General features: G+C 53.8%; 191 protein-coding genes, 1 other RNA gene and 1 pseudogene (1 of these 193 running past the window's edge). 29 read left to right on the top strand and 164 right to left on the bottom strand.

What is annotated here, in order from left to right; genetic code table 11:
- Positions 1 to 279 precede the first annotated feature (279 nt).
- The 3 genes from MKY96_RS04980 to lspA form a co-directional block, all read right to left on the bottom strand.
- Positions 280 to 1,533 (bottom strand): LL-diaminopimelate aminotransferase, encoded by a 1,254-nt coding sequence (locus MKY96_RS04980; RefSeq protein ID WP_340938928.1) that lies wholly within the window; start codon positions 1,531 to 1,533, stop codon positions 280 to 282.
- A gap of 101 nt (positions 1,534 to 1,634) precedes the next feature.
- Positions 1,635 to 2,609 (bottom strand): RluA family pseudouridine synthase, encoded by a 975-nt coding sequence (locus tag MKY96_RS04975; RefSeq protein WP_340938927.1) that lies wholly within the window; start codon positions 2,607 to 2,609, stop codon positions 1,635 to 1,637.
- Positions 2,602 to 3,105 carry a signal peptidase II gene (gene lspA / locus MKY96_RS04970; protein ID WP_076075971.1) on the bottom strand — a complete coding sequence of 168 codons (504 nt, stop codon included), beginning with the start codon at positions 3,103 to 3,105 and terminating at the stop codon, positions 2,602 to 2,604. The genes MKY96_RS04975 and lspA overlap by 8 nt, the downstream gene beginning before the upstream one ends.
- Positions 3,106 to 3,394: 289 nt before the next feature.
- Here lspA and MKY96_RS04965 point away from each other — a divergent pair, with 289 nt between their 5' ends.
- A complete protein-coding gene (locus tag MKY96_RS04965) occupies positions 3,395 to 4,123 on the top strand; it encodes a TraR/DksA C4-type zinc finger protein (protein WP_340938926.1) in 729 nt (242 codons plus the stop codon).
- Between the two features lie 361 nt (positions 4,124 to 4,484).
- Here MKY96_RS04965 and MKY96_RS04960 read toward each other — a convergent pair whose 3' ends face one another.
- The 14 genes from MKY96_RS04960 to MKY96_RS04895 all read right to left on the bottom strand — a co-directional run bounded on the left by MKY96_RS04960 (position 4,485) and on the right by MKY96_RS04895 (position 22,323).
- Complete coding sequence (locus MKY96_RS04960) at positions 4,485 to 4,796, bottom strand: DUF5665 domain-containing protein (RefSeq protein WP_445671469.1); 312 nt, start codon at positions 4,794 to 4,796, stop codon at positions 4,485 to 4,487.
- Positions 4,797 to 5,222: 426 nt separating this feature from the next.
- Complete coding sequence (gene ileS / locus MKY96_RS04955) at positions 5,223 to 8,315, bottom strand: isoleucine--tRNA ligase (protein WP_340938925.1); 3,093 nt, start codon at positions 8,313 to 8,315, stop codon at positions 5,223 to 5,225.
- Between the two features lie 1,187 nt (positions 8,316 to 9,502).
- Positions 9,503 to 10,555 (bottom strand): pseudaminic acid synthase, encoded by a 1,053-nt coding sequence (pseI, locus tag MKY96_RS04950; RefSeq protein ID WP_340938924.1) that lies wholly within the window; start codon positions 10,553 to 10,555, stop codon positions 9,503 to 9,505.
- Positions 10,552 to 11,124 (bottom strand): UDP-4-amino-4,6-dideoxy-N-acetyl-beta-L-altrosamine N-acetyltransferase, encoded by a 573-nt coding sequence (gene pseH / locus MKY96_RS04945; RefSeq protein ID WP_340938923.1) that lies wholly within the window; start codon positions 11,122 to 11,124, stop codon positions 10,552 to 10,554. The genes pseI and pseH overlap by 4 nt, the downstream gene beginning before the upstream one ends.
- Positions 11,096 to 12,190 carry a UDP-2,4-diacetamido-2,4,6-trideoxy-beta-L-altropyranose hydrolase gene (gene pseG, locus MKY96_RS04940; protein ID WP_340938922.1) on the bottom strand — a complete coding sequence of 365 codons (1,095 nt, stop codon included), beginning with the start codon at positions 12,188 to 12,190 and terminating at the stop codon, positions 11,096 to 11,098. Before pseG ends, pseH begins: the two co-directional genes overlap by 29 nt.
- 17 nt (positions 12,191 to 12,207) lie before the next feature.
- Entirely contained in the window at positions 12,208 to 13,002 is a 795-nt protein-coding gene (locus MKY96_RS04935) for an SDR family NAD(P)-dependent oxidoreductase (protein WP_340938921.1), read from the bottom strand.
- Positions 13,003 to 13,006: 4 nt separating this feature from the next.
- On the bottom strand, positions 13,007 to 13,924 hold the full coding sequence (locus MKY96_RS04930) for an aldo/keto reductase (RefSeq protein ID WP_340938920.1): 918 nt from the start codon (positions 13,922 to 13,924) through the stop codon (positions 13,007 to 13,009).
- A gap of 17 nt (positions 13,925 to 13,941) precedes the next feature.
- Positions 13,942 to 15,738, bottom strand: coding sequence for an N-acetylneuraminate synthase family protein (locus MKY96_RS04925; RefSeq protein ID WP_340938919.1), 1,797 nt, complete (start codon positions 15,736 to 15,738; stop codon positions 13,942 to 13,944).
- Entirely contained in the window at positions 15,735 to 16,931 is a 1,197-nt protein-coding gene (gene pseC / locus MKY96_RS04920; RefSeq protein ID WP_340938918.1) for a UDP-4-amino-4,6-dideoxy-N-acetyl-beta-L-altrosamine transaminase, read from the bottom strand. The genes MKY96_RS04925 and pseC overlap by 4 nt, the downstream gene beginning before the upstream one ends.
- On the bottom strand, positions 16,928 to 17,893 hold the full coding sequence (locus tag MKY96_RS04915; RefSeq protein ID WP_340938917.1) for an NAD-dependent epimerase/dehydratase family protein: 966 nt from the start codon (positions 17,891 to 17,893) through the stop codon (positions 16,928 to 16,930). The genes pseC and MKY96_RS04915 overlap by 4 nt, the downstream gene beginning before the upstream one ends.
- Positions 17,894 to 17,904: 11 nt before the next feature.
- Entirely contained in the window at positions 17,905 to 18,909 is a 1,005-nt protein-coding gene (locus MKY96_RS04910; RefSeq protein WP_340938915.1) for an SDR family NAD(P)-dependent oxidoreductase, read from the bottom strand.
- Positions 18,910 to 18,926: 17 nt separating this feature from the next.
- Entirely contained in the window at positions 18,927 to 20,351 is a 1,425-nt protein-coding gene (locus tag MKY96_RS04905; protein ID WP_340938914.1) for a CDP-glycerol glycerophosphotransferase family protein, read from the bottom strand.
- A 41-nt stretch (positions 20,352 to 20,392) separates the two neighbouring features.
- Positions 20,393 to 21,169 (bottom strand): glycosyltransferase family 2 protein, encoded by a 777-nt coding sequence (locus MKY96_RS04900; protein ID WP_340938913.1) that lies wholly within the window; start codon positions 21,167 to 21,169, stop codon positions 20,393 to 20,395.
- Between the two features lie 179 nt (positions 21,170 to 21,348).
- Positions 21,349 to 22,323 carry a CgeB family protein gene (locus MKY96_RS04895; protein WP_340938912.1) on the bottom strand — a complete coding sequence of 325 codons (975 nt, stop codon included), beginning with the start codon at positions 22,321 to 22,323 and terminating at the stop codon, positions 21,349 to 21,351.
- A gap of 216 nt (positions 22,324 to 22,539) precedes the next feature.
- Here MKY96_RS04895 and MKY96_RS04890 point away from each other — a divergent pair, with 216 nt between their 5' ends.
- Positions 22,540 to 22,872 (top strand): hypothetical protein, encoded by a 333-nt coding sequence (locus MKY96_RS04890; protein WP_340938911.1) that lies wholly within the window; start codon positions 22,540 to 22,542, stop codon positions 22,870 to 22,872.
- A gap of 95 nt (positions 22,873 to 22,967) precedes the next feature.
- Here MKY96_RS04890 and MKY96_RS04885 read toward each other — a convergent pair whose 3' ends face one another.
- The 36 genes and pseudogenes from MKY96_RS04885 to MKY96_RS04710 all read right to left on the bottom strand — a co-directional run bounded on the left by MKY96_RS04885 (position 22,968) and on the right by MKY96_RS04710 (position 60,880).
- A complete protein-coding gene (locus tag MKY96_RS04885; RefSeq protein WP_036690176.1) occupies positions 22,968 to 23,453 on the bottom strand; it encodes a DivIVA domain-containing protein in 486 nt (161 codons plus the stop codon).
- Positions 23,454 to 23,584: 131 nt separating this feature from the next.
- Positions 23,585 to 24,367 (bottom strand): YlmH family RNA-binding protein, encoded by a 783-nt coding sequence (locus MKY96_RS04880; RefSeq protein WP_340938910.1) that lies wholly within the window; start codon positions 24,365 to 24,367, stop codon positions 23,585 to 23,587.
- A 4-nt stretch (positions 24,368 to 24,371) separates the two neighbouring features.
- Positions 24,372 to 24,644, bottom strand: a complete 273-nt coding sequence (locus MKY96_RS04875; protein WP_340938909.1) for a YggT family protein — start codon at positions 24,642 to 24,644, stop codon at positions 24,372 to 24,374.
- A gap of 4 nt (positions 24,645 to 24,648) precedes the next feature.
- Complete coding sequence (locus MKY96_RS04870; protein WP_036690181.1) at positions 24,649 to 25,092, bottom strand: cell division protein SepF; 444 nt, start codon at positions 25,090 to 25,092, stop codon at positions 24,649 to 24,651.
- Entirely contained in the window at positions 25,092 to 25,787 is a 696-nt protein-coding gene (locus MKY96_RS04865; RefSeq protein ID WP_340938908.1) for a YggS family pyridoxal phosphate-dependent enzyme, read from the bottom strand. Before MKY96_RS04865 ends, MKY96_RS04870 begins: the two co-directional genes overlap by 1 nt.
- Before the next feature lie 4 nt (positions 25,788 to 25,791).
- Complete coding sequence (pgeF, locus tag MKY96_RS04860) at positions 25,792 to 26,649, bottom strand: peptidoglycan editing factor PgeF (protein ID WP_340938907.1); 858 nt, start codon at positions 26,647 to 26,649, stop codon at positions 25,792 to 25,794.
- 103 nt (positions 26,650 to 26,752) lie between these two features.
- A complete protein-coding gene (locus MKY96_RS04855; protein WP_209871931.1) occupies positions 26,753 to 27,097 on the bottom strand; it encodes a YlmC/YmxH family sporulation protein in 345 nt (114 codons plus the stop codon).
- Positions 27,098 to 27,263: 166 nt separating this feature from the next.
- Positions 27,264 to 28,046 (bottom strand): RNA polymerase sporulation sigma factor SigG, encoded by a 783-nt coding sequence (gene sigG, locus MKY96_RS04850; protein ID WP_036690188.1) that lies wholly within the window; start codon positions 28,044 to 28,046, stop codon positions 27,264 to 27,266.
- A gap of 78 nt (positions 28,047 to 28,124) precedes the next feature.
- Positions 28,125 to 28,847, bottom strand: a complete 723-nt coding sequence (gene sigE / locus MKY96_RS04845) for an RNA polymerase sporulation sigma factor SigE (RefSeq protein WP_036690190.1) — start codon at positions 28,845 to 28,847, stop codon at positions 28,125 to 28,127.
- An 8-nt stretch (positions 28,848 to 28,855) separates the two neighbouring features.
- Positions 28,856 to 29,824, bottom strand: coding sequence for a sigma-E processing peptidase SpoIIGA (spoIIGA, locus tag MKY96_RS04840; RefSeq protein WP_340938906.1), 969 nt, complete (start codon positions 29,822 to 29,824; stop codon positions 28,856 to 28,858).
- Positions 29,825 to 30,038: 214 nt separating this feature from the next.
- Complete coding sequence (locus MKY96_RS04835) at positions 30,039 to 30,902, bottom strand: Rpn family recombination-promoting nuclease/putative transposase (protein ID WP_340938905.1); 864 nt, start codon at positions 30,900 to 30,902, stop codon at positions 30,039 to 30,041.
- 125 nt (positions 30,903 to 31,027) lie between these two features.
- Positions 31,028 to 32,146, bottom strand: a complete 1,119-nt coding sequence (ftsZ, locus tag MKY96_RS04830; RefSeq protein WP_036690196.1) for a cell division protein FtsZ — start codon at positions 32,144 to 32,146, stop codon at positions 31,028 to 31,030.
- Positions 32,147 to 32,209: 63 nt separating this feature from the next.
- Positions 32,210 to 33,472 (bottom strand): cell division protein FtsA, encoded by a 1,263-nt coding sequence (ftsA, locus tag MKY96_RS04825; RefSeq protein ID WP_036690197.1) that lies wholly within the window; start codon positions 33,470 to 33,472, stop codon positions 32,210 to 32,212.
- A 316-nt stretch (positions 33,473 to 33,788) separates the two neighbouring features.
- On the bottom strand, positions 33,789 to 34,553 hold the full coding sequence (locus tag MKY96_RS04820; RefSeq protein ID WP_340938903.1) for a cell division protein FtsQ/DivIB: 765 nt from the start codon (positions 34,551 to 34,553) through the stop codon (positions 33,789 to 33,791).
- 66 nt (positions 34,554 to 34,619) lie between these two features.
- Positions 34,620 to 35,903 (bottom strand): UDP-N-acetylglucosamine 1-carboxyvinyltransferase, encoded by a 1,284-nt coding sequence (murA, locus tag MKY96_RS04815; protein ID WP_340938902.1) that lies wholly within the window; start codon positions 35,901 to 35,903, stop codon positions 34,620 to 34,622.
- Positions 35,904 to 36,088: 185 nt separating this feature from the next.
- Positions 36,089 to 37,204, bottom strand: a complete 1,116-nt coding sequence (gene murG, locus MKY96_RS04810) for an undecaprenyldiphospho-muramoylpentapeptide beta-N-acetylglucosaminyltransferase (RefSeq protein ID WP_340938901.1) — start codon at positions 37,202 to 37,204, stop codon at positions 36,089 to 36,091.
- 5 nt (positions 37,205 to 37,209) lie between these two features.
- The gene (spoVE, locus tag MKY96_RS04805) at positions 37,210 to 38,307 is read right to left on the bottom strand and encodes a stage V sporulation protein E (protein ID WP_036724276.1); all 1,098 of its coding nucleotides are present in this window, start codon (positions 38,305 to 38,307) and stop codon (positions 37,210 to 37,212) included.
- Positions 38,308 to 38,356: 49 nt separating this feature from the next.
- A complete protein-coding gene (gene murD, locus MKY96_RS04800; RefSeq protein WP_340938900.1) occupies positions 38,357 to 39,778 on the bottom strand; it encodes a UDP-N-acetylmuramoyl-L-alanine--D-glutamate ligase in 1,422 nt (473 codons plus the stop codon).
- Between the two features lie 3 nt (positions 39,779 to 39,781).
- Positions 39,782 to 40,747: a phospho-N-acetylmuramoyl-pentapeptide-transferase gene (gene mraY / locus MKY96_RS04795; RefSeq protein ID WP_340938899.1), complete on the bottom strand. Its 966-nt coding sequence runs from the start codon at positions 40,745 to 40,747 to the stop codon at positions 39,782 to 39,784.
- Between the two features lie 15 nt (positions 40,748 to 40,762).
- Positions 40,763 to 42,172 carry a UDP-N-acetylmuramoyl-tripeptide--D-alanyl-D-alanine ligase gene (locus tag MKY96_RS04790; RefSeq protein WP_340938898.1) on the bottom strand — a complete coding sequence of 470 codons (1,410 nt, stop codon included), beginning with the start codon at positions 42,170 to 42,172 and terminating at the stop codon, positions 40,763 to 40,765.
- Positions 42,172 to 43,659 (bottom strand): UDP-N-acetylmuramoyl-L-alanyl-D-glutamate--2,6-diaminopimelate ligase, encoded by a 1,488-nt coding sequence (locus tag MKY96_RS04785; RefSeq protein ID WP_340938897.1) that lies wholly within the window; start codon positions 43,657 to 43,659, stop codon positions 42,172 to 42,174. The genes MKY96_RS04790 and MKY96_RS04785 overlap by 1 nt, the downstream gene beginning before the upstream one ends.
- Positions 43,660 to 43,907: 248 nt before the next feature.
- Complete coding sequence (locus MKY96_RS04780; RefSeq protein WP_036724385.1) at positions 43,908 to 45,836, bottom strand: stage V sporulation protein D; 1,929 nt, start codon at positions 45,834 to 45,836, stop codon at positions 43,908 to 43,910.
- A gap of 90 nt (positions 45,837 to 45,926) precedes the next feature.
- On the bottom strand, positions 45,927 to 48,158 hold the full coding sequence (locus MKY96_RS04775; RefSeq protein ID WP_340938895.1) for a penicillin-binding transpeptidase domain-containing protein: 2,232 nt from the start codon (positions 48,156 to 48,158) through the stop codon (positions 45,927 to 45,929).
- A gap of 46 nt (positions 48,159 to 48,204) precedes the next feature.
- Positions 48,205 to 48,600, bottom strand: a complete 396-nt coding sequence (locus MKY96_RS04770; RefSeq protein ID WP_340938894.1) for a hypothetical protein — start codon at positions 48,598 to 48,600, stop codon at positions 48,205 to 48,207.
- A gap of 23 nt (positions 48,601 to 48,623) precedes the next feature.
- The gene (gene rsmH, locus MKY96_RS04765) at positions 48,624 to 49,577 is read right to left on the bottom strand and encodes a 16S rRNA (cytosine(1402)-N(4))-methyltransferase RsmH (protein ID WP_340752294.1); all 954 of its coding nucleotides are present in this window, start codon (positions 49,575 to 49,577) and stop codon (positions 48,624 to 48,626) included.
- A gap of 39 nt (positions 49,578 to 49,616) precedes the next feature.
- The gene (mraZ, locus tag MKY96_RS04760) at positions 49,617 to 50,054 is read right to left on the bottom strand and encodes a division/cell wall cluster transcriptional repressor MraZ (protein ID WP_036724286.1); all 438 of its coding nucleotides are present in this window, start codon (positions 50,052 to 50,054) and stop codon (positions 49,617 to 49,619) included.
- A 209-nt stretch (positions 50,055 to 50,263) separates the two neighbouring features.
- Positions 50,264 to 51,535, bottom strand: a complete 1,272-nt coding sequence (locus MKY96_RS04755) for an adenosylhomocysteinase (RefSeq protein ID WP_340938893.1) — start codon at positions 51,533 to 51,535, stop codon at positions 50,264 to 50,266.
- A 25-nt stretch (positions 51,536 to 51,560) separates the two neighbouring features.
- Entirely contained in the window at positions 51,561 to 53,192 is a 1,632-nt protein-coding gene (bshC, locus tag MKY96_RS04750) for a bacillithiol biosynthesis cysteine-adding enzyme BshC (RefSeq protein ID WP_340938892.1), read from the bottom strand.
- A gap of 194 nt (positions 53,193 to 53,386) precedes the next feature.
- Positions 53,387 to 54,307, bottom strand: a complete 921-nt coding sequence (locus MKY96_RS04745) for an ABC transporter ATP-binding protein (protein ID WP_036724386.1) — start codon at positions 54,305 to 54,307, stop codon at positions 53,387 to 53,389.
- Between the two features lie 224 nt (positions 54,308 to 54,531).
- Positions 54,532 to 54,719, bottom strand: a pseudogene (locus MKY96_RS04740) (peptide ABC transporter ATP-binding protein); the annotation flags it as partial.
- Positions 54,720 to 54,744: 25 nt separating this feature from the next.
- A complete protein-coding gene (locus tag MKY96_RS04735; RefSeq protein ID WP_340938891.1) occupies positions 54,745 to 55,692 on the bottom strand; it encodes an ABC transporter permease in 948 nt (315 codons plus the stop codon).
- 3 nt (positions 55,693 to 55,695) lie between these two features.
- Positions 55,696 to 56,628 carry an ABC transporter permease gene (locus MKY96_RS04730; RefSeq protein ID WP_340938890.1) on the bottom strand — a complete coding sequence of 311 codons (933 nt, stop codon included), beginning with the start codon at positions 56,626 to 56,628 and terminating at the stop codon, positions 55,696 to 55,698.
- 224 nt (positions 56,629 to 56,852) lie between these two features.
- Positions 56,853 to 58,571, bottom strand: a complete 1,719-nt coding sequence (locus tag MKY96_RS04725; RefSeq protein ID WP_340938889.1) for a peptide ABC transporter substrate-binding protein — start codon at positions 58,569 to 58,571, stop codon at positions 56,853 to 56,855.
- A gap of 150 nt (positions 58,572 to 58,721) precedes the next feature.
- Positions 58,722 to 59,081, bottom strand: a complete 360-nt coding sequence (locus MKY96_RS04720; protein ID WP_305954367.1) for a DUF3397 domain-containing protein — start codon at positions 59,079 to 59,081, stop codon at positions 58,722 to 58,724.
- Positions 59,082 to 59,114: 33 nt separating this feature from the next.
- Positions 59,115 to 60,095, bottom strand: a complete 981-nt coding sequence (locus tag MKY96_RS04715) for a ketopantoate reductase family protein (RefSeq protein WP_340938888.1) — start codon at positions 60,093 to 60,095, stop codon at positions 59,115 to 59,117.
- A gap of 137 nt (positions 60,096 to 60,232) precedes the next feature.
- Positions 60,233 to 60,880 carry an RsfA family transcriptional regulator gene (locus MKY96_RS04710; protein WP_340938887.1) on the bottom strand — a complete coding sequence of 216 codons (648 nt, stop codon included), beginning with the start codon at positions 60,878 to 60,880 and terminating at the stop codon, positions 60,233 to 60,235.
- A gap of 346 nt (positions 60,881 to 61,226) precedes the next feature.
- Between MKY96_RS04710 and MKY96_RS04705 the strand changes: the two genes are divergently transcribed.
- Both MKY96_RS04705 and MKY96_RS04700 read left to right on the top strand, forming a co-directional pair.
- Entirely contained in the window at positions 61,227 to 61,463 is a 237-nt protein-coding gene (locus tag MKY96_RS04705; protein WP_036724295.1) for a DUF2626 family protein, read from the top strand.
- A 173-nt stretch (positions 61,464 to 61,636) separates the two neighbouring features.
- Positions 61,637 to 62,773, top strand: coding sequence for a coiled-coil domain-containing protein (locus MKY96_RS04700; protein ID WP_340938886.1), 1,137 nt, complete (start codon positions 61,637 to 61,639; stop codon positions 62,771 to 62,773).
- On the opposite strand, the gene MKY96_RS04695 is transcribed toward MKY96_RS04700, so the two are convergent.
- Together MKY96_RS04695 and MKY96_RS04690 are read right to left on the bottom strand one after the other, a co-directional pair.
- On the bottom strand, positions 62,765 to 63,997 hold the full coding sequence (locus MKY96_RS04695) for an extracellular solute-binding protein (RefSeq protein WP_340938885.1): 1,233 nt from the start codon (positions 63,995 to 63,997) through the stop codon (positions 62,765 to 62,767). The genes MKY96_RS04700 and MKY96_RS04695 overlap by 9 nt on opposite strands.
- A 398-nt stretch (positions 63,998 to 64,395) precedes the next feature.
- Positions 64,396 to 65,727, bottom strand: coding sequence for a PhoH family protein (locus tag MKY96_RS04690; RefSeq protein ID WP_036724299.1), 1,332 nt, complete (start codon positions 65,725 to 65,727; stop codon positions 64,396 to 64,398).
- 106 nt (positions 65,728 to 65,833) lie between these two features.
- Here MKY96_RS04690 and MKY96_RS04685 point away from each other — a divergent pair, with 106 nt between their 5' ends.
- The gene (locus tag MKY96_RS04685; RefSeq protein WP_340938883.1) at positions 65,834 to 66,409 is read left to right on the top strand and encodes a YhcN/YlaJ family sporulation lipoprotein; all 576 of its coding nucleotides are present in this window, start codon (positions 65,834 to 65,836) and stop codon (positions 66,407 to 66,409) included.
- 34 nt (positions 66,410 to 66,443) lie between these two features.
- Here the strand turns inward: MKY96_RS04685 and MKY96_RS04680 are convergent, their stop codons facing one another.
- The 6 genes from MKY96_RS04680 to MKY96_RS04655 form a co-directional block, all read right to left on the bottom strand.
- Complete coding sequence (locus tag MKY96_RS04680; RefSeq protein ID WP_036690242.1) at positions 66,444 to 66,896, bottom strand: pyridoxamine 5'-phosphate oxidase family protein; 453 nt, start codon at positions 66,894 to 66,896, stop codon at positions 66,444 to 66,446.
- 100 nt (positions 66,897 to 66,996) lie between these two features.
- Entirely contained in the window at positions 66,997 to 68,103 is a 1,107-nt protein-coding gene (locus MKY96_RS04675) for an LCP family protein (RefSeq protein WP_445671415.1), read from the bottom strand.
- Between the two features lie 87 nt (positions 68,104 to 68,190).
- A complete protein-coding gene (locus tag MKY96_RS04670; protein WP_340938881.1) occupies positions 68,191 to 68,487 on the bottom strand; it encodes a YlaH-like family protein in 297 nt (98 codons plus the stop codon).
- 151 nt (positions 68,488 to 68,638) lie between these two features.
- Positions 68,639 to 70,483: a translational GTPase TypA gene (typA, locus tag MKY96_RS04665; RefSeq protein WP_036724305.1), complete on the bottom strand. Its 1,845-nt coding sequence runs from the start codon at positions 70,481 to 70,483 to the stop codon at positions 68,639 to 68,641.
- Between the two features lie 255 nt (positions 70,484 to 70,738).
- A complete protein-coding gene (locus tag MKY96_RS04660; RefSeq protein ID WP_076075875.1) occupies positions 70,739 to 71,251 on the bottom strand; it encodes a hypothetical protein in 513 nt (170 codons plus the stop codon).
- A gap of 210 nt (positions 71,252 to 71,461) precedes the next feature.
- Positions 71,462 to 72,124 carry a TerC family protein gene (locus MKY96_RS04655; protein WP_340938880.1) on the bottom strand — a complete coding sequence of 221 codons (663 nt, stop codon included), beginning with the start codon at positions 72,122 to 72,124 and terminating at the stop codon, positions 71,462 to 71,464.
- A 182-nt stretch (positions 72,125 to 72,306) separates the two neighbouring features.
- On the opposite strand from MKY96_RS04655, the gene MKY96_RS04650 reads away from it, so the two are divergent.
- Complete coding sequence (locus tag MKY96_RS04650) at positions 72,307 to 72,996, top strand: TerC family protein (RefSeq protein ID WP_340938879.1); 690 nt, start codon at positions 72,307 to 72,309, stop codon at positions 72,994 to 72,996.
- On the opposite strand, the gene thiI is transcribed toward MKY96_RS04650, so the two are convergent.
- From thiI to MKY96_RS04620, 6 genes are all read right to left on the bottom strand, one after another.
- Positions 72,978 to 74,219, bottom strand: coding sequence for a tRNA uracil 4-sulfurtransferase ThiI (gene thiI / locus MKY96_RS04645; RefSeq protein ID WP_340944443.1), 1,242 nt, complete (start codon positions 74,217 to 74,219; stop codon positions 72,978 to 72,980). The two genes, MKY96_RS04650 and thiI, sit on opposite strands and share 19 nt — an antisense overlap.
- 57 nt (positions 74,220 to 74,276) lie before the next feature.
- Positions 74,277 to 75,428, bottom strand: coding sequence for a cysteine desulfurase family protein (locus MKY96_RS04640; RefSeq protein ID WP_340938878.1), 1,152 nt, complete (start codon positions 75,426 to 75,428; stop codon positions 74,277 to 74,279).
- A 112-nt stretch (positions 75,429 to 75,540) separates the two neighbouring features.
- Complete coding sequence (locus tag MKY96_RS04635; RefSeq protein ID WP_445671468.1) at positions 75,541 to 76,188, bottom strand: lytic transglycosylase domain-containing protein; 648 nt, start codon at positions 76,186 to 76,188, stop codon at positions 75,541 to 75,543.
- 218 nt (positions 76,189 to 76,406) lie between these two features.
- On the bottom strand, positions 76,407 to 76,817 hold the full coding sequence (locus MKY96_RS04630) for a hypothetical protein (RefSeq protein ID WP_340938876.1): 411 nt from the start codon (positions 76,815 to 76,817) through the stop codon (positions 76,407 to 76,409).
- A gap of 13 nt (positions 76,818 to 76,830) precedes the next feature.
- Positions 76,831 to 77,046: a DUF1540 domain-containing protein gene (locus tag MKY96_RS04625; protein WP_076075861.1), complete on the bottom strand. Its 216-nt coding sequence runs from the start codon at positions 77,044 to 77,046 to the stop codon at positions 76,831 to 76,833.
- 150 nt (positions 77,047 to 77,196) lie between these two features.
- Positions 77,197 to 77,694 (bottom strand): YpuI family protein, encoded by a 498-nt coding sequence (locus MKY96_RS04620; RefSeq protein ID WP_036724316.1) that lies wholly within the window; start codon positions 77,692 to 77,694, stop codon positions 77,197 to 77,199.
- A 284-nt stretch (positions 77,695 to 77,978) separates the two neighbouring features.
- On the opposite strand from MKY96_RS04620, the gene MKY96_RS04615 reads away from it, so the two are divergent.
- On the top strand, positions 77,979 to 79,850 hold the full coding sequence (locus MKY96_RS04615; RefSeq protein ID WP_340938875.1) for a S8 family peptidase: 1,872 nt from the start codon (positions 77,979 to 77,981) through the stop codon (positions 79,848 to 79,850).
- 17 nt (positions 79,851 to 79,867) lie between these two features.
- Here MKY96_RS04615 and pdxR read toward each other — a convergent pair whose 3' ends face one another.
- Positions 79,868 to 81,301: a MocR-like pyridoxine biosynthesis transcription factor PdxR gene (pdxR, locus tag MKY96_RS04610; protein WP_340938874.1), complete on the bottom strand. Its 1,434-nt coding sequence runs from the start codon at positions 81,299 to 81,301 to the stop codon at positions 79,868 to 79,870.
- Positions 81,302 to 81,397: 96 nt separating this feature from the next.
- Here pdxR and MKY96_RS04605 point away from each other — a divergent pair, with 96 nt between their 5' ends.
- Complete coding sequence (locus MKY96_RS04605) at positions 81,398 to 82,612, top strand: aminotransferase-like domain-containing protein (protein ID WP_340938873.1); 1,215 nt, start codon at positions 81,398 to 81,400, stop codon at positions 82,610 to 82,612.
- Between the two features lie 423 nt (positions 82,613 to 83,035).
- Here the strand turns inward: MKY96_RS04605 and rnpB are convergent.
- The 31 genes from rnpB to MKY96_RS04450 all read right to left on the bottom strand — a co-directional run bounded on the left by rnpB (position 83,036) and on the right by MKY96_RS04450 (position 122,707).
- Positions 83,036 to 83,453: RNase P RNA component class A (gene rnpB / locus MKY96_RS04600), an RNA gene on the bottom strand.
- A gap of 63 nt (positions 83,454 to 83,516) precedes the next feature.
- Complete coding sequence (locus tag MKY96_RS04595) at positions 83,517 to 84,632, bottom strand: Nif3-like dinuclear metal center hexameric protein (protein WP_340938872.1); 1,116 nt, start codon at positions 84,630 to 84,632, stop codon at positions 83,517 to 83,519.
- The gene (locus MKY96_RS04590; protein WP_340938871.1) at positions 84,608 to 85,387 is read right to left on the bottom strand and encodes a tRNA (adenine(22)-N(1))-methyltransferase; all 780 of its coding nucleotides are present in this window, start codon (positions 85,385 to 85,387) and stop codon (positions 84,608 to 84,610) included. Before MKY96_RS04590 ends, MKY96_RS04595 begins: the two co-directional genes overlap by 25 nt.
- Positions 85,384 to 85,962 carry a hypothetical protein gene (locus tag MKY96_RS04585; protein ID WP_143803583.1) on the bottom strand — a complete coding sequence of 193 codons (579 nt, stop codon included), beginning with the start codon at positions 85,960 to 85,962 and terminating at the stop codon, positions 85,384 to 85,386. Before MKY96_RS04585 ends, MKY96_RS04590 begins: the two co-directional genes overlap by 4 nt.
- A gap of 385 nt (positions 85,963 to 86,347) precedes the next feature.
- Positions 86,348 to 87,481, bottom strand: coding sequence for an RNA polymerase sigma factor RpoD (gene rpoD, locus MKY96_RS04580; RefSeq protein WP_036690273.1), 1,134 nt, complete (start codon positions 87,479 to 87,481; stop codon positions 86,348 to 86,350).
- A 40-nt stretch (positions 87,482 to 87,521) separates the two neighbouring features.
- Positions 87,522 to 89,357 carry a DNA primase gene (dnaG, locus tag MKY96_RS04575; RefSeq protein ID WP_245368119.1) on the bottom strand — a complete coding sequence of 612 codons (1,836 nt, stop codon included), beginning with the start codon at positions 89,355 to 89,357 and terminating at the stop codon, positions 87,522 to 87,524.
- Positions 89,358 to 89,381: 24 nt separating this feature from the next.
- Entirely contained in the window at positions 89,382 to 89,861 is a 480-nt protein-coding gene (locus tag MKY96_RS04570) for a YaiI/YqxD family protein (protein ID WP_076076338.1), read from the bottom strand.
- A 175-nt stretch (positions 89,862 to 90,036) separates the two neighbouring features.
- Positions 90,037 to 92,118, bottom strand: coding sequence for a glycine--tRNA ligase subunit beta (gene glyS, locus MKY96_RS04565; RefSeq protein ID WP_340938870.1), 2,082 nt, complete (start codon positions 92,116 to 92,118; stop codon positions 90,037 to 90,039).
- Positions 92,111 to 92,998: a glycine--tRNA ligase subunit alpha gene (gene glyQ, locus MKY96_RS04560; protein ID WP_036724333.1), complete on the bottom strand. Its 888-nt coding sequence runs from the start codon at positions 92,996 to 92,998 to the stop codon at positions 92,111 to 92,113. Before glyQ ends, glyS begins: the two co-directional genes overlap by 8 nt.
- Positions 92,999 to 93,444: 446 nt before the next feature.
- On the bottom strand, positions 93,445 to 94,200 hold the full coding sequence (gene recO, locus MKY96_RS04555; protein ID WP_076154225.1) for a DNA repair protein RecO: 756 nt from the start codon (positions 94,198 to 94,200) through the stop codon (positions 93,445 to 93,447).
- A gap of 36 nt (positions 94,201 to 94,236) precedes the next feature.
- Positions 94,237 to 94,380, bottom strand: coding sequence for a YqzL family protein (locus MKY96_RS04550; protein ID WP_076075837.1), 144 nt, complete (start codon positions 94,378 to 94,380; stop codon positions 94,237 to 94,239).
- A gap of 110 nt (positions 94,381 to 94,490) precedes the next feature.
- Entirely contained in the window at positions 94,491 to 95,381 is an 891-nt protein-coding gene (gene era, locus MKY96_RS04545) for a GTPase Era (protein ID WP_036724337.1), read from the bottom strand.
- A 646-nt stretch (positions 95,382 to 96,027) separates the two neighbouring features.
- Positions 96,028 to 96,201 carry a hypothetical protein gene (locus tag MKY96_RS04540; protein WP_340938869.1) on the bottom strand — a complete coding sequence of 58 codons (174 nt, stop codon included), beginning with the start codon at positions 96,199 to 96,201 and terminating at the stop codon, positions 96,028 to 96,030.
- 212 nt (positions 96,202 to 96,413) lie between these two features.
- Complete coding sequence (locus tag MKY96_RS04535; RefSeq protein WP_340938867.1) at positions 96,414 to 96,833, bottom strand: cytidine deaminase; 420 nt, start codon at positions 96,831 to 96,833, stop codon at positions 96,414 to 96,416.
- 246 nt (positions 96,834 to 97,079) lie between these two features.
- Positions 97,080 to 97,475, bottom strand: a complete 396-nt coding sequence (locus tag MKY96_RS04530; RefSeq protein ID WP_340938865.1) for a diacylglycerol kinase family protein — start codon at positions 97,473 to 97,475, stop codon at positions 97,080 to 97,082.
- A complete protein-coding gene (gene ybeY, locus MKY96_RS04525) occupies positions 97,475 to 97,975 on the bottom strand; it encodes an rRNA maturation RNase YbeY (protein WP_340938864.1) in 501 nt (166 codons plus the stop codon). Before ybeY ends, MKY96_RS04530 begins: the two co-directional genes overlap by 1 nt.
- Positions 97,947 to 100,226 (bottom strand): HD family phosphohydrolase, encoded by a 2,280-nt coding sequence (locus MKY96_RS04520; RefSeq protein ID WP_340938863.1) that lies wholly within the window; start codon positions 100,224 to 100,226, stop codon positions 97,947 to 97,949. The genes ybeY and MKY96_RS04520 overlap by 29 nt, the downstream gene beginning before the upstream one ends.
- A gap of 17 nt (positions 100,227 to 100,243) precedes the next feature.
- Complete coding sequence (locus MKY96_RS04515; RefSeq protein ID WP_036690294.1) at positions 100,244 to 101,215, bottom strand: PhoH family protein; 972 nt, start codon at positions 101,213 to 101,215, stop codon at positions 100,244 to 100,246.
- A gap of 15 nt (positions 101,216 to 101,230) precedes the next feature.
- Positions 101,231 to 102,412, bottom strand: coding sequence for a sporulation protein YqfD (yqfD, locus tag MKY96_RS04510; protein ID WP_340938861.1), 1,182 nt, complete (start codon positions 102,410 to 102,412; stop codon positions 101,231 to 101,233).
- Positions 102,409 to 102,702: a sporulation protein YqfC gene (yqfC, locus tag MKY96_RS04505; protein WP_036690297.1), complete on the bottom strand. Its 294-nt coding sequence runs from the start codon at positions 102,700 to 102,702 to the stop codon at positions 102,409 to 102,411. The genes yqfD and yqfC overlap by 4 nt, the downstream gene beginning before the upstream one ends.
- A gap of 181 nt (positions 102,703 to 102,883) precedes the next feature.
- The gene (locus MKY96_RS04500; protein ID WP_340938860.1) at positions 102,884 to 103,477 is read right to left on the bottom strand and encodes a hypothetical protein; all 594 of its coding nucleotides are present in this window, start codon (positions 103,475 to 103,477) and stop codon (positions 102,884 to 102,886) included.
- 16 nt (positions 103,478 to 103,493) lie between these two features.
- Positions 103,494 to 104,495: a flotillin-like protein FloA gene (gene floA, locus MKY96_RS04495; RefSeq protein ID WP_076075813.1), complete on the bottom strand. Its 1,002-nt coding sequence runs from the start codon at positions 104,493 to 104,495 to the stop codon at positions 103,494 to 103,496.
- Between the two features lie 36 nt (positions 104,496 to 104,531).
- Entirely contained in the window at positions 104,532 to 105,869 is a 1,338-nt protein-coding gene (locus MKY96_RS04490) for an NfeD family protein (RefSeq protein WP_340944440.1), read from the bottom strand.
- A gap of 202 nt (positions 105,870 to 106,071) precedes the next feature.
- Complete coding sequence (locus tag MKY96_RS04485; protein WP_036724349.1) at positions 106,072 to 106,515, bottom strand: GatB/YqeY domain-containing protein; 444 nt, start codon at positions 106,513 to 106,515, stop codon at positions 106,072 to 106,074.
- Between the two features lie 15 nt (positions 106,516 to 106,530).
- Positions 106,531 to 106,704: a 30S ribosomal protein S21 gene (gene rpsU, locus MKY96_RS04480; RefSeq protein ID WP_005547957.1), complete on the bottom strand. Its 174-nt coding sequence runs from the start codon at positions 106,702 to 106,704 to the stop codon at positions 106,531 to 106,533.
- A 142-nt stretch (positions 106,705 to 106,846) separates the two neighbouring features.
- Positions 106,847 to 107,206, bottom strand: coding sequence for a histidine triad nucleotide-binding protein (locus MKY96_RS04475; protein WP_076075810.1), 360 nt, complete (start codon positions 107,204 to 107,206; stop codon positions 106,847 to 106,849).
- A gap of 797 nt (positions 107,207 to 108,003) precedes the next feature.
- Entirely contained in the window at positions 108,004 to 111,696 is a 3,693-nt protein-coding gene (locus tag MKY96_RS04470) for an SMC family ATPase (RefSeq protein ID WP_340938859.1), read from the bottom strand.
- A gap of 1 nt (position 111,697) precedes the next feature.
- Positions 111,698 to 112,879, bottom strand: coding sequence for an exonuclease SbcCD subunit D (locus tag MKY96_RS04465; protein WP_340938858.1), 1,182 nt, complete (start codon positions 112,877 to 112,879; stop codon positions 111,698 to 111,700).
- Positions 112,880 to 113,250: 371 nt separating this feature from the next.
- The gene (locus tag MKY96_RS04460; RefSeq protein WP_340938857.1) at positions 113,251 to 117,432 is read right to left on the bottom strand and encodes a UvrD-helicase domain-containing protein; all 4,182 of its coding nucleotides are present in this window, start codon (positions 117,430 to 117,432) and stop codon (positions 113,251 to 113,253) included.
- A complete protein-coding gene (gene addB / locus MKY96_RS04455; RefSeq protein ID WP_340938856.1) occupies positions 117,429 to 120,989 on the bottom strand; it encodes a helicase-exonuclease AddAB subunit AddB in 3,561 nt (1,186 codons plus the stop codon). The genes MKY96_RS04460 and addB overlap by 4 nt, the downstream gene beginning before the upstream one ends.
- Positions 120,990 to 121,303: 314 nt before the next feature.
- Positions 121,304 to 122,707 (bottom strand): class I SAM-dependent rRNA methyltransferase, encoded by a 1,404-nt coding sequence (locus MKY96_RS04450; RefSeq protein ID WP_340938855.1) that lies wholly within the window; start codon positions 122,705 to 122,707, stop codon positions 121,304 to 121,306.
- Between the two features lie 100 nt (positions 122,708 to 122,807).
- Between MKY96_RS04450 and MKY96_RS04445 the strand changes: the two genes are divergently transcribed.
- On the top strand, positions 122,808 to 123,797 hold the full coding sequence (locus tag MKY96_RS04445; protein WP_340938854.1) for a Na/Pi cotransporter family protein: 990 nt from the start codon (positions 122,808 to 122,810) through the stop codon (positions 123,795 to 123,797).
- 153 nt (positions 123,798 to 123,950) lie between these two features.
- Here MKY96_RS04445 and MKY96_RS04440 read toward each other — a convergent pair whose 3' ends face one another.
- From MKY96_RS04440 to MKY96_RS04380, 13 genes are all read right to left on the bottom strand, one after another.
- Complete coding sequence (locus MKY96_RS04440) at positions 123,951 to 124,826, bottom strand: Rpn family recombination-promoting nuclease/putative transposase (protein ID WP_340944438.1); 876 nt, start codon at positions 124,824 to 124,826, stop codon at positions 123,951 to 123,953.
- A gap of 235 nt (positions 124,827 to 125,061) precedes the next feature.
- On the bottom strand, positions 125,062 to 127,290 hold the full coding sequence (locus tag MKY96_RS04435) for an Ig-like domain-containing protein (protein ID WP_340938853.1): 2,229 nt from the start codon (positions 127,288 to 127,290) through the stop codon (positions 125,062 to 125,064).
- Between the two features lie 229 nt (positions 127,291 to 127,519).
- Positions 127,520 to 128,869, bottom strand: coding sequence for a tRNA (N(6)-L-threonylcarbamoyladenosine(37)-C(2))-methylthiotransferase MtaB (gene mtaB, locus MKY96_RS04430; protein ID WP_340938852.1), 1,350 nt, complete (start codon positions 128,867 to 128,869; stop codon positions 127,520 to 127,522).
- Between the two features lie 3 nt (positions 128,870 to 128,872).
- Positions 128,873 to 129,637 (bottom strand): RsmE family RNA methyltransferase, encoded by a 765-nt coding sequence (locus tag MKY96_RS04425; RefSeq protein ID WP_340938851.1) that lies wholly within the window; start codon positions 129,635 to 129,637, stop codon positions 128,873 to 128,875.
- A 163-nt stretch (positions 129,638 to 129,800) separates the two neighbouring features.
- A complete protein-coding gene (locus tag MKY96_RS04420; protein WP_340938850.1) occupies positions 129,801 to 130,484 on the bottom strand; it encodes a site-2 protease family protein in 684 nt (227 codons plus the stop codon).
- 2 nt (positions 130,485 to 130,486) lie between these two features.
- The gene (prmA, locus tag MKY96_RS04415) at positions 130,487 to 131,545 is read right to left on the bottom strand and encodes a 50S ribosomal protein L11 methyltransferase (RefSeq protein ID WP_340938849.1); all 1,059 of its coding nucleotides are present in this window, start codon (positions 131,543 to 131,545) and stop codon (positions 130,487 to 130,489) included.
- A 160-nt stretch (positions 131,546 to 131,705) separates the two neighbouring features.
- The gene (locus MKY96_RS04410; protein ID WP_340938848.1) at positions 131,706 to 132,287 is read right to left on the bottom strand and encodes a DNA-3-methyladenine glycosylase I; all 582 of its coding nucleotides are present in this window, start codon (positions 132,285 to 132,287) and stop codon (positions 131,706 to 131,708) included.
- Between the two features lie 111 nt (positions 132,288 to 132,398).
- Complete coding sequence (locus tag MKY96_RS04405; RefSeq protein ID WP_340938847.1) at positions 132,399 to 134,060, bottom strand: DUF4179 domain-containing protein; 1,662 nt, start codon at positions 134,058 to 134,060, stop codon at positions 132,399 to 132,401.
- Positions 134,020 to 134,517, bottom strand: coding sequence for an RNA polymerase sigma factor (locus MKY96_RS04400; RefSeq protein ID WP_445671467.1), 498 nt, complete (start codon positions 134,515 to 134,517; stop codon positions 134,020 to 134,022). Before MKY96_RS04400 ends, MKY96_RS04405 begins: the two co-directional genes overlap by 41 nt.
- 248 nt (positions 134,518 to 134,765) lie before the next feature.
- Positions 134,766 to 135,677, bottom strand: coding sequence for a methyl-accepting chemotaxis protein (locus MKY96_RS04395; RefSeq protein ID WP_340938845.1), 912 nt, complete (start codon positions 135,675 to 135,677; stop codon positions 134,766 to 134,768).
- Positions 135,678 to 135,787: 110 nt separating this feature from the next.
- Positions 135,788 to 136,147, bottom strand: a complete 360-nt coding sequence (locus MKY96_RS04390; RefSeq protein WP_340938843.1) for a hypothetical protein — start codon at positions 136,145 to 136,147, stop codon at positions 135,788 to 135,790.
- 122 nt (positions 136,148 to 136,269) lie between these two features.
- Positions 136,270 to 136,407, bottom strand: coding sequence for a YfhD family protein (locus tag MKY96_RS04385; protein WP_445671414.1), 138 nt, complete (start codon positions 136,405 to 136,407; stop codon positions 136,270 to 136,272).
- 77 nt (positions 136,408 to 136,484) lie between these two features.
- Positions 136,485 to 136,844: a hypothetical protein gene (locus tag MKY96_RS04380; RefSeq protein WP_340938842.1), complete on the bottom strand. Its 360-nt coding sequence runs from the start codon at positions 136,842 to 136,844 to the stop codon at positions 136,485 to 136,487.
- Positions 136,845 to 137,382: 538 nt separating this feature from the next.
- Between MKY96_RS04380 and MKY96_RS33865 the strand changes: the two genes are divergently transcribed.
- Positions 137,383 to 141,456 carry a S8 family serine peptidase gene (locus MKY96_RS33865; protein ID WP_445671413.1) on the top strand — a complete coding sequence of 1,358 codons (4,074 nt, stop codon included), beginning with the start codon at positions 137,383 to 137,385 and terminating at the stop codon, positions 141,454 to 141,456.
- A 420-nt stretch (positions 141,457 to 141,876) separates the two neighbouring features.
- On the opposite strand, the gene dnaJ is transcribed toward MKY96_RS33865, so the two are convergent.
- From dnaJ to gpr, 10 genes are all read right to left on the bottom strand, one after another.
- Complete coding sequence (dnaJ, locus tag MKY96_RS04360) at positions 141,877 to 143,004, bottom strand: molecular chaperone DnaJ (RefSeq protein WP_340938841.1); 1,128 nt, start codon at positions 143,002 to 143,004, stop codon at positions 141,877 to 141,879.
- A 118-nt stretch (positions 143,005 to 143,122) separates the two neighbouring features.
- Positions 143,123 to 144,970: a molecular chaperone DnaK gene (dnaK, locus tag MKY96_RS04355; RefSeq protein WP_340938839.1), complete on the bottom strand. Its 1,848-nt coding sequence runs from the start codon at positions 144,968 to 144,970 to the stop codon at positions 143,123 to 143,125.
- A 73-nt stretch (positions 144,971 to 145,043) separates the two neighbouring features.
- On the bottom strand, positions 145,044 to 145,631 hold the full coding sequence (gene grpE / locus MKY96_RS04350; RefSeq protein WP_340938837.1) for a nucleotide exchange factor GrpE: 588 nt from the start codon (positions 145,629 to 145,631) through the stop codon (positions 145,044 to 145,046).
- A 49-nt stretch (positions 145,632 to 145,680) separates the two neighbouring features.
- Positions 145,681 to 146,712, bottom strand: a complete 1,032-nt coding sequence (hrcA, locus tag MKY96_RS04345) for a heat-inducible transcriptional repressor HrcA (protein WP_340938835.1) — start codon at positions 146,710 to 146,712, stop codon at positions 145,681 to 145,683.
- 251 nt (positions 146,713 to 146,963) lie between these two features.
- A complete protein-coding gene (locus MKY96_RS04340; protein ID WP_340938834.1) occupies positions 146,964 to 147,473 on the bottom strand; it encodes an N-acetyltransferase in 510 nt (169 codons plus the stop codon).
- 74 nt (positions 147,474 to 147,547) lie between these two features.
- A complete protein-coding gene (hemW, locus tag MKY96_RS04335) occupies positions 147,548 to 148,732 on the bottom strand; it encodes a radical SAM family heme chaperone HemW (RefSeq protein WP_340938832.1) in 1,185 nt (394 codons plus the stop codon).
- A 144-nt stretch (positions 148,733 to 148,876) separates the two neighbouring features.
- A complete protein-coding gene (lepA, locus tag MKY96_RS04330) occupies positions 148,877 to 150,688 on the bottom strand; it encodes a translation elongation factor 4 (protein WP_340938830.1) in 1,812 nt (603 codons plus the stop codon).
- A 225-nt stretch (positions 150,689 to 150,913) separates the two neighbouring features.
- Positions 150,914 to 151,429, bottom strand: coding sequence for a hypothetical protein (locus tag MKY96_RS04325; protein WP_340938829.1), 516 nt, complete (start codon positions 151,427 to 151,429; stop codon positions 150,914 to 150,916).
- Between the two features lie 30 nt (positions 151,430 to 151,459).
- Complete coding sequence (locus tag MKY96_RS04320) at positions 151,460 to 152,833, bottom strand: stage II sporulation protein P (protein WP_340938828.1); 1,374 nt, start codon at positions 152,831 to 152,833, stop codon at positions 151,460 to 151,462.
- Positions 152,834 to 153,126: 293 nt separating this feature from the next.
- Positions 153,127 to 154,137 (bottom strand): GPR endopeptidase, encoded by a 1,011-nt coding sequence (gene gpr / locus MKY96_RS04315; protein WP_340938827.1) that lies wholly within the window; start codon positions 154,135 to 154,137, stop codon positions 153,127 to 153,129.
- 180 nt (positions 154,138 to 154,317) lie between these two features.
- Here gpr and rpsT point away from each other — a divergent pair, with 180 nt between their 5' ends.
- A complete protein-coding gene (gene rpsT / locus MKY96_RS04310; RefSeq protein WP_036732246.1) occupies positions 154,318 to 154,590 on the top strand; it encodes a 30S ribosomal protein S20 in 273 nt (90 codons plus the stop codon).
- Between the two features lie 190 nt (positions 154,591 to 154,780).
- Here rpsT and holA read toward each other — a convergent pair whose 3' ends face one another.
- From holA to MKY96_RS04285, 5 genes are all read right to left on the bottom strand, one after another.
- Entirely contained in the window at positions 154,781 to 155,800 is a 1,020-nt protein-coding gene (gene holA / locus MKY96_RS04305) for a DNA polymerase III subunit delta (RefSeq protein WP_340938826.1), read from the bottom strand.
- Between the two features lie 308 nt (positions 155,801 to 156,108).
- Positions 156,109 to 157,368 (bottom strand): anti-sigma factor family protein, encoded by a 1,260-nt coding sequence (locus MKY96_RS04300; RefSeq protein ID WP_340938824.1) that lies wholly within the window; start codon positions 157,366 to 157,368, stop codon positions 156,109 to 156,111.
- On the bottom strand, positions 157,365 to 157,916 hold the full coding sequence (locus tag MKY96_RS04295) for an RNA polymerase sigma factor (protein WP_036690462.1): 552 nt from the start codon (positions 157,914 to 157,916) through the stop codon (positions 157,365 to 157,367). Before MKY96_RS04295 ends, MKY96_RS04300 begins: the two co-directional genes overlap by 4 nt.
- A 192-nt stretch (positions 157,917 to 158,108) precedes the next feature.
- Positions 158,109 to 158,369, bottom strand: coding sequence for a hypothetical protein (locus MKY96_RS04290; protein WP_340938823.1), 261 nt, complete (start codon positions 158,367 to 158,369; stop codon positions 158,109 to 158,111).
- Positions 158,370 to 158,618: 249 nt separating this feature from the next.
- Positions 158,619 to 159,260, bottom strand: a complete 642-nt coding sequence (locus MKY96_RS04285) for a bifunctional 2-keto-4-hydroxyglutarate aldolase/2-keto-3-deoxy-6-phosphogluconate aldolase (protein ID WP_340938822.1) — start codon at positions 159,258 to 159,260, stop codon at positions 158,619 to 158,621.
- Between the two features lie 340 nt (positions 159,261 to 159,600).
- Between MKY96_RS04285 and MKY96_RS04280 the strand changes: the two genes are divergently transcribed.
- Complete coding sequence (locus MKY96_RS04280) at positions 159,601 to 160,554, top strand: sugar kinase (protein ID WP_340938821.1); 954 nt, start codon at positions 159,601 to 159,603, stop codon at positions 160,552 to 160,554.
- A 212-nt stretch (positions 160,555 to 160,766) separates the two neighbouring features.
- On the opposite strand, the gene MKY96_RS04275 is transcribed toward MKY96_RS04280, so the two are convergent.
- The 4 genes from MKY96_RS04275 to MKY96_RS04260 form a co-directional block, all read right to left on the bottom strand.
- Positions 160,767 to 161,792, bottom strand: a complete 1,026-nt coding sequence (locus MKY96_RS04275) for a LacI family DNA-binding transcriptional regulator (RefSeq protein WP_340938820.1) — start codon at positions 161,790 to 161,792, stop codon at positions 160,767 to 160,769.
- Positions 161,793 to 162,291: 499 nt separating this feature from the next.
- A complete protein-coding gene (locus MKY96_RS04270; protein WP_340938819.1) occupies positions 162,292 to 163,464 on the bottom strand; it encodes a hypothetical protein in 1,173 nt (390 codons plus the stop codon).
- Positions 163,461 to 163,997: an RNA polymerase sigma factor gene (locus MKY96_RS04265; RefSeq protein ID WP_340938817.1), complete on the bottom strand. Its 537-nt coding sequence runs from the start codon at positions 163,995 to 163,997 to the stop codon at positions 163,461 to 163,463. The genes MKY96_RS04270 and MKY96_RS04265 overlap by 4 nt, the downstream gene beginning before the upstream one ends.
- A 270-nt stretch (positions 163,998 to 164,267) precedes the next feature.
- Entirely contained in the window at positions 164,268 to 165,674 is a 1,407-nt protein-coding gene (locus MKY96_RS04260) for a transposase (protein WP_340938816.1), read from the bottom strand.
- Between the two features lie 600 nt (positions 165,675 to 166,274).
- Between MKY96_RS04260 and nrdI the strand changes: the two genes are divergently transcribed.
- From nrdI to MKY96_RS04240, 4 genes are all read left to right on the top strand, one after another.
- Positions 166,275 to 166,634, top strand: a complete 360-nt coding sequence (gene nrdI, locus MKY96_RS04255; RefSeq protein ID WP_076082075.1) for a class Ib ribonucleoside-diphosphate reductase assembly flavoprotein NrdI — start codon at positions 166,275 to 166,277, stop codon at positions 166,632 to 166,634.
- Positions 166,621 to 168,705, top strand: a complete 2,085-nt coding sequence (gene nrdE / locus MKY96_RS04250; RefSeq protein ID WP_340938814.1) for a class 1b ribonucleoside-diphosphate reductase subunit alpha — start codon at positions 166,621 to 166,623, stop codon at positions 168,703 to 168,705. Before nrdI ends, nrdE begins: the two co-directional genes overlap by 14 nt.
- A gap of 36 nt (positions 168,706 to 168,741) precedes the next feature.
- A complete protein-coding gene (gene nrdF, locus MKY96_RS04245; RefSeq protein ID WP_340938813.1) occupies positions 168,742 to 169,701 on the top strand; it encodes a class 1b ribonucleoside-diphosphate reductase subunit beta in 960 nt (319 codons plus the stop codon).
- A gap of 455 nt (positions 169,702 to 170,156) precedes the next feature.
- On the top strand, positions 170,157 to 170,936 hold the full coding sequence (locus tag MKY96_RS04240; RefSeq protein WP_340938811.1) for an alpha/beta fold hydrolase: 780 nt from the start codon (positions 170,157 to 170,159) through the stop codon (positions 170,934 to 170,936).
- A 22-nt stretch (positions 170,937 to 170,958) separates the two neighbouring features.
- Here MKY96_RS04240 and MKY96_RS04235 read toward each other — a convergent pair whose 3' ends face one another.
- The 7 genes from MKY96_RS04235 to MKY96_RS04205 all read right to left on the bottom strand — a co-directional run bounded on the left by MKY96_RS04235 (position 170,959) and on the right by MKY96_RS04205 (position 178,989).
- Complete coding sequence (locus tag MKY96_RS04235) at positions 170,959 to 171,723, bottom strand: ABC transporter permease (protein WP_340938809.1); 765 nt, start codon at positions 171,721 to 171,723, stop codon at positions 170,959 to 170,961.
- Entirely contained in the window at positions 171,716 to 172,642 is a 927-nt protein-coding gene (locus MKY96_RS04230) for an ABC transporter ATP-binding protein (RefSeq protein ID WP_340938808.1), read from the bottom strand. Before MKY96_RS04230 ends, MKY96_RS04235 begins: the two co-directional genes overlap by 8 nt.
- 80 nt (positions 172,643 to 172,722) lie before the next feature.
- Positions 172,723 to 173,430, bottom strand: a complete 708-nt coding sequence (locus MKY96_RS04225; protein WP_340938807.1) for a response regulator transcription factor — start codon at positions 173,428 to 173,430, stop codon at positions 172,723 to 172,725.
- Entirely contained in the window at positions 173,408 to 174,361 is a 954-nt protein-coding gene (locus MKY96_RS04220) for a sensor histidine kinase (protein WP_340938805.1), read from the bottom strand. The genes MKY96_RS04225 and MKY96_RS04220 overlap by 23 nt, the downstream gene beginning before the upstream one ends.
- A 35-nt stretch (positions 174,362 to 174,396) precedes the next feature.
- Complete coding sequence (locus MKY96_RS04215) at positions 174,397 to 177,093, bottom strand: ComEC/Rec2 family competence protein (protein ID WP_340938803.1); 2,697 nt, start codon at positions 177,091 to 177,093, stop codon at positions 174,397 to 174,399.
- Between the two features lie 160 nt (positions 177,094 to 177,253).
- Positions 177,254 to 177,772 (bottom strand): deoxycytidylate deaminase, encoded by a 519-nt coding sequence (locus MKY96_RS04210; RefSeq protein ID WP_340752204.1) that lies wholly within the window; start codon positions 177,770 to 177,772, stop codon positions 177,254 to 177,256.
- A 407-nt stretch (positions 177,773 to 178,179) separates the two neighbouring features.
- Complete coding sequence (locus tag MKY96_RS04205; protein WP_340938801.1) at positions 178,180 to 178,989, bottom strand: ComEA family DNA-binding protein; 810 nt, start codon at positions 178,987 to 178,989, stop codon at positions 178,180 to 178,182.
- 138 nt (positions 178,990 to 179,127) lie between these two features.
- Here MKY96_RS04205 and comER point away from each other — a divergent pair, with 138 nt between their 5' ends.
- Positions 179,128 to 179,979 (top strand): late competence protein ComER, encoded by an 852-nt coding sequence (gene comER / locus MKY96_RS04200; protein ID WP_340938799.1) that lies wholly within the window; start codon positions 179,128 to 179,130, stop codon positions 179,977 to 179,979.
- A gap of 591 nt (positions 179,980 to 180,570) precedes the next feature.
- On the opposite strand, the gene leuS is transcribed toward comER, so the two are convergent.
- Both leuS and MKY96_RS04190 read right to left on the bottom strand, forming a co-directional pair.
- Positions 180,571 to 183,000, bottom strand: a complete 2,430-nt coding sequence (gene leuS / locus MKY96_RS04195; protein ID WP_340938798.1) for a leucine--tRNA ligase — start codon at positions 182,998 to 183,000, stop codon at positions 180,571 to 180,573.
- Between the two features lie 820 nt (positions 183,001 to 183,820).
- Complete coding sequence (locus tag MKY96_RS04190) at positions 183,821 to 184,888, bottom strand: AI-2E family transporter (protein WP_340938797.1); 1,068 nt, start codon at positions 184,886 to 184,888, stop codon at positions 183,821 to 183,823.
- A 227-nt stretch (positions 184,889 to 185,115) separates the two neighbouring features.
- Between MKY96_RS04190 and bglS the strand changes: the two genes are divergently transcribed.
- Positions 185,116 to 185,805, top strand: a complete 690-nt coding sequence (gene bglS, locus MKY96_RS04185) for a beta-glucanase (protein WP_445671466.1) — start codon at positions 185,116 to 185,118, stop codon at positions 185,803 to 185,805.
- 280 nt (positions 185,806 to 186,085) lie between these two features.
- On the opposite strand, the gene MKY96_RS04180 is transcribed toward bglS, so the two are convergent.
- Positions 186,086 to 187,666 carry an extracellular solute-binding protein gene (locus MKY96_RS04180; RefSeq protein WP_340938795.1) on the bottom strand — a complete coding sequence of 527 codons (1,581 nt, stop codon included), beginning with the start codon at positions 187,664 to 187,666 and terminating at the stop codon, positions 186,086 to 186,088.
- Positions 187,667 to 187,750: 84 nt separating this feature from the next.
- Here MKY96_RS04180 and MKY96_RS04175 point away from each other — a divergent pair, with 84 nt between their 5' ends.
- Positions 187,751 to 189,499, top strand: coding sequence for a sensor histidine kinase (locus MKY96_RS04175; protein ID WP_340938794.1), 1,749 nt, complete (start codon positions 187,751 to 187,753; stop codon positions 189,497 to 189,499).
- Entirely contained in the window at positions 189,492 to 191,084 is a 1,593-nt protein-coding gene (locus MKY96_RS04170; protein WP_340938793.1) for a response regulator, read from the top strand. The genes MKY96_RS04175 and MKY96_RS04170 overlap by 8 nt, the downstream gene beginning before the upstream one ends.
- Before the next feature lie 5 nt (positions 191,085 to 191,089).
- Here MKY96_RS04170 and MKY96_RS04165 read toward each other — a convergent pair whose 3' ends face one another.
- From MKY96_RS04165 to MKY96_RS04140, 6 genes are all read right to left on the bottom strand, one after another.
- A complete protein-coding gene (locus MKY96_RS04165) occupies positions 191,090 to 194,062 on the bottom strand; it encodes a GH36-type glycosyl hydrolase domain-containing protein (RefSeq protein ID WP_340938792.1) in 2,973 nt (990 codons plus the stop codon).
- Positions 194,063 to 194,270: 208 nt separating this feature from the next.
- Complete coding sequence (locus tag MKY96_RS04160; protein ID WP_340938791.1) at positions 194,271 to 198,827, bottom strand: carbohydrate binding domain-containing protein; 4,557 nt, start codon at positions 198,825 to 198,827, stop codon at positions 194,271 to 194,273.
- Positions 198,828 to 199,083: 256 nt separating this feature from the next.
- The gene (locus tag MKY96_RS04155; RefSeq protein ID WP_036690502.1) at positions 199,084 to 199,293 is read right to left on the bottom strand and encodes a hypothetical protein; all 210 of its coding nucleotides are present in this window, start codon (positions 199,291 to 199,293) and stop codon (positions 199,084 to 199,086) included.
- A gap of 14 nt (positions 199,294 to 199,307) precedes the next feature.
- A complete protein-coding gene (locus MKY96_RS04150; protein ID WP_340938789.1) occupies positions 199,308 to 199,829 on the bottom strand; it encodes a PRC-barrel domain-containing protein in 522 nt (173 codons plus the stop codon).
- Positions 199,830 to 199,918: 89 nt separating this feature from the next.
- Positions 199,919 to 201,070, bottom strand: coding sequence for a cysteine desulfurase family protein (locus MKY96_RS04145; protein WP_340938788.1), 1,152 nt, complete (start codon positions 201,068 to 201,070; stop codon positions 199,919 to 199,921).
- Between the two features lie 157 nt (positions 201,071 to 201,227).
- The gene (locus tag MKY96_RS04140; protein WP_340938785.1) at positions 201,228 to 201,698 is read right to left on the bottom strand and encodes a DUF523 domain-containing protein; all 471 of its coding nucleotides are present in this window, start codon (positions 201,696 to 201,698) and stop codon (positions 201,228 to 201,230) included.
- A gap of 102 nt (positions 201,699 to 201,800) precedes the next feature.
- On the opposite strand from MKY96_RS04140, the gene MKY96_RS04135 reads away from it, so the two are divergent.
- The 3 genes from MKY96_RS04135 (at position 201,801) to MKY96_RS04125 (ending at position 204,979) form a co-directional block, all read left to right on the top strand.
- On the top strand, positions 201,801 to 202,499 hold the full coding sequence (locus MKY96_RS04135; protein ID WP_340938784.1) for an SOS response-associated peptidase: 699 nt from the start codon (positions 201,801 to 201,803) through the stop codon (positions 202,497 to 202,499).
- A 110-nt stretch (positions 202,500 to 202,609) separates the two neighbouring features.
- Entirely contained in the window at positions 202,610 to 204,424 is a 1,815-nt protein-coding gene (locus MKY96_RS04130; protein WP_340938783.1) for an alpha-glycosidase, read from the top strand.
- 150 nt (positions 204,425 to 204,574) lie between these two features.
- On the top strand, positions 204,575 to 204,979 hold the full coding sequence (locus tag MKY96_RS04125) for a GNAT family N-acetyltransferase (RefSeq protein WP_340938782.1): 405 nt from the start codon (positions 204,575 to 204,577) through the stop codon (positions 204,977 to 204,979).
- Between the two features lie 6 nt (positions 204,980 to 204,985).
- Here MKY96_RS04125 and MKY96_RS04120 read toward each other — a convergent pair whose 3' ends face one another.
- Genes MKY96_RS04120 through MKY96_RS04110 form a run of 3 tightly spaced genes read right to left on the bottom strand, consistent with a single transcriptional unit; the run spans position 204,986 to position 206,911 of the window.
- Complete coding sequence (locus tag MKY96_RS04120) at positions 204,986 to 205,465, bottom strand: hypothetical protein (RefSeq protein ID WP_036732304.1); 480 nt, start codon at positions 205,463 to 205,465, stop codon at positions 204,986 to 204,988.
- Positions 205,462 to 206,721, bottom strand: a complete 1,260-nt coding sequence (locus MKY96_RS04115) for a DNA polymerase IV (protein ID WP_340938779.1) — start codon at positions 206,719 to 206,721, stop codon at positions 205,462 to 205,464. Before MKY96_RS04115 ends, MKY96_RS04120 begins: the two co-directional genes overlap by 4 nt.
- Positions 206,714 to 206,911 carry a hypothetical protein gene (locus MKY96_RS04110; RefSeq protein ID WP_340938778.1) on the bottom strand — a complete coding sequence of 66 codons (198 nt, stop codon included), beginning with the start codon at positions 206,909 to 206,911 and terminating at the stop codon, positions 206,714 to 206,716. The genes MKY96_RS04115 and MKY96_RS04110 overlap by 8 nt, the downstream gene beginning before the upstream one ends.
- Positions 206,912 to 207,123: 212 nt before the next feature.
- On the opposite strand from MKY96_RS04110, the gene MKY96_RS04105 reads away from it, so the two are divergent.
- Complete coding sequence (locus MKY96_RS04105) at positions 207,124 to 207,453, top strand: hypothetical protein (RefSeq protein ID WP_340938777.1); 330 nt, start codon at positions 207,124 to 207,126, stop codon at positions 207,451 to 207,453.
- 339 nt (positions 207,454 to 207,792) lie between these two features.
- Here the strand turns inward: MKY96_RS04105 and MKY96_RS04100 are convergent, their stop codons facing one another.
- On the bottom strand, positions 207,793 to 208,518 hold the full coding sequence (locus MKY96_RS04100; protein WP_340938776.1) for a hypothetical protein: 726 nt from the start codon (positions 208,516 to 208,518) through the stop codon (positions 207,793 to 207,795).
- An 11-nt stretch (positions 208,519 to 208,529) separates the two neighbouring features.
- Here MKY96_RS04100 and MKY96_RS04095 point away from each other — a divergent pair, with 11 nt between their 5' ends.
- Positions 208,530 to 208,841, top strand: coding sequence for a DUF3221 domain-containing protein (locus MKY96_RS04095; RefSeq protein WP_340938775.1), 312 nt, complete (start codon positions 208,530 to 208,532; stop codon positions 208,839 to 208,841).
- Between the two features lie 143 nt (positions 208,842 to 208,984).
- Here the strand turns inward: MKY96_RS04095 and MKY96_RS04090 are convergent, their stop codons facing one another.
- The gene (locus MKY96_RS04090; protein WP_340938774.1) at positions 208,985 to 209,392 is read right to left on the bottom strand and encodes a hypothetical protein; all 408 of its coding nucleotides are present in this window, start codon (positions 209,390 to 209,392) and stop codon (positions 208,985 to 208,987) included.
- Between the two features lie 232 nt (positions 209,393 to 209,624).
- Here MKY96_RS04090 and MKY96_RS04085 point away from each other — a divergent pair, with 232 nt between their 5' ends.
- Positions 209,625 to 210,626, top strand: coding sequence for a VanZ family protein (locus MKY96_RS04085; protein WP_340938773.1), 1,002 nt, complete (start codon positions 209,625 to 209,627; stop codon positions 210,624 to 210,626).
- Between the two features lie 44 nt (positions 210,627 to 210,670).
- Here the strand turns inward: MKY96_RS04085 and MKY96_RS04080 are convergent, their stop codons facing one another.
- Positions 210,671 to 211,555 carry a LysR family transcriptional regulator gene (locus MKY96_RS04080; RefSeq protein WP_340938771.1) on the bottom strand — a complete coding sequence of 295 codons (885 nt, stop codon included), beginning with the start codon at positions 211,553 to 211,555 and terminating at the stop codon, positions 210,671 to 210,673.
- 147 nt (positions 211,556 to 211,702) lie between these two features.
- Between MKY96_RS04080 and MKY96_RS04075 the strand changes: the two genes are divergently transcribed.
- A complete protein-coding gene (locus tag MKY96_RS04075) occupies positions 211,703 to 212,650 on the top strand; it encodes an NAD(P)-dependent oxidoreductase (protein WP_340938770.1) in 948 nt (315 codons plus the stop codon).
- 66 nt (positions 212,651 to 212,716) lie between these two features.
- On the opposite strand, the gene MKY96_RS04070 is transcribed toward MKY96_RS04075, so the two are convergent.
- The 8 genes from MKY96_RS04070 to cymR form a co-directional block, all read right to left on the bottom strand.
- A complete protein-coding gene (locus tag MKY96_RS04070; protein ID WP_340938769.1) occupies positions 212,717 to 213,205 on the bottom strand; it encodes a DUF4358 domain-containing protein in 489 nt (162 codons plus the stop codon).
- 22 nt (positions 213,206 to 213,227) lie between these two features.
- Complete coding sequence (locus tag MKY96_RS04065) at positions 213,228 to 214,376, bottom strand: DHHW family protein (protein ID WP_340938768.1); 1,149 nt, start codon at positions 214,374 to 214,376, stop codon at positions 213,228 to 213,230.
- Positions 214,377 to 214,391: 15 nt separating this feature from the next.
- Positions 214,392 to 215,798, bottom strand: coding sequence for an MBOAT family O-acyltransferase (locus tag MKY96_RS04060; protein WP_340938767.1), 1,407 nt, complete (start codon positions 215,796 to 215,798; stop codon positions 214,392 to 214,394).
- A 35-nt stretch (positions 215,799 to 215,833) separates the two neighbouring features.
- Positions 215,834 to 216,520 (bottom strand): GDSL-type esterase/lipase family protein, encoded by a 687-nt coding sequence (locus MKY96_RS04055; RefSeq protein ID WP_340938765.1) that lies wholly within the window; start codon positions 216,518 to 216,520, stop codon positions 215,834 to 215,836.
- A gap of 150 nt (positions 216,521 to 216,670) precedes the next feature.
- The gene (locus tag MKY96_RS04050; protein ID WP_340938764.1) at positions 216,671 to 218,488 is read right to left on the bottom strand and encodes a sensor histidine kinase; all 1,818 of its coding nucleotides are present in this window, start codon (positions 218,486 to 218,488) and stop codon (positions 216,671 to 216,673) included.
- Positions 218,485 to 219,162, bottom strand: a complete 678-nt coding sequence (locus MKY96_RS04045; protein ID WP_340938763.1) for a response regulator transcription factor — start codon at positions 219,160 to 219,162, stop codon at positions 218,485 to 218,487. Before MKY96_RS04045 ends, MKY96_RS04050 begins: the two co-directional genes overlap by 4 nt.
- Before the next feature lie 291 nt (positions 219,163 to 219,453).
- Positions 219,454 to 219,771 (bottom strand): helix-turn-helix domain-containing protein, encoded by a 318-nt coding sequence (locus MKY96_RS04040; protein WP_340752174.1) that lies wholly within the window; start codon positions 219,769 to 219,771, stop codon positions 219,454 to 219,456.
- Between the two features lie 514 nt (positions 219,772 to 220,285).
- The gene (gene cymR, locus MKY96_RS04035; protein WP_036732323.1) at positions 220,286 to 220,705 is read right to left on the bottom strand and encodes a cysteine metabolism transcriptional regulator CymR; all 420 of its coding nucleotides are present in this window, start codon (positions 220,703 to 220,705) and stop codon (positions 220,286 to 220,288) included.
- Between the two features lie 276 nt (positions 220,706 to 220,981).
- On the opposite strand from cymR, the gene mnmA reads away from it, so the two are divergent.
- Complete coding sequence (mnmA, locus tag MKY96_RS04030) at positions 220,982 to 222,103, top strand: tRNA 2-thiouridine(34) synthase MnmA (RefSeq protein ID WP_340938761.1); 1,122 nt, start codon at positions 220,982 to 220,984, stop codon at positions 222,101 to 222,103.
- A 213-nt stretch (positions 222,104 to 222,316) separates the two neighbouring features.
- Here the strand turns inward: mnmA and MKY96_RS04025 are convergent, their stop codons facing one another.
- Both MKY96_RS04025 and MKY96_RS04020 read right to left on the bottom strand, forming a co-directional pair.
- On the bottom strand, positions 222,317 to 225,217 hold the full coding sequence (locus MKY96_RS04025; RefSeq protein ID WP_340944434.1) for a glycoside hydrolase family 48 protein: 2,901 nt from the start codon (positions 225,215 to 225,217) through the stop codon (positions 222,317 to 222,319).
- A 30-nt stretch (positions 225,218 to 225,247) separates the two neighbouring features.
- A complete protein-coding gene (locus tag MKY96_RS04020; RefSeq protein ID WP_340938759.1) occupies positions 225,248 to 227,983 on the bottom strand; it encodes a glycoside hydrolase family 9 protein in 2,736 nt (911 codons plus the stop codon).
- 585 nt (positions 227,984 to 228,568) lie between these two features.
- Here MKY96_RS04020 and MKY96_RS04015 point away from each other — a divergent pair.
- The gene (locus MKY96_RS04015) at positions 228,569 to 229,891 is read left to right on the top strand and encodes an IS4 family transposase (RefSeq protein WP_076086935.1); all 1,323 of its coding nucleotides are present in this window, start codon (positions 228,569 to 228,571) and stop codon (positions 229,889 to 229,891) included.
- 776 nt (positions 229,892 to 230,667) lie between these two features.
- Here the strand turns inward: MKY96_RS04015 and MKY96_RS04010 are convergent.
- Positions 230,668 to 230,686, bottom strand: the 3' end of a protein-coding gene (locus tag MKY96_RS04010) for a replication-associated recombination protein A (protein WP_340938758.1). Its footprint extends 1,286 nt past the window's final position; 19 of the gene's 1,305 nt are visible here — the last part of the coding sequence; its start codon lies off the right edge, out of view; the stop codon is at positions 230,668 to 230,670.

Raw genomic sequence — 230,686 nt, 5'->3', positions numbered from 1 at the left:
GCAAAATGTGCAGGATTTGCGTGTCCGGGCTTGGTTTGAGCGGTTCGAGGTTGCAATTTGTGCAACAAATTGGGGCGGGTGGCCGGTTCAGGCCGGGCGATCACTATAGTAAATAGACGGCGACCAAGTGGAAACGGCATTGCCGTCCTTTTAAAGGACGGTACCGTTTCAGCGAGAAATAGAAGGATAGGTTATCGTGTGCAACATATAAATCCTCACTTATATTTAAATAAAAACCGCCGCAGATTGCTCTGCAGCGGCTCCCATTTAAACCAAAACTTAAAATTCAAATTCAACGTCGCTAAGACGTCTTTGGATTTCGGAGATGACGCGCTTCTCCTCTTCCTCGCCCTTGGCCACGAAGGTCACGGAGAAACGCACGAACGCGCCGGCATCATCCCAAGGCACGGTGGAGATGAGCTTCTCGCGGATCAGGAACTGCGAGAAATCCTCGCCGGATTCGAAGCGGCGTCCGCCCTTGACGCCCTTAGGTGCGGCTACATAAAGGAAGAAGGAGCCCTTCGGCTTCTCGGCCTTGAAGCCCAGACTGTTCAGCGCATCCACCAGCATGTTGTGGCGGCGGGAGTATTTGGCGGCAATTGCTTCGGTAATCTCAGGATGAGAGAGGCCGTAAGCGGCAGCTTTTTGAATGGCGATGAACTGGCCGGAATCATTGTTGTCCTTCACATCACTGAACGCCTTCACGATCAGCGGATTGCCGGCCACGAAGCCGATTCTCCAGCCGGTCATGTTGTAGGACTTGGACAGGGAGTGCAGCTCAACGCCGACATCCTTGGCACCAGGCACGGACAGGAAGCTGAGCGGCTTCACGCCGTCATACGTTAGTGCAGCATAAGGTGCGTCATGGATGACGACTACATCATATTTTTTGGCCCAGGCCACTACTTCGCTGAAGAATTCAGGGGTGGCGCTTGCGCCGGTAGGGTTGTTCGGATAGTTGAGGTAGAGTAGCTTCGCCTTACGGGCAACCTCTTCAGGAATGGAGCTCAGATCAGGCAGGAAGTTGTTCTCCTTCTTCAGCTCCACAGAGTAGACTTGTCCTCCCAGATACTTGGTGTGGGTACCCAGCACCGGATAACCCGGAATGGTCATGATCGTGATATCGCCCGGATTAATGAATACGGATGGCAGCATAGCCAGCGCAGGCTTGGAACCGATGGAATGCACGATTTCCGTTACAGGGTCAATTCCGTCCACCTGAAAAACTTCCTTAAGATACACAGCCGCAGCCGCTTTGAATTCAGGAATACCGTTATCGGAGTAGCCGCGGTTCTCTTCCTTGGCCGCTTCCAGCGCAAGTCTTGCCACAATGCCTTCATCTGCCATTTCGTCCGGCTCGCCGACGCCCATGTCGATCAGTTCAATGTTCGGAAAATCCTGCTTCGCCGAAGCTTTGGCGCGTTTGATTTTCTCGAATTTGTAGATGGAGGTGTCCTTGCCGTATCCTTCGCCGCCGATGCGGTCTGCGAAATTCGTCTGAATGAATGTAGCCTGATATTGTTCAATGCTCATAATCTTCTATTCATCTCCTGGGCCTAAATTGTGAAGCTATGCTCTTAATATGACGCAAATCGGGCCTGTGTACCATGGATTTATAATCTATTGATTTGTACTTATCTGCTGCGCAGTGTAAATAGAAGCTCTTCCATATCCGCCGGGATCGGCGCGCTGAACTCCTTGTACTCGCCTGTAGAAGGATGTACGAATCCAAGTACCGCTGCATGAAGGGCTTGTCCGTTCATGGTAGTTCCCTTGCTGCGCCCGTAGACCGGATCACCCACCAGCGGATGGCCGATGAATTTCATGTGAACACGGATCTGGTGCGTCCGCCCCGTCTCAAGCTGAAGCTCCAGCAGTGTGCAGTCACCGAAGCGCTCCAGCACGGTAAAATGCGTCACGGAGCGCTTGCTGTTCTTCTCGGTTACGGTATACAGCTTGCGGTCATGCGGATCACGGCCGATCGGAGCATCTACGGTTCCCTTGTCATGAGACAGATTGCCGTGCACTACTGCGATATAGCGGCGGGTCACGCTGTGCTCCTTAAGCTGGGCGGACAGCGAAGCATGACTGGCGTCATTCTTGGCTGCCATAATCAGACCGGAGGTATCCTTGTCGATCCGGTGGACAATGCCTGGACGAATCTCGCCGTTAATGCCGGACAGATCCTTGCAATGATACATCAGCGCATTGACCAGGGTGCCGGAGGGATGTCCCACTGCCGGATGCACGACCATGCCGCGCGGCTTATTCACCACAATCACATCGCTGTCCTCGTAGGCCACTTCCAGCGGAATATCCTGTGCGATCAGATCCGTAGCCTCGGGTTCCGGCACCGTAACAGTTACCTTATCGCCTTCATTCAGCTTGTAGTTCGCTTTGACCGGCAAGCCGTTCACCACTACATGTCCGCTGCCGATCCATAGCTGAACCTGGGAGCGCGAGATCTCGTCTTCCAAGGCCTCTGTAACGTATTTATCAATCCGCTCCCGCGCATTGCCCTCGGCAACGATCCATTCGGTGACGTCTCTGTCTTCCTCGAGGGCGCCTGAATCCGCCAGCTCTTTGACGTCTTTGTTCAAATCATTCATTCCCTTCTTTGACTTCCTGTGATTCCTTCACCTCGGTGACTTCCTGTTCGCCCTTCACTTCCAGCAGCGTATCCAGAATAATCAGACCCACCCCGACCACGATACAGGAATCGGCCACGTTGAAGATCGGGAACGTATAGCTTCCGAAATTGAACATGAGGAAATCCACAACCTCACCGTTAAGAATCCGGTCCAGGAAGTTGCCGATCGCTCCTCCAAGGACAAGCGCCAGCGCGGTAGGCAGCAGCTTGCGGGTCTTGCGGGCCTTGTTCAGGTACCAGACGATTCCGCATACAACGATTACTGTAATCACAATGAAGAACCATTGCTGCCCCTCCAGAATTCCGAAGGCGGCTCCACGATTGCGGTGCGACGTAATAATGAAGAAATCCTTGATTACCGGAATTTGCTCTGCGAGCTCCAGCCGGGTGGCAATCAGATATTTGGTACCCTGGTCAATCAGAAATACAATTAGCGCAATCAGAAAGTACACCACAGAAGTTGTCACTCCGTTCTTATTTTTCCCGCGGCTACGCGGTACGAATACTGTATAAAGACTTGTATATTGTAGCACAGGCCTCAAGAACCCGTCTATTGCATGACCAGGCAAACCGGTTAAGGAAGGGCACTATTTGCCAGCGCTAAAAAAGGGCCCCGGAGGCCAAGCTATCCAGAGAAAGAAACGGCCTCGCCGGTATCCTGCCGGGGTATTCTTCCCTTCCTTCATCCCTGGCACCGGCGCTAGGCCCATTTCAGCGATTAGCTACCGAAAGGAGCTCACAGCAATGAGCCATCTGACACCACAGCAGCTCTCCGGGCTGCGTACTGCTCTTCTGCAGCAGCAGGAGGATATCAAGCACAGGCTAAGCAATAGCGGACAATACGGACTGCAGGAGGCTATGCGTGACAACACGGGTGAGCTGTCGGAAATCGATAACCATCCCGGCGATGCTGCCACAGAGCTGTATAACCGTTCCATGGATATCTCCCTGCTGGAGCGGGATGAGCATGAGCTGGATGATATTGAATCAGCCCTGCGGGCGATGGACGAAGGAACCTACGGCATCTGCATCGCCAGCGGCGAACCTATTCCCTATGAGCGACTGGCCGCCCTTCCCTCCACCCGCTACACGAAAGAGCATGCTCCCCGTCAGAGTGCTCCGTTCACCCGGCCGGCCGAGGAGGAGCTGCTGTCTCCGCCGTTTGGCCGCACCAGTCTGGATGAGCGGGACGACCAGAACGGGTTCGATGGCGAGGATGCCTGGCAGATCGTGGAGAGCTGGGGCAACTCGGATTCGCCGGCTATGGCAGAAGGGAACAACATCGGCTCCTACAATGATATGGAGATCGAAGCAGACGAAACCGAGGGCTTCGTGGAGCCCTGGGAGAATTTCGTGGCCACCGACATTTCAGGCAATCATCTGATGATTATCAAGGGCAACAGCTACCGTCATTACATGGACGACGAGGAAGGCGACTACCTGCTGGACCCGACTCGAAAAGAACGGAAGTAGCACAGCTGGCACAGCAAGTGAGCACAAACCATGGCCCAGCTAATGCTTGGCAATGGTTAGGAACGATCCGATGAGAGAGCTGGAGAGGCTTAATTGCACTTTGTACAACTAAAACATCTGATTCATAGGCTATATCTCGTTTAGTTGCATTCCGTACATTTAAAAAGCCTTCTTCTCTAAGTTCGGTCCTCTTTAGGCAAATTTAGTTGTACAGAATACAGTTATCCATCTAAAGCAGGCTATTTCGCTGCATTTAGGTGTACATTCTACAACTATCCCTGTGCTTGTCTTAGAACCCTGTTCCATTTCTGTCTAACTAGTACTGCCCCACAATGTGGGGTTATTTCAGGTTCAGCGCCGCTCAGAATGTCTTCAGCTCCAGCTGATGCTGGACAATCCGCACAATGTCCGCGATATAATCGCCAATGATCGGCAGATTCAGTGCACCAAGCACCTGAAGCACATAAATAATTGTCGCCGCAAAAAAAGTGAATCCGAGCGCAATCCCCAGCCCCCTGGCCACGCCGGAGAGAATGTTCAGCCAGATTAGCCGGAACGGGGAATACAGCAGCTCGGTATATTCCGAGATTCGTGACTTCTCCATCTGCTGAGCCAGACTCGTGGTCATCCGGTACAGGGCGTTCAGCTTCTCTTCCGGGGGAAGATCGGCCAGATCGACGGCTGCTGTGACAGTCACTGCAGGCTTAGGACGGGAAGAAGCGGCTGGCTGGCTTTTCTCAGGATATTCTGCGCCCGGTTCTGTCTTGCCCGAAGGGCCTGCTCCCGAATGCGGGGGCTGCTGCTCATGCGGTCCTTCCTCCCTGTTATTCCCTCTGTCCGTGGTTCTGATCGAAATTCTGCCCGGCCCTTCCGGCTGCTTCGGCTGCTCCGCAGGACTCTTCCCGCCTTTCCATCCGCCCATGCCCCTGCACCTCCTGGTTGTCTATAAGCCGCAAAACAAACGAGCCCGGTCAAAGAGAATTCTCTCTTCAAGCACAGGGCTCGTCATTTGCATTCTAACCCGTGGAACCTTTTCCTTTGCGGCTAGTATATGCCATACAGGGACAAGTAATGCAGGAAATGCGCGGCCGCTCTGGAGTTAAGCGCCGATATGAATACCGATGCTCTTGCCGCCGGCATCCACGGTCTCATAGGTATACTCTCCGTCAAAATCAACCGTAGTCACCAGTACATTCTCACGCAGCACATGCTCGAATGCAGTCACCGCTGCCTTCAGCTCGTCATCGACATGCAGCGTCAGGGCAATCCGCTTGTCGATCGGCAGATCCAGACGTTTGCGGTAATCCTGCACCGCACGTACGACTTCGCGTACCCAGCCTTCCTGTACCAGCTCCGGCGTGATTTCCGTGTTCAAGGCCACGGTCAGTCCATAGCCGGAAGCGGAGGCAAAGCCTGGTTTGGCCTGCTTCTCCACCAGCAGCTCCTCGGACGTAATCTGCAGCTCTTCTCCGTCCGGTGACACAATGGCGATAACGCCTTCTTGCACTGCTTTGCGGGTAGCGTCACTATCCATCGCTTTGAGGAAGCCTTGCAGGAAGCCGACGCTCTTGCCGTATTTCTTGCCTGCTACCTTCAGGTTCAGCTTCAGGGTGAAGTCTACGAAGCCGCTGTCGCTGTGCTCGATGACGATATGCTTGACATTGATCTCTTCTTTGATCAGCTCTTCATAATCCGCCACGTTGAAGTTGTCAGGCGTGGATGCAATCAGCTCGGACAACGGCTGGCGGTTCTTGATGCCGCTCTCGTTGCGGACGTTACGGGCCAGCTCGACGATGCCGCGGGCGTACTCCATATCTTTTTCCAGGGCAAGGTCGATCAGGTTCTCATCCGCTGCGGGATAGTCTGCCAGATGCACGCTCTCCCCGCCGCCCAGATTCGTGAAGATATCCTCGGACAGCATCGGGGTGAATGGAGCCATCAGCTTGGCTGTGGTCAGCAGGACATGCGTAAGGGTGCGGTAAGCATCCAGCTTCTCTTCGCCCAGCCCGCTGCCCCAGAACCGGTCACGGGAACGGCGGATGTACCAGTTGCTCAGCTCATCCACGAAATTCTCAATCGCCTTGGAGGTGTTCACGAAATCATTCACGGCCAGCCCTTTATCCACCAGCACGATCAGGCTGTTCAGGCGGGACAGAATCCAGCGGTCGAGCTTATGCCCAGACACCTTGAACGGGTGATCCGCAGGATCATAGCCGTCGATTCCGGCGTACAGCGTAAGGAAAGCATGCGTGTTCACCAGAGTGTCCACTACCTTGGACTTCGTCTCCCCGACCAGACCGCGCGAGAACCGCTTGTTGTTCCACGGCGCACTGTCAGACAGAATAGCCCAGCGGAAGGCATCCGTGCCGTATTCGTTCATGATCTCCCATGGGTCGATGACATTGCCTTTGGATTTGGACATTTTCTGGCCGTTCTCATCGAAAATATGGCCGTGGGCGATAACCGCCTTATACGGAGCCTTGCCTGTGAACAAGGTAGATACCGCCAGCAGGCTGTAGAACCAGCCGCGCGTCTGGTCGATCCCTTCGCAGATCATATCTGCCGGATACTGGTCCTCGAACCGGTCTTGATTCTCGAACGGGTAATGACTCTGGGCGAACGGCATTGAGCCGCTGTCGAACCAGACGTCGATCACTTCCGGGGTGCGGACCATGATGCCTCCTTCGCTGAACGGGCTGCGCAGCTGGATATTATCCACATACGGCTTGTGCAGCTCGATATCCTCTGCCACTTCCCCTATAGCCATCGATCTCAGCTCAGCGATGCTGTGCGGTGCGAATTCCTTGCCGGTATCCTGGCAGACCCATACGTTAAGCGGTGTACCCCAGTAGCGGTTACGGCTGATATTCCAGTCCACCAGCTCCTCCAGGAACTTGCCGAAGCGGCCTTCGCGCACATGGTCCGGGTACCAGTCCACACTGTTATTGTTGGCAATCAGCTGATCCTTGATTGCTGTCGTCTGGATGAACCAGCTGTCTGTTGCGTAATAGAGCAGCGGGGTGTCGCAGCGCCAGCAGAACGGATAGCTGTGCTCGTATTTCTCTTTGTGGTAGAGCAGTCCACGTTCAGACAGCACCTTCACGATATCAAGGTCACAGTCCTTCACGAACCGTCCGGCAAAATCACTCACTACCTCCGTGTATTTCCCGGAAGCATCCACTACATTCACGAAGCTGATCCCATTCTCGCGGCAGCTCTTATAGTCGTCTTCCCCGTGGGCCGGAGCCATATGTACGATCCCGGTACCGCTGGAGTCCGTTACAAAAGAGGCTCCGACAATCACATTATGCTTCTCTGTCTTGATATAACCGAACGGCGGTGTGTAGCTCTGGCCGATAAAGTCAGCGCCTGTGTGTGTCGACAGGATAGTGTACTCGCCCTTCAACACATCGTCCACCAGATTCTTAGCCAGTACATACACGCCGTCTTCCTGCTGCGCACGCACATATTCCATAACCGGATTCATCGCCAGCGCCATGTGCGCCGGAAGCGTCCAAGGCGTAGTCGTCCAGGCCAGCACATAGTCGCCGCTGCCGTCCAGCTTGAACTTGGCGGTGGCACTCAGATCCTTAACTGTCTTATACCCCTGAGCTACTTCATGGGAGCTGAGGGTCGTCTGGCAGCTCGGGCAGTACGGACTAACGCGGTGCCCCCGGTACATCAGGCCTTTCTCATGAACCGTAGCCAGGATGTTCCATACGCTCTCGATATACGTATTGTCCAGCGTTACATACGGATGATCCAGATCCGTCCAGTAGCCGATCGCTTCCGTGAACTCGCGCCACTGCTTCTCATAGCCGAAGACACTTTCCTTACATTCCTTGATGAACTTCTCCACACCATATTCTTCGATATCCTGCTTGCCGGAGATGCCGAGCTTCTTCTGCACCCCGAGCTCTACCGGCAGGCCGTGCGTGTCCCAGCCCGCTTTGCGGATGACGCGGAAGCCCTTCATGGTCTGATAGCGGCCGATAAAATCCTTGATGACCCGGCCCAGCACGTGCCCGATATGCGGCACCCCGTTCGCGGTCGGCGGTCCTTCATAGAACACATAGTTCGGGCGTCCCTCACGGTTCTCCATCGAGCGGCGGAACGTGTCCTCCTCGCTCCACTTTTTCAAGATCCGGACATCTCTGGCCCGGGCTTTTTCTTTGACGTCTACCTTATGCATGATGGTCAATCCCTTCGTTTAGTCTTAAACTTTATCGGATATCATCCGAGCCTTCTTCTTTTAAAAAGATTTAAAACTTTAAAAATTTTCGATCCCTCCCAAACCCTCCCTTCGCCAAGGGAGGGCCCCAAGGGCGCTGCCCTCTGGACACCCGAAATAAGTGCATCGTGCGAGGAGCAGGGTCAGTGGACGGGAAGGATTACTTCGGCGGAGTCCTCGGCCCTTCTTAGGCTGCCCTGACGGGTACGCCTGCGGGGCCTTAACTGCGTGGGTCCTTGCCGTTACTTTTGGGCCACCCGGCCCGCGATCCCGGAGGGCAGCACTGGACGGGGGGCTTGCCGTTGACTCTTGGGCCACCCGGCCCGCGACCCCGGAGGGCAGCACTGGACGGGGGGCTTGCCGTTAGCTCTTGGGCCACCCGGCCCGCGAACCCGGAGGGCAGCACTGGTCGGGGGCCTTGCCGTTGGCTCTTGGGCCAACCGGCCCGCGATCCCGGAGGGCAGCACTGGACGGGGGGCTTGCCTTTTGCTCTTGGGCCACCCGGCCCGCGAACCCGGAGGGCAGCTACTTGGACGGGGGGCTTGCCGTTGGCTCTTGGGCCACCCGGCCCGCGATCCCGGAGGGCAGCACTGGACGGGCTGGGCCCGGGGCGCTGTTGAGGCCCCGCAGGCGAACCCGATAGGGCAGCCTAAGAAGGGCCGGTCCTTCCGCCAACAGAGTCCATTCCCTTCCGCCCACGCCACTCTCTCCACGGAGCACTTATTGCGGGTGTCCAGAGGGCGGCCAGCCCTTGGGGGCCCCCCTTGGAAGGGGGATTTAGGGGGATAAAAAAACAAACGCTGTTCCGCCCCCAAAGGGGCGAGACAGCGCTCGCGATACCACCCTAATCTGCACTGCACGCACATCCTAAGGGTGTGGATTCAGTACAATCTCAGTCCGCAGGCAATAGACAACCTTGCGGGTCCGGGATAACGTCCGGCAGACGGCGGAGCCTACGCACGTATTACACGCTTCAGCTTAGCTTCTAGGGGAGGATCTTCGGGTAAGGCGTGAACGATCGGCTCGCAGCAAGCACCGACTCTCTGGAGAACGTTACCTTATCGTACTTGTCCCGTCATCGAATTTGGATTCAATGGATACAGATATGTTCTAGTTATAGACGTTTTCGCCCCAATTGTCAAGGCGGATTACAGCAGCAGGTCCCAGCTCAGCGGGGTGCCGACGGGCAGATCGGTTCTGAGGCGTTTGCCGAGAAGCAGATCATAGTATTTGGGCGCGAGGCCGTAGCCGGGGCGGATGACTTTGATGTTATCCGCAGTGAGCAGGTCTCCGGCCTTGATGTCCTTGGAGGTATAGACAGACCGTCTGAATTGCAGGGATATCTCTTCTTCGGGGGTGGGCCCGATGGAGACGCCGCCGAGCGCCCTCCAGGCCGTATCTGTCTCCCGGACCAAGGAAGCGAATTCTGCCGGCTCCAGGGAGAATGCAGCATCCACCCCGCCTTCCGCACGGTTAAGGGTGAAATGCTTTTCGATCACCGTACTGCCCAGCGCCACGCTTGCCACAGCGGCCCCTACGCCCAGGGTATGGTCGGACAGGCCCACCTGAGCACGGAAGACGTCGCGCAGATACGGAATGGTATTGAGGTTGGTATTCCCGGGCGAAGCCGGATAGCTGCTGGTGCATTTGAGCAGTATATATTCCTGGCAGCCTGCCCCGGTAATGGTGTGGACAGCCTGTTCAATATCGCCAAGCGAGGCCATCCCGGTGGAAATAATCATCGGCTTCCCTTTGGAGGCCACCCTCCGCAATAAGGGAATATCATTATTTTCGAAGGAAGCAATCTTGTAGCAGTCGACGCCGAGGGTCTCCAGGAATTCGAGCGAGGACTCATCGAACGGGGTGCTGAACGGAATCATCCCGAGCGCCCTGCACGAAGCAAAGATAGGCTCATGCCACTCCCAGGGCGTATACGCCTCAGCATACAGCTCATACAGCGATTTCCCCTTCCACAGTCCATTCGATTCCCCAATCATGAAATCCTTATTCCGTAGATTAAGCGTCATGGTGTCCGGCGTATAGGTCTGGATTTTGAACGCATGTGCACCCGCCCGGGCGGCGGCCTTAACGATTTCAAGCGCACGGTCCAGAGACTGATTATGATTACCGGACATCTCCGCGATCACAAAAGGCGGATGCCCGCTGCCGATGGTGCGGTTACCGATCTTTATTTCCTTCATGGCCTGTCGTTGCCTCCTCTGTCAGTCGTTGCCTCCTCTGTCAGCCGTAGCCTGTGCTTCTCCCATTGCTCCCGGAACAGGGCCATCAAGACCACATCCACTGGCTGATGATTTCTGATCCGTTGCCTGCCTAGCCTGCCTTCCTCTATGAAGCCTAGTTTGCGGTGATAGGACAGGCTCCGCTGATTGAAATCCAGGATTTGCGCGCACACCTTACTTAGCTGCTCCACCTGGAAAATATGCTCCAGCGCCAAGATTCCCATCATGGTGCCGGAGCCGGGGGGACAGCTCATGTACCCTATATAAAAGCCCCATTCACAGGTCTTGTGGACCCTGTCGATCTGTGAGAACTGCACGAAGCCTACCGGGGTGTCCAGATAGTAACAGATTCGGACTATCCGGCTGGTATCCTCGGCTATGGCCTGCATCCAGTTAAGATGCTCTTCCAGCGCAATGAACCCGTCATGATTCATATAGGGCCGGATATGATCGGCATTGCGCCATTCCCATATGAGCCGGCTATGCTCTTGGCCCAGCTTCTCAAGCCTGTAGTCCCTTAGGTCTGCCATAGTCCCCTCCCATAATCCTGTCTATGACCTCATCCCATTTATCCTCGCCCATCAGGCGGAGCGCCTGCTCAGACATGGCCCGTACCCTGGGCGGGTTAGCGAGCATAGAATTAAGCCCCTGCTCAATTGTTTGAGCGGTCACCTCGTTACTCTTCCCCAGGCAAAGTGCAGCCCCCTGCGCATGAACCAAGGCCGTGATCTCCCGCTGATTATCCGCCGTAATAATACACAGTGAAGGCAGGCCCAGGTAACAGCGCTCCCAGGTCGTACTTCCGCCTGCTCCGATGGAGAGGTCTGCCTTCTGCATCAAGTCAGCCATGTAATCAATCTGACAATGGAAGCTGGCCTGTGGCATTGTGCCGCATAAGGCTGCGATGTCATCCTTGCGGCGGTTCATTCCGCCTGCTACGACAGCCAACCGCAGGTTAGCGAATGCGGGGCTCTGTAGTGCTTGTAAGGTCTTCAGGGTCTCCCCCGTAGGATCTGTGCCGCCAAAAAACACCAGAACCCGGCTTATGCTTCCGTCCCGTTCAGCCAGCCCCAGCTTAGCCGCACGGAATTCCGGCCGCAGCAGCGTATAGCATGTGCCTGTCAATTTCGTGCAATAAGCGGGAAGCAGCCCCTGGTAGCGGTCCCGGGCAGCGGATGGATTGGGGTCCAGCAGCAGATCACACTCATGCGGACGGTCCGCCAAATCGTCGATGGCCACCAGCTTCTTCACTTTCCCCTGGACCATTGTCTCCCACCGCTTATCAATGCCGTAATGGTCAACAATGAGGCAATCTGCAGGAGCAGCTCCCTCCAGCCGCTGCACTGTCTCCAGGGCATCGGTCCGCCAGTCCACCTGAAGCCAGAATGCGGCGTATGACGGATCATCCGGCGGCGGAAGCAGCTCCACCGCATAGCCCTGCCCCCTGATATAATCTGCCAGATTCCCCGGCAGCTCGCGGCAAATGAAGGTGATATGCCCGCCGCTGGCGGCAAGTCCGCCTGCAAGTGTGAGGCAGCGCATAATATGGCCAGTGCCCATAGAATACGAGGAATCGGCGCGAATCCATATATTCATCTGCTTAGCTGCTGTGCTTACCATGCGGTCCAGCCTCCGTCAACAGAGATATTCTCACCTGTAACATAGCTTGAAGCGGCAGAAGCCAGGAATACCATGACTCCCTTCAGATCTTCAGGAGTGCCGATCCTGCCCAGCGGATTCTTCCTCTCCAGCTGCCGGATGAACTGCGGATCGGCTTGAACCGCTGCATTAGGAAAAGGCCCAGGCGATACCGTATTGGCCCTGATTCCGTGTTGCCCGAAGTGGCAGGCAATGTAACGGGTAAACTGGCCAATCGCCGCTTTACCGGCCCCGTAATTGGCGGGATTATCCATCCCGCTGTCTCCGTAGACCTCCGGGTTCGGCGAGACCAGCCCATACATCGAGGAGACGTTAATGATGGAGCCTCTCTTTTGTTCAACCATATAGGGCAGGACGGCCTTGACACATCTGAAGGTTCCATTGATCGTCCCGTCCAGCCCGGCCAGCCACTGCTCTTCACTCATGACGGCCAGCTTGGCGGCTGAGCTGAACGCGGCATTATTCACCAGGATATCGATGCTTCCGGCCGCTTCGGCGATGCTCTGAATACATTCTCTGACTGATGCTTCATCCCGGATATCCATTGCCTTGCCGAAGCAGGCTGCTCCGGTTGTCCGGGCGATCGTCTCAGCAGTCTCCTTGCAGCGCTGACCACTTGAGCTTACCAGATAGACTGTCGCGCCAGCCTCAGCCAGCCCCTCTGCTATAGCTGTGCCCAGATAACCAGCCCCTCCGGTCACAACCGCTGCCTTGCCTTGCAGATTAAATAATTCTTGAAGAGTACGCATCCGGTTACTTCCACCTCCTGGGGTCAATGATCTCTACAGGAATATCCGTATAGGATTCACCAAGCTTATGCCTCACTGCCCGGCTTAGAGGGGGCAACGCCATCATCCGCAGGTTCTCCTGCACCTGTTCCACCGTCTCGCAACCAATCACCATCCCGGATATCCCCGGAAGATCCCTCACATAGAGGAAGCACAGCTCTTTAACGGGTATCCCGGTTTCCTCGCTGTACCTGATTAATCGTAACAATGGCTGCTCCGCCTGCTTCAGCCCCGCCGGAAGCTGCTCCGGTGCCATCAGCAGCAGGCCTTGCAGATAGACACTGCGGACGAAGATTTCTGTGCCCTTCCGGGCGAGCCGCTCCAGCATTCCATTCGTTATCCATCTCTGGTCCAGCACATTCAACGGAATTTGAATGCTGTCCAGGTCCTCCGCGCGCATAAAATTCGCAATATCCTCCGCATCATACACGGATACACCGATTCTGCGGATGAACTGCTGCTGCTTCAGCTCCTGCAGCATTCGCAGAATCTCACCGCCCTGGTAGGGCAGATCCAGCGGATCATGCAAGAGACAGACATCCAGCGCAGAGCACTTCAGCCGGTTCAGGGAAGAGCGGACAGAAGAGGTGACGAACCTCCTCCGCGCTTCCTCCGTGTGCAGTCCTAACCGCTGGACGGAAGGAAGCTTCGTCACAATCTGCGGCCGGCTCTGCGGATCTGCACCTTCCAGGCAATCTCCAATGATAGACTCGCTGTCCCCATATCCCGGTGCGGTATCCAAATAACCGATCCCCGAGGAGAGGGCATATTGGAGCAGTTCGTTCCTCTGTTGTATAGAGAAATTGACAGCTGTATTCGCAATCCCGTAATTTCCGCCTAACTGGGCTGTACCCAGCACAAGGCTCGCTCTATTCGTCATCATCCGCAGCCTCGCTAACGTTATGGTCTCTTCTTCAGGGTGGTTGCTTCATTCAGCTCCTTGACCAGCTCCGTATCATCCCGCCATTTCACCTGAATGCCCCGGTTGCGCTCAGCCATCTCAGGGTGGACCTGCAGGAATGCCTTCAATTCTTCGAAGTACAGCGGTCTTGCACCCACATCCAGTGCCTGGTAGATCGCCTCGAACAGCTCCAGATCCTGAATCTCATCCATGGTTAACCGCCACTCGGGATGCACCCACTCTGCAGGAAGATCCACAGCATTGATCTTGAAGAGCTGCGGATTGTTGAAAAAGTAAAAGGACAGATACTCCGCATGCGTAAGCGGATTGGAATAGTGCAGCAGCCTTCTCAGCGCTTCAACGGTAAACACATCCCCCACCGTACCCATGGTCGACTCCTTGGCGTAGGTAAAGTCCGCACCGCTTGCCAGATGCCGGTCTATCAAAAACTGAAGCATCTCCGGGGAGATCGCCGGATTGTCACCGGTGACCCGGACTACGATATCTGCCTGGGCCGCTTCAGCCACGCTCAGCATTCTTGCAGCCACATTGTCCGGGTCGCCGGTTACCACCTTCACCTGATGGTTCAGGGTGAACGCTGTAAGGGGCTGGTCGTCCGGCAGATCCGAGGTGGCCAGCACCACCTCATAGCCGCCCGGCACAGCCAGACAATTCATCAGGCATCTCTCGATGGCTGGAATGCCGTGAATCTCGCGCAGCGCCTTGCGGCGGAGCCGGGTGGATTTCAATCTGCAGATGACGGCGATGCAGATTTTGGGTGCTTTTACCTTCCCGGGCGTGATGGGTGTGTTCGCTGGTATTGCTGCCGTTGCAATCATAGGGAATTGCACCGAAGCATTGCGGGCCATGAGGGCATCCGGCTTAGAGGAACGTTTATAGCATATGTTCGCAGGCGTGATGATTTCACCAGGGCGCAGCTCCGTACGGGAGATGATCTTCAGAGAGGAATCCTCCAGATACCTTCTTTCCGATTCCTTAATTTCGAGGCTGCCCAGTACACACTCTGCCCGGCGCAGCTTATCCACCATCCGCCAGAATTCCTCGGGTGTAAGCGCCGAATAATAGTCAATGCCCTTCTCCGCACGATTCAGAGTGATATGCTTCTCAATGACACTGGCGCCCAGCAGAAAGGCATAGACCGGAAGATCAACCGCCATTTCATGATCGGCATCCTCATGGTCCGCGAAGCCCACCTCCAACTGATAGGTTTGCTTAATATGGGCGATCCGGCTCAGATTAGACTCCTCCGTCCGGGTCGGATAGCCCTGGAAGCCGTGCATTAGCACGATGGGGCCTTTGAAATGACTCCGGATGTAGGATAATTGGGAATCCATCTCTTCCTCCAGCCAGCCGCTTACGCCGATGAGTAAGGGCTTATCGAACCTGTGCAGGGCTTGAATCAAGGGGAGCGACTGTAAGACGGTTGTCGGTAATTTCAAGCCGTCTACCTGACCTTCAAGCTCCGTAAGCAGCCCGGCCCCCCATTCATCATAGAGATCTACCCAGACCTCCAGCCCCGCATCCTTGGCAAGCTGTACCGCCTCCGCCCATTGCTGCTTGCCGATGAACAAATCGATATACGTCTGATAATGGATGAAATCCGGCACCGCTAGGCTGTCGTAATGGAACCATTGAAATTTCACCCCGTCAGCGCCGCTGCGTGCGGCTGCGAGGATCAGCTCCCGCAGCCGGCCGGGGTCGCCCATATGGGCATTGGCAATCTCGGCAATCACCTTCACTTTGGCCACATTAATCACTCCCTTCTCTATTTTCACTTGGAGTAGTGGCGGATCACCTTCTTGACCGCGGCGACCACATCCATCACATCTTCAGCTTCCATGCCCGCATACAGCGGGAGCGTAATGAATTCTTCGTAGCAGCTTTCCGCGACCGGACAGATCCCCTTCTTGAACCCCAAGCTTTCGTAGTACGGATGCAGATAGGCGGGAATGTAGTGGACGTTGACTCCGATGTTTTCCTTTTGCAGCGCCTGAAAGACCGTCTTGCGGGTGGCCTTCAGCCTTACGAGCTGAAGTCTGACAATGAACAGATGCCAGCTTGACTCTGCCTCGGGAAGCTGATGCGGCAGAATAAGCTCCTTGGCACTACTCAGCTCTTGCAGATACAAGGCTGCAAGCTGCTTGCGCTTCTCAATGAAGCTTCCGATTCTGCGCAGCTGGGAGATGCCGAGTGACGTCTGGATATCTGTGATCCGGTAGTTGTATCCGAGGAATTGCATCTCGTAATACCAGGGTCCGTGGTTCTCCCTTAACTTGCGCTCATCCCTGGTGATGCCGTGCGTGCGGAACTGCAGCAGCTTCTCATAATACGCCGGGTTATTGGTCGTAATCATTCCGCCTTCGCCCGTTGTTATATGCTTTACAGGATGGAAGCTGAACATGGTCATATCCCCGATAGCCCCGATGCTTCTATCCTTATATCTGGCGCCAAGCGCATGGGCGGCATCCTCAATCACGATCAGATTATGCTCCCGGGCAATCTGCAGAATCTCATCCAGCTGTGCCGGCTGGCCGGTGAAATGGACCGGGATAATCGCTTTCGTTCTCGCGGTTATGCTCTCCCTGATCCGCTGCGGATCAATATTGTACGTCAGCGGATCGATATCCGCGAATACCGGTACGCCCCCCTGATACAGCACACAATTCGCCGTGGCAGCAAACGTCATGGGAGTCGTAATCACCTCATCGCCTTCGCCGATCCCGGCGGCATAACAGGCCCCGTGCAATGCCGCAGTTCCGCTGGAGAAGGCCACCGCATATTTTGCCCCAGTAAACGCTGCGATCTCTGCTTCGAACTGCTCAATGGCCGGGCCGCTGGTCAAATAATCACTTTGCAGCACCTTGACCACGGACTCAATATCCTCGTCATCGATCATCTGTCTCCCATACGGCAGGTAGTGGGCACGTACAGGCTTCCCGCCGTCAATGGCCAGTTTGCTTTTACTCATGACTGGTTCGGCTCCTTTCGGTGAAAGGTCTCAAGAATCCATTGCTCTGTCCGCCGGATGCCCTCTTGGATCGTAACCTTGGGCGTCCAGGACAAGTGCTTCTCCGCCTTGTTGTAATTGCATAACAGCTTCTGGATCTCACTCTGCGGGTGAATATGGGGAACGTGATGGATGGGGGCCTGCCCGTCTGCAATAAGCTCGGCCAATTGATTGACAGTGATATCCTCACCCGTGCCTGCATTGACAATTTCTCCATGCAGCTTGTCGCTGTAGCCCGCCTCCACCACGAAATCTGCACAGTCCCCCACGTATAATAGATCCCGTGATTGGGTGCCGTCTCCGTAGATATTCAGCGGCTCGCCCTTTAATTTGCTGTGGATGAAGATCGCCACAACGCCGCCTTCGCCGCCGGTTTTCTGATAGGGACCATACGTATTAAACGGCCTTACGACGACCACCGGCAGATCATAAGCGTAGAAATAGGATAGCACCATATTCTCCGCAGCAATCTTGGCACCGGCATAAGGAGAGGCTGGCTTGATGGGAGATTGCTCGTCAATTCCCTGCTCATCCGTAGCTCTGGCATAGACCATGCAGGTACTCATGAAGACCATCTTCACCTGCTGCTTGCGGCATTCCTCCAGCAGATAGAAGGTGGCCAGTGTATCATTGTTGAACGTGGTCTCAGGATCATCTATGCTGTCTTGCACATTAATGCTTGCCGCCAGATGGTAGCACAGGTCGAAAGTATTCTCCCGGAAAAGCTCCTTCAAGGCTTCTCTGTCCTTGAGGTCCATAATCTGCACCTTCTGCAAATGCTCGTGATCTTCATACTCTTTCAGATTATCCAGTGAAGAATTCGCCAGATTATCAATGATCCATACCCTTTGTCCATCCTTTAACAAACGTCCGACCACCGATCTGCCGATGAAGCCTGTGCCTCCGGTTACAAGTATATTCATAGTAGCCTCCACTAGATTAGATTTTGTTCCGATGCCAGCTTCCTTACCTGCTCCTTGGTCAGCGGGATCTCTCCTTCAGAGCTGTAAGTGCCCGGCTTCGGCCTGCCTGCTCCCCGGTAGGACTGCGGTGCAGCATAGGGGGAAGGGACAATGTATACATCCTTTAATTCATAGGCGGTTAAGGATTCCTCGTGGGTCATCAGCTCTTCGTACCTCTTCTCACCGGGCTTCAGGCCGATCTCCAGAATCTTTACCGCAGACGGGCGGGTCCCGTATTTCTTCGGTGCCTCCTCGGCCACAACCTCAGCCAGATCCTTCAGCCTGATCACCGGCATCTTCAGAATAAAAGTCTCACCGCCCTTCGCCAGCTGCAGAGACTGAACGGTGAGCCGGGTCGCCTGCTCCAGCGTCATCATGAACCTTGTCATGGACAGATCCGTTACGGTGATCGCCCTGCCTTCTCTCGCCTGCTTCACAAACAAGGGAATGACAGACCCTCTGGAGCCCATCACATTCCCGAACCGCACGGTGCAGAACACCGTCTGGCCGGGGCCTCCCGAGGTGACGGCAGAGGAAATCAGCTTCTCCGCAGACAGCTTGGTGGCTCCGTAGTTATTGGTCGGTGAAATGGCCTTATCTGTGCTTGTAAAAACGACCTTGCGTACCTTCTGCTGCTTCGCTGCCTGAATCACGTTATGAGTGCCGATAATATTCGTTAGTACAGCCTCGAACGGGTTATATTCACAGAAGGATACATGCTTCATAGCAGCTGTATGGAACACATAATCTATCCCCTCCATCGCAGCCAGCACGCGGTCATAATCCCGGACATCGCCGATCAGATAGCTAAGACTTGCGTTCCCTTGCAGCTCATCCTGCAGCTCGAACTGTTTATATTCATCTCTGCTGAGAATCCGGATGATCTGAGGCCCCTGCTTCAGCAGGAGCTTCACAATACTTTTCCCGATCGTGCCGGTTCCTCCAATGACCAGAATTTTCTTGTTCTTAAAGAACATCTCCTCCTCCCCCCTGTTCATAGCTTGGGTCTTCCCTGGATCAGGCGGTCCATTAATTCGGCAAGTCTCCGGCCGGATTGCTCAATCTGATAGGATTGCTGCAAGAACTTATCCATCACAGTCTTGTAGTTTACTTTCTCTTTATTGCTGGAGAAATAATGGGCCACCATTCGGGTCAGATCAGCCGGTTCTTTTTGAATATAGGGATCGAGGGCATCATAGTAATCATATTCACGGTTGGCCTGAATGAATTTGTAGACAAATACAGGCTTGTCGAATAAAAGGCCTTCCAGGGCAACCGTGGAGAGGGTGGCGACCACAGCGTCCGATTTCATAATCAGCTCACGGGTGTCAGCCTTTCGGTCGGTAACCACATGAACATTGCTATATTCTTCTTCATACTCGGTATACAGAGAAATCAGCTTCTTGGACAGCTCCCAGGGATGGGGCTTGATGATCAGCTGAAACTGCGGATGTGAGGCCAATTGGGTGAGCAGGGTGCGGATCTTGTATTCATCCAGCGTCGGTCCGGTAGCGATTAGTAAGGTGATTTTATGAGGATCAAGCTGGTAGGTTTCCCTAAAAGATTCACTAGCGGTGGGCTTCGAAGTAAAGATATCATCATAACGCGGGTGGCCGGTGATCACAATTCGCTCCGCTTCAAGCCCTCTTCTCGTATACCAGTCGTGTTCATATTGCCCGTAGATTCCGATATGGCTGGAGAATACAGGAATGAATGCTTCCTCTCCCATCAGAATTCCGTGCTGCAGACATACGCTGGGAATCCCCTTAATCCCTGCAACGACGGCAAGTGTCCGGCTGGCAACATCCTCTGTCGTACCTACCATTACAGCGGCTACCGGCAGGTCATTGTAGAGATTAAACACCATTTCAATCGTATCTACAATGGAAGGAATCCGGCTTAGGAAGGTCTGGGTAAAAAATTCATTACTGAATGCAGGGTGTCCTTCGGCCTTAGCGAATAGCTCCGCCGCCCGCTGGATCAGCTCTTCCGCCTCAGCTTTGGTGTCCTGCTTGTAGCCCAGGCTGTAAACATTGGGGATGCCAAATAACTCATCCGCTCTGGAGCGGGATAGAATCATAGCCGAATTTCCGCTGAAATGCTCGCTGATCGTTTGCTCCGACATTCTGATATAGTCCAGATTAATCAGTATTTTGCCCTTCAGATTGGACTTCACGGGCTGATAGAGCGGCGCAACCCACTTTTCAAAGAAAGGCTGAATCTGGTGCTGCTCTTGAATACCGGAATGCTCCAGCTTCAGCTTAAAATCACTGCTCCCCATCTCGCTTCTAAGCTCATCATTGATTTGCTGATAGAAGTTCGTCATCAGGGCCAGAGGGATATTCCTGTACTTCAGCTCCTGCGCAACATGGATAAATTCACTATAGAGCGACCAGTAATTGGACAGATAGATAGACAATCCGTTTTCCCTCCTCGTGGTACCTTTCTATGGCAGAGACCTTATTTCTTTTGCTGCTGAATGGATTTCAGCTCTTCTCTCAGCTCCTTGCAGGTGCGCTGCGGGGGAAGCATCTGGATGAACTGGCTCTTCTCCTGGTGCTGCAATTGATAGTGAATGGACAGCTCGGTGATATAGTTATCATCCAGAATCTCATCCACCGGGTAGAAGTCCCAGAACTGGTTGAGCCGCCAGAAGAACCGGCCGTCGCCAATTCTATAGAACTCCGGATTCTCATCCCAGTAGGACCCGAACTTGTCATGAATGACCGGAAGAATGGAGCTTCTGTGCAGGATGGAGCAATGATCGATGACGCAGGGTGCCACCGAAACGATTTTTTTGGCCGGTCTTAGCTGGCTGCGGGTCACTTCATTCTGTTCATTCAAGTAGTTCACCAGCGATGCAGAGTAGGCAATCATGACCTCGGGGTTCTCCTCCAGATAGTCCACCATCTGCTCTAGTCTAGTATTTCTGTAACAGTTGTCATCCGTGGCATAGGAAATATACTCTCCCTTGGCTTGATACAGGGCTTGATTGATCAGTGCAGAATATCTGACCTTCTCCACTCTCTGCTGCAGAGTTTCTGTATCGCTTCTGACAAATTTGATTCTCTTATCCTTGAGATAGGGCTCAATCACTTTCAGAGTTTCTTCATTCGAGTTATCATCCATCAGGTAGAATTCAAAGTCTGTAAGCGTCTGATTCAGAATGGATTCAATGGACTTTGCGACATATGCGGCCTTATTGTAGCTGGTCATAATGATCGTAACTTTTGGCAATCGAATACCTCCCCCGCTGTTTACTTGCTATCATATGTATCCTTCTTCGAAACGTTATAGGTTAGAAGACTAAATTTTCAAATGGAGGACAGAATACCGCTCGTAATCTATGGGCAAACCTGAATAGACGCCTAACAGCATGGCTGTTAAGAGTCTATCAGGTCCGGTAAATCCGTCTATTAAGCTTGCACGTTCATCAACAAATCATGCAGCCGGTGCTCAAAGGTATGGGCTGCCAGCACCTGCTGCCTCGCTGCTTCAGCGATCCGCTTGCGCTCATCGTCATGTGCCATGTAGTAATGGATCTTCTGCAGTAAATCATGCTTATCCTGATACGAAACCACCTGTGTGCCTTCTTCAAACTGCTGACGGAGCCCGCTCTTATAATCTGTAAGCTGGAACGCTTCACAGCTGGCCGCATCGAAGGTGCGGTTGTTGATGCTTGTGGCGATAATCCCCGCCCGGTTCCGGTTGTACTTCTCAGCGGAGGGCCGGTGGATATTCAGCACAATTTTCGCCCCGTTATAATAATTGGCAGCCGTTTCCGGCGGAACCCAGGCATTCACCAGCTCCACATAGCGCTTAGCGTTGTGCTTCCATTCATGATAGTACCGCCCCCACCCCCGCCCCACCAGTTGGATACGATAGGCTGTGCCTGCAAGTAAGGCTTCTATAAGCTCAATCCGGTTACTGTAAGGCACGCCTACTAAGCAGAGATCACTTGTGTACTCCTCGGATACGACTGCGGGATGAAACAGATTCGGGTCTGTGCCAAGAGGCAAATGATAGACACGCGGATGACCCAGCGCCCGATAATGCTCCAATGCAGCCTGGTCAATGGTGAACATATAATCGAAATAAGCAATCAGCGGAATCGTCCAATCCATGTAATAAGGGTCCTCTGTCATCCATACCGCCGACTTCACCCCGGATTGTCTGATGAACTCCAGCACCGGCTGCGCAACCTTCAGACCGCCTATAAGCAAAATCAGTTCCGGCTGCCACGAATGCTGTTTAAGCTTCAATCCATTCAACACACTGCCAGGCTGCACAGCTCTGCAATGATGCCCCGCTTTCTGCAAAGCCTCTGTGATACGCTGTTCGAAGAAAGAATACACACCCTGGAAGCCTGAAGTTATCAATAGGATATTCATAGCTATCACCACCATAAGTCCGATATTTTTCCAGTCTATAGGATGTTGTCTCTAACATATTATTCACTCAAAACATAGGATGGAACTATGCCATCGTAGGGAGGTGAAAAAATGCCGTATACCCTAGTTGAATTTGCCAGGAGTGTCGATACCAACCTATCGTTTGGATCTACCATTCCAATCGACGGGACCCAACGCCTGATTTTAGAATTCGGTATGGCTGTTTCTGCTCCAAGCAATTTTGTAGAGCTCACTACAACGGTTGGCTGGCTGGTTACGAACGTGTTTGCTACACCGCCCGTTCAGCCCACGCTCCTGCTTGAAGTGCGTCTGGATGGAAACCTCGTCGGTAGTGCCGAACAATCCGCCATCCCGGGGGATGAAGATGAGACGGTTAGAATGACAACCATGTTCCAGACCATCCTTACCGATCTTCCTGAAGGCTATTATGCGTTTCAAGTCTTTGCCTCCAATCTGGAGGATCTCCTAGGCGAAATTAATCTGGGTGGCCCTACCCACATTACAGGCAAAGTATTCGTACCCGTTTAAAAGGCACAAAAAAACTCCTTAGCTTGAGGTCTTGATTGACCTGTTGCTAAGGAGTTTTTGTGTATTAGGGGTACAAGCTAATCATCATCTTAGGCTCAGAGCGCGTTCTCGCTAACCTCACGGCTCTCCAGCGCATTCCAGTCATCCTGGGACAGCAGCTCCAGCTGGGCTTCCAGCAGCGTCCGGAACCGGGTACGGTAGATCGAAGCCTGCTTGCGCAGCTCCTCGGTCTCGATCGCCACCTTGCGGGATTTGGACAACGCTTCGTTGATAATCCGGTCGGCGTTCTTCTCCGCTTCCTTGAGGATCAGCTGGGATTCCTTCTTAGAGTTGTTCTTGACATCATCCGCAGCCTCCTGGGCCACAAGAATAGTCTTGGACAGGCTTTCTTCAATATTGACGAAATGATCCAGGCGTTCCTGAAGGGTTAACAGCTGGTTGTGCAGTTCCTTGTTCTCCCGGATCACACTCTCGTAATCCTTAATCACCTGATCCAGAAATTCATTGACCTCATCTTCGTCATAACCGCGGATTCTCCGGGAGAATTCCTTGTTATGTATATCGAGCGGTGTTAATGGCATGCTGTGCACCTCCTAGAAATTTCGGTGAAGATTATAGATGAAAGACAATTACCGGCGCACGGCCTGCTAAATGTCCATGATTCCCTGAGATTATCAATTTCGACAAGCACAGCTGTAATCCTGCAAAGACTTCAGACAAATTTGCCTACCAAAATCCGGTAACGGCCCTTCTTCGTCAAGCTGCCGATCTCCAGCACCTTGAACCGTCCGAAGCCCTGGATAGAGACCATGTCCCCGTCCTTCAGCGAGCAGGACGGGTCTTCCTCGACCTTCCAGTTGACCCGGACGCGCCCGGCCTTGATTGGGGCCAGAATCTTGCTCCGGCTCAGCCGTGTGACATCCGCTGCAATCCCGTCAAGCCGGAGGGAAGCCACTGTGAACTCCATCGCCTCCAGCTTGACCTCACTGCTGCGCAGGCCGGATAACGGCAGAATCTCCGTACTGACGTTAATCCGGTGTACACCGGTCAAATGAATGGACAGGTAATCCGCGATGTCAGCAGCCACCACTACGTGGCAGCCGTCTTCCAGCACATGAATATCGCCGATCTTGCCTCTTGTGATGCCCAGTCCCAGGATTGCTCCCATATAATCCCCATGCATAAGCGAGAGAAATTTCTGTTCGCCTGAGGTGATATTCAGCACGCTTAGCTCCATATCCTCTTCCGTGAGGTCACGGTAATCTGGAGCCACCAGCCCCCGCTTCCGTTCGGCATCCGAAGAACCGCCCTCCCAGCGCACAATCACATCGGGATGGCGGTTCACCAGACTCTGCAGAATATAGGCCTGACGGGGGTCCAGGAATTCGGTCAGCTTCGTCTCATGATACTCCCCAGCATTCGTGACCCACTCCCAGGCCTTGTCCACAAACGGCCGCTCATCCGGGTGGAAATGCCCGTAGATTTCATTCTTCATCGGATTAGCCGAAGACCGAGGTTACGATAGACTGAAGCCCGACTGCGGCAAAGCGCAGCATGATAATCGCGACAATCGGGGAAATATCCAGCGTTCCAAACAGCGGAGGGATAATCCTCCGGAACGGTGCCAGATACGGCTCCACCAGCTTGCCCAGTAGCTCGCCGATAAAGTTCTCACGCAGATTCGGCAGCCAGGACATCAGAATGTATACGAGAATCATGTAATAGTAAATCTGAAATAGGATGAATATAATTGAAGATACTTCGTTTAACACCTGCTCACCTCATTCTGTTGTAATCTTGCTCGTCACCCAGGATCTCGGTAATGGAGCCTTGAATCTCCACGGTGTCCGGTGTGCACATAAATATATTGCCCCCAATTTTGGATATTCCTCCACCCAGAGCATAAACAGTTCCGCTGAGAAAATCAATAATCCGCATCGCCTGGTCATTGCGCACCCGCTGCAGGTTAATTACTACCGTGCGGTGTGAACGCAGATGGTCGGCAATCTCCTGCGCCTCGTCATACGAACGCGGCTCGTAGAGCACAACCTTCACATTTTTTTGGGAATGAATGCTGACGACGTTGGCCCTCTGATTCTTGCGTGTTTCTACAGGGGCGGGTTCGTATTCATCCTCATCGCGGGAGATTTGCTCCCGTTCCACAATCTCCTCTTCCTCCTGCAAGCCCAAGAAACTCATAAATCGGTTCATCACGCCCATCATTCTCCCTCCTCATGACCTACTAATACCGTTCCCAGGCGTACCCGGGTGGCTCCTTCCTGTATCGCCACTTCAAAGTCATTCGACATGCCCATCGACAGCTCTTGTATTGGCTCAGGTGTCAAGCCCAGGAGATTCAGCCGGTCACGCAGCTCACGGAGTCCGCGGAATACCGGCCGGGTCGCCTCGGGGTCTTCCTCGTGAGGAGCCATCGTCATCAGTCCGATGACCTTCACCCGGTCAAGCGGGGCGATCTCCCTCAGGAAGTCCTCCACCGCTTCCGGCGCCAGGCCGAACTTGGTATCCTCGCCTGAAATATTCACCTGCAGGAACACCTTCACATCAAGTCCCGCAGCTTCCGCCTTCTTATGCAGCTCCCTGGCCAGCGACAGCCGGTCCAGAGAGTGAATATATTGAAATTTACCGATAACGTCCTTCACCTTATTCGTCTGCAAATGCCCGATAAAGTGCCATATTCCCTTATGTCCAAGCGCATTCCATTTCGGCTCCGCATCCTGCCAGCGGCTCTCGGCGATCTCCTCAAGACCGGCCTCCAGCACAGCGGCAACCGTATTCAGCGATACGTATTTCGTTACCGCAATCAGCTTGACTTCACTGGTATCCCGGCCGCTGGCCGCGCAGGCCCGTGCGACACGTTCCCGGGTAGTGGCTATTCTTTCTTGTAGCGAGGCCAAAATGTCAACTCTCCTTTATTCCGATCCAGCTCGTCATTCTCCCAGTGACCCCGTTTTCCTTCCGGTAGGAGAAGAACAGATCACTGTTACAGCTTGTACACCAAGTTGTACATTCGATATGAGTCGGCAATATTCCTGCTTTTATCATAATGCGTTGATTCAATTCTTTCAAGTTCAGCATCACTTTGCTGCTGTCTGTCTCCGATGGTCTATATACAGCCCGCGCGCCTTCTGCCGCAGCCGGCAGGTTCAGCCCGGCCTCCAGGCGGCGGACAGGGTCCATTACATAATCATCCACCTCATAGCAGCAGTCACCGATGGAAGGCCCTATAGCGGCCTGTATGTCCTCTGGACGGCTCCCGTACGTCTGTCCCATGCGCTCCACCATCGCCGCCGCGATTTCCGCCACGGTCCCCTTCCAGCCAGCATGCGCCAGCCCTACCACGTGGTTCAGCGGATCATGGAAGAACAGCGGCACACAATCAGCGTAAAAAGAAGTCAGCAGCACCCCGGGCACATTCGTCAGCAGCCCGTCCGTGGCCTGAAAGGCAGAGGCCCGGTCCAGGCTGCCCCGGCCCCGGTCCTGTTCTGTAATGACTGCGATCTCTTTGCCGTGGGTCTGTTCCCCGCAGGTCCAGTCGGCCAGCCTGAAGCCCAAACTCACAGCCAGCAGGCTGCGGTTAGCCAGCACATCCGCCGGATCATCGCCTACATGAAAAGCACAATTGAAGCTGTCATACGGCTTCGTGCCGCTGCCGCCTGCTCTGCCGGTAAAGCCTGCAGTAATGCTCTTATAGGGCTCACGCCACGGCTCCAGATGCAGCAGCATGGGCGCTGCGCCATTTTGCATAAACGGTTCCATCTCTTCACCTCCGCTTAAGTGTAACACAAACTCATCCCACACCGTCCATTTCTCAACCCACCCTATGACTATACCCATAAAGGCAGAAAAAAGACGCACCTCATTAATAAGTGCGCCGTTCACTGCGGTCCGGCCGATCCAGGTACATCATCTCGCGGTCTTCCTGTCCCTGCGGTATGCGGGGCTCCTCCAGCTTCACGAGCACGACATCCGCCCCGATCTTCACGATATTCCGCCACGGAATCACCAGATCGGCGCCGCCGCCGAACAGCCCCATGAACCGGGTATACCCCGGGACAATCACAGCGTCAATGACGCCTCTGCGCAAATCCAGCTCCAGATCGCTGATCTGGCCCAGCCGTTTACCGTCCACAATGTTGATTACATCTTTGGTTTGAAAATCGGAGATTTTCATCTTTTTACCCGAAGCTGACGTTTCCTCAATCATCCTGCCACCCCTGTACATTCAGACCTATAGCTTCAGTATATGTCCTTAGGGCTTGGCCGCATGACTGTATTCCAGAGCCTTAGCGCCCCGGACATATAAAAGGATATCCCGGCTGGCCGCTAGGTGCCGCCATCCGGAATATCCTCCGCTCATTTATAGACTGTGGTCAGGACTTTACATGCTTTTGCATTTGCTGGATCGCTGATTTCTCAAGCCGTGAGACCTGGGCCTGTGAGATGCCAATCTCGTCGGCGACCTCCATCTGGGTCTTGCCTTCGAAGAAGCGCATCGACAGAATGCGTTTCTCCCGCTGCCCCAGCCGCTGCATGGCCTCCCGGAGCGCAATCTCCTCAATCCAGGAGACATCCTTGTTCTTGTCGTCGCTGATCTGATCCATCACATAGATCGGGTCCCCGCCGTCATGATAGATCGGCTCGAACAGGGATACCGGGTCCTGGATCGCATCAAGCGCGAAGACAACATCCTCCTTCGGAACGCCGAGCGCTTCGGATATTTCGAAGATCGTCGGCTCCCGCGAATTCTGGTTCGTCAGGCTGTCACGCACCTGCAGCGCCTTATAGGCAATGTCGCGCAGGGAGCGGGATACCCGGATCGGGTTGTTGTCGCGCAAGTAGCGGCGGATCTCTCCGATGATCATCGGCACCGCATAGGTGGAGAACTTGACATTCTGCGATAAATCGAAATTATCGATGGCTTTCATGAGTCCGATGCAGCCTACCTGAAACAAATCATCCACGAACTCTCCACGATTATTGAACCTTTGAATCACGCTTAGCACAAGCCTGAGGTTGCCATTTACCAATTTCTCTCTGGCGGATCGCTCGCCCTGCTGCTGCAGCGAAGTGAACAATGCCCGCATTTCCACGTTCGTGAGAACAGGCAGCTTGGCGGTGTCCACACCGCAAATCTCGACTTTATTTCGGGTCATGATGATTAACCTCCCAAGGAGAAACATTACTGTACATTATCTCCCCGGTCCGGCATTTTATTCCTCAGCTTTCATCACTTACACCATCTTGTTGAACTCCTTGCGCAGCCGCTTGATAATTCGTTTCTCCAGGCGCGAAATATAGGATTGGGAAATGCCCAGCAGATCGGCCACATCCTTTTGCGTTTTTTCCTCGCCGCCCCGCAGCCCGAACCGCAGCTCCATAATCAGCCGTTCCCGTTCGCTAAGCTTCTCCAGCGCCTTCTGCAGCAGCTTACGGTCGACCTGCTCCTCGATGTTGCGGTAGATCGTATCGTTCTCCGTGCCCAGCACATCCGAGAGCAGCAGCTCGTTGCCGTCCCAGTCAATATTCAGCGGTTCATCAAAAGAAACCTCGCTTCTGGTCTTGCTGTTGCGCCGCAGATACATCAGAATCTCATTCTCGATGCAGCGCGAGGCGTAGGTGGCCAGCTTGATTTTTTTCTCCGGATCAAAGGTGTTGACCGCCTTAATGAGTCCAATCGCGCCAATAGATACCAGATCCTCGATGTTAATGCCGGTGTTCTCGAATTTCCGGGCGATGTAGACCACCAGCCGCAGGTTACGCTCAATCAGCATAGCCCGGACCGCCGCATCCCCGCTGGAGAGCCGCTGGAGCAGAAATTCCTCCTCCTCGCGTGTCAGCGGCGGCGGCAGCGCTTCACTTCCCCCGATATAATAAATCTCCTGGCTCTTCAGACCGAGCAGAAACAGCATGCGGTAATACTGCAGTTGCAGCACAAGCTTGAATTTAACCATTATTGTTCCTCCTATAGGTTACTTAGCCCCATCACCTTGTCAGCCGGCGCTTCTGGAACACTCTCTTTATGGGTCAGGTCAGGATGTATGACCGCCCGGTACGCGCCGTCTCCCGACAGTGTCCCGCCATCCAGCCCGATGAGTACCCTTGTGCTGCAAAAGGTATCACCGCCAAGCTCTATCCTCACCTTATCCGGCTTCAGCGCGAGCATGAAGGATGCCCCGCGGTTGACGCCTCTGTACGGCACCAGCCGTACCCTGTCCTGCCAGGCGAACGACTGCCCGTCCGTTTCCAGTACAAGTGTATCTGCACCCGTCTGGGTCAGCCTCCCTTTCCAGGAAGCCGGCAAATGGCCCTCCCACAGCGAGGCTTCCATCACCATCACCGGAATCCTCGTCAGCGGATCGCTGAGCCGGTTCCCGGTATCCAGCAGTCCGGGGCAGGTAACTGATACTCCGTCGATCTCCACCGTCACTTCCCCGATATAGGAATCCAGTTGCTCTCTTTGCCGGCGGGAGGACTGGATCAGCTTGAAGAGCAGCAGCACCAGCGGAAGCAGGGCAAGCACGAACCAGAACCCGATCTTCAGATGGTAAGCTTGGCCTCCCGAGGAGGTGAAGATCATGCCCTTCCAGATGTCACCAGAGCTTTGCAGCAGATAATGAACGCCTATGATCCCTCCCGCCGCCGCAAAATTAATGATATAAAACGCCCCAAATGCCCGAAGATAGCTTTGCAGACTTCTAAATCCAAAGGCTATCCAGATCATCAAAACCGATAAACCGAATTTGACGAGAAAGGTATACAGAAAGGACAGCTCCGGTACAAACATCATGACAACATAGAGAGCCCCCGCCAGCGCTGAGAGTGTCAGCCGCCACCAGGACACCTTGTGCTTAACCAGCCAGCTTGTCAGCCACAGCAGGACTCCGTCGATCAGCAGATTGGCGGCAAAAATCAAGTCAATATACACAACCATCGCTCTCACCTGCCTGCAAGCGGATATCTATCCGGAGGCCGGGGTGCAGGCTCTCTTTTTAGACGATATGATTAGTATAGAAACTCCCGCATCCAAAGTCTGTCTAAACATGGGGGGCGTTCTTGCAGTTTTTTTGTCGAGTTATAGGCCTTGAGAGGAACTTCAGCGCACAACAAAAGCCAGCCTTAAGCGGCTGGCTTCATTCGTGCCGGATTTAATTGTTGATAGATTCCAACTCTTCTTCGGAGAGTCCGGTGGCCTTCTGCACTGAAGGATAATCCATTCCCATAGACAGGAGATTCTTTGCTATAACCCGTTTGGCTTCTAACTCACCTGCCGCTGCACCTTCCGCCACTCCCTTGGCGAAGCCTTCCCTAAGCGCACCATCACGCTGTGAAGCTTCGTCCATCAGAATCTTCTGGCGGTCCTCATATTTACGGCGGGCTTCTGAATCCTGACTCAGAAATTCCAGTGTCTCCATCGCCTTCTTCAAGGCTGGCTCGTTCATTTGCAGCACCTCCCAATCAGAGTAGTCAATCCCTTTCAAGAACAGCAGCCAGTTCACAAGGCCGCCCTCGCCGGGCTTAGCCGGCTGGTTCAGCTTGGGCAGCTCCAGGAAATGAATCTCGATATCATCTGTCAGCGGCGCTCCGCTGCTGTCCTCCCGCAAATGAAATACACTGTGTGTATGTTCATTAGGGAGTACCTTATAATTCAGAATATTGATGGTCACACATTTCTTGAGGTCTATATATTTGCCGCTCACCTGAAGCTGGCCCGCATACCTTTTGCTCCAGTAATACAAGGTCCGTTTCTCAATATCATATTTGTTAAACAGCTGCATCTCAATATTAATCAGCTTGCCGTCTACAGACTTCGCCCAAATGTCAAATATCGATTGCTTATCCAGCGGATCATCCTTATCCGTATAGGGATTGAGCAGCACCACTTCCTCCAGCGGAAGATCGCCCGCATCCAAGAATATCTGGTTCAGAAAAGCGAGCAGTACATCCTTGTTGCCCTCGCTTGCAAATATCCGCTTAAATACAAAATCCACCCGGGGGTCCAGCATTTCCATGGTATCGTCTCCCGTTAACGTTATTATACAGCCTGAAAAGCAAAAAAACACCATACCCCGCAGTTCAAAGCTGCGTGATACGGTGCTTCCGTAACAGTCTAAGCTATAATCGCTATTGATGGCTCTTAATCATTATTGCCGCGTGTCCGGTTGCGCAGGAAGGTCGGAATATCCAGCTGATCAGAGCTTGTCTGATTCCCGAACGGACGAAGATTCTCACTCTTGCTCTTATTATCAGCAGCGGGTTCGCTGTTTGCCGCAGGACGGCGTACAGGTGCTATGGGAGAAGGCTTGTGTTCAAAACCGGTCGCAATAACCGTAACCTTGATCTCGTCCTTCATGCTCTCTTCGATAATGGCACCGAAGATCATATTCACTTCAGGGTCCGAAGCAGAGGTAACAATCTCGGCAGCTTCATTCACTTCGTACAGGGAGAGGTTAGAGCCGCCTGTAATGTTCATAATGACGCCGCGTGCACCTTCAATGGAGGTTTCAAGCAGCGGGCTCATAATCGCCTTGCGGGCCGCCTCAGATGCACGGTTCTCACCGGTGGCAATCCCGATGCCCATAAGCGCTGAACCGCGCTCCGTCATAATCGTCTTCACATCGGCAAAGTCAAGGTTGATCAGGCCGGGAACCTGAATAAGGTCGGAGATGCCTTGTACCGCCTGACGGAGTACATTGTCCGCTTCACGGAAGGCTTCGAGCATTGGAGTCTTCTTATCCACAATTTCCAGGAGGCGGTCATTCGGAATCACAATCAGCGTATCAACCTTTTCCTTGAGCGCTTCGATTCCGAGCTCTGCCTGGTTGGCACGTTTTCTGCCTTCAAAAGTGAACGGGCGGGTCACGACGCCTACCGTCAATGCTCCGCATTCTCTGGCGATTTCGGCAATGACAGGCGCTGCGCCTGTTCCGGTACCGCCGCCCATGCCTGCGGTAACGAAGACCATATCCGCGCCCTTCAGCGTATTCGAGATCAGATCGCGGGATTCCTCTGCCGCCTTTTTGCCGACCTCAGGATTCGCTCCTGCGCCAAGTCCGCGGGTCAATTTATCCCCGATTTGTAATTTATGCTCCGATTTGGCCATATGCAGCGCTTGGGCGTCTGTATTAACCGTGATGAACTCAACACCCTGAACGCCATTTTCAATCATCCGGTTCACAGCGTTGCTTCCGCCGCCGCCGACGCCGATGACTTTTATTTGCGCCAAACTCTCCATTTCAAAATCAAATTCCAACATATTGTTTCCATCTCCCCCTCGAGTAGTGCTTGGATGGCCAGTCCAAGTATATCTGGATTACACTTATATGAACTCGCTAAACATATTCTTTAGTCGTTCCACCAGACCCGGCTTCTTGGAAGAATCCTGAACCGGCGCTGCGCTCTGCTTGCTGCGGTTAACGGTCTTCTTGTTGGCACTTCCGCCGCTGCTCCGTCCGCGGTAGTTACGTACCACATTATGAAGGATGCCTACGCCGCCCGTGAAGCCGGGGTCGCGTACTCCAATATAATCCGGAACAGCGATCCGTACGGAGGCTGCCAGCTCGTTCTGGGCCACCTTAAGCACCCCAGGCATCGAAACTGTACCACCCGTAAGTATATAACCTCCCGGGAGCTCCGTATAACCAAGCCGCTTCACTTCCTGGCGGATCAGGTGGAAGATTTCCTGGACTCTCGGCTCGATAATCGCCGCCAGATCTTCCTGGTTGAATTCCTTCTCTACATTGCTGCCGATACGCAGGACCTTGAAAACGACCTCCGAAGCGGCATCGTCGATCCAGGCACAGCCGTATTTCAGCTTGACCTTCTCGGCCTGGTCGGTAAGTGTCCGAAGTCCGTACGCAATATCATTGGTTATGAATTCTCCACCGATCGGAATCGTGGAGGTTGCACTAAGGGAACCTTCTTCATATACGGCTATCGTGGCTTGTCCGGCACCTATATCCACCAGTACAGCCCCCATCGATTTCTCATCTTTGGAGAGCGCTAATCCGCCAGCCCCGAGAGACATAAGGACAAGATCTTTAACCTTAAGACCTGATTTCTCCACGCAGCGGAGCAGATTATGTATGGGGGTCTTGGCACCGGTAATGATCGTGGCCTCCACTTCCAGGCGGACGCCGATCATTCCGCGCGGGTCCTGAATGCCTTCAAGGCCGTCTACGATATACTGCTTGGCGACAACATCAATGACCTCGCGTTCAGGCGGGAGTGCAATGACCTCCGCTGCCTTGATTACGCGGTCGATGTCATCTTCGCCGATCTCACGGTCCTCATTCTGAACGGCAACTACGCCATGGCTGGATTGCAGGCCGATATGGTTGCCGGAAATGCCGACATACACCTCGGATATTTGAATACCGACCATTTGCTCCGCATGCTCTACGGCACTCCTGATCGATTGCACAGTCTGATCGATGTCTACAATCGCACCCTTGCGTATCCCTTCCGAATCAGCAGATCCAACGCCAATAATATTGAAGGTTCCACTAGTAACTTCCCCGATTATTGCCCGAACTTTGGATGTACCGATGTCCAAACTAACAATGATGTCATTGTTGCTCAAGCCCTATGGCACCTCCTGTTATAATCATAATAAACATGTCTTTGATCCCGGTCGCGGGAAACATCTCTGTACATATTCAACATCCCTAATCCTTTCCCTCTTTTTTCAACAAATTTTTTGAGAGGAATAATATGACAAGGTATTCACGTGCAGGCAGGCGCCCTCCGCTTAGCGGGATCAGCACCTGACATTCAAACAAGGAAAACAAGAGAACAACGGCTATATATCTCAAAAAATCCGCAGAAAAAAGAGGGATATTGCTTATTGCCCGTAAAACAGATTGTAGCATTTATTCCGCTCTATTAGTAGGGACTATTTACTCTTGTGTCTCTGCGTCTTCCCCGTTGTCCCCGGCTTCGGTATGGAACGGAACATAGGAATCCGCCTCCAGCATTTTGATCAGTCCCGGCTCCTCCGTCTGAATCACCTGATTCAAATAGCCTACTTTATTCTTCAGCAGGGAAATGGCCGTAATAACCTCAAAACGTGAACGTGTATAGAGCTTGATCCGGTCAGGAAAAGATAACGTCGGGGAAGGCACGATCTCCGATATATCACTGGTCAGCTCATTTGGAATTTCGGCCAGCGCCTGGCACAGCTTGGTCTTATAAGGATCGTCAGCCTTCCAGTTGGTCAGTATCGGCTTCTCCACGGCAATTCCGGTATCCGTCACAGAGACTGCGGTCCCGCTCGACAGTATAGCCTCCAGCACGCCTGCCTGGTCCAGCTCATAGGCAACCGCCGGGTACTCCTTCACAGTGATCGTAACCACACCGGGGAACCTCTTGCTCACTTGCGCCTCCTGAACCGTCTTCAGCTCCTCCAGCGCCTTCCCCACAGTATCTCCGGAGACTGCGAAGAACTGTCCTCCGATCTTCAGACCGCTTGCAGCCAGCAGCTGCTCGCGGGACGTATATTTATCCCCCTGCATTTCAATGGCTGTAATCTTGCTGATCGACGAACGGAAGAAGATTACAGCCAGCAGCGCAGTGAACAGCAGTGCCAGGATAATGATGATTTTACGGTTTTTTCTCTTGCTAGGCTTGTCCTCTTTCAAAAGAGGTATTCGCGTTTTTGGCATTCTCATAATCTCCGTAATAAGGCCCTGTCTCCTTCCTCACGGCTACGCCGAAGGAGACAGGGAGCTTTAATTGGCCAAATCCAGCGGGTCAGGCACAGGCACCTTGCGGCTAATGCGTGCTCCCAGCTTCTGAAACAGTAACTCAATGCCGTCGTATCCCCGGTCAATATGATGCGCCTGCTCAACAATAGTCGTTCCCTGAGCAGCCAGCCCGGCGATTACAAGGGCTGCTCCTGCCCGCAGGTCAGTAGCCTCAACCGTTGCCCCGTACAACCTCTGAACGCCGCGTATGAAGGCCCTGTTCAGATCAATGGAGATATCGGCTCCCATCCGGGCCATCTCCTCCACATGCTTGAAGCGCCCTTCGAAGACCGTTTCCTTAATCACACTGAATCCTTCTGCCAGGGACAATAGAACCATAACCTGAGACTGCAGGTCCGTAGGAAAGGACGGATACGGAGAGGTAACAATTCGCTCAACCGCACGGGGACGTCCCATACAGCTGATATTAATTATATCATTGCACACTGTAATTTGAACACCGGCGCGCCTCAGGATGTGGATCAGGGAGGTCAAATGTCCTGCATTGGTGTGTGTCAGCGTCACATTGCCCCGCGTGGCGGCGGCGGCAATCATCACGGTTCCGGCAACAATCCGGTCGGGGATCACCTCATAGCTGCAGGCATGGAGCTTGCGGACACCCTGAATGGTGATCGTATCCGTCCCTGCGCCGATAATCTGTGCCCCCATCGCATTGAGGAAGTTCTGCAGGTCCTGGATTTCCGGCTCTCTCGCTGCCCCGGAGACGGTGGTCGTGCCCTCGGCCATGGCGGCGGCCATCATGATATTCTCCGTGGCGCCCACGCTGGGATAATCCAGATGGATATCACAGCCTCTCAAGCTGGCAGCCCGGCAGCAGATCCGGCCGCCGGACTCCTCAATCTCTGCCCCGAGCAGCTTCAGGCCCTGCAGGTGGAGGTCAATCTTGCGCTCCCCGATGGCACAGCCCCCCGGCTGATAGATCGTCACTTCCCCGAACTTGGCCAAAAGCGGGCCCATCAGGAATATGGAGGATCTCATCTGCCGCATCAGGTCCTCCGGAACATGAGAGGTCAGGAGAAAGGATGTATCGACGGTGACCGTCTCCTCTTCATGTACTGTCCTGCAGCCCAGCCGCTGCAGAATATGCAGCATCGTTTCGATGTCCAGCAGCTTCGGCACATTATGCAGTGAGTGAACTCCTTCGGCCAGCAGGCTGGCTGCCAGAATGGGCAGTGCCGCATTTTTTGCTCCATGGATACGTATGGTGCCTGACAGGGGGTTTCCACCCTCAATCACCAATTTGTCCAATGTATCACCTCCGAGATTACCGCTCACCCACCGTAAGCACTTCCTGCACCACGGTCCTGCAGAATCGGCCGGAACGAACTCCGTTTCCGAATCTCAGACATTAAGAAGCGCTCTGGGTGATTGTCACGATTATAGGATCATCCTATGTTCGGAGCTCCGTGTGTGTGACAATGTCAGCCCGGATTCTAGCGTTCCCGTCCTGCGGCCAGCCTGCGGAGCTCGCTGACAACCAGGGAGGCGGAATCTCTTTTGCCGAGGCGTCTAGAGGCCTCCGACATGCTGTGACGCAGCGTATCCGCTCCGATGATCTTCTGAACCGCTGTGAACAGCGCCTCGCCGCTTAAGTCCTTCTCCAGCAGTACCACTGCCGCACCTTCACCTTCCAGCGCTCTGGCGTTGGCTTCCTGATGATTGTTCGTTACATTGGGAGATGGAATGAGGACAGAGGGTATGCCAAGCGCGGTAATCTCTGCGAGAAAAGAGGCGCCTGCCCGGTTCACGATCAGGGAAGTGCAGGCCAGCACCTCAGGCATATTGTGAACGTAAGGGAGGACATGCAGCCAGTTCGGAATACCGCCCAGCTGCTCGCGTACCGCTTTGCGGGTATCCTCGAAGTAAGACTCTCCGGTGACATATACATAGTGAACACCATTACCCTTACCCACAAAGGGTGCCATTTCAATCATGGCACGGTTAATCGCCTTGGCTCCTCCGCTTCCTCCGACAACCAGCACCACAGTGCTTCCTTCGGGGATACCGAGTGAAGCGAAGCCTCGCTGCGGATTAGCCGTCATGACCGTAGTGGCCCGGGGATTGCCCGTATAGATTACATTCTTGGCCCCGGGAAAAGCAGGCTCTGTGCCTTCAAAGCTCACCGCGACCGTGCTGGCATACCGGCTGAGAAAGCGGTTGGTCAGTCCCGGAATCGCATTCTGTTCATGGATCAGCGTCGGGATACCGAGCCGGGAGGCTGCATACACCACAGGTCCGCAGACATACCCCCCGGTGCCGACAACTACATCAGGCTTGAACTCGCGCAGCATGGCTTTGGAGGCTTTGACCCCCTTCAGGAACCGCATGACCGTCTTCACATTATCCATCGACAGCTTGCGGCGGAAGCCTGTAATATCAATGGACTGGAAAGGCAGATTCTCCTGGGGAACCAGCTTGCTCTCCAGACCTCGCTTGCCTCCTATATACAGGAAGACAGAATCCGCATCTTCGGATTCCAGTTGTCTGGCTACGGCAACGGCAGGATAGATATGTCCTCCTGTGCCGCCGCCGCTAAGTACAATACGCATGTCTTTCACCTCGCATAACGGGATAAATTAAGCAGAATGCCAAGAGCTGTGAGCATCAGGGTGAGCGATGAGCCGCCATAGCTGATGAGCGGAAGCGTGATGCCGGTTACCGGAATCAGGCCGATTACCACACCGATGTTGATGACGACCTGAACCGCCACCATACAGACGATTCCTACGGCAAGATAGCTGCCGAAGCGATCCGGCAGGCTCATGGCTACCTTCATTCCGCGCCAGATCAGCAACAGGAACAGCAGCAGCACGGCCAGCCCTCCGATGAATCCCAGCTCCTCGGCCAAGATGGAGAAAATAAAATCAGTCTGCGGCTCCGGGACATAGCTGTATTTTTGCCGGCTCATCCCGAAGCCCAGTCCGCCCAGCCCGCCGGGACCCACCGCGTAGAGCGACTGAATGATCTGATAACCCGCGCCCAGCGGATCGGACCACGGGTCCAGGAAGGCGGTGATCCGCTGCAGCCGGTAGGGTGCAGCGGCAATGAGTCCGGCGAACCCGGCCAGTCCCAGCGCACCAAGGGAGAGCAGATGCTTCATCCGCGCCCCCGCAGTGAAGACCATCATCATAGCCGCACCGAACATGACAGTGCCTGTGCCGAGATCCGGCTGCAGCATAATCAATGCGAACGCGGAGCCGATCAGCGCAAGCGGCGGAAGCAGCCCGCGCATGAAGCTGGAGATGTCATACTCCTCGGTTCCAAGCCACTTGGCCAGGAAGAGGATCATCCCCATTTTCATGAATTCCGAGGGCTGAATGCCGAAGGAGCTGATGCCGAGCCAGCTGCGCGCACCTCCGCGAACCACGCCGATGCCGGGAATCAGCACCAGCACCAGCAGGGCGAAGCACACCAGCAGGAGCGGCCGGGCGAACCTTTTCAGCACCAGATAATCGGTGTTCGCCGTAATGAACATCGCGATGAGGCCTAGGCCTGCGAACAGCATCTGTCTTTTGACAAAATAAAACGAATCGCCATAATTGCGGAAGCCCAGAACGGACCCGGCACTGTATACCATTACCATACCGATAGCCAGTAAAGCCAGTATCGGAAGCAGCAGCCAGATATCGGGCGCATGACGGGATTTGTTCATCAGGAGCACACCTCTTGCATCCGTAGTAGGGGCTTATCCACCCCCCTACTTAAAGGTTATGCACCGCCTCTTTAAAAATACGCCCGCGCTCCTCATAGGAGGTAAACATATCCCAGCTGGCACAGGCAGGGGACAGAAGAACTACATCCCCCGCTTCCGCCAGGGCGGAAGCCTCCCGCACAGCCTGCTCCAGCACGGCAGCGGCACTCTCCCCATTATCGACGGAGATGACCGTCTTTACTCCTGCCAGCCGGGCTACAGCCGCCAGCTTGTCCCGGGTCTGTCCAAGCGCCACCAGGGCTTTGACATTCTCTCCGAGGACAGGCAGCAGCTCCATATAATCCGAGCCGCGGTCCAGACCCCCGGCGATCAGAATGACCGGCTTCCGGAAGGAGGCCAGCGCCATGGAGGTAGCTTTGGAATTGGTAGCCTTGGAATTGTTATAATAGGCGGCACCTGCCTTGTCTGTTACATACTCCAGCCTGTGCTCCACCCCGCGGAAGGAAGCCAGCACCGGACCCAGCACCGCCGGGTCCGCTCCTGCGGCAATGGCAATGCCGCAGGCAGCCAGCGCATTCCCCACATTGAAACGGCCGGGAAGTCCGATAGAATCAACATCGGCTATTTCGGTCTCGTTCCCGGTGTAATCGCGGCAGATAATGACCCGCTTCAGCTCGTCTGCCGTATCCGCCACGTAGGACGGGCGGACGAAGATGCCCTGCACCAGCTCCTCGTTCATGGAGAAGGGCAGAATGCCCGCCTTCAGATAGGGTACCAGCTCGCGGCAGACCGGATCATCCCAGTTCAGCACAGCGGTATCCTCCGGTCCCTGATTGGCGAACAGCTTCGACTTGGAGGCTACATAATCCTCCATGCCTCCATGGTAGTCCAGGTGGGTCTCCGCCACATTCAGCAAGGCAGCGATTCTGGGCCGGAATGCTTCGGTGCCCTTCAGCTGGAAGCTGCTTAGCTCGACCACCATCCAGTTGTCCGCGTCAGCCTCCTGTGCGGCCTGAGAGAGCGGCGTTCCTATGTTCCCGGCCACAATGGGGCGCATCCCTGCTGCCTCCAGCATATGGCCCACCCAGGTCGTTGTAGTGGTCTTGCCGTTGGAACCGGTGATGCCGATCATCGGGGCAGCGCAGAGATGATAAGCTACCTCTACCTCGGTCACCACCTCAATCCCCAGCTCCAGCGCCTGCTGCACCGGAGCGACCGAATACGGAATCCCCGGATTCTTGACAACCAGCTGCACACCCTCGTGGATCAGGCTCTCCGGATGCCCGCCGCATAGAACAGAAATTCCCAAAGATTCCAGTTCGGAAGCTTCGGGACTCTGATCTCTTTCCTTTTTATCATTGACCGTCACCACAGCGCCGTGTTCATGCAGCACCTTGGCCACCTGGACGCCGCTTTTGGCGAGCCCCAGGACGACCACCTCTTGACCACGGTACAGATCCGGATGTTTCATTCGTTACAACCCCTTGATGAGATATAGTCCAGCTGCCGCCAGCACGAGGCTCACCGCCCAGAAGGAGACGACTACACGCCACTCCGACCAGCCGCCCAGCTCAAAGTGATGATGGATCGGGCTCATTCTGAATACCCGTTTGCCGCGCGTCTTAAACGAAGCGACCTGAATAATTACGGACAGCATTTCAACCACGAAGACTCCGCCAATCACCACAAAGAGCAGCTCGGTCTTGGTGACAATAGCAATCGCGCCAATTGCCCCGCCGATCCCGAAGGAGCCGAAATCGCCCATGAACACCTTGGCAGGATGGGCATTGAATACGAGAAAGCCAAGCACTGCGCCAATCATCGCAGCGGCACAGACACCAGCGGCAATCGAGGTTGCCTGCATGGCTACCACCGCGAAGGCAGCGAGCGCAATTGCGCTTACGCCTGACAACAGACCATCCACACCGTCCGTGAAGTTAACGGCATTCGTGACCGCCATCATCATCAGCACAATGAACGGATAATAGAACCAGGGGCCCCAGTCGAAGCTGAAGGAGGTTCCCGGAACGCTGATATTCGTATGATGCCCGGAAGAGATCAGCAGAACACTGAGCACGACGCCGACCAGCAGCTGGCCCAGCAGCTTCTGGCGGGCCGTAAGCCCGAGGGAGCGCTTGAACACAATTTTGATATAATCATCCAGGAAACCAATGAGTCCATAGCCCAGCGTAGCAGCCAACAGTACATAGAAGTCGGAATTAATGACCGAGAATTTCAGAAAAGACAGCGTGAACGCGACCATGATAATTACGCCGCCCATGGTAGGGGTTCCCGCCTTCTTCAGATGGGTCTGGGGCCCGTCGTCACGAACCTGCTGTCCCAGCTTAAGCCGGCGCAGCAGCGGTATGATCAGCGGAGCGGCAATGACCGCAAGGATAAAGGACACAGCAATAGTCAGCAGAAGTAATTGATAATCCATGGGTACACCCCTCCTTTAGTTAGCATTCGCTTCAGAATGTTCTTTCAAGCGCTGTAGCACTTCTTCCAGCCGCATCCCTCTGGATGCTTTGAACAACACAACATCGTCATTGCCGCACTTCGCGTTCAAGGCATCGATCAAGGCTTCTTTATCTGTAAAAGCATAGATATGCCCGGCCTCAAACCGCTCCGAGGCCGCCGCCGCAAGCTGCGCCGACAGCGGGCCGAAGGTGAATACGTCATCCGTCAGCTCCGGATCGATATAGCTGCCGATCTGCCGGTGGAACTGAAGCTCCTCCGGCCCGAGTTCCAGCATGTCCCCCAGGACCGCGATTCTGCGGCCGCTGCATTTCATGGACTGCAGCACATCAATCGCCGCTCTCATGGATGTAGGACTGGCATTATAGGCATCATTCAAGAGCACCAGCCCGCTTGCCGCCTGAATAACCTCAATCCGCATACCGGTCAGCTTGAGGCCGCTTAGTCCTTCTGCTATATTCTCACCCGTCACCTTATAATGACGCGCCACTGCAAGCGCAGCGAGCGCATTAATTACATTATGCTGCCCCGGCAGCGGAAGGGTGAAGGCCCGCTCCCCATGCTGCAGCGAGGTGAAGGTCATTCCCCCGCTGTGCGTCATCAGGCCGGTCGGATAATCATCATTGTCAGCCGACTGCCCGAAGCGGAAGGTTAGCAGCCCTTCAGGCGTGCGGAAGCCTGGCTCTGCCAGAACCTCGGCAAGCAGCGGCTCATCCCCGTTATAGATCAGCAGCCCGCCTGGCTGAAGTCCGTCCACAATCTCCAGCTTAGCTCTGGCAATCTCCTTGCGGGAGCCAAGCTGGAGCAGATGGGATTCGCCGACATTGGTAATTACCGCTACGTCAGGAGAAGCGAGCAGAGACAAGAGGGCAATCTCTCCCCGTGAGCTCATGCCCATCTCCAGCACAGCGATCTCAACATCGCTGTCCATGGAGAGAATCGTAAGCGGCAGGCCGATATGATTGTTGAAGTTCCCTTGGGTCTTGTGTACCTTGTACTGCACTTCCAGCAGTGCCGTAATCATATCCTTGGTCGTCGTCTTGCCGTTGCTTCCCGTTACGGCAACCACCTGGGGGACCACCTCAGCCAAATAGGCGGAGGACAGCTTCTGCAATGCTTCTAAAGTGTCCTCTACCAGTATAATCCCGCCGCCTGCGGGTGCAGGCCCCTTATCCCTCTGCCAGAGGGCAGCGGCAGCTCCTGCCGCCAGCGAAGCGGCCGCATAGTGATGGCCGTCGAAGTTCTCTCCAACGAGCGGGACGAACAGGCAGTCCCGCGATATTTTGCGTGAGTCGGTTACGACTCCCTTAATCTCTATATCCTTAGCTTCGGACGAGGACAGCTCTCCTCCGCACATTTCCGCGACGTTATGCAATGTTCTAATCATCAATAGCTTCGGCCCCTTATCACTTCTTTGGCAACGATGCGGTCATCGAAATCATGCACGACTCCCTTGATCAGCTGATAGGTCTCGTGACCTTTCCCCGCAATCAATACTACATCGCCGGGGCTTGCCATTTCAACAGCTTTTGTGATGGCTTCCCTCCGGTCCGGAATCATCTCATAGCGCTCGCGCGCCACGCCATCCTCACGCAGGCCCGCCTCAATATCGGCCAGAATCTGCAGCGGGTCCTCCGTCCGCGGGTTGTCGGAGGTGACCAGCACATGATCGCTGTATTTGGCAGCTATTTTGCCCATGAGCGGCCGTTTGGTCGTATCGCGGTCCCCGCCGCAGCCGAAGACAGTCAGCACCTTTCCTTGCGCAAACTCCGTAACAGCCTTCAGCACATTCTCCAGACCGTCCGGCGTATGCGCATAGTCAACGATTACCGCGAAATCCTGACCGGCATCCACCGATTCGACTCGGCCGTCCACGCCGGACACCGACTCCAGACTGGCCTTGATGTCCGCAAGCGGCACATCCTCCAGCAGCGCAGCCGTAATCGCCGCAAGCGCATTATAGACGTTGAACTTGCCGACCATGCGAAGCGAAATATCCGTCTCACCCTTAAACGTCTCCACGTGGAAAAAAGTTCCTTTGGAGGTGATCGATATTTGCGAGGCCCGGACATTTGCAGCCCTGTCGATACCATATGTAATGACCTCCGCTGCGGTCTGGGCGGCAAAATAGGCGCTGGCTTCATCGTCGGCATTCAGCACGGCATATTTGCGTTCTTCCTTCCACGGGGAGATCACGTTGCCGAGCCGTGAGAAGAACAAGCCCTTCACTGCGCGGTACTCCTCCATCGTATGGTGGTAATCCAGGTGATCCTGGGTCAGATTCGTAAAGATCGCGGTGCGGTAGTCGGTCCCTTTCACACGGCCCTGCTGGAGGGCATGGGAGGATACTTCCATTACACAGCACTGCACGCCCTTAAGCGCCATATGATTCAGGCTGCGCTGAAGCTCCAGCGATTCCTGAGTCGTACCGGACATCGGATAGCTCTGACCGTCATACCGCATCTGGATTGTACCGATCAGGCCAGTCTTCACCCCATGATCCTGCATGATCCGTTCAATCAGATACGTAGTCGTGGTCTTGCCGTTGGTACCGGTGATGCCGATCAGCTTCATCCGGCTGCTCGGTGAACCGAAGAAGGCATTAGACAGCACAGACATGGCATACCGGCAGTCATCCACCACGATCTGCGGCAGGTCAATGTCCAGCTTCCGTTCGCAGACCAGGGCAGCCGCGCCCTTGGCAGCAGCCTGAGGTGCGTAATCATGTCCGTCCACTGTATGTCCGGGCAGACAAATGAACAAATCGCCCGGACCCACCTTGCGTGAATCGGCCTGCAAATCTGATATTTCTATGTCTCCGTCCCCGTATAGACGGGAAGCAGCCAGACAAGAAGAGAGCTCTTTAATTAACATACCTATCCCTCACTCTGCATTTGTACTTGTAAGTTTTTCAGTAATGGGATTACCGTGACTCCAGAGAAGTTTTGGGCTTCCGGCCGCTGTTGTCCCCAGATTTCTTTTAATCAAACCGCTATTCGCGGTAGAAATCCGGTGACAAAGGCGGACGCTACCGCTCCTACAGCTCCAAAATTCCCTTCCGTCACTTTTCCCTGTCTGTATATTTTCAAGTTCAATTTATATAAATCTTTAAATGATACGACTTAAGGTTCACTTGGCGTTCCCATGTAAATCCGGATCGTGGAGCCTTGCTGCACTCTTGCCCCGGCCTTCGGAGCCTGATTGATCACGGTATTGCCAGTGCCGGAACGGACCAGCATGAAATTCATATTCAGATCCTCATAGATATCCTGAACGGTAGCTCCCGTAAGATCAGGAACCGTCACGATCGGGGTCTCGCCGTATTTATAGGTTCTCGGCAGCTGATCCTTACGCTCTGGAACCTTCAGATACAGAAGAGAATCCTCAAGAATATTCTGGACAATCGGAGCGGCTACTACACCCCCGAACTGAATTCCCTTCGGGTTATCGACTGCCGTATAGACCACGATCTGCGGATCATCCGCCGGGGCGAAGCCGATAAAGGAAACGATGTGCTCCGTAGGAGAATACCGGCCGTTGATTACTTTCTGTGCTGTCCCTGTTTTGCCGCCCACACGGTAGCCGTCAATAAATGCCGGCCGGCCTGTGCCTTTGGCAACCACGCTCTCAAGGGCAGCCCGCACTTTCTTCGAGGTCTCCTCCGAGATCACCTGCCGCACTTCCTCCGGCTCAGTCTCGGAGACAACGTTCCCGGTATCCGGGTTAATCCAGGCCTTGGCCACATGCGGAGTATACAGCTTGCCGCCGTTGATGGCTGCCGATACCGCAGCAATCTGCTGGATGGGCGTGACGGATACCCCCTGGCCGAATGCAGTAGTCGCCAGCTCCACCGGGCCCACCTGGGCCGGCTTGAACAGAATCCCGTTCGCTTCCCCGTTCAGATCGATGCCCGTCTTACTCCCGAAGCCGAAATCCCGGATGTACTTGAACAGCGTATCCTTACCCAGACGCTGTCCCAAGGCTACAAATCCCGGGTTGCAAGAGTTCTCGACCACTTCAAGGAAGGTCTGACTTCCATGCCCGCCCTTCTTCCAGCAGCGCAGCTTGGCTCCGCCGACCTCAATGTAGCCCGGATCAAAAAAATGCTCATGCTGCAGATCCACCTTCCCCTCCTGCAAGGCCGCAGCCAGCGTGATGATCTTGAAGGTGGAACCCGGCTCATACGTCATCCAGATCGGAAGATTCCGGTTATATACCTCGGCATCGTATTCCTGGTAAGCCCCCGGCTCATACCCCGGCCGGCTGGCCATCGCCAGAATCTCGCCATTGCGGGGGTCCATGGCAATAGACCAGGCCCCCTGCGCCTGATATTTCACCATGGCCTGATCCAGCTCGCGTTCCATAATAGATTGAATCTGCTTGTCGATGGTCAGCTGCAGGCTAAGTCCATCCTGCGGCTCGGTGTACTTCTCGGAGGACCCGGGCATCAGCCGGCCTCCCGCATCGGAGAGATAGGAGATATTGCCCGCGCTCCCCTGAAGCAGCTTATCATAGATACTCTCAATACCGGTAATCCCCTGATTGTCAATTCCGGTGAAGCCCAGAATATGTGCGGCCAGATCCCCGAAGGGATAATACCGTTTGTTATCCTCAGCGACAACGATGCCCGGCAGCTGCAAATTACGGATGCTCGCGGCAAGCTCCATCGTAATTTTGCGGCCGCCGGGCTGCAGTTTCACTGAGGCTTTCTTTTGGGTCAGCAGCTGAACAAGCTTCTCCTCGGTCATGCCGAGCAGCGGAGCCAGCTGCTTCGCGGTCTGTTCCTTCTCCTTCACCTGTACAGGAATGGCATAAATCGTCGGTGAGCTGATGTTATAAGCCAGCGCCACACCCTCCCTGTCCAGAATCTCGCCGCGCTTGGCGGTGAAGGGGATATTCCGCCGCCATAAATCCTCGGCCCTCTCGCTCAGCTTCTCGCCTTGGGTTAACTGTACATAGGCAAGACGCACAGCCAGCGCGCCGAACAACACGGCCAGTCCCAGCAGCGTCCACAGCATTCTCCGCCGGCTAACGACTTTCGATACCTTCATTGAGTTCTCCCCGCTTTCACTCATAGACATGATCTCTTACCTTCATGACTATTCGGGACAAACAGGGGTTAGAACAAGCCTATTAGGGTGTTACTCTGCAGCTTCTTCCTTATCGGCATCACCGGCTAAGGCAACAGGTATATTCTCGCCGTATTCATTGAGAGGGCTAAGCGTAAGTGATACCTGCGTCTTCCCTTTACTCTTGGCCTGGCTCTGCTCTGTGACATAGCCTTCTCCCTCAATGGAGATCCCGACCTTCAGCAGGTTCAGAATCTCCAGCGCATCGCGCAGAGACTGCCCGCGCAGATCAGGAAGCGTCACGTTCTCTCCCTGCTCACTTAACAGATAGATGCGCTGTCCGGCGGTCAGTGCGGTGCCCTTCTCAGGGTACTGGCTGACCACATTTGCCCCTTGGCCTACAGCTTCAAAATCAAAGCCCTGATTAATGAGCAGTTGTCTCGCCGCCTTCACCGTCTTGCCGGTCAGATCCGGCGCTTTGCGCTGGACAATAGCCTCGGCCTTCACCGTCTTCTTGTCAGCAGGGCCTGTGACATCCCCCGCTTTGGGTACGCCCATATAAGGAAGCGCCTGGGAGACGATATCTTTGAAGACCGGACCCGCCGCCGCACCGCCGCCGGCCGCATCGGCAGGTTCGTCAATAATGACGAAGACTGCGATCTTAGGGTCATTGGCTGGTGCATAACCGAGGAAGGAGGAGCGGACCTTATCGCGGTCATACCCGCCCTTACCATCCGGCTTGATCGCCGTACCTGTCTTACCTGCTACCCGATATCCCTCAATGTAGGCATGCCGGCCGGTTCCGTGCTGCTGATCGGCCACTACCTGCTCCAGATAGCTGCTTGTCTCACGGGCACTTGCCTCGGATAGTACCTGACGTACAACCTCTGTCTGCGTGACCGTAGTCTTGCCGGTGTTCGGATCGGTAACCTCCTTCACCACATGCGGCACGAGCAGCTTGCCGCCGTTCGCAATCGCCGCGACGGCTGCAAGCTGTTGAATCGGAGTCACCAGCAGCTTACCGTGTCCATAGGCAAGCGTTGCATTCTCTACCGCCCTGTTCGGATCAGGGTTGACAATACCCGTAACCTCTCCCGGGAGGTCAATGCCTGTCTTTTCAGTGAACCCGAAATCCGTAATATACTGCAGCAGCTTCTCTTTGCCCAGCATCTCATAACCGAGCTTGACGAACGCAACGTTACTCGACCGCTTAACTCCTTCGAGGAAACTAATGGTTCCGTAACCGGCTCTGTTCATATCATAGATAGGCTTGCTGTATCCCTTAATCCGGACGGAACCGGACTGGAAGGTGGCATTCGGATTGAACAGCTTCTCCTGCACGGCACCCGCCAGCGGTACAATCTTGAACGTTGAACCCGGTTCAAATCTCGTCATAATAGCATGGTTATAGAAGCCGGCTGCATCCTGATTCTGATCATAATATTCATTTGGGTTAAAGGTAGGCATATTTGCCAGACCCAGAATCTCCATCGTCTTCGGGTCGGCAGCAATAACACTGATCGACTTCGGCTTATACTCCGCATACGCCTTTTTCATAGCCTCTTCAATATAGAACTGAATCGTGCTGTCAATCGTCAGCTTGTAGTTGCTTCCATTGACCACAGGCTGGAACGTATCCTTCGAATCGGGCAGCTTGATGCCCTTGCCGTCACTCTGGTAATTCAGCTTGCCGTCCGTACCGGAGAGCTGTTTGTTCAGGAGCTTTTCCAGTCCCATCATCGCTTTGCCGTCCCTGTCGGTATATCCCAGAATATGTGCAGCGAGCGACCCCTTCGGATAATAGCGCTTCTGCTCCCTGACGAGTCCGACTCCGGTCTCCAGCGTATCATGCTCCTTCTTGAGCTTCTCAACGAAAGCCGTCACTTTATCTTTCATTTCCTCATCGATTTTCCAGCCCTCATTACGGATCTCGCGGTTCTTCAGATATTTCCCGTCTTTATCCTTGGCCTCCACCAGCTTCTTCAACTCATCCACCGGCTTGTTCAGCAGCTCATGCAGGCCCTGAATCACCTCTTCACCGATCTTTTTCTCGGCAATGACCTCAGGGTTAACCACCACCGTGTAGGCCGGCACATCGCTTGCCAGAACACTGCCGTTACGGTCTTCGATCACCCCGCGGACAGCCTTGATGGTTGAAGTGTGGGCCCACTGCTTAGCTGCAGTCTCCTGCCACTCCTTGCCTTGCAGAACCTGAATCCAGAATACTCTGGCGACTAAAACAAGAAAAAAGAGGGTAATACACCCTCCTATAAACAGCGTGCGAAGTTTGATTCTCTTAACCATAAGGTACCTCACAACCTCTATTATTGCGATTGCCGTTCATCGCTGATTATTTACCGGCTTTGTCAGTAGCCTGGCTGTTAAGCGGAACATAGATAGTAGAGTCCTCAGAAGGGACCACAAAGCCCATTTCCTTCGCCCGCGGGACAATCGTCTGCTCCAGCGTCTGCTTCTCCATCTGATACGTGGCAATTTGCTTTTTGTTCTTGGCGATTTCGCTGTCCAGCTTCTGGGCCTGCATATTCAAATCGTAAATATGGACGTAACGCCAGATCAGGGCGGCTGCTACCAGAATAAAGGCTCCCAGTGTCAGCAGGTACATAAGCTTCTCCTGCAGCGGAAGCACTCTCCGCGTGGTAACAACTTTCTTTTTCTCACGGTAGAGCGGGTTGGTCTCTTGTTTTCTCTTGGGTTGAACTGCTAAATTACCGCGGGTATAAGCCATCTCTGATTCTCCTTTATCGTCATCTACAATTTCTCTGCGATACGCAGCTTGGCTGAACGGGCACGCGAGTTAAGCTCCAGCTCTTCTTCCCCCGGCACAATCGGCTTGCGGTTGATCAGCTTCAGGGTGCCTTCGGCACCGCACACGCAGTACGGAAGGTCAGGCGGACAAGTGCAACGGCTCAGATAGCTGCTGAAAATCTGCTTGCAGATCCGGTCCTCCAGCGAGTGAAAGGTAATAACAGACACCCTTCCCTCAGGCGCCAGACAGCGTACAGCGGCATGCAGCCCTTCCTCAAAAGCTCCCAGCTCATCATTGACGGCAATCCGCAGCCCCTGAAAGCTCCGCTTGGCCGGATGTCCTCCGGTCCTTCTTGCCGCCGCAGGAATGCCTTCCTTAATCAGCTCGGCCAGCTCTCCGGTGCTCTCCACCGGGCGTTCTTCCCTGCGCTCCACAATCTTCCGGGCAATCCGCCGGGAGAATTTCTCTTCTCCATACTGGAAAAGCACCCTGGCGATTTCCTGCTCACTCCAGGTGTTGACGATATCCGCCGCGCTCAGCTGCGCCGACTGGTCCATCCGCATATCCAGCGGAGCGTCATGGTTGTAGCTGAAGCCCCGTTCCCCTTCATCAAACTGCGGAGAAGATACCCCCAGATCAAAGAGAATCCCGTCTACTTGGGGAACTCCATCCTTTTGCGGAACAAATGGCAATCCCTTCAGCACCTGCTCCAGATCGCGGAAGTTGGTCTTGACGGTCACCACCTTGTCGCCGTATCCGGATAATCTCTCCTTCGCGTTGTTCAGTGCCCAGTCATCCTGATCCAGACAGATCAGCCGTCCCCCGCCGCTAAGCTTGGATGCGATAAGGGCACTGTGCCCGGCTCCCCCGAGCGTACAATCTACATATAGGCCATCCTTCTTGATGTGCAGCCCTTCTGTCGCTTCTTCTTTTAGTACCGTGATGTGGTGAAACAAGCTGCATCCCTCCAAGGCAGTAATTCGAAATGTTATGTTTTATAGATCAAAATTGAAATCCACCAATTTCTCGGCGATTTCGTTGAACGATTCCTCTGACTGTTCGAAGTACTGCTCCCATAGCTCCTTGTTCCAGATCTCCACCCGGTTCGAAACGCCCAGAATAACACAGTCCTTGTCCAGCTTGGCATATTGCCGCAAGTTTCCCGGCAGATTCACCCTGCCTTGCTTGTCCCATACACACTCCGTCGCTCCCGAGAAAAAAAAGCGGCTGAAGGCACGGGCATCCGATTTCATCAGTGAAAGGCTTTTAAGCTTTTGCTCCATGATTCCCCATTCTTCCATGGGATAAACAAACAGGCAGGAGTCCAGGCCGCGGGTCGCCACGAAGGAGGTTCCAAGCATGTCACGGAATTTGGCCGGGATAATGATCCGTCCTTTATCGTCAATGGTATGCTGGTATTCCCCCATAAACATGATCTATTCCCACCTCTACATCCCGATTCCCCACTTTGCCCCACTTTTCACCACCTAAGCATAATAGATTCGCCATTAAAAATCAAAAACCTTTTTCCGGAGCAAGGTAATTTTTTCTTATTTGTCAAGAGGCTATTCCTGCATCCCCTGCGGACACGCAAAAGCCCGGGCCAATGTGATTGGCTCCGGGCTCGTGCAGATCCATATCCTTAGTCGTTCAGATTCCAGCTGTCCAGATACTCGACTTGCGCCTGTGTCAGGCTGTCGATGGATATCCCCAGACTTTCCAGCTTGTAACGCGCTACCTGCTCATCCAGCTCATAGGGAACATTCTCCACTTTGACACCAATGCTCTTATAATTGTCATTTACATATTTAAGGGACAATGCCTGGAGTGCGAAGGTGGTATCCATAATCTCTGCCGGATGGCCATCGGCTGCGCCAAGGTTCACCAGACGTCCTTCGGCCAGGAGGTACAGCTTGCGTCCATCCTTCAGCTGATACTCTTCGATATTCTTGCGCACCGTCCGCTGCGACACTGAGCGCTCAGCCAGCTCCGGCTTGTTGACCTCCACATCGAAATGTCCGGCATTGCAGAGAATCGCGCCATCCTTCATCACATCATAATGCTCACCACGGATCACATAACGGTTACCTGTGACTGTAACGAAGAAATCACCGTGCTTCGCAGCTTCGAGCATCGGCATGACATGGAAGCCGTCCATATGCGCCTCTACCGCCTTAATTGCATCCACTTCCGTAACAATTACGTTCGCCCCAAGTCCCTTGGCCCGCATCGCTACCCCTTTGCCGCACCAGCCATATCCCACCACAACCACGGTCTTGCCGGCCACAATCAGGTTGGTGGTGCGGACGATGCCGTCCCATGCCGATTGTCCTGTACCATATCGGTTATCGAACAAATATTTACAATAGGCGTCATTTACAGCCACCATCGGGAACTTCAGCATTCCTTGCTTCTGCAGTGCCTTAAGGCGGATGATACCGGTAGTTGTCTCCTCAGCACCACCGCGGATATTCTCCATCAGGTCGGGTCGTTCAGAGTGCAGCAGGGTGGCGAAATCACCGCCGTCATCAATAATCAGGTCAGGCTTGCTCTCCAGCGCCTTGATGTTCAGTGCTTTGAACTCCTCCGGGGAGGGGTTGTACTTGGCGAACACCGTAATGCCGTCCTCAACAAGCGCAGCGCACACATCGTCCTGGGTAGATAACGGGTTGGACCCTGTAATCGTTACCTCAGCGCCGCCAGCCTGCACTACCTTGGCCAGATAAGCAGTCTTGGCTTCCAGGTGAAGGGTGATCGATACCTTGAGCCCCTTGAACGGCTGCTCGGCTTCGAACTGCTCACGGATACGGTTCAGTACCGGCATATGCTGGCGAACCCAGTCGATTTTGAGATGCCCCTCGGGTGCAAGCGACATATCGGCAACAATACTGTTTTGCTTGGATAATGAACTCATGGTAGGACCCCCTAGAATAATTTGCTTACATATAAATAATACGGTGTGTTCCGCTGTAGTCAGCAGGCACAGCCATCAATTCCTCCAGCCATTCCAGCCCGTACCGGTTCAGATAATACATCATATTGTAGACCCGCTCCTGAAGCTTGCCCAGCGGCATTAGCGATAGCTCAATCCGTTCCCACTGGCGCAGCGCCGCCTCATTCTGCTTCTCCATCGCATCCAGAGCTTTGCCCTGCAGGAAGGAGATCTGGTCAATAATCTTATCCTTATTATTGCTGCCCAGCTTCAGCAGGCCCGCCTGAATACTGCCAAGCTGTTCGATCAGCGGCTCATACATCCCGGAGAATGCTGATTTGATCTCTTCGAATTTGTCTTCGAGCTTCAGCTCATCCTGAGCGTTCAGCCACGCCTTGCGTTTATCATCCAGACCGGTCTGCACATCCGTGAAGGATAAGCCGTATTTATCCATATGCTTGCGAAGCGTTCCCTCAATCACTGTAAAAGACATGCGCGGAATAATCAGCGGCATCTGTCCATCCAGCACCCTGAAGGCTTGATGCGGAATGGCCCAGTAAGCCATTTCCCCTTGTCCAAGCACCGTAGCAAGTACAGGAAGTACATAGTCCTGCATCAGCGGACGGGTTAGCACATTGTTGCTGAACCGTTCGGGATGGCTCTCCAGCAGCTCCAGCAGCTCGGAACGAGAGAATGAGACAGTCGCCTTCCGGTCTGCGAACCGCCCCTCCACCTTATGGAGCAGAAGCCTTGCACCTTCATGAATATAGAAAAGATTCGCATTACCGGGCGTCACATCAGCCTGCAGCTCATATCCGCTCGCCTTAATCCGTTCAGCCGCTGCAAGATAGGCCGTCTCCAGTTCGTCATTCCGTTCGATCATGGAAGCGAACATGGGCGCTTCCAGCCTGCGCAGCGCAGGATCGGCCGAATCCAGCAGAATCAGTCCGAATTTGCCGAACAAAGACCCCATTAGCTTCGCAAACGCCTCCGTCATATTCCCGGCGCCCGTAGATGCAGCCGTAACCAGCTCCATCAGCTGCGGTTTGAATTCACTGTCCTGCAATAAGCCGTCCAGCTGCGTAACCGCCTGAAGCCAGCTCTCGGCATCTACCTGGATCTCGCTGACCGAGGACCGGGGTCCTTCGCCTTTATCCAGCTTAATGCGGGTAATTTCGCCTGTCCGGTTCAGCACATAGGTATGATTGACTTCATCCCAGTCATGATCCTCACCCGCAATCCAGAACAGCGGAACGACCGGCCGGCCAAGCTGGGCCGCTGCCTCGCGGGCCGCCTGAATCGTAGTAATGGCTTTATAGACCACAAAGAGCGGGCCGGTGAACAAGCCGCTCTGCTGGCCGCCTGTCACCACTAGGGTATCCGGCTGTTCCAGCAATTCTATCGAGCGGAGGACGGCTTCATGGGTATTGTATTTCCCGTTGTAGCTGCGCAGGTACGATACAACCTCTGCGCGGTCTGCCCGCAAGCTTCCTGTACAATCAAGCCACGCTGCGCGGTCTTCCCGGCTCTCCTGGCTGCGGAAGTCCCCGCCATACAAATGTCCTACTGTTTCGTATTGATGTATATAGTCACTGGCGAGCGCAGATCCGCCCGGCAGTGGTTCCGGTACAACATTCATTGATAATGGCCTCCTTGTTCTGCAATAACCCGCTGCTATATGTAATTCATAAATCGGTAAACCCTTTATGATTGTATCCAAAGTTGAGTGTGGCGTCAAAGTAATATACGCCATCCTTTTGAAGGATATCCGTAAATTGAAAGAATAGGCGAGAGCTGAATGCTCCCGCCTACGTTCCGCCTGCCATTTTAAGTTTAGGCAAATTGCTTGGCTACGAAATGTCCCTTGGACACCTCAACCAGCTCATAATCGCTGTCATTTGTTTTCTCGCCGGCTGCATAAATCGGGCTGCCCAGCTCATCATGCAGATGAATGCGTTTTTTGTTGGCTTCAACCTCTGGGTCCGGAACCGGAATCGCCGAGAGCAGGGATTTGGTATACGGATGGATCGGATTAGCGTACAACTCTTCGCTTTCCGCCAGCTCTACCATTTTGCCCAGGTACATAACGGCCACACGGTCACTGATATGCTTAACCATGGACAAGTCATGCGCGATGAAGAGATAAGTCAGTCCAAGACGATCCTGCAGCTCCTTGAGCAGGTTAACGACCTGCGCCTGGATGGATACGTCGAGTGCCGAGATCGGCTCGTCACAGACGATGAACTTAGGGTTCACGGCAAGCGAGCGGGCAATCCCGATACGCTGGCGTTGTCCGCCGGAGAACTCATGCGGATAACGGGTGGCATGGTCATGGTTAAGTCCAACCATATCCAGCAGCTCTTCAATCCGCTTCTTGCGTTCCTGCCGGCTACCGGCCAGATTGTGAATATCCAGTGCTTCACCGATAATATCAGACACGGTGAACCGCGGGTTAAGCGAGGCATACGGGTCCTGGAAAATCATTTGCATATCCCGCCGCATCGCCTTCATCTTGCCGCCGGACAATTTGTAGATATCTGTACCATTGTATTTCACGCTTCCCGCAGTCGGTTCATACAAGCGGAGAACGGTACGGCCGGCAGTTGTCTTGCCGCAGCCCGACTCCCCTACCATACCCAGGGTTTCGCCTTCGCGGATCGAGAAGCTAATATTATCAACTGCCTTAAGAACTCTTCCTTTGCCCACATTGAAATATTTCTTAAGACCTTCTACTTCAATCAGATTCTTGCTCAGATTCTTACTCAAACGAACTGCACCTCCTTGGCCATCGAATGCAGATTTCAGCAGTGCGCTATAAGCGTATCACTGAACTCTGTGAGGTCTTATGCTGCAGTGCCGCACAAGACCATTGGTGTATTAAGATAACCCTCTCATCTGTCCCGGCAACTGCGCCGGGGTTCACCGTATTAGGATGATGGAGATCCCAAGCGAATTGCTGCACTTCGCCGGAGAATTCGATATTGGTTAAAGCGAGCCTCCGCTTTCATAATGCCTACTAGCTTCAGCATTTCAACAGCTTAATGATTCGCTTCGGCCGCTAGCATATTCTGATGTTAATCAAAACTTCGGTTATCTGATTGCCCACTTGGATCATTGGGTTCAAAGAAGTCATCGGGTCTTGAAATATCATGCCAATATCTTTGCCGCATGGGTTCCACCATAGTGTATTTCTATTTCTTCAGCTTAGGGTCAAGCGCATCACGCAGACCGTCACCAAAAATATTAAAGGAAAGCATCGTTAAACTGATAAGAATCGCAGGGAACAGGAAACGCCACGGATAGTAAAGCCAGCCGGTCAGCGAGTCATTGATCATCGATCCGAGTGAAGCTACCGGAGCCTGTACACCAAGACCAAGGAAACTCAGGAACGCTTCGGCAAAGATGGCATTCGGCACGGACAGCGTAATCGTTACAATAATCGGTCCAACCGCATTCGGCAAAAGATGCTTGAATAGCAGCCGCTTGGACCCTGCACCCATCGAACGCGAAGCCAATACGAACTCACGGTTCTTCAGCTGCATAATCTCGCCGCGCACAATCCAGGACATCGTAATCCAGCCTGTTATCGTCAGCGCCAGGATAATGGTACCAAGGCTTGGTTCAAGTACAACCAGCAGCAGGATAACTACCAGCAGGTATGGAATGGAGTACAGAATTTCAGAGATCTTATTCATGATATTGTCTACACGGCCACCGAAATAACCCATGATTCCGCCGTAGATAACCCCGATGAAAAGGTCAATGGCAGCAGCGGCAAGGCCGACAATCAGTGAGATTCGTGCGCCGTACCAGGTACGGACAAAGATATCGCGTCCCAGATCATCTGTACCAAACCAGTGATCGGATGACGGGGGCTTATTCGTGTTGAGCAAATCATTAGAGTAGTAATTGAACTTTGAGAAGAACGGCGCAAAAATTGCAGCCAGTACGATCAGTCCAAGAACCCCCAGAGCTGTCATTGCCATTTTGTTCTGGCGCAGGCGCTCCCAGGAATCCCGCCAGGCGGACAGACTTTCGCGCTGAATGACTTCAGCTTGCCGTTCATCAATTCCAATCTTACGGAAATCTTCCGGTTTCAGGTTCGCATCCTGCGATACCAAGTTTTTGTCAGAAGCCACTCGTTAGCCCTCCTTTCCGCCAGATAGTTTGATACGCGGATCTATAAACACATAAGCAATGTCAGTGATAAACCGCGCTACCATAAGCAGTACACCATAGAAGATGGTAATCCCCATAATAACGGTATAATCACGGACGCCAATCGCTTCGACAAATTGCTTGCCGATCCCGCCGACACCGAAGATCTGCTCAATAACGACCGAACCGGTTACGATGTTAGCCGTCATAGGTCCCATATAGGTTACCACCGGCAGAATTCCGTTACGCAGCACGTGGCGGCTCAAGATGGCTGCCCAGCTTAGGCCTTTGGCCTTAGCCGTCTTAATGTAATCTGCATGCAGGACCTCCAGCATACTGGAGCGCGTCAGCCTCGCTATGAAGGCTATAGGCTGCGCTGATAACGCCGTTACCGGGAGGACATAATACATTGGCCCTTTGAACCCGGAGACAGGGAACATGTGGAACTTGTAAGCAAACACATATTGCAGGAGCGAGGCGACTACAAAGCTCGGAACCGCAATCCCCAGCACCGCCAGCACCATTGCTGCACTATCAATAAACTTACGGTGATAGAGTGCCGCCATCATGCCGAGGAAGACTCCGACAATAACCGACACAAGAATTGCGATAAGCCCCAGCTTCAGAGACGCCGAGAATGTCTGGCCGATCAGGTGTGTTACATCCTGATTCAGACGCTTCATGGATACACCCAGATCACCCTGGGCAATGTCACCCAAATACTTGAAATACTGATGATAGAGCGGCTTGTCCAATCCATATTGCTCGTATAAACGCGCTTTTATTTCTGGTGGAATCTTCTTTTCAGAAGTAAACGGGTCCCCCGGAATAGCTTTCATCAGAAAAAAGGTCGCTGAAATCAGCACAAATAGTGAAACAAGCATATAGAAAAACTTATTGGCAATATAACGAACCATCCCCATCAACACCTCCTTTGACTTTTTTGAGACACATAATTAGATTTTATGAAAAAAATGGCCTTTTGTCTAATTTCTTATTTTGTAAGTTCGTGAAATCTTTAACAAAAAGCCCGAAATGCAAAAAAAAGGGATATATATGGAATTCCACATATATATCCCGAAGTGTAAAGCTCCCTTCAGACTATCACTATTCAGTTCATAAACTGAAGGTTCTGCATTTCTTAGTGCTCAAGCAGGTAAGCACGAGTGAAGTCAATGGCACCGCTGAAGTCAAGAGTTACACCTTTGAGGTACTCTTTAGTCAGGGAGTTGTTGGTGTAGTAGTAGAACGGAATCAGGATCATGTCATCCTGAATGATCATTTTCTCAGCCTGAGCAAACAATTCTTGGCGTTTTGCCAGGTCAGAGCTTGTTTTCGCTTCTTGAATCAGCTTGTCATACTCAGGGTTAGCGTAACCTGTATCATTGTTACCGCCGCCTGTTACCCACATATCCAGGAAGGTCATTGGATCATTGTAATCCGCAGTCCAGCCGGCACGTGCGATCTGGTAGTTCAGGTTCTGACGGTTGTCGATGAATACTGCCCACTCCTGGTTCACCGTGTTAACAGTGATACCCAGAGCCTGTTTCCACATATCAGCTACAGCCAAAGCAATTTTCTTGTGGCCTTCACTTGTATTGTAAGACAATTCAACCGGTGGCAGTTCAGTCAGACCTTCTTCAGCCAGACCTTCTTTCAGCAATGCTTTGGCTCCTTCAATATCTTCTTTGAAGTAGTCGTCTTTAACTGCAGTACGGTATTCACCGTCAGCGCCCGCGATACCTGGAGGTACATACCCGAATGCTGGAAGTTGTCCGCCCTGTGCTACGTTGTCAATCAGCGATTGACGGTTAATAGACATTGCAAGAGCTTTACGGATTTTTACATTGTCAAACGGTTTTTCAGTGATGTTGAATTCATAATAGTAGGTACTTGCGATACCTTTTCTCTGGAATTCGTTAGGAAGCTCTTTTTGTACGATTGGCACCTGTTCTTGCGGGATTTCACCGTGAGGTGCGCCAGCGCGGTCAAGCTCGCCGTTCTTGTAGCTCAAGAGTTCAGTTGCTCCACTGTTAACCAGGGAGAAGTCGATTTTAGCCAGCTTGATGTTGGCAGCATCCCAGTACTTATCGTTCTTGCTAACTTGCAGGGATTGGCCGGTAGTCCACTCAGTTAGTGTGAACGCACCGTTAGTGATCATAGTGTCTTTGCTTGTAGCCCATTTAGCATTACCCTCAACGGATTTGTGTACAGGGTAATAAGTATAGAAGGACAGAAGTCCAAGGAAGTAAGGAGTTGGTGCTTTCAGCGTAACTTCAAGAGTTTTCGCATCTACAGCCTTTACGCCCACTTCGTTGAAATCTGCAACTTTCTTAGTGTAGTATTCTTCACCATTCTTCAGGTAGTACAATTGATAAGCGTAAGGTGCAGTAGGATCTGTGTTAGGGTCGAGCACGATTTTCCATGCGCGAACGAAATCAGCAGCTTCTACAGGGTCACCGTTGCTCCACTGTGCATCACGCAGGTGGAACGTATATACCAGTCCGTCAGCGGAAATATCCCACTTTTCAGCAATACCCGGCTCAGCTTGGCCAGTTTCATCATTCATGCGGGTCAGGCCTTCATACATAGTTTTCAGGACGGTGTTGGCTTGGCTGTCCTGAGCTTGTGCAGGGTTAAACGTAGGTGGTTCTGCAGTCAGGTTGACTCTAAGTGTCTGGTCAGCAGCCAGCTTCTCGTCACCTGTTGTTCCTGTGTTCGTGCTGCCCTCTGGTGCAGTCGTCGCCGCTGCATTGGTGCCGCTGTTCGCATTGTTCTTGTTACCGCCGCAGCCAGCAAGCACTGTGCCGATCACGAGAACCATTGCGATCATGAGCAATAGACTTTTACTCTTCTTCATCTAGCAGTTCCCCCTAAATAGAATGTGGTATATGGTTTATGATTATACAACCAGTGGTCAAAAAAATCTAGAGCAATATTTTCTGAAAACGACTTTTTTTTAATTCTTTAAAATTTTGTGACGTTGACGCTTCACCGGAGCAGTGGAACGTTACATCGCTTGTGATATGTATTGAATGAGGCCTACAACCATAAATAATACGTAACCTACGCCCAGGAAAAAGAAAGAAAGCCGCCACACAGCACGAAGTAACCGTTTTCCGTCCACCCCTCCTTTGAGGCGGTTTTGCGCGCCGCCAATCAGTCCGGCGGATATTAATACAATAAGTAGTATAAGAAAGAATCCAAAGGTTGAGTCAAAAATAATATTAAACAGTCCCGAAACTGACAGCAATAAAAATAAGGTAGTTACATCCATCGCCAGCATCATCGTTTTCCTCTTATCATGCCTCAGCCCGATTCCTGCGAAATACACAATCAAAAAAGGAACAATCGGAATAACGCTTAACACGCCGAACGAATTCCGGAGAAATTCCAAACAGCTTCACCCCTCCCTCACAGTCATGCCTTCTACCAGTCCGCAGATCCAGCGGTGCAGCGGAGCCTGAACGCCCTGCCGCAGCCCCATATTCACAATGCTTCCGTTAATCCAGCGGATTTCCGTCTCCCTTGCAGCAAGTACATCAGCCAGCATCGATGATGTATTGCCCGAGGTCGCACGGCATACTTCAAGAATGGCTTCCCAGGCACCCTGCTCTAGGGTGATCCCGCAGGCCTCGAATATCCCGATTGCCTCTGTATACAGTTCCTTCATTAGGAGTACACGTGCAGGGAAGGCCAGCAATTCGCCGTTCTGAACCCGCCAAATGGCGGTTAAAGGATTAATTACAGCATTGATCAAGAGCTTCCGGTAAATGATGGTATCCACTTCTTTCGACAGAGAAGCGTGAAATCCTGCTGAGGCAAGAGCTTCTATGAAACTAATTATCGCCGCAGGCTCAGATGCCTGCCGGTCAGTTTCATGAATATTTATAGGAGAGCTGCTCTTCCCTATACATATTTCCCCTTTGCCGGCATGAATAACCTCTGTTAATGTTTTCCTCTTCGCCGCCTCTGTCGTTACAGCTGCCCAGATGGATGATTGCGGCAGCAGCCCCCCGAGCAGCTCCAGATGTCCGCAGCCGTTCTGAAAGCCTATAATTACAAGCTTCCTGTCTCTTAGCGGCCGGAGAATCGCAGGCAGAGCTTCATGAAGCACCTTCTGCTTAACCGTAATCAAGGTAACCTCCCCCGGCTCTGTCAGCTGACACTGTGTATATTCTTCTACCGGTGCAGCGGAGAAGCTCCCGCCTGGAAGCTGTGTCGCCTCCCTGCCATCTTCATAGCTGACAGTCAGCCCCCGTTCGGATAATGCCCTGCTCTGCTCCTCCCCCCTGCACCATATCCGTACTTCAGCCCCACCGGCGATCAGCCGGCCTGCAAGCAGCAGCCCCAGTGACCCCGCACCTATCACATCTATTCTCACTAACCCTGCCCCCTGCCATGCCAAGCTCCAATAATTTTCCTAATTATATCCTGCCTGTCTCTGCAAAAGCAAAACAAAAAACCCTGCTAATCCGTTGCTGTTACGCATTCGGACGCAGGGCTCGCTGCCTAAATCTTCTATTCAATCCGTTCCAGGTTTCCGTTCGCATCCATTTTGAAGCGGGTCTTCTCTTCATCCTCTTCATTCAGAAAAGCCAGCCTGCGGGCACGGTCCATAATCTGGATCAGTGCCTTGTAATCATCATTGACCACACGGTAATCGCTCTGGGCAAGATTAACCTCTCTGGATAAGCGTTCATTCTCCACTCTCAGCTCTGAAAGCTCTTCTTCCTTCTCCCGCAGATCACGCTCCAGCATCTTAAGCTGTCTTCCGGCCTCCTGGAACGTTCCTTTCCATTGCCGCAAAAAGCGGATGACAGCATCGATGGACAAACTGTTCTCGCTTAATCCTTCGCTGCGGCTGTAATCTTCCTCAATGTCACCGAGAATCAGTCCGGCTACCTGCGCCCCGCGCGAAGCAGGCTGTTTTTTCAGATAGCTCCGTTTCTGGCGCTGGCCTTTGGCAATCCCGATGGCCTCCTCGTAGCTTTTGCGCACGCAGCTGTTCCAGCGGAAACCGCAGGCAGCCGACGTTCTGCCGATTTTTTCACCCACCTCTTCAAAAGCAGCAAGCTGTGTGCTGCCCTCTCGGATATGACGCAGCGTTATTTCTGCCAATATCAGATCATCTTCTGCACTCCAAGCATCCTGTCTAACGGCTGTCATAAAGCCTAACCCTCCTAACAACATCATGAAATAACCATCTTCAGAACCGGCAGCTCCGCCGGGTAGTGAATAGGGATAAAAGCTGCTTACTCCATTTCTATGCCTCTATTAGAGTTCATAGAATCTATTTGATACTAATTTGTATTGCCAATTTGTCTGGACCTCATACTCCCTTTGCTATAAATTCTCCTTTTCGAAACTAAAGGCTTGTGTCAATAATAAAAATCATATATTTTATGAAATTTTGAATTTTTTTCAATGAATTCGTTTACAGTGTTTTGGAGAGCCGTTATAATAAAGCTAAAGCAGCTGTTAGCCGGATTCATACTGGAAGGGGGACCCTCTCTTGGACCGCATGTTTCGCGTATTAGGATTTTTCACACTCACCATCGGACTTATGGCTTTTGCCGGTAATCTCACGGAAATGGCCCTGCTATTCTTTTTGCAAACCGCTTTTTTTGTGATTCTGGGCTATATGAAATTTACAGAAAAGACCTACATTCTGCTCTTTTGGGGGTATATGATCCTGACGTTTACAGGCTTCAGCTATTGGACGATATTTGAGATGGAATTGCCGCTCTAACGCATATATATAGAAATGAACGGATATGGCTTCTTGCTTTATGGGAGCATTTCCGTTCTTTTTGTTTGCAAAATTGTAGTTCGGGGAGACGCAAAACAGGGTATGATATTTTAACAGGCTGAAACATATGAATAGTACATACCTGTCTAACTCTGTTCAAGGTGGTGGTGCAAGTGTTATCCCGTAATACGGTTCGCCGGTTATTCGCAGCAATATTGATCCTCACCTGCATCGCTATGCCGCCGGCTTCTCCGGTCTATCTGTCCGCCGGTTCCGGGTCCCCTTCAGGAGTCAGCGCTCCGCCGCCCTCTATGCCGGATGATGAAGAGACCCGCAAGCTGCTGGAGCAGACGCTGTCCTCCGCAGAGCTTGAACGTGAGATTGCCCGGATTACTGCAGAACAACAGACGCTGGAGCACAAAGCCGCTGAGCTGGAGGAGCAAGCTGCTGCCAAGCAGAATAATATCGCAGATCAGCAGGAACGGGCAGGTGCTGTTGTGCGGGCCTATTATATGGGGGAACGGGATGGACTTCTTACCGCATTCCTCTCCGCCAAAAGCATCAGCAGGCTAATCGCTCTATTCGATTATTATGAGATTATTATGGGGCAAGACCGGAAGACGCTCACGGAATATGAGACGCAGTACAAGGATTTGAAAAGCACACTCACGGCCGCCCGGCGCAGCAGTCAGGAGCTGTCAGAGCTCAAAACGGCGCTCGAAGAGCAGCAGAAGCGTATGCTTGCCTTAGATAAGGAGATTGCAGGCGGGATTCAGGCCAGTACAGATCCTCAGAGTATGGAGCGGCTGCTGGAGGAGTTCAGTAAATATTGGGAGAATATCGGACTGCATGAGGTGCGGAAGTATTTCAAAGCGCTGGCTTCTGCGATGAAGCAGCTGCCGGAGTTCGTCCAGAGCCGGGATGGCGTGCTGGTGCGCAAGGGGATGACCTATAATCTGGCCCTTTCCGAAAAGGATCTGAATGAGTTCCTCGTAACCCAGAACCCGCTGTTCCAGGATTTCCGGTTTGCATTCAAGGACAATTCAGTCTCGGCAACGGGTAAAAGCGGGGGCTTGTCGCTGTCGCTGACCGGCCGCTATACCATACAGCAGGAGCCTGTCAACGGATTGATGTTCCATGTTGATCATGTGGTATTCAATGGCCTGGAGCTGCCGGATACCACCCGCCAGGCTCTGGAGGAAGAATTCGATCTCGGCTTCTATCCGGCGAAGATTGTCTCCTTCCTGCAGGCCACCGAGGTCTCAAGCTCGGACGGCATCCTGCATGTGAAGCTGTCCCTCTCATTCTAACGGAGGCTTTACCACCGCTTCATAAGCGGCAGCATTCAGCTTGCCGGTTAACAAACCAAGCGCCGCCTCCGCCTTCCGGTTCCACTCTGCCTCAGAGCCGGGACTGGGGGTGCTATCCTCAGCAAGGAACCATCCGGCTTCCATTGGCAGCTTCCCAATCTTGGGCTGAGCTGAGCGGTACAGCTCATCCAGTGCCGGCAGACGGTCCGTGTTCTCCAGCCATTCCAGCTGGGCCGTGCTTGAAGTGACGTAGGCGAGCCATTTGACCGCTGCTTCCGGACTGCCGGATTGTGCAGGAAGGGCAAAAAAACGGCTGTGAATACCCTCGTAGCTCGGTATACCCTCCTGCTTCTTCGGCATCTGCACCGCCAGCGTCGAATTCCCGTGCTTCTCCCACTCCGAGAGCGGCACAGCCGCCACCGCAAGCTTCCCATCCTGCAGCAGCTCCCAGATCTCCTTATTGAACCGGCTGGTCAGATACAAATAGCTGCGCGCCGCTTCTGTCCACTGAGCCTGCTCAAGGCTGGCGGAGCGCAAACTGCTGCCCATACTATGCAGTACGGCGGCATAGCCGTACGGATTCCGCGTATCCATAGCCAGCAGATAACGCTTCTTCTCCGGGTCCTCCTTCAGCCGGCCTAGCAGCATATTCCACTGCTCCAGGCTTGCAGGCACCTCCGCAAAACCCATTCCGGCGAGCCGCTCCGGCGAATACACAAGGACATAGGGATCGATATCCAGCGGCACTCCCCAGTTATATCCGTTCCACTGCATCTGCGGAATCAGCATCGTAAGCGGCGTGCTCCCGGGAACACTCTGGTAGATATCTACCGGCAGCAAATAGCCCCGGGTCGCCAGATCATAGATGCTGTGGCCGTCCAGCATCACAATATCCGGGCTTGTCCCAATGGTTAGTTCATCACGCACCTGTGCTCCCCCGTCTTCCGCCTCTACATTCTTAAGGATCACGTTGACTCCGCTGGTTAAAGTGTACTCTTTGCTGATCTGCTCCAGCACGCTGAACTCCTCCGTACTGAGCGAGACGCGGATCTGGAGGCTCTCGATTTCCCCTGCTTCCCCTGAAGGAGGACGCTCTGATTGGTCCAGCGGCTGTCTGGGCGGATAGCTTCTAGGATCCGTATTCAGCTCCATGCTGGGTGACAGGCTTGTCAGGGCCAGCAGCAGAACTGCAAACAGCAGCCAGTAATTTTTGCGTTTCAGCACATGCGCCCTCTCCTTCAGCGTTTCTTATTCCTCATTTTAGCAGAGATGCAGGCGCTTGTCTTGGGTTGTGAAACCGTTCTCTTTATATAGAAGGAAACGGCGGGATGGGAGCACCTAAGGAACATGGTAGCAAGTTGGCGGTAGCCGCACCTACGGTGAATATTTGGACTTCCGGCCGCTGTTGTATACAGATTACTTGATCCAAACCGCTGTTCGCGGTTGAAATCCGTATACAAAGGCGGACGCTCCCGCTCCTACAGTTCCAAAATTCCCCTCCGGTGCTGTCGCCTTATTGCTTCAGCTAACCACAGAAACTCCCTTCCCGCCGTAAGGGGGAGGGCATACAAAAGCCGGGAGTGGTTAGCTCCCGGCTTTTAATGGTAGTTGGTTTCAGAAGGTTACAGCAGATCGGCCGCCAATTGAGCCAGATGCGAACGCTCGCCCTTTTCCAGTGTAATATGTCCGCTGATGCCCTGCTGCTTGAACTTCTCAACGATATAACTGAGTCCGTTACTCGCCGCATCCAGATAAGGGTGGTCTATCTGCTCGGGGTCACCCATCAGGATCACCTTACTGCCCTCGCCGGCCCGGGAGACAATCGTCTTCACTTCGTGGCGGGACAGGTTCTGCGCCTCATCAATGATAATGAACTGCGACGGGATGGAGCGGCCGCGGATATAAGTCAACGCCTCAACCTGAATACTTCCCAGACCCATCAATATTTTATCGATATCCCCTGCCTTCTTGGTGTCGAACAGGAATTCGAGGTTATCATAAATCGGCTGCATCCATGGACGGAGCTTCTCATCCTTCTCTCCCGGCAGATAACCGATATCCTTACCCATCGGAACCACCGGGCGGGCAATCAGCAGCTTCTTGTATTTGTGCTCATCCTCTACCTTGAACAATCCGGCGGCGAGCGCCAGCAGCGTCTTGCCTGTTCCCGCCTTGCCCGTGATGGTCACCAGCGGAATGTCATCATTCAGCAGAAGCTCAAGCGCCATCCGCTGCTGCGCATTCCGGGCGCTAATGCCCCAGACCGCATCATTGCCCAGATAGAGCGGCTCCAGACGGGAAGCATCGCTGTTGACCTTCAGCAGCGCTGATTTGCCGCTGCCGATCTCATCCTTCAGAATGACGAATTCATGCGGATACAGCGGATAGGACAGCGCCAGCTGCTTCGTGGGCAGGAACCGGTGACTGTAATATTCATCAATCAGTGAAGGATGGGCCATCAGCGACTGGCAGCCGGAGTACAGCTCATTCAGATCGCCGGTGCGGTCGGACAGATAATCCTCCGGAGTTATGCCAAGCACATCCGCTTTGATGCGGACGAGAACATCTTTACTTACAAGCACCACAGGACTCGGGTCAGCCTTCTCGTTCTCCTCATGAAGATAATTGAGCGCGACAGCGAGTATCCGGTTGTCATTGGAGACTTCGCCGAACATCTCCTGTACCTTGACGAAGCTGCGGTGGTTAAGCTCCACCTTCAGCGTGCCTCCGTGGTCCAGTACCACCCCGCTGTGCAGGTGGCCCAGCTCCCGGAGTCCGTCTAACAGACGCGATACGGTGCGGGCGTTACGGCCGATTTCATCGGCATTACGCTTCTTGGAGTCGATTTCTTCCAGGACTACAGCAGGAATGACCACTTCATTCGCCTTGAAAGCAAAAATCGAATTGGGGTCGTGCAACAGCACGTTAGTGTCCAGTACGAATATCTTTTTCATGTTATCCCCTCCACAGCGCCTGGTTTGATTGATCATACATAACTCTTTTCAGCAAGGGCAAGATAAGGTAAATCACTAATTCTCAGGCTGAAAGGAGTACGCACATATGAGAAAATCAATGTGTCTGTTACTGGTACTGCTGCTGCTGACAAGCTGCGGTATCGCTAATAAAGAGACATCACCCTCTCCTCAGGATAAACAATCAGCTGGCACTTTAAACAGCCAGGGGAACCGCGGAGTGCGGACATTATCGGAAGATGGTACAGCCGTACAGGAGCCCACCCCGGACTCGGGACAGCCTTCAGAAGGCAAGCGCGACAGCGATGTGGCACTCAAGGATCATTTTGAACAATTAGCGCAAAGAGTCCCAGGTGTGGAAGGCGTCCACTGTGTCGTCATGAACAACCTTGCCGTGGTCGGCATTGATGTGGACGGCGCCCTTACCCGTTCGCGGGTCGGAAGCGTGAAATATTCGGTAGCTGAAGCGATCCGCAAGGACCCGAGGGGCGTAAGAGTCCTGGTTACTGCCGACATGGACCTCAGCAGCAGACTGGCCGAGATGGGCAAGCATATCTCCAAGGGCAACCCGGTCTCAGGCTTCGCCTCCGAGATGGCCGATATTATCGGCCGGATCATTCCGCAGCTGCCGGAGAATATAGAGCCGCAAGGCAACACCCGGTAGGAGCTAATTTCAAAAAAAGCCTAGTGATAGCACACTAGGCTTTTTGCATGGCGGCAAACACCTGTCCGTCCAGCTTCTCAGCCGCACGTGCATCGTATACCTTCGCATATTTCGGAGCAGATTCCAGGTGCGCACCATAGAACAGCGCATTGCGGACCGCTTCAATCTCAATATCAAAACAGCACATCTTAAACGGAACATCCGGCAGCGGGTCCAGCCGAACCGCAGCATGACCGTTAATGGCATGCACCGTCCCTTCACCAAACACGGTAATCGTTACCCTCGGGTTAACCTTCATGTTGTTCACTAGTCTGGAGCGGTGGTCCACAGCCAGCCGGACAATGGAAGGGCTCACAGCATAGATCCAGGAGATCGCAGTCGACGTAGGTCCGCCGGATTCTGCATCCACAGTGTTAAGAAGAACAAACGTCTCCGATTGCAGCATAGCTAGCAGAGTTTCATTGAGCTGAGCAACGGCTTCAGACATAGTTACAGGCCCCCTATGCAGCAAGAATACATTCAATTTATTATATTATAGCACAGGACGAAACTTGCATTCAATTTACAGATTGTACCCTGCCTGCTGCTCAAGGCTGGCCTGAGACCACTGCAGCGGACACTCCGGATATCCGGTCCCGAAGGCTTTTCTTGGCTGCGTCCAGCTCCTTATCGTTAATATATACATAGGGGCTGCGCCAGGTTCCGGTTACCGGTACATATTCGACATTCTCCTTGGAAATATCCCAATACGTAGCGATTAGGCTCTTAATCTGCGCATTCTCAATATCGCTCTCCAGATTATCGTCCACCGCATCCAGCACCCGGCCGATTTTGAGAACACCGCCCAGCGACTGCATCTGGGAGATCAATGAAGTCAGTACCTCGTTCTGGCGCTTATTGCGTTCAAAATCATCCGAAGGCTTCGTCGCCGGCTTGCAGTTGGACTTGCGGTAACGCACATAATCCAGCGCTTTATCTCCGTTTAGCTTGGCTTCGCCTTTTTTAAGATTAATATTGGTGCCGTCCACACTGTCCGTGTAACACATATTGGCACTGATATTAACATCTACGCCGCCGAACTCATCCACAATATCACGGAAGCCCTGGAAATCCAGCACGGTTGCGTAATCTACCTTAATGTCCAGATATTTGCCCATCATCTTCTTCATCTCATCCTCGGCCAGAGTCCCGGAGGTCTTCTCCTTGCTCTTGAAGCGGGAGTAAAAGGCATTGATCTTCGTCTTCTTGTACCCGCCAAGCTCGACATATGTATCGCGGGGTAATGAGACCACCGTAGCCGACTTGGTCTCCGGGTTCAAGGCCGCGACCATGATCACATCTGTCAGGTTGGACGGGTGCTTCGGACGGTTGTCCGTTCCAAGCAGCAGCATCGTCAGCGGCTTCTCCGAGGCGGATTGTCCTGCCGCAACCGGCTGGTCCACTCCGAATCCTCCGTGGTCCACCTTCCAGTACAAATATCCTGCGTAACCTACTGCTGCTATAACAGCAATCAGGAGAATGATGAGCAGCACTCTCATTAGCCGGGCGAAGAATCCGCGCTTTTTCGGTTTCCGCGCTTTTTTCTTTGCGTTTGAAGCTGAAGCAGCAGACCTCGGCTGCTGCCGGTTAGTAGGGGTGGTGCTTCCTTGCTGGCCGTTCCTTCTGGGTGGCAAATTGCCCTTGCTTGTATTCATAATCCATTTAGTTCCTTTTCATTCAACTGGAGTTGAAGCAGATCACTTCGTAATAACTTAGACGAGCCCTGTCATCAAAAGTTGCGCCTACTGCCGTTTTGCAGCCGCTGCAGCCTTGCGCTTCTGCCGGGCCTCCACCAGGTAGCGGACCCGCACAAGCAGCATCAGCCCCACCGCTACAAGCAGGCACTGGATGATCGGCAGCTTGTCATGCTGGAAGATAAGAAGCATGCCTGAGCCTGCCGCCATCATCACATACAGTACGATCTCTTTGCCGATCGGCAGCTTCTGATTGACGCGGAATACTTGGTTATACACATAAGTCAGTAAGATAAAAATGACAATGTAAGCGATAACTGGATGCTCAGCGAACCAGCTTTGCATAGCCCGTCACTCCTCCCGGATCATAAGTTACGCTTACATTATATCACCCGCAGCCGTTTTATACTGCTATTAATCCCTGCAATTTGAAAGATCCCCGCCTGTACAATGAGAAAAGCCGCCGGATTATTCCGGCGGCTTCATTGTTATCAGCTTACGCTTGGCTGGCTTGCGCCGCCTTACGCTGCTTCTCTACACGCTCGCGTTCGCCCTTATTCAGGATCTTTTTGCGCAGACGTACAGATTTAGGAGTGATTTCACAATATTCATCATCGTTCAAGTATTCAAGCGCGCCTTCCAAAGAGAAGGTACGTGGAGTCTTCATTTTTACAGTATCATCTTTGCCTGAGGTACGCATGTTGGTAAGTGCTTTTTCTTTACAAATGTTAACGATAATATCGTTATCACGGGTATGCTCACCTACAATCATACCTTCATAAATTTCTGTACCAGCATCCAGGAAGAGAATACCACGATCCTCAACACCCACGATTCCATATTGAGTTGTTGTGCCACTTTCACTTGCTACAAGCACACCCTGATGACGTCCGCCAACTTGGCCGCCAACCAGTGGAGCATAGCTATCAAAGGCATGGTTCATTACACCGTAGCCGCGTGTCAGCGTTAGGAAGTGTGTGTTGTAGCCGATCAGGCCGCGTGCCGGAATCAGGAATTCCAGACGGACTTGGCCGGTGCCGTGGTTGATCATGTTGACCATCTCGGCTTTACGGCTGCCCAGACTTTCCATAACGGAGCCCATGCTTTCTTCCGGAATGTCAATCATGAGGCGCTCAAGCGGCTCGGATCTGACACCATCGATATCTTTAATGATTACTTGTGGTTTAGACACTTGCATCTCATAACCTTCACGGCGCATATTCTCGATCAGAATACCAAGGTGAAGCTCACCGCGTCCAGAAACGATAAACGCATCAGGGCTATCCGTTTCATCCACACGCAAGCTCACATCCGTTTCCAGTTCTTTGAACAGACGCTCACGAAGCTTACGGGAAGTTACCCATTTACCTTCTTTACCGGCAAAAGGACTGTTATTCACAAGGAAAGTCATTTGCATCGTTGGCTCGTCAATCTTAAGAACAGGCAATGCTTCAGGGTGCTGCGGATCAGCAATCGTCTCACCGATGTTGATATCCTTGATACCGGCAATAGCCACGATGTCGCCTGCGCCGGCCTCTTCTGTCTCCACACGCTTCAGACCCTGGAAGCCGAACAGCTTCTCGATACGGGCAGTCTTGCTCTTGCCGTCACGCATAATGACTGTAACAGACTGGCCTTGCTTGATTACACCGCGGTTCACGCGGCCAATGGCGATACGGCCCAGGTATTCGTTGTAGTCCATCAGAGTGACCAGGAACTGCAGCGGTTCTTCAACCTTCTCGGTTGGAGCCGGGATATGCTCAACGATGGTTTCATAAAGGGATAGCATGGTCTCATCCTGCTTCTCAGCATTCATGCTCGATGTGCCGTTAAGCGCAGAAGCATAGACTACAGGGAATTCAAGCTGATCGTCACTGGCTTCAAGCTCAATGAACAAGTCCAGCACTTCATCAATTACTTCCTTCGGACGCGCAGCCGGACGGTCAATCTTGTTCACGACTACGATTGGGGTCAGGTGCTGTTCCAGCGCCTTGCGGAGTACGAATTTGGTCTGCGGCATGCAGCCTTCATAAGCGTCAACAACGAGCAGTACGCCGTCAACCATCTTCATGATCCGTTCTACTTCGCCGCCGAAGTCAGCGTGTCCAGGTGTATCTACGATGTTAATCAGGAACTCTTTATAAGTGATTGCTGTATTTTTAGCTAGGATTGTAATTCCACGTTCCCGTTCGATATCGTTAGAGTCCATGGCGCGTTCCTGAACGTGCTCGTGCGCGCTGAAAATCCCGGACTGCTGGAGAAGCTGATCGACGAGTGTTGTTTTACCATGGTCAACGTGGGCAATGATCGCAATGTTACGGATATCTTTTCTTGAATGCATGATTTGTATCCAAATCCTCTCATTTATCAAATTAAAACTGTTTAAATTCTTAGCATGTCACGGCAGTCTCACAAAAGAAGCGCCAGGCAGAAAGCCGACGCTCCAACATTCCTTAATTTTATAGTGAAAGTACTATGAAAAGCAAGTCTTTTTCTGAAAAAAAACGTTGCCAAGTCCGCTTAAATTTTCTAATTTTGCCTCATGTCCAGCTCAGCGGTCTTGAATTGTCCTATCAGGGTGTGTAGACGATCTGTTCTACCAGCCACCGTTCCACTTCTTGCGGCTTCCCGGTCTGCCTCTTCCCAGCATCAGCCACAGTCCCGCAGCAACCAGCACAGCGCCGAGCAGATAGAGCGCACCAGTACCCAGCAGGGTGAAGATAACCAGCACTACACTAAGCAATCCAAGGATCACAGCGGCTGTAGTTAACCCTCCGGTTCTGCCTGAAGCATACAGCGAATATTCGTACAGTCCCACTGCGATCCCCAGCAGAAGAACAGGCCATAAGTATCTCATGAGGTCCCAGCCCCAGGTATTGCATAAGCCGAAGAGCAAGCCATACACCGATAGTATGCCCGCAGGAATGAGTACAGATGCAGAAGCGCGGCGGGTGAAAAAGAGCACATGCAGGAACAGGCCCGGAACCAGAATGATGAGCGGCCATAAGGCCCGTCCCAGAAAACCGAACACCCCCAGCTTGCCCAGCAGAATCACGAGCCCGGCGGCGGCGATGAATACACCCAGTTTCATGTCATTTTTGGAAGACATCTTTCACCTATCCCTTCAAAATTTCGTGTCTTTTCACCGGTCGGAGCCCCTTCAGCAGGCAAATCCGGCGACAGGTTTCCCTTTATTTTAGCTGATAAACGCATAAAACACCATCATTCTTCACACATCCCGGCGGGGCATTCTCGAAAAAAAAGAAATAAGGCTGCACCAAAAGCCTTCCAGCTTTTGGTACAGCCTTATTATTGCCGGTTATCTGCCTGCAGATACTTTTCTGTGCTTCAGCATGCCCGTGACAACCACAATAATGCCCAGCAGCATCGGCAGCATGGCATGAAGCGTCGGCAGCAGGAACGAAATCACCGGGCCGAATTTGGCATCCTGCAGCAGCATGTTCCCGGCGGTATACGCCAGAATATAGGCGCCGATGAAGACCAGCACCGGGAAGCGGTGCAGCCAGCCCACGATAATGCCGCTCCCCCAGACGACAATGGGAATGCTGATCGCAATCCCGATCACGATCAGTGCCAGATCCCCTTTGGCAAGCCCGGCAATCGCCAGTACATTATCCAGGCTCATGATGAAGTCCGCCAGCAGGATGGTGCGTACCGACTTCCATACGCTGGGGCTTCCCTCAATTCTCAGCTCTTCCTCGTCCTCAAGCAGCAGCTTGAAGGAAATCCAGAGCAGCAGCATGGCCCCTCCGGCTTCGATATAGGGAATCTTGAGCAGCAGCACTGCGGCGAAGGTCAGGATACAGCGCAGCGCGACTGCTCCGGCGGCACCCCACCAGACTGCCAGCTTCCTGTGCTTCTCTGGCAGATTCTTGCTGGCCATCGCAATGACCATGGCATTGTCTCCGCTGAGCACCAGATTAATCATTAGAATTTCACCAAGCAGCAATAATGAATCCATCCACCTCAGCCTCCCTGAACTCCATGTATCTACATGTATGCCGGGGGGCGACAAGCTATGCATCTTGTCCCGCTATTTTAGAAACTGCGCATGTATGGCCGGATTGCAGCGTATATCTATAGTCTCCCGCCTGACTCGCAGCAGGGGATAGCAAGCCACCAAATCTATAGGAGTGACCCGGGATGAATACATCCGCTACGGATTTCATATTATCTCTGCTAAATATCGTGTTCCTCGATTTGATTCTGGCAGGCGACAATGCCATCGTCATCGGCCTGGCCGCGCGGAACCTGCAAGGACAACGGCAGAAGCAAGCGATTCTGCTTGGCACAGGCGGTGCGGTAATCCTGCGGATTATCGCCACGATTCTTGTGGTGTGGCTGCTTAAGATTCCATGGCTGCTGGCAATCGGCGGGCTGCTGCTGATCCTTATAGCTTACAAGCTGCTGTCCGGCGGCAGTGCAGAGACGGATATTCAGGCCGGCGGAACGCTGTGGGCGGCTGTTAGGACAATTGTGATCGCCGACGCAGCCATGGGACTGGACAACGTCATTGCTGTTGCCGGCGCAGCGAATCATAATATTACGCTAGTGGTGCTGGGACTGCTGATCAGTGTGCCTATTGTGGTCTGGGGAAGTACCCTGTTTATCCGGTTAATCAACCGATATCCATGGATTATCTATCTCGGGTCAGGCGTACTCGGCTTCACAGCCTCCAGTATGATTGCCGGTGAGAAGTTCATCGCCCCTTACTTCAAGACACATCCGCTGCTGCACGTTCTCTTCATCGCCGCAGTAATTGCCGGTATCCTGGCTGCGGGACACTGGAAGCGCCGCCGGACACACCTCGCTGTTCAGAACCACTCTTCCTGAAGTCCTGCCTGCGCAGGTACCAAGTCCTCCGGCTTCTCATTGCCATAAGGTGTAATGAGTACGGTCTCGGTTCCGGCAACCGCCGTATCGAGTAAGGCCTGATAGCCCGGCAGCGTCGCTTCAATCTTGTCTACAATCCGCAGATTCGGATTCGTCGTCGGCGATTTGGGCACGAACAGCGTACAGCAATCCTCGTATGGCAGGATGGACAAGTCATACGTACCGATGGTCTGCGAGAGCTCCACAATCTCACTCTTGTCCATCATCACCAGCGGACGCAGCAGCGGCAAAGCCGTTGCACGCCCGATTACATTCATACTTGGCAGGGTCTGGCTGGCCACCTGGCCCAGACTATCGCCGGTAATCAGCGCAAGCGCCCCCTCCTTCTCTGCAAGGGCGGTAGCAATCCGCAGCATAGCCCGGCGCATGAGTGTAATGATCAGATTATCCTGCCCGATCCCGGTAAAAGAGGTCTGCACCTCCGTGAACGGAACCAGATGCAGCTTAATTACACCGGCATAACGCGACAAGATACGCGTCAAATCTACAACCTTCTGGCGGGCAAGCTCGCTGGTATATGGATAGCTGTAAAAGTGGACGCACTCTACCTCCAGCCCCCTGCGCATCGATGACCAGCCCGCAACCGGACTGTCGATCCCGCCGGAGAGAAGCAGCATAGCCTTGCCGTTCGTTCCCAGCGGGAAGCCGCCGACTCCGGCAATATTCTCACAGAAAATAAGAGTATGCTCTTCACGAATCTCAATCTTCAGCTCCAGATCGGGAGACTTCACATCTACCAGCAGCCCCGGATATCCCTGCAGCAGCGGTGTAGCTATAAGCTTATTCATCTCTATAGAGCCGTAAGGGAAGCCCTTCCACACCCGGCGCGCACTAACCTTGAAGCTGGTTCCCGCCGCCGGAGCAAGAAGGTGGAGGAAGGTCCGGCTGGCCGCAAGAATATCCTCGAATTCCGGCCGGGAGACTTTCACCGGGCTAATTGAGGCGATCCCGAATACTTTTACGAGCGCCTCTGTTAATTCTCCTGCGGGTTCACCGTTCAATTCGACGTAGATCCGCCCGAATTCCCGGGTCAGCTTCGCATTGGGATACGGCTTCACCATCTCCTTCACATGCCGCAGTACGGTCTTCTCGAACCGGCTGCGGTTCTTTCCTTTGAGAATGAACTCCCCGAAGCGCAGCAGGAGCATATCGGCATAGTCCATGCTGCTTCCGTATCCGGCATTCTGTGCTCCGCTACCTGTCTCAGTTGTTGTCATTGGTTATTTCATGCCTCCTTCTGCAATCTTCAAGGATTGGACGGCTGCCAGCAGCGCCTGCTCCAGCCTGCTCACATCCTGCTGTGTGTGACTGTCCCCCAGGCTGATCCGTATGCCGCCAAGCGCAGCAGCGGTATCCCTGCCCATGGACAGCAGAATCCGGCTCGGCTCGGCTTGGCGCGAGGAACAAGCGGAGCGTGTGGCAACCGCCATCCCGAGCTCTTCCAGCCTGCGGGCCAAGACCTCCCCCTTCATGCCGGGGTAAGAGAAGTGAACAATATGCGGCGCCCCGTCCTCCCTGCTGTTCAGTACAAGCTCTGGTATCCCTGCTATATAATTCTCCAGCTGTGCCTTGAGCGGACGAATCCGGTCGCTGAAGGCCACCCGCTGTTCCCCGCTCATCCGCATGGCCTTGGCTGAAGCTACAATATTCGGCACATTCTCTGTCCCGGCGCGCTTGCCCTGTTCCTGAGAACCGCCAGTCAACAAGGGAAACAGCGTGACGCCTTCTCTGACATAGAGAATTCCCGTCCCGCGCGGCCCGCGTAATTTATGCGCGGACAGGCTGTACAGATCTGCCTGCCAGGCCTTCAGTGGAGCCTCAAGCTTCCCGTAGCCCTGCACGCCGTCTACATGGAAGAGCGTCCGGCGGTTCACCGCCTTGACCAGTTGTCCGATCTCACGCAGCGGCTGTACCGTGCCGATCTCATTATTCACATGCATCACACTCACCAGCACCGTATCCGGCCGGACCGCAGCGGCAATCCGCGAGGGTTCGATCACTCCCTGAGAGTCAGGTGGTACGAAGGTAACCTCCCAGCCCAGCTTCTGCAGCTGAAGACAGCTCTCGTAGACCGAAGGATGCTCCAGCTCCGTGGTCACAATATGCCGCCCTCTGCTCTGATACTGCAGCGCAGCTCCTTTGACCGCCAGATTGTTGCTCTCGGTAGCCCCCGAGGTGAATAGTATTTCCTGCGGCAACACATCAAGCGCAGCTGCGCACACCTCACGCGCACGCTTGATCAGCTTGTCCGCCTCTTCTCCCGCCCGGTGCAGGGAAGAGGGATTGGCGAAGTGCTTCCTCATCACCTGCTCCAGCGTCTGCACAACCTCCTCATAGGGAGGGGCAGCAGCGGCATAATCCCAATACAGCATATATCGGCGTTCTCCTTTGTTGATCAGAATTCATAACTGCTTATATGTTGCAAAAAGGATCAAACGGCCTGCCCCCAAAGAAGCAGAGTGCAGATTCCGTTTGATCCTTATATTATACCGCGAATTGCGCGCGGGCGCGTTCTATTTTGGCAATGTAGGCCTGAGTCTCCTTCGGAAGCCCGGAGAGGTTCGCCATAAGCTCAGCATCGGTGCTGACTCCAAGCTTGTTCACCCGGCCCGGTCCGGCATTATAGGCGGCCAGCGCCATCTTCTCCTGTCCGTCATACCGCTTAAGCTGGTACGAGAGGTATCTTACGCCGCCGTCAATGCTCTGGGCAGGATCGAAGGGATCAGAGACACCCAGTCCGTTAGCCGTTCCGTCCATTAACTGCATCAGTCCCTTGGCACCGGCAGAAGATACAACATTCGGATTGAAGGAGGATTCCGTATCAATAACCGCCTTGATCAGATCAACCGGAACGCCATATTTTGCGCTGGCAGTCTGAATCAGCTGTTCATAATCCGTCGGCACGGTCTGCGTTATTTCCCCGGAAATGCCGCTATTCGCTTCTGCTGCTTCCCCAAGCTGCTGCCACAGCAGATTATCCATCGAAGAGGTACCTGCAAGAGCAACGTATGTGCTTTTATTGCTGCTGTCAGTGGCTTGAGACGTCCCGGCTGCCTGCTGAAGCATTGCAGTGAACGCCGCTGCCGAGGCACCGGTCACTCCGGGGTTCGATTGGGTATCCTCACGCTTCATGCTTGAGCTTCTCAGGTCTACCCATTTCAACTGACCGCTTGGCGCAGCGGCATTGATTGACATGCATTCATTCCCTCTTTCACACGAAGTCTTATATTTGAACTTTACTATTTATTCACAGCAATTACTATATGCCTAAGCGAAAAAACAGACCTCAGACCTGCATAGTTAGGTCTGATAGCCTGTTTTGAAAATCGGATGTGCAGATTCAGCCGGCTCTAACGGGCAAAAGGAATTAAGACAAAATAGCTTAAAGTGGATACAATCCCCAGCCCCATCGACCAGGCCCCGGCTGATTTTTGTCCTCTGGCATAGGCATAATACCCCAGAACAGCGGCAATCGGCCCCAATATAATGGACCAGATGAATAAGGATACTACACCGAAGCCCAGGCCGATATAGCCGATACTCCTGTCCTCTCCCTCTCTTACGCGGCCTGTTGTCCGCTGAGCTTCGCCGCTCCGTTCCATAGTGCTCTGAAGCTGCGACGGGAGCGGACTGAGCTCGGCGGCATACTCCTCATTGTGGCTCCGGTCCCGGCGGGGGTAATCGACTCTGCTGCGCGGGCGCAGGATAACCTTTCTACGGGCGGAACGGTCCACTTTGGGTTCATCATTCGGATTATCCATAAGGGCCTCCTTCTCAGGCGTTCGGCTTGAACGTCAGACAACAGGTTGCGGACGAGGTTCCGGCATGATCATGATGATTACCCGCCGTCAGCTCCTCTGCGTATTCCTCCATATAACGGCTGCCTGCATGCTGATCGATCTCAATGACAATTTCCTCGGCACGGCACAGGTTCTGTTCTCCCCAAAAATGACAGTTGCTCACACTACACTTCACAAGCGGTTTTGTCATAATGATCACCTCGTCATGTATTATGCCCGCTGCGAATTCTGGATATGCGGCTAAGGGCTGCCTGAAGACGGCAAAAAGACCGCCCCAAGCAGCCCTATCGGCAGTTGGGACAGTCTTTTACAGAATTAAGATTATAGACGGGACAATGGATTACACCTGATTCTGCATCCGCTTCTCTGTCAAATAATCATTCTCATAATAAGTCAGATCATCACGCAATTCTTCATACACCTTGGTGATCTCCATAATGATGTCGCGTGCCGGACGCACAGGCTTTTTACGGAAACGAATCGCATCCTGCCCGGTATAAGCGTAACGTCCATCCTCCGAATAACTCTCATTTTTAGGATAGAAGAAGTTATTAACTCCTAGATGATATACATTATATAGCGCTTTTTGCGCGAAAGGTTCATCGAAGGTAGCGCGGCGCAGTGCAAGCCCAAGCTTCTCATAAGACATTTCCGAGAACACCAGCAGATGGCGGAGATCCGACAAGAACCCCCGATAGAAATGCAGCGTTTCTTCATCCTCTTCGGTAACAAGCTGCGGAAGTGCATGCTCATTCAGGAACAGTTCCATTTTGTCGATAACGGATTTAAGCTTCTCTCTCGTGGATTCACACAATTTCTGCACACTTACTGCTGACATGGCGGTTGCTCCCCCTTATTGTACCTTGCATTAGTAGTTGTTAATGACACTTAGACATTGCAGTTGTACTCTCTTGATAGTATCACAAAATCTCGTAAGCCTCCACCGTACTGATACCGGAGAAGAATCCTTCTTCTGAAAAGAACATTACAAGCCTCGGAAGGCGCTTTCTTTTTGATATTAACATAAAACCAAGGACGGCGGTAGCCTTTTCGTAAGATGTATAAAACAGGCTCTTGCTCCGAACCCTAACCGGTATATGAAAACAGGAAGGAGCGGAAATCATGTCACGTAAAAATTTTACCGTCGCCGGTGTAGTCACTGCCGCGCTGACCGTACTGCTGCTCACCTTCGCCCTGCGTCCGGAAGGCAGCGGCGGTACCCTCCGGCAAGCGTCTGTGCCTAATCCCGCTCAGGAAAAAGTGATCAAGAAAACCACCCTTGTGCAGGATGTAACGGCCACTGACAAGCTGAACCGCATCGATGTAAACAGACATCTGAGCACCCTGCTGGCCGATATGCATCACGCTTCGCCTGAAGCTATCTCAGCATATGCACAGAGCCTTCAGGAGGGGCACGGGCATATTACCATGCTGATGCTGGTGGATTTCAACACCCGTAAGACAACCACCTTCAAATCTTCACTGCCGGAAGGAACCGACCAGGAGAATAAGCAGCTGCTTCATTATCTGAACACGGCCAAAGCTGCGATCAAAGGCCACCAGTCCTATGAATCCCCTTCGTTCATCATCGGCGACAAAAAATACTATTTCGTGGCCCAGCGTAACCGGGAGGGCCAAATCGCTGTCATCGCTCTGATTAACCAGAAGATTCTGGACCGCGTCGCGCTGCATCAGCTCAAGAATCTGCGGCTCATCCCATACCCGAAGGAAGGCAAGTACCGGGTGGAATCCGTCCACGCCGATACCTTGAAGGACATCACGGTCAAGACCGGACATGACAATGAGAATGCCAGCCATTACTACGAGAATGAGATTGTCGTCCGCTTCCCGAACGGGCATCCCACGGCGGCACAGCTTCAGACCATCGCCGCCGATATCCGCTGCAAGGAGCCTCGCAAGCTGGGGTATGCTTATATTTTCCGGTCGGATAAGATGAGTTACTCTCAGCTCAAGACCTACTTCGCCAATAAGTGGCATCCGCTGTACGCAGAGCCTCACTATATGTACTTAACCAATGATGCGGTCAGCGAAAATACGGGAGCGAATGTAATTACGCCCAATGACCTGCTCTTCTCCACTTACCAGTGGAATCTGCCGGCAATTGAAACCCCGCAGGGCTGGAACCTGTCCAAGGGCAGCAAGGAGATCGTAATCGCCGTTGTGGATACCGGTGTTCAAGCGAACCACCCGGATCTGAAGGGGCAGCTGCTTAAGGGGTACAATGCGATTACCAGCGGCAGTACGCCGGATGACGATGTCGGACATGGCACTCATGTGGCCGGCATCATCGGAGCGTTAACCAATAATGAAGAAGGGGTCGCCGGCATTAGCTGGTATAACAAGATCCTTCCGGTAAAAGCGCTGGATAATGCCGGGGCGGGCACCACCTATTCGGTGGCCGAAGGCATTATCTGGGCGGCAGATCAGGGGGCTAAGGTGATTAATCTCAGCCTGGGCAACTATGCCGACTCGCAGTTTCTGCATGATGCGATTAAGTATGCCTATGACCGGGATGTAGTGATTGTCTCCGCTTCCGGCAATGACAATACGGAACGGCCGGGATACCCCGCAGCCTATGAAGAGGTGATTGCAGTCGCCGCAACGAATGCGGCAGGAGAGCGTGCTTCCTTCTCTAATTACGGGGATTACATCGATGTGGCTGCACCCGGGGAGAGCATTGCCAGCACCTATCCCGATAATCAGTATGCCGCGTTATCCGGCACCTCGATGGCCAGTCCCCATGTAGCGGCGCTGGCCGGACTGGTGCGCTCCTTGAATCCTGCACTGACGAACAAGGAAGTGACCGCGCTCTTGACCTCTAATGCCATCGATCTGGGCACCGCCGGCCATGATAAATATTACGGCTGGGGCCAGGTGGATATCTACCGTACCCTGCAGGCCGCAGGAGGAGGCCAGGTTCCGCTCCAGCTGTTCCCGCAGCAGGTCGGCAAACAGCTCGATTCCATACAATAAGCTGCGGCCGTTAGCTGTTAAGAGCGCAGATGCCGTTCCAGCAGCAGCAGGAACCGGCGGAGTCCGCGCTCCATCCCCTCCTGCGTCAGCTGCGAATAGCTCAGCCGGATATGCCTGGAGGGTATATCCCCGGCATAGCAGACATCGCCCGGGAGGAAGGATATCCCTTCCTGCTCGGCCAGAGCATGCAGCTTCGTAGTCCCGGGGGATTCCGGCAGCTGCAGCCACAGATTCAGCCCGCCCCCCGGCAGCTGCCAGGTTACCCCGGCCGGAGCATACTGCTTCAGCAGCTTCGCTGCCGCCTCCATGCGGACACGCAGCGCTGACCGCAGCTTCGCTGCGTACCCGTCATACTGGCGCTCGATGAAGGGCAGCACTGCCCTCTGGGTCAGCAGCGGACTGCCGAGATCACTGGCAGACTTGGCGGCGATTAGCCTGGAGAGGATATTGCCCTCAGCGGCCACACAGGCGATCCGGCAGCCGGGGGCGAGGACTTTGCTGAAGCTCTTCATGTAGACTACATGCCCGGCGGTATCCAGCGATTTAATGGACGCCGGGGGCGGCTGATGGAAGTACAGGTCACTGAACGGATCATCCTCCACAATGAGACAGCGGTAGCTGCGGGCAAGCTCCAGCAGACGCTGTCTTCTTGGCATGCTCAGCGTGACCCCGCTCGGATTCTGGAAGGTCGGATTGGTGTAGATGAGCTTAGGCGGCCTCCGGTCACACATCGCTGTAAGCCGGTCCACCCGCATGCCCTCCCCGTCCATTGGAACGAAGATCATCTCAGCCCCCCGCCCGGCAAAAACATCAATCGCCCCCGTATAGCTGGGCGCCTCCAGATACACCGTATCCCCCGGACCGACAAAGGTCCGGGCGACCAGATCGATCCCCTGCTGTGCGCCGCTTGTGATCATCAGATCACCGGAGCTAAGCTGTATTCCCCGGCTCTGCAAATGCTTGCGCATTACCTCGCGCAGCTCCGGGTCACCCTGAAAATTACCATAGGTGGCCATCAGCTCAGGCTGCTCCTTCACAAGTGCAGCCATAGTCATGCCAATTGGCCCGAGCGGAAGCAGACTGCTGTGAATGGAGGCCAGATGAAAGGGATAGTCCACCTCAGAATAATCGAAGTTACGCCACAGCTGGGCCCGTGGCAGATAGTCATCATATCCGTCCTGCCACCTTACCTCTGCACCTTGCCTGTTCCGCTCCCATTCTGCCACATAGCAGCCTTTACCCTGGCTGCACAGAATATGACCGCGCTGCTCCAGGTCAGCATAAGCCTTGCTTACCGTCACCTGGCTCACCTTCAAGGAGGATGACAGACCTCTAACGGACGGCAGCCGCGTGCCCGGCTGGAGCAGCCCCGAGGTGATCCGCTGCGCGATCGTCTCACTGATCTGCCGGGGCAGCGATTTGTCGCCGCTGCGGAGTAAATCAATATGCATGGCCTGCCTCCTCTTAACTGTTATATTTACCGCTTTACTGTTATACCGCTATACCGTTATGATACTACAAAATTCAGAATAGCAGGGAGCATGAATATGAAGATCAACTATGCGGACATGACGAACCACCTGGGGTCCTCCGCAGTCCGCGATATCCTTAAGATCACACAGGGCAAGGACATTATCTCGCTTGCCGGCGGGCTGCCTGCCGAGGAGCTGTTTCCGGCAGAGGTGATCCGGGAGGCTTACAGCCGCGTGCTGACAGGCGAGCCTTCTGCGCTGCAATACGGACTGACAGAAGGCTATCTTCCGCTGCGTGAACAGATCGCCGCCAGACTGGGGCAACAGGGCATCCCTGTCTCCTCCGATGAAATGATCCTCACTACCGGCTCCCAGCAGGCCATAGATCTGCTCTGCAGAATTCTGCTCGATCCGGGAGACACTGTACTCGTAGAGGCACCGACCTATCTGGCCGCCTTGCAGGTACTGGGTTCTTACCGTGCAGACATCCAGGTTGTGAAGAGCGATGAAGAAGGGCTGCTGCCGGAGCATCTCGAAGAGCAGCTTCGGGTACACCGCCCTAAGCTCTTGTACGCCGTTCCCACCTTCAACAACCCTTCTGGCGCAACCTGGAGTAAAGTACGCCGTGAACAAGTGGTGGAGCTATGCCGGAAATACGGTGTGCTGATGCTGGAGGATAATCCTTACGGAGAGATTAGATTCGATGAATCTCCGGGAGCCTATACGCCGACCCTCACAGCCATCGACAGGAATCTGGGCGGTGATCCCTGCGTGGTGTATACAGGTACTTTCTCCAAGATCGTAGCTCCGGGACTGCGCACCGGCTGGATCGTTGGCCCTGCTGAATTGGTCAAGATGATCGCCAGAGCCAAGCAAGCCGCCGATTTGCACTCCAGCACCATCGATCAGCGCGCCCTGCATGAGCTGCTGCGCACCTTCGATCTTGAAGGCCATATCCGGCTGGTCTCCCGGGAATACAAGTCACGGATGCAGCTGCTATCAGCAGAGCTGGCTTCACAGAACTGGCAGGATACCTCCTTCCTGGAGCCGCGCGGCGGCATGTTCCTGTGGCTGAGCCTGCCTGCCCGGATTCATACCGCCGAGCTGCTGCCGCTTGCCGTGGAGCAGGGCGTTGCCTTCGTTCCGGGCGAAGTTTTCTATTCGGAGCAGCCCATGAAGAATACGATGCGCCTGAATTTCACCCATACCCGGCCGGAGCTGCTGCCGCTCGCTGTGCAGCGCTTGTCCACTGCGCTGTCCCGGTATGAGGAGCGTCTGTTGCCGTTGTAACGGAATCTGCTTAAGGAACATGGGAACATCCTCTCTGGCGGCGTCTGCGATATGGCTTTTTCGCAGACGCCGTCTTGTGCAGGAACTCCACCTTCAAAACCCTCATTTGTAACGCTATGTGGACTGAGAAGACGTTATTTTGCTAAAAATAAACCTTTTCTACTCCTTACGGACTGAGGGGCCGCTATTGGGTCGCTAGGAACGCAAAAGGAAGCAAAATTTGTTTGTTAAGGGCCACTGAGTCCGCATAGCTTACAAAATAGGCTCATTGCCCGAATTAACGGCTTTTGAGTCCGCGAGTGAAGAGGCTGAGGTATATGATATGGACTTATGACAAAAAGGCGGCCCCCGAAGGAGACCGCCGTCTTATTGTCTGTATGTGTCATAATTAATTACTGCACTGTGCTTATAAAAGTTGTCAGTTAGGAAAGTTTGCCGTAAGCCGGGTTCTGTGCTCGTTGTGGTTCAGACGGGAACTACCCTCCCACCATAAGCGACAATCATCTATCTAGGCCATACATTACTGCACAGCTCCAGCGACCAACCTAGACACGCCTCAGGCGAAGGCTGCGGCTTCCGGTTAGGGAAGCGGCTGCGTCTCATTAGGTCTTGCTCCAGATGGGGTTTACCAGGAACGAAGTCACCAGCGTTCCTCGGGGTCTCTTACACCTCGGTTCCATCCTTGCCTGTGCCGCCCGAAAGCGGCCATCGGCGGTCCATTTCTGTGGCACTATCCTTCGGCTCGCGCCGACTGGACGTTATCCAGCACCCTGCCTTGTGGAGCCCGGACTTTCCTCCCGCATACGCTCTCACGCATACCGGCGATTGTCTGTCAAACTTTCCGAAACAACATTGTATATTATACAGATATGCCGCCCGGCGCACAAGTGTAAATAATAACAGCCTACAGGAATGTAAAAGGCTCGGTATCCGGCTGCGAGGCATGCACTGCCGTGCCGTACTTATGCTCCGTCAGCTTGCCGGCCAGAAACTCCGCTACCTTCACCTTCATGATCTTCTCCGCATTATGGCCCGGATCGATCAGGGCGATTCCCGCGAGGTGCGCATCCTGTGCGGTATGGTAATCAATATCGCCGGTCACCAGCACATCCGCTCCCTTGAAGATAGCGCTGCTGTAGTACTTGGCACCGGACCCGCCCATGACTGCCGCCTTGCGGATCTTGCGGTCCAGATCTCCAACTACCCGCACGCACTCCACATCCAGCCCGCGTTTGACCGTATCGATGAACTCACCAAGCGTCACCTGCTCCTTCAGCTTCCCCACTCTTCCAAGTCCAAGGCTGCGGCCTTTGAGGTCCATGGAATACAGATCATAAGCCACCTCTTCATACGGATGAGCCTTCAGCATGGCCTGTACCACCTTGTTACGGATCGTATGCGGCACAATCGTCTCGATGCGGACCTCTTCAGCCCGCTCCAGCTTGCCAGGCGTGCCGAGATACGGGTCCGTGCCCTCCTGGGGAATGAAGGTGCCATAGCCTTCGATATTGAAGCTGCAATGGCTGTAATTGCCGATCCAGCCTGCCCCGGCGTTCAGGATGGCATCCAGCACCTTCTGGTGATGATCCTTCGGCACGAATACAACCAGCTTGGACAGCTGCTCGGTATGAATATCCTTGATCGGTGCACCGTTCTCAATGCCCAGCGCCTCGGCCATCCAGTCGTTCATTCCGCCTTCGGCCACATCCAGATTCGTATGGCTGATATACACGGCAATGTCGTTTTTGATCAGCTTCTCATATAAGCGGCCTGCCGGGGTATCCGTCAGAATCCCTTTGATCGGCCGGAAAATCACCGCATGATGGGCAATGATCAGATTACAGCCCTTGGCAATCGCTTCGTCCACAATGCTCTCATTGACATCCAGCGCCACCAGCACCCCGGTAATTTCCTTCTGGAGACTGCCGACCTGAAGCCCGACATTATCCCATTCCTCCGCCAGATGCTTCGGGGCAAGCTGCTCCATATATCCAATTACGGTCTGTCCTTTGGCAAACATTCCAGCACCTCCGCAATCCGTTTAATCTGAAGTCTGATCTTGCTGCGCTTCTCCTCAGCCGCCTCCAGCTCCGAACGTGCGAGCGAGGCCAGGATGCTCTCCAGCTTGGAGATTTCACCCTGCCATTTGGCAGCGAATACTTCATTCGGCGCTTGCAGCAGCAGCGGTCCCATCTCCAGCAGCAGCGCCTGATCAAGGGCTACCTTCCCTCCGGCAAGCAGACGTCCACTGTACAACTGTTCATTTGTCCCCGCCGCTTCAGTGCCCTCGGGAACCGCAGTCAGGATCTCATAGATTTTGCCGTCTTCCTCCAAAATATGCTCCGAGACCAGCACCCAGCTGTTAGCAAGCAGCCAGCGGCGCAGAATATCTTCGCCTACATTGGGCTGCAGCGCGAGCGTCTTCACCCCGGCCAGCTTGCCGAGCTTCTGCCCGCGGTCCAGAATCGCCGCGATCAGTGAGCCGCCCATCCCGGCAATGGTAATGCAGTCCGTTTCCCCCGGCTCCAGCACCTCCAGCCCGTCTCCGCGCCGTACAGCGATCTTTGCACCGAGTCCTGCTTCCGCAACACCACGACGCGCCGCTTCATAGGGTCCCGGATTTACTTCTCCGGCAATAGCCGAAGGCACCCGGCCGCTCTTCACAGCGGCAACAGGCAGCAGGGCATGATCTGAGCCGATATCGGCAAGTCTGCTGCCCGCAGGGACCTGCTCCAGCAGCAGCTGAAGCCGGTCAGATAATTTTACGTTGTTCATGAGGCCACCCACGTTATCCATTTTTTTCTGAAGAGGAACAGCAGCGCAAGGCCCACTGCAATCTTCAGTATTAATATCAGCGAGGTCCATTCCGGGAATCCCGCTCTGAGCCATAGCGCATCCACCTCCGGCATCAGCCAGAGGGCAGCACCCGCCCCCAGGTACACCCCAGAGACCCCGCTAACCTTGTGATACATCAACCAGCTCATCCAGATCATCAGCACACACAGCGGAAGCCAGAGCAGCTCCAGCTCCAGAAGAGAGGCATCCGGCCGGACATGTCCGAAGAATCCTGCATAGAGCAGAGCCCAGAAGGCATATCCGCAGAAATGAAGCAGCCCGATGCGCAGAAAAAAACCAAGCACACACCACAGCAGCCCGCAGGCCGCAATCAGCAGCGGTGTCCAAAAATCAGCATCCAGCTTATGCAGCTCAATGAGCCACAGTCCGAATCCCAGCGTTAAAATGCTGCCGATTCCCGCCAGCATCAGACTGATTGTCTTGTTGCGGTTCAGGTAAATCGCTGAATATCCATAACAAATAATTAGGACACTGAGCGCTGTTGCAAGTTGCAAAGGCCAGGGAAAAACGCTAAAATAAAGACTAATCAAGAAAATCAAGGAAATAATTCCAAAACCAAACAGCCAAATTTTGATGCTTCCCTGCTGGAGATTCCGTAACGATACCGGATTGCTGTCCTTCACCTCTGCCTGATCATCATACAGGTTAGTCAGGAAGTCACAATATTGCTCGGGCAAAAGCTTGCTTCTTCTCCAGTATTGTATTTCTCTTAATATAGTATCACGTTTCTCCAGGTTCAACCGGCATCCCTCTTTCTAGAACTTGCCATCCCTACATTAGAAGCTCCCGCACACGGCGGGACTCCAGCATTGGTGAATCCCCTTGACAACATAATAGGACCTCCTGCCACCGTGCAGCAGAAGGTCCCGGTTGTACGGTCTATTCAAGGAAATCCTTCAGCCGCTTACTGCGGCTGGGGTGACGCAGCTTACGAAGCGCTTTGGCTTCGATCTGGCGAATCCGCTCGCGGGTTACGCCGAACACCTTGCCCACTTCCTCAAGTGTTCTCGTCCGTCCGTCATCCAGTCCGAAGCGCAGGCGGAGCACATTCTCTTCACGCTCAGTCAGCGTGTCCAGCACATCCTCCAGCTGTTCCTTCAGCAGCTCATATGCCGCTGCATCCGCAGGCGCCAGCGCCTCCTGGTCCTCAATGAAATCTCCCAGATGCGAATCATCTTCCTCACCAATCGGTGTCTCCAGCGATACCGGCTCCTGGGCAATCTTCATGATCTCTCTAACCTTCTCAACGGTAAGCTCCATCTCCGCTGCAATCTCTTCAGGCGACGGCTCGCGTCCCAGCTCCTGCAGCAATTGGCGGGAGACCCGGATCAGCTTGTTGATGGTTTCAACCATATGCACCGGAATACGGATCGTACGCGCCTGGTCGGCAATCGCACGCGTAATCGCCTGACGAATCCACCAGGTTGCATAAGTACTGAATTTGAAGCCTTTGTTATGGTCAAACTTCTCAACTGCCTTGATCAGACCCATGTTGCCTTCCTGAATCAGATCCAGGAACAGCATGCCGCGTCCGACATAACGCTTGGCGATACTGACCACGAGCCGCAGGTTCGCTTCTGCCAGTCTCCGCTTCGCTTCCTCATCACCATTCTTGATCCGCATCGCCAGTTCCACTTCATCGTCAGCCGATAACAGCGGCACGCGGCCGATTTCCTTCAGATACATCCGGACGGGATCGTTGATTTTGATCCCCGGAGGCAGCGACAGATCATCGTCGAAGCTGAAGTCGTCTCCTTCTTTGTCCTCATTGTCTTCGCTTGGACGGAGGCTGTTCACCTCTTCATCGTTCTCATTGACAACCTCGATCCCCAGATCGCTCAGCTGCTCGTAGAATTCCTCCATCTGCTCGGGGTCTTGATCGAATGGCGACAATTTCTCCATGATATCTTTGTAATTAAGTGATGATCTTTTCTTCCCGTGATCAATAAGCTGATCCTTAACCTGATCCAGAGTAAATTCCGCTTCCAGTTCAGTGTGCTGATCGTTCGCCATAATTCGACTCCCTCCTCCCTAGGTACATCCTGTCAACAGCTCATTGTCTCTCTAGGGCTAAAATTTCACTTGCTATTTGTGCTGCACGCAAAAAGTCACCGGATTTCTCCGCCTGAATCATCTCTTCACGCTTGGGTTCAATTTTGCGCTGCAGAGGATACTTCCGCACTTCACGAATACAATCGTCCAGAACCTGGGTATTCCAGTCCGGAGGGGTATCCATCATGGAGATGGCCGTTGCGGTCTTCTCCAGACGGTCGTCCTGAAGCGATGATAGGAACCGGCTGATGCCGGGTGGTTTGCCTTGCGCATAATAAGCATATAGATAAGCGGCGATTGCCGCATGATCATCAATATTGAACTCTTCTCCGAGCCGTTCACCCACATAGGCCGCCGCTTCCGGGTCTTGAATCATGAATGATAACAGGCGCCGTTCCGCAACATGGTAAGCAGGCAGTAAGGTAGGTGTCTGCACTTGCCCTTTTTTATGCCTACCATTATTCCACCTATTATCGTTATTATCCCCTTCGGGGTTGTTTTTTTGCATGGAGGCCCGAAGTAAATTACAATCCTGCTTCAGACTGTCGTAGGACAGCTCAAGCTCGGAGGCGATTTCCCGCAGGTACACCTCCCGCTCCGTTGAAGAAGGGAGCCCGGCGATAATCTCCAGAGCCTCCTTGACATAGGCAATTTTGCCGTCTTCCTCTAGGAGTATATGGTTTTTTTTCAGATATATAAGCTTAAATTTGATGGAGGACACGGCAGAGTCAATCACTTGTTCCCTGAATCTGTCCCCGCCATGCCGGGAGATGAATTCATCCGGGTCCAGGCCGCTGGGAAGCAGGGCTACCTTGACCCGCAGACCGCTGGCTTCCAGGATAGGAATGGCCTTAAGGGCCGCAGCTTGTCCAGCCTTATCTCCATCATAGGCAAGCACAATCTCATCTCCAAGGCTCTTCATCAAGCCCACGTGACCCTCGGTGAGCGAGGTTCCCATCGTGGCTACCCCGTTCTGCACACCTGCCTCCCAAGCCGAAATGACATCACCGTATCCCTCGAACAGGACGATTTGCCGCGTTTTGCGGATGGATGCTTTGGACTGGTGCAGATTGTACAGAATGCGGCTTTTGTTAAATAACCGGCTCTCGGGAGAGTTCAGGTACTTCGGCTGCCCCTCCCCGAGAATACGTCCGGCGAAGGCGATCGTCTTGCCCATGCGGTTCGCAATCGGAAAAATAACCCGGCCGCGGAAGCGGTCCAGATATCCTTTGCCTTCCCCTCGGGCAGACAATAGTCCGCCCTTCTCCATCTCGGCGAGATCGAAGCTGCGCTTCTCCAGAAACTGCAGCAGCGTATCCCAGCGGTCCGGCGCGTAGCCGATCTGGAACTGGTCAATCATTTTGTCGCTGAAACCCCGGGTTCTTAAGTAATCCATGGCGGCAGTGCCGTATTCCGTGTTTTTCAGCAAAAAATGATAAAACTTCGCCGATAATTCATACGCCTGAATCAGCCGGTCCCGCTCGGGATCGGGGGCAGCAAGCGCCCCGCCTCTCCCCTCAGGAACAGGGATATCACTCTCTTCCGCCATGATTCTGACTGCTTCGGGGAAGGATAATCCTTCGATTTCCATCCTGAATTTGATGGCATTTCCGCCCATACCGCAGCCAAAGCAATGAAAGACTCCCCGGTCAGGGGTGACAGTGAAGGAAGGGGACTTCTCCGAATGGAACGGGCAGAGGCCCCATAAATATTTACCCTGCTTGGACAAATGGACAACCTTGCTGACTGTATCGACAATATCATGCCGCGCCAGCACGTTCTCGATAACCTCTTCGGGAATAGGACCATGTCCGCTAGCCACTTCAACCACCTTCATCTCTTAACAGTTAAATATAATTCGCTATAGCTGGACATTCTCCTGCAAAATTGTTAAAAGTTTTGTCAGTTTATGTTGAAAAAGATTTTTTTCCTCTGCGGTAATCGCTTTGGGACCCTTGGAATAGTGCCCGCGCCTGCGTTCAACCGCCTTGGCATGCCTGCTCTCCAGCATAAAATCCATGGTAGAATTCTCATATTCCTGGCCCCGGTTCGAAAGTGCAAGGCAGCGTTTGCCCAGCGCCAGCGCCGCCAGTCCATAATCCTGCGTAATTACGATATCCCCTGCAGAGATATGATTGGCGATATAGAGGTCGGCACTGTCTGCCCCGCGGTCCACCTGAACCACCGTAACGCCTTCTTCCGCCCTCAGCACATGATCATAGGAGGAGACCATCAGCACCGGAAGCCCGAATTCGCGCGCCACGGTAATAATCTCCTGCTTAACCGGACAAGCATCCCCGTCCACAACAATCTTTCTTAGCCGGGAAGTTCCCAAGCTCACCTCACCAAATTCCTGTGTAATATATATTACGCTCAACCGTTCAAAAATCCTTCTTTGGTAAAGCATAAATACGGAACGAATGTCAACTTACGCATTGGCACCGTTCCGTATATTTATACCCTAAACCCTCGATCTATACCATAAAATCACAAACATTACTTAAAACCTGCCTGAATTACCACACCAGCTTGCCGAAATCAGCAAACAACCTGGAGTCGGTATGAATGCCGGCCAGCAGCGCCAGACGGTTCGAGCGGACGGCTTCGTCTTCGGCCATAACCATAACCGAATCGAAGAATCCGGTAACCGCGGCTTCAAGTCCCGACAGAATCTGCAGGGCTTCAGCGGCATGTCTGGAAGCAAGGGCTGCGCGGTAAGGCTCATGAATACTCTGCCAAGTCGCGTACAGCTTCTGTTCCGCTTCTTCCTTAAGCAGGGCCGGGTCGATAACTGCACCCTCCGGAGCTTTGGCGGCCAGATTGCTGACACGGGTCAGTGAATCCACAGTAATTTTGAAATCAGCCTGATCGGTTACGGCGTTCATCAAAGCCAGACTTCTGCTAACTACATCAACGATATCATCAAATCCTGCCGCAAGCGCTGCATCTACAACATCATAACGTACATTGTTGTCAGCTAGCAGGCGTTTGACGCGCAGACCGAAGAACTCGTACAGAGTTATACGCAATTCAGGGGTGAAATGTTTCTCTGTACGGAAACTTTCATGAACTTCCAGTGCCGCTGCAAAAATCTCCTGCAGGCTTAGGCTCAGCTGATGCTCCAGTACGATCTGGACAATCCCTGCTGCCTGACGGCGCAGGGCATAAGGGTCCTGGGAGCCGGTTGGAATAATTCCGATCGAGAAACAGCCGACAATCGTATCGATTTTATCAGCAAGGCTGACTACAAGACCTGCCTGTGTAGAAGGAACAGCATCTCCGGCGAAGCGCGGCTGATAATGCTCGAAGACCGCTTTGGACACCCGTTCTGCTTCCCCAGCCTTGCGGGCATAATCCTCACCCATCGTGCCTTGCAGTTCAGGAAACTCACCTACCATCTGGGTTACCAGATCGAATTTGCAAATATCCGCTGTACGGCTCACTTCCGCAGCAGCTTCTGAAGACAGCTCAAGCTTCACCGCCAAGCGGTCAGCGATGGCACGGATACGGCGCACTTTGTCACCTACACTGCCCAGCTCTTCATGATAGACGATATTCTCCAGCTTGGCCAGAGCATCATTAATCTGCAGCTTCTGGTCTTCTTCATAAAAGAATTTGGCATCCGACAAGCGCGCACGCAGCACCTTCTCGTTCCCCTTGGCGATGACATCCAGCGATACCGCATTCCCGTTACGTACTGTTACGAAGAACGGCAGCAGCTTGCCGTCTTCACCAAATACCGGGAAATAACGCTGATGCTCACGCATCGAGGTGATCAGCACCTCCTGCGGAATATTCAGGAAGGCCGGATCAAAGGTACCGAACAGCACAGTCGGCGTCTCTACCAGGAACAGGACCTCTTCCAGCAGATCCTCCTTGATCGCAATCTTCCAGTTCTTCTCTTCCGCAAGCTTATGAATACCGCTTAGAATCAGCTCTTCGCGCTCCTTCACATCCACCAGCACATGCTGGCTGCGCAGAGCTTCAACGTATGCAGCAGGCTCTGCGATCACAGCTTCTTCACCGAGGAAACGGTGGCCGCGGCTCACCTTGCCCGCCTTGACTCCGGTAATCGTAAGGTCAATGATCTCTTGGCCGAAGAGAGCTACCATCCAGCGGATCGGACGGACGAACTTGAAATCATAAGCGCCCCAGCGCATATTTTTCGGGAAGGTCATGCTGCTGACAATGCCCGCCAGGCCTTCGGAGAGCAAGGAGGCTGTCTCGATGCCGGTGCTGCTCTTGGTCACATAGATGTATTCCACGCCTGCCAGTTCCTTGAACGTGAACTGCTCCGGCGTGGCGCCCTGACTGCGGGCAAAGCCTAATGCAGCCTTGCTCCATTCGCCGCTGGCATCCAGTGCGATTTTGCGTGACGGGCCTTTGACCTCTTCGCTTACATCCTCTTGGCGCTCTGCGGCATCCTTCACCAGTACGGCAAGGCGGCGCGGTGTTGCATATGCACTGACGCCCTGATGACTGATCCGTGAGGCCTCCAGCCATTTCGCCGTTCTGTCCTTCAGTTGCTCCATCGCCGCGCGGATAAAGCGTGCAGGGATTTCCTCCAGACCGATCTCGAACAGAATATCCTTAGACATGGTCAGCACCTTCTTTCTTCAGCAGCGGGAAGCCCAGCTTCTCGCGTTCCTCCAGATATGTCGCCGCTACGGTGCGGGCCAAATTGCGTACTCTCGTAATGAAGCCTGTGCGTTCCGTTACGCTGATTGCGCCGCGCGCATCCAGCAGGTTGAAGGTATGCGAGCATTTCAGCACGTAATCATACGCCGGGAAAACTAAATGGTTCTCCATCGCTCTGCGGGCTTCCTCTTCGTAGGTGTTGAACAGGGTGAACAGCATTTTGACGTCCGAGACTTCAAAGGTGTAGGTGGAATGCTCAACCTCCGGCTGATGGAACACATCTCCGTACGTCATGCCGTCTACCCATTCCAGGTCAAATACATTTTCCTTATCCTGAATATAGGAGGCCAGACGCTCCATCCCGTAAGTGATCTCCACGGCTACCGGACTTGCTTCAATTCCGCCGACCTGCTGGAAGTACGTGAACTGGGTAATTTCCATACCGTCCAGCCACACTTCCCAGCCGAGACCCGCACAGCCCAGAGACGGATTCTCCCAGTTGTCTTCAACAAACCGCACATCATGCAGCAGGGGATCTACGCCCAGTGCCTTCAGGCTATCCAGGTACAGCTCCTGAATATTGTCCGGGGACGGCTTGATGATCACCTGGAACTGGTGATGCTGATACAGGCGGTTCGGGTTCTCCCCGTAACGGCCGTCGGACGGACGGCGTGAAGGCTCCACATAAGCAACCTTCCACGGCTCCGGACCCAGGGAACGTAAAAAAGTCATAGGGTTCATCGTGCCCGCCCCTTTTTCCGTATCATACGGTTGGACGAGAATACAGTTCTGGGCGGCCCAGAATTGCTGCAGGGTCAGAATCATCTGCTGAAAGTTCATAACTACCGGCTCCTTCGCTTTACAAGTGTGTACTGCCTCTTGCTTATGACTGGCTCTTGCTGCTGCGCGATGGAGGCGGCACCAGCTTCTATGTACCTGCGGTATGTGCTGGAAGAAGGATCTCCCGCACAGCCACAAGCCAAAAAGCTCCCGCCCCCATGCCTGATGAACAGACATAGGGACGAGAGCTCAAATATGTTCTCCCGCGGTTCCACCCTACTTGATTACGCAAAAATCACGAAATCCACTTTTGATGTCGCCGCTTCCGTACTCCCGGGTGCCCTGTTCATGAACGTCGTCCCGCCAGGCTTCCACTACCCCCGGCTCGCTGCTGCGACAATATCGCCCACTACTTTCCCGATCCACGCACTCTCTCCAGTTCTGGAGCAAACACGGCAATCTTATAAAAGAAACTGAACTTATAGTAACGGATAATTAGCGATTCGTCAAATATTGTATTTGTCGAGCTGGTCCAGGAAGCTCTGGGACTTCAGTCTGAGCCCCAGCTGCATATCCATGAATCCCCGCATGACGGTCTTCAGCTCCGCACGGGTCTCCGGCTTCACATCCACGTTCCCCAGCCTGGTCAGATCCAGCGCCGCGAAGATCCGCAGCAGCTTCAAGGCACGCGGAGAAATCTCCATGGCCGGAGGATCGTTATGCCGGCAGCTACGGCAGAGGACTCCCCCCAGACGCGGACTGATTCTAAGCTCCTCATCCGGCTTGTCTTTGCCGCAGACAATACAGGAATCGAGCTGAGGCCCATAACCGGCAGCCTGCAGCACCTTCATTTCAAATACATTATTGATAATGCCGGGCTCTTTGTCTTCCTCCAGTGCATTCAGGCAGGCGGTCAGCTGGCGGTACCAGAAGCTGCCTGTCTCTTCATCATGCAGCACCCGGTCCAGCAGCTCGCAGGCATAGGATGCATACGCCGCCTTGACCAGATCCTCGCGCAGCGGATGATGGGACTTCGTGATCTCGCCGGCATTCAGTGTTCCCAGTCCGCCGTTGTTGCGGAAGAACACGAACTCACCTGTTGTGAACAGCTGGATCAGGGCAGCATGACGGCTTTTGACCTTCTTGGCGCCCCGCACCAGAACCCCTACTTTACCGGCGTTCTCGGTGCAAAGCGTAATAATGGCGTTCCCTTCACCGTAGTCCATGCTGCGGATGACGATCCCTTCCACCCTGTATAGCATGCCTCTTCCCCCAACCACTCGGCAAGCAACCAGTCCTTATTGTGCTTCTTCATCGATGGCCATCTCTTCCTCCGCCGGCAGCGGTCCGCTGCCCTCGGGCGAATCCCCAGCTTCCCTGTACAGCAAATACGCATCGAGATCTCCAGTCATTGCAAAATACTTCCACGAAAAATTCCGCATTCGTATTCATCCTTTCTTCGGAAACACGATGTCTCTTCAGATGTAGGATGTGCGATGCCCCAGGATCTATCCGTGCAATTCCTGCCATGTTGAGGCGGCGGGAGAGGTGATCATTCTTTATGGAAGCCCAAATCCCGCAGAACGCGGTCCTGGTTACGCCAGTCTTTTTTCACCTTCACCCATAATTCCAGGAAAATCTTCGAGCCCAGCAGGTTCTCAATATCCGTCCGCGCCCTGCGTCCGACTTCCTTCAGCAGCGCTCCCTGCTTACCGATAATGATTCCCTTCTGGGAATCGCGCTCGACAAAGATAACCGCCGAAATATGCACAACCCCATTCGGTTCCACGCTCATATCCTCAATCGCCACGGCGATGGAATGCGGCACCTCTTCACGGGTCAGATGCAGAATCTTCTCGCGGATCAGCTCCGCGCAGACGAACTGCTCGGGGTGATCGGTAATCTGGTCGTCCGGGTAATACTGCGGGCCTTCCGGCAGGTATTTCTGCACCTGCTCCAGCAGCGTGTTGACGTTATTGCCCATCTTGGCTGAGATCGGCACGATCTCGGCGAACTCATGCAGCTTGTTATATTCCGTAATCATCGGCAGCAGCGCTTCCGGTTCAATCTTGTCAATCTTGTTCATCACCAGAATGACCGGGGTCTTAATGCTGCCAAGCTGTTCCGCGATAAAACGGTCGCCGCCGCCCATACCCTCGGAGGCATCGACGAGGAACAGTACAGCTTCCACTTCATGCAGCGTGCTCATAGCGGTCTGATTCATGTAATCGCCCAGTTTGGATTGTCTTTTATGGATACCCGGGGTGTCCAGGAATACAATCTGCGAATTATTCGCCGTATATACCCCGTGAATCTTGTTCCGGGTGGTCTGCGGCTTGTCCGACATAATGGCAATCTTCTGGCCGATTACCTGGTTCATGAGCGTTGATTTACCTACGTTTGGTCTGCCGATAATGGCGACAAACCCTGATTTGAATTTCATATGATCCTCCTAATTTATCTTACAACTTGGTTGAAAGCGTTTCGGTCAAAAGCGTTCACCCTTAAAAGCGTTTCGATCCCCCTAAATCCCCCTTCGCCAAGGGGGACCCCAAGGGCCCCGGCCCTCTGGACACCCGGAACTGGCGTGGGCACAGCGGTTGACGCGGGACAGGTAGCTGCGGAGCATGAACGCTTTTCGTTCCCTGCGGGAACACGCTTGAGTGCGGCGCGGTTGATTGGCTGTGACCAGCATGCGGCGCGGGACAGGTAGCTGCGGAGCATGAACGCTTTTCGTTCCCTGCGGGAACATGCTTGAGTGTGGCGCGGGAAAGATTAATTTGTTGTATACCCGAAGCCTGCCCATGCCCACCTGCAATAACTAGCCCGGCATTCCCACAATAACTAGCCTGCCATGCCCCGCAACTAGCTTAGTTGTATTTTGTACACTTATTCTGCTCCAAATCAAAGGTTATTACGGTTTAGTTGTAATTCATACATCTATTTTCCTCTTCAACGTTACTTTCGGCGTTATCCAATGAACATAGTTGTACAAATTACACTTAAATCAACTTTTAGCGGGAATAGTGGAAAGTTAGTTGTACAATATACTGTTAACTCTGGAGCACGCTTGACTACAGCGCGGATGATTAGTTGGATACCGGAACGCTCGCCTGGCCCATGTCCCAGCACCAGCACCAGCAGGCCAGCACCAGCACCAGCACCAGCACCAGCACCAGCACCAGCACCAGCACCAGCACCAGCACCAGCACCAGCACCAGCACCAGCAGGCTTAATTGTATTTTGTACAACAGAATAAGCAAATCTAAGGCTCTTTAACGGTTCTATTGTATTTTATACAGCAGATTTGCCGCAAACAGGCCATAAACAGGTTATTTCCCGTTTTCAATTGCACGAAATACAACAGAACCTATCTTGCATCCAATTTTGGCACAATCTATTGTACGTTATACAGTAGAGTGCCCAACAGCAGCAATATGTTGAAGTCCTTAGTACCAGCACCAGCTTGCTGTCATCACTCCGCACTCTGTCCCTGCGCCAGATCCGCAGGACCGAAGGCGCCGGGGAGCAGATCGCGCACGGTTGTCTCCACAATATCACCCTTGAGGTTGCCGAGAATAACCGGCATATCAGGTCCGCACAGCTCGACCATCACCTGCCGGCAGACGCCGCAAGGCGATACGGGGCCATCCGTGTCGGCCACGACAGCGATGGCTTTGAAGGTACCGGGCTTGTGCCCGTCCGCAATGGCGCGGAACATGGCCGTCCGCTCGCCGCAGTTGGTCGGGCCGTAAGCGGCATTCTCGATGTTGCAGCCGTGGTGGACCTTGCCATCCTGATCCAGAAGGGCTGCCCCTACCCCGAAGCGGGAATAAGGTATATATGCATTGGCTCTTGCCTTGATCGCTTCTTGAAGAAGTAGCGCATAATCCATAATTGTCCTCCTAAAAGTTTTATCAAGCATCCTCTTCATTGAAATCCCTTCGAGATAAAACTCGCTTCGTAAGCATAAGCCTAGTTTTATTGAGCACTCTCTTCATCGAATCTTCTTCGAAATAAAACTCGCTTCGTAAGCATAACCTTAGTTTTGGGAGCATGGCCCGAAAATATTATCCTAATTAAAGATGACGGAGCGCGCAAAGCGGGTCCGCCTCTTACACCAGCTGAAGTTGTAAACTGATTATGACATAAGACCTGTGATCCAGTCCATCACGGGATGATAAAAAACATAGATTCCGGCAATCACGGCAAACACCGCCGTAAGCAGCACAGCGCCTGCGGCGGTATCTTTGGCCTTCTTGGCCAAGGGGTGAACCTCAGGCGAAACCAGATCAATCGTCGCTTCAATCGCCGTGTTCAGCAGCTCGGCTGTCAGCACCAGCGTAATGGCCAGCAGCAGCATCATCCAGCTTGACAGAGGAAGCCTGAACACAGCGGCGGCAATCACTACGATAACAGCAAGGCCGCTATGCACCTTCATGTTCAGCTCCGACCGGAATGCTGCCGCAATGCCGTGTGCGGCGAAGCGAAAGGAATGCCAGAATTTTTTGTGGCCCACCGCCGTATTCTTGACCATTAGCGTGTCAACCCGACCTGAGCCAGAGCCTTCTCCTGCTTGGACATCATTTCGGCCTCAGCCTCCGGCTCCTGATGATCATAGCCCAGCAAATGCAGGAACCCGTGGACGAACAGGAAGCCCAGCTCCCGCTCCAGCGAATGGCCGTATTCCTCAGCCTGCTCCTGCGCCCGGGTAACCGAGATGATAATATCCCCAAGCACATTCGGTACTTCCTCCAGCTCTTCGTCCTCATCTGCCAGGTCGTACCGGATCTCCAGCTCATCTTCTCCGGCCTCATTCATCGCGAAGGAGAGCACATCGGTCGGACGGTCAATGCCGCGGTACTCGAGATTCAGCTCGTGAATGCGTTCGTTATTGACGAAGGTCAGATCCACTTCCCCCGTGTCAATCCCTTCCGCTTCCCCTGCTGTCTGCAGAATCCGCTCCAGCAGCTCAATCAGATCGCCGTTAATTTCATGTTCATCCTGTTCATTGTTCCAAACGACGCTCAGACTCATTTTTGATGGCCCCTTCCTCTTTTTTGGGCTTGCGCACATCCTCGGGGTATTCAATCCGGGAATGGAATATGCCCATTACCGTCTCTTTCAGTGTCCGTGAAATAATATCCAGCTCCTTGAGCGTCAGATCGCATTCATCGAACTGATGGTCATCCAGCCGGCTTTTGATAATTTTCTCAATCATGGTCTCCACCTGCACCACGGTTGGCTTGCGGAGCGAACGGACTGCGGCCTCCACACTGTCGGCGATCCCGACGACTGCGGATTCCTTCGACTGTGCCTTCGGGCCGGGATAACGGAAATCCTCCTCCGTGAAGTCCGGCTCTACACCCTTATCTTCTGCAAGCTTCAATGCCTTATGATAAAAATAATGCAGGAACGTCGTGCCGTGATGCTGCTCCGCAATATCGCGGATCGGCTTCGGCAGCTTGTATTCCTTCTGCATCTCCACCCCGTCCCGGGCGTGGGCCACAATGATCGACTTGCTCAGCTTCGGCTCAATCGAGTCATGCGGATTCTCCATATTGTTCTGGTTCTCTATGAAATAGAACGGGCGCTTCGTCTTGCCGATGTCATGATAATACGACCCTACCCGGCACAGCAAGCCGTCCGCACCAATCGCTTCGGCCGCAGCCTCGGACAGATTGCCTACCATCACGCTGTGGTGATAGGTTCCCGGCGTCTCTGTAAGCAGCTTGCGCAGCAGCGGATGGTTCGGGTTAGACAGCTCTACGAGCTTCAGGGCCGACAGAATGCCGAACGTTACCTCGAAGAACGGCATCAGGCCGATGACCAGCACTGCGGTAAGCAGACCCCCGGCAAAGGAGAAGCCCAGAGCATATAACGTATTCGTCTCGTTCCATACGCCGCCGCTCAGCATGGTCAGTATGGCTACGGTCAGGCAGCCGAGCAGAGACACCATAATACCGCCCTTCAGCAGCGTTGAGCGCTGTCCGGCGCGGTGGGTCGAGAAGATGGCAACATAACTTACGATTAGGGCAAAGAAGCCGAAGGTGAAATCAAATATCGTATTCTGCTGGACATTCAGCAGGATACTGGCCAGAATGCTGAACAGAATGGAACAGAAATAAGCTAAGGTCATGTCCAGCAGCATGGAGATCAGCATCGCGCCCAGAGCCACAGGTGCCAGATAGCCTATATATGTCCGCACATCGGTTTGCAGGAAGGCCGTCAGCTTCATCATAACGATGGTAATGATAAACACCAGCACCAGCATAAGCAGCTGGGAGTTATTGTATTTGAAGCCTGAGGCTCCGCCATTGTAGCGGATGAAGGTCATCAGGCCAAAGGACAGCAGTGCAGAGAGCAGCAGCAGGCCGAGCTGCGGCCAGTAATTAATCTCTTTGCTGAGAAGTCCGTTTTCATCCAGCAGCTTGTACAGCTCAGGGGTAATCTCCTGATTCTTGGCTACCAGCACATCCCCCTGCTCGATGAATACATCCGGTGTATTCTGACGGGCCTGCACCTTCGCTTCCTTGGTCGCATCCTCGTCATAGAATTTGTTGGCGGTGATCACCAGCCGCACCAGCTCCTGCACCACCTCGCGGGCGGTCCGCTGGCCCAGCGAACTGACGCTGACCTGCTCAGCGACCTTAGCGCGCGCGCTCTGGGCGTCGGTAATCTGGTCGTTCATCAGCTTGGTGACAATATCCCGGGCCACCGGCTTCATTTCGATGATATCCTGCTGAGTCAAGCGCGGAATCTTGATATAGGTCTCTTCCGGAATGACGTAGGCCTGGTCCTTGATGACAGACTGCATTTCATTCAGCAGATGCTCGGAGTAAGTCCCGGCCTTTTGGCTGGCAGCCACAAAATTTAGGATAAAATCATTGGCCCGCCGCGGAATCTCTTCCCGGTAAATCTCCGTCTTCTCGCTCTGTGAAATCGTATCATCCTGATTCAGCCCGCCGATCCGGTCCAGCAGCAGAGTTACTAGATTCTCCGCCCGGATAGGAATAATGGCATAACGGTTGGTCACATTCTCTGCAGCAGTCTCCTGGGCCTTGAGCTTGGCGTTGGTGTCCAGGATTTGCTTGGGTGCTGTAATCTCCTTGGCACTGCGGGTTCCCTCTTTGATATCATACCTTTTGGGCAGCAGATCAGAGGACAGGCTGAGGTAGAAAACAACCGCGAGTAACAGGAAAAGAGCATAGCGCGACACCGCGCTATACTTCCATCCGCTGCTGCTATATACAAATCCGCTTAATTTCGATGGTTGCTTTGAGGCCATGAAGACAATCCCCTTTTTTATTGGAGGTTTTCGGCAGAGCGGTCATAGGCAACGATAATTTTCTGCACAAGGGAATGACGGACAACGTCCTGCTCAGCAAAGTATACAAAGCCAAGCTCCTCGATACCGGAAAGAATCGTTTTGGCTTCGATCAGCCCTGACTTCTTGCCGCGCGGCAAATCGATCTGGGTCACATCGCCCGTGATGACCATCTTGGAGCCGAAGCCCAGACGGGTGAGGAACATTTTCATTTGTTCGGGTGTGGTATTCTGCGCTTCATCCAGGATGATAAAAGCATCCTCCAGCGTACGCCCGCGCATATAGGCAAGCGGTGCAATCTCGATCAGCCCGCGCTCCAGCGCCTTCGCCACCTGATCAGGCCCCATAACGTCGTACAAGGCGTCGTAGAGCGGCCGCAGATACGGATCTACCTTCTCCTGCAAATCTCCCGGTAGGAAGCCCAGGTTCTCCCCGGCCTCTACAGCCGGACGCGTAAGCACGATCCGTTTGACCGAGCCTTCCTTCAGCGCCGTCACCGCGAGGACCACAGCCAGATAGGTCTTGCCGGTGCCTGCCGGGCCGATGCCGAAGACGATATCACGCTTTTTGATGGTGCTCACATAATGCTTCTGGCCAATCGTTTTGACACGGATCGGCTTGCCGCGGAATGTTGTCGTAATCTCGCCCTTGAACAGGTCAAGCAGCTGGTCGGCACGGAAATCCTTCGCCAGCTCCACGGCGTACTGCACATCGCGTTCGCTCAATATGTAACCCCCGCGTACGAGTGACAGCAGCACGTTGAAGAGCTGGCCCAGCATGTCCACTTCCCGCTCCGTACCGCGAATCGTGATTTCGGCCTCGCGTGAGTTAATAACTGCCGGAATTTCTTTCTCGATGATTTTCAGGAATCCATCCTGCGGGCCGAACAGGGATTGCGCTTCTCCCGCATTGTGCAAAGATATTTGAATGCTTGCAGTCTGTTCTGACAAGTAGCCTCATTCTCCTCAATTGTTTACTATCGGAAGCTCTTCCGCGATTCTCTCTTCCACCTCAAACAGCACTTTCATATAAACTTTACCATTCTCTTTCTTCTCATGCAAAATTTTTTGACTTTTGATGACGCTATCAGCGCCGTAACGCGCGAAAATATCGCTCTTGGCCCGCGTCAGCCCTTCTGCACGCGCGGCTTCCGAAGTAAGCGCTTCAGTGGTATATTTAATCTCCAGCTCCTTCTCGGTCATCAGGCCCAGCGGCAGCTGAAACGAGCGCCACGACAGCATGTCAGGCTCTGAAAGTGTACGTGACTTCGTAAACCCGGAGTCCCCGTAGCCCCATAGCTGAATTGCCCATTTGCCAAGAACGAGATAGGTGCGGTCCTTGCGTTCTCCTGTATACGCACTGCCCGTTCTTTTGAGCGGTACCTCCAGATTATATTCATGCCATACAAGGCCTTTGACCATGCCTTTGGCAACTACGAACTCTGTATTCTCCTCGTCACCAAGCGCTCCGGAGATGAGGATGTCCCCTTTTTTGACCCGCGAATTCCGGCTGACCACCGGTCTGCCCTGCTCCGCGTAGATCTCAGTCACGACTGCATCGGTCCGGCTGATGAGATGGCGCTTGCTGAGCAGCGGTTTGTTATCCGGGCGGTCAGCTTCGACGACCTGTATGGTAATGCTCGTCCCGTTCCGGTGGAACCCGGCCCAAGTCAAGCCCGGAACCAGGGTGGTCAGCTCACGGGACAGCTCGTCCGACTCCTGCATGCGCCAGATCCACTGAAACGGATAGACGCCCTCCTTGCGTGCGGCTTCCAGGATGTCCTCGGTCGGAATGCGGGTATTCCCTTCCACCTTGACGCTCCAGATCATCGAGGAGAGCAGCAGCAGGCCTACACCGAAGATCAGCATACCTGCGGCAAAAAACTTCCGTCTCCACAAGCGCGCGAGGCGAAACGGAAGTCCGTGCCTGGCTGTAACATGCATACGGCAGCCTGTCTTTTTGAGGAGCGGGCGAAGCCGGAAAAAGTCATCCAGCAGCAGATTCAAAGAAGCGCCGTCCCCGGCAGGCCTCACATCCCAGATGATGATGTCCGCTCCAGTTACAGCATTAATGAATTTCTCCACCTGCGGTCCGCTCACATGCAGTGTAACGAACCCCCGCAGTGATGACAGAGGCGGTTCTTTCATGGATTCTCCCCACTTTCCTTATATCTGATTTCACCGATTACTCCAATGACGGCAAGCTCCTGGCCCAGAATATTGCGGATGACCAGTCCTTCACCGGAAATCTCCAGCACCCCTTGGGTTAATGCCAGCCTGAGCTGCTCCGAAGAGAAATGCAGCACGCCGCGGTGGTTCTCAATATACAGCTCCTTATTGCCGATCAGGGTGATCCGGGGCATCTCCTGCAGCACATCCTGCGGAAGATCCAGTACCCCGTTTGTCCATCCCCGCAGCCTGCGGCCGATACGGGTCATAAGTAGACGCTCCCCCTTCCTGCCTTCTGTACACCTTATGCGGCGGGGCGGCTGTTTATGAGAAGAACTCACACCCTTCTCCCAGGGAAAACAGCAAAAAAGCCTGAATCCCTTCCGGTTAAGGAATGGATTCAGGCTTATGTGCAGTATTACATGTTGATCGGGAGGCGGAGGCAAGGTCTTAGCGCCGCGTGGAATGCGGCTGGCGGGCACGGGGCGGACCCAGCACCTCCGCCCATACCAGACCGCTGCGCAGCGCGTCAGGGTCGCCTGTGAGCGGATGGGCAGCATATGCCGATGATGCTGCATCTGCGTCCTCCCCGCCTTCTTCGGAGCCCGCAGACGGGACCGCAGCCGCCATTCCGTCGAAGGCAGCCTGCAGCGCCTCCAGCTCCCGCTGCATGCGTTCTGTGCGGGCCTCCACGCTGTCCAGGTCATCGGCCTGTTCCAGAGACACCCCTTCGCCGTTCTCATCATCGGCAGCCGGCTGCTCAGCCTCAGCCCATGCTGGCGAATACGGGGCATCCTGAGCATCCGGCGGCAGGGCAGGCCGGTCCGGGCCAGCCTCTGCCCCGGCAGGCGCAGGGAAGCCGCTGCCCTGCTTCTGTGCGTGTCCGGCCTTCCGGCGGCGGGGCAGCATATTGCCGCTGCCCCCGCCGCCGCCAAAGGTAGGCATCCCTCCGCGCGGAGCCTGTTTGTCTTTGCCCTTTCTTTTGTTCAGATTGGTGATGATCGCTATGGCCGCAAGCACCAGAAAATAGATCACGCCGCTCATGGGAGCTCACATCCCTTTATTTGTGGGGCGGACGGCTGCTGTCGTCCCCATCGTTTAGTTTGCCGAGGGAACCACGCATCTGCGTATCTGCCTCGATGTTTTTAAGATTCATATAATCCATCACGCCAAGCTTGCCGGAGCGCAGGGCTTCGGCCATCGCCAGCGGAACCCGGGATTCGGATTCAACGACCAGCGCCTTCATCTCAACCACGCGGGCCTTCATCTCCTGCTCATGGGCAACCGCCATCGCCCGGCGTTCTTCAGCTTTCGCCTGGGCGATGCGCTTATCCGCTTCTGCCTGCTCGGTCTGCAGGTACGCACCAATGTTCTTGCCTACATCCACATCCGCAATATCAATGGACAGAATTTCAAAGGCAGTCCCTGAGTCCAGACCCTTGGACAATACGGTCCGGGAGATGGAATCCGGATTCTCCAGCACATCCTTATGCGAATTACTGGAGCCGACTGTGGTTACAATCCCCTCGCCGACACGGGCAATAATCGTCTCTTCGCCCGCACCCCCGACCAGCCGGTCGATATTGGCCCGCACCGTTACCCGTGCCTTGACCTTGACTTCAATCCCGTTCTTGGCTACAGCCGCAACAATCGGCGTCTCAATGACACGCGGGTTAACGCTCATCTGAACCGCCAGCAGCACATCTCGTCCAGCCAGATCGATGGCGGCGGCACGTGTGAATTCCAGCGGAATATCCGCTCTCTGGGCGGCAATCAGCGCGTTCACTACACGGTCCACATTCCCTCCGGCCAGATAATGGCTCTCAAGCTGATTGATATTCAGCCCCAGCCCGGCCTTAGTCGCTTTAATCAGCGGATTGACAATCCGGCTCGGCGTTACCCGGCGCAGACGCATGGCTACCAGCGTGATAATGCTGATTTTGACCCCGGAGGCCCAGGCGGACACCCACAGCATGACCGGGAAGAAGCTGAAGAAGACGCTTAGTACAATAATCACGGCTACCGCGATCAGCAAAAAAGTAATCATAGATGCTTCTAACATACGCTTACCTACCTCCGATATTTTGATAGACAAAAATTATTTCTCAGCTTCCTTCACTACCACACGGCCGCCCTCAACCTTCACCACGGACACGGCCGTCTGCGCCTCAATGAACCCGCCTTCTGTCACCACATCTATCCGTTCGCCGCCAAAGGTGGCGGTTCCGGCCGGACGCAGCGGGGTTACACTCATGCCGGAAGCCCCGATCAGACGCAGCTTCTCCGGGACAGGCACGAATCCCTTTTCTCTGGTAAGGCTGTCCTGAAGGATGAACCGGTTCCAGATTCCCCGCTCCTTGAAGACTACGGCTACAATCACAATAACCACAGCCGCCGCCGAAAAAGCGATACCAAGGCTGAACAGCGCATGTGTAAAGCTGTAAGCAGCCCTTACAACACCCGCCACCAGACTGATGGACCCGAGGATTCCCAGAATACCGAAGCTCGGCACGAACAGCTCCAGAATCAGCATCACCAGTCCCAGAATGAACAGCAGCAGCGTCTCCGCCCCGGCGAAGCCGGCCACATAGTTGCCGAAGAAGTAGAGGGCAAATGCCAGCGTACCGACAATTCCGGGCACCCCAAAGCCGGGCACCAGCAGCTCGATGAACACACCGGCGATGCCCACAAAGAGCAGAATTGTCATGACTACCGGATGAGTCAGAAATTGCGACATTTTCTCCGCACCGGTATGTTCAATGCGAAAAATGTCGTCTGTCGAGTAGCCCAGCCAGGTAATCGCCTCCTGCTCCGTTCCAGCAATCCGGTCGGCGTAACCAGCCTGAAGTGCTTCATTGCTGCTCAGAGCGATAATCTCGCCCGCCTGCTTGTTCACGCCCAGTTCCGGGCGGTTAACTACCAGATGAACATCCATCATGCCGGCAGCCACTTCAGGATCACGCCCGTTCAGCGAGGCAGCCCCGATCATTTTGGATTTCCAGTACGATACCATCTTGGCGTCTTCCACGCTCTTCCCGTTCATGTCCACCAGCGAAGCGGCCCCGATCATGCTGCCCGGCTTCATGATAATGGCGTCCGCGTTCAGCGCGATATAGCTGCCTGCTGAAGCGGCGTTGCCTTTGATATAGGCTACTACCGGGATCTTGCTGTCTCTGACCAGAGTGCCGATTCTTTCGGCGGAATCCACCCGCCCTCCAGGTGTATCAATCTCCAGAACAATCAGAACTGCGCCGTAATTCGCCGCCTCCTGAAAGCCCCGTTCCAGAAAGCTCTGCAATCCGCGTTCGATTTCCTGGTCCACCGGAATGATGAAGACCGGGCCGCCGACAACTGTACCCGCCGCTGCGCCCGATGCGCGGACCGCTTCATTATCCGCCTGAACCGTCCCCGCCAATGGCAGGAACAGAAGAACCATTAAGGCCGCGATACAGGAAAATATGATGGTGCGTAACTTATTCAAGCCTGCGCCCCCCCTTTTGTACGTGAACCATTTGCATTCTCAACTTATCATTTTATGTAAGTCTGCATATAATTCTTAGTATACCTTATACGCAGTTCTATCCAAAAAGCTCCACACAATGAAAAACACCCCTTATAAAAGGGGTGCTAGCGTTATATTATTGCAGAAATTGCTGAACCGCCTGGTTCACAAGTTTACCATCGGCGCGACCTTTGACCTTAGGCATCAGTGCGCTCATCACCTTACCCATTTCACTTTTCGAAGAAGCACCGGTTTCCTGGATGGTCTGCTGTACAATTACTTTAATTTCTTCTTCGGTAAGCTGCTCGGGAAGATATTTAATGATAATCTCGATTTCTGCCTTAGTACTCGCGGCAAGCTCATCGCGACCCGCTGCTTCAAATTCTTGGAGGGCATCTTTGCGCTGTTTGATTTCACGACTAAGGATATCAAGCACTTCGTTGTCGTCTAATGTTCTCTTCAAATCTATTTCAAGATACTTTATTGTAGAACGAACCATTCGAATGGTGGAGAGTGTGAACTTGTCCTTACTCTTCATCGCTTGCTTCATATCTTCGTTCAATCGTTCGCTAAGATTCATGCGTGGGTAATCCTCCTAAAACTTTCTCTTACGAGCAGCCTCAGACTTCTTCTTGCGCTTTACGCTTGGCTTCTCATAATGCTTGCGTTTCTTCACCTCAGCCAAGACACCATCCTTAGCAATGGAACGTTTAAAGCGACGAAGTGCAGCATCAATTGTCTCGTTTTTGCGAACTTTCGTTTCAGACACCAGTTTTCCCTCCCTCCGACCAGACCGTCCAAGAGCATAACAACACGGTTCATCACCTTTCATTATAGGTCAAACCTAAATAAGGTGTCAACCTTCGCGTTATTCTTTTTTCAGCCGGGCTGTACATAGTTGCATTGCTTACTTAGGCATGAGAACTGGAGTTCCCCGTAAGGGCACCAAGCTTGGCTCCGCCCAGCAGATGATAATGCAGATGCGGCACTGCCATCCCGCTGTCCGGACCGCAATTATTAATCAGCCGGTAGCCGGTATCGGCAATTCCGAGCTCTGCGGCAAGCTGCTGTGCTACGGCATGAATCTCGCCAATCAGCGGCAGATCCTCAGGCGTAACCTCGTTCATGGAAGCGATGTATTTCTTCGGGATAATCAGCACATGCACAGGGGCGGCAGGCTCAATATCGTGGAACGCCAGAATCCGCTCATTCTCGAACACCTTTTTGGACGGGATTACACCTTCGATAATTTTGCTGAATACAGTTTCCATACCACGCTTCCTCCCAAAAAATTTGTAATGCAGAAGCTTGCATCCGGCACTTTCCGCAGCACAGGCTGAGATAACAGACACGAACGTAACTCTTATTCGTGCAACGGCCACCCGCCACTCACAGGCGATGATCCGTCAATACAGCTAGAGCTCTGCGGGGCGCACACGCCTCAAGATCATCGGGCTTCCGGCCTGATCGGCTTCGCGACAAATTTCAATTTATGGAACTAATCATACAGGAATTTGAGCAAATACGAAAGGCGGAAGGCTATATTCTGGTAAAACCAGATGTTTGGGGCGGCTTATGCTGGGATGGTAAGGGAAACTGGGCGGGCTGTGATGTGTTGTGGGGAACAGGGGTGGAGGGTGGATGATCACGATAACAGGGGGTGTAGGGAGGGCGGACTGTATTATAACAGGGTGGGCGGCACAATGTGTTCGGTTTTTCGTCTACATTCGATTCGGGAAAACCTTCATTAGCACAATTGGCCCTCTAACCCTTCGCTGTAGCATAATGTGTTCGGTTTTCCGCAAACATTTTGTTCGATTGTCTTTAAGGAGGGTGCTCCCTCTTTGGGGTACGACCGTTGCTAATTTTGAGCGTGGACCCAAAAAAAGACAAAAAAAAGGAAACACCCTTCACAGCTCATCTGAGCTGCTTCGGCGGCGGACGTATGAGAAGGAGTTCATTCCCTGTCATACGTCCGCCGAGGTGTTTCAAATAATGTCGGCTTAGCTGTATTATAACAGGGGGTTGGAGGTGTATCTGTGATTCTCATCACAACCAACCCCGGCTTTCACATTTTTTCCAAAAGAATGGTTGAACCCCCGCCGCCCTGCTCTGCAGGAACCACGATCAGCTTACGCGGCAGGCGGGCCCGAAGCTCAGGAACATGGCTGATAATGCCCACAGACAATTGGTCATTATGCAGTCTCTCCAGTGAAGTGATGACGGTGTCGAGCAGATCCGGGTCCAGGGTGCCAAAGCCCTCATCCAGGAAAAAGAATTGCAGCGGGTATTGTCCGCGCAGCTGAATCTGGGCTGACAGGGCAAGCGCCAGCGACAGGGAGGTCAGGAAGGTCTCTCCCCCGGATAACGTGGACACTGGACGTCTAACGCCGCCGTTCCCGTCATCCCGGATGACGAAGCCCCCGCCTGAATCCACCTCCAATGCGTAACGCTGCTTGCTCAGAAACCGTAGACGCTGTGACGCAGCCTGGCATACCTGCATAAGCTGCTCCTCTGCAATATACTCCACAAAGGCATTGCCGCGCAGTACGGTCTGCAGCTTGGATAGACGCTCCTGCATCGCCGCATGACCGGCCCGCTTGTCCTCCAGCTCTACCCAGCGGATATGGCGCTGCTGCAGATCCTCCAGATCCCGCTCTGCCCGTGCACGGGCCTGAAGCGAGGCTTCATCATCCTCTTTGCACCTCAGCAGCGTATCCTGGCTCTCCTGCCATTCTTCACTGCTGAGCACAGCTCCAGCCAGCTTGTCTTCAATACCCCGCAGCTGCAGCAGGCACTCCGCCTCTTCTTCGCGGTAGGACTTCACCCGCTCAGCGGCCTGCGCCCGTTCTCCAGCCTCCAGCGAAGAGGCCTCGACCTCTGCGGCTGAAGCGAACGGCGAAGACTGCAGACTCTCCTCCCAATGGGCGGAGGCAGCGGTATAATGCTCCTGCGCCGATTCTGCCGCCTGGCGGGCTACCGCAGCTTCACGGGTCTGCTGCTGCGCCTTGTCCGCTGCCCGGCGGTGTTCCTGCCGGCTGCGTTCCAGCGCAGTCTGCAGCTCCAGCAATCTGCGTTCACATGCGGCCAGCAGTTCCCCGGCAGGCTGGCCGCCGGTCCCTTCGCGCAGGCGCTGCTCTTTATCACGGGCAAGCGCCTCTTTGCCTTCAAGCTGCGCATCCCACTGCGCCAGCTCCTTGTCCAGCCCGGCCAGCTGCTCGTTCAGCGTCTGTACGGCGAGGCTTTTCTCGTCCAGGAACTTGACGCTGATCTCCAGCCGGCTGCGGATCTCCTCGGCGCGTTCATCCTTGCCAAGCATATCCTGATACGTTCTCTCCGCTTCCTCCGGGGCAAGCTGCGGGAAGAGACGGCTCCATTCTTCCCTTAGCTTGCTGGCTGAAACAGCCAGCTCCTCTGCCTTGGCAGACAGCCCCTGCAGCCAGGTCTTCTCCGCTTCGGCACCTGCCGCTTCCTTGTGATACACCTGCTCCAGCTCCTGCAGGGAACGCTGCCAGTCAGCGGCCGCACGGCGCAGCTCTGCGGAGCGTCCTCGCAGCGCGGCCAGCTGCTCATTCAAGGCAGACAACTGGCCATTCAGCGCAGATAGGGCTTGTTCATCCGGGAGGTGCGAGGGTGCCTGGGAGTCGGGAGACTCCGGGGCCGAGGTGCTTAAAGAATCAGGTTCGGCGTGGAAGCCGGAACTGTCCAGAGAGTCAGATGCTGTATAAGAGCCGGAACTGCTTGGGAACTTGGAAGCCTCAAGAGACTCCGAAGTGTTTAAGGAATCTGAAGCGGCGTGGGACTCGGAATTGCTGAGAGTGACAGATCCGGCATCCGAACCGGAACTGCTTGAGAGCTTGGGTGCGGGTGCGGCGTAGGAAGTAATGCTTGCCGTCTTGTCCGCAGCCGGCTCTGCCCCGGCGGCGCCAGCGGCGGACTGGTACAGCGCCTCTTCGGACGCGGCTCCCGCTAGCCCAGCAAGCCACGAGCTGTCCTGCTCCAGCAGGCTGCGCAGCAGATGGCGCGTCTCCAGCGCCTGCCGGGCCTGAGCGCGGACATGGCGGAGCCTGTTGTCCTGCTCCTCAGAGTCCCCCTGCTTCTGAACAAGCGCAGGAGAGGGGTGATGCTCACTGCCGCATACCGGGCAGGGAACCCCTTCCTGGAGTTCACCGGCGAGTGCCTGCGAGAGCCGGTGAACCTCCTGCTCCTTCAGCGCAGCCTCCAGCGCGCTGATATGCCCCTCCAGGCGGCCGGCAGCGTCTCCCGCTGCCCCTTCGGCCGTCCGCAGCTCTTCCAGGTGCAGGGCGGCAGCGGCAAGCAGCTCCCCGCGCCCGGCCTCCAGCGCCTGCCGCCGGGACCCGGCGGCAGCCAGCCGCGCTTCCGCCGCTGCGAGCACCGCCGCACGGCCCTGGCGCTCACGTTCTGCCGATTCCCGCTGGGCCTCGGCAGAACGCAGCCCCTGCAGTCTCTGCATGGCTTCCTGCAGAGACTGCCGCTCCTGGGAGCGGACCGCCAGCGGCTGCAGGCTCTGCTGCAGCTCGTGCTGTTTCTTTTGGCCACGGGCCAAAAGCTCACGCTCCCGGGCCAGGCTCTCCCGCCCGGCGGCTAAGGACCGGGCGGCTTCCTCGCGGCGCGCCTGCAGCGCCGCCCGCTCGCTGTGCAGTGCGCCGAGCTCGGCCTCCAGCTCGAGCGCGCGCCGGTACCGGCCCTCCTCCTCGCGGAGGGCCGGCTCGCCTGCGGACAGCGCGGCCTGGGCCGCTGCTTCCGCTTCTGCCCCAGCTGCCGCCTCCTGCACGGCGGCGGCAGCCAAGGCCTCAAGGCCCCCGGCGCGTGCCGCCCGGGCCTTCCAGGCCTCCTCCGCGCTGCGCCAGGCCTTAAGCGCAGGCAATCTGCGCTCGGCCTCGTCCGCCTTGCCGAGCTTCTGCTCCAGGAGGAGGATCTGCTCCTCCTGGGCCAGCAGGGCCTGCCGCTGCGACTCGCGGCGGGCCCGTTCCTCCTGCAGCTCGCGGATGCGGGCGAAGCGCTCGGCGCGCTCCGCAGCCTCAGTGAGCCGCCCCCGGCAATCCGCTGCATGACGGACCGCCTCCTGCACACGGACGGCGGCCGCTTCCACATCTGCCTTGCCCGCGCTGCCCAGCCCCTGCTGCTCGGCCTCCAGAGCGCGCAGTGCCGCCTCGTTCTCCTTGACGCGGCGGCTCAGCTTCAGTGCCAGCCCGTCGCCGTACTGCTCCAGATGGAACAGACGCTGGAGCATCTGCCTGCGGTCCACCCCCCGCAGCGACAGGAACTCGGCGAATTTGCCCTGCGGCAGCACAACGGCCCGGGTGAAATCGTCCATCTTCAGCCCGATGTGCTCCTCGACACAGCGCGTAACCTCCGCCAGCTTATCGGCCATCACAAGATCCCCGTCCGCCTTGACCTCGATGAACCGGCTGATCGTATTGCTGACCGACTGCTCCCCGGTGCGTTTGAACTTCCGTTCCACGCGGTAGCGGCGCGCCCCGGAAGAGGAGTTCAGCTCGAAGGTGAAGGCCACGCTGAGTTGGTCCTCGGAATGGTTCATAATCCCCTGGGTTCCGTTCACGGCGCGCTCCACTTTGCCGTACATCGCCAGTGTAATCGCGTCCAGCAGACTGGATTTGCCGCTGCCTGTCGGACCGAAGATTCCGAACAGCCCCGTCTCGGTCAGACTCGCAAAATCAATCTCCTGCTGCGCCCGGTAGCTCTGCAGCCCGGATAATTTCAATAATATCGGCTTCAAATCAGTTCTCCTCCCCTTCCGCAGCTTCGTGCCGCTCTTCTTCCGCCAGCTCCAGGAACAGCTCAATCAGGCTGTCATCCGGCTCCGCACCGCCGGTCTGGCGCTGATAGAACCTGCGGAACAGCTCCTGTACCGGCATGCGGGAGCGGGACATCTCTTCCAGCTCCTGCTCCATCTGCGGATAGATTGGCCGGATATGGACGATGCCTTCCCGTGACTTGCGCAGCCGCTGGATATCATTCATGGACATGGCTTCGGTTAAGCGCAGCTCCAGATCAATGAATGCTCCTTCATCCCTGCCCTCATCCAGCCAACCGTAGACCTCCTGCAATCCGCCCGCAGACTTCCAGTTCACCAGCGGACGCCCGCAGGAGAGATAGATCTCCTCGAACACCGGCTCCCCGCCGGGTGCGACATCAATCATGGCCACCGACTTGGCCTGGCCTGCTTCTGAGAAGCTGTAAGCCAGCGGAGAGCCGCTGTAGCGGATCATCCCGTCGCCCTTGACCCGCTGGGCGCGGTGAAGATGCCCAAGTGCGGTATATTGCGCGCCGCAAGAGAGTGCCGAAGGATCAACGGTATAAGCGCCGCCGACCTGGATCGGCCGTTCGGAGTCACTCTCCACGCCGCCCAGCACATAGATATGGCTCATCGCCAGATTGACGGTCTGCGGGGTGAACTCGCGTCCCAGCAGATTCATCAGCCGCCCCACCCGGGCGCTGTAAGCCAGCCTCAGCTCAGCCTCTCCGCTGTCTCCGGCAAGCAGTTCGCCCAGCCGGGCTTCGGAGGGGTAAGGGAGCGCAGCGATTTTGGCAACCTCGCCGGTTCTGACCGCATGCACCGTGACCGGTTCCGAAGTCGGCATTCCGACGAGCGTAATCCCCTGTCTGCGGACAAGCGGAGACACGGAAGCTACGCGCTCCGGCTGGTCGTGATTGCCCGAAATAACCACCAGCGGACGGCCGCCTGCCGTCAGTCTGGCCGCCGCGTCATAGAACAGCTGCTCCGCCGCAGCCGGAGGATTGACCGAATCATAGACATCCCCCGCCATCAGAATCAGATCCGCCCCGGAGGAGTCGGCTATCCTAACCAGCTCATCCACGAACTGCTCCTGCTCCTTCTGCCGGCTTCGGCCCTCCAGCGTCCGCCCCAGATGCCAGTCTCCCGTATGCAATATACGCATTTCCGCCCTCTTTTCCCCGCCTGTCTGCGGCTATCATAGATTCATATAATAGATTGAACAATCGACCAGTAATCCTGCACAGAATACAACATTCCTATTCCAATATGTGGCCCTATTCCGGAAGTGTTGCAAGAAAAGCAGCATTTCCCCCGTCCAGTCCGATATAAGGAGCTATTCTTGTATTTCATGCAGCAATCCGGTCCAATACGCGGCAATGTCTACATTCAAGCTGCAATATTTACAACATTTCGCATCTTATAGTCCAGCCGCTAACGATCACCGAGCCGAATGTATGAGCAGGTATGAATTAGCCTAAATCACCGCTTAGCACACCTATATCCGCCGCAATTATCGCATCATTTCCCCGCCAATCACAATCTCACAGCATGTCCGCCGTCGAAAAAGTACAGCCATACCTCGCTGACCGGCTCGCCCAGAATATCCAGCAGCGCCTTGCTGTACAGCTCCAGCTGGAAACGGTATTTGTCCGACAGTTGTGTAAGCCCGTCTCCGTGCGGAGGGATATGATCTGTTTTGTAATCGAGCAGAATCAGCCGCCCCTCTTCCCGGAACAGGCAGTCTATCACCCCTTGAATCAGTACCGTCTCTGCAAAATCACCGCCACCGCGTTCATCCGCAAGTCCGGCAGCCGCTTCATCCAAATAGTCAAGCCCCCGGTAGGCTTCACCGGCTGGCATCGTGTAGCTGAAGGGCTGCTCTCTGGTCTTCCAGGCAGAGTGGAAGAGTCTGTGGCCCAGCTCACTCCGGCAGAACTGCCCGACTTCCTCCAGCACCACCGCATCTGCCTGTTCCCTGCTAAGGATAGCAAGCCTTACAAGACGCTCAAGCGTAGCCTCCAGCACAGACCGGTCTACCGGCTCATCCAGGGGAATATGCTGCATCACCGTATGGTAAGCCGTTCCACGCTCTGCAGGGGTAAGTCCCCGCTTTTCCATGAATTTCGGCCGCTGGAGATGCAGGCTGTCCCTATACCCGCGTTCATTCCGTTCGTCCGGAATGCCCGGTAGCTTCCGCACCTCCAGCTGGTCGTAAGACGGCTGCTCCTGCATCGACAATAACCCCTTGAGCTCGGTGACCGAGGTCTTAGCAGGAATGCTTGAAGCTGCCGCATACCGGTAAGTCCAGCCCAGTCTCTCCGCAATCTCCGCAGCAGCCGGGGTCTCAGGTGTTGACACCGCCCTGCCCCTGCGGAGCGCCTCCAGAATTACCCGGCGTTGCTCGCTCTTGTCCTGATCGTCATCCCCTGCAAAAAAAGCGCCCGGGCTAAGCTCCGCTGCACCAGTCACCGTAATGCTCCAGTTCGACTCATCGCCATGCAGCACCGTGGATACCGGTCCCTCACTGCCTGCCAGCTTGCGCAGAATAGCAGCGGCAGGGTGGCGGATCAACGCCGGTCCCACCCAGTCCAGATAGCTGCGGCCCCGGGCCAGCAAGTGATCCGCCAGCAGCAGCTCCTCGCGGCCCTGCATCGCTGCCCAGCCGGAAGCCGTGCGCGGCAGATCCCTGACCGTACCGACCAGAATCATTTTGTCGCGCGGACGGGTCAGTCCGACGTAGAGCACGCGCATCTCCTCAGCGAGCAGCTCCAGCCGCGAACGGCGGTTAATCGCCAGATAGGGCAGTGTCGGGTAGCTGACCCGGGTCTCCCGCTCCACGAAACGCGGCCCGAAGCCAAGCTCCTTATGCATCAGGAACGGAGAGTGGAGGTCCTGACGGTTGAACATTTTTGCCATCCCTGCCAGGAAGACAACTGGGAACTCCAGACCCTTGGACTTGTGGATCGTCATAATTCTGACGCCCCCGGCCTCCTCGCTGCTTCCTCCGGCAACCCCCAGATCGCCGCCGTTCTCTCTCAGCCGTGAGATGAACACCAGGAAGCGGAATAGCCCTCTGGCAGAGGTCTCGTTCTCGAATTGAACAGCCCGGTCATACAGCGCCTTCAGATTGTTCTGGCGCTGAAAGCCTCCGGGAAGACCCCCGACCCACTCCAGATACCCGCTCTCCCGGTAGATCCTCCAGATCAGCTCGCTTAAGCTTCCTTGCCGGGCAGCATTTCTCCAGTTCTCTAGCCTATCCAGGAAGGACTTAAGCTTACGCTGCAGCGTAAGCGGAATATCCCGCAGCGCCGCCGAAGCATCGGTTCCGTCTATACCTTCCTGTACACCCTCATTTCCTGACGATGGCGTAAGCTCTGACGCGGCGGCTGTCTCTCCGGCTGTGTCACCGGTACCGGCATCCTGCCCCGCCAGCAGCGCAGACTCCCGGAACAGGTCCGGCTGATTGTCCAGCAGTGCTTCCCCTGCTTCAGAGGCCGCAACCAGCGCATCGTAGAACGTCCCTCTGCTGCACAGCCGCACCTTCGCCAGCTCCTCCTCGCGAAGGTTCACTACCGGTGAGCGCAGCACTCCGGCCAGGGGAATGTCCTGGCGGGGATTATCGACAATCTGCAGCAGGGAGAGGGCAATCTCCACCTCCGTAGCCTGAAAATACCCCTTGTTCTGGTCCCCGTACGCCGGAATGCCTTCACCCCGCAGCTCCTCAATCATCAGCGGCGTCCATACCCGGGCCGAACGCAGCAGAATGACAATGTCGCCGTATACTACGGGACGCATGATCCGCAGTCCTTTATCATAGATCAGCAGCGGCTCACCGCCGGTCATTCCCGTCATCTGTGAGATACGCCGGGCAATGGCCCGTGCTTCCAGCTGCGCAGTCTCACTCTCGGCAGCCTCCAGCTCCAGAAGGGGCAACTCATCGCCCTCTGCCGCTTCGTCCGCCGGAACCGTCGCAGAGGCTCCCTTGTCGATCAGCAGCAGCTCCGGCGCAAAATAAGTATCCGGACCTTTCTCCGCAGCTCCCGGGAAATTCGCTCCGTACACCAGCTCTGCCCGCTCATCATAACTGATCTCTGCGACATTGCTGTCCATGATCTGCCGGAAGACCATATTCACCGCATTCACCACTTCCAGCCTGCTGCGGAAATTGCGGGCCAGATCGATGACGAGACCCTCTTCCCGTTCCTCCTGTCCCGGATCAGCCCCCGCCCGGCCATCTGCCTCACCGGCATGCAGGGTTCTACCTGCACTGTCTCCGTAGGACGGATCGTTGCTGAACCTACGGTATTTGTCCAGGAACAGGCCCGGCTCCGCCAGGCGGAACCGGTATATACTCTGCTTCATATCCCCGACCATGAAACGGTTGCCGGGGAATTCCCGGGAGATCAGCCGGACAATCTCCTCTTGCACACTGTTAGTATCCTGATATTCATCCAGCAGCACTTCGTCGAACTGGCTGCGGTACTCCATCGCCGCATCCGACGGCAGCGAATGCCCCGGCTGCGAGTCCGGATGGCGCAGAATCTGCAGGCAGTAATGCTCCAGATCACTGAAGTCCACCAGCCCCCGGCCCGCCTTCTCCAGCCGGTAGCGCTCACCGAACGTGATTACAGTCTCCGCCAGCTCCTGCATCAGCGGAGCCGCCGTATGAAGCTCATCCAGGAAGGATTCCGCCGGACGGCCGAACAGGGATTTTTGCAGCTCCAATAGGCTCTTCTTCACCTGATCCCGGATCGCCTTCACGCTCTCCTGAAGCAGAGGGTCGGTGGCATCCTTCTTGCAGGGCTTCAGCTTCCCGAAGGAGATCTCCATGAAAATATCATACAATCCGGCCCAGGGCTGTGAGTCCACTGCGTCCAGCAGACCTTGCGCCATCTCCAGATCGGCTGTGAGATTCTCCGCATAGGGTGCAGGACCGCCTGGCTGAAGCGCGATGTCACGCCCCTGCTCCAGCTGGCTGACCGCCCCCTTCAGCGTCAGCCTGGCTTCGGCGAGAATGCTCTGCACCCAAGGCGTATGGCTCAGAGCCTCAGCATCCGGGAGCGCAAAGTCGGCTGCGGTATCCCGCAGCCACTGCGCGGGCCAGGGATGGCTGCGCGCGAAATCATGCAGCCGCTGAATCAGCGAATGCACCGCGTCATCACTCCGTTCACCGCTGAACCAGTCTGCGAGCTGTACGAACAGGGTATCTTCCCCGTCCTCGGCTACCTCACCGTATTTCTCCTCGAGCAGCTCTTCCAGCAGCTCCTGGCGCATCATCTCCGCCTCATGCTCATTCAGAATACGGAAGCCGGGATCGATTGGAATCATCTGGTAATACCTGCGGATTACTTCAAGGCAGAAGGAATGCAGCGTGGTAATAGAGGCTCTTCCCAGGAGAGCCAGCTGGCGGCGCAGATATTCGTTCCCGCCTTCACTGTCCTCCTCCAGCTTGCGCTCCAGCGCTTCCCGGATACGCTGGCGCATCTCGGAAGCGGCAGCCTTGGTGAATGTTGCCACCAGCAGCCTATCCACGCTGAAGCCCGCTTCCTCATTGCTGATTTTGCGGATAATCCGCTCGACGAGAACCGCCGTTTTGCCGGAACCAGCTGCCGCCGCCACGAGAATATCGCTGCCGCTCTCGGCAATGGCGCGCCACTGGTCGTCACTCCACAGACTGCCTTCCGGCTTCGTTTCGGGTACAGGTCTTGTGCTCACAGCTTCTCTCCTCCTTTGCGGGACAGCAGATCCCAGATCACTTCTTTGCCCGGCTTACTTAGAATATTATAACTATTGCCATCCACCGCTTCATCGAACTGGCAGACGGGACGGAAGGAGCAGAAGGTACAGGCCGTTTCCTGCTGGATGCGGTAAGGCTGTATCGCCACATCCCCCTCCGTAATGCTGGTCCCGATCTCCGAGATCGTGCTGCGCACCGAGGACCGCAGCTGCTCCCACTGTTCTGGGGTAGCTACAGATGCGCTGCTGTAGAAGCTGCCGTCACTCTTCAGCGCTACCGGAACAATAGAGGAATACCCTTTGTCTAGGGTGGTATCCATCAGCGATACTACCTCACGGTCGGCGGTCAGCAGGCCCTTCATCTTGAAGCGCTTCATCAGCTCCTGCTCCGCCTGTTCCCGGTTCATTCCGTTGGCTGAGGTCAGAAGCGGATCATGAACGTGGAAATAGAGCGCCCCGGCAGGCAGTGCTGCCTGGCCGAGCCATTGCTCGGAATAGGTCAGCAGCACATCAAGGTAAGTTAACATCTGCAGCGACAATCCATAGTAGACCTCATGCAGCTTGAGGTCCTTCTGGCTTGATTTGTAGTCGATCACTCGAAGCAGAATCCCCTGTTCCCCTTCCGCTTTATCCACCCGGTCAATCCGGCCGACCACCTCCATGACACAGCCGTTCGGCAGTGTAATTCTCAGCGGAGGCAGCTCCTGTCCCGGGCCGAAATCCAGCTCCAGCCCGACCGGCTCGAAGCTCCCGCGCCGCGAATGCTCCCCGAGGATGACCGAAGCGCGGCCGACAATATTCTTCAGCTTGCGCGAGATATAGCCGTAGCGCTTGCTGCTCATCAGAATCTCTCCCTGTAACAGTGGTGACAGCTTATCCACTGTCGCCCCTGCCTCACGGCGGCATTCCTCCGCAGTCATGCTGCCCCAGCTGCGGCCTTGCTCCTGCAGCCGCTTTGCCATTTCACTAAGGGCCGCATGGAAAAGCTGCCCGATATCCGGAGCCTGGAGCTTATAGAGCTGGCGCTCCTTCAGCCTCAGCCCGTAGGAAGCGAAATGAGAGAAGGAGCAGGCAACGAACCGCTCCATCCGTGACACGCTGCCGCGCAGCGTAGAGCCGCCATACAGGCGCAGGCTGGTCTCCTTCTTCAGCCGTATGCCTTCATTTCGGTAGAACAGCGAGCCGAGCAGCCGCTCCAGCTTCAGCTTCATGGACAGATCCGCATGGCGGTATTCCGCTGCCTGATCACCCGCAGGCTTGTCTGCGCCCTGCTCCGCCGCAAACCAGTTATAGACCTCCCACCACATGCCGGGTATCTCTGCCCCTTGACGCCACTGGCGGAGCTGAAGCAGCAACATGCGGAGCGTCTGCTCAGGATGGCCGATGAAGTCCATATGGACAGCATCGTCATCATTGCCGCTCTGCGGGAAGCCGGAGAGGAATTGTTCATCTAACTGCTGCGGGAACATTCCCTGCAGCTGGCGGATGACCTCCGAAGGCAGCAGCGCCTTCCCCTCATCGTCAGCTACAGCATAGCTGATCCACAGCTTCCTGCTGGCCGTCGTAAGCGCATTGTAGATCAGGAAGCGCTCATCCAGCAGCTTCCGGGAGGAGCCCGGCGCAAGCTCCATCCCGGACTTCTCCAGCAGGAGGCGTTCCCCTTCGGAAAGAATGCCGTCTTCCTTGAACTGCGCCGGCACCACTCCTTCGTTGAAACCGAGCAGGAAGGCATACTTCACCCCCGACACCCGGGTACGGTCCATCGTACCTACCAGCACCTGGTCAAGTGCCGGCGGGACGAGCCCCATCTTAAGCTCAGCCAGCCCGGTCTCCAGCACCCCGGCGAACAGGCTGAATTCTATCCGTTCCTTGCCCATCATCTCGGCAATCTGGTCCAGCAGACCCAGAACAGCGCCCCAGAGCTGGCTATGCTCCCGGGCGGCTTCCGGGCGGCCTTGCTTCAGAGACTCCGCTCCCATCCCTTCGAGCTTCCGTGCCGCTTCCGTATCCTCCAGCAGCAGATATACCGCCCGGCATAGCTCCAGACCGCTGCGGCTGGCTTTGATTCTCTGCTCAAATGCCTGCAGCGGTTCCGCAACCGCCTTCCGGCAGGCCTCCATCCTTGCCAGCATCGCTTCATCTACAGCTTCACTGCCCTCCAGCGAGAGGCGCGGAATCCCCTTCCAGGAGCGCCCGTTCGTCCAGCGGGAGCCGTGAATGCCGCAGGCCAGCACGTAGTTCTCCAGCTCATCCATATGGGCGCGGGTAATGCTTCCGTCCAGCGGCAGCAGCAGCTCTGTCTTCACGCAGCGGAACACATCCTCATAACGCCAGCGGCGGCGGACGACATCCAGGGCCGAGCGGATGAATTCCACCAGCGGATGATGCAGCTCACTTAGCTTCTGGTCCAGGAAGAACGGAACGCCGAAGTCCTGAAATAACGGGGCAATCAGCGGCTCATAATCAGCCATATTACGCATGAATACCGCCATTTCCCCATATTTGGCTCCCGATTCTCTGGCCAGGGCCTGCATCTCGCGCAGCACGCCCTCCACCTCGGTGCGGCGTGAAGCCCCAGCCCGGATGCTGATAGCTTCCTTCACCTGTTCAGCCGGTCCTGTCCAGGGATGCCGGCGCTGTAGTCCGCGCTCCAGATGCGCGAGTACCGGACTGTCCTTGAACCTTGGCAGGACGGGCGGAGCCAGCAGTTCATCCCACACGGTAAGTCCCATCTCTTCTGCTAATCCCCGCAGCTTAATGTAAGTAACCGCCGCCGGATGGAACAGCTCCAGTTCATGCGGGGCACCGCCCGGCGGATAGATCCGGTCCAGTGTAAGCGCAATGGTCATGGTGTCCGCGTACTGCATCAGCTCACGCAAGACGATGAATTCCTGGTTGCTAAAGCCGTGGAAGCCGTCCACCCAGATCTCGGCGCCGCGGATATAGGCAGAGTCCGCAATATGCTCAGCCAGTTCGGCCAGTCTGTCCTCTTCATCTATATAGAGCTGTGACATCTCCTGGTCCAGCTCACTGAAGACGAGATGCAGATCATCCAGCTTCCCGGCCAGAATAGGGCTGCCCAGCGTGGCATCCCGCATTCTGCCGATCTGCTCCTCCAGGTCTCCGGCTCCAAGACAGCAGCGCTTAAGCTCCGTGTGCAGACTGCTGAGCCGCTCCACAAATCCCGGCCGGTCCGAGGAAGCCCCGAACAGCTTCAGCTCCTCCTTGCGCTTGCTTATAATCTTGTAGATCAGCATCTTCTTGCCTTCTTCACTGATTGGCAGACTTGCGCTGCCGCCGGTCTCCTGCTTCACCCGGTAGGCAAGCCGCGAGAAGCTGAGCGTCTGGGCGCGCAGACTTCCCTTCACGCCGCCCGCCGCCAGCAGTCCCCGTTCCGCTCCGAACGATCCCTGCTCGGGAACAAGTATAATGATTGGGGCCCCCAGCGGCTCTGCCTTCAGCCTGGAGGACACCCGCTCCCATATTGTAGTCGTCTTGCCGCTGCCCGAGCGGCCGATGATGAAGTTAACCGTCATTTCAGCAGACTCCTTCCGTTGAACCCTGGCACTCAATGCAATACCAGAATCTATGAAACTTCTCGTCTCAATAGTATAGCATACCTCCATCGCACGCTCCAGAACGTACGTTTGCCATTGTTTGCAAATACACAAATAAAAGACTCTCCCGGAGCCGCGCAAACGGCAGACGGAAAAGTCTGAATAAACTCATCAGCTATCGCAGCTATTCTGGTTTTGAACCACCTTTTAACTATACCAAAATGCATCAAAAAAGAGCCTCTATAAAAGAGACTCTTCCCGCAAAACCGGCTGGCCCGCCGGATCTGACACTTCTATTTACTCCGCACCTCAAAGATGGCGAACTTCAGATAATGCCCCTCGTCCACGCCGAGAATCTGCGGATGATCCTTGCCTGCGGCCCGCCATTCGATCAGCCTCAGCACCTTGCCGGCATCCTTGGCCGCCTCCATGATCGTGTCCAGGAACAGCTGCGGCTGCATGTGGTATGAACAGCTGGCCGTGACCAGATATCCGCCGTCATTCACCAGCTTCATGCCCTGCAGATTGATGTCCTTGTAGCCGCGTACAGCCCCTGCGACTGCACTTTTGGTCTTAGCAAAAGCAGGCGGGTCCAGAATCACGACATCCCATGTGCGTCCGCCCCCGGCGGTCATCGGCTTCGCGGTGTCCGCCTTGGCAACCGGCTTGCTGCCGTTTTTTCCTTCCGCCGCTGCGCCGCTTGTAGCCCGCTCGGTCCGTTCCTCCTGCCCCTTGACCTGATTACGCAGGAAGGCAAATGCATCATCTACCACGAATTCCACCCGGTCACTGAATCCGTTGATCTCCACATTGGCCTTAGCACTCTCGATGGCATGCGCAGACACATCCAGGCAGGTTACCTTCTTGGCACCATACTTGCAGGCATGCAGTGTGAAGCTTCCAGTATGCGCAAAGCATTCCAGCACAGTTGCCCCATCCCAGTAAGGGAATGTAACAGGCTTGCCGCTTTTATTGACCGGCAGTGTCTGGATGGAACCATCCTCGGCAGCTACGCTCTGCAGTGTAATTCCGCTGCGCCCGCCCCAGCCCTTCATCAGCGGGGCAATCGATGCCCTGTTCTCCCGCTGATCGAAGAAGTAACCGGTCTTCTGCCCCTCTTCAATATCAACGATGACCTTCAGCCCGTTCTCACTTACGGTAATGTGGCGCGGACATTCGCCGTAGAGCACGCCCGTGGTCTGTTCCAACCCCTCCAGCTCCCGCACACTGACATCGCTGCGCTCGTAGATGCCACGCGGCGCCATCACCTGCACCAGCGCCTCCACAATCTCAGAGCGGTGCTGATCCATAGCCAGTGTCAGCAGCTGCACTACAAGGACTTCACCGAAGCGGTCAATGATCAGCCCCGGCAGGAAATCCGCTTCCCCATAGACCAGACGGTAAGCGTCCGCCCCCGGCAGGAAGCGTTCCCTGTGCCGCAGACAGTCCGCGAACCGCTGTGCAAAAAACGCCGTGTCCATTGCCGCCAGCTTATGCTGCGACAGAATTCTCACCCGGATCTGCGAAGCCGGATTATAATACCCGGTAGCCAAGTACCGCCCCTGATTTGTCAGAACATCCACCAGTCCGCCTGCCTGCGGCTCTCCGTCTACAGATGCTACTTCACTGGCATAGACCCATGGATGGCCCTGCTCCAGTCTTTTTTTACGGTTGCGTTCCAGAATTACTGATGCCAATACCTTCAACTCCCTATTCTTGTTGCCAGATTAATATACATGTCCTATGCCTGGCGTTCATATATTGGTACAACCCCCGTTCAAAAAGGAGCCTGTCCTTATGATCCGTGAACTGCTATTCCCTATCCTCTACGGTCTTGTCATATTCCTCGCCGGGATGAAGGTGATGGAAGCCTCGCTGTCGCGGCTGGCCGGTCCGCTGCTGAATCGCAGCCTGCACAAGGCTACCTCCACACCGGCCAAAGGCCTGATCGTCAGCGCCCTGCTGTCGGCGCTGCTGCAGAGCAGCACCGCTGTAACGGTGCTGACCATCGGCATGGTCAATGCCGGGCTGCTGACCTATGCCCGCACGCTCGGCATTATTCTCGGCAGCAACATCGGCACCTGCCTGACCACGGAGCTGATCAGCCTGCAGATCAGCACGCTGGCCGCGCCGCTGCTGATCGCGGCGCTCTGCCTGTGGGCCGCCGCCGTGATGGCCGGCGAGCTGGCCCCGCAGTCCTGGCGGCTGCTTGAGGCCTGCCGCCGGATCTCGGGACCGCTGCAGTTCATCTGCCTCGCGGTCACCGGCTTCGCGCTCATCCTGTGGGGCATCGCGGTCATGCAATCCATCGGCCCCGCCCTGGAAGGCAGCGCCCTGTTCCGCTGGTTTCTCGGACATGCCGCAACCAGCGCACTTTGGGGGCTGGCCGCCGGGGCTGTGCTGACGGCGATGGTGCACAGCAGCGCCGCAGTCATCGGCATGGCGATGGGCCTCGCCGCCAGCGGCGTGATGCCGCCTGCGCTTGGCATCGCCATCGTCCTCGGTGCGAACATCGGCACCTGCGTCACTGCCGTCATTGCCGCCATCGGCAGTACGCCTTCCGGCGTATTCGTCGCCTGGTCGCATGTCACGCTGAATGTCGGCGGCGCCTTGCTCTTCCTGCCCTTCACCCAGCCGCTGCAAGCCCTGTCCGCCTCGATCGGCGGCGGACCTGCCGCCCAGCTCGCCCATGCCCAGACTATTTTCAACGTCGTCTGTTCGCTTGGGGTACTGCCGTTATGCTATCTGCCCGTCTGGTCCAAGCTGGAGCAGCGGCTGCAGTCCTGAGTCTTCCAAGAATCGTAATCGCAGTCCCCATTATACTTCAAATCCATCCTGCAGTACTAATCCAATCTGCAAGGGAAGTATAATAAACAAAGTGAGTGATTTACGCAACCCATAGAAAAAAAGACCTAGGGCACTATCACCCCAGGTCTATATTTACATCAGCTTCTTAATCTTATCCAGTGGCAATTCAACGGCCTCGGATACCGCTTCCGGAGAAAATCCATTAAGCAGCAATTTACGGATGAGCTCCGCCTGACCTTCTTCTTTTCCTTCAGCTTTCCCTTCCGCTTTGCCCTCTTCGTATCCCCAACGCTTCCAGGCTGGCATCAATTCCATAATGACTTCTCCCTCCTCCGGGTAATGATCAATTAATTCTCTTAGAATCTCCTCATCCTGTGTCCGGTCCGGCTTAAAATACAAATCCGCCACTGACATAATCAGTGCCAGCCGTCCCTGATCCAATCGTGTCCTGAGCTTAATGAACATACGCAGGAATTCCCGCCGTACTTCTCTCGTCTCTCTTGTAGTATAACCCATCTTCGCCAATAACGCAGCAGCCACTGCATTGTCTGAGTCGATGAACCGCCGCCAGTTCTGCTTACGCAGCTCCACCTTAAGGAACTGGAAGCGCAGAATGGAATGCTCCGGAATTGACATCTCCAGCGTGTCCGGCTCTTCCCGGACCTCATCTGAGGTAAAGATCGCAATCGGAATAATCAGCTTATGGTCTTTGCGGTAGCGCTCGAATAGACGGCTGAAGTAAATAAACATTCTCTCATGGAATGCGGTATCCCTATACGATTGCGGTTCCAGGTGAATTAGGATATAACCGTCCAGCCCTTTGTAGCGGGTCTCCAGCAGCAAATCCAGCTCACGCGCTTCTTCGCCTACAATATCTACCAATAACTCCTGCATTAAAAACCGGGTCTCACTATAGTCCAGCATGGCATGCAGTTCAGGAAAAAATAACTCTATGAATTCTTCAAAGAACGTCTCCAGCAGCTTTTTGAAAGCTTCATCATGTGGTATAGAAATATGTTTCGCCTCCTGTTATAGGTTTGAGCTTGTACTAATGTGATTATATTCCATTTATTTGGGATTGTATATAATAAAAGGAACATACATTCGCTTCTAAATGTGATATCCCTACCTTATTAACTTTGTGCATTCCGATTCCTCACCATAAACAAAAAACCTGCACACCATCCAAATGGACGTATGTACAGGTCTTCTTGTAGCCGCTCAAACCGCCAGCAGCTCTGCGCTATTTCACACTAACAGATACCGAGACGGTCTTGGTACCCAGTTTTCCTTTAATAGATGCGCTCCCCTTACTGACTGCTGTAATCTGCCCGGCAGCATTCACCTTGGCGACAGCAGGCTTGGAGCTGGTCCAGGCCACGCTTCCTGTGACAACTGCAGTGCGGCCGGTATCATACAGCGCGGTTACCACTACGTTTTTGCCTGCGCCTGGTGCAAGACTCAGCCGGTTCTCACTGACCGTAAGCTTCATTAGCTTGGGAACAACCGTAATCTTTACCGTCGCCTGAATGCCCTGGTAGGAACCGGTCAGGGTAGTTGTCCCCTCAGCCACTGCTTTAACGGAGGTTCCCTTAATTGTAGCCACAGCAGGATTCGAGGATTCCCAGTTCATTGCCCCCGAGAAGTTGGCAGATTTGCCGTTTGAAAAATATCCGGTAGCCTTGATGGACTTGGACGCCTTGATATTCATTTCCAGCGTCGCCGGCTCCACCACCAGCTTCACGACCTTCTGTTCAATCGTTACCGGAACACTGATGGTCTTGTTGGAGTAGGTTCCCTTCAGGGTTGCCGTACCTTTGACCAGTCCCTTGATGGTCTTGGCGGAAGTTGTCTGTTTAAGAACGGCATTGCTGCCGCTCAGCTCCCACTTAATGCTTCCCGATACATCCAGCTCGTCGCCATTCTCCAGCACAGCCTGGACAGCGGGCAGCGGCAGCTCTTCACCGATCACTACGCCCAGAGCAGCATCGGGTCCGATCAGGACCAGCACTTTATTCTGAACTGTAACATTAAACTGAACTGTCTTGGAGCGGATTGCCGCAGCCGAAGCAGAGGTCACTTCACCCGTCTTGAGCTTCCCGGTCAGGATCGCTGTGCCTGCCTTGCCGCCGACAAACTTCCCGTCCTTGATGGACACAATCTCTTCATTCGCAGAGGTCCATTCCATCTCATCGCTAATGTCCAGCTTGGTTCCGTCATACTTGGTTCCGTTCACCTTCGGCAGGCTAACCGCATCCGCCGTGTATATTTCCTGCTCCGTCTTCTCCAGGCCCAGCACAGTCAAGGTTGGATAGACGGTGATCTTGAAGCTTTTGCTGATGCCCAGATAGCTGGCCTTAATGATTGAAGTTCCTACCGCTTTACCCGTAACAGTGGCATAAGCGTTGCCTGCATCCGCCGTATTGGCAGTTACTGTAGCATTCATCAGGTTATCCGAGGTCCAGACGGCGGACGCCGTTTCGTTCGAGGTTGAATTGACGGCATTCCGCATTGCTGCGGTTACATTCAGACTCTCCCCCAGGAAAAGCGACTGGTCGCCGGAAGGCGTCAGCAGAAGCGCTTCATAAGGCGCACGCACATACACATCCACCGACTGGGTGACGCCCAGGTAGCTTGCGGTAATAACCGTTTTACCCACGCCCAGGATGGTAATCTCGCCGTCCTTAACAGTAGCTACGCTCTCGCTGGAGCTGCTCCATTCCACCTCATTGCCCAAGGTGATCTCCTGACTTGCCGAAGTGGCTTTGGTCTTGGCGGTCAGCTTGACCGGGTTGTCGCCAACCAGCATTTCCATTTCCTTGACAATGGTGTCTTTCACATCTTTCAATACAATAGCTGCATAAGGAAGCTCTACTACCGCTTTGATCGTTTCGGTTAATCCCTTGTACTTGGCGGTAATGGTAGCCTTACCTTCACCGACCAGAGTAATCTTACCTGCAGTAATGGTCAGCACGCCCGTATTCGAGCTGCTCCATTCCGTGTCCTTCGTGACATCCTTCTCCGCAGTGGCCGATGTTCCGCCGATGGCAGTGGCCGTAACAGACAGCAATTTCTCTTTGTCGCCTAATTTATAGCTGCCCTCTGTGCTGCGGGTCAATTTCAGTTCCTTGAAGGCATGGGTGACCGACACCTCTACAGAAGCTATAGCATTATTGTAGGTTGCTGTGATCATCGCCGTTCCTGCACTTACCGGTTTAAGCTGGCCGTTCAGTACCGTGACCACTTCCTGCTTGGAGGAAGTCCATGTCGCGGCTGCCGTCACATCCCGTTTGGATGCGGAGCCCTCCACATTGGCATATACCTTAAGCTGCTTCGGCGACTGGCCCACAGTGAGCTCAACCTTGGCTGCGCTGTCGAATTCAATAGAGATAGTGTCTCCAGCAGCGGCAAAGACGTTTACCGGAAAAGCGGCTACAACGAGCAGTATCATAATGAGGAGCGTTTTTGTCATTTTCCTGTACACGGTCATCTGTTCTCTCCTTAGACGGTCTGATTATCGGTGGACTTTTTTCCCACTCTCTTCCACTATATCGACAACTCCGGCCCAAGTCTTTACCCCATTTTCAGTATTTCACGATTCCCGGGCAAATTCAGGTCTTTGTAACTATAGAATCCGTACTTATGAAAAAAGGATGTCTCCCTGCCAGCAGTGGCCCGGAAGACATCCGTATACGTCTGTTCTAGCGGACGCTTTCGCGCAGTCCAGCTGCCGTCCGGCTAACACTAACAAGCTCGCCGCGGCATTCATTCACGCCGGCTTCGGTTATCTTCACCTGGCACAGCTCGCCCTGCAGCGAATCGTCGCCGTCAAACAGCACCTGGAGATAGTTGTCGCTGAAGCCATGCTGTATACTGCGACTCGCCGAGCCTTTGGCCGCCCGCTCCGGGATCACGGATAACGTCTTGCCGACGAACCGCCGGGCATAAGCTAGCTGCATTTCTTCAGAGAGGTCAATCAGCTCCTGCACACGCGCATTCTTGATCTCCTCATCGACCTGATTGAGCATCCGTGCAGCCGGGGTTCCGGTCCGTTTGGAATACGGGAAGACATGCATCTCCGAATAGTTGACCGCCTTCATGAAATCATAGCCTGCCCGGAACATCTCATCCGTCTCGCCTGGGAAGCCGACGATCACATCAGTTGTGATCCCCACATCCGGCATAGCCTCTCGGATCAGCTGCATTTTGGCAAAATACTCTTCCGTGGTATACTTCCGGCGCATCGCCTTCAGCACCTCGTTATGGCCCGCCTGAAGCGGGATATGCAGATGGCGGCACATCTTGGTGCTGCGGTTCAGCACCTCCAGCAGCTTCTCATCAATCTGGCTCGCTTCAATGGAGCTGATGCGAACACGTTCCAGCCCGTCCACCTTATCCAGCTCCCAGAGCAGGTCAGCGAGGCGGTAGTTGTCCAGATCATCCCCGTACCCGCCGGTATGGATGCCGGTCAGCACGAATTCTTTGTATCCGGCCTCCACCAGCTGATGCGCCTGGGCGACAATCGATTTCGGATCACGGCTGCGCGACAGACCGCGCGACCAAGGAATGATGCAGAAGGTGCAGAAGTTGTTGCAGCCGTCCTGAATCTTCATGAACGCCCGCGTCCGGTCAGCGAACCCGGGCACATCCATCTCCTCGAACTCACGTGTCTTCATAATGTTGCGGACCGCATTCACCGGCTGGCGCGACTCCTGAATATTCTTCACATGTGTCATAATCTGTTCACGGTCCTGGTTGCCGATCACCAGATCGACTCCGGGAATATCGAGAATCTCTCCAGGTGAGGTCTGCGCGTAGCAGCCGGTAACCGCTACGATGGCGTCAGGATTGCGGCGGACCGCCCGGCGGATCATCTGCCGGCTTTTTTTGTCCCCCGTATTGGTCACTGTACAGGTGTTAATCAGATAGACATCGGCGGAACCCTCGAAATCTACTTGCTCATATCCATCATTCTTAAATAGCTGCCAGATGGCCTCGGTATCATAGAAATTAACTTTGCAGCCCAGTGTATAAAAAGCTACAGATGGCATGGTTTAAGCTCCTCCCATTTCTCCGGATTCATATAAAATGCAGGCGGCGGCAACCATGCCTGCGGTTTCACAGCGCAAAATACGAGGCCCCAGCCCGACAGAGACGGCTCCGGCTTCCTCAGCCAGCCGGCATTCCTCCGTACTGAAGCCGCCCTCCGGCCCTACAACTATCATCACTTTAGCCGCAGCCTCCTGCGGAAGCGATGCCAGCCATGGCGCGGCTGCGCTGCGGAGCTGGAGGCCCTCTTCCTTCTCATAGCAGAAATAGACGGCATCATAGCCGCTGAAGCTCTGAAGCAGCTGCTTCCAGCTGAGCGGCGAATGCACCTGCGGAACAATATTCCGGTGCGCCTGTTCGGCAGCCTCCTTACAGATTTTGCGCCAGCGCTCTACCCGCTTACTCTCCTTGCGCTCATCGTACTGCACAATCGTCCGCTCTGAGAGGAACGGCGTGAAGGCTACAGCCCCGATCTCCGTGCATTTCTGAATGACTGTCTCCAGCTTGTCCCCTTTGGGGAGGCTCTGGGCGACAGTAATCTGAATGCGCGCTTCATGGGTCATGGCCAGAGGCTCCAGTATGCTTACGGTGACGAGGCCGATCTCTATGTCAGCAATCTCGGCCAGCGCCTCGCGGGACACCCCGTCGCTGACGATCAGCTTGTCCCCGGCCTTGCCGCGCATGACCTTGGCGATATGGCGGGCGTCTTCACCGTCAATGCTAACCTTGTCTTGTCCGAACTGTGCCGGAGTTACGAAATAACGCTGCATCTCTCAACCTCATTCTGTCCGTTATTCAGCGTAAAAGCGGCGTAGTCCCCGCCAAATCAGGTCCCGGCCGCCGCTTCACACGTATCATTCATCTACTTAATAATCACATTATATTCTACAACGTTTGCCGGGCACTGAACAGCCCCCGTCCTTACTGACGTTCTCAGACCCCGAACATCCTCAGGAACAGCTGGAAGAAATCATTACCCGTACGTGTCGCCCAGTAGCTAAGCGGTTCTATCGTATAGGCGCGCAGACCCGGAATGAAGATGATCAGCAGGAACAGGAAAACCGTATACTGCTCATACTGCTGAAGTCTTCCACGGATCGGACGCGGTGCGATATCCTCTACGATCCGGTAACCGTCCAGCGGCGGCAGCGGAATCAGGTTAAATACGAATAGGAAGAAGTTGAAGTGAATGAACATCCCGAAGAACCAGATCAGCGCCCGGAGCACCTGCTCGTTCTTAATCGAATCCATCGTGCCCGTTCCCACAAGAATCGCATAGATCAGCGCACCCAGAATACCCAGCAGCAGATTGCTGATTGGCCCGGCGGCTGATACGATGACACCCATCAGGCGGGGACGGCGGAAATTATCCCGGTTCACGGGAACCGGACGCGCCCAGCCGAAGCCCGCAATCAGCAGCAGAATAATGCCGAAGAGGTCAAAATGCACCGCCGGATTCAAGGTCATACGGCCCAGCAGGCGTGCTGTGGGGTCCCCGAATTTATTGGCAAAATAGGCGTGTGCGAATTCATGCACTGTAAACGCAATAACAATCGTAATCAGAAAAAACGGAAGCTGCTGCAAAGGATATACTAAAATTTGATCCAGGGAACCCATCTCTACCTCTTTCCGGCTGTGAACGCCACCCAGTCTTCTTCGCGGGTTACTTCTAATATCTCGAAACCGGAGGACCTCAGCGCTTCCGCGACCAGCCCTTCCTTATCCTTATAAATTCCGGAGGTAATATAGATCCCCTCTGGCTGAAGCGCACGGTAGACATCATCCGTGAACAGTACAATAATCTCGGCCAGAATATTGGCCACGACGACCCGGACCGGCAGAGTCACTCCCAGCCCGTCTGCCGCCGGGGCAACACCAGGAACGGCCTCTTGGTCAGCCGTATTGCTTGGCCGGGCTGAAGGCCACATCTCTCCGGCTGCGGTATCCGCCGCCCCCTCACCGCCCAGCAGCGAGAGCAGATCGCTCTCCTTCACGGTGATCGCTGACTCCAGCCGGTTCAGTGCCACATTCTCGCGGGCACTCTCCACGGCGACCGGGTCCAGATCCAGCGCCAGGACAGAGGCGGCACCGAGCAGCATCACTCCGACAGCAAGGATACCGGAGCCCGTACCTACATCGATGACCTCGTCCCCGCTGACAATATGCTTCTCAAGAGCGCGAAGGCACAGCGCCGTTGTCGGATGCGTCCCGGTTCCGAAGGCCATGCCGGGGTCGATCTCAATAATTTTTTCATCCGCAGAGGCCGGGGTATATTCTTCCCATGTCGGCTTAATGGTCAGCCGCTCCGAGACGCGCAGCGGCTTGAAGTACTGCTTCCAGGCATGGGCCCAATCCTCCTCATCCACCGTCTTCCAGGAGATCTGTGCCAGCCCGGGGTCGATGCCGAACTCTCTCAGCTCTTCCACCCTTGGCGTCACCTCGGACACAACCGCGTCCATGTCCACCGATTCCGCATAATATCCTTTAATGACCGCTTCCCCTTCGGGGATGTCATTGAGCGGTTCATCGTATAATTCACCGTAACGTGTATCCCGGGTTTTATTCAGCGTCCCGGATTCTTCAATAGAGACTCCGCCCGCTCCGGCCTCAACCAGCAGATTGGATATCATCTCCTGTGCTTCCTCGGTTGTATGTACCGTCAATTCTTGCCATAGCATGGTAATGAATCCTCCTAAAAGTTTGTGAGCGTTACTTCTCTCGATTCTGCTTCGAACAAACTTACCTCGGAAGCATAGACTCAGTTTTGGGAGCATAATCTCCCTTGAAGCATGTCTTAGTTAGTATAGCATTTCTTACCCGTTCAGCGCCAAACTGCGTTCAACTCTCTACGCCTGACGGGGTGCTGCGGCAAAAACAATCCAGCGCATGGTCATCTACCATCCCGGAGGCCTGCATAAAAGCGTAACAGATCGTCGAGCCGACAAACTTCATCCCTTTGCGCTTCAACGCCTTGCTCATCTGATCAGACTGGGGAGTGGTCGCAGGGACCTCCGCTCTATTCTTCCAGTGGTTCACAACCTGCGTCCCGCCGACGAAGCTCCACAGATAACCGGCAAAGCCTCCCTCTTCCTCATGGCAGATCTGCTGGTATACCTGTGCATTGGTAATCACTCCCTTAATCTTCAGACGGTTGCGGACAATCCCCGCATTTTGCATCAGCTCTTCCACTTTATCCTCCCCATATAGCACGATCTTCTCCGGATCAAAGCCGTCAAAAGCCTCGCGGAAGCCCTCCCGCTTCTTCAGCACCGTATACCAGCTCAATCCGGCCTGCATGCCCTCCAGCATCAGCAGCTCGAACAGCTTCAGGTCATCAACCAGCGGCTTGCCCCACTCTTCATCATGATAAGCTATATATACCGGGTCCGTGTTCACCCAATCGCAGCGCTTTAGTTCCACCGTACCTCTCTCCTCTGCCTTATGATCCTTCAGCTGCACATAAGCCGTATCTTCTAACTGTATATGAAAAAAAGAGAAGAACACAAGGTTCTTCCCGTTAAAATAATGTCACTATTGTCCTTGCAGCTGTACCCGTGTCTCTTTGTCCGGTTCATTGGTAGAGTAGAAGAACATGTATATTGAAGCTTCTGTGCCTTTGAAATCCTTATATACATCAATGCTGTGATTGTTTCCGTTTCCACGGAAGTTTACAGTTACTATTTTACCCAAGATTCGATCTTTACCTGTGCCAATATGAGTCTGATTCACGCCGCCAAAATTCGGATCATCGCTCTTCGTCTCCACGTAGAGGTCTGCTCCCCGCATATAGTAGGTCCACTGCACCGGATACCCGCCGGTTTGCCGGATTAGCGTCTGCTTCTCACTGGAGATGTTGGTTAATTCCAGAGCCTTCTTGTCGTCTTCATGCCGGGTGACCTTATAATTACCTACAAGCGTCATTGGCGTCGTCTTTGTAATCTCAAGATCAACCGGCCGTTCGAAACGCAGCGTTCTCAGATCCTTGTCCTCCGATGTCGAATACCACAATCCGCCTTCCAGCTTCTGCCCGCCTACCTCAAGACTATAATTCACATATGGCAGCTCAGCGAATTTGGCTTTAGTCCGGATGGACACACGGATTTGTGTAGGTGTTACTACCAGTTGCTCAATCCGGTTACTGGCGTCTTCCGCTTCCAGCGGCAGATCCAGTGCCGTCTTCATCGTAGCACCTGCCATCTTCTGCTTACTGAGCTCGAAATCGAACGTCCATGGACCCTCAATATTACGTTCAAGCTTGGTGTAGCTGAGTTTATAGGCTGTCTCTGCCCGAGGGACATCTACAGGATTGTAATACTGAATTGAGGTGTATTCCCCGTTATCCCCCGGCTTGCCCATGGCACCTGGTTGAGAGTTCTTGACAGGCTCTCCATCTCTATATGCTATGATTTGAGGGTATGCCAAGCTCTTAGCTTCTGGATTATTAAAGACTGCTGCCGTGGACAGCATCAGCTGTTCATTCCCTTCCTTAAAAGGCTGAACACTGAACGACTCCAGTCCATCCCGGTGTACCTGGAAGTTCTGCCGCTCCGGCGAGTCCGTATCCAGCTTCAGGTCCACCTCTTGTTGGGAGTAGGATTGAATTCCAGTTGCGGTAAGGCTAACCTTGACCGTCTCCTGTCCCGGACTCCAGTTCGTCTCGAAATAACCATTGTACCGTTTGTTCTTCTCATCCCACTGCTGGTAGTAGTATTCATTGTCATCGCCGTTCCCTTTTGCATCCTTAAGAGACATTCCATTCACATTCCACATTCCGTTGCCCTTGTCTCCGCCAACATCCAGGCTATACAGAATCACTGTCCGGTTCTCATCCGAGAGCGCTGTATGTAACGTCAGGGTTACTCCATCCTTGGTGACCGTCTGTCCGAGCGGCTGACCCAGATTCTGTGCCAGCGCCGCCTGTACACCGCTTCTATGGTTCAGCAGATTCCCCCAGTCAACTTGCACAGCGGCATACACAGGAACAGCCATCAGTACTACGCTGAAGGAGGCTGCGACAGTGATCTTTCGCCAATTACGATGACGGACCGGGCTATTTGCTCCCGCACGGCTGCTGCCTTTGGATGATGCATATCCGGCCTGCTCCATTCTGCCCCACATTTGCTCGAAATCAGGGTAATTCAGCTCCTGATCCTCATTTAAGCGACGCTTTAACTGTGCTTCGGTTCTGTCCATATTCATCGTCCTCCTTCGTTATGGGCTGAACGCCCGCTTCTTCCAGAATCATCTTCATCATACGTAGCCCCTTATGCTGTCTGGACTTCACGGTCCCCAGCGGGATATCCAGCATCTTGCGGATTTCCTCCAGACTGAAATCATGCATATACCGCAGCGTCAGCACCGCCCTAATCTTCGCCGGGAGCCGGGACATGTATCCCGCCCATTCCAGCTTCGTTTCCTTCTGCTCCACCAGCTTGTCTACCAGCGGCTGCGGATTCTCCCTGAACATATGGAGATGGGCCGCCAGCTTCTGCTGCAGGCTGTTCCTGCGCTTCAGGTGGTTCAGGCAGGTGTTGACGGTGATTTTCATAATCCAGGCCTTCAGATATTCAACGCCTTGCCACTCGCTGCGGAAGAGAGTGATGAATACCTCCTGACACAGATCCTCAGCATCGGCAGCATCGTGCACCATATAATAGCAGGTGCGGTATACTTCTTTGTTGTAGGTTTGGAATAATTCCCTGTTGCCCACTTGAGCATGCCCTCCTTTCTTGTTTGAATTACCTTTTTAACAACCCCGGGCTTCAAAAGGTTCATTTTCAGCAGCATATCCAGCTATATGTACTAAAAAAGCAGCATGTCCACCTGAAATGCACAGGCTGCATACTGCTTACGATAGATTGTCCGGGAATAACTGCTCATCTTCAGGGCAAGCACAGCTTAGATAATATTCATGACCTCACGCGCCTGGTTGTCCAGTTCCTGCGCAGAGGTAGCAATCAGCGTGAATTCATCCAGCGCCACCTGAATCTGCTGCTGGCTGAGCTGGACATTATCCTGCACCTGGTTCAGGCCCGTGGATATTCTGCCGACCTCTTCCGTAATGGCCTGGACACTGTCCCGCACTTCGGTAATCTGATCCTGCACCATCGCGGACAGCTTTCTTACCTCCTTGGCCACCACATCGAATCCCCGGCCGAATTCTCCGGCATGTGCAGCCTCAATCGCTGCATTCAGGGCAAGCAGATGGGTCTGGGAAGCAATATCACGGATGGTCTGCACTACGCCGCGGATCGCCGCCGCCTGCTTTTGCAGATTCAGCAGCGTTTCGGTATTCTCGGTCGACACCTCGGCAATCCTGTCAATACTCAGCAGCAGCTCCTGACTCCGCTCAATTCCCTTGTCCGCACGCTGATTAAGGCTATCTGCCATTCCCTGCATCCGTTCCACGACATGGCTCATGTTATTCTGTCTCTCCGTGATGTTGGTGGCCACCTTGGATACGCCGATGACATGGGTATCTGTCTCATCAAACACTGGCATATATGTAGCTTCCAGCCAGACTGAATTCCCTTCTGCGTCCATCCGTTCAATTTTGTCCTGGAAGCTCCGGCCAGCCATTAAATTCTGCCAGAACAACTCATAATCGGGACTGTTCACGAATGAGGGGAAGCACAGCTGACTGTGCTGCATGCCGTACATATCCTCTGTTTTGTATTTCACTGACTGGGCAAAGATCTCATTGACATAGGCGACACGGCGGTTAAGATCAAACCGGATCATGGCAAGATTCTTTTCCAAGGCTTTGACAACCAGTTCGTCTGTAACTGCTTGGTCTGCTAGATTTTCCATGTTGACTGCTCCCTATACATCTCAATTTTTAACTGATATGCGGACGACATTCGCTTATTTCACTTTACTCTTATTAACGGCTATTTTAGCTTTTAAAATGATATGATTTTTTAATTCCCTATCTTAATTCCCCATACGCTGTCCTTCCTGTATGCAGCCGCTTCCAGCAGCTCTGGTAGTCTCGTATCCTGCGGATAATGCCGCTCCAGATACTGGACGAAGGCCTGGCGCAGGCCGATCTCCTTGTCCAGCTTGTTGAATTCATTGGGGTGCTTTTCCATTTCGGCGATGGAAGCTTCCCAGCCTACCAGATCTGCCGCCTCCGACTGTTCTGCTCGAACCTTTTCAGCAAGCATTCTTAGCTCCCGGTAAGCTCGTTTCACTTTGGAGGAATAGACCTGCTTCTGGTTCAGGAAGGTTAACAGCGCTACCAGCAGCGCCAGTCCCACCCACATTATCACTGTATCCACTTATGTATCCTCCCGGCTTCGCATATCACTCCATTATACACGCCAAAACACAAAAATACCCCACTTACGCAGGGTATCCGCAGCAACAATTCGTCTGCTCATCTCTTCTTGACTTCACCGAGTTATTCTTTCTTCATAATCTCTCCCAGCTGCCGCTTATCAGCCTCACGGGAACGGTCCATGGCCTCAATATCATCCTGATCTGCTTCAGCTGCTGAGAATTCAACATCCTCGGCCTTCGCCTCATAGAGCATTTTCATTTTTTCGGTTTTGGAAAAGATTTTCGAGTTCTCTCTGTCCATCGCTTGCCATCAGCCTCCAATGTATTTATCTGACCTTAAATCATTCCGCCGGCTTCCTCAATAAGCGACATCGCCTGACCATGGACAGCCGCATCTACAATAACCGTCAGCAGAATATTTCTGCCCGTCGGACCGCCATCCCCGCCGTGGCTCATTCCGCTCCCGCTCGTATGCGCCGCAGCTAATATGCCCGTATGGTCACTGACTGCCGTCATCGAATCCATGCTCGCCAAATTGCCGGTAACCGGATTTACTCCCGGCTTCTGCCCGCTTCCCCCAAACCTGCTGAACCGGTCAATGGAAATCTCCTCTGCACGCAGTGCCTGCAGCTTACGGGAGACCCCTTCCGCTTCCTCCGGGGTTTTGAAGTAGGCCAGTATACTTTTTTCAGACATGGGAATTCCCCGCTTTCTGCCTGGTGTCCATAACGTACAAGCTTACTTGGCTATTTTGGATTTCCGGACATAATTTTATACATTTCCCGGCTAAAGGTTCCTTTAAATGGAGGAAATCAGGAGCCAGACTACTAAACTATAAGTTCGTTTTACGCTCAGCATATATGTCAGTAATTATGACGAAAATTGTTTTTTTCTCTGTTATTTTGTATTTTTTTGTCCAATAAGATTGATTTCATAGGTTAAATAGACTAAACATGTCATATAACATTCCACATAAAATAAAAACGTTCTCAAATCTCTATAAATTTTGTGTGGATTTTACAAATAACCAGTGGTAAAATCTTCTTAATATTTTTCCTAGTAATCTTGACGGAAATAAACCGGATTAATAGAAAAGGAGAATCCGACTACTGTCTGTAGCAGGAGAGATGAAGCCAGAACCAACATCATATTGTGGAGGGGATTACATTTGGAGTGGACAAAATTACCTCGTAAGCTATCATTACTAACATTATCATTAGGTGTGGCTGCAAGTATGATTCCAGGCGCGGCATTCGCCGCCAGCAGCTTGAAGACACCCGTATCAGGCAATCATCTTCCAGCCTTGATTCCAGCGAATCAGCCTTATATTTCTCCACAGATTAACACCAAATCCTCAAATCTCGTCCGGGTTATCGTTCAACTGAGCGGCCAGCCTGCGGCTGTCGGCAAATATGCCGCCAGACAAGGAATTACAGCGCTCGCTAATACAGCGACTGAAGCTGCAGTGAACAGCCAACAGGAAGAAGTACTGGATAAGGCTGAAGCCAAGAAGATTGACCTGACCGTCAATTACAAGTACGACACGATTCTGAACGGCTTTGAAGTCACCGTTCCGGCTGACAAAATCCCTGAGCTGGCGAAGATCTCCGGCGTGTCTTCCATTTATCCCAACAGCACCTGGTATGCTCTCCCTGATCAGACAGTAACTGAAGTGACTTACAGAAACGACAACGCTCCTCTGAAGCAGATTCATGCAGACTGGGCGGCAGACCAAGGCCTCACCGGGGAAGGACTGAAGGTCGGTGTAATCGACACCGGTGTGGACTACACGCATCCGGATATTGCTCCTGCCTATAAGGGCGGCTATGACTCCTTTTACCAGGATGATGATCCTTATGAAGAAGTTCCGCTGACTCCAGAAGAAGATACCGAGTATGGCGTAGGCTATGCGGGAACTTACCACGGTACGCATGTAGCCGGCACGATCATCGGTCAGTATGCAGCTAAGGGTGATGTGGCTCAGAAGGGTGTCGCTCCCGAGGCTGATTTGTATGTCTACAAAGTTTTAGGCCGTAATATTGATAAACCGGACACTTCCTCCGGCTCTTCCGCTCAAGTCATTGACGGGATTGAACGTGCGGTGAAAGACGGCATGGATGTCATCAACCTGTCGCTCGGCTCCGATTCCGAGAAGGATGTCAACTCCCCGGATTCCATTGCGATTAATAACGCAGTGCTTTCCGGAGTGACTGCTGTTATTGCGAACGGGAATAATGGGGAAGCAGGTTACTTCTCCATGGGTTCTCCTGCTGCCTCCCAACTTGGAATTTCGGTAGGTGCCGTTGACAGCCCTATCAAAGCCTTCTCAGGTGAATTCAGGGCAGAAATCCCGAGCTCAGTCACTTCAGTGACTTATGATACTTATCAACCTTTCCACGTTATGGCCTATGAGTTAGGCAAATCTGACTTCGCTTCTATTTTTGGCACAGGGCCTGTTAAGGTCGCCTATGCTAAACTAGGAAAACCTGAGGATTACCCAGCTGGCGATCTTAGTGATACCATTGTTCTAGTGTCGCGTGGTGATCTGACTTTTGATGTCAAGATCGCCAATGCCAAAGCCCGTAATGTAAAAGCGCTAGCCATATTCAATGGTAATGCCAAAGAGATTGATGGCAAGATTGTTCCAGACCTTAGTGATAGCATCAAAGACCGGGATGGCTTTATCGGATCGAATTTCGGTGACGGATATCAGAATGTCCCAACATTAGATATTCAAGGTACATTCGGACGTCAATTGGCACGAGCCATCGATGCCACTGCGGATAAAACTGCCACATTTACTTTTGGCCCGGATTACCCGGTAGAAATGACGCCTGGCGATGTAGTTACCTATTTCTCCTCCGCGGGTCCGAATTTCGACGGCAAACTTAGCATCAAGCCAGATATCGTTGCTCCTGGCTATGGAGTGCTTTCCACTTACCCTGCTTATGGTAAATACGATTCAGAAGCAGATTATTCCAAGGCCTACGCCCGCCTCAGCGGTACAAGTATGGCAACACCGCATGTAGCCGGCTTGGCACTGCTGATCAAGCAGGCACATCCAACCTATACACCATTAGACATTCGTGCCGCTTTGGCCAACACAGCAGATCCTGTGTACTACCAGGGTGCGCCTGAAGATTTCTATCTTCAAGGCCCTGGGCGTGCTAATGTAGAGAATGCCATTAATACTCCGGCGTTGCTGCAATCCATTGAGCCGATCTCCATTCTGGACAAGAACTTTGTCCCACAGAATGTGATTAACTACAATCCGTCTACAAGCTTTGGCACATTGCTGCCAGGTTCTGAAGCCAGCCAAGTGCTGCAATTGAAGAATATGAGCGATAGCACGCTCACCTATTCTGCTTCGGTGGAGTTGAACTCTGGTGATCCAGATCAAGTATCTGTGACACTAGACAAATCATCGGTCACTGCTTCGGCAAAAAGTGCCTCTACCTTCAACCTGAAGGTTAACGTCGCTGCAGATACTGTGCCACAATCGCTGCAAGGCAATATCGTACTGAAGGCAGATGGTCAACCAAATCTTCCTACTCTACACTTGCCGTTTGCAATTAATGTAGACAAAACTACAGAACAGCCTAGCTGGGGCACAGGAATTCAGGAAGCTGCACTGAGCCAGCCAATCATCTATACCAATTCAAGTGCAGTGCTGAACTACAAGCTGAAAGCAGATGATATTAACTATTATGAAGTAAATCTGATTGGTCTTGATGATACCAAGAAGGGCTCCTTCCAGGTATCCACGACCGGTGCGCCGGATAAGTTCTTCGAGCCTGGGAACTACAGCACGGTGATATCATCTACCTATCATCCATATGACCACAACGGCGACCCTATTCTGGATGCCAATGGCAACCCTGCCGTAGCCAGTCTGAGCGATGGAGTCTACAAGCTTGAAGTACTCGGCATTAAAGCCAAAGATAATACCAAACCGATCAAGATTGACTATAACAAAGACACATACTACAGTGCCTACACCTCATTCCGCTTTATCACTGTCTCCGACAGTGGCAGTAGCGGCGGCGGTGGTGGCGGTGGCGGCACAGTAGTAACGCCGACTCCTGTGGTTGTACCTGGCGCGGTGAAATCTCTTGTTGAAGAAGGCGTTCAACAGGTATCTGTAACCCCTCTAACCGCCTCGAAGGATGGAGTAACAACTGTAACCGTCAGCGACAGCGATCTGAAGGCCGCTCTGGCCAAAGCCGCTGCTGCCAAGACAGCCGTTGTGATCTCTGTCAGCAGTATCGCAGACAAGACAGCTGAGCTGAGCCTGACGGCTGAGCAGCTGAAATTGCTGGCTGGTGCTCAAGCAGACAGCACTGTTATTGTAAATATCGCCGGATCTGCTGTAGCCTTGCCGGTATCCTTATTAGCCGCTTCCCCTGCAGGCCAGAGCTTGAAGCTAGTAATTAAGCAAGAGCCAGACGCAGCCAGCAAGCTGATTGCAGGTACTCCGGGTGCCCAGGTTATCGGAACCCCGGTATCCTATGAAGCTTCATGGACTACAGCTACAGGCAGCACTTACTTGAACGTTCCAACCAACGTGTTCATCAAGCGCACCTTTACTGTACCAGGCAAGATTGAATCCAAGACAGCAGGCGTATTGTTTGAAAAAGATGGACTGGTGACCCCGGTTGCTTCTGTCTTCACACCACAGGCAGACGGAACAACCATTGTTACAGTAAGCCGTCCAGGCTTCTCCGTGTATGCAGCAGTCAGCAAACCGGCAGCAGCCTTCACAGACATTGCTAATTCCAAATCAGCTGTTGCCATCCAGACGTTGGCCGACAAGCTGATTATCCAGGGAACCTCAGCGACTACTTTTGCACCACAGAGCAATCTGACCCGCGCTGAGTTCACAGCGCTCTTGACCCGTGCACTGGGTCTGCGTACCGATGCCAGCGTTACCTTCTCCGATGTGAAATCGACGGACTGGTACGCCAAGGATGTCGCCGCAGCCTCCAAGGCTGGCCTGATTCTGGGTATCGGCAATGGCAAGTTTGCTCCAACCCAGAAGGTAACCCGTCAGGAGCTCGCTGTCATTCTGGACAGAGCAGTGAAACTGACAGGCACTGAACTGAAGGCTGTTGCTAATCCTTCGTTCACAACCTACTCCGACAGCGCTAAGGTAGCCCCTTACGCCAAGGACAGTCTGCAAGCCCTGACCAAAGCCGGCATCTTCGCCAGCGAAACGGGCATTGCCTTCAATCCAACAGCTCCGGCAACCCGTGAGACAGCAGCCGCTGCACTCTATGAATTGCTGAGCAAGAGCGGATTAATCGAGTAGTAGAATAAGCTTAAAAGGCTGTCCCAGTAGTTGTTACATGACTACTCTGGACAGCCTTTTTTGTTTGGTTATGACCCGTTTGAACACTTGAGCAGACGCTGTTGCAGATAATGTGCATACTACTTCTGATTGCATTTACTACATTAGAATCCCCTTTAATTTGTCCCAAAAGAGATTCTGTTGTATTTCATACATTTGGTTCTTAGATATCTGTTTAAAAATGCCCATTTAAATAATTTCTATTGTACGTTGTGCAACAGATTCTCTTTTTGGTGAATTTCAGAAGCATTCTGTTGTATCAAATACAACAGAACCACAAAGACAATAAACCCAGCAAAAAACAGCGCCCCGCCTCCACTTAATAGAGATGGGGCGCTGTTTTACAAGCTCTTCCATCCTTATTTCATATTACTTAAAAGTTCAGTCTCCCCGGAACGCCTTCTTCACACGGTCGAAGAACGACTGCTCCTGCTCATGCGTGTTCTCTCCGTTGAAGGAGGCGAACTGGCGGAGCAGGTCCTTCTGCTCTTCGCTGAGCTTGCTAGGAGTGACTACGATGACACGGACATGCTGGTCGCCGACGCCGTTGCCGCGCAGATGCGGAACTCCTTTGCCTTTGAGGCGGAAGAAGGTGCCGGTCTGGGTGCCTGCCGGAATCTTGAGCTTCACCTTCTCGGTCAGCGTTGGGATCTCAATCTCGTCACCGAGCGCCGCCTGAGCGAACGTCAAGGGAACCTCGCACATAATATCGTTGTTCTCGCGCTCGAAGAAATCATGATTCTTCACACGTATCACAATGTACAGATCTCCGGCCGGGCCGCCGCGTGTGCCGCCTTCGCCTTCACCGGTCATGCGCAGCTGTGCGCCGTCATCGACACCGGCAGGGATACGCACATGAATCTTGCGCTGTCTCTTCACCTTACCCTGGCCTGCGCAGGTGGTGCATTTCTCTTTGATGATTTTGCCTGTGCCGCTGCAATTCGAGCAGGGACGGCGGTTACGCATCTGTCCAAGCGGTGTATTCTGCACGAATTCCTGCTGTCCGCTGCCGTGGCAGACGGAACAGGTCTCCGGCTTCGTACCCGGCTTGGCTCCGGAGCCGAAGCAGGTATCGCAGGTCTCCGTGCGTGGAATGGTAATATCGGTCTCTTTGCCGAACACCGCTTCCTTGAACTCAATGGTCATCGTATACTGCAAGTCGCCGCCGCGCTGTGGTGCATTCGGATCACGCCGTCCACCGCCGCCGCCGAAGAACATATCGAAGATATCACCAAGACCGCCGAAATCTCCGCCACCGCCGCCAAAGCCGCCGCCCATTCCCTGATTAGGGTCAATATGCCCATATTGATCATACCGCGCGCGCTGTTGCCCGTCGCTCAGAACGTCATAGGCTTCCTTAACCTCTTTGAACTTAGCCTCAGCATCACTGGCCTTATTCACATCGGGATGGTACTGGCGCGCCAGCTTGCGGTAGGCCTTCTTCACTTCGTCTTCTGAAGCATCTCTTCCGAGGCCCAGAACCTCATAATAATCACGTTTATCTGCCACTGCTTTCACCTCCGTACATCGTTAATTCTCCCCATTTACAAGGTAAAAGGAAAGCCAAAACCCGGGATGCCCCGGTCTTGACCTTCCCTCTCACCACCATAGAACTTATCGTCTAAGGTTACCCTTGATTCTTCTCATCGTCAACCACTTCGTAATCCGCATCTACCACGTTATCCTTCTTGGCATTGCCTTCAGCAGCATCCTGACCCGCTTCAGCGCCCTGCTGCTCCTGCGCAGCCTGCTCATACAGCTTCACGGACAACTGCTGCACAATCTCATTCAGCGCCTCTGTAGCGGCATTGATTTCTTCCAGGTTGTCAGTTTCAAGGGCAGCCTTCACTTTGTCCTTAGCTTCATTCGCTTTATCGATCTCGGAAGCATCGACCTTGTCGCCCAGATCCTTAATAACTTTATCTGTGGAGTATACGAGCTGGTCAGCACCGTTCTTGGCTTCGACCAGTTCTTTACGCTTGCGGTCTTCCTCAGCGTGCAGCTCGGCATCCTTCATCATCTGTTCCACTTCTGCGTCGCTCAGACCGCTGGAAGAAGTGATGGTGATCTTCTGGCTCTTGTTGGTGCCTTTATCTGTAGCAGAGACGTTAACGATACCGTTGGCATCGATGTCGAAGGTAACTTCGATCTGCGGTACGCCGCGCGGTGCCGGTGGAATCTCATTCAGCATGAAGCGTCCCAGCGTCTTGTTGCCGTTCGCCATCTCGCGTTCACCCTGCAATACGTGGATTTCCACGCTAGGCTGGCTGTCTGCGAAGGTCGAGAACACCTGCGATTTGCTTGTAGGGATCGTAGTGTTGCGCTCGATCATCTTCGTGAACACGCCGCCAGCAGTTTCAATACCGAGGGACAGCGGAGTTACGTCGAGCAGAACTACGTCTTTTACATCGCCAGTCAGTACGCCCGCTTGAACAGCAGCACCCAGGGCTACTACTTCATCCGGGTTAACGCCTTTGTGAGGCTCTTTGCCGGTAAGCTTCTTGATCGCATCCTGTACGGCAGGAATACGGGTGGAGCCGCCGACCAGTACGATTCTGTTCAGATCCGCAGGGGTCATTCCGGCATCCTTCAGCGCTTGACGTGTAGGTCCCAGCGTGCGCTCAACCAGACTTGCCGTCAGCTCGTCGAACTTGGCGCGGGTAAGGTTGATCTCAAGGTGCTGAGGCACTCCGTCAACTACCGTGATAAACGGAAGCGATACTGTAGTTGTAAGTACGCCGGACAGCTCTTTCTTCGCTTTTTCCGCAGCATCCTTCAGACGTTGAACAGCCGCTTTGTCCTTGCTCAGGTCAATGCCTTGCTCTTTCTTGAATTCAGCTACAAGGTAATCCATAACCAGTTGGTCAAAATCATCTCCACCCAGACGGTTGTCACCGCTGGTAGCCTTTACTTCAAAGAAGCCGTCGCCCAGCTCAAGGATGGATACGTCGAAGGTACCGCCGCCAAGGTCATAGACCAGGATGGTGTGATCTTCGGATTTCTCCAGACCGTAAGCAAGAGCTGCTGCTGTTGGCTCGTTGACGATACGCAGCACTTCAAGGCCGGCGATTTTGCCTGCATCCTTGGTAGCCTGACGCTGGCTGTCATTGAAATAAGCAGGAACTGTAATAACCGCCTGAGTTACAGGCTGGCCTAGATAGGCTTCAGCATCGGATTTCAGCTTTTGGAGAATCATTGCCGAGATTTCCTGTGCAGAATAGTCTTTACCGTCAATGCTTTCTTTGTGGCCAGTACCCATGTGGCGCTTGATGGAAGCGATGGTACGGTCCGGGTTCGTAATGGCCTGGCGTTTTGCCGTTTCACCGACGATGCGTTCGCCGTCCTTCTTGAAGCCTACAACCGATGGGGTTGTACGCGCGCCTTCCGGATTCGGGATAACGACGGCTTCGCCGCCTTCCATAACGGCAACGCAAGAGTTCGTGGTTCCTAAGTCAATACCGATAACTTTACTCACAGTAATGTGCCTCCTCAGAAATAATGTGAAGCCCGGGGCTTCATCCATTTTTATTATCTTATATAGAACAGATCTACATGCTGACTTTGACCATGGCCGGACGAAGAACCTTATCCTTCAGGAGATAGCCCTTCTGGACCTCTTCCGTCACGATGCCTTCCTCGTACTCCTCGCTCTCCACCTGCATGATCGCCTGATGATATTCAGGGTTAAAAGGCTGTCCTACCACTTCCATGGCTGTAAGCCCTTCAGTCTTAAGGACTCCCTCCAGCTGCCGGAAAATCATATTCACGCCTTTGATGAACGCTTCAGCGTCTGCACCTGCTGCAGGAGTCGCCAGTGCGCGTTCAAAGTTATCCATTACCGGAAGCAGCTCGGTTACAAGCTTAGACGTTGCATACTGCGCCAGCTCTTCCTTTTCTTTCTGGGTCCGGCGGCGGAAGTTATCGAAATCAGCCTGCACACGCAAGGTGCGCGCCTGATGCTCATCTGCCAGCTCCTGCAGCTTTCTGTACTCCTCATTGCCTGAAGCCGCCTCGCCGGCCTCTTCAGCCGTGAATGCGCCGCTGTCCGCTGTGGTATCTGCCTCTTCAGCTGCGTGATTATCATTCACCGAGGGATCATTCTTCTCATTCATTTCCTGAACCTCTTCCTCTTTCAAGTTGTCTTCACCTCCTTAATAATATTCATCATGGACTAGTACACTCTGTTCACTTATACCAGTGTGCCAGCATCGCTGTCAAATCCCGGGACAAAATCCCCAGAATACCCATTACACGTGCGTACTCCATACGGGTCGGACCCAGGATACCAATGCTCCCCAGCGGCTTGCCGTCCAATGAATAGGTGGCGGTAATCAGACTGCAGTTGGCAAAAGCCTCATGCTTATTCTCTGTACCGATGCGCACTTGCATTCCTGCTTCGCTGCTGGCCGGGGTAAGCATTTTGAGCAGCGTAGGCGTCTCCTCCAGCAGATCGAGAATCGTCTTCACCTTGTCGACGTCCTTGAACTCCGGCTGGGTCAGCATATTCGTGGCTCCGCTTAAGTAAATCCGCTGATCTTGGTCGCTCTCAAGCGCCTTATCCAGCACCTGCATTAATTCTTCATAATGGGAGATGTGGCGCTGCATTTCTTCGCCCAGCTCGGAATAGAGCTGACTCTTCAGCTTGTAGAGCGGTACATTGACCAGCTTGCTGTTCAGCAGATTCACGACCTTCTCCATCTCGGAGACAGATATCTCCGAAGGAAGACTCACGGTTCGGTTCTCTACCTGCCCGGTGCTGGTAACGATAATCGCCACAGCGGTCTTGTCATCGAGCGGAAGCAGCTGAAAATGGCGCAATGAAGTATGAAAAACCTCCGGTCCCAGCAGGATGGAAGTATAATTCGTCATATTGGACAGGATCATTGCCGCATGTTGGATAACCTGCTCTGTAGCATTCAGCTTCTCGGCGAAAAAAGCGCGGATCGTGCCCAGTTCGGCCGTTTCGGCGGAATTCCACGGTACCAGATGATCCACATAATAGCGGTAGCCCTTATGGGACGGGATTCTCCCTGCCGACGTATGAGGTTGCTCCAGATAACCCAGATCCTCCAGATCGGCCATTTCGTTGCGGATCGTGGCTGGACTGTAGCCCACATCCCCGCGTTTCGAGATACTGCGCGAGCCCACCGGCTCAGCGGAAGAAATATAGTCATCGACAATGGCATTCAGTATCATTCTCTGGCGTTCAGTTAACATGTTATTCCCTCCTATCCGGCTGTGGCTCCGATTCGTTAGCACTCTAGTGAGATGAGTGCTAACCACTAATACAAAAATACCAAACTGACCTCGGCATTGTCAAGTGAGTTCAGCAACTTGATTGCGCCTATTTTAGTCAAAGCAAGATTTGGGTCTGTTATCCGTAAAAAACCACTGTCACCCTGAAGCATCAGCTTCCGGGTGAACAGTGGTTTCTTATTATAGTTTACCGGAGGCAATGGCCCGCCGGATTAGTCCAGTCTCTTCAGCACGGCGATCTCGTCGCAGGCATGCTGCTTCTTGCAGTTGACACAATCGGTCCAGACCTTCTCGGGGAAAATCTCCTTCTGCACCACATCGAAGCCGTTCTTAAGGAAGAAGTCCACGGCATAGGTCAGTGCCATAATCTTCGGGATCCGCTGGCGTCTCGCTTCTTCAACCAGCTTTTCCAGAATCATCGTGCCTACACCTTTGCCCTTACCTGCATCATTCAGGCCAATCGAACGGACCTCCACAAGATCACTTCCTAGCCGGAACAAGGAACCGCAGCCGACAAACTTGCCGCCGATCTCGGCGATTACAAACTGGTCGATCTGGCGGGTCAGTGCTTGCCTTGAACGGGGCAGCATAATCCCCTGCCTGGCATACTCCTCTATCATCAGATACAGCGGCTCTACATCCTCCACCGTAGCATTTCTGCATATCACTTGCTGCTCTCCTGCTGGAGAAGCCTTTTGGAAATGATCCGTTTTGACAAGCACCTTGACTCACCCCTTGTTGTTAATATGAATAAATATACAACAAGGTGAATTACAATTCAAGGGGTATTTCAAAATTAAACCACTGTCAAAGCACCGACAAATTCCCCGAAAACATCGTTGCCAAACAGGATTCCCTGCTTGCTCAGGCGATAGGTGTCCCCCGACTGCTCCAGCAGCCCGGCCTTCAGCATTTTATGCAGCGGTTTTGCAAAAACAGCCTCCAGCGGCTTTCCGAATTGTGAGCGGAACGCCGCATCCGAAATCCCTTCGCGCATCCGCAGGCCGACCATCATGAAATCCTCCATCGCCTCCTGCTCGGAGACCTCAAAGCTGTCCAGACGCGGCAGCCCGCTGCGCGAAGCCTCGTTATACGGGTTCACGCCCTTGATATTCATGTGCCGCTGCCGGCCCACATATCCATGCGCCCCTGCGCCCAGACCGTAATAATCCTCGTTGCGCCAGTACGTTATATTGTGGCGGCTCTCCAGCCCCGGCTTGGCAAAATTACTGATCTCATACTGCGTATAACCTGCGGCCTCCATAGTGGACATCAGCAGCAGATACATCGCCAGCTCATCCTCTTCATTCGGCAGCGGAAGCTTGTTCTTGTTGAACAGGGTGTGGAACAGCGTATTCTCCTCCACCTTCAGACTATAGATGGAATAATGGGGAAGATCCAGCGCCAGCGCCTTGTCGATACTCTCTCTGAGCATATCCACCGTCTGGTTCGGCAGGCCGAACATCAGATCAAGCGACAGGTTATTAAGCCCGACCGCACGGGCATTCTCCAGACTGCGGTATACGTCATTCACATCATGAATCCGGCCGATTCCGCTCAGCAGCTCATTCTGGAACGCCTGCACCCCGAAGCTGACCCGGTTGACGCCGCCTTCCTTCATGACTCTGAGCTTGTCGATATCGGTTGTGCCGGGGTTAGCCTCCATCGAGAATTCAATCTGCTCATCCCACTGCGGGAAATGCCTGCGGACCGATTCCAGGAAATAAGCCATCTCATCAGGCTTGAGGACAGTAGGCGTACCCCCGCCGACAAAAATCGTCTTGATCACACCCGGAGGCGTGTGCTGCACGGTCAGCTCCATCTCGCGGTCAAGCGCATGGAGATAGTCCATCACCGGCTGATCCTTCAGCACGTAAGAATTGAAATCACAATAGAAGCATTTATTGGTGCAGAACGGGATGTGAATATATACGGCCTCAGGGGGACGGCCACTCTGTGCAGAGTTCATAGCTGAGTTCATTAGCTGTCTCCTTTTGTTCTATTAATATACAGGCCTGCCACACTACCTGCTGCTGAAAAGCAAGAAGAAACGGCTGCACCGCCCTGCGTAGGGCGGCACCCGTTTCTGCCATAAACCGAAAGCTCCGGGGGAGCTTATATGCTGCTACTCAATCTGAAGCACGGCCATGAACGCTTCCTGCGGCACCTCGACGCTGCCGACCTGCTTCATGCGCTTCTTCCCTTCCTTCTGCTTCTCCAGCAGCTTCCGCTTACGCGAAATATCGCCGCCGTAGCATTTGGCGAGTACGTTCTTACGCATGGCCTTAACGGTCTCACGCGCAACCACCTTCGTGCCGACGGATGCCTGAATCGGCACCTCGAACATCTGGCGCGGGATAATGCCGCGCAGCTTCTCACAGATGACCCGGCCGCGGTTATAAGCGCGGTCGCGGTGAACGATGAAGGACAGTGCATCGACCTGCTCATTGTTCAGCAGGATGTCCATCTTGACGAGATTGGACTGGCGGTAACCGGAGATCTCGTAATCATAGGAGGCATAACCCTTCGTGCCGGATTTCAACTGGTCGAAGAAGTCGTAGACGATCTCGGACAACGGAATTTCGTACGTAATGGTTACACGGTTGCTGTCCAGATACTCCATGTTGACGAATTCACCGCGTTTGTTCTGGCACAGCTCCATAACGGTACCCACGAAGTCGTTAGGCACAATAATGGCTGCTTTGACATACGGCTCTTCGATGAAGTCAATCGTCCCGATCTCCGGGTAATGCGACGGATTGTCGATCTGGATGGTCTCCCCATTCGTCAGCTTAATACGGTAAATAACGCTCGGCGCCGTAGTAATCAGCGGCAGATTGAACTCGCGTTCGATCCGCTCCTGAATAATCTCCATATGCAGCAGCCCCAGGAAGCCGCAACGGAAGCCAAAGCCGAGGGCGCTGGAGCTCTCCGGCTCGAAGCTCAGGGAAGCGTCGTTCAGCTGCAGCTTCTCCAGCGCTTCACGGAGATCATTATAATCAGAAGTCTCAATCGGATAGAGACCGCAATAGACCATCGGATTAATCCGGCGGTAGCCCGGCAGCGGTTCAGGGGTCGGATTCTTGGCATCCGTCACCGTATCACCGACACGGGTGTCGCCTACATGCTTGATCCCGGCCACAATGAAGCCGACATCACCGATGTTCAGCTCCGGCACAATGGTCATACGCGGCATGAAGGCTCCGACCTCGATCACCTCAAAGGTTTTGTCGGTGGCCATCATTTTAATCTTGGAACCGGCACGGATACTGCCGTCCATTACGCGGACATAGACGATTACGCCCTTGTACGGGTCATAATGGGAGTCGAAGATCAGCGCCTTGAGCGGTTCTTCCGAGCTGCCTGTCGGCGCCGGAACCTGCTTCACGACCTGCTCCAGAATCTCCTTGATGCCGATGCCTGCCTTGGCGGAAGCCAGCACGGCTTCACTGGCATCCAGCCCGATGACATCTTCAATCTCCTGCTTTACCCGGTCGGGATCTGCGTTCGGAAGATCGATCTTGTTGAGTACCGGAAGAATCTCCAGATTGTTGTCAAGCGCCAGATAAACGTTGGCCAGCGTCTGGGCCTCAATCCCCTGGGCTGCATCCACGACCAGAAGAGCGCCTTCACAGGCAGCCAGACTGCGGGATACCTCATAGGTGAAATCGACATGCCCCGGTGTGTCAATCAGATTCAGATAATAATCCTGTCCGTCATCGGCACGGTACGTCAGACGTACGGCCTGCAGCTTGATGGTGATGCCGCGCTCGCGCTCCAGGTCCATCTGATCCAGAACCTGCTCCTGCATTTCACGCGTAGACAGCGCACCCGTATACTCCAGAATGCGGTCAGCCAGTGTCGATTTGCCATGGTCTATATGTGCAATAATCGAGAAATTGCGAATTTGTTGTTGTCGTTTCTGAACGTCAGTCATTCCTTACCCCCACAGACAGCCTAATGTTAATCCACTTATTATAACAGTACGGGCTCCGCCCATCAATCCCGCCAGCCGCCGGAAAAGAAAGAAACCGCGCGGACCCTCTACATTTGCGAGCTGAATCCTGCAAAAAAACACACAAACGGGTGCGGGCTTCCATCATCCGCAGCCGTTTGTGTCCTCAACCTCATTGCAGCCCGGGAGGTTCCGGGCAGTTCCTGCTCACTCCTCCGAGGAGTCGAAGAGGGAGACCACCCAGCGGATGCCCTTCTGCGAAGCCTGCTGGAGCAGCCCGGCGGTCTTATCCGCCAGCACATCCACAGTCGGCTTCTGCTCCTCTGGAATCAGAATCTGCTCGGGACTGAGCGCAGAGTAGTCCTTCACCTCCTGCTGCGGGAGACTGCCCTTGCCGCCAGACGTCTGCGCCTGTGTACCTGCAACCGGCTGCTGGACCGGCAGCACGGTGTAGGCGCCCGTTACCGGATCAATAGTCACGGGCACATATACATAAGCCTGGCCGCCCGGGGCTGTGCTGGCAGCCGGAACGTACGCAGTCCCGGCTGTGCCGTTCTGTCCAGCCGGAAGCTGGCTGCCAGCCGCGCTGCTCCCGGCCGGCTTACTCCAGTCCGGCAGTATACCGGAGACTCCCGAACCGCCGCCGCCGAACTGCAGGCCGACCAGCAGCCCCACGCCCGCCCATATTCCGACCATCACCAGCTTTTTACCGAACCGTGTCATAATCTCCACTCCTTTTCAGCTATAATCCGTTCAGGAACCTGTCGATGTCTCTGCCCCGGTGCCTCCAGATTGCGTACTGCCCTGATCTGGCGCAGCTGCCTTCTCGGCATCCCGGCTGCTCCAGTACACATCAGCGATGGCATCCGCCAGAATATCCGCCGTCCGCTTCAGCTCATCGGCGCTGTTGTCAATTCCGCCTACCTCAATCAGCACACTGTTCGGGGACAACGTCTGGTTATATTCCCCATTATTCCCGTTTCCGGACGATTTCCCCCATATCCCGCGTGAAATTCCAGGATAATTTTTCTCAAGCAGCTGATGGATCTTATTGGCGAAGGCCTCGTTTTGTTTCCAGTTTTTATTCGCATGCCCCAAAATAAAATAGACCTGGGCATAATTTTTCCCGTTAATCAAAGCTGTTGTTTTGCCGTGCCGCTGCGAATCGCGGTGGATATCAATCAGCTCACTCATGTTCTGGTTGGAGGCCATGGCCGATTTCACAGTCATACGTGAATATTTATAAGAGAAGTTCCAGTTGTAGCCCGGTACCTCTGTAGCATAGTCCTCCTGGGCATGGACAGTTCCGATCCCCCGCTCTTCCAGCCTCTTGGCAATATAAGAGCCTACCAGCATGACATTCTTGGAAGGGACTGCCGAGCTGGGGTTGTCGCTCTGTGCGCCAAGCAGCGGATTATAGGCCTCCCGGGGATGGGAATGATAAACGAGAATCCGCTTGACCGAAGTATCTCCGGTGCCGTTCTCGGCATCTCCGCTTCCGGAGTAGCCCTCGTCAGGTTCTGTACCGGACGGGTCAGGGACAGGCGAAGCCTCGGGCTCTGCCACGCCTTCCCCAGGACTGTCATGGCCATTACCAGCCTCAGTACCGTTCCCTGAATCTGGAAAGGCTCCAGGATCGCCCCCTGCTCCGGGATCTTCCCCGGTGGCCAGTTCATCGCCCCCCGGATGATAATCGGCCGGCGCCCCTGTACTCCCCCCTGAGCCTTGCCGCAGCAGGAAGGGATCATCGGCAGCAAGTCCTGGCATCTCACGCGAGACCAGACTCTTGGGATCACCTGGATCAACACTGGTAAGCAGCCGGAATACGAAGGAGGTCACCTTGTCCCCGGAGAAGGCCGAAGGCTCCTCGCCCTTCGGCAGATGGGGAACCTCCATGCCCAGCAGCTCCATGAAGAATCCGCTGGAGAGCGAGGCCGCCAGACCTTTCATGGAAGGAATGGGCGAAGAATTCAGCTTCTGCCCGGCCAATCCGCCGGCTCCAAGCAGCATGAACAACACAAGCGAACCTCCGGCCAGCAGCAGCATCGTCCTTCCCAGCGACAGAATATCCATCAGCCGTCCGCGCAGCCGCCCTATATTCCATAGCTGAAACCATTTTCTGTTCATGATTGTTATGTCCTCCTCTAAGCCCTCTGTAATCTCTCATACTCCAAATCTATGAGCGGAAGAGTTGTGCTAGAACCACAGAATGAGAGATAGCAGGGAGCATCGATAGAGAAGTGAAGGGGCAACACCAAGTAGAAACGGCTTCGCCGTCGTTTTAAAGGAAGGTACCGTTTCAGCGGGAAATAGAAGGATAAGTTATCGTGTGCAACATATAAGTTCTTATATTTATATAAAGAGCCCGCGACCAGTTCTGCGTTATAGCAGATGGTGCGGGCGAGGTGATACGTGACAGATCAGTGAGTGTAAGCTCCGACATTGCCCGGATCTACCGCTTCATGGAGTGCAGCATTCAGTCCGCTTGCCACAATGTTGGCGATCTCTTCAATGAATTCATCGATCTCTTTAGGGGTCACAATCAGGTCATGCCCCAGCGGCTCAAGCACTTCCTTCACCAGGGCGAGACGCTCCTGCTCAGATATATCGTCAAGGAGACCCATAATTTCTTTGGTGTGAGCACCGCCGTCCGCCATCTGCCCGAAATGGGTCCGCATCATCTCCAGCACATTGTTGACGATGGTGGAAGCATAGCAGACCGTTGGGACGCCGATGGCGATGCAGGGCACGCCCAGCACCTCCTTGGTCAGCCCTCTGCGCTTGTTCCCGATCCCTGAGCCGGGATGAATGCCGATGTCCGCAATCTGGATGGTGGTATTGATTCTCTCCAGTGAACGGGAGGCCAGCGCATCAATAGCTATAATGACATCCGGGCTGGTGCGGTCCACAATCCCCTGTACAACTTCGCTGGATTCAATCCCCGTCAGGCCGAGCACTCCGGGAGCAATAGCACTGACATTCCGGTACCCGGGCGAGATCTGGTCGGGCACCAGCTCATAGAACTGGCGGGTAATCAGCGAATTCTCAACGACCAGCGGGCCGAGCGAGTCGGGCGTCACATTCCAGTTGCCCAAGCCTACGATAAGGACCTTGGAATCGCGGCCAATGCCGATTTCATCCAGGAAGTGCTCGAATTCCCGGGCAAACACTGTGGAGACCTTCTGCTGCAGCCCGGTGTCCCCGCCGCGCAGCCCAGGCACCTCCAGGGTCACGTAATTGCCGATAGCCCGTCCAATCGCCTGAGAACCGGCAAGGTCTGCTACAGCAAGTCTCGTGACCTTGATGCCGTCCGCTTCTTCCACTTCCTCATTGACACCCGGGATCGGCGCATTGGCGTGCCGCTCTGCCATTTCCTTCGCTTCCACTGCCAAGTCCGTACGTACCGAATACAGCTGAAGATCCAGTTCCATTCTTAGTTCAGCCTCCTTTTGCATATTGCTGATAGTGTGCGAGAGAAAGCCTCCGTTTATACAAACCGCTCTAAGGGAATTACAAAGCTTTTTATCTTGCTTTTTGCTACCCTTCATGCTAAACTATTTTAAGTTGTGAATCATTTGTTGATTTCGAATGTCTTTCAGGAGGTGAATGCAATGCCAAATATCAAATCCGCGATTAAACGCGTCAAGACGATCGAGAAACGCCGTGCACTGAACGCTTCCCAGAAGTCCGCTCTTCGTACAGCTGTGAAAACTGCTGATGTAGCAGTGACTGGTACGGAAGTTGAAGTAGCTCAGGCTGCTTTCCAAGCGGCTTCCAAAAAGCTGGACAAGGCTGTAACTAAAGGCCTGGTTCATAAAAATGCGGCTGCCCGCAAAAAATCTCGCTTGGCTAAGAAATTGAACGCTCTCAAGGCTCAAGCCTAAGCCAAGGGCGACAATCATAACGAGCACTGAAGAACCTGACCGCTATGCTGCATACGGTTAGGTTTTTTTATGCTCGTTAGCTTCATTCATTGAATTTCGCTGTGCAATCAAAGAGCCTGTCCATCCCATGATACACGCGGGTGGACAGGCTCTTTGATTCGTTGATTCGTTCCATGAGAAGCCGCTCTGTTCAGGCTCCAAGGCGCAGCATGAACATCTCCAGCCCCAGCACCTTATCGACAGCTCCCGTCTTCATCTGATAGTCCAGATCCGCCAGAATACTCAGGATCTGCCGCAGCCGCTGGCTTCCGAACTTATGAGCCTGCTCTCCGGCCAGCTTCACTGCATACGGATGCAGTCCGAGCTGGGAGGCAATCTGTCCCTGCGAATAGCTCTGGGCCGACAGATCCTTGACCTGCAGGATGATTCTGAACTGCCGGGCAATCAGCGAAGCGATCTTGATCGGCTCCTCCCGCTGCTTGAGCAGCTCATAGAGCGTATTCAGCGCCTTGTCCAGGCGCAGATTCGCAATATCCTCCACCAGCGTGAAGATGTTCTGCTCCGTCCCCCGGTGGACCAGACTCTCCACCGCTGCCGCATCCACCCGACCGCCAGTACCGGCGAACAGACACAGCTTGTCCATCTCCGCAGACAGACCCTGGAGTCCGGTTCCGCTGCTTGCAATCAGAGCCTCCGCTGTCCCCGGCGCAAGGGAGCAGCCGCGTTCGCGGAAGCCCTTCTCCACCCAGCGCAGCAGCTCCTCCGCACCCAGGGGATTGAAGGCCAGCACGGTGCCGGCGGTCTTGATGCTTTTGACGATTTTTTTACGTTCATCCAGCTTGTCGCCGTTCACCATAAATACAATCACACTGAACTCGGCAGGGTGCTGCATATATTCGCTCAGCATCTCCACGTTATGTTCCAGCTTCGCCTTCTCCTTGCCTGCCGTGAACAGAGCCGCATCCCGCACCAGCAGAAGCTTACGCTCTACCATGAACGGTACCGTCTCCGCCTCTTCAATGACAGCCTGAACCGGAGTTTCGGAGAGATCGAACGGGATCACCGCGAAATCGCGGTCTTCTTTGGGGATCAGGTGTTCCTCCAGCATGGCCGCGAATTCATTCATCCGGAACTTCTCACTGCCGTACAGCAGGTACAGCGGAGAGACCTTTCCTTGCTTGATGTCTTTGGCAGCCGTTTTGGCATCCATCCCGCCACTTCCTTTTTCATTTACTTGCCTGGTCCGTATCAGACACACACATTCGTACATTTTAACAAAAAAACGGCTGAAAACATAGGTATCATTATCACTTCTCTTGACCGGGGCGCAAGCCAAAACGGAGCAACCTCGGCAGCCAGGGCCAAAGTTACTCCGTTTCAGCGGCGCATCTATATAAACGACGGAGGGAGCAGCTCTAGAAACTCTCCCGGCCGCCGGTCATACCGATGATACTCGCAAAGCCTGTAATTCATGTCCTCATGCCTTAGCATATTCCGCAGGCCGGAAGAACGTTCCGGTTATTTGTCGGACGTTGCCGCATCCGGGGTAATAGCCGGGCTGGGGACAGATGAAGCAGAAGCCGCCGGAGAAGCGGTAGGCGCTTGAGAGTTGGCAGGAGCCGGAGAAGCAGATGGAGCAGGTGTCGCACTCTCTGCCGGAACCGTGTATACCTTCGTCGTCTGCGTACCGTCCTCAAGCTGTAGCACATAAGTGAACTGGGTGCCGTCTTCCGACCACACACCGGAGACCCAGTTCCCCTCCAAAGGAAGCGAGGTTAATACTGTCCGTTGTTGTTCTTCTCCTTCTGCGGTTAGGCTGTAGATTACAACATGCTGACCCGTCAGCTCAGCCGTATGCTGCCCGTCCGGTGAAGTCCAAGCAGAATCAGCCGGCTTCAGCGCCATGATTCCTGCCTCTGCCGGGGCTGGAGTCGGCGCCATACGCGCATCACCCGCAGCCGCCTTATCGTCCGCCATACTCTCTTGTGTTGGCGCAATCGACTTTGTGCTTTGGGGTTCCGCTGACTGGCTATCCGCTTTCTTGGTGCTCTTAGGGCGGTCCGCCGGAGGCGCAGTAGCGGTGCGGTTACTGATCGGAGCTTCGCTTACCGCAGGCACCTTGTCTGAAGCTATACCACCGTCGGCTGCGGCTGGTTGATCAGCAGGCTCACTTGGAGCAGGCGGTGCAGATTTCATATCGCCGTCTGCAGTGTCACTAGGCGTGGCCTGTTCCATTAATCGGAGTTCACTGCTGCCGCCGCTGTTATTCTGTCCGTCCGCCTGCGGGGCGTCCGCACTGCTTTCCGTGCTCATGTTGGAGTTCGCCGCTCCGCTGCTCATCAAATTGGATGACATATCCAAGTCTGCGCCCGGCAGGCTCTTAGGCATATTGAATACGGCGATGAGCAGAATCACCGCTGCCGCCGCAGCACCAATGCCTGTCCGCGCAGCCAGTGAAGGGCCCTTGGACTTTTTGCCCCGGCTATTGGAACGGGAGAAGGGAATAACCTTCGGATCCTCCGGCTCCATTACAGCAGGCTCTTCCGGGACACCGCGGTCCAGCTGTTCAAGCTGAGGCAGGATAGAGTCAACCAGACTGAAGGGGGGCTTCACGTCGGGAAGCTGCTCCAGCTGCTGGGAGAGCAGCGTCAGCCGGTCCAAGACTTCCGCGCAGGCAGGACAATCGTCGATATGACGGAACATTTCAAGCATTTCTTCCTGACTGAGATCATGATCCAAATAGCGGTGCATCCATTCCATCACCTCCGCGCATTTCATCCTGACACACCACCTTTCTGATACTCCTGAAGTCTATTCTGCAGCTGCTGCCGCGCCCGGAACAGGTACGATTTGACCGTGTTCAGAGGCAGATCCAGACAGTCTGCAATCTCGTTGTAAGAAAAATCCTGTAAATAGCGGAGCACGATTACCGTCCGGTGATGCTCCGGAAGCTGGTCGATGGCCTCACGGATATCCTCCGCCAGATAACCCGACATCACTTCGCGCTCTACGTTATGTTTTTTATCCTGGAACACCATTTCGTGTTCATCGATAGAAACGGTAGGCTTCGTTCTCCGGAATTTGTCTATACATATGTTGGTTACTATCCGCTGAACCCATGTTTTGAACTGCGCCTTCTCCTCATAGGAGCCGATCTTGGTGTACACCCGGATCAACGCTTCCTGGGAGGCATCCAGAGCATCCTGTTCATTATGCAGAATGTAGAAGGCCGTCTTATATACATGCCCTTCAATTTCTCGCAATAGGGTGATTAGAGCGTCGCGATCGCCCGCTTGAGCGGCTCTGATGAGTCCCTGCTCCACCACGAAGGTTCCCCCTCTCTATGCAATCTTACTGACGCGCAAGACTGCGAATTTGTTGCAAGCCTGTAATGATTATTTTGTAGTCCACAATCCCTACTAAGCATACAAGGGATGCTGCTATCATTCAAATACTCTTTTTATAGAAGTTAGTTACAGAAATGACATGAGAAGCAGACCGTCCCGTACTGACTTACGCTACGACCGGGACGGCTCCTCTAATGTATATAATGTAGTTGCGCACACCAGGAGCACCGCATAATTCTCCCTGGAGTCATCATCAAGCACATATACTTCTCCCTGCTCAAAAAGTTGCGGATGATTATAGTTACGATACAGCTTATAAAGAGCTCCCGCGCTCACCCTGCAGCCGTGGACTGCAGTTCGAATCTCCACATAATCGGCTTCTTCCACTACCAGTGTCGGGTACAGCTTGCTGCGAAGATCGTCGCCAGTCATGGCATCACCTTTCAGGTATACTTCTCAATGTCCGCAGGCGCTTAAGCACTCTGCTCTATTATAAGTATTGCCCGAAGCGGCAGCAATTCTATCATTTAGGCTTAGCTAACAGTTAACAAAATAACCCCACAAAGTGGGGCTTTAGCGCAGGTGATGACTCAGGTACTTTGCGGGGACCCCAAAACATATAAATTCATCAAAAAAATGCCCTGCCCCATAGAGGCAAGACATTATTGTTGTACATGTATTTTACTGGCCTTGAATCTCCTTGAACTTCGCTACATACTGCGCAGCCAGCTCGGTGATCTGGTCATAGCGGCCTTCCTTGGCCGGTGCGGTCAGGTTGCCGCCGATGCCGACAGCGATGCAGCCGTTCTTGATCCATTTCTCCATATTGTTCAGATCCACGCCGCCGGTAGGCATAATGTTCACATGCGGCATTGGCCCCTTAACCGCCTTGACATAGTCCGGTCCGAACGCACTGCCAGGGAACAGCTTCAGCACATCCACGCCCAGCTTCAGGGCTTCCTTCATCTCATTCAGCGTCATGCAGCCCGGCATGTAAGGAATGCCGTACAGATTACACATCTTGGCCGTATCCTCTTCAAAAGAAGGGCTGACCACAAATTCCGAGCCTGCCAGAATAGCAATTCTTGCCGTCAGCGGGTCAAGCACGGTACCGGCACCAATCACGGCGCGGCCTCCGTATTCGTCAACCAGGCGCTTGATCGCTACTTCGGCTCCCGGAGTCGTGAAGGTAACTTCAATATTATTCAGTCCGCCCTCGATACAAGCCACCGACATGGCATAAGCATCATCGGCATTATCCGCACGGATAACAGCTACTACGCCAACAGAGGTGATATTCTGCAATACTTTAATTTTCTTCATGGTTGTTACTTCCTCTCTGGTTATATTCCACTTAGAATATTTATTTAGATAAATTAATTTATCTATTTTACTAACATCAGGCTTTATCCTTCTAAGAAAATAGTAATAACATTGCCGCTAACAGTCAATATATATTTATTCAGGAAGCGTTATTAATCCTTCAAAAATCTTCGAAAACGCTTATGTATCAAGGACAAATGAATCTGCCCCCCTGTTTCCTGTGCAAAATAAGCCCGCAGAATGAGCATTGCTATATTGTACAAAACCGTTTTATGTGATAATTTCAACTTATATTTTATTCTAAACCATAATAACGTGTTCATTTTAGGAGGAACTATTCATGAACAAACAGCTGGATGCAGTCACCTTCGGGGAGCCGATGGCCATGTTCTACGCCAATGAAGCCGGCCCCCTGCATGAGGTCACTTCCTTCTCCAAGGCGCTGGCAGGTGCGGAGAGCAATGTAGCCACCGGATTATCACGCCTGGAGCATCTGACCGGTTATGTGACCAAGCTTGGCGAAGACAACTTCGGCCAGTTCATCACCTCGGCGCTGAACAAGGAGAAGATCGATACCGCAAGCATCACAACGACCAAGGAGTTCTCCACGGGCATGCTGATCAAATCCAAGGTACTCACTGGAGATCCCAAGGTGGAATATTTCCGCAAAAATTCCGCCGCCTCCAAGCTGAGTCTCGCCGACTTCGATGAAGATTACTTCGCTTCCGCAGGCCATCTGCATGTGACCAGCATCTCTTCCGCACTCTCGGCTTCGTGTCACGAGTTCTCGCTGCATGCCATGGAGTTCATGAAGCAGCGCGGCAAGACTGTATCACTGGACCCGAATCTGCGCCCGACCCTGTGGCCGGACACTGAAACTATGGTCAATACGATCAACGATCTGGCTACCCGCTGCGACTGGTTCCTGCCCGGCCACGGAGAAGGTAAAATCCTCACCAGACTTGAGACTCCTGAGGAGATTGCCGGGTACTATCTGGAGCGCGGCGTATCCCTTGTAGTGATCAAGCTCGGTCCCGAAGGCGCTTACTACAAGACCTCCGCTGGTGAAGAGGGTTATGTGGACGGCTTCAAGGTCGAGCAGGTTGTCGATACAGTCGGCGCCGGAGACGGCTTCGCGGTTGGGGTAATCAGCGCCATGCTGGAGAAGCTCAGCGTAGCAGAAGCCGTGAAGCGCGGCAATGCGATCGGCGCACTCGCCGTGATGTCGCCTGGCGATATGGACGGCCTGCCGACCCGCGCCCGGCTGGAGGAGTTCATGAGCGCTGGCGTATAGCCAATGAGCAGGTGCTCTGCTGCCGGCAGCGCCCGGCTTCAGCATGAACACACATTAGCACAGCAAAAAGGGTGTCCCTGAGCCGGCAGACGGCTGGGACACCCTTTTGCATATGTTATTGACTTACGGACCGGTTTCGTAAAGCCGTGGATTCCTGAGCAGATTTCCTATCTGTTGTCACCACGATGGACCTTTCGCCGCCCGCCCAGCTGCTATTCCGGCCTAGCCGGCGGTTGCACAGAATCGCCCTGCTGCAAGGAAGGCGGGAACCTGTAGGTGATGGGCATCGCGCTGTCCGCATCATTGATCAATGAGAGCATGATCTTGGCCGCCTGCATCCCCATCTCGTAGGCAGGCTGGCGGATCGTTGTAATATCGGGATTATAGATCCGGGCGAATTCGGCATCGTCGATGCCGATGACCGACAACTGGCCGGGGATCGCAATGGCATTGCGGTTCGCATATTTAAGAATTTCGCCCAGCACCAGATCATTGGCGGCAAGCAGCGCCGTCGGCGGCTGGGGCAGCTGTAACAGCTCGTCCAGTGCGGAAGCGATATCTTCGCGCGACACACTGCGCATATACGAACCCAGCAGAGGCAGACCTGCTTCCTCCATCGCTTTTTTGTACCCGCTCATTCGCTCCTTGCGCGGGGTGATCGCATGTACGCCAAGCGGCAAGGATAGAATAGCAATCGCTTCATGGCCGTGGCCGGTCAGCTCCCGGATAGCGGTCTTCACCGCCATTTCATTATCCAGCAGCAGGCTCTGGGTCGTAATCCCGTCAACCAGCCGGTCCATGAAGACCAGCGGATATTCCGCTTCAATTAATCTGGTATAAGGCGCAGGCTGATCTCCAGCCGGGAAAATAATCAGGCCATCCACCTGACGGGCGACCAGCGTCTCCACATAAGTATTCTCCTTATCGGCATTCTCGTCCGAGTTGCAGATGATCACCTGAATCCCATGGCGCTGCAGCTCATTCTCGATGGCCCGGATACACTGAATGGACAGCGAATAATCTATATTGGCCACAATAATGCCAACCATATGCGTGCGGTTCTGCTTGAGACTGCGGGCAAGCCCGTTGGGCTGGTAATTCAGCTCATCGATAACCTCAGCAATACGGTTTTTGGTCGCCTCACTCATATATTTGAACCGTTTATTCAAAAATTGCGAGACCGTACTTTTCGATACGCCCGCTTTCCGGGCCACATCCTCAATAGTCAGCTTCTTCATTGTTCCCGCTCCACTCTTCGATATCGAACTCCAGAAGTAAACACAAACCAAGTTTACTTAGAGATATTATCAAAAAGTATAGCTTTTTTTTAGTAAATTATCTATATGATTAGATTGAAAATATGAAATAAGTGGATACGGCGTCTAAGGCGTGAGACAAATATACTAAATGACTGGGCCGCACGATGGTACCGGACTGAGATGCGCTTATTTCCCCGAAAAGCAGCATTATAGCAGGCTTGCGGACTCCATTGCTCTTATTCACTGTTACTCACCCGATTAAAACGCATTCATACTACAATAAGGGCCTTGCAGTCCGTAAACGTGGTCAAATGTATCAAATCGAGAAAATAAAAGCTTCACAGTCCGCAAGTGACATAGATAACAGCCCAGTTGGAGGAACCCCTGCCTTCACAGGAATTCCTCCATCGACCGAATGGAACATATCATGATTAGCAAACTATTCCAGCACTCATCCTCCTCCTGTACTCTAAGCTACTCAATTTTCTACTGTAGAGGCATCAATCTTTTCACCGTATTCCTCATACCACCAGTCATTGAACCATTGATCGCCCGACTTCATATCAACCTCTGTACTCCGTTGCTCTCCATTAACTTCGTAGTGGACTATGGTTGCAGGATCTTTAGAATCAACAGTAAGCTCTCCATAATGGATTTTGGAGACTACTTCTACATTTTCTGTGGTGATCTCACCCGAAAGTACCTGTGCATTGCCTGTTGCAATATCATACAGCTTATTATGCTGTGTATAACCGCCCCTTCCATCTTCCGTGTAATAAACAACCAGCAGCTCTGCCTTTTCGGAATTAAGGGCCATAAAAGACTTATAGACTTTATACGATTCATCTAAGGTTAGTAATTCTCGGGGAACAGGAATCTTACCCTCTCCTGCCTGTCTGACATCCATCACATACAGCTTGGCCCCTGACCTTTTCTGATTCTCTCCAATTTTATAGCTGCTGCTGGAAAACAAAAGATAATCTCCCGCTCCGAATAAACTTCCCAGCGACAAATAGGACTGTGCACCTCCTGCATACAAAGGAAATACATACAACCGCTGTGCTGAATCCGCAGATAGCTCTGCATGCCCTTTAGGAGTCAAATAAAGAGTATATGGCTCTGTATTGTGTGTGTATTTAGACTTGAGATAGTCAACCATTGGCGGCGGAGGCGACCAGACGATACCGGCGGAAGTCTCAACAGCCATTGCAGCACTCTTATTACGGTCTAGCGGAAGGGGCATATAATACTTAAGCCCGCCTAGTTCAAACTCTGCCGAGATCATGTATAGACCCAGGCCTTGCGGAGACGCCGAAGGAGACGCCGACGGCATCACCACAGCCGCTCCCGAGCCAGGCTTAAAGACCGCTGCCAGCCTCCCTGCCGGATCGAGGCCGGACCCTGGGCCAAACGGCCAGATCAGCGTGACGAGCAGCAGGACGGCTGCCAGTCCGCCGAAGGCGGCCATACGGCTGAAGCGGCGGCGTAGTCCGATTATGCCCGGTGATCCTTCTGCCGCAGCCTCTTCAATCCGCGCCATGAGCTGTGGTGTGAATCCTGGCTCTGCAAGCGGGCTCCGCCCGGCTTGCCTGTACCAGTCCTTCTCCCCGCTCATCACCTTCACTTGCTCCTTCTCTTGTCTCGTCTTCACAGGTCTTCCTCCTTTATCGCCGTTCTCACTTTCTCTCTGGCCCGTCCGAGCCTGGATTTGACCGTCCCCTGCGCGATCCCGAGCAGCGCGGACATCTCAGCAACCGGAAGATCCTGCTGGATATCCAGCACCAGCACCTCTCTGTACTTGTCCGGCAGGGCCATAATAATCTCCCAGATCCGGTTGGCGTATTGATTGCCGATGGCCTCTTGTTCTGCGGACAGGGTGCCTCCATGATCCTGATAGCTGCCCAGCGGAGTGAACCTCCGCCAGAAGCTGTTGCGCCGTAAGCTGAACGCGGTGTTGCGCGTGATGGTCAGCAGCCAGGTTTTCAGGGTGGCCTGTCCCCGGTACTTGCCGATGCTCTTGTAGGCCTTCAGGAATACCTCCTGGCTGATGTCGCTGGCCTGCTCCCGGCTGCGGGTTAAGACAAAAGCATAATTCCATACGTCCTGGCCGTAGGTCTCCATCATCTCGCGAAGCGATACCGATGAGGCACAGGTCATGCTATACGTTAGTTCTTTACTCTGCATGTTCTCTCCCCTCTCACCTAATAAGACTCCTGCCGGCGGATATGGTTCCCTGTTATTGTAAAACTGAATATGCGGATTGCACTTTCTGCAATAGAATTGCCGATATTTGCCGTTAATCTCCATTCTATTGTATTTTCTGCATTAGAATTTGAAGAATCTGCTCAATTAGCCGCTGTTAGCTGAAATCAGGTGTACAAAAGAGTCAATTTCATAATTCAATTTGTTAAATAGCAAGATTAGGCCAAAATCTAAGGTCACATTTTTAAAAAATCAGGCGATTTGCTGGGAATTCCTCAACTGCTGGTTCAATTTGTCTAACGCAAACTTACTCAAATTGTACGCGAGCGTACTGAGCTGGAAATCGACACTTGCCCGGACACCGCGGTGGCGTGTGCGCTTCATCCCGAAATACTCTTTGAGATAGGCAAACACACGCTCCACGGCCGTACGCTTCTTGTACAGTGTTGTAAAACTTTCGCTCCCTCTGGCGGGATAGGTGTGTAAACGCAAATCCGTTTGGATTCGAATTTTAAACACTTTTTGGCATTCGGTACCGGAAAGCGCACAGCCTTTGCATTCACTAGGCCGGGTGTACTTCAGGGTCTCATATTTGGCATCAAAACTGTCGTAACGGTACGCATGCCCTTGAGCGCACACCGGCGTGTAATCGAGATTCATTCCCGCAGGCGGGTCTTTGTGGTGAATCAGGGAAATCGCAGGATAGGCGCCGAGCGAATGAATCAACTGGTAGATCGCCGCGCAATCGTACCCCTTGTCGCCCAAGATATGCTTGACCTTTAGCATCGGAAACTTCAGGAGCAGGCCTTTGAGAAGGACGACCGCCATACGCTGGTCATTCGGATTGGCCGAACTAAAGAGGCCGCTGAGGATATACTGGCTGTCCGTGTCGACCAGCAGATTCGCCTTGAACCCGTAATAGCTGGTCATTCGGCCCTTCGTATTTTTCTTGTCACAACGCGCAGCATGCCGGGGCAACGCGGTCAGTAGTTCATCGTACGGGTACGGCAACATCGCTTCAATGGTTTTCTGGAACGGTCCGAGACTTTGTTCATAGGCTTCCATTTCCTCGCGCCGACGTTCCTTTTCCGCCTGGGATGGACGGCCGGGCTTGCTATATCTGGGTTTCTTCAGCGGCTCGTTCGCCACCTTAGGCTCAGGCTCGGGATGTTCGAGCTGAATTTGCTCGGCCACCGAAGCTTCGCCTTTCTTTTGCCCCCGGCGAGCCGCACGACGCTTGGAGGCCGATTCGCTAAATTGGCAATCCCAAGCCTCGACCATGGATGAATCCACAGCCAGATGGGTTCCGCTCACAAAGCCTTCTTCTAGGGCAGACGTGACTAGGCGATCCTGAAGTTGTTCCAGCATTCCCGTTTGCTCCAGCGCATGAATCAAACGGGAATAGGAGGCCTGACTTGGAATGTTATCCGAGCCGGTGAACCGGCACTGGACTCGAAATTCGTTGCTATGATTCAGTCGCCGGACCAGGGCAGAGACAAACTCGATGTTCTCCATTTTTGCAATCAGCAGCGAGTAGATCATGGCAGGTACATTTAATTTTTCAGGCCGTCCGCGATGGTTCTTTTTCCCTAGTGCGAACAGAACTGGAGCTAAATGTAAGTGTTCAAAGATTTGGCTGTATTTATCTTCTGGACTCATTTGGAGCAATTCCTCGAAGGAAAACAGTTCTTCTTGTCGAATAGAATAGATGGGGATTACCTCTTTTCTTCTCGGGTGTTGGTTTCGTCGCCTATAACTTCGAGAATTTGGGGAGGTACTCCTTTTTCTATGCTCAAAAAAACCAGGTATAGCAAGGGTTTTGAATTATGAAATTGTCTCCAAAATACAACAGATCTCAACTCTTCCCGAATTTAAGGAGCATCTAATGTACGAAGTGCAATGAAATCCAGATCCCCCGAAGGCTAAACGCTTTCAAAAATCACAGCCGTTTCCCCTTCCCGGGAGCCCTGTCTGCACCATTCCACAGCCCCGCAAATTGCTTAAAAAAAATACTAATTAATTATAAGAGAATAGAATGCAGGCGGGGCGTGGGATTGGCGGTTTTAAGCTCTGTTTTGAGGGGCCGCAGAGGTCTGTCTGTCTCTTGACTTTTCAATATATGGTATATAAAATGATTAAGCATTACTAAATATAGTGTATATAAGAGCAAAGCCCATAAATCTAGTGATTTCGCCCAAGTTCATTTGTCAAGTAGAAAGAGCTGTAGAATGGGCAACATGTTATAGGAGGTTAGGAGCCATGTTGATTGCTTACGATTCCAAGACCGGCAACGTCAGAAGATTCATTAATAAACTGAAGCTTCCGGCGGTTCAAATCGAAGAGCATATGACGATCGACGAGCCTTACGTGCTTGTTACATACACCACCGGATTTGGACAGATTCCAGCGAAGGTGTCAACATTCCTTGAACGAAACCATTCCAGGCTCAAAGGCATCGCCGCGAGCGGCAACAAAAACTGGGGTGAGCTATACGCGCACAGCGCAGACTTAATTGCACAGCGTTACAACGTACCGGTGGTCGGCAAGTTTGAATTGTCGGGAACCTTCGGGGATGTACAGCGCATAAAACAGGAGGTGGACCGGGTTGCGGCATATTGAATTGAACAACATGTTGATGAAGAGAGACGAAAGCGGCTTTTTCCAATTGGATAAGGACCAGGAAGCAGTAGCCGAGTTCATGCAGGATGTGGAGCGGCGTAGCCTGACCTTCACGGATACGAAAGCCAAGATTGATTATATGATTGCCAATGACTACTACGAGGACCTGTACGACCGCTACTCCGCTGCTGAGATGGAGGATGTCTACCGGATCGCCCATGAATATAATTTCCGCTTCCCTTCCTATATGGCGGCTTCCAAGTTCTATACCGACTATGCCGTCAAAAGCAATGACCGTAAGCAGTACCTGGAGCATTATCCGGACCGCGTAGCGGTAGTGGCTCTGCATCTGGGACGGGGTAACGTAGAGACTGCCCGTACACTGGCCCGCTCGATGATGGAACAGCGCCTGCAGCCGGCGACACCAACCTTCCTCAATGCCGGTAAAAGCCGCCGCGGCGAGATGGTCTCCTGCTTCCTGCTGGAAATGGACGACTCGCTCAATTCGATCAACTATGTGCTGAACACCTGCATGCAGCTGTCGAAAATCGGGGGCGGCGTTGCGGTCAATCTGTCCAAGCTGCGTTCGCGCGGCGAGACGATTAAAGGTGTCGAGGATGCGGCCAAAGGCATCATGCCTGTCCTGAAGCTCATGGAAGACGGCTTCTCCTATGCGGACCAGATGGGCCAGCGTAAGGGTTCGGGTGCGGCTTATTATAATATTTTTGGCTGGGATGTACTGGAGTTCCTGGACAGCAAGAAGATTAACGCCGACGAACGGACACGCCTGAAGACGTTGTCTATCGGCCTGATCGTGCCTAACCGCTTCTACAAGCTCGCACAGGATAATCAGCCGCTGCATGTGTTCGCTCCTTACACGGTCTACCAGGCGTACGGTACGCATCTGGATGACATGGATCTGGACGTAATGTATGATACCCTGCTTGCCGATCCGCGCGTGAAGAAAAGAATCGCCATGAGTGCACGCGACATGCTGACCAAGATCGCCATGATCCAGCTTGAATCGGGCTATCCGTATATTATGAACAAGAGTAATGCCAATAACGCCCATGCCCTGCGTAATGTGGGCCAGATCAAGATGTCCAACCTGTGCACCGAGATTTTCCAATTGCAGGAGACTTCAGAGATTAACGACTACGGTCAGCAGGACGAGATCCGCCGCGATATCAGCTGCAACCTGGCTTCCCTCAACATTGTGAACGTGATGGAGCACGGCAAGATTCGTGAATCCGTACATGAGGGCATGCTGGCACTGACGGCTGTCAGCGATATGACAACTGTCTCCAACGCTCCAGGCGTGGCTAAGGCGAACAAAGAAATGCACTCCGTGGGCCTGGGCGTAATGAACCTGCACGGGTATTTTGCCAAGAACAAGGTGGCTTATGAGAGTGAGCAGGCCCGTGATTTCGCACGCACCTTCTTCATGACCATGAACTATCATTCGATTGAGAAAAGCATGGAGATTGCCGCCGAGACAGGTGAGACCTTCTATGGCTTCGAGCAGTCCGACTACGCCAGCGGCGTGTATTTCGACCGTTATATAACTACAGACTACCGTCCGGTTACGGCAAAAGCGCAGGAGCTGTTCGAGGGGATCTACATTCCTACTACAGAGGATTGGAAAGAGCTGCGTGACAAGGTGATGAAGCACGGCCTGTACCATGCCTACCGTCTGGCGATTGCGCCGACCGCAAGCATCTCGTACATCCAGAATGCGACCTCCAGCGTCATGCCGATTGTAGAGCAGATCGAGACCCGCACGTATGCCAACTCGACCACCTACTATCCGATGCCTTACCTGCGTCCGGACAATGTGTTCTATTATAAATCCGCCTACCAGATGGACCAGTTCAAGGTGATTGATCTGATTGCGGAGATTCAGCCTCATATCGACCAGGGTATTTCAACAGTCCTGCATGTGAACAGTGATGTCACAACCCGTGAGCTGGCCCGTTCTTACCTGTATGCGGCGCACAAAGGGCTGAAATCCCTGTACTACACCCGGACCAACAAATTGTCTGTCGAGGAATGCCTGGCCTGCTCCATCTAAGAGGAGCACAGGTACAGAAAGGGAGAAGATACGATTATGAGCGCAATCCAAGCCGTGAACTGGAACCGTCCCGACGACGATTTCTCGCTGATGTTCTGGAATCAGAATATTATGCAGTTCTGGACCGATGATGAAATACCACTATCCGATGACAAAATGTCCTGGCTCACGCTAAGCGAGATCGAGAAGGACTCTTATATGAAGGTGCTGGGCGGACTGACCCTGCTCGATACGATTCAGGGCGGCGTGGGGATGCCGCAGATTATGGAGCATGTGGACGGCTTGCAGCGCAAGGCGGTCCTTGGCTTCATGGGCATGATGGAGCAGATTCATGCGAAGTCGTACAGCAGCATTTTCACCACACTGGCTTCGACTGAACAGATTGACGGGATTTTCCGCTGGGTGGAGGACAATACGTTCCTGCAGTTCAAGGCGGAGACGATCTCGGAGTATTATCAAAAGATTGAGACGAAGAAAGACCTCTATCTGGCGATGTCCGCCTCGGTCCTGCTGGAGAGCTACCTGTTCTACAGCGGCTTCTTCTACCCGCTCTATCTGGCCGGTCAGGGCAAAATGACCTGCAGCGGCGAGATCATCGACCTGATCCTGCGCGATGAGAGCATCCACGGCGTCTATGTCGGCGTGCTGGCCCAGGAGATTTTTGAGGAGCTGTCCGAAGAAGACCAGAGCGATGTCTACGAGACCCTAGTCGGCCTGCTGCGTCTGCTCCATGCGAACGAAGAACAGTACACCGAGCAGATCTACGCGCCGATCGGTCTGGTAGAGGAAGTGAAGACCTTCCTGCGCTACAATGCCAATAAGGCGATGATGAACCTCGGCCATGATCCGCTGTTCGATGAGGAAGAGATTAACCCGATCGTCCAGAACGGAATCAGCACCCACACGAAGCAGCATGACTTCTTTTCGAAGAAGGGGAACGGGTATGTGCGGGCGATGAATGTGGAGCCTTTGCGGGATGAGGATTTTAATTTTTGAGTGGGTAGATTGAACTTGCAGTATCTTTATCTTGGGATAGTCATGACTCCAGAGAATGTTTGGACTTCCGGCCGCTGTTGTATACAGATTTCCTTGATTTAACCGCTGTTCGCGATAGAAATCCGTATACAAAGGCGGACGCTACCGCTCCTACAGTTCCAAAATTCCCTTCCGCCATTCATCCCTTAATTTGTATATTACAAGTTCAATCTATTGGATGGTATGTAGAATGAGCACCCGGCAGCTTGGACAAGCTGCCGGGGCTTTTTTGTGAATACATTGCCGATCCCCGCAAAGATCCTGAGTAAACATCGAAACCCAAGCTTCACTTTTCACTGAAACGGTACCGTCCCGAAAAGGAAGACAAAGCCGGTTCTACTTATGAGACCATATTGTTACTGGGACGTAGGAGTAGGAGTAGGAGTGGCTATTTTACAAGAAAGAGGTGTAACGGGATGGCGATACATATTCAGGAGTACGGAGACCCGGATGGGGCTTGTCTGATGGTCTTCCTGCATGGCGGCGGGGTGAGCGGGTGGATGTGGGAGAAGCAGGTGGCGGCGTTCGCCGGGTATCATTGTCTGGTCCCGGACCTGCCGGGGCACGGGTTCAGCCGGGAGGATACGGCGTTCACGATCCGCAGCAGTGCGGAGGAGCTTCTATTCCTCATTGAGGAGCGGGCTCAGGGACGAAAGATCGTTGTCACCGGCTTCTCGCTGGGCGCACAGGTATTGGTTCAGATGCTGGGGATAAGACCGGAGCTGATCGATTATGCCATCATCAACAGCGCGTTAGTGCGGCCGATTCCCTCCGCCAGCAGGCTGATCGGGCCGGCGGTCAGACTCTCTTTTCCGCTGATTAAGTACAGATGGTTCGCGAAGCTACAGGCTAAGACGCTCTATCTGGGCGAGGAGTACCTGGAACGGTATGTTCATGAGAGCCGGCAGATGGGGCTGAAGACGCTGATCCGGGTGCTGGAAGAGAATATGTCGTTCCGCATTCCAGCCGGGTTCAGTGAGGCCACAGGCAAGATACTGGTTACTGTAGGTGAACGTGAGAAATCTGTCATGAAGCAATCCGCCCGGGACCTTGTAGCTGTGAATCCCCGCTGCATGGGCGTGGTGATTCCCCGGATGGGACATGGCCTCTCTCTGGCGAAGCCGGAGCTGTTCAATAAACTGGTCGAGGCCTGGATTCAGGGCGGGGAGCTGCCCGGGGAATGCAGAAGAATCTGATTCCCTCAGGCGCGAAATGACGCTAGTTCAGATCCTCCCTGATTTTGTAGCGGACAGCAAGATAGCTTAGTATTAGAATCGCTGCAACCGCTACTCCGAATGTATGAATCAGGTCAGCCGTGCTGCCTAGATCCTTGACCCGTACGAGCGTGTTGATCAGCAGATATTGCGTCAGATGAGTGCCTGTGAACTGATTCTCCAGCGCCCCCAGTACCAGCCCGATCACATTCAAAGCCAGAACGAAGCCGGCGCTCAAGCTGATGAGCAGGTTCTTAGTCATCATAGCAATGCAGAGAACAAGCAGTGAGAACGCCCAGTGCAGCAGGAATTGGCTGGCCAGCAGGGTAATGAGCATGCCCAGATCTCCCATATCTGTCTGGTCAAAGAGCAGCCTTCTCCCGATCCCATCCGCAATTAACAGCGTCAGGAACAGCATGGCCACGAATAGGGCGAGAATCGCCATTTTGGAGAAGACGGAGTGGATTCTTGCCTGTCTCATAGAGATATAATTCTTGTGGAAGCCGGAATTCCATTCGCTCATATAGAAATAGATCGTGAACACGGCGATATAGATCAGCATCCAGGAAGGCGGCTGTGAAATCGTGTACTGGATGAAGTCTATCTCCGTTAAATTTCCGATCTGAACACCGCCTTCCTCCACAGGCTGCGCGTATTGCTTCATCATATAGATGCCGAAGATCTGAAAGGCACAGAACAAAAGCAGCAGCAAGTACATAATCTTGTTCCGTGTGAAGCGGTACAGGTCCATCCGCAAGAGGTTAATCATGGCGTTCACCTGCACTCTCCGTGCGTTCCAGGAAATACTGCTCCAGGCTCTGCTTATGTCTTGAGATGGAATCTACCATTATCCCATGCTGCGCCAGTTCCTGGACGATCTGCCGGATGCGGATATGCTCGTCGTATACATATATCGTACGGCTGTCCACCACTTTATATTGTGTAATCTTCAGCTCGCGCTCCAGCACCGGGAGAGCCTCCCGGGCTTCCTCCACGCTAATCTCGATCCGTTCCTCACAACGCTGCTGTAATTCTTCCTTGGAGATGACCTCGGCGAATTCCCCCTGATGGATAATGGCATACTTGGTGGCGATTTTGGAGAGTTCCTCCAGAATGTGGCTGGAGATCAGAATCGTCAGACCCGCTGCGTTCAGCTCCAGGATGAGCTCCCTGATCTCTACAATCCCCTGCGGATCAAGCCCGTTAATCGGCTCATCCAGAATCAGCACATCGGGACTTCCAAGCAAGGCCACCGCGATCCCCAGCCGCTGCTTCATGCCCATGGAATAGCTTTTGACTTTGGCGGTATTCTTAGGGTCCAGTCCTACGAGCCTCAGCAATTTCTCTATCGTGGTAACCCTGTCACTTAGACCATATGCGATGGCGAGCAGCTTCAGGTTCTCATAGGCCGAGATGTTCGGATATAACCCGGGCTGCTCAATCAGTACCCCCATCCGCTCGAAAAAAGACTGGTCTCCCGCCGCCGCACGGTTGAAAAAATGCAGCTCTCCCGAGGTTGGATACACGTGTCCGCTGATCATTTTGAGCAGGGTCGATTTGCCCGCCCCGTTCTTACCGATGATGCCGACAATCTCTCCTCTGTAGATTTTGAGATTGGCATTCCGTACTGCCGCTTTCGATCGGTACATCTTGGTCAGTCCGCATAGTTCAATGATGCAATCTGTCATGTCTGCCACCTCCTTACCCTAAGTTAACAGGATGAAGACTAATAGTTCGCCAACAAAAGGTTAAGAAAGTTCAAAGTTCATCATGGACTCAGCCGGAAGCCGATGCCCCAGACCGTATCGATATAGGCTTCGCTGTCGTGCGCTTTGATTTTATTGCGGATATTGCTGACATGTACCGTTATCGTCTTGTCTTCGCCCAGATAGATCTCCTCCCAGGCCAACTCATAGAGATCCTGCTTCGTGAACACGCGGGTAGGATTCTTGACCAGCAACTCGACAATTCTGAATTCCTGGCGGGTCAGTGAAAGCTCAGTTCCATGAATCCTGACACTGTAGGCCGTGCAGTCCAGCGCCAGATTTTTATGCCTGAACTCCTTCACCGGCTCACCGGCAGCCGTCCGCTGGATATGGACATGGATGCGGGCAATCAGCTCCTCCAGCTCAAAGGGCTTGGTCACATAATCGTCAGCGCCCAGCGTGAACAGATCCAGCTTATGATCCAACTGATCCTTTGCCGAGAGGACAATTACCGGAATCCGGGACTTCAACTCCTCACGCAAACGGTGCATGAACCCTTCGCCGGACAATCCGGGCAGCATCAGGTCTAAGACAATGAGGTGGTACTCCTGCTCTGCCAGATTCAGCATCCCTTCACTGCCTGAATAGGCCCGGGTACACTGAAAGCCTGCGGCGGTAAGCCCGTCATGCAGAATTGCGTTAATATGCTCGTCATCCTCAACGATGAGAATTCTTTTGCGGTGCCCGTTATCCTTGAGATGGGTACTCATGGCTATGCTCTTTCCCCCTTTTTGAGAATCCGATTAATATACTGAAGGTATCCGCTGTACACCCGGCCTCTGCATGCCCGTTCATTTTCTCCATCAGCGCCTTCACAATCGAGAGTCCAAGCCCCGAGGAATGGCGGGTACGCGAGGGATCTTCTCTGTAAAAGCGGGTAAAGATCTTCTCCGTATCCACACTGCTGCCTGGCTTAAGCCGATTGGTGAAGCGTATACACAGCATCTCCTGCCTGTCTTCAACCTCTACCGTCAACGGGCCTTCGCCGTGGATGAAATAGTTGCCGATGATATTGGTAAAGATTCGTTCCAGCGCATGGATATCCCCCATCACCCGGGGAGAACGCTCCGGCAGCCGAAGCTCGGGCTCATTCCCGGACCGGGTAAAATCATCAATGAACGTGAACAGGTTCCGCTTCAGCACCTCCACCACATCAACCGCTTGCGGCTCCAATTCATATTCGGGATTCTGCAGTTTGGTATAGAGGAACAGCTCCTCTACCAGCTTAATAATCTGCTGTATTCTCGACTGGGCAAGCGCTACGTACCGCCCCTTTTCCTGCTCCACCTCTGTCCGCAGCGCCAGCTGAAGGTAACCATCCAGTGAAGTGAGCGGCGTGCGGATATCATGCGACAGACTGGTAACCGCCAGATTCATCTCCTGATTCTTGCGGCTGAACTGTTCTCCCATCGCTTGCTGGCGGCTTAACAGGTTATTGCACTCCCGCACCAGCCTGCCGATCTCCCTTGGCTTCAACTGGGTCGCTACCAGCTTACGGGACTCATGCTCCATAATAAAAGACAGCTGGCTGCTGATCTGACCGACCTGTCTCCGGTAGTTCAGCAGGTACATAGTCTGGGCAATCAGCAGCAGCAGCAGGAGTCCTGCCAGAACAATAAGGATAAGATCAACCCCTTTCATATGATTGTATTATATACGATTACAGATACAGAGTCTTAGTGCGGGACGGGAATGGGGGTGAGCTTGTGGCGTAGGGAGATGCCCTCCTTGCCCACTCTAAGCTGAATCTCCCCCTGCTGATCGGTCCGGTAGATCTCAGTATTTGCGTCAGCCAGCCGTTCCAGCACACTGCCATTCGGATGCCCGTACAGGTTATTCACACCGGCTGAGATAACAGCGGCCCCGGGGTTCCAGAAGGCCAGCCAGTCTGCGCTGGTGGCGGTTTTGCTGCCGTGGTGGGCGACCTTGAGGGCATCGATGGGTCTGCCTTGCTTAATCCCGGATTGACTTGCGGAATGTAGGATGGCCTCCTCTGCAGCCTGATCCATATCTCCTGTGAAAAGAAAGCTCCGGCCGTTCATCTCCAGCCGGAACACCACCGATTCGTGGTTCTGGTCCTCCACTTCCTCCGGCAGGGTCTGTCCATCCGCTCGCGGCTCCGGCCAAAGGAAATTCAGCCGCGTGGCATCGTCCGGTTCCAGCGACATGCCCTGCTGCACCGGATACAGCCGGACACCCGCGTCCAGCGCAGTCGTCATCAGCTTAGTGTACGGCTGCGTGTCGGCCAATGTTCCGTTGAACAGTAGCGCTGATACCGGCATCCCTTCTAGCACCGCCTGGAGCCCTCCGGCATGGTCCTGATCGCCATGCGTCAAGATAACCGCATCCAACCGGTGGATGCCCCGCTGCTTCAGGAGCGGTAGCAGCGTCTTCGCCCCGACCTCGAACGGGCTGCGGCGGATGCGCCATTCCTCCCGGTTGCCGAAGCTCACGGTCCCGCCGCCGTCCACCAGGATATGGGCTCCGCCCGGCGTGGTAATCAGGCTGCTGTCCCCCTGGCCTATGTCCAGGTAACTGATGGAACCGAAGCCGTCGCGTATAGCCTCAGCTTTATAGCCCTTATAGAGCAGAATGGTCAGGCCTACGGCACACAGTATGGCTGCGGAATTACTCCAGCGCGTAGCTCCAGTCGGCGGATAGGCTTGAAAGGCCAGCGTCGCTCTTCTGCTGTTCGCAGTGGATGGAAAATCTGGCTGGTTGGTGGTGTTGATATGGTTACCCGGCGGTTCCGGCCTCTCCAGCTCTGCCAGCGGACGGGTCTCATCATCCATGAACTGGGGAACAAGCATGGCCTCAGTCCTCCGTTTCAACGCGTGTAACAAACCATATAACAGACCGTAATAGAGGCAGATCCACAGGAAGGAAGGCGAAGCCCAGATCAGCACCCCGGCGGTGAATCCGTTCACCCACTCTACTGCTGCGAATGTAATATTATTCAGGAACTCTGCAAGCTGCGCCGTCAGTAGTGATGCTGCATTCCAGACCCTTCCGAGGAGCAACGCCAGTGTTCCTAAGGGCAGCACCAGGAAGGTGATGAAGGGAACCAGCAGCAGATTAGCAGCAACGGACAACAATGAGAATTGGTTGAAATAATAAATCGTCAGCGGAAACGAGACCAGTTGAGCAATAATCGTTACAGAGAGACTGCTGCCCAGCCAGCCCGGTAATCGCCTGAACAGCGGCGCAGCGAGCGGTGTATACACCATAAGTCCTGCCGTCACCAAAAAAGACAGCTGAAAGCTGACACTGAGAAGCAGATAAGGATTCCAGACCAGCATCATCAGAGCGGATGCAGCCAGAATGTTCAGTCCATCCTTGAGCAGGCCCAGCCTTGCCGCCAGCAGGGCAATCATGCTCATGATCCCGGCGCGGATCACAGACGGTCCGGCCCCGGACAGCAGCACATAGACCGGCACCAGCAGCAAGGTCACCGTTAGTGCGGTTTCCCTGGTTAAGCGGCAGCGGCGCAGAAGAACCAGGATTACTCCGACGTACACCGCCACATGCATCCCCGAGATGGCTAGGATATGGGTGAGCCCGAGCTGAGAGAACTGTCTGAAGGTCTCCGGGTCCAGCTCCTTTTGGATGCCGATGACGAGACCCTTCATATAACCCGCATGAGGCTCCTGAAATAAGCGGCTCATTTCTGCACCGAGCACAGATCTTGCCTTATCATTCCAGCGGAGAATAGTGGACGGCTCCCACGAGACTTGGGGGTTAACCGTTACACTGGCTGTTCCCGTTCCTTTGAGCAGCCAGTGAATCTTTTGGGTGAGCAGATAGGCACGATAGTCGAATCCGCCGAAGTTGCGCGCTATCTGGGGCTGTATCAATTCCCCCTCAATGACCACCCGGTCTCCCCGCTGCCACAAGGCAGCCTCAGCGATCTCACTCTCCTCCTGAAGCTTGATCTGTACAGTTACACGTTCACCTTCAGGATCACTCCCCACTGCTCCCGCTGCGGCAGACTGTTCCCCTTGCTGGTGTAGTCTGACACTGGACAGCTTCACGACAAAATCAACCCGGTCCCCGTCCCGCTCCACCGGAGAAGCGATAACGCCTGCGGCTGTTATATATGCTTCATTCAGTTCGCTTACCGGTTGCCCCAACACCTCAGGCAGCAGACTCACATTGCGTACCTCGCTGTGCTCCCAGTATAGGGCTGCCACGATCAGCGCTGTCACCAATACCGTAGCCGTCCTCCAGCGTATCCCGCCGCTCACCGCCCAGATTACAGGCAGTAACAGCAGCCCTGCGAGACAGATTAGCAGACTGCGGCCAGAGAACAAACAACCTAGGGCACTTCCCGCCACCCAGCAAACCGTGAAGCTTAGTAACGGCCTTCTGTTCATGATTATCTCTCCTTCCTAATTAGCTCTAGACGCCAAAAAACCTCTGCATACGCATACTACATGCGTGTACAGAGGTTCTTCCCCTGAAGCCAGTCACTATTCTTTTCGCGTCTCGTTCAGCCAACTATGTTCAGCCCGTCAGCCCATCCGTAGATGCTGGTTATTCAGATATCGAAATCATCGTTTCCTTTGGCGGCTCGTAGTTCTCCAATTGGCGGAACACGATTCCTTTGGAGGAGAGCATAGCTTGTACCTTCTCCATGTCTTTTTTGTAAGGGCGCAGGTAGACAATCTCCACGATTCCGCTGTTAGCCAGCATATTGGCACAGGTCCAGCACGGCTCATCCGTAACGTAGACCGTACTGCCTTCCCGGTCGCTCCGGTCTGTGAACAGCAGCAGATTCTGCTCGGCATGGATTGTACGGATACAGCGCTGCTTTTTGACCATTGTCTCTACACCGTCTATCATCTCACGCTCGTATTGCTCAGAGACCATACAGCCTGCTTCCGAGCAGTCAGGAACGCCCATCGGCGCACCGTTATAGGCCGTACCCAGCAGCTTCTTCCCCTGCACCAGCACCGCGCCGACATGGCGGCGGGGACAGCGCGAACGGGTGGAGACCATGCAGGCAATATCCATGAAGTATGTATCCCAGTTCTTGCGGTAAGCCACAGTCATCAGCAATCTCCACTTTCTCTTCAATAGTTGTTCATTATTGTAGCATACCTGTCTGCGTTTTCACTAGGAGATTGATATCCCGCAACACCCCACATTTCACCTAACTCTCACTTAGATCTCCCGTCCCGCCACTTCTACACCTCATTTGCTCATCTGTAGAGTCGGGTGTGATTGCACTTCATACAGTAGAAATTGCATTCTCAGCGCCTAAGTAACGTTCTGCTGCACTCTGTACAATTGATTTTCTTATTTGTCCTCAAAAGACCTGCTTTTGTAAAATTCTAATGTACGAAGTGCAGCAGCTTCAGTTATCAGGCGGATTGAGGTCTAATCTAATGTAAAGAGTGCAATTGCAACTTATTCTGTCTCGGCAGACAGGCTGTTCGTGGATAATCAGGACGGCGGCCTTAAAATGCCACCAGCGGCTTCAGCTTCTCCAGCAGCTTGGGGCCGATGCCCTTCACCTTGCCCAGCTCGTTCGCGCTGCGGAAGGCTCCCTTACTGGTGCGGTAGTCGATAATCGCCTGCGCCTTTTTCTCTCCGATGCCCGGCAGATTCATAAGGGCTTTGGCATCGGCTGTATTCACATTGATCCGGCCGTCAGCCGCTGCCGGGGCTGCAATGCCAGCGGCTCCAGCTGTTGCAGCCGCCGCTCCAGCGCCAGCTGTTCCATCACCGGTGGCCGCACCGCCAACAACTCCGCTACCCGCCTCGCCTACAACATTCGCGCCAGCAACTCCATTACCAGTCACACTCCCGCCAGCTCCTGTGTCTACTGTTGCACCACCCGTGGCTGCGTTGCCAGTTACTCCACTACCCGCCGTACCGCCACCAGCTACCTCGCCACCTGCATCTCCACTACCCGCCGCACCTGCAACACTCCAGCCACCTGCCCCGTCCCCCACCGCACTCCCGCTAGCCACTCCACTACCCGCCGCACTCCCTGCAGTTACTCCACTCCCCGCCGTTCCGCCACGAGCTACCTCGCCACCTTCCGCTCTGCTCCCTGCTGCACCAACCGTACTCCCGCCATTAGCCCCGGCGGCGGCACTGCCACCCTCACCTATGTCCGCCACTCCCAGCGCCTGCGCCATTCCGGCGTTCAGCGTCGTCCATCCGGCGATGCCGGTGTCCTGTGCTTTATGGTCTGCGGCCCATACCAGGCCGCCGCCCAGCAGCGCGGCGGTGATGGCGCAGATGATCATTCTTTTATCCATCAGGTTGTCCTCCCTCATCGAACTGGAATTTTATTCAAAAATCCGATTAAAACCTGTCATTGGTCCAAGTCTGGTGTGCATACATTTAACGAAGAGTATCACTGTAAGCCAGCAGCATAAGAAAGGAGGTACCACAGGATGAAAGTGGGATTTATCGGAACAGGCAGCATGGGAAGTCTGCTGATCGACACCTTCCTTCGGTCGGGAGCCCTTGATCCATGTGATGTGATGGCCAGCAACCGCAGCCCGGGCAGGCTGATGGAGCTGAAGAAGCTTCATCCCGGAATTACGATATGCTCCGGCAACATCGAAGCCGCCTCGGAGAGCGACCTGGTGTTCCTGTGTGTCAAGCCTTTGCAGTTCAAGCGGGTAACCGATGAGATCGCTCCTTATCTGCGCAGCGACCAGATCGTTGTATCGATTACAAGCCCTGTGCAGCTCTACCATCTGGAATCGGCCCTGCCCTCCAAGGTCGCCAAAATCATTCCCAGCATCACCCATTCCGTCAGAGGCGGGAGTTCGCTGTGCATTTTTGGAAGCCGATTAAATAAAAAAGACAGGCTGCTGCTGCTCCAGCTATTCTCCTGCATTGGAGTTCCGGAGGAAATTCCTGAGGGCCATACGCGGATTGCCTCAGATTTCTCCAGCTGCGGTCCGGCCTTTCTTAGCTATTTCCTGGAGCGGTGGATTGAAGCGGCTGTTGAAGCAACCGGCATCGACGAAGCCCTGGTCACCCGTCTCGCAGGGGAGATGCTGCTGGGTACGGGTAAGCTGTTGACCGAAGGCTCGTTCACCCCGCAGGAGCTGCAGGAACGGGTAGCCGTCCGCGGGGGTATTACCGCGCAAGCCCTGAATCACTTGCAGACCAGTCTGGAAGGGGTGTTTGAACGCCTGATCACCACCACACATGACAAGTATGATGAGGATGTGGAAAAGCTCGACGAGCTGTTCGGGCTTGGCAGTATCGCCCAGAGCCGCATCGACCGTTAAGCTGCCCTCATCTGTCCTATACCGCTTGTCATCCCGCCGCACGGTACCCTGCTTTGAACGGGCCACACGCGCTAATCTTCGCGGTACCAGCCTTGAAGCCATCGTTCACGCTCCAGGCTAGGCCGCCCGAAACCAAGTGGAAACGGCTTTGCCGTCCTTTTAAAGGACGGTACCGTTTCAGCGAGAAATAGAAGGATAATTTATCGTATGCAACATATAAATTCTTATATTTGAACAAAATCACCCTGCGGGTGAACGATGCTAATGCCTCTCTCACCAGCCGCTTTTAAGGAGCAGTAATGTTGCAGTTTTTGCAGGATTTCTCTATACCTTTTACAGGTTGAAGTAGAAATGTTGCATTATTTGCACAAATTTGGGTGTTTAGAGCAAGTTAGTGCTGAATTTGTTGCAGTTCGTGCAGGATTTCAGCATAGACTGCTCTCTTTGGGGCAGTATTGTTGCACTTTTGGCAGAATTCCTCTTAAAATGTTACCGCCTGTGATGCATGGGGCCCTTCCCTCGGCGCCTAAACAGCAACAAAGCCCGCAGCACGGAAACCTCCGTTGCTGCGGGCAGAATTGCGTTCTTCGCTTAACCCACTACGATATTTACCAGCTTGCCGGGAACGGCAATGATTTTGCGTACGGTTTTGCCTTCGACGGCCGCCTTCACATTCGGCAGGGCCAGGGCGTGGTCCTGCATCTCCTGCTGGCCCATATCCGCCGGAATCAGTGCGCGCTGGACGATTTTACCGTTGACCTGCACCACGATCTCAACCTCAGCATCTACGGTCCAAGCTTCATCATAGGATGGCCAGGCGACATAGCTGATGCTTCCTTCATGGCCCAGCAGCTCCCACAGCTCTTCGGCAATATGCGGTGCCAGCGGGGACAGCATCTGTACGAACTGTTCTGCCGCTTCCTTGGACAGGCTCTCCTGCTTGTAAGCGTCATTGATGAAAATCATCAGCTGGCTGATTGCCGTATTGAAACGCAGATGCTCGAAGTCTTCGGTTACCTTCTTCAACGTCTTGTGCCAGGTGCGTTTGAATTCATCCGTGCCGCCGCCCTCTGTAATCTTCGCGCTGAGGCTGCCGTCTTCATTCACGAACAGGCGCCATACGCGGGAGAGGAAGCGGTGAATGCCTTCGACACCCTTCTCGTTCCAAGGCTTGGTGGCTTCCAGCGGCCCCATGAACATCTCATAGACGCGCAGGGTATCTGCCCCGTAGGCTTCCACGATCTCATCCGGGTTAATGACATTGCCGCGTGATTTACTCATCTTCTCATTGTTGTTCCCCAGGATCATTCCCTGGTTGACCAGCTTGTGGAACGGCTCCTTGGTATCGACTACGCCGATATCATAGAGTACCTTATGCCAGAAGCGGGCATACAGCAGGTGAAGCACTGCATGCTCGGCTCCGCCAATGTACAGGTCAACCGGCAGCCATTCCTTCTGCTTCTCCGGTGAACACAGCTCCTGATCGTTGTGCGGATCGATATAGCGCAGGTAGTACCAGCAGCTGCCGGCCCACTGCGGCATCGTATTGGTCTCGCGGCGGGCCTTCATGCCGGTCTCGGGATCAATTGTCTCCACCCATTCTGTCACATTCGCCAGCGGGGATTCACCAGTGCCCGAAGGCTTGATGGCATCCACATCCGGCAGAACCAGCGGCAGCTGATCCACAGGCACGGTCTTCATCGTGCCGTCTTCCAGGTGCAGAATCGGAATCGGCTCGCCCCAGTAACGCTGGCGGCTGAACAGCCAGTCGCGCAGGCGGTAGGTTACTTTGCCCTTACCGCTGCCCTTCTCTTCCAGCCAGGCGATCATCTGAGCCATCGCTTCAGTATTGGACAGGCCGTCGAGGAATCCCGAATTGACATGCGGACCGTCACCGGAGTAGGCTTCTTCTTCGATATTGCCGCCCTGCACCACTTCGATGATGTTCAGGCCGAACTGCTTGGCGAACTCCCAGTCACGGGCATCATGGCCCGGAACGGCCATAATGGCTCCGGTTCCGTAGCCCGCCAGCACATAGTCAGCAATCCAGATCGGCACCTGCGCGCCGTTCACCGGATTAATGGCATAAGCGCCGGTGAATACACCGCTTTTCTCCTTAGCCAGATCCGTGCGTTCCAGATCGCTCTTGCGGGAAGCCTTGTCGCGGTATTCGGCAACGGCTGCCTTCTGCTCATCCGTGGTGATGGCATCCACCAGCTTATGCTCCGGTGCGAGTACGCAATAGCTTGCTCCGAACAGGGTATCGGGACGGGTAGTGAACACTTCAAGCACAGCCTCATGCCCCTCAATCGCAAAGGTCACCTCAGCGCCGGTCGATTTGCCGATCCAGTTGCGCTGCATATCCTTGATGCTCTCTTCCCAGTCCAGCTCCTCCAGATCCTCCAGCAGGCGGTCGGCGTATTCGGTAATCTTCAGAATCCACTGGCGCATCGGTCTGCGGACGACGGGATGGCCGCCGCGCTCGCTTTTGCCGTCGATGACTTCTTCATTCGCAAGAACCGTTCCCAGCGCCTCGCACCAGTTCACCGATACTTCGGCCACATAAGCCAATCCACGATTGTACAGCTGGATGAAAATCCATTGCGTCCACTTGTAGTACCCCGGATCTGTCGTGCTGATCTCACGGTCCCAGTCGTAGGAGAAGCCCAGCGACTTGATCTGGCGGCGGAAATTGTCAATGTTCTTGAAGGTAATGTCACGCGGATGCTGGCCGGTATCCATGGCATACTGCTCTGCCGGAAGTCCGAAGGCATCCCAGCCCATCGGGTGCAGCACGTTGTAGCCGCGCATCCGTTTGAAGCGGGACACGATGTCGGTGGCGGTATAGCCTTCCGGATGGCCTACGTGCAGCCCTGCGCCGGAAGGATACGGGAACATATCCAGGGCGTAGAATTTCGGCTTGCCTGATTCTTCACTTGTCTTGAAGGTCTTGTTCTCGTCCCAGAATTTCTGCCATTTCGGCTCGATGGTCTGGGCGCGGTATCCAATATTATCGCTCATCTTGTGCTCCTCCTTGGAGTGTTGCTGTAATAGGTGGTACTGCTGCTGTCTTAAAAAGTTAAGAGATTAGTCTCCACTACAAAAAAGTTTTGGGCTTCCGATCGCTGTTATTCTCTGATTTCTTGATTTTATCCGCTTCTAGCGGTAGAAATCCGAGAATAAAGGCGAACACTTCGTTTCTCCAGCTCCAAAATTTCTTTCCGTTCCGTTTCTCTATAACTTAGGTTAACATCATCTGTTCCCCCGGCGGAACAGCAAAGCCCAAGAGCCGCCCATGATTCGCCGGGCCGTAAAAACCACGGCAAGGCCATGTACCCGCCCATGATTTGCCGGGCCGGGAGCCGGAGCGAATCAACATAATCGCTCCAGCCTGCTCAGGACTCGCCCGCTCCGCCGGGCTAACCGCAAAAAAACCTCCCATCCCTAGCGTATAATCGCTAGGGACGAGAGGTATGAATTCCCGTGGTACCACCCTAGTTAGCGGCGGACATTCTTTGTCCGGCACTCACTTTGACACCCTGTATCGGGGGTGAGGCGACGGCGGTTCACACGCTGGTCCCTCTAAGGAACCTGCGGCTCGCGCCATTACTCGGAGGTGAGTTCACTGCGGTCCGTTAACCGGCTCGCACCTGGGGTGCCGGCTCTCTGCAATAACGGTCTCACGAATTAATACTCCTCTTCATCGCACTGCTATGATGACTCTTCTTATCGTAATATTCACCACATTATAACCAAAAGATACATGTACCGTCAATCCTTTCACCCGAAGTAGCCGCAGGTCCCCCTGTTCCTGCATGTGACGAGATGAATTACGGCTGCTTTACGCCGGCCTTCTGCGGATATAATAGCCGATGATATGCTGAATGACCACCTTGGCGGCAGCGAAGAAAGGAACGGCCAGAATCAGCCCGATCATTCCGGCGATCTCCCCGCCGACCAGCAGCGCGAAGATGATCAGCAGCGGATGCAGATGCAGCTTCCGCCCTACAACCTGCGGAGAGATCACGTTGCTCTCCAGCATTTGGCACAGGGTATTCACCACCGCCACCAGCAGGACAAGGCGCCAAGACAAGGTTGAGGCCATTATAATGGCCGGGGCCGCCCCCAGAAACGGACCCATATAAGGAATAATGTTGAATACCGCGACAACACAGGCGAACAGCAGCGCATAAGGCATGCCGATAATCGCATAGCCGATATAAGCGAGCACGCCGATGATGATGCAGACGAGAAACTGCCCGCGGATATAGTTGCCGAGCGCTTCATCAATGTCTTTTAACAGCATCACAATCGACTTGCGGCGCGAACGGGGCAGACAGGAGACCACCATCCGTTCGAATACCTCGAAGTCCTTCAGAATATAGAACACGAGAAAAGGCACAATGAATGCGTTGAACAGCACGCCAATGGTTGAAGCGATATTATTAAGGAAGTGGGAGATGCCTTCGGCCAGGCGGTTCTCCAGCTGATAGAACCAGTTATTCATTCCCGTCTCCACCCCGGGCGGAATCAGTCTGGAATTCATGCCCTTCATCAGCCCCTGCGCGTGCAGCGTCATCTCCGGCAGATGCTCGTTCAGCTCCTCCAGCTGTTCAATGAACATCGGGATCAGATTGATTAGAATCACCGCAAGCGAGGTCAGGAACACCGCATAGATCAGCAGGACGGCTACGCTGCGCGGCATTTTTCTCCGGGAGAGCATCGTGACCACCGGATTCAGCACATAGGAGATAATCATGGCGGCCAGGAACGGGGCCAGGATCGCTTTTAGAAACTGGAATACCCCATTCAGCATCGGACGGAGCAGCCAGACGAAATATAGAATAATCAGTGAGAGCAGCACGCCGATCATCCAGCGGAGCCATTTACTGCGGAACCACTCCTCCATAATCTCCCTCCTGAACGTGTACAGCCCTTAACCATCATGCATATTAGTATGTGTGGGAGGGGAATGAAATACTCTGCTCTGCAAAAAATTGGTTTTTTGTTATTTCGATTCGCAGGTTGGTATAGTGGCCGGCTTCAAGGTCCGCTACAATCATATTGTAAAGCGCTTACATTATAAGGAGGGTATTGTATATGAGGAGAACGCTACACAAGCTATTCGGTGCAGGGATGACCCTGCTGCTTGCCGGTCTGCTGACAGGAGCTCCGTCCGTTTCGGCGGCCACCGTCTTTGATGAGCCCCTGACCTACTTCAACCCCGCAACCTGGCAAAAAGCAGACGGCTACTCGAATGGCTCCATGTTCAACTGTACCTGGCGTGCGAATAACATCTCTTTCACCAGCGGCGGACAGCTTCGTCTGGCCCTGACCAGTCCCAGCAATAATAAATTTGACGGCGCGGAGTACCGCTCTGTGTACAAGTACGGCTACGGCAAATACGAGGTGAATATGAAGCCTGCCAAGAACAGCGGGATCGTCTCCTCCTTCTTCACCTACACCGGGCCTTCAGACGGCACGCCCTGGGATGAGATTGATATTGAGTTCCTCGGCAAGGATACCACCAAGGTCCAATTCAACTATTACACGAACGGCGTTGGCGGCCATGAGAAGATTGTCAATCTCGGCTTCGATGCTTCCCAGAGCTATCATACGTACGCCTTCGATTGGCAGCCGGGTTATATTAAATGGTATGTAGACGGGGTCTTGAAGCATACGGCAACCAGCAACATCCCCTCCCGGCCCGGTAAAATCATGATGAACCTCTGGAACGGAACGGGTGTGGATTCCTGGCTCGGTTCCTATAACGGGGCGAACCCGCTCTACGCCTATTACGATTGGCTGAAATTCACAGGCAACTAACTTGCAGGCAGGAGATGGACCCCGGCGATGCGCAAGCAGCATCCGCCGGGGTCCTTTTGTCTATGCGGATCATGGCGGCTCATCTTCAATATTTGTTATTCCAATCGCCACATTGGTATGGCGGCTGCTGCCGTCCTTCTGTACGATATATAGCAAGAATACAGCACAGGAGGAACAGATTCGGGTGGGGCCACCGCCAGACAAACAGGCAGAAGCACCCAAGCGTATCTGCGACAAGAAACCGCCTTATTATAAAGGCGGTTTCTTGTCCCTGCGGTATTTAGCGGCTGCTGCGGTCCCAGGCATTAACCTCCATGGTTTCGGTAAGTCCGCCGTAGGTGTTCCACTTGTGCACGAATTCGTCGAACTCTTCAAGCGGGCTGTCCGCGAAGATGATTTTGATGAAGCTTTTCTGCTCCAGCTTCTTCAGCAGCTCGCCGTCACGCTTCATCGTCGCTGTCGGAGGTCCCGTGAACTGCTCCTTGCGGGAAGCCTCCTTCTGGCCCAGCAGCACAGGGGCAATGTCCTTCGGAATCTCCCGGATGACCCCGGAGGGAATCCTAGCCCCGTCGAAGGTTAGCGTGTACGAGGCTACCCGGATGCCGCCCAGCGGCAGCGCCGAAGATTGGGCGCTCGGCTGGCCGCCCGCCATGGACCAGTCATAGCCCTCCGCAAGGCCATGGGCGAACTCGCCGGTCGAGGTAGCGTATGAATCGAACAAATAATTCTGATACGTAAAAAAGATTTCAGGGTGCTTCATCTGCTTATTAATCAGAATGGCACCATTGACAGGCAGGGTCCCTCTTCTCATGGTGAGCCCACCTGGCCCCGAAGGGATGGCAATTGCCCGGATGCGCGCCTCAGCGTCACGCTTGGTCAAGGAGGACAGAGGCCAGCCGCGCATCCAGTGGGGGCCGGCAATGATGCCCGCCTTGCCGGAGATGAACTGGTTCGCCGCCCCCTCCTCATCCAGCCAGGCACTGTCAGCGCTCAGATAACCGCGCTGTACCCATTGCTTCATGAGCCCGGCAGCCTTCCGTGCACCGGGCTGGATGGAGCCGTATTCCAGGGTGCCGTCACTCCGGCGGTTCCACTGCTCAGGAACCGTACCGTAGGCGCCGAACACCCAGCTGCTGTCTCCCATCCAGGTGCTGGGACCGTTGCGGAATCCGACCGACAGGCCGTAGGTATCCTTGATCCCGTTGCCGTCCGGGTCCCGGTTGACGAAGGCATCCATGACCTGCTCCAGCTCATCCAGGGTCTGCGGGGCTTTCATATTGAGCTTGTCCAGCCAGTCCTGGCGGACCCAGAGCAGCGGATCGGAGTTATATTCATAATCCATAATGGGAATGGCATACCTGTGCGCGCCGCGCATGAAGGGGTTCCATGCCGAAGCATCCTCGGCAACAGCCTTCTTCCACACCTCGGACGCATGCTGCTCGAACAGGTCGCCGACTTCCATGAATTGCCCTGAATCAATCAGCTCCTGGATAATAGCGGCATCTCTGGTCGTTACGATGTCGGGCATATTGCCTTTGGCCAGCTCCAGCCTCAGCTTGTTGGCGTAGGTCTCTGAGGTGCCGGAGATCGTCCAGAGATAACGGATGCGGATGCCAAGCCGCTTCTCGGCCCAGGCCGTATGTACGTTATGCTCCAGGCTCTCCCCTTTGATAAAGTTCAGATTGGGGTTCACGGAGCCTACGGTATACAGGTCTACCGGAGGATCATATTTACCTTCCTTAACATCGAAGTAAGGGGCTGTACTCTGCGGTGAAGCGGGCAGCTGACTATATTCGGTGCTGTCCCAGGAGCAGCCCGACAACATCAGGAGCAGCAGGAACAGCGGTGAACGGACTTTCATATAACCACCTGCTTTTCGTAGAGTTCATAATCTTATGATACACTTCTCCATATTACAGCAAATGTCTTGCAAAGGATGATCTTTATGGTGGCATGGCGTCCCAACCTGTTCATTAAAATGGTGGCAATCCTGCTCTCGCTGATTGCCGCCACACTCTTATTCTACGGCTCATCCTACCGTAAGGATGTCGGAGTCATTACAAGTCAGATCAAAACCACCGACCTTAATCATCTGGAATTTCTGACCCAGCAGATGGATAACAACATCAACCAGCTGGCGGGCAGCATGTATGCCCTGCAGAGAGATCCCACCATCCGCGATTATGAGCAGATTACGCAGCTGGGCCATCTTATTGATCCCGCCCAGACGATTATGACGGTGCTGGAGAAGCTGTCTCTCCAGACCAGCTCCAGTACGTGGGAGAACCGGATTGTCTTGTACAAGCCCTTCAGCGGGGAGACCTTGGGCTCGGATTCCTCGCTGTCCTTCGATGTTTCTGTCCTGCACAAGCCGCTCCCGGCGGGCTGGGAGTATATCTCGGCGGACAGGGCCGGCGCGGAGGCAGGCTTCCGGCTGCTCTTATCGGACCCTGCCCAGGCAACAAGCCGGCCGCGCGAGGCGCAGCTGCTGATGTCCATGTATTTGCCGGTCTCCAATATTGAACGGATGTTCGATGCCTACCAGTCGCAGAACACGGGGGACACCTTCTTGTACCATCCGTCATTCGGCGTCATCCTCTCGCGGAGTTCGGACCGGCAGATGGCGGAGCAGGTCACCGCAGCACTGAATATCACGGCCGGGAAGAGTACCTCCGGCATCTTCGATCTTAAGCAGGGCAGCTTCCTGGTCAGCTCGGTGCCCTCCTCAGCCATCGACTGGCAGGTCGTGCATTATTCACCGCTGAAGCAGATTCTTGAGCCGATCCGCAGCAGCCGCTCTTCCTTCCTGACAGGATCGGCTATCCTGCTGGTGATGAGCCTGCTGTTCTCCTTGCAGCTCTACCGCCAGGTGCAGCGTCCGGTGAGCCTGCTGCTGCGTTCGCTCAACCGGATGAAGGAAGGGCGCTGGTCTACCCGTATCCATACCCGGACCAACCCGGAGTTCACGCTGCTGAATGAAGAATTTAATGATATGGCCGAGAAAATTCAGTCGCTGATCGAGCAGGTCTATCTGGAGCAGCTCCGGGCCAAGGATGCCCATCTGAAGCAGCTTCAATCACAGATCAATCCGCATTTCCTGTACAACTGCCTGTTCTTCATCAAGAGCAAGGCCGCCATAGGAGATACCGAGTCCGTCGAGGCGATGGCACTCAGCTTAGGCGAATATTACCGCTATATCACCAGGGTCGATCATTCCCTCACCACCCTTCAGGATGAGCTGAAGCTGCTGGAGAATTACCTGAAGATCCAGAACCTGCGGAAGCAGCGTATCTGCTACGAGATGGATATGGAGAGCGAGCTGCTGGACCTGCACATTCCGCGGCTGCTGATTCAGCCTCTGGTAGAGAATAGTATCATTCATGGCATTGAGCGAAAAATCGGCCCGGGCTCCATCCGGATCACCGGCCGCCATACCCGGGAAGCCATTCTCATTACCGTTGAGGACAACGGCGCCGGTATGACAGGGGAAGCCATTGCCGCGCTTCAGGCGCGTATCAACGAAACTACGCGTGAGGATGGAGGCTGCGGGCTATGGAATGTCCAGCAGCGTCTCAAATTACATTACGGCGAGGCTTCCGGCCTGATGATTGCTCCTTCACCGGAAGGCGGTCTAATAACAACTCTCCGTATGGAGAAGAAAGAGGAACCTGATGCACCAAATTCTATTGGTTGATGATGAACCCTATGTGGTCGATGATCTGTCCATTTCGATTCCCTGGGCGGAGATGGGCTTCGGACAGGTCCACAAAGCTTATTCCGGGTATGAGGCACTGGAGCTGCTCCAGCGTTATCCCATCGATATTGTAGTCACAGATATCAATATGCCGGAGCTGTCCGGCACCGAGCTGATTGCCGCCATCCGCAAGCGCTGGAAGCATATCCGGGTGGTCATGCTGACCGGCTATGCGGAGTTTGAATATGCCCGCAAGGCCATTGAGGAGCAGGCCAGCGCCTATCTGCTCAAGCCGATAGCCAGCGACCAGCTGATCGCCGTCATCGGTAAGCTGCAGGAGAAGCTGCGCAGTGACTGGGAGGCCTGGTCCTCCCACCAACGGACGATGCAGACCTTCCGCGAGCATCTGCCCATCCTGCGGGACCGCCTGCTCGGGGAGCTGCTGCAGGGACGGAAGCTTCCCGGGCCGCAGCTCCAGGAGCGGCTGAACCAGTTCGACCTGCCGTTCTCGGCCGGACAGCCGGTCTGTCTGGCCGTGGTCCGCCCCGAGGAATTCTTCCGGCGCCAGGATATGCACAGCATGCTGCTGTTTGAATATGCAATCATTAATATCGCCCAGGAGCTGTTCCAGGACCGGTTCCTGATCTGGTCCTGTAAGGATGTGCATGACTATCTCGTATTCCTGCTGCAGCCCAGGGAGGATCTTGAACACGGCGGCAATCCGGGAAATGAGGTGGCCCAGGCTGCCTATCAGCTGCAGAATCATGTCAGTACCCTGATGGGAGGCGGCCTGTCCGTGGTGACCACCGGCTGGGGAGACTTCCCGGATCAGGTCTACACCCTCTATCAATCCGCCATCTCAGCCATCCGCCAGCATATCGGCAGCGAGACCGGCATCTATCTCGATACTACGGATAACAGCAGCTCCCAGCCCGTGGAGATTCTCCAGCCGCTGTATGAGCCTCCGCTGCTGTTCCACATGTTCGAAGCGAACAACTGGCAGGGCATTGAAGACAAGCTGAACGCTATCGTATCGGAGCTGATCCACAGTCCCGAGCGGTCACTGGAGCATATCCAGGAAGCCCGTCTGCACTTGGAGACGGCCTTCTATTACTTCGCCCACAAGAATAACAAGCTGCTGAGCGAGATTGTGGGCAATCCGCTGCTGGAGCAGGCTCCCTTTCAGACGCCGGACAAGCTGCGGGAGTGGGCCATGGAGGTTATCCTTTTGCTGAGAGAGCATACGGATTCCGAACGGCGGAACAGCCGGACCGTGCTGATCCGCAAGGTACATGAGTATATCAACCGCAATCTGCACTACGTCTCCCTACAGGCCATCGCCGACCATATCCAGATGCATCCGGTCTATCTCTCCAAAATGTACAAGCTGGAGACCGGCAAGCGGATCAGCGACTATATCAGTCAGGTAAAGATGGAAAAAGCGGCGTATCTGCTTATCCATACGCCGCTCAAAATTTATGAAGTTTCCTCGGAGCTCGGATACTCCAACGCCCATTATTTCATCAAGCTCTTCAAGGAATATTCGGGGATGACTCCGCATGAATACCGTGACCGGGCGCTGTAATTCCGTCAGTCCGCGAAGATAAGCTCTACCTCATGGGCGAAGCCGTCATCTACGGCCGGTACCAAGCCGTCCTCCAGTACCCGGCCGTCCAGCATCAGGCGGGTTGCCCCGTCCTGCATGCGGTGGAAGCCCTCCGGCTTACGGACCTGAATCCGGTAGGAGGAGCTGCCAAGCTTCAAGGTGTAGGTAAGCTCCGTCTGCTCTTCCCGCAGCACCGGACTCAGGGCTATGCCCTGCTCCGTATATTCAATACCCAGCGCTTCCATCAGCGAGAGGGTGAGCCAGGTAGAGGTGCCGCTAAGCATCGGACCGATGTTCTCACCAGTCTCGCTGTTGTTGTATTGGGTGCAGAACCGCGGATTCCCGCAGACGGCAAACGGATCATCCATCGTCTTGAACGGCATAATCCGGTCCAGCAGCCAGTAACCCAGGCGGCAGAGCTCTGCTGCCAGATCCGGGCTGGATACTTCCTTGGCCCCCTTGAACATAGCCGCAGCAGCCATCATGCAGGCATGCTTGAATACGCCGCCGTTCTCACGGTCACCCGGGAAGTATTCATCCGATGCCGTGTGCGTGGATACCCGGCCCAGCGCCACCGGCGAGACCAGCTTCATGCCGTAAGGCGTCATCAGATGCGCCTTCATGGTGTCCAGCATCACCGCGATCTGCTCCTCATCCGCACAGCCCGCCAGAATACTCCAGCTGAACGAATTCAGGAAGTACGAGCCGTCCTTCGCCGGATCGGAGGACATCCCGTCCCCGGCAGCGCCGAGATACGTGTATTCTCCGTTCGGATAGCGGTTGAACAACACACGGGCGAAGAAATCGCCCTTCCAGGCATGCTCCTGGATGCGTTCGCGCAGCTTGGCTCCGAAGTCGGTCAGCTCATCTGCATACGCCTGCTCACCTTTGCGGGCGGCCAGGGCGGACAATTCATCGACCGCCACCTTCAGCAGGAAGGCATTCATGACGCTCTCGGAATAATCACTCTCCAGCGAATCCCCGAAGACACCGCCGGCCTCCAGCTGCTTCCGGTAGAGTGCTTCCTTGGCCGGGCCGTTCAGGTAGGTGTCATCGAGCTTCAGACAGTCGTTCCAGTCTGCGAAGTCGAGCAGCGGCAGGCCGTGGCGGCCGATCGAGATCTGTCCGGAATAGACAATAATGGCCTTCAGGGTCTCGAATACCGGCCGCTCTGTGTCCGTGCCTGCTACCGGACAAGACTCATCCAGGAAATCCGCATCCCCGGTCAGCATGACATAACGGTAGACAGCCTGGATCAGCCATAGTGCATCATCGGACCATTTGCCCGGCTCTTTGCCGGCCCAGAAGAAATTGTGATACGCATACCCCAGCCCGAAGACCATGCTGGTCCATTCTTTCAGCAGGCTCTTGACGAGGCCGCCCCGGCCCATCCCGACGAAATAATACATCGAGGCATACATATCCTGAATTTCACGGAAGCCGATCTCCCGGTAGCCCTTCTGGGTCTGACAGAAGGAACGGGAGACAAAGCTCTGGTAGAGCACCTGAAAAGGCAGATTACGGTTCACGAACTGGTCGAAATTCTCGTCCCCCGAGGATACCTGCAGGAACCTGGAGTAATTCCGCACGAACTTCAGGGATTGCGCCAAGGCTTCTTCCGCCGAGCTGCGGCTTGTGAAGCGGGCGATCAGCGCACCTACCTCTTCCTCCAGTACCGTATCGCTCCAGGATGCACCGCTCTTGTCGGAGACAAGGCCCGTCAGCTGGTCAACTGCTGCCGTGGCTCCGGCAGCAACCTGAATCTCCCCCGCTACCGCGAAGAATCCCGGCCCCTTGCGGTGCAGAATGCTGCTTAGCTTCAGCGCGCCGGATGGGCGGTGAAGCGAGCCGGTGCCGACGAACTCATTGTAGCTGACGCAATATTCACGCGGCAGCACCGGTCCGTCCTCCCCGTGGATGATCATCGTGTGGAAGCGCAGATCATGACGCCCGCCTTCCGGGTAGTAGTCAGGGCTGATTGCAGCCACGGCACCATCAGCGTCCTGCAATACGCCGCCTTGCATAATAACATTGCTATACAGCACATCCTCGAACAGAGCGCCCGGCGCTGCCGAACCGAACATGCCCGTGTACACCAGACGAAGCTGGCGGCTGCTCTCTCCATGGTTCGTAATCGTAACGCGCTGCATCTCGGTCGCCAGCGGCAGACCCTCAGCATGCGGCAGAATGAAGATGGTGCGCGTAATCTCAAGTCCGCCGGACAGGCGGTACGTGATGATGGTTACATTCTGTGAATGGCGGCAGACCGCCGATTCAATGCCTTCTCCGCCCGGATCAGCGGAATAGAAGATCTGCTTCCCGTCCTCGAACAGATAGAATTGACGGTTGGCCGGGAAGCCGTTCTCCTCCTGGCGCATATCCCAGCGGGTCGCCAGCACCTGAGTAGCCGCATGGGAACGGAAGCTGCCGCCGCCAAGGCGGTCTACCACACTCTTCGGTGTAGTCTGGAGCGGATGAGGGAACTCCAGCCGGTTGCCCAGCAGCAGATTGACCGCGAAGTGCGGACCCGGAACGGGGGAACGCAGGTCAATCACATGCTCGCCTTCAGCGTTAAGGGCACCAGCCCAGCCCGGTGCAGCCTGAAGCTGCGCCAGTGCCGTGCCTGCAGCCGCCTCCGGTATGGCTATTGCCTGTTCCTGTCTTCCGGCATGGCGGATATGCAAGGATAGTTCCGTACCTGTATCATTCACGGTGAACAGCGCGGATGCGCCAGCCTCCTTCGGCAGCAGCGCTGCCACCTCCGGGAGCTTCAACAGCTCCTGAATGGCAGGCAGCCGGAGCGGAAGGCCCGCTACGCCAACAGCCCCGATACACCTGGAATCCGTGAAGACGGCGCTTAGCTGGCCGCCCTCCTCTATCCGGTCTGCGAATGCCTGTCTCAGGATATCCTCAGGTGAAGCTGCCGCTGCTCTTGCGGTATTGAATTTCAGCATCATGAATGGTTCTCCTCTTTTCCTGTTTGCTATTGGATGATACTCATTCCCTGTTATGTATACTCATTGGGCCGAAGAATGGGGGGAAGGTTCTGAACAAGCATGAAGAACGGTTGCCCGTTCTCCATGTAATGATTATAGAAGTGTATGCGGCCAGTCTAAATACCAAATCGTAAGTCTGAATAACAAAATCCAAAGCATGTTCAAGGGCTTAAGGTGCAACTGCTGTCCCGTTATTCGTGAGCACAATATCATCCACATCCACCGTCAGATGCCCGGTGCCGCCATCCTTGATATCCCCCAGCTCGAAGGAAATGCGGCCGATGGAGGTGCTGCCTCCGGCAACATCGAATTCTACGGTATATTCCTGATATTCACTCCCCAGATCCACAATTTTGCTCGTATACCCGTGCCAGCTGTAATTGTCCGCTACATCCAGCCAGCCGATGCTGATATTCATTTTGCGTTCAGCCGATGCCTTGGCCTTGAAGGTAAGTGTATAATGATTGCCTTCGTTGTAAGCGACTCCCTCATAAAAGACCTGCCGGTCCCAGGTGTTCGTTCCGGTGGAGCCCACCTTGATCTGCAGCGCTCCATCCACATTGTCAATGGCTAACTCCCCGCTGTCGGAGGAGTAGCTGCTCCAGCCCTTAAGCGGTGCCGAGAAGTCCCCGTTCGGAATCAGATTCTCCCCGTAAGCCTCACCGTCCAGCACCGGGCTTACCTGAAGCAAGGAGATATTGCTCAGGTTGACCGTGTGCGCTCCCAGCTCTTCGGTGATCTTGCCCAGACTGAACTGGAGCACGGCTGCAGGATCGGTTGCCGGGGCAGTGAACAGATATTCATAGTGTCTGCCGTCTTGGCTGAGTCTCAGCTCCTGTTCCAGATAAGGGGTCCAGATATTATCGGCAGTACCGTCACGCTGAACCAGTGCCTTAATATCTCTGACTACCGAAGCATCGGCATCGAAACGCAGCAGATATTTCTTGCCTTGCTCTACCGGGATGCCCGCTTGCTTCACCTGTGCATGCCAAGCCTCCGTTCCAGTTCCTCCAAGGCTAACCTGCAGTTCTCCATACACAGCCTTCATTACAGTGCTCTTGCCCGGGTCATTGTCATCCCAGTCCTTCTTGTATAGCGTCCAGTTGTCGGTGGAAGCGTCCTTGAAGCTGCCGTTCACCACCAGCTCGCGGGACAGATCCAGCCAGGCCAGATTGTAGCCGCTGCCGCCAAGACGGATGTAATAGCTTCCCGCAGGCAGCGCAAGCGGTGCTCCAATGATCGCCCGGTAGGACTGTAGGCCTCCGGTATCGCCAATTGCCGCGCTGTAGACAGATTCCGTCACCACCTTCTGCTTGCCGGCATCCAGCACTGACAGCGTTAGCTCCGAATCCGCGCGCACACTGGATACGCGGGTTACCGGAACAATGCTGCCTGCCTGAGACAGTACCACTTTGTATTCCACATAGTCGCCCTTATCCATATCCGTAACATCCTTGCCGCCTTCGCCGCTCGGAATCAGGCCGGTTCCTGAGGCTCTCCAGAACTGGTCTCCGCGCAGATGCAGGTAGTTCGTTAGCACTGGCGGATCGGTCATCCGTACCAGACGCACATTGTCAAGCTCGGTCTGTCCCGCAGCCGCGCCCAGAAGGAAGGATAACGCAGCTTCCGTGCCGGACCCGCCGGACAGCTCAATTTCTGCTGTATAGCTCCTCCACTCCGGTGTCAGAGTGAAGGTGGTTCCGTCAGGATAGACCGTCTGTCCGCCGCTGCTTGCCAGCTTAATGCCAAGCGGCTGCGCCTCGGCCGATCTCGCATCGAAGGCAAGCTGGTAGACGGCTGCCGCAGACACAGGAATTCCTGCCTGGGTCAGCGTCACATCCTCCGGCGATCCTCCGGCCTTCTGCACGTCCGCCCGGAACTCCCGCTTCATCATCGGCAGGGCAAGTGTATTGGTTACACTGGCCTTCGCCGCTGCTTCCGAGCCCTGCTTAACGGCAAAGCTCCAATATCCGAGCCGTGCTTCTCCCAGATCGAAGCCTCCGTTATAGATCAGGTTGCCATCAGCAAGAGGGGTGCGTACTACCGGCGGTGCTTCTGTCTCTACCACCCTTACATTCGCGAAGTAGGCGGAAATGTTGTTCAGACCCAGGTTGAACTCGAAGCGGGCATTATTGTCCGAGGCCTTGGCCATCGTGAAGCTGTACTCATACGGCTGCCAGTCCGGTGTAAGCTGGAAATTACGCTCCCCGGAGTAAGCCGTCCATCCGCCGCCGAATTCGGTCAGCTTGCTCATCAGCGGCCGGGCTGCGTCCGCTCTGGCATCGAAGGTTACCTTATAGGCTTTGCCCCGCTCCAGCAGCAGCGGCTTCTGCGCAAGCTGAATGGAATAATTCTGTTTGCCGGCCTCATGGACGGCAACCTTCACCGCCTTGCCCTTATCCTGATCATTAATGACGGAGGCTGTTCCGCTCCCGCCCTCATTCTCAATTAATTCCCAATATTCCGGCTGGCCCTGGGCTGCTACAGTACCCTTGAAGTCCCCGTTGTAGATCTGATTCCCGTCTGCCAGGGCAGGACGCTGCGGGGCCGAGTGCCCCGGATCGATCGGCCGCTTGCCTGTTACATCCGGCCATTGATCCAGGTTCTTGTACTTGTAGACCCTTACATAGTCCACATACATCTTATCCGACTTGAAGTCGGCCTTCGGATCGCCCGGCCAGTCGCCGCCCACGGCCAGATTCAGAATCATATAGAACGGCCGGTCAAACGGAGCAGGGTACGTATAGTAATCTGGTTGGCCTTTGGCCATCGTTCCCCAGTCACTCGTCTCAAAATACATTTCATCGTCCACATAATACCGGATCAGGCCCGGAAGCCATTCCAGCGTGAAGTCGTGATAATCATCCGCGAAGGTCTGGCCCTCCGGCAGTACATAGGTTTTGGTCTGGGACGCGTGCGGAATGTCGTAGTGAATCGAGCCATGAACCGTTCTTGGATAGAGATCCGCCTCTGCCTTTCCGGCAACCGGTCCCGTCAATTCCATAATGTCCATCTCGCCGCTTCCCGGCCAAGGTCCATACTGCGTCTCGTCATCGGTCGGCATCATCCAGATGGCCGGCCACATGCCCTGCTGAACCGGCAGCTTGGCCCGCACGGTGAATTTGCCGTAGGTCCAGTCGCCCTTCATCTTCGAGGTCAGCTTGGCTGAAGTATAATTTTTCCCGCCGTAAGCCTGCTTCCGGGCTTCCAGCTCCAGTACACTCTGCCCGCTCTCTGTTGTAAGCGAAGCATTGTCCGGGTGATAATATTCCAGCTCGTTATTGTATACCGTGCCGGTATCCTGTACATTCCATTTGCCCTCATCAATGGCCTGGCCGTCGAATTCGTCATTCCAGACCAGCTCCCATGGATTGTTCTGGGTCGGCGGAGTAGGGGCCGGCGTTGGGGTTGGCGTGACAGCAGGCGCTGCTGTCGGCACCGGCGTCGCTGGTGAAGATGTTGGGGTTGGCACTGGTGTGTCACCGCCGGCATTTCCGCCGCCCGCTTGGGCTGGGGCAGTGGTAGCCTTGGCACTGGCCTGCGCCGTTGCTGCTCCATTACCGGACAAGTCCTTAAGCGTCTCGCCGGGCTTGAGCGCCTGGCCGTTAAGCAGCACTCGCTCCCCCTGGTTCTCAAGCCGGCCGATCTGCCCCCGGCTCACGATCTCTGATCCTGCAGCGCCTGCGCCGATGAGCACAGTCTCTGCGCGTGAGCCCGCTCCGATCTCCACCTTCGCCGGCTTAAGCAATTCGATGCGCGCTGCGGTGCTGCCATCCTCCAGTACCATCCTTACCAGGGTGGTAAGCTTATTCAGCTTGATCTGTCCCAGGGTAGATTGGCGGAACACCACCGAATGGTCACCGCCTCCTGAGATATGAGCCGTTCCCTGCACCTTAATGCCCGAGAACGAGACTTCCCCTTCCCCTGCTCCGGCTGTCACGTAGAGATTGCCGCTGACGGTTCCGTCTTCGAGCTGCACATTCGCCCGGTTGACAATCACATTGCCGGACACCGCTCCAAGCTTCTGGCTTCCCTCGCCGGAGCTGATCCACCCGACCATCCGGCTCAGCAGCTCGGCCAGCTCGGCCCGGGTCATCTGCGCTTGCGGATTCAGCTTGCCGTCCGCATTGCCGCGCAGGTAACCGGCGTCCAGCATCGCACTCACGGCTTCCCGGGCATAGCTGCTGACCGCTGCCGCATCTGACTGTGCAGCCAGCGCACCCGGGGAGCCCGCCTCCAGCGTGAACGCCCGGCTCAGCATGGTTACAGCTTCCTGGCGGGTGACAGCCGCTCCCGGCTGGAACCGGCCGTCCGCGTAGCCTTGAATAACGCCTGCGGCATTCACGCGGCTTACATCCTTGCCATACCAGGAAGAAGCGCTTACATCACTGAATACAGCGCTGCCCGAATCCGCATAACGGAACACGCGGCTGATGATGGCGGCCATCTCTGCCCGTGAGACCGCTTGTCCCGGTCTGAATTGTCCTGCCTCGTCCCCCTGCAGAATTCCTGCGGCTGACAGCCTGTTCACTGCGGCCGACGCCCAGTGCTGCTTCATATCGGCGAACCCTGCCGCCCGGGCTGCATCTGCCTGTCCTGTACTTGCAGACAGCCTGTCTGCGTCTTTCCCGTTATCTGCCTGCGCTATGCCTGTAGTTCCCGGAAGCTGTATCCCTGACAGCAGCAATCCGGCAATCAGAAGCTTGGATATTCCTTTGCGGTACATCTGAACATTCCCCCTCGTGTAGAACCTTGTTGAATTCTGGCCCCGCGCCAGTCGATTTCAGTATAGGGTCCGTATCCCGGAGACGACATACCAATTCCTTAGCCCGCATAACAAAGATGCAACTTTCGTAGTGTTGTTTTCCCCATTGTTCTTGGAGAACGCAAAAAGCCCAAATACCAGGCGGCTTCAAAAGCCGCCCGGTATTTGGGCACGGCGAATCTATGTAACTGTTAGCCGGTTATGAATCAGGCCATGCTCAAGAGGAGGCGTGGATTTGCGGGAAATCCTGTGCAACCTCTTCACCCGAGAACAGATCGTCAAGCGAGCTGAGCGTGCCATCCTCTTCAACCTGATACACCGACATTTTCTCGCCGTTGACCGTTAGTTCGATGAAACAGCCCCAGCAATAGAACTGGTGGGAGCCGATCTTGCCGATATCCTTGGAGTTGCAGTTTGGACACTTCATATAATACATTCCACCTATCCGTTAACAATATTAATGGCTTTTTGGAGCCGTTCTTCACTCATCGCAGGAACCAGTACAGAATCCTCTCCGATAGTCATCTCTTCAGAACAAGGCAGCCATTTGCGGCCTTCGATCAAATCAGTTACAAGCCCGTCACTGATTTCCAGCGCTACTATTGTGTTTCCCAACTTTTGGTCAAAATAAACATCCGATATCCGCCCAAGCACCGTTCCCGATGCGGTGAGCACCTGCCTGTCCTTCAATTTGTTCTTTCCCAAGAGGAAAGTGTAGGATATATGGTCAGCGTCGACCTTAACAATCGACTCTTTATTGCGGATCATGACAGCATCTTCGCCATAAGCGGCAATATTATCCCATGCCACAACTTTCACAAGCCTTCCAAAAAAAGATTTGCTTTCCAGTTCAATACCCGTAATATTCCAGTTTGAATCCAGTCCGATATCGATTATTTCACCGACTTCAGTACCCTCTTCAACTTCATACACAGTGAGGCCAATCATATCTTGAAGCTTCATGGTATCCCAAATCCCCTCACCTTAAGTATTGCATACGGGTTCCCATGAGCCGGAGTGCCTCTTGAACGGCTGCCAGAATGTACGGACGCCTAGTCTCTTGTACGCAGCCGGCTCAAAACGGTTCCAACTTTCCGGGCAACAACCTGCATTTCTTCATTAGTATTACCCAATCCTGTACTAAAGCGAATCGCAGAGTTCAAAAGTTCTTCCGGAAGCTTCATCGCCCGGAGGACATGCGAGATTTCCAGAGATCCTGATGTACAGGCTGAGCCGCTGGCCGCCGCAATCTGTTCCATATCCAGATTCATCAGCAGCACATCTGTCCCGGCTCCGGGAAAGCTGATATTCAGAATTCCAGGCACCGTATGCTGTTCATTTCCGTTAATGACATATCTCCCTGCTCCGACCTGCTTGTCCAGCTCCTCCAGCAGTGTTCTGCGGAGCTCCAGAGCCTGCTCATGATGACCCGGCAGCCCTTGTACAACCAGTTCAACGGCTCTGGCGAACCCGGCGGTATGAGCCAGACTCTCCGTGCCCGCCCGCCGGCCGCGCTCCTGAAGTCCGCCATGCTGTCTTGGCGTAAGCGGCGCCCCCCGCCGGACGTACAAGCCTCCAATCCCCTGCGGACCTCCGATCTTGTGGGCCGAGAAGCTCATATAGTCAACGGGCAGGTCGCGGAGCACCAGGGGCAGCGTTCCCAGAGCTTGTACAGCATCTACATGCACAAGCACACCCCGTTCGGCCGCTAATCTGCCAATCTCTTCTATAGGCTGTACAGTTCCCACTTCATTATTCACATACATTATGCTAATCAGTACTGTATCCTCGCGCAGAGCCGATTCTACATCCTCCAGAGAGACACGGCCGGTAGCATCGACAGGAAGATAGGTGACCTCGAAGCCCTGCCCCGCAAGCTCCGCGCAGGTATGCAGCACTGCATGATGCTCAACCGCTGTAGTAATGATATGTCTACCCTTGGAAGCAGAAGCATAGGCTGCGCCGAACAGGGCGAGATTATCACTCTCCGTGCCGCCGCTTGTGAACACCCACTCCTCAGGGGAACAGCCCAAAAAGCCCGCGATTCTATCGCGCGCCCCATTTATAATTCTCTTGGCAGACCGTCCGAACTGGTGCACACTGGACGCATTGCCGTACTCGTTCAACAGCATATGATACATAACCGCTGCCACCTCCGGATGAACCGGTGTTGAGGCGGCGTGGTCCAAATAGATGGGTTTCATAACGAAATTCTCCGCTTCTTGAAATTCAGAATTTTCTTAATGGACGGCAATGCCGTTTTTACTTACAGGACTACTAGATTATACTGCTGAATTGCCTGTTTTACCACCTGTTAATAAACACAATATTGTAACATTTGTCCATGGTTGACGCTCCCGGTCAGCCCTCTAATTCCGGCAACCGCGCGGCAAGCTGCTCCTCGGAGATCACTTCAATACTATGCAGCCGCAGGAGAGCTGTGGTCACCCCTTCTCCGGGGATTTTCCCGCCCGCAAATTCTCCGTTATAGATCCTGGAGCTGCCGCAGGAAGGGCTGTTCTCCTTAAGGACAACAAGCGTGGCAGCTAAGCTTCGTGCCTGCTCCAGCGCGGCATACGCGCCTTCTATATACATTGCGGTTACATCATTCCCTGTTCTGTCAACCACCCGGGCCTGCCCCTTCAGCACATCTCTGCCGCTGCCGCCTATAATCTCTGCCGGTTCTCTCGGGGTAGAGAAGCCGCCCAGCAGTTCGGGACATACAGCAACCGCCTGCCGGCTGTCCAGCAACTGCCGGATGCCCTGCTCCAGACAATCGGTTCCATTATATCTGACCTTCATTCCTGCCAGGCAGGAGCTTACGATAATCATGTGCTGCCGTCTCCCTTCGCAATCCTAAGTCTCATCTTATATAATGCTAAGACAAGCTGTTCCGTCTGTAAACCATTAACTATCCAGGGAGGCATAGACAACATGTGCGGAAGATATACGATCACGGTAACACTGGAGGAGCTGATCGCCAAGTATTTCATCCGGGAGCATCCGCTCATCCAATATGCACCGAGATATAACGCGGCTCCGATGCAGCATATTGCGGCGGTCATTCATGACGGCACACAGAATAAGCTCGGAGAACTCCGCTGGGGGCTGCTTCCTTCCTGGTCCAAGGAGGACAAGAACGCTGCCAAGCTAATCAATGCCCGCAGTGAGACCCTGCTGGAGAAGGCTTCATTCAAAGGGCTGGTGGCCTCCCGCCGCTGTGTGATTCCCGCAGACGGCTTCTATGAGTGGAAGGCCCTGGAAGGCGGCAAGCAGCCGATGCGGATCACGATGCGGGACGGGAAGCTGTTCTCCATGGCTGCACTGTTTGATATCTGGACCAGTCCGGACGGCGGCAGAATCTCTACCTGCACGATCATCACCACCGCCCCGAACACTCTCATGAAAGACATCCATGACCGGATGCCGGTCATTCTGGATGCAGACGGAGAAGCGCAGTGGCTGGAGCGCAGCAACCGGAATATTCCCGACCTGATGAAGCTGCTGCGGCCTTACGATGCGGAGCAGATGCTGGCTTATCCCGTCTCCGCAGCCGTGGGCAATGCTCGGAGTGACTACCCGGAGCTGATCCGCAGAGCCGGGCCGGGGCCGGTGCAGGGCACCCTATTTTGACTGCTGCCTGGAGAAGTATCTGCTGTTTGAAACCTCCGGTCCCAGGGTATTAACTAAAGCTCATGCCTCATAATATCCATCCACAATACGTATCCCAGGAGGAATTTCATATGGCTCCCAGCAGACAAGCAGTGTCCTTAAGCTCATCCGGCTCCTCCATCGAGCTGGAATGTCTCTACCATTCAACGCAGGGGCGATGGGCGTATGCCTACAACAAGGACACCTTCCATTTAAGAATCCGCAGCAAAAAAAACAACGTAGATCGGGTATTTGCCCTGATCGGCGACAAATACGACTGGGAGCAGCATTATCAGGAGCTGGGTATGCGCAAGGTGGCTACCGACAGCTTCTTCGATTACTGGGAAGCAGAGATCTTCCCCGAATTCAAACGCTTCTCCTATGGCTTCCGGCTGGAAACCGATCAGGAAACCGTATGGATGCTAGAATCCGGCTTCTTTACAGACGGGCTGCCCGAGCCTGCCGGAGGCTACTACGAAATGCCTTACCTTCATGAGGCCGACCTGCTCCAGGTTCCCGAATGGGCGAAATCTGCGGTCTTCTATCAAATCATGCCGGACCGGTTCGCTAACGGAGATCCGGCGAATGACCCCGAAGGGACACTCGAATGGGGGGCACCGCCCACCCACGACAGTTATTTTGGCGGAGACCTGCAGGGGATGATTGACCATCTGGATTATATTACCGAGCTTGGTGTAACGGCGCTGTATCTTACCCCGGTCTTCCAGGCTCCCAGTAATCATAAATATGACACCGTTGACTACGGAACGGTCGATGCAAACTTCGGGGATCTCAATAAGCTTAAGCAGCTGGTGGACCTGGCTCATTCCAAAGGACTTAAGGTGGTCCTCGATGCCGTCTTCAATCATACCAGCTCCGAGTTCGCACCGTTCAAGGATGTGCTGGAGCATGGAGCGGATTCCAAATACGCAGGCTGGTTCCATATCCATGACTATCCCGTTCAGGTAGTGGACGGCAAGGCCAACTATGATACCTTCGGCTTCTTCAGCGGGATGCCCAAGCTGAACACTGCCCATCCGGAAGCCAGAGATTATCTGCTGGATATCACCAAATTCTGGCTCAAGGAGGTACACATCGACGGCTGGCGGCTTGATGTAGCCAATGAGGTGGACCATGTGTTCTGGCGGGATTTCCGCAAGGCGGTCAAGGAGATTAACCCGGAAGCGTTCATCATCGGCGAGGTGTGGAGCGACTCCCTCAGCTGGCTGCAGGGCGACCAGTTCGATTCGGTAATGAACTATCCCTTCTCTGACCGGCTGCTGAAGTTCTTCGGGACTGACGAGGAGGTTGATCCCGGAACCTTCGCTGCTCAAATTTACGGGCTGCTCATGCGTTATCCCCGGCAGGCGAACGAAGTGCTGTTCAATCTCCTGGCGAGCCATGATACCCCGCGGGTGCTGAACCGTCTTGGCGGGGACAAGCAGCGGCTGAAGCTGGCGCTCACCTTCCTGTTCACCTTCACCGGTACGCCATGCATCTTCTATGGGGATGAAATCGGGCTTGACGGAGAGGACGACCCGGATTGCCGCAAATGCATGATCTGGGAAGAGGACCGGCAGGACCGGGAGCTGCTGCGCTTTTATCAGAGCCTCATTGCCCTGCGCAAAGAGCACGAGGTGCTGCGCACCGGCCAGTTCCGCTTCCTGCAGAGTGATCCGGGCAGCCGGGGCATTGTGTATGAACGCTGGGATGAACACGCCCGCTTCACGGTCTGGATGAATAACTCTACTGAACCGCTGACGCTTACGCAATCACTGAGCGGCGGAGCCTGGCAGGATGCCTTGAGCGGCGAGCCTGTAGAGGGCGAGGGTGACCAGATCCGCCTGACGCTGGAGCCGCTGGCATACCGGATTTTGTATAGCGGACAAGCTGGTGGCGAAGCGTGAGCACTATTATAGTATAGACAAAGACAAGCCCCGGAAAGGGGCTTGTTTGCTTATAGCTGTTTGTTACACCGGACCAGGCAACCAGAGGTGGTATACTTTTGTAAGGACAACCGTTCTTCACACACTATACAATGACAGGAGAATCGCCCTATGAACATTAGAACCGCAACCGAAGCCGATTATGATTACCTTGCAAGCCGTGACCACCATCTCCTGAACTCACTTCTTCTCTCTAAAATAAACCAGCAGGAGATTTACATTCTGAGCGAGGGTAGCCTGGACATTGGCTGGCTGCGGTTCGGGTATTTCTGGGACCAGATCCCCTTCATGAATCTGCTGTGGATTGATGAGCCTTATCGCGGCGCCGGCTTCGGCAGACAGGCGGTGCAGCACTGGGAGCAAGCGATGCAGGCCTTGGGCCACAAGCAGGTTATGACCTCCTCGATGGCGAGTGAAGAGGCCCAGCATTTCTACCGGAAACTGGGCTACCGGGACTCCGGCTGCCTGCTGCCGGACAATGAGCCGCTGGAGATTTTCTTCACCAAAGCGCTGTAGCTGATACTAACTGCTCAAATGCTGGTTTTTCAGACCGGCTCCAAGCTCCGCTGTGTACCTGGTCAGCCGCAGGCTGATCTCGGTGCGCATCACATCCCGGGTAAGTCCGAAGCGTTCCTGATAGCCCCGGCAAAAGATTTTGTAATACACCAGGAACTCCTCCTGCTCATCCGCCAGCACCCGGATATTATGCTGCTTCAGCTCCTTCTGGAGCTGGTAGGTATCCTGCATAATACGCTGCTGAATCGCCTGGCCGGCGAGCATGAAAGCCCGCTTCAGAATGCTATTGGACAGCTCAAGCTCCTTCAGGCTTTTGCTGACCATCGTATCGAGGTAAGGAAGCAGAATAAGGTCACGCACCATCGTCCGCTCCTCTACCGTAATCATTTTTCTGCCCTCTGTCCCCTGCTTCTGCTCATACTGCTGGACATGCTCTGTCATTAACATTTTGGATTTCCACCGCTCATTTCCGTCTAGCTTGCTCATTTATAGTGCCCTCCAATCTGCTGCGCCCGTTCCAGGGCGACCCCAGATTCCAGCAATGAAGACGCGCGGATCAGCGCCCCGCTTCCGTACCGGTTCTTGATCTGATCGATAGCCCGTTCTCTGTTACTGCTGCGCATCCGGTCGTCGAACAAGGTCAGTTGCATCACGCTGTCATCCGTGAGCTGGGATATAGAGATAGTCAACCGGCTTATCGGCAGACCGCTCCAATGATCCACGAATAGTCGGTAGGCTGCCGCTGCCACCTCATGGGTTAACGACGAAGGCTCCGGCAGTGTCGTCTGCCGGCTGTAGCCATTCGAGGTGTTGCCGTCTGTCTCTACTACCGCAACAGACACCACCGATCCCATGTACTGGTACTTCCGAGCCCGCTGGCAGACCTCAATCACCAGCTCCAGCAGCACCACCTCAATCTCCGGCAGCCGGGTATAGAGATTCCAGCGCAGCGCCTTCCCGTGGCCGACAGACTTCATCTCATGGCGTATTCCGGTAACGACCGGGCTGGGATCGATACCGCGGGCGGTCTGCCAATAATATTCCGCCTGGATATCGCTCTGCTTGCCCATGGTCCTGCGCATCCGCTGCTTGAACTCCCCCAGCTCCATCCGGGCAATATCTCCAATTGTTGTAATCCCCATACGGTAAAAGTTCCGGGTCATCCGCCCGGCCACCATAAACATCTCGTGTACCGGACGCGGCCACAGCTCTGTGTCCAGATTATCGTAATCCAGCCGGAACGTGCCGCCCGGCTGCTTTTTGGCGAAGTTGTTAGCCATTTTGGCGAGGATTTTGGACGGGCCGATGCCCACCCGGGTCCACACCCCCGTGGATAACAGGACATGCTGCTGGATGGAGTGAATCAGCTCCGGCAGATCCCCTCCGAACGCGCGCAAGGAGCCAGTCACATCCAGGAACTGCTCATCGATACTGAAGGCCTCCACCAGATCGGTATATACTTGGTAGATCTCGGAAATGAGGAGGGAGACCGTAATGTAGGTCCCCATCCGCGGCCGGATGACTACGAGCTCCGGGCATTTCGTCAGGGCTTCCCCCACGCGCGAGGCAGTGGTCACCCCGCGGGATTTGGCAAGAGGGCAAGCGGCCAGCACAATCCCGTTCATCCGTGTGGGATCGCCGACCGCCACAGGCTGATCCGCGTATTCGGGATGGGCCGCCTTCTCGACGCTGGCATAGAAGGACTGGCAGTCGGAGAGCAGAATAATCCGCTCTCTAGGCATACCGTTGCCCCCGTAACGGGCGCCAGGACAGAATATTGGCGGCCAGGAACACACGGGGCTGGCCGGTGCTCAGACAGGTGGCACGAATCCGGCCGTCCCGAATCCCCCTCACCTCAATTTTCCGCTGCGTAATCTTGCCCGCCTTGTCGAGATATATCATTTCTATAGTTTGGCCGATGCTCATCTTCATGATTGATCGCCTCCGCGTAGAGTGAGAACATCTGTTTGTATTATATCCAAACAGATGTTCCCTAATCAATCATGAGTATATTCCTTGAATCCCATAATTATGTATCTGTGCTGCTGAAGGTGATATAATCAACGATTGTACAAGAAAGGGGCTGGGGCAAAGTGAGAAAAATCGTCGTTGGCGGACATACCTACTGGTGGAGTTATCAAACTGTGAGAGACGTGTATTACCGTTCAACGCTGACGCTGATCACAGAGGACAGAAAGAACAAATGGATTGTTAAGTTCACCACTATAGATACCATTACTGCCGGAAGTCCTCTAAATGAAGGATTACGGGTCATCAAAGAGGGGCAAAACTACGCAATCAACCTAAACCAGCCCAAGTATGTCGCCGAAGTGTTGCAGTATGTACTGGATATGGGGCTGGATACATCCGCCAAGAACGTGCATGAGTTAAACGGCAATGATCTGCTGGCCGGCATGGGGTACCGGGACACTACGGGGATGTTGATACCCGCAGCAGTTATTCGGATGCTGTAGGCGCTGGGACGATAGTAACTGCATTTTGTACAATGGAATACTGTAAAAAAGGCTTCGAAATAGAATCTGTGGTATTCGGTACAATTGAATATTGAAAAAAGGTCCTTTTTCACCCAAAACACAGCATCCCATTGTATGAAATACAATAGAATCTTATTTTACGGTCAGCTATGCGTTTTCTATTGCAGGAAATACAATCAGCTACTTGAATGTCTGGTACTGATACTAAAAAAGGATATACATTTCATGTCAAAGCTCTGGAAGAGTGCACTGTAAAGTTCAGTATCTGCACAAGAAAGAGCCCCGCTTAGTTTCAGCAGGGCTCGGTATGAAATACTATTAGTTTGTTTTAAACCAGACTCCGCCTGTTCCATCATAATTTCGGGAGAATGCAATCAGCGGGGAGACATCACTTGTCTTCACTTTATAGCCAACCCAACCCTCATGAGAAGATCCGGCATAGACTTTTGTACTTATAGATGGATCTGGCGCTAGAATAATCTGGGCACCATATTCAGTGCCTGATGTTGATATGAGCTTATAATCAAACTGGTTTAAGTCCGCAGTGGCTCCAACCTTATCTACTTTGGATATACTTACTTTAATTTTAGCAAATAAGTATTCGTAGCCCGCTTCCGGTTCGCTTGCAAAAGCATCATACTGTTCTTTTGCAGCTTCCCAAGCTGCCGCACCTCTAAGAACCTGTGTAACAGCAACTGTTCCGGAATAGCCGCCTGTTTTATAATTGAAATTAACGGATTTCCCAATCTCGGTAGGTGTAGTACGACTAGAAGCTGTGACACTGTTAGTGGTTAGAGCAGCGGGGCTGCCTAACGTAACTTTTTTATTCTTTATGGTCACGGTGGTTCCAGTTGCCTTTGCTAATTCCTGTACCGGCGCATATATGGAGCCATTAATGACAGCACCCTCAGCAATTTTGACTCCACTCTTTTCAATAGTTACCACGCTCTGAACCTTCTGTCCCAGTAGTCCTGATGCTGCAAGTACAGTTACGCTACTAAATAGCATGGCCCCTGAAACAAACCCTATTACAAATTTCTTCATCTTATCCTCCAATGGTAGTTTTATCCTATCCTACCATTGAACTATATGGTCATGACACCCTTTTTAAGGGAACTGTACACACAGTAGATGCAGACAATAACAGGATTCTAGTCATTGCTCAATTAAAGGAAGAAGACTTGGATAAGAATTACAAGGAAGTTCTGGGAACTAATACGTACTCTCAAGCCATTTGGGTAAATGAAGTTTCGCCTTCTAAATATAAAAAGGGTGAAGAGATTGAAGTGTTCTATACAACAAGTGATGATTCATTTCCGGCACAAGTTACAGCCAACAAAATTGTAAAATCAAAAATTGAGCAATGAAACCTGCAAGCAAGGGTCCAAAACTGCTATATTCGAGCCTTTGGCCATGCCGACAGAAGGTCTGAATCTACTCCAGCATAAAGAGCTATCCCAAGCAGCCGTTTCATGGCTTCTGGGACAGCTCCGTTCTGTTTTTTGCTTTTTTACCCAGTCGAAACGCCGGAGAAGGTCACGGGTCCGGTAACACTGGCAGTATTGAGCAGAACATTGGTGCTGTTATTGGCCACACCCAAAGAATAGGCATGATAACCTGCCGGAACATTTAAATCCAGATAAGAAATGGTAATTGGCTGTATTGCGAGTATAGAAAGCCCGCTTGCTCCTACATTAAAAATCGGCTGGTTATCCCGATATATAGTGAACACTACATTCGGAATGCCAAGCGTAGTCTGAAACCCAATGGTTGCACCAAGCAGAACATCCCCGTTTGCAACAGTAGCTAATCCAAACTCAGCCAATATTAAATTTTGCGCCGGCGTGAGAATTGGAATGGACAGGGTCTGCGTGCCGGTAGAGGCTGTGCTCCGTCCTACATCGATTATTTGTGCCACGATCAGGCCACCTCCCTTCCTCTAATCTATGAATATAGTATGTTAGGAGGACCCTTCCAGATTGGATGGATTGCAAGTACGATTAACACATTAATGTGTGTGGATAGAGGAAGCTCGGTTACTGAGGGGCTGGACTGCAACTGTCCGCCTTGCTTGGGCTAACGAAGATAGCTTATACTTCCTTTGTCCTCTGCAAGGGACATAAACTACCGGTAAAGAGAGGTTAACCATCATGCTTCAAGGCAAAACGAGGACGGCCGTTTGGACCGGTTTGGTTCTGTACACGGGTCTCACTCTGTTTTTCTTATTTGTCGGCTTCAACCGCTCATCGGCTCTACCAGAGACGGGTTTGCGGTATCACCTGTCTTTTGACGGGATTCCGTTGATATTTCCGGGCTATGGTTATTCGGAGCTTTGGGTCTTCAGCCTGGGTAACTATCTGGCCTTCGTACCGTTCGGGCTATTCATTCCGCTACTGGTCCGCTCCCGGTTCCTGCCGTTCCTCTTGGTCTTCATAGCAGCCATCACCGGGGTAGAGCTGATTCAGATGGTGACCCATTTGGGTGCGTTCGACATTAACGACATCGTCGTTAATACGCTCGGTGCAGCTGTCGGCTACGGCGCCCAGCGGCTGATCCGCCGCGACCGGTGGGCGCCAATAGGTATGCTCAAGCTCCTGTCCTCAGGCGCGGTCTTGACACTACTCGTCTACTCCGCCGTGAGCGGTATCAATTATTATCTGGAGCATGGCCGCGGGGAGATCAGGGCGCTGGATCAGCTCCCTGTTGAACGTGGTAAAATACAGTGGGAACAACGGCTCAACAGCTTCACTATGGCCCAAGAACAGGTCGAACCAGCTATCAATCTGTACAGCCCTGATCATCCGGGACTCCACGAGTTCTCACTGCGCCTGGATGGACAGTATAAGGAGTTAACCGGGAATTTCGGCGTCCCTGACGATGCTATCCCTGCTAAGGGCAGCGGCACCGGCAGCGTCATAATCAGCGCCGACGGAGAAGAGATTTATTCCCTGGATGTGAATATCGCACCGGGAGAGAATCAGCCGCTGTCTTTTCAGGTTAGAGTTGAAGGCAGACAAGAGCTGATCATCACAATCAATACCGAGGCTGCTGACCCCCGAACCCATGCGGTGTTGTGGGACCTTACGCTTACAGAAGCCAATGCCGGGCAAAAGCTGGCAGCGCGGCTTCACCGGTTGCTCGGCGGGGGATAAAATAAACTGCCCCTGGCAGAAGCCCGGCGCTTTTGCAGATCAAATCATTGCACTCCAAATATCTCTTGCAGATACTGATCCAGAATACGAAGAGGCTCTTGCAAGGCCTGATTGGGAAACTTATGCGTGACCTTATAGCCTATTCTTGGGGGCACGGATTCCGATAGCTTCTGAAGCACAAACTCCCCCATCCCCGCCATATGTGCACCAATCGAAGCGGGAACGATCGTCCATTGTCTGGCATCCGTCAAAAAAGTCGTAATCAGTCCCGCTGTGTCCAGATGGACACGGGACGGGCATAGGGGGTCCCACCACTGGTCATGCCGGAATTGAAACTCCCTGTTCCAATTGATGAAAACCTCATGCTGCGCCTCCAATTCTTCCATGTCCACCGGATCTCCAGCCTGCCGCCCTGGGGCGGCCACACGCAGCACCACCATTTCTTCCGCAAAAAACGGGGTAACCGTGACACTCGGCGACACGATCTCCCGCACCACAAACGCCACATCCAGCTCGCGCCGCTCAATACTGTCAAAAGCCTCCTGCGTATGCTGTGTACGAATCTGCAGCCGGATGGGCGGGGTATGCTGACTAAGCTTGCGGTAGACGGGAGGCAACACAAAGTGACTGATACTCTCAGCCGCGCTGATCGCCAGACTTAACTGCGAGCCGCTGGCCCGCAAGATTTGGGTCTCCCTCCACAGAGCATCCCATCGTTCCGCAATACTAAAAAAGTCCTCCCCTTTGGGGGTCAGACTGATTTTGGGCGCCCCCTTTCTCCGCTCCACCAAAAGGCCGCCCATTTCCTTCTCAAGAGTCTTTAAACGGTAGCTTACCGTAGCCTGTGACAGGTGCAATAATTCGGCTGCTTTACTTATGCTTCCGGTCTGTACGATCGCCAGGAACGCTTCAATCCCGGGGAAATACATACAATCCCTCCTCGAAATATAGAAAAAGTTAATATAGTTCACAAAATATTTGCGTTTTACATCATTATTCTTCATGTTTAAAATATCATTAACAATGACAAAGGGCCAGCCTATCCGGTTTGCTTCAAAGTGAAAGGTGGTACAGCCATGAAGATTCTTATCGTCGGCCATTTCAGTGAGAGCGCGCAATCCAAGATTACAGGGCATTTTCCGCAAGATTGGAACGTTGTTATTGTCCCGCCCGGCGAGGAAATGCTGCAGCATATTGCAGATTGCCAGGTCCTCATCCCTGAACATATTCAAGTGGATCACAGCCTGCTGGCCAACGCCAAGCAATTAAAGCTGGTCCAGACGGGTGCAGGCTATGATAATGTCGATATCTCTGCCTGTACACAGCTTGGGATCTGGGTAGCCAACGCCTCAGGGGTCAATGCACAGGCGGTGGCCGAGCACGTAATGGCCCTGATCTTGTCTTACTATAAGAACATCCCGTTTCTGGATCGCTTCATGAAGAACAGACTGGATGAGAATCAATTGGAGTATACAGGAAGTGAATTAGAGGACAAAACCATTGGGATTATCGGTCTGGGCGCTATCGGAAAAAAGGTGGCTGCGTTCTGCAGTGCTCTGGGGATGAATGTGCAGGCTTATGCGAGGAATACCGCTGTGTCCTCTGACGGTGTCGTCAGAATGACGGATTTCGATACACTGATCAGCACATCGGATATCATCAGCGTACATGTTTCCTTGAATGAGCAGACCAAACAGCTGATCAACAAGGCGGTTTTGGCGAACATGAAGAATAGTGCCCTGTTCATCAACACGGCCCGCGGCGGGATTGTCAACCAGCCAGATTTGATTGAGGCGTTAAAAAACGGGGAACTATCAGGCGCTTGCCTGGATGTATATGAATCCGAGCCGCTGCCCCTTGACAGTGAGCTGCGCAATCTGAGTAATGTGATCCTCACTCCCCATACCGCAGGCATGCCGGATGCCCGGAAATTTCATCGAAAGAGATATGATTTTTTCATCGATAATATAAAACGTGTAGCAAACGGTGAAGTGCCTGAGAGCAAGCTCAATCAGCTGCTATAATTCCAGACAAAGACCCCTTCTAAGCCGCAGATGGCCCGAGGGGTCTTTGTCATATAGTGTAAAGGATTATTTAAGCGCTTCGTTAAAGGCACTTTCGATTTGCTCAGCTTCCTTGGAGACCGTGAACAATATATAGCGGCCTTTGACCTTTAATATATGCTTTTCGACGAGGTAAAATTGCTCGGGGCGGTAGTCTTTCAGCTTGACTTTTTGAGCCTCAATTCTTTCCATGATTTTTTGCTTAACGCTGTCCGCTTGATCCTCTTGCTTCACTCTGATCACGGCCAGTTCATTCGCTTCCACGTTCGATTCTGCCGTATACAGCACAAAATCCTCAACTTCATCTGCATTAAGCTGATAGAGCTTCTTAAGCCTGTTCTTATCCCCCTTTTCCATAGCCTCCATAGAAGTTACCTGCTTGATGCGCTCCTCAATGGTATGGACAGGAACGTCTTTGGCGCCTTCCTTCTTACTGGAGCATCCGAGCAGAATGCCGCATACGATCATGAGCGCAGACAGGACAACCAGGTACTTTATTTTCTTTCCAGTCAGCATCGTTACTGGCCTCCTCTTTGCATTATTCCACAGCATCCGCTAATGCTTTAATGGATGGATCTTCAGAAAATGTAGCAATATTATACAAAATCAACATGTCACCGATTTGCCGTTCTTCCATAAGCTTCCGTACATTGCCATCATAATACCGGAGATCTATCACATCAATTTCGCTAAAATGCAGGGTTAAAAAAGGGATCAGGCTGTTGGCATACGAATCTTTAACAATAAGCAGTCTCCGCCCTTCCGCACTGCCGGTTGTTATGCGGAGCAAGCCGTGATTGCCGTTGAAAAAAACAGTGTATTTATCCTTCTTGGTGAGGTTCCCCATAACATACATCGAATCCGCGCTTTGCTGTTCGTGGGCGTACTCCACGGAAACGGTCTCCGGTACCTTTGGATAGTACAGCTCAATAGCATCCGGCGGTATGTGCCTGAACCCGCTTTTCGAATACAAGGAGCCATAAAACTGATTGTTGATTTGGCGGATGTTGAAATCATCTTCGTTCCTGGGTGTAAAACCCATGGGTACGCCCAGCTCCCGGTGGGCTAGAAAAGCGCCTTGGGTCGTCCAGTGATGATCTGTTTTGTAATAGAGCGGTTGCTCCTTATCCGCCTCTAGCGCGGGGAAAACATCGATCCATCGAATGTCCCCGAGATCAGAAGCCTTGATCTTGTCCCAATAGCCCCTCTCATCCCCACCGGAAGCATAAGGCGGCAGTTTATCCTCAAGGATGGAAGCTGCGGTCGGCACGAGCATCATATACTTGCGCAGACCAGGCGTAGCCTGATCAAAGGCTTGAATGGCTTTCAGCTTGTCTGCCAGATCTTCTTGTCCGGGAGGAGTGAATTTTTGAATTAAGTACCCGTCCTTGCCGAGGTAGACCCCGTTGCTCTCTTTCCTCCCCAATCCCTGGTCCGCATCGGATTTCAGTCCAATCCAAAAGTCTCTCTCCATAAACTGATCCGATATATATGATTCAAATTCGGAAGTAAACTTGCCTGATCCTAAGGCTTGAAGCGAGAATGCCGGGAGCTGCTGCAGCATCCGGTTCTCTGATTCGGAGAATACTTTCCCCGGGGTCAGACAATTGACAACCAATACCGCCCCGGTAAACATCAGCAGTACAATGGCGAGTGCGCGATAATAGACCTGGTCGTACTTTTTCAAAAAATATCACCTCCACTAAAAACGAAAGTATAAGAATGGATTGTACGTTGCATTGACCAGATAGGCTGTTGAGGCCACGATAAAGATGAAGTAGATGGCGAAAGCGGCAAGCGTGCCGAAGCGGGCAAACCTGGTTCTGAACCGGATCAGTGCTCTGCCGGGAAACGGCGTGGCACAAACCGCCAATAGCAGTAGCAGCAGGGCATTCGTCGACACATCGTAGAGCGCCCGGTTGTCCACGAATCCACTGGCCCCGGCGCCGAACATCGTTCCGATGAAGGTCATGGCCGCAGGCAAATGTTCAAATTCGAAAAATACCCAGCCGATGATCACCACAATTAGGGTGTAGACATGGCTTATAAAGACCGGCAAGCGCTGAAGCTGCTTCAGGAGCATTAGCTTTTCAAGCGTGACAAAGAGACCGAAATATAAGCCCCAAATGATGAAATTCCAGCTCGCTCCATGCCATAATCCGGTTATAAACCATACCACCGCCAAGTTTCTGAGCTGTTTCAGCTTACCTGCCCGGTTCCCGCCAAGCGGAATGTAGATATACTCACGGAACCAGGCACCGAGCGAAATATGCCACCTCCGCCAAAATTCCGTAATACTCTTGGAGATATAAGGATAGTTGAAGTTCTCCATAAATTCGAACCCGATCATTTTACCTAAACCGCGCGCCATATCCGAATATCCGCTAAAATCGAAATAGATTTGAAACGTAAAGGCGATAATGCCAAGCCATGCGGAAAAAACCGACAGCTCTGCCGCAGGCACCGCTTTGACGCTGGTCCACAGCAAACCGATATTGTTGGCAAGCAATACTTTTTTAGCAAGTCCCCTAATAAATAGTTCCGCCCCTTCGCCAAAACGCTCCAACGTCACCGTGCGGTTAGCAAGCTGCCCCGCAATATCTCCGTATTTAACGATCGGTCCCGCTACAAGCTGCGGAAACATCGTCACGTAGGCGCCGAAGGAGATCAGGTTCCTCTGAACAGGCACCTTCCTGCGGTAAACATCAATGATGTAAGACATCGTCTGGAACGTGTAGAAGGATATGCCCACCGGAAGCGGAAGATCTGCTGCCTGCAGGTGCAGGTTGAACAACGAATTGATATTATCGAAGACGAAACCCGCGTATTTAAAGAAGCTAAGAATCCCCAGGCTCCCCATCATGGACAGGATCAATACTCCCTGTGCAATCACCTTACGATGCCGGTATCTATCGATCAGAATCCCGTTCACATAGTCGAATACCGTCGAGAAGATCATGAGGAAGATGTAGACGGGCTCGCCCCACGCATAGAAGATCAGGCTTGCGGCGAGCAGAATAGTATTCCTAATCCTCATGGGCGAGATATAGTAGATCAGCAGGGTGACCGGCAGAAAGAGGAATAGAAAGATAAGGCTGCTAAAGACCAATCCCCGTCACCTCCAGCTCTTCACCTGGCTGCATGTTATTTCACCTGAGCTTTCAGCAAATCGAGCATACGTGTATAGAATTCCGGTTTAAAATGAATGCCGTCCGAACTATAGAAATGGGTGCTGTCCGCGAAAATGGAGGATAAATCGGCAAACCCGATCTGCTTCTTGCCTGCCAGCTCTTGTAATCCCTGGTTGTAATCGTCGATATTTTTGTAGCGTGGTTCCACTTTCTCCGCTTCTGCCGTAACCGGCGTAACCGGTAACACCGTTATGGATGCCTTCGGAAGCTTCTCCTTGATGCTGTCGATCAATTGGGCGTAGAACTTCAGTGAATACTGCTTGGGGTTATCGGTAATTTGCGGCGGCAATAGAATATCGTCGGACCCCAGCATGATAAATACATGTTGCGGATTCCGCTCTGCCAGCTTATCGGCATCTCCACCCGCCAGAGATAACTCGGTAGTCTTTCCGGCACCTGCCACTACATTGAAATCGTCCAGAATGTCATGGTAGGATAGCGCCTCTGTAATCGAATCTCCCAGAAATACGCTGTTCTTAAATATTGTTTTATAGGAAGTAGAGTTTGGCTGCTCCGGGGGAGCTGTTTCATTGACCTGTTGCTGAGATGTCACGTTTTGCGGATTTTGCCCGCCCCCGCATGCTGCCAGGGTGAGTGCGGTGCTGCCTATAACTAGCGTTAAGATGATTTTTTTAAACATGAATAATGTCCTCTTTTCATTTAAAATTAGGCTTGCCGTATAAAAAGATTAACAGGGAGAGATGCAGAACAAGTGCAGAGCAAATCAATGCTGTATCAAAAAAGAACAAAAAAAAGCGCAGAACCGAGGTCTGCACTTTCTTCCGTATTTCTACGCTTTTTTATTCAATTGAAAATAAAACATTACTCCATCGGAGGTATTGTTCACACCGTAAGGCACTCCGTGCATCTCCAATATTTTCTTGGATATGGCAAGGCCCAGCCCCGTCCCTCCGGTCGACCGGTGGCGGGAGGTGTCACCACGGTAGAAACGGTCCCATATTTTCTCCAGCTGCTCATCGGGGATATGGGCACCTTTATTTTCGATGCAAATGCGAATGGTGTCCTTCTCTTCCGAAGTAGTTATGAAGATAGATTCATGCTCCGGCGTATAGAAAAGCGCGTTGGTAAGGAAATTGACGATGATCTGCTCTATACGGCGCTCATTCCCCTCGACTTCGGCAGGGATCAGCGAAGTGTGGAGAAGCAGCTGCCTGGCTGCAAAATCCGGCGTTAATTTAGCGCATACCCGGTTGATGACAACATCGATATAAAACGAACCGGTGTCCATTTTATACGTACCGGATTCATATTTTGCCAATTCCAGCATATCCGTGATCAGCAGATTCATCCGGCCGACCTCGTCTTCCATTGCCGCAAAATAATGTTCCCGCTTATGGCTGGCAACCCCGTCATGCAAAATGGCCAGGCAGCTCTGAATGACGCTGAGTGGAGTCTTCAGCTCATGGGATACGCCGGATATAAATTCTTTCCGCGTATGTTCCAGCTGCTTTTCCTTCTCGATGTCCTGCTCAAGCTGGAGAATATGGGATTGCAGGCGCTCGGATAGCTCGTTAATGCTGCCCGACAAGTCTCCGATTTCATCCTTCGTTGTGACGGGTATTGTCTCCGAAAAATCAAGGTCTGCCATTTGCCGGGTAGTGCGGTTGATACGCAGCAACGGCCGGGCAATCTGACGGGAGTAGTAGAACGATGCCAGCAGTGCGAGCAGCAAGGTCACAATAATGATATACCCGTAGTAGTTTTTGATGATGCCTACGGCTTCATTCACAGGCTGCAGCGATGTCATTGCGAACAGGTATGTGGGATTTCCGTCGCGATCTTGGGTCAGGTCCACGTAAATTTTGTAGTTCACTTGATTTTCTTCATAATCTACGATCTGTTGTGCGTTCGTGGCATCCTTGAAGCCGCCGTACAATAGATCCGCCTGGAAAGCCTTGATGCGGTCCAGAAACAGGTGATTGGTGTAACGCGAGACTCCGGCCCCTTCCGGCACCCGGACTTTCGTAATGGTTCCTTTGACCAGAAAGGTGGAATATTGCTCACGATATTGGGCCGCGTTCGTTTGTTCGAGGACCTCGTACTCTTTGCTCACCATCTGATGATTCTCCAGCCGGCTCTCGTCTCTCAGATTGGAACTGTTCCTTCCCATCCGCTGGATTACTGGCTGGTTGTTCATGATCAAGCCTTCTATTGCGATCGTTCCCTCTTCTTCAATCCAGGGGGTGACGAATGTTTTATTGCTGCTGAAGGCTTCCACGTTGATAAAGCTGTATAGAGGTACGATTATCGTTTTACCGGAAAGCGCCGGTTCTTCCGAAGGCTCCAGCTTAACTTCCATGAAGAAATCGCCGGCATACTTTATATTTCCGCGGGTGTCCAAAGCCGTGATCCAGGTATTATGCTTTTGAAAAAAGTCCTGCTCCAGCCTGGCCATCTCCTGCGTGTTCGAGGCATGCTTCAGGTAGTCCTGCTCATAAGCCTGAACCGCCGCGTTAACATCCTTCATTTTTTGATGAACATAAAACTGTTTGAAAAATACGGTTTGCAGGATAAAAATAACGGCGATCAGGAACAGGCACAACCCCGCTGTCAACAGGAACAGTTTTAGAACAATCCCCTTCTTCATAGCTCGTCCTCGAATTTATATCCTGAACGCACCACCGTAACAATCTGCTTCGCATGTGTCCCCAGCTTGGAACGCAGATTGCGGATATGGCTGTTGACCGTACGATCATCGCCCGCGAAATCATATCCCCAAATTTTCGTAATCAGTTGCTCTCTGCTGATAATGATCCCTTTATTTTGCAACAGATAGGCTAATATTTCGAATTCCGTATACGTTAGATCAGAGCTGGTGCCGTCAATCGACACGGTCCGGGAGGGAAAATGGATCGAAATGCCTCCGCCGGACAACGTGTCGCTCTCATGCCCGCCGGTATGTCTGCTCTCGAGCAGCCGCTTAACCCGTGCCAACAAAATGAGAGGGCGGTAAGGCTTGGTCACGTAGTCGTCGGCGCCAAGCTCGAACCCAAGCAACGTATCGTCCTCATCCGAACGGGCCGTCAATATGATGATCGGCACATTCGATGTCTTGCGGATTCGCCTGCACACAGACCATCCATCCAGTTCAGGCAACATGATATCCAGTAAAATCAGGTCAACCTCATGCTCCTGAAATAACGAGACCGCCTGTTTCCCGTCAATGGCTTCAATCACGCGGTACCCCTCTTCCAGCAGATAATCCTTCATGATTTCCCGTAAAATATTCTCATCTTCTACAATCAGTATTGTTCTTGACATGTGACAACCTCACAACTTTTTTTCTAGAACCAGGAACGCAAAACTCATACAACTACCAAAGTACACCATATAGGTTACCCCATACAGATAAAGATCATATGCAGATGGATTGGAGATCAGGTGAATAAGCTGACTACATAATGCTTATGTAAACTATATAATAATTCAGCCCTGCCAACTAGCATGGTTAGAAGGGCTTTATAAATTTTTGATAAAAAGAAAAGAGCCCCGGAAGGGACTCCTTATAATCATGACGGATTAATGTTCACACATGTTACTTTAAAAGATCTCTTAGGCGCGAGCCATCATTGCTGCCGATTGTTCATCGACTGCATTCAGGCCAACAGTCATATCCAAGGCAATTGCGACTTTCATCACTGTTTCAATGGATGGAACTGAAGAAGAAGTCTCTAACCTTGCCACCTGAGCTTGAGTAATCCCGGCTCGTTCAGCAACCTGAGCTTGTGTGAGCCCCAAAGACTTGCGTCTGTTGGTGATCTGTACTACCAATTTCGCCATTTCACTGATTACTTTTTTTTCATACTCAGACTTATAGTCCAGTTCTTTCTTGAAGTTACTCCACGTTCTGATTTCTTTATTATTTTTCATACTATCACCTCCACTATGATCGGGTAGAAGGTTTTCCAATCGCCATCTACCCGCTTCACTACTTTACGAGCCTTCCCTTGCAACCCAATCCTTCATTCGTTTTCGGGCCCTGTCAATTTCAGGTTTGGGGGTTTGTTGCGTGCTTTTCAGGAATATCCAATAGCACTATGTAACCCTCCCATCGAAAATACGTAATCCGGTGTCGCTTGGCTCGTATTTCGTAAAGTGGACCTTCGAGTTGCCTTGAGTGAGGCATCCCACTTTCCCAAGAAGAAGCTTACCCGGAAAAAAGGAGCAAAAACAAGTCCTCCCCAAATTTTTTGAGAAGGACGAGTTGAAGGCCTTTATGCAAATTTTAAAAAGCGAACCATTTGAAATGAACAAACAAGTATATGGTTTAGCGGGATCCCGCTAATCTTAACACCGCACAGTCAGCGCCACCAGTAACATGCGGGTAATTTGCGGGTAACACTTTTCATCAATCCCTTTGAAATCAACAGGTTTCAGTCCCCTGTTAAATATAAAACATATAATTATCCGCCTGGCTCTCTTCCTTGAAGTTAATCAGGTCGGATAAGGTGGTGGAGTCCAGCACATCGGCGATGCTGTCGCGGATGCGCAGCCAGAGGTCGCGCTTGGCCGGGTCGTCTTCTTCAGTGAAGTCTACCGGAGAGATCGGGCCTTCCAGGACGCGGATGATATCTCCGGCGGTAATGGTGTTGGTCTCGCGGGACAGAATATAACCGCCGTAGGCTCCGCGGATGCTCTTCACCAGGCCTGCATTGCGCAGCGGGGCGATGAGCTGCTCCAGGTAATGCTCGGAGAGTCCGTTTTTCTCGGCGATGCTCTTAAGTGATGTAGGGCCCTCGCCGAATTTCAGGGCAAGCTCCATCATAATGGTTAATCCGTAACGTCCTTTGGTTGAGATTTTCAAAGGGGCACCTCTTTCGGTTTAGTTGCATATCAATGTATTCCGATGTCTGCTCTCAGCTTATGTTATCATATCTATGGACACATTTGAAACAGCAAACGGCAATAATTCACGATTTTGTTCTCCACTGGTGGACAAATTGTCAATTTCGGACCGTTTTTCGCTATATTTCATAGCAGCAGTGTCCTCGTTTGGGGTAGACAGATATGTTATAATACACAATGAGCCGGGTGTTCAGTGAGAACGCCGGTATTTTGTGTACAGAAAATGGTGATCACGATGACAAAAGCTAATCAGGATATCCGGGTCGTCGTCGGGATGTCAGGCGGAGTGGATTCCTCTGTTACAGCGCTGCTGCTGAAGCAGCAGGGGTACGACGTCATAGGCATCTTCATGAAGAATTGGGATGATACCGACGAGTTCGGCGTATGTACGGCCGAGACCGATGCCGAGGATGTGCGCCGCGTCTGCGAGCAGATCGATATTCCTTACTATACCGTTAATTTCGAGAAGGAATACTTTGATAAAGTCTTTTCCTATTTCCTTGAAGAATATAAGGCTGGCCGGACCCCGAATCCGGATGTGATGTGCAACCGCGAGATCAAGTTCGGCGAATTCCTGAACAAGGCGCTGCAGCTTGGCGCGGATTATGTCGCTACAGGGCATTACGCCCGGGTCGTGGAAGAAGACGGCCTGTTCAAGCTGCTGCGCGGCGTGGACAACAACAAGGACCAGACGTATTTCCTCAATGCGCTGAACCAGTACCAGCTCTCGAAGGCCATGTTCCCGATCGGACATCTGCCGAAGCCGGAGGTGCGGAGAATTGCCGAGGAAGCCGGACTCTATACCGCGAAGAAAAAAGACAGCACCGGCGTCTGCTTCATCGGAGAACGCAATTTCCGTGAATTCCTCAGCCAATACCTGCCTGCACAGTCAGGCAATATGATCGATATCGCTACGGGCGAAGTGAAGGGCCGCCATGACGGCCTCATGTACTACACGCTGGGCCAGCGTCAGGGGCTTGGTATCGGGGGCTCCGGCACAGGCGAGCCGTGGTTCGTGGCCGAGAAGGATCTGGCCAGCAATACCCTGTATGTGGTGCAAGGTGAGAAGCACATCAGCCTGTACTCAACCAGTCTTATAGCTTCAGGGGTGAACTGGATCGATCCGGACACGCTGGGCGATACGCCGCTGAAGTGCACCGCCAAGTTCCGCTACCGCCAGCCGGATCAGGGCGTTACCCTGACGAAGCAGGCAGACGGAACGGTACATGTGGCCTTTGACGTCCAGCAGAAGGCGATTACGCCCGGACAAGCCGTCGTGTTCTATCTGGGCGAGACCTGCCTTGGCGGCGGAACGATTGAGACGGCCGATAAGGTCGTGCCGCTGGCGCAGGTCTGACTGCGCCCCAGCCAAGGGGCTACCCTTATAAAGAAAACAGCCTAGTATGTGAACAGTGTTGGTGCCTACCCCATTGTGTTCGGTTTTTCGCATACAGTTTCTTATTTCGCTTAAAAAAGAACCTTCAAAACCACAGTGTGGAGTTGAAGGTTCTTTGTCTTTGATTAATCAGAATACAGAGTCACGCCGGGACTGGCTTACCGGACGGCAGCCTTATTGCGGCTGAACGCCCCAGACCAGTACACCGTTCAGATACAGCGGCACACGGTTCCAGTCCGTGAAGGACGTTTTGGTTGCATCATAGGAGTAATCGTCCGCCTCATTGTAATTGCTCCAGTCGGTCTTATTAATGCGCAGTTGAATCTCGCCGGTATTCGCACCCGGAGCAAGACTGCCCGCGCCCGCACTAAAGGAAATCTCCACATAGTGGTCCGCTCCTGTAACTGCAGGCTCAAGCTTCACGAAGCTGCCCAGCACATTGCTGCCGCCGAGAGCCGCATAATCGACATTGAACTGCTGTGCCCGCTCGCCGTCAATCGTGTAGTAATACCGGACCTTAACCTTGCTGAGGTCTACCGCTGTGGTCCCGTTATTGACAATCCGCAGCTGCGGACGGAACTGCGGGTCTGTGGCGTTCGTATCCGTTGTACGGTATTGAACGACCAGATTCCCTACGGCAGGCGTAGCGGTTGGTGCAACTGTCGGTGTAGCCGTTGGCACTGTTGTCGGCGTAGCGGTTGGCACTGTTGTCGGTGTAGCTGTCGGTGCGACTGTCGGTGTAGCTGTTGGCACTGTTGTCGGTGTAGCTGTTGGCGCAACTGTCGGTGTGGCTGTTGGTGTTGCCGACGGTGTTGCCGTCGGTGTAGTCGTCGGCGTTGGCGTTGGGCCGCTGCCGTTATTGATCAAGCGGTCATATTCGGCATAGGCTGTAGCCATGTCCACTTGTGACCAGAAGCGGTGGTAGGTGAACTCAGGTGCACCGTTGTCCCAGGTCTTGGTTGTTTTGTTGTACGAGCTATTGTACTTGCCTTCCAGATAACTCCACTTGGGATCATTTTTGATATCTGGATACACATCGGTATAGCTCGCATACACTCCATTACCGCCCTTGGCCGGATCGGAAGGTACAGTAGCGTTGCCCGGTATGGTATTTCCTTGGCCGAAGGTACCGCTCCAGCCTGTTGGGAAGTATACCTCTTTGGTGAAGAACCGGAAATAATCCGCACGCTTCTCAAGTGTCGTAATGCCCACTCCGTCATTGTAGCCCCACGCCGTATCCAGCAAGGATTTGGCCAATTGTGAAGCGGTTCCGCCGAGCGCAGTATTGCTGCCATGCTCCGCTTTATTCCCTGCGGCAAAGAAGGTGAGCGCTTTAATGTAACTGCCCAGCACGCCGCTATCCTGTCCCGGATCTTTGGTCACTGCGTTCAGGTCGCTATTGCCGTTAAAAGAGCTGAACCCGCTCCAGGTATCCGGCTGTCCGTGCCACTCCACATTGCCCGGAATCCAGAACTCGCCGGGTGCGGATACGGTGGCAACCTGCGGATCATCTCCGCCCAGAATCCGGTTTCCTTGCTGATCCAGATAATAGCCGGCGGCATCCGTTACCGGACGGCTGCCCGCAAAGGCATAATCTGTAGACCAGTCAATCCAGTTCTCAATGGCCCGTTTGGCCATTTTGAAATTAGTCGAGGTGGTGTCCCCGCTGGAAGCCAGGATATAATACAGCTCTGCTACCCGTTCCATGCTCCAGGACTGCATCCCGAACCAGTTGTTGGATGGCGGGTCATGATAGACAGGAGCCTCGTCGTAGGCCATGCCGTAGAAGGTGCTTGTTCCTGCCGGATAAGCGCTGTAGGAGCCGTTATAGCTATTGGTCGCACCGCCTGCAATAGCCCCTTCAGAGGATTGCAGCCAGTTGTAGAATTCCAGCTGGCGGGTCAGCGATTTGCCCCAGTCCGTTCCGGCTGTTGCCGAAGACGGAATCAGCCCTCCGGCTGCGGTCGACAGCGCATATGCTGCAACCACATTCTGATACCCCTGGTGCGCATGGCTGGCGCCGATTCTCCAGGCCCAGTCTCCACCGGTTCCCAGGCCGCCGCCCCAGGCCGTATACCAGGCCAGCAGATACTGGCTGGAATCCTTGCCCGTTCCCGCTTCAGGCGTACCGTCAGCGGCACTGCCGACCTTCTGGAAATACTTATCGTACATGCCATAGCGCAGGAAGTCACCCATTTTCTTGGCTTTGTTCAGATAGACCGTATTCGTATAGCCAAGGTCCTTGGCCCAGTACATGGCCTGCACAGCCCGCGCATCCGCATCCGTAGCATTCGTATACCGCCACTGTGCGGAAGGTGCGCTATTTTCCTTGGTGAACAGGGTCATGAAGCCTTCATTGGCTTTGCCGAACGTCTTGTTATCCTGTGAAGGGTGGCCTACGGCCTCCCAGACCGATTCCTGCACTCCGCGCTGGAAGGTGTTCACATAGCTGGCGGTGTGCGTAGGGTTCAGCAGATTGCCGAAGCCATACCAGTTGTCCACATCCACCAGCCAGTGCATCAGATAGGTCTGGTTATTGCCATAGGTGGCCTTCAGCTCTGCATCCAGCGGGTCCTTACCCGGGGTATACTTGCCGTTCAGTGCACTTGGATACTGATCCGGCTGGGCCAGCTCCGAGGCGTAGGTGGCCGGACTGTTCGGGTTGTAGCTGCTCATGGTCGGCTGCTCCTGCACCCCGTCGCCTTCATTGACCGGAATGATGTATTTCTCCATGTTGTCCCAGGCCGCTTCGAGCTTGCTCCAGTCTCCGGTGTTATGGCCGTACAGCACTTCAAGCCACATCCAGTAGCTATAGGCCTCGGAGGTAGTCATATGCCCGTAGTTGGGCGCCTCGCTGAGCAGGGTCTCCACTGAGTGATACGGGATGCCTTCAGCCGAGAAATAGCCGCTGGCCGGGTTTTTCAACTGGTCATACAATTGCAGGAATCTGGTCTTCTCCACCGATGCCGCCTTGGCGGTTCCCGGATGGAAATTGATGATCCCGCTGGTGAGAGACAAGGTGAGCACAGCACTCAGCGCGATAGAAAGCGGTTTCTTGAATGAACTTAGCTTCATCATTTCGGCATACTTCCTCTCTGATATGGTTTAGGGTTCGAGGCCCCAGACAAGCGTTCCTGCACGGTACAGCGTGACTTTGTTCCAATCCGCGAAGGTCGCTTGAGTACCCCCATAGGAATAGTCGTTGCTCTCATTGTAGGCTGTCCAATCGGACTTGTTGAAGCGTACTTGAATCTCCCCGCTGTCTGCCCCCGGAGCCAGGCTGCCTGCTCCTGCCGCAAAAGAAATCTCCAGATAAGAGTCGGCCAGGGTAACAGGTGTACTAAGCTTCCCGAAGGTTCCGCTCACGTTGCCGCTGCCGACCTGGGCATAATCACAGTGGAATTCCTGCGGCTTGTCCCCGTCCACGGTGTAATAATAGCGCAGCTTCAGACCGCTGAGCGGAATGGCCTCGGTTCCCGTATTGACAATCCGGAACTGGCTGCGGATCTGGGAGTCCCCGGGGCTCGTGTCATTGGTGCGGTACTGCACATGCAGAGCGCCGGCAGGCACAGTAATCTCGCGCGGCTTGGCAGTCACCTGGGCAGACGCTGTACTCTCGCCTACACTGTTCGTTGCAGTCACCACATAATAATAGTCCACACCATTGGTCAGCCCGCTGTCATTGTAGACCGCTGCGGTTGCCGTACCCACTGTAGTGTACGGTCCGTCGCTCACCAGAGAGCGCTTGACGGTATACTTGGTTGCACCGCTGACTGCGTTCCAGCTCAAGGCTACGCTGGCATTGCCGGCTACAGCCTGAAGGCCGGACGGACGGGCCGGAACCTGCGGTTCACCTGGGGTCCCGCCGCCGGAAGGCAGCTCTCCGTACACTTTGACACCTGCATCGTATACCGGGATATAAGGGTTCTTCGTTGCCGCTGAAGCATTCGCGGCCACTCCCTTGAAGGAGAAGTCATTGCTGTTGTCCCAGAAGGTAGTATTCAGCGGTCCGGCAATCCGGAACTGTACTTCCTTGCGGTAAGCAGACTGTCCGCCCGGATAGATCGGGGTGCCGGAGAAATCTACTTTGGTATAGTAGATATGGTTCGCTGCATCGTAAGGCAGCAGCTGCGAGACGGTGGCTCCCTGGTTATAGCCGCCTGCCTTGACGGTGATATCGCCGGGGCCATATCCTGCGGCAACAGCCTCACTGATGTCCAGATAGTAGTTGAAGGACAGCTGGCTGCTGGAGCGGGCAGGCCATGCCGAACGGTTATTGAGAACCGCGCGGATCTCCACAAAATTGCTGCCGCTGGCATTCACAGAAGTCTCCGTGAACATCTCATCCTCACGCGTTTCGGCCGGCGGGAAGTTCGCAAGCGGGCTCTGCCCCTGCCCGTGGAGCATCATCATCCGGGCCAGAGAGCCGGTAAAGGCTGAATTGTAATCGGTTGCAACTTCATTTGAGACATAATCGCTGATCGCATCGGTGTAAGCATCGGTCTTGGAAGGTCCGCCAACGAGTGCGCCGTAGAGCACATGCCGGTGGTTGGCCGGAGTGGTCTGGCTGTCGCTCCAGGAGCCGTGTGAGGTGCGGTGATGAGGATGCTCAGGTGCATTCGCGCCGAAGCCTATGACATAGCTGCTATTACGCGGATTATCGCCCAGCATATAGTTAATCTGGCGCTCTGCGAAGGCCTGGGCGGTATTTTTTTTCACCGGATCAGTAACCCAGTCTGCATAGACAAAAGCCAGAAAAGCATGGTTGGCTGCATACCGCAGCGCCCCCCATTGATCCAGATGGGCCAGCCCGCCTGGAGTATACGCTACCCGGTCAGAGGTGCCGTTCACCCCGGTCGTCCAGAACTGCATATTGCGTTCCGTGGACTGGATGAACTTCGGGTCCTCGGTGATGCGGGACAGCAGGAGCTGCGCACCATAATGCTTGTCATCCCAGGATTGGGTCCATTGGTAGCCCCAGTCACCAGCCTGGTTGGTGCCCCACAGATCACTGGCGGCAACCGCCTTATCGAGATAGGTCTGCTCACCGGTCGCCAGGTATAGCCAGACACCGCCCCAGCTTAATTCATCGGCATAGCTGCTCCATGAATTGTAATACTGCTTGGCGTCAGTGATGGTATCGGAGTAAGCCCCCCGGTACGTATCGGCAAAATTGTATAATTGCTTGGCATGCAGCAGGAGCTTGTCCGCATAAGCGGGATCTGAATCCCTGAAAATAATGGAAGCCGAGGCAAGGGCGGCGGCAGTCTCACCAGCCAGATCCGAGCCGGGATGTGCAGCATCAATCTTGTAGGCCGGGCGCGCCATAGGCATGACCTCCGCCGGTCCCCACCAGTTATGGTCCGCCGTGCCGTTACCCACCTGGCCCCACAGCTCATTCGGTGCAGTATGCGCTTTCACAAAATAGTCTGTGGCCCAGCGGATATTGTCCAGAATCTCATCCAGCTGCCCGGACTGCACATAACCATCCTTGTATTCATAGACCGACCATGCCAGCATAGTCGCGGTGTACGCCATCGGAAATCCGAATTTGACATGATCCCCTGCGTCATACCAGCCACCCGTCAGGTCATGGCCGACATCGGCACCATCCTGCAGCCCCGAGTCGCCTCTCCATTCCACGCGGTTGTCCGCCGGCAGCTCACCCGAACGCTGGGCCTCGTAGAAATAGATCGATTTCTGCAGTGCCTCTGCATAATTAAATCCGGCGGTTGCTGCTTCGGTGACAGACGGGCGGACAGCCGTCCCTGAACCAATAGTGAAGGCTAACATCAGGCTTAGTGAAGCGATACAGCCGGTCTTCCGTTTACTTTGACTCATCCTTACTCATCTCCCTTCGTTTTCTTGCTTGTTCAGTCCGTCAGGACTCAGGCACGCACAAATACCTCCCCAGTGTCCATAATTAGACATAGTATTTGAGCACGTTCCATTTATCACCTCCATATTACAAATTAAGGTAAAATACCCCTACCTACACATATACCACATACAGTAAATTAATTCTATATATTTACATTATATTTTTCTGAGAATACCTGTTTTTTGTCAAAAAATTTCCATTTCCATCATATTTATCGTTCAGCGTCAGCCATTGGTGGTGAGAATGTAGGAGTAAAATACAAAAGCCGAATCGCCCTGAGGAGTGTGCTTGTGCTTCTCGTTGGCTCGTTTGTCCCACGTTTGCTGAATTCAGGGGCATTAGTGCTCCTCATTCGCTCGTTTGGCCCGCGTTTGCTGAATTCAGGGGCATTAGTGCCAATGTCATTAAGTTAAGATATAGAGCCAAAAACAAGAAAAAGGCAGGTTATCGAAAAGATAGCCTGCTCTTTTTTTGCACAAAAAAATCTTGACAATCCGTAGAAAACGTGTGGCGAAGCCCCTTGAAAAAACGAGGAGGTTACGCCAATGAATGCTTATGCAAATTCGCTGAAAGACAGACTGACATCTCTCATCCGTGAGATGGCGGCTGCCCCCGCGCCTTACGTCAGAAACCCGGGAAAGGATTTTACCCGAACGAAAAAACTACCCTTTGAAATGGTTATGCAAACCCTGATCTTTATGGGCGGCAACAGCCTCTATAAGGAACTGTTGGAATCGCAGGGCTATGACGTTAACACCGCAACTTCTTCTGCTTTTGTTCAGCAAAGAAATAAAATTTTGCCGTCTGCGGTCGAATCTTTGTTTCACACCTTTACCGCGTCCCATACGGAATTCAAGGATTATCGAGGCTATCGATTATTGGCCATTGACGGTTCCGATCTGCATATTGCAACAGATCCTGCGGACCCGTTGACCTATTCTCAAAGTCAGCCCCACTCGAAAGGCTTTAACCTTCTGCACTTGAACGCTGCTTATGACCTCTGTAACCGGCTTTACGTGGACGCCATCCTTCAACCTCGAAAGCTGCGCAACGAAGGAAGGGCGCTGTCCACGATGGTGGATCGGTCCCCTATTCAGGGGAACGTCATTGTGTTGGCGGATCGAGGATTGGAAAGCTACAATACGTTCGCGCATCTGGAACGGAAAGGATGGAAGTACGTCATACGGGTCAAGGATTTGCATTCGAATGGCATTCTTTCGGGCTTGCACTTGACCTTTGAAGGGGCGTTTGATCAGGAGATTCACCTGACGCTGACTAAAAAACGAACGAAAGCGTTCAGGGATCACCCCGAAATCTATAAAATTCTTCCGGCCACCTCTAGCTTTGATTTTCTGGACATGCAAAAGAACCTGTTTTACCCGATTTCCTTTCGGGTGGTTCGTTTCCTCCTGCCCAGTGGCGATTATGAAACCGTCATTACCAATCTACCGGCTGCTGAATTCTCACCGGATGAACTCCGGGAACTGTATCACCTGCGATGGGGGATTGAGACCTCTTTCCGGGCCTTAAAATACACCATCGGTCTGACCCATTTTCACGCAAAGAAGCAAGAGTCCATTACCCAAGAGATATTCGCAAGAATGATCCTCTACAATTTCGCTGAAATGATTACCTCGCACGTAGTCATTTCCCAAAAGGATAAACGGCACCTCTACCAAGTCAACTTCACGGTGGCCGTTCACGTCTGTAGACATTTCCTGCGCTCCAAGGGCGATGGACCCCCGCCTGATGTGGAAGCTTTGATTCGCAAAAATATTTTGCCGATTCGTCTCACCCGTCCTGGGCAAAGGAATACACGCAGAATACGTAGCAAATCCGCCATTAGCTTCGTCTACAGAGTAGCATAATTCGGTTCGCATGAACATTTTTTTAAGTGGATCTTCCATCCGCTTTGTTTGCTATGCGCTTTTTTCCTTCCTTACACCAAAAACAAACGGCATAGGACGTTTCCCCATACCGTTTTGGATTCTCTTTATTAATTCCAAACTTATCTTTGAACTTATCTTAATGACATTGGCATTAGTGCTCCTCATTCGCTCGTTTGGCCCACGTTTGCTGAATTCAGGGGCACTAGTGCTCCTCATTCGCTCATTTGGCCCGCGTTTGCTGAATTCAGGGGCATTAGTGCTCCTCATTCGCTCGTTTGGCCCGCTTTTGCTGAACTCTCAGGGGCATTAGTGCTCCTCATAACTCAGTTTGCCACCTTCGGCTGGACCAGAGGGATTTTTCCCTTTCATTTGCTCATACGGCCTACTTTCAGCCGATTCAGTGGGATTTATCCCTCTCATTTCCTACCTACAGCCCACTTTCCACCGTATCAGAGGGATTTATCCCTTTCATTTGCTCATACATCCCGCTTCCAGCCGATTCAGAGGGATTTTCCCCTTTCATTTTTGACCTCCACCTTCCAGCCGACATTCGGCTAGGTAAATCATCCAGCGAAGCCTGAACATTCAGCACACACTGCCAAACGAGCACACCCCGCCCTTTACCCAGAAGCCTACAGCGTCAAAAATAGCAGCCTCCTCCAGTTATGGAGAATGGCTGCTCTCTGTTTGTAAAATGTACAGTTTGTTTGTTGGTTGGTTGGTTGGAGCAGACGGAGCGAGCTTTCACCGAAGCCCTATTGTCCGCGCCGCAGC

It is taken from the genome of Paenibacillus sp. FSL R7-0302 (assembly GCF_038006885.1).
Taxonomy (GTDB): Bacteria; Bacillota; Bacilli; order Paenibacillales; family Paenibacillaceae; genus Paenibacillus_AQ.
The sequence above is the reverse complement of the archived record's forward strand: the minus strand, read 5'-3'. Positions and strand labels throughout refer to the sequence as shown.

Bases quoted from the DNA above. Each gene is read 5' to 3' on its own strand.
- MKY96_RS04980 (WP_340938928.1), bottom strand. From the start codon at position 1,533: ATGAGCATTGAACAATATCAGGCTACATTCATTCAGACGAATTTCGCA.
- MKY96_RS04975 (WP_340938927.1), bottom strand. From the start codon at position 2,609: ATGAATGATTTGAACAAAGACGTCAAAGAGCTGGCGGATTCAGGCGCC.
- MKY96_RS04965 (WP_340938926.1), top strand. From the start codon at position 3,395: ATGAGCCATCTGACACCACAGCAGCTCTCCGGGCTGCGTACTGCTCTT.
- ileS (WP_340938925.1), bottom strand. From the start codon at position 8,315: ATGCATAAGGTAGACGTCAAAGAAAAAGCCCGGGCCAGAGATGTCCGG.
- pseI (WP_340938924.1), bottom strand. From the start codon at position 10,555: ATGAAGGAAATAAAGATCGGTAACCGCACCATCGGCAGCGGGCATCCG.
- pseH (WP_340938923.1), bottom strand. From the start codon at position 11,124: ATGGCAGACCTAAGGGACTACAGGCTTGAGAAGCTGGGCCAAGAGCAT.
- pseG (WP_340938922.1), bottom strand. From the start codon at position 12,190: ATGAATATATGGATTCGCGCCGATTCCTCGTATTCTATGGGCACTGGC.
- MKY96_RS04935 (WP_340938921.1), bottom strand. From the start codon at position 13,002: ATGCGTACTCTTCAAGAATTATTTAATCTGCAAGGCAAGGCAGCGGTT.
- MKY96_RS04930 (WP_340938920.1), bottom strand. From the start codon at position 13,924: ATGATGACGAATAGAGCGAGCCTTGTGCTGGGTACAGCCCAGTTAGGC.
- pseC (WP_340938918.1), bottom strand. From the start codon at position 16,931: ATGAGTAAAAGCAAACTGGCCATTGACGGCGGGAAGCCTGTACGTGCC.
- MKY96_RS04915 (WP_340938917.1), bottom strand. From the start codon at position 17,893: ATGAATATACTTGTAACCGGAGGCACAGGCTTCATCGGCAGATCGGTG.
- MKY96_RS04910 (WP_340938915.1), bottom strand. From the start codon at position 18,909: ATGTTCTTTAAGAACAAGAAAATTCTGGTCATTGGAGGAACCGGCACG.
- MKY96_RS04895 (WP_340938912.1), bottom strand. From the start codon at position 22,323: ATGAATATCCTATTGATAACTTCAGGCTTCCAGGGTGTGTATTCTTTC.
- MKY96_RS04890 (WP_340938911.1), top strand. From the start codon at position 22,540: ATGGCTGTTTCTGCTCCAAGCAATTTTGTAGAGCTCACTACAACGGTT.
- MKY96_RS04885 (WP_036690176.1), bottom strand. From the start codon at position 23,453: ATGCCATTAACACCGCTCGATATACATAACAAGGAATTCTCCCGGAGA.
- MKY96_RS04880 (WP_340938910.1), bottom strand. From the start codon at position 24,367: ATGAAGAATGAAATCTACGGGCATTTCCACCCGGATGAGCGGCCGTTT.
- MKY96_RS04870 (WP_036690181.1), bottom strand. From the start codon at position 25,092: ATGGGCGTGATGAACCGATTTATGAGTTTCTTGGGCTTGCAGGAGGAA.
- pgeF (WP_340938907.1), bottom strand. From the start codon at position 26,649: ATGGAACCGTTTATGCAAAATGGCGCAGCGCCCATGCTGCTGCATCTG.
- MKY96_RS04855 (WP_209871931.1), bottom strand. From the start codon at position 27,097: ATGATTGAGGAAACGTCAGCTTCGGGTAAAAAGATGAAAATCTCCGAT.
- sigG (WP_036690188.1), bottom strand. From the start codon at position 28,046: ATGACCCGAAATAAAGTCGAGATTTGCGGTGTGGACACCGCCAAGCTG.
- spoIIGA (WP_340938906.1), bottom strand. From the start codon at position 29,824: ATGGTTGTGTATATTGACTTGATTTTTGCCGCCAATCTGCTGATCGAC.
- MKY96_RS04835 (WP_340938905.1), bottom strand. From the start codon at position 30,902: ATGGAAATGCTGGACCCCCGGGTGGATTTTGTATTTAAGCGGATATTT.
- ftsZ (WP_036690196.1), bottom strand. From the start codon at position 32,146: ATGTTGGAATTTGATTTTGAAATGGAGAGTTTGGCGCAAATAAAAGTC.
- MKY96_RS04820 (WP_340938903.1), bottom strand. From the start codon at position 34,553: ATGCCAAAAACGCGAATACCTCTTTTGAAAGAGGACAAGCCTAGCAAG.
- murG (WP_340938901.1), bottom strand. From the start codon at position 37,204: ATGCGTATTGTACTTAGCGGCGGCGGCACAGGAGGACATATCTATCCT.
- spoVE (WP_036724276.1), bottom strand. From the start codon at position 38,307: ATGAACAAATCCCGTCATGCGCCCGATATCTGGCTGCTGCTTCCGATA.
- murD (WP_340938900.1), bottom strand. From the start codon at position 39,778: ATGAAACATCCGGATCTGTACCGTGGTCAAGAGGTGGTCGTCCTGGGG.
- mraY (WP_340938899.1), bottom strand. From the start codon at position 40,747: ATGGATTATCAATTACTTCTGCTGACTATTGCTGTGTCCTTTATCCTT.
- MKY96_RS04790 (WP_340938898.1), bottom strand. From the start codon at position 42,172: ATGATTAGAACATTGCATAACGTCGCGGAAATGTGCGGAGGAGAGCTG.
- MKY96_RS04785 (WP_340938897.1), bottom strand. From the start codon at position 43,659: ATGTTAATTAAAGAGCTCTCTTCTTGTCTGGCTGCTTCCCGTCTATAC.
- MKY96_RS04780 (WP_036724385.1), bottom strand. From the start codon at position 45,836: ATGAAGGTATCGAAAGTCGTTAGCCGGCGGAGAATGCTGTGGACGCTG.
- MKY96_RS04775 (WP_340938895.1), bottom strand. From the start codon at position 48,158: ATGGTTAAGAGAATCAAACTTCGCACGCTGTTTATAGGAGGGTGTATT.
- MKY96_RS04770 (WP_340938894.1), bottom strand. From the start codon at position 48,600: ATGGCTTATACCCGCGGTAATTTAGCAGTTCAACCCAAGAGAAAACAA.
- mraZ (WP_036724286.1), bottom strand. From the start codon at position 50,054: ATGTTTATGGGGGAATACCAGCATACCATTGACGATAAAGGACGGATC.
- MKY96_RS04755 (WP_340938893.1), bottom strand. From the start codon at position 51,535: ATGAGTTCATTATCCAAGCAAAACAGTATTGTTGCCGATATGTCGCTT.
- bshC (WP_340938892.1), bottom strand. From the start codon at position 53,192: ATGAATGTTGTACCGGAACCACTGCCGGGCGGATCTGCGCTCGCCAGT.
- MKY96_RS04730 (WP_340938890.1), bottom strand. From the start codon at position 56,628: ATGGTTCGTTATATTGCCAATAAGTTTTTCTATATGCTTGTTTCACTA.
- MKY96_RS04725 (WP_340938889.1), bottom strand. From the start codon at position 58,571: ATGAAGAAGAGTAAAAGTCTATTGCTCATGATCGCAATGGTTCTCGTG.
- MKY96_RS04710 (WP_340938887.1), bottom strand. From the start codon at position 60,880: ATGACAGCCGTTAGACAGGATGCTTGGAGTGCAGAAGATGATCTGATA.
- MKY96_RS04690 (WP_036724299.1), bottom strand. From the start codon at position 65,727: ATGAAAAAGATATTCGTACTGGACACTAACGTGCTGTTGCACGACCCC.
- MKY96_RS04685 (WP_340938883.1), top strand. From the start codon at position 65,834: ATGAGAAAATCAATGTGTCTGTTACTGGTACTGCTGCTGCTGACAAGC.
- MKY96_RS04680 (WP_036690242.1), bottom strand. From the start codon at position 66,896: ATGTCTGAAGCCGTTGCTCAGCTCAATGAAACTCTGCTAGCTATGCTG.
- MKY96_RS04675 (WP_445671415.1), bottom strand. From the start codon at position 68,103: ATGAATACAAGCAAGGGCAATTTGCCACCCAGAAGGAACGGCCAGCAA.
- MKY96_RS04670 (WP_340938881.1), bottom strand. From the start codon at position 68,487: ATGCAAAGCTGGTTCGCTGAGCATCCAGTTATCGCTTACATTGTCATT.
- typA (WP_036724305.1), bottom strand. From the start codon at position 70,483: ATGCATTCAAGAAAAGATATCCGTAACATTGCGATCATTGCCCACGTT.
- MKY96_RS04660 (WP_076075875.1), bottom strand. From the start codon at position 71,251: ATGTCTTCCAAAAATGACATGAAACTGGGTGTATTCATCGCCGCCGCC.
- MKY96_RS04655 (WP_340938880.1), bottom strand. From the start codon at position 72,124: ATGGATTCATTATTGCTGCTTGGTGAAATTCTAATGATTAATCTGGTG.
- MKY96_RS04650 (WP_340938879.1), top strand. From the start codon at position 72,307: ATGAATACATCCGCTACGGATTTCATATTATCTCTGCTAAATATCGTG.
- thiI (WP_340944443.1), bottom strand. From the start codon at position 74,219: ATGGACTATGCCGATATGCTCCTGCTGCGCTTCGGGGAGTTCATTCTC.
- MKY96_RS04640 (WP_340938878.1), bottom strand. From the start codon at position 75,428: ATGCTGTATTGGGATTATGCCGCTGCTGCCCCTCCCTATGAGGAGGTT.
- MKY96_RS04635 (WP_445671468.1), bottom strand. From the start codon at position 76,188: ATGAAGCGTGAGGATACCCAATCGAACCCCGGAGTGACCGGTGCCTCG.
- MKY96_RS04630 (WP_340938876.1), bottom strand. From the start codon at position 76,817: ATGGATAATCCGAATGATGAACCCAAAGTGGACCGTTCCGCCCGTAGA.
- MKY96_RS04625 (WP_076075861.1), bottom strand. From the start codon at position 77,046: ATGACAAAACCGCTTGTGAAGTGTAGTGTGAGCAACTGTCATTTTTGG.
- MKY96_RS04620 (WP_036724316.1), bottom strand. From the start codon at position 77,694: ATGTCAGCAGTAAGTGTGCAGAAATTGTGTGAATCCACGAGAGAGAAG.
- MKY96_RS04615 (WP_340938875.1), top strand. From the start codon at position 77,979: ATGTCACGTAAAAATTTTACCGTCGCCGGTGTAGTCACTGCCGCGCTG.
- pdxR (WP_340938874.1), bottom strand. From the start codon at position 81,301: ATGCATATTGATTTACTCCGCAGCGGCGACAAATCGCTGCCCCGGCAG.
- MKY96_RS04605 (WP_340938873.1), top strand. From the start codon at position 81,398: ATGAAGATCAACTATGCGGACATGACGAACCACCTGGGGTCCTCCGCA.
- MKY96_RS04595 (WP_340938872.1), bottom strand. From the start codon at position 84,632: ATGTTTGCCAAAGGACAGACCGTAATTGGATATATGGAGCAGCTTGCC.
- MKY96_RS04590 (WP_340938871.1), bottom strand. From the start codon at position 85,387: ATGAACAACGTAAAATTATCTGACCGGCTTCAGCTGCTGCTGGAGCAG.
- rpoD (WP_036690273.1), bottom strand. From the start codon at position 87,481: ATGGCGAACGATCAGCACACTGAACTGGAAGCGGAATTTACTCTGGAT.
- dnaG (WP_245368119.1), bottom strand. From the start codon at position 89,357: ATGAAGGTGGTTGAAGTGGCTAGCGGACATGGTCCTATTCCCGAAGAG.
- glyS (WP_340938870.1), bottom strand. From the start codon at position 92,118: ATGTCTAAGGATATTCTGTTCGAGATCGGTCTGGAGGAAATCCCTGCA.
- glyQ (WP_036724333.1), bottom strand. From the start codon at position 92,998: ATGAACTTTCAGCAGATGATTCTGACCCTGCAGCAATTCTGGGCCGCC.
- recO (WP_076154225.1), bottom strand. From the start codon at position 94,200: ATGCTATACAGGGTGGAAGGGATCGTCATCCGCAGCATGGACTACGGT.
- MKY96_RS04550 (WP_076075837.1), bottom strand. From the start codon at position 94,380: ATGCGGAATTTTTCGTGGAAGTATTTTGCAATGACTGGAGATCTCGAT.
- era (WP_036724337.1), bottom strand. From the start codon at position 95,381: ATGAAATTCAAATCAGGGTTTGTCGCCATTATCGGCAGACCAAACGTA.
- MKY96_RS04535 (WP_340938867.1), bottom strand. From the start codon at position 96,833: ATGGATTATGCGCTACTTCTTCAAGAAGCGATCAAGGCAAGAGCCAAT.
- MKY96_RS04530 (WP_340938865.1), bottom strand. From the start codon at position 97,475: ATGGTCAAGAATACGGCGGTGGGCCACAAAAAATTCTGGCATTCCTTT.
- ybeY (WP_340938864.1), bottom strand. From the start codon at position 97,975: ATGAGTCTGAGCGTCGTTTGGAACAATGAACAGGATGAACATGAAATT.
- MKY96_RS04520 (WP_340938863.1), bottom strand. From the start codon at position 100,226: ATGGCCTCAAAGCAACCATCGAAATTAAGCGGATTTGTATATAGCAGC.
- yqfD (WP_340938861.1), bottom strand. From the start codon at position 102,412: ATGAAAGAACCGCCTCTGTCATCACTGCGGGGGTTCGTTACACTGCAT.
- yqfC (WP_036690297.1), bottom strand. From the start codon at position 102,702: ATGACCCGTATCGGCCGCAGGCTGCGGGGATGGACAAACGGGGTACTG.
- MKY96_RS04500 (WP_340938860.1), bottom strand. From the start codon at position 103,477: ATGAGCGGCGTGATCTATTTTCTGGTGCTTGCGGCCATAGCGATCATC.
- floA (WP_076075813.1), bottom strand. From the start codon at position 104,495: ATGTTAGAAGCATCTATGATTACTTTTTTGCTGATCGCGGTAGCCGTG.
- MKY96_RS04490 (WP_340944440.1), bottom strand. From the start codon at position 105,869: ATGGTTCTTCTGTTCCTGCCATTGGCGGGGACGGTTCAGGCGGATAAT.
- MKY96_RS04485 (WP_036724349.1), bottom strand. From the start codon at position 106,515: ATGAATCTTAGCGAACGATTGAACGAAGATATGAAGCAAGCGATGAAG.
- MKY96_RS04475 (WP_076075810.1), bottom strand. From the start codon at position 107,206: ATGGAAACTGTATTCAGCAAAATTATCGAAGGTGTAATCCCGTCCAAA.
- MKY96_RS04465 (WP_340938858.1), bottom strand. From the start codon at position 112,879: ATGCGTATATTGCATACGGGAGACTGGCATCTGGGGCGGACGCTGGAG.
- addB (WP_340938856.1), bottom strand. From the start codon at position 120,989: ATGACGGTTAACTTCATCATCGGCCGCTCGGGCAGCGGCAAGACGACT.
- MKY96_RS04445 (WP_340938854.1), top strand. From the start codon at position 122,808: ATGATCCGTGAACTGCTATTCCCTATCCTCTACGGTCTTGTCATATTC.
- MKY96_RS04435 (WP_340938853.1), bottom strand. From the start codon at position 127,290: ATGACAAAAACGCTCCTCATTATGATACTGCTCGTTGTAGCCGCTTTT.
- mtaB (WP_340938852.1), bottom strand. From the start codon at position 128,869: ATGCCATCTGTAGCTTTTTATACACTGGGCTGCAAAGTTAATTTCTAT.
- MKY96_RS04425 (WP_340938851.1), bottom strand. From the start codon at position 129,637: ATGCAGCGTTATTTCGTAACTCCGGCACAGTTCGGACAAGACAAGGTT.
- MKY96_RS04420 (WP_340938850.1), bottom strand. From the start codon at position 130,484: ATGGGTTCCCTGGATCAAATTTTAGTATATCCTTTGCAGCAGCTTCCG.
- prmA (WP_340938849.1), bottom strand. From the start codon at position 131,545: ATGCTATGGCAAGAATTGACGGTACATACAACCGAGGAAGCACAGGAG.
- MKY96_RS04405 (WP_340938847.1), bottom strand. From the start codon at position 134,060: ATGGACAGAACCGAAGCACAGTTAAAGCGTCGCTTAAATGAGGATCAG.
- MKY96_RS04400 (WP_445671467.1), bottom strand. From the start codon at position 134,517: ATGGTGCACGATGCTGCCGATGCTGAGGATCTGTGTCAGGAGGTATTC.
- MKY96_RS04395 (WP_340938845.1), bottom strand. From the start codon at position 135,677: ATGGAAAATCTAGCAGACCAAGCAGTTACAGACGAACTGGTTGTCAAA.
- MKY96_RS04385 (WP_445671414.1), bottom strand. From the start codon at position 136,407: ATGAAAATGCTCTATGAGGCGAAGGCCGAGGATGTTGAATTCTCAGCA.
- MKY96_RS04380 (WP_340938842.1), bottom strand. From the start codon at position 136,844: ATGTCTGAAAAAAGTATACTGGCCTACTTCAAAACCCCGGAGGAAGCG.
- MKY96_RS33865 (WP_445671413.1), top strand. From the start codon at position 137,383: ATGATTCCAGGCGCGGCATTCGCCGCCAGCAGCTTGAAGACACCCGTA.
- hrcA (WP_340938835.1), bottom strand. From the start codon at position 146,712: ATGTTAACTGAACGCCAGAGAATGATACTGAATGCCATTGTCGATGAC.
- hemW (WP_340938832.1), bottom strand. From the start codon at position 148,732: ATGAACTCAGCTATGAACTCTGCACAGAGTGGCCGTCCCCCTGAGGCC.
- lepA (WP_340938830.1), bottom strand. From the start codon at position 150,688: ATGACTGACGTTCAGAAACGACAACAACAAATTCGCAATTTCTCGATT.
- MKY96_RS04325 (WP_340938829.1), bottom strand. From the start codon at position 151,429: ATGACACGGTTCGGTAAAAAGCTGGTGATGGTCGGAATATGGGCGGGC.
- MKY96_RS04320 (WP_340938828.1), bottom strand. From the start codon at position 152,833: ATGAACAGAAAATGGTTTCAGCTATGGAATATAGGGCGGCTGCGCGGA.
- gpr (WP_340938827.1), bottom strand. From the start codon at position 154,137: ATGGAACTGGATCTTCAGCTGTATTCGGTACGTACGGACTTGGCAGTG.
- rpsT (WP_036732246.1), top strand. From the start codon at position 154,318: ATGCCAAATATCAAATCCGCGATTAAACGCGTCAAGACGATCGAGAAA.
- holA (WP_340938826.1), bottom strand. From the start codon at position 155,800: ATGGATGCCAAAACGGCTGCCAAAGACATCAAGCAAGGAAAGGTCTCT.
- MKY96_RS04300 (WP_340938824.1), bottom strand. From the start codon at position 157,368: ATGAAATGCGCGGAGGTGATGGAATGGATGCACCGCTATTTGGATCAT.
- MKY96_RS04290 (WP_340938823.1), bottom strand. From the start codon at position 158,369: ATGACTGGCGACGATCTTCGCAGCAAGCTGTACCCGACACTGGTAGTG.
- MKY96_RS04285 (WP_340938822.1), bottom strand. From the start codon at position 159,260: ATGAAGAAAATTAAAGTATTGCAGAATATCACCTCTGTTGGCGTAGTA.
- MKY96_RS04280 (WP_340938821.1), top strand. From the start codon at position 159,601: ATGAACAAACAGCTGGATGCAGTCACCTTCGGGGAGCCGATGGCCATG.
- MKY96_RS04275 (WP_340938820.1), bottom strand. From the start codon at position 161,792: ATGAAGAAGCTGACTATTGAGGATGTGGCCCGGAAAGCGGGCGTATCG.
- MKY96_RS04265 (WP_340938817.1), bottom strand. From the start codon at position 163,997: ATGCAGAGTAAAGAACTAACGTATAGCATGACCTGTGCCTCATCGGTA.
- MKY96_RS04260 (WP_340938816.1), bottom strand. From the start codon at position 165,674: ATGAGTCCAGAAGATAAATACAGCCAAATCTTTGAACACTTACATTTA.
- nrdI (WP_076082075.1), top strand. From the start codon at position 166,275: ATGTTGATTGCTTACGATTCCAAGACCGGCAACGTCAGAAGATTCATT.
- nrdF (WP_340938813.1), top strand. From the start codon at position 168,742: ATGAGCGCAATCCAAGCCGTGAACTGGAACCGTCCCGACGACGATTTC.
- MKY96_RS04240 (WP_340938811.1), top strand. From the start codon at position 170,157: ATGGCGATACATATTCAGGAGTACGGAGACCCGGATGGGGCTTGTCTG.
- MKY96_RS04235 (WP_340938809.1), bottom strand. From the start codon at position 171,723: ATGATTAACCTCTTGCGGATGGACCTGTACCGCTTCACACGGAACAAG.
- MKY96_RS04230 (WP_340938808.1), bottom strand. From the start codon at position 172,642: ATGACAGATTGCATCATTGAACTATGCGGACTGACCAAGATGTACCGA.
- MKY96_RS04225 (WP_340938807.1), bottom strand. From the start codon at position 173,430: ATGAGTACCCATCTCAAGGATAACGGGCACCGCAAAAGAATTCTCATC.
- MKY96_RS04220 (WP_340938805.1), bottom strand. From the start codon at position 174,361: ATGAAAGGGGTTGATCTTATCCTTATTGTTCTGGCAGGACTCCTGCTG.
- MKY96_RS04215 (WP_340938803.1), bottom strand. From the start codon at position 177,093: ATGAACAGAAGGCCGTTACTAAGCTTCACGGTTTGCTGGGTGGCGGGA.
- MKY96_RS04210 (WP_340752204.1), bottom strand. From the start codon at position 177,772: ATGACTGTGGCTTACCGCAAGAACTGGGATACATACTTCATGGATATT.
- MKY96_RS04205 (WP_340938801.1), bottom strand. From the start codon at position 178,989: ATGGATAAAAGAATGATCATCTGCGCCATCACCGCCGCGCTGCTGGGC.
- comER (WP_340938799.1), top strand. From the start codon at position 179,128: ATGAAAGTGGGATTTATCGGAACAGGCAGCATGGGAAGTCTGCTGATC.
- leuS (WP_340938798.1), bottom strand. From the start codon at position 183,000: ATGAGCGATAATATTGGATACCGCGCCCAGACCATCGAGCCGAAATGG.
- MKY96_RS04190 (WP_340938797.1), bottom strand. From the start codon at position 184,888: ATGGAGGAGTGGTTCCGCAGTAAATGGCTCCGCTGGATGATCGGCGTG.
- bglS (WP_445671466.1), top strand. From the start codon at position 185,116: ATGACCCTGCTGCTTGCCGGTCTGCTGACAGGAGCTCCGTCCGTTTCG.
- MKY96_RS04180 (WP_340938795.1), bottom strand. From the start codon at position 187,666: ATGAAAGTCCGTTCACCGCTGTTCCTGCTGCTCCTGATGTTGTCGGGC.
- MKY96_RS04175 (WP_340938794.1), top strand. From the start codon at position 187,751: ATGGTGGCATGGCGTCCCAACCTGTTCATTAAAATGGTGGCAATCCTG.
- MKY96_RS04165 (WP_340938792.1), bottom strand. From the start codon at position 194,062: ATGATGCTGAAATTCAATACCGCAAGAGCAGCGGCAGCTTCACCTGAG.
- MKY96_RS04160 (WP_340938791.1), bottom strand. From the start codon at position 198,827: ATGTACCGCAAAGGAATATCCAAGCTTCTGATTGCCGGATTGCTGCTG.
- MKY96_RS04155 (WP_036690502.1), bottom strand. From the start codon at position 199,293: ATGAAGTGTCCAAACTGCAACTCCAAGGATATCGGCAAGATCGGCTCC.
- MKY96_RS04150 (WP_340938789.1), bottom strand. From the start codon at position 199,829: ATGAAGCTTCAAGATATGATTGGCCTCACTGTGTATGAAGTTGAAGAG.
- MKY96_RS04145 (WP_340938788.1), bottom strand. From the start codon at position 201,070: ATGAAACCCATCTATTTGGACCACGCCGCCTCAACACCGGTTCATCCG.
- MKY96_RS04140 (WP_340938785.1), bottom strand. From the start codon at position 201,698: ATGATTATCGTAAGCTCCTGCCTGGCAGGAATGAAGGTCAGATATAAT.
- MKY96_RS04135 (WP_340938784.1), top strand. From the start codon at position 201,801: ATGTGCGGAAGATATACGATCACGGTAACACTGGAGGAGCTGATCGCC.
- MKY96_RS04130 (WP_340938783.1), top strand. From the start codon at position 202,610: ATGGCTCCCAGCAGACAAGCAGTGTCCTTAAGCTCATCCGGCTCCTCC.
- MKY96_RS04125 (WP_340938782.1), top strand. From the start codon at position 204,575: ATGAACATTAGAACCGCAACCGAAGCCGATTATGATTACCTTGCAAGC.
- MKY96_RS04120 (WP_036732304.1), bottom strand. From the start codon at position 205,465: ATGAGCAAGCTAGACGGAAATGAGCGGTGGAAATCCAAAATGTTAATG.
- MKY96_RS04115 (WP_340938779.1), bottom strand. From the start codon at position 206,721: ATGCCTAGAGAGCGGATTATTCTGCTCTCCGACTGCCAGTCCTTCTAT.
- MKY96_RS04110 (WP_340938778.1), bottom strand. From the start codon at position 206,911: ATGAAGATGAGCATCGGCCAAACTATAGAAATGATATATCTCGACAAG.
- MKY96_RS04100 (WP_340938776.1), bottom strand. From the start codon at position 208,518: ATGAAGAAATTTGTAATAGGGTTTGTTTCAGGGGCCATGCTATTTAGT.
- MKY96_RS04095 (WP_340938775.1), top strand. From the start codon at position 208,530: ATGGTAGTTTTATCCTATCCTACCATTGAACTATATGGTCATGACACC.
- MKY96_RS04085 (WP_340938773.1), top strand. From the start codon at position 209,625: ATGCTTCAAGGCAAAACGAGGACGGCCGTTTGGACCGGTTTGGTTCTG.
- MKY96_RS04080 (WP_340938771.1), bottom strand. From the start codon at position 211,555: ATGTATTTCCCCGGGATTGAAGCGTTCCTGGCGATCGTACAGACCGGA.
- MKY96_RS04075 (WP_340938770.1), top strand. From the start codon at position 211,703: ATGAAGATTCTTATCGTCGGCCATTTCAGTGAGAGCGCGCAATCCAAG.
- MKY96_RS04070 (WP_340938769.1), bottom strand. From the start codon at position 213,205: ATGCTGACTGGAAAGAAAATAAAGTACCTGGTTGTCCTGTCTGCGCTC.
- MKY96_RS04055 (WP_340938765.1), bottom strand. From the start codon at position 216,520: ATGTTTAAAAAAATCATCTTAACGCTAGTTATAGGCAGCACCGCACTC.
- MKY96_RS04050 (WP_340938764.1), bottom strand. From the start codon at position 218,488: ATGAAGAAGGGGATTGTTCTAAAACTGTTCCTGTTGACAGCGGGGTTG.
- MKY96_RS04045 (WP_340938763.1), bottom strand. From the start codon at position 219,162: ATGTCAAGAACAATACTGATTGTAGAAGATGAGAATATTTTACGGGAA.
- MKY96_RS04040 (WP_340752174.1), bottom strand. From the start codon at position 219,771: ATGAAAAATAATAAAGAAATCAGAACGTGGAGTAACTTCAAGAAAGAA.
- mnmA (WP_340938761.1), top strand. From the start codon at position 220,982: ATGACAAAAGCTAATCAGGATATCCGGGTCGTCGTCGGGATGTCAGGC.
- MKY96_RS04025 (WP_340944434.1), bottom strand. From the start codon at position 225,217: ATGAAGCTAAGTTCATTCAAGAAACCGCTTTCTATCGCGCTGAGTGCT.
- MKY96_RS04020 (WP_340938759.1), bottom strand. From the start codon at position 227,983: ATGAGTCAAAGTAAACGGAAGACCGGCTGTATCGCTTCACTAAGCCTG.
- MKY96_RS04015 (WP_076086935.1), top strand. From the start codon at position 228,569: ATGAATGCTTATGCAAATTCGCTGAAAGACAGACTGACATCTCTCATC.